This is a genomic window from Streptomyces sp. RG80, assembly GCF_040446465.1.
Classification (GTDB): domain Bacteria; phylum Actinomycetota; class Actinomycetes; order Streptomycetales; family Streptomycetaceae; genus Streptomyces.
This window is the reverse complement of sequence record NZ_JBEAAJ010000008.1, coordinates 1-221,488: the sequence shown is the minus strand read 5'-3', so window position 1 is coordinate 221,488 and position 221,488 is coordinate 1. Positions and strand designations below refer to the sequence as shown.

The following is a 221,488-nucleotide window of genomic DNA, read 5'->3' as shown; positions in this document are numbered from 1 at the left end:
TCGAGGCGGATCGAGTCCGGGACGGTCAGGCGGTGCAGGGTGCCGGTCTGCGGGGTCCAGTCGGTGGCCGGGTCCTCGGCGTAGAGGCGGGCCTCGACGGCGTGGCCACGCGCGCGTGGGGGGTCGGTGTCCAGGGCGCGTCCCTCGGCGACCGCGATCTGGAGCGCCACCAGGTCGATGTCGAACACCGCTTCCGTGACCGGGTGTTCGACCTGGAGCCGGGTGTTCATCTCCAGGAAGTGGGCCTTGCCGTCGGCGACCAGGAACTCGACGGTGCCCGCGCCGACGTAGGCGACGGCGCGCGCGGCGCGTACGGCCAGCGTGCACAGCTCCTCCGTGAGCGCCTCCGGGAGCCCGGGCGCCGGCGCCTCCTCGATCACCTTCTGGTGGCGCCGCTGGAGGGAGCAGTCGCGCGTGCCCAGTGCCCACACCGTGCCGTGCGTGTCGGCGAGCACCTGGACCTCGACGTGGCGCCCGTGCTCCACGTACGGCTCGACGAAGACCTCGCCGTCCCCGAAGGCGCTCGCGGCCTCGGCGCGCGCGCCCTCCAGTGCGGCGCTCAGCTCCTCGAGACGGCGCACGATCCGCATCCCGCGCCCTCCGCCGCCCGCGGCCGCCTTCACCAGCAGGGGGAGATCGGCCTCCGTGGGTTCCCCCAGCAGCGGGAGGCCCATCAGCTCCTTCGCGCGTGTCTTGGACGCCATCGCCTCGATCGCCTCCGGCGGCGGGCCGATCCATACCAGCCCCGCGTCCAGGACGGCCCGGGCGAACTCCGCGTTCTCGGAGAGGAAGCCGTAGCCGGGGTGCACGGCGTCCGCGCCGGTCGCCAGCGCCGCCTTCACGATCAGGTCGCCGCGCAGATACGTCTCCGCGGGCGTCGCGCCCGGCAGCCGTACCGCCGTGTCGGCCACGCGCGCGTGGAGGGCGTTCGCGTCGGCGTCGGAGTGCACGGCGACCGTCCGGATTCCCAACTCACGGCAGGTGCGGAAGACGCGGCAGGCGATCTCGCCGCGGTTGGCGACCAGCACGGTCCCTATCAAGTGGTCCCTCACATCCGTCATGCCCGTCACATCCTGAAGACGCCGAAGCCGCCGCGCGCACCCTCGTACGGCGCCGTGTGGATGGCCGACAGGCACAGGCCGAGGACGGTGCGGGTGTCGCGGGGGTCGATGACGCCGTCGTCGTAGAGCCGGCCGGACAGGAACATCGGCAGCGACTCGGACTCGATCTGCTGCTCCACCATGGCCCGCAGCGCGGCGTCCGCGTCCTCGTCGTACGGCTGTCCCTTGGCCGCCGCCGACTGCCGGGCCACGATCGAGAGGACGCCCGCGAGCTGCTGGGGCCCCATGACGGCCGACTTGGCGCTGGGCCAGGCGAAGAGGAAGCGGGGGTCGTAGGCCCGGCCGCACATGCCGTAGTGCCCGGCGCCGTAGGAGGCGCCCATCAGGACGGAGAGGTGCGGGACGCGGGAGTTGGAGACCGCGTTGATCATCATCGCGCCGTGCTTGATGATGCCGCCCTGCTCGTACTCCTTGCCGACCATGTAGCCGGTGGTGTTGTGGAGGAAGAGCAGCGGGATGTCCCGCTGGTTGGCCAACTGGATGAACTGGGCCGCCTTCTGGGACTCCTCGGAGAACAGCACCCCTTGCGCGTTGGCCAGCACGCCGACGGGATAGCCGTGCAGCGCGGCCCAGCCCGTCGTCAGGCTGGTCCCGTACAGCGGCTTGAACTCGTCGAAGTCGGAGGCGTCGACGATCCGGGCGATCACCTCGCGCGGGTCGAAGGGCGTCCGGAGGTCGCCGGGCACGATGCCGAGGAGTTCGTCGGCGTCGTACTTGGGCGGCTCGGCCGGGCCCGGATCGCCGTACGCCTTGCGGTGGTTGAGGCGGGCGACCACCCGCCGTGCCTGCCGCAGCGCGTCCGGCTCGTCCACGGCGAAGTAGTCCGCGAGGCCCGACACGCGCGCGTGCATCTCGGCACCGCCGAGGGACTCGTCGTCGCTCTCCTCCCCCGTGGCCATCTTCACCAGCGGCGGACCGCCGAGGAACACCTTCGCGCGCTCCTTGACCATGATCACGTGGTCGGACATGCCGGGGATGTACGCGCCTCCGGCGGTGGAGTTGCCGAAGACGACGGCGACGGTGGGGATTCCGGCGGCCGAGAGCCTCGTCAGGTCCCGGAAGATGGCGCCCCCGGGGATGAAGATCTCCTTCTGGGACGGCAGATCGGCGCCCCCGGACTCCACCAGGCTGATGCAGGGCAGCCGGTTGGCGAGCGCGATGTCGTTGGCGCGCAGGGCTTTCTTCAGCGACCACGGGTTGCTGGCGCCGCCGCGCACGGTCGGGTCGTTCGCGGTGATCAGGCACTCCACGCCCTCGACGACCCCGATACCGGTGACGAGGGAGGCGCCGACGGTGTAGTCGCTGCCCCAGGCGGCGAGCGGGGACAGTTCCAGGAACGGGGTGTCGGGGTCGAGGAGCAGCTCGATGCGCTCCCGGGCGAGCAACTTGCCGCGTTTCCGGTGCCGTTGGACATACTTCTCGCCACCGCCCGCGAGGGCCTTGGCATGCTCGGCGTCCAGTGCGGTGAGCTTGGCGAGCATGGTCTCGCGGTGGGCGCGGTAGTCGGGGCCGTTGGTGTCCAGCGCCGACGACAGGACGGTCACAGCAGGGCCTCCGGGATGTCCAGGTGGCGGGAGCGCAGCCATTCGCCGAGGGCCTTGGCCTGCGGGTCGAAGCGGTGCTGGGCGGCGACACCGGCGCCGAGGATGCCCTCGACGACGAAGTTGAGGGCGCGCAGGCCGGGCAGGGTGTGGCGGGTGACGGGCAGGTCGGCGGTCTCCGGGAGGAGTTCGCGCAGCCGCTCGACGGTCAGGGTGTGCGCGAGCCAGCGCCAGGCCTCGTCCGTCCGGGCCCAGACGCCCACGTTGGCGTTCCCGCCCTTGTCGCCGCTGCGGGCGCCGACGACGAGGGCGAGCGGGGCCCGTCGCGTGGGCCCCGCCGCAAGCGGCTCGGGCAGGGCCGGCTCCGGCACCTCGTGGAGTACGAGGGTGTCCTGGGCCGGCGCCACAGCCAGCCGCCGTCCGTCGTGGAGGACGGCCACATGGGGTACGGCGCCATGGGGGACGTACACATCCTCGAAGACACCGTAGGGCGCGCCCTTCCCCGGTGGCGCGAGCACATGGAAGCCGGGGTAGCTCGCGAGTGCCAGCTCGATGGCGGCGCCGCTCAGCGCCCGGCCCACGGCCTCCTGGTCGGGGTCCCGTACGACGAGCCGGAGCAGCGCGCTCGCGGTCTCCTCGGTGTCGGCGTCGGGCCGGTCGGTGCGGACGAGGTCCCAGCGGACGTCGGTGACCTTGCCAAGGTGGGGTTCCATCTGGGCGCGGACCAGGGCCGCCTTGGCCTCGATGTCGAGCCCGGTCAGCACGAAGACGACCTCGTTGCGGAAGCCGCCGAGCCGGTTGCGGCCGACCTTGAGGGTGGGGGGCGGGGCCTCGCCTCGCACACCGTCGACGCGGACGCGGTCGGGGCCCTCCTGGGTGAGGCGGACGGTGTCGAGGCGGGCGGTGACGTCGGGGCCGGCGTACCGGGCACCGCCGGTCTCGTACAGGAGCTGCGCGGTCACCGTGCCGATGTCGACGAAGCCGCCGGTGCCGGGGTGTTTGGTGATGACGCAGGTGCCGTCCGCGTGGATCTCGGCGAGGGGGAAGCCGGGACGTCGGACGTCGCCCTCCTGGAAGAACGAGTAGTTCCCGCCGCTCGCCTGTGTCCCGCACTCCAGCACATGCCCGGCGACGACGGCCCCCGCGAGCCGGTCGTACTCCCCGGGCCCCCAGCCGAAGTGGGCGGCGGCGGGCCCGGTGACCAGGGCAGCGTCCGTGACGCGCCCGGTGACCACGATGTCGGCGCCCTCGCGAAGACAGGCGGCGATGCCGAAGCCGCCGAGGTAGGCGTGGGCGGCGAGGCTGCCGGGGTGCTGTGCGGTGAGGTCGTCGCCCTCGACATGAGCGACGCGGACGGGGATGCCGAGCCGGTCGGCCAACTCGCGTACCCGGTCGGCGAGTCCGGCGGGGTTGAGGCCGCCGGCGTTGGTCACCAGACGCACACCCCGTTCGTGCGCCAGGCCCAGGCACTCCTCCAGCTGCCGCGGGAAGGTGCGGGCGTATCCGGCCGCCGGGTCCTTCAGCCGGTCGCGGCCGAGGATCAGCATGGTCAGTTCGGCGAGGTAGTCGCCGGTGAGGACGTCGAGTTCGCCGCCGGTGAGCATCTCGTGCAGGGCGTCGAACCGGTCACCGTAGAAACCGGAGGCGTTGCCGATCCGGAGGATGCTCACCCGGCGTCCCCCGTCGGCTCGCGTCCGTCCCCCTTCGGTTCCCGTCCCTCTCCCGGCGGGCCCGCGAAGGCCTGGGCGATGTCGAGCCAGCGGTCGGCGTCCGAGCCTTCGGCGCGCAGGGCGAGGTCGGCGCGGTGGGCGCGCTGGGTGACCAGGAGGCAGAAGTCGAGGGCGGGGCCGGTGACCCGGTCCGTGGCGTCCTCGGCGCCGTACACCCACAACTCGCCGGAGGGGCCCACGAGTTCGACCCGGAACTCCTCGAACGGCGGGGTCAGCCCGTGCACCCCGAAGGCGAAGTCCCGGGTGCGGACGCCGAGGCGGACGATGTGCCGCAGCCGGTCGGTGGGGGTGCGGGACACACCCAGGGCGTCGGCCACGTCGAGGCCGTGGGCCCAGGTCTCCATGAGGCGGGCGGTGGCCATGGAGGCGGTGGACATGGGCGGGCCGTACCAGGGGAAGCGGGCGCCGTCGGGGGCGGTCCGCAGGGCGTCGGCCAGGGCCTCACGGCCGGTCCGCCAGTCGGCGAGCAGCTGCTCGGGAGGCTTCCCGGCACCCTCCCGCGCGCCGTTGTCCACGAAGTCGCCGGGCTCGGTCAACGCCTTCTCGACCGCACGGGCGAAGCCCTCCTGGTCGGTTATGGCGAGCAGCGAGGAGTGGTCGGTCCAGGCGAGGTGGGCGATCTGGTGAGCGACGGTCCAGCCGGCGGCGGGCGTAGCGAGCGCCCACTGCTCGGCACTCGCCCCGGCCACGAGCCGGTCGAGTTCCTCGCTCTCCGCACACAGATCGTCGATCACGGGGGTCGGGTCTGCCATGGGTGGAGGATGGCAGCGCGGGGAAAAACAAGCAAGCGTGCTTGCATGAAAATCTGCGCCGAAGCCGACCGGCGTCTCTCTGCGCCGGGCCTGTCACATCTCCTTCGTCCCCTCCGTCAAACCGATGACGGCACAGAAGAGGGACTCACGAAGGAGCGACGACGATGAGCACAGGCAAGAAGATCGCGGTGGCCGGGGCGACCGGGCGGCTCGGACGGCATGTGGTGGACGTGCTGACGGAGCGCGGCCACCGGGTCGTCCCCGTCTCCCGTTCCACCGGCGTGGACATCGAGTCCGGCGCCGGGCTCGCCGAGGCGCTGGAGGGGGTGGAGACAGTGATCGACGCGGCGAGCACGCCCTCGCCCGACGAGCGGGTGGCGACGGAGTTCTTCACCGCGGCGGCCCGCAATCTGCACGAGGCCGGGGCGAAGGCGGGGGTACGGCGGCTCGTCGTCGTCTCGATCATCGGCATCGACGGCTCGGTGGCCGGCTACAACGCGGCCAAGCTCGCACACGAGCGGGAGGTGCTGGCGGGGCCCGTGCCGACGCGGGTGCTGCGGGCGGCGCAGTTCCACGAGTTCGTGGAGCAGCTGGCACAGTGGGGGCGGCAGGGCGACACCGTGTACGTCCCGAGGATGCGGACGCAGCTGGTGGCGGCGCGGGCGGTCGCCGAGGCCCTGGTCGACCTGGCGCTGACGGAGGACGACGTGTCCTCCGCGGTCCCGTTCGCCGAGGTGGCGGGACCGCGCGAGGAGAGCCTCGAGGAGGCGGTACGACTCCTGCTGCGGACACGCGGCGACACGGCGACCGTCGTCGCGGTGAGCGACCCGGACAACCCGGACCGGGAGCTGTTCGAGAACGGCGGGTTGCTGCCGGGGGCGAGGGCACGGCTGGCGGGGCCGGGGTTCGCGGAGTGGGTGGCGTCCGCGTGAGCGGGCGCGGGGCCCAAGAGGCTCCCGCCCAGATGTTCACAGCCTCTCGGTATGCCTGGACCGGCGGCGGCAACCGTTCGGTGCGGTCACCGACCAGGCCATCGAGCAAGCGTTCGAGGACGTCGTGATCCCGCCCGACGCTCCGCTCTTCGTCTGCCCGTGACGGCGCCCGAGTTTTCCACAAGGCCGTCTTCGACGAACTGGTAGCGGCCGATCCGCAAGTGCTCAAGGGGCCTTCACTCACTTCGTGACGGCAGTTGGGGACGATGTCCTCCGTTGACGCGTGACGGCGGCACGACGGGAGGCGTCGGCGGCTGTGCTGCGGCGAGGCCGTCGAGGAGGCGCCTGCGGATCGGGCGGAGTCGCGGCGCGCGCCGGTAGTTGAGGTGGCGTTCCAGTGGCCAGAAGACGGGCTGACCCTCGGTGCGTCCTGGTTCCGTCGTGGCGGGCTCGGCCGTCGGGTCCACCCCGTCCTTCCACTCCACGTCCTCGAATCTGCCGCTCTCCGCGGCGCCCCCGACGACGGGTCCCCCCAGTACGTCGGTGGTCCGATGGATGTTGACCCAGGCGTGCAGGGCCTTCAGGGCATCGATCGAGCCGGCGGGCGCGTAGCCGGGGTAGTGGCGCCGGAAGACGACCCCGACCGGGCTGCCCGTGGTCAGTAGGGCGATACGCCAGCGCAGTTCGGGCCGCACCTGCCAAAGCGCCGCCACGGCGATCACCGACCCCATGGAATGCGCCTCGATCAACACGCGCCTGCGGCCGTCCTGGTCCAGCAGGTGCTCGATCCGGTGCACGAGTTCGGGGACGGTTCGCACCGCCCAGGCCGCCGGGGTGAACGGGTGCGCCGCACGCGGCCAGAACGCGCCGAACGCCCAGGCGAGCCCGGCGTTCCGGCGCATCTCGGGGCGCAGCACGAGGGCTCGTACGGCGAACACGGCCACCGCGACGAGACCGACCAGGATTACGGCTCCGAAAGTCGTCAGTTGCTGCAGAGTCTCGACCGTCTTCTCCCGTACACCCGCCAGCCAGGAACCGTCACCGACCCAGTAGGCCCCGTACATGGCGCAGGTCAGGACGACGACAAGGACCGCGAGTGTGGCCAGGCCGCGGTCGTACCAGCCCAGCGCGCGGGCTCCGGCATGGTCCGCGAACCGCAGCTTCTTCCAGTGTCGTTGGTTGTCGAGGGTGTCGTCGGGGTCGTCGCCCGGTTCGGGGGCGGGGGGCGAGACGTGCCTCAGCCAGGGGCGGCGCAGGGCCATGCACGCGGCGACGACCGCACCCACCGCCACCCCGCCCAGCACGACCAGTGGGAAGGCCGCCGCGACCACCTGGACGGCCCTGGGGATGAGGGCCGCGTACGGGTCACCGTCGGGGGTGAGCCAGCCCTGGAGCCACAGGGAGAACGCGGCGGTGTAGAGCCAGCCCGTGAAGCAGGCGAGCACGCCGACCACGGGTCCCAGCAGCCCGTACAGGGTCGTCCTGGACGCCGACCCGGTCTCTCCCGCGACCAGGATGAGACAGGCGACGACCATGAGTACGAGACCCACCCCCTGGGCGATGACCACGTAGTTCGCCTCGGCGCCCATGCCGGGCAGCATCCTGGAGCGCTCCCGGGCGGCGTCCCAGTCCCGGGACGGCAGGGCGCAGCACAGCATGGCGGCCACCATCACGAGGAGACAGCCGCCGACGGCGGACTTCGCATACCGCAGGGGCCATCGGAGCCTGCGCCGGGGACCGCCCACGGTTCCGTCGCGCTGGACGTAGGCGGCGCGGAAGTACGGGCCGTCGATCACCACGAGGGCCGCCATGACCAGGGTCAGCACGAACACGGTCAGGGCAGCGGTGGCGTCGCCTTCGTGCAGGTCGTACTGGAGGGGCGGGACGATGAGCAGCATGGCCACCGTGAGGACCCCCGCGCACAGGTGCCGGGTGGTCAGCCCCTTCGCCCGGGTGTTGTGCTCCCAGAAGCCGCGGACCTCCAGGGGCTGCCGGGTGCCGTGCCGGTCGGGTCGGTGCCGGTCGCGTACCTCGGCGCGCTCGTAGGCCTCGCGCGAGGCGGTCCTGAGCACCGGTCGGTACTCGCTCTTGGCGTCCCTGGCACTGAACGCCATCAGGGTGCCGACGAGCAGGGGCGCGAGGGCCGCCAGCGCCAGGCCCGTTCCGGTGTCCCGATCGCGGGCCACGGTCACCGCGAAGTTGCCCGAGACGCATACGGCGGTGTCGGCTCCGCACTGCCAGACGATCTGGTCCATGACCGCCTGCCCGAAGACGCCGACCAGCATCACCGTCAGGGACAGTCCGAGCAGCCTCGCACCGAAGCTGTACAGGGCTCCCGGCCAGGACCGATCCGGTAAGCGTGGCTCCATCCACGTCACCAGGTTGATCATGAGAAAGGGCAGAAGGAAGAGCCAGACGGCCCGGCCGGCCCCACCGATCAGCAGCCGGGGCCAGTCGTACACCTCCCGCAGGGTGCGTGGCTCGTCCGTGTCCTCCTCCGCGGGCCGGTACCAGCCCGCGCTGTCGTCCCCGCTCACCTGGCGTACACCGGGTGGCCGGAGAACCTCCTCGCGGTCCACGACGCCGGTGCCGGGTATGACCAGTTCGACCAGTTCGATCGGCCCCGACGGGGGTGGTTCGCCGACGTGCGCGCCCGGTGTTCCGTTGTCCATGAGGGCTCAGGGTGAGGCTGCCGACCGCCGCTGACAATGCGCAGAATGTACGAGATGCCGACAGGGCGAGTGAGGCGTCAACTGCCCAGGGAGTCCGGGACCTTCGCCTTCCCTCGCCCCACCTGGGTCCGTACCGCCCCCATGCTCGCCGCGATGACGAGGGCGATCGCCGCGGCCTCGGTCAGGGAGAGGGCCTGGTTCAGGATGAGGAAGCCGGCGGTGGCGGCGATGGCGGGTTCCAGGCTCATCAGGATCGCGAAGGTGGAGGCGGGGAGGCGGCGCAGGGCGACGAGTTCGAGGGTGTAGGGCAGGACCGAGGAGAGGACCGCCACGGCCGAGCCGAGGGCGATCGTCGTCGGCTCGAGGAGCTTCGCGCCGGATTCGGCGATGCCCAGCGGGAGGAACAGCAGGGCCGCGACCACCATGGCGAGGGCGAGCCCGTCGGCCTGCGGGAAGCGGCGGCCCGTACGGGCGCTGAAGACGATGTACGCCGCCCACATGGCACCGGCGCCCAGGGCGAACAGCACGCCGACGGGGTCGAGGCCGCCGAAGCCTCCGCCGCTGAGCAGGAAGACGCCGCCGAGGGCGAGGGCGGCCCAGACGAGGTTGACCGCGCGACGGGAGGCCACGACGGAGAGCGCCAGGGGGCCGAGCACCTCCAGGGCGACCGCCGGGCCCAGGGGGATTCGGTCGATGGACTGGTAGAAGAGCCCGTTCATCCCGGCCATCGTGATGCCGAAGACGACGACCGTGCCCCAGTCCGCGCGCGTGTACCCGCGCAGCCTCGGCCGGCACACGACGAGCAGCACCAGCGCGGCCGCCACCAGCCGCAGGGTCACCACACCGGACGCCCCGGCCCGCGGCATCAGGCTCGCCGCGAGCGCGCCGCCGAACTGCACCGAGATCCCCGCGGACAGCACCAGCCCGATGGAACCGAGGGAACGCCGGCGGTGCGGGGCATCTGCCGGGGCGGCCTGGGTGAGCGGGGTCTCGGAAACCGGGGTCGGCGTGGTCACGGGGCCTTCCAGAGGACTTGGCACGAGGTTCGTTCATCTTGATGGACTTGCAAGTCCAGAGTAATGGACTACGTCAGGCACGTGAACCTCTTTTGCCACTGTTCCGGATGACTCAGCTCACGCCCGCCGCACCGCCCCGGTCCAGCCCCTCCACCAACCCCTCCGCCAGCACCTCCGCCAGATGCCGCCCCCGCACCCCCGCCAGCTGATCGAGCTGCGTCCGGCACGAGAAGCCGTCGGCCAGGACGATCGTGCCGTCGGTCGCGTCCCGTACGGCCGGGAGGAGCTGCTCCTCCGCGCAGGCCCGCGACACCTCGAAGTGGCCCTTCTCGAAACCGAAGTTGCCCGCGAGGCCGCAGCAGCCGCCAGCCAGCTCCCCGGTCAGGCCCGCCGCTTCCCGCAGCCGGCGTTCGGCCGCGTCGCCGAGGACCGCGTGCTGGTGGCAGTGGGTCTGGCCGACCGCCGGGCGGTCCACGCGGGGCGGCCGCCAGTCCGGTGCCAGGCGTTCCAGGGCCTCCGCGAAGGTCAGCACCCGTGCGGCCAGACGTCCGGCCCGCTCGTCGTCGTGGAGGAGTTCCGGGAGGTCGGTGCGCAGGGCGGCGGCGCAGCTCGGTTCCAGGACGACCACCGGGAGGTCGGTCTCCAGTACCGGTGCCATCAGGTCGAGGGTGTGGCGCAGGACTGTACGGGCGCGGTCGAGCTGACCCGTGGAGACGTACGTCAGGCCGCAGCAGACCCGGCCGCGGCGGGCCGCGAGGGGATGGAAGCCCTCGGGCGCCGTGCGCAGGGTCGGCGGGAGCACCGTCCCGATCCCCGCCGCCTTCAGCACCCGTACCGCCGCCCGCCCGACTTCGGGCGACAGATGCTCGGTGAAGGTGTCCGGCCACAGCACGACCCTTCCGCGCGGCCCGTCACCGACCGCCCGTCCCCGGCGACCCCACCACCGGCTGAACGTCTCGGGCGCCACCCGCGGAATGCCGCGCTCCGGAGCGATCCCGCCAAGCCTCTTCCCCAACCACGCGAGCGGCGGCACCGCTGCCAGCGCGTTGACCAGCCGTGCCGTGCGCGTACGGGCCACCGCCCGCAGCCACACCGGCAGCCGGCCCATCGAGTGGTGCGCGGCCGGACGGCGCCGCCCCTCGTAGTGGTGGTGCAGGAACTCCGCCTTGTACGTGGCCATGTCGACCCCGACCGGACAGTCGGACCGGCAGCCCTTGCAGGACAGGCACAGGTCCAGCGCGTCCCGTACCTCCTCCGACCGCCAGCCGTCGGTGACCAGTTCACCCGCGAGCATCTCGTGCAGCAGCCGGGCACGGCCGCGCGTGGAGTGCTCCTCGGCACCGGTCGCGCGGAAGGACGGGCACATGACGGCGGACCCGGACACCGACGTCGTACGGCATTTCGCGACGCCCACGCACCGCCGGACCGCCGCCGAGAAGTCGCCGCCGTCCAAGGGGTAGCCGAAGGCCACGTCGACCGGGCGGCGCGGGAGGACCGAGAAGCGGAGGTTGGAGTCCAGCGGGGCGGGGCGCACCAGCATCCCCGGGTTCAGCAGGTCGTCCGGGTCCCACACCGCCTTCGCCCGCTCGAAGAGGCCCACCAGCTCCGGGCCGTACATCCGGGGCAGCAGCTCCGCGCGCGCCTGGCCGTCCCCGTGCTCCCCGGACAGTGAGCCGCCGTGCGCCACGACCAGCTCGGCGAGCTCCTCCGAGAAGCGCCGGAAGCGGCCGACACCCGCGTCCGTGAGCAGGTCGAAGTCGATGCGGACGTGGATGCAGCCGTCCCCGAAGTGTCCGTACGGCGTCCCGCGCAGCCCGTGCTCGGTGAGCAGCCCCCGGAAGTCCCGCAGATACGCGCCCAGCCGGGCCGGCGGCACCGCGCAGTCCTCCCAGCCGGGCCACGCCTCGCTGCCGTCCGGCATCCGGGTCGCCGTACCGCTCGCGTCCTCCCGGATCCGCCACAGAGCCCGCTGCCCGGCCGGGTCGGTCACGACCACCGCGTCCACGACATCGGCCGCCCGCACGATCGTCTCCGCACGCGCGCGTGCCTCGGCCGCCGTGTCACCGCCCGTCTCCACGAACAGCCACGCCCCGCCCCGCGGCAGCGCGACCGCCGAGGGCACCAGGTCGACCGCCATGCCCTCCACCGTCAGGGGGCGGTGCGACAGCAGCCCGGCGGCGGCCTCGGCGGCCGCGCCTTCGTCCGGGTATCCCAGGACCGCGAGCGCACGCGCGCGTGGCGACTCCACCAGCCCTACGACGGCTTCGGTGAGGATCCCCAGAGTGCCCTCGCTCCCGCAGAAGGAACGGGCGACATCCGCGCCCTTCTCCGGCAGCAGCGCGTCCAGCGCGTACCCGGAGATCCGGCGGGGCAACTCCGGGAACCCGGTCCGCAGCCGCGCCAGATCCCCCTCCACCAGCTCCCGCAGCCCCTCCGGCGCCCCGGCCCACTCCTGCCCGAGCCGCAGCCGCTCCCCGCGCGCGGTGACCACGGCCAGCTCCCGCACACTGTCGGCGGTCGTCCCCCACGCCACCGAGTGCGACCCGCACGAGTTGTTCCCGATCATCCCGCCGAGCGTGCAACGGCTGTGGGTGGAGGGGTCGGGCCCGAAGCGGAGCCCGTGCGGGGCAGCGGCGTCCTGGAGGCGGTCGAGGACGAGGCCGGGCTGGACGACGGCCGTGCGGGTCGCGGGGTCGAGCTCCACGAGACGGTTCATGTACCGGGTGAAGTCGAGGACCACACCGATGCCGGTCGCCTGCCCGGCGATGGACGTACCACCACCCCGCGCGACGACGGGCACCCCGTTCGAGCGACAGACCTCCAGCACGGCGGCCACGTCGTCGGCGTCACGCGGCGCGACGACGCCCAGAGGGACACGCCGGTAGTTGGACGCGTCCATGGTGACCAACGCCCGGGACGTGACGCCGAAGCTCACATCACCGCGGACGGCCGTACGCAGCTCAGCCTCCAGATCGGTCATGGGTCCACCCAACCAGCCCGGCACCCCGGGCCGCGGTCCCGCGCGCACGTCTCAGCCGACGGACTACGTTTCACCCACGTTTCCCCCACCGGCTAACCTCACTCCGTGGCTGAGATCCAGATTCCCGCTGACATCAAGCCCGCCGACGGACGTTTCGGCGCGGGCCCCTCCAAGGTGCGGACGGAAGCGCTGGACGCGCTGGCCGCCACCGGTACCTCCCTCATGGGCACCTCCCACCGCCAGGCCCCGGTCAAGAACCTGGTCGGCAAGGTGCGCGAGGGCATCAGTGAGCTGTTCTCCCTGCCCGAGGGGTACGAGGTCGTCCTCGGCAACGGCGGCTCGACCGCGTTCTGGGACGTCGCGACCCACGGTCTGATCGAGAACAAGTCGCAGCACCTGAACTTCGGCGAGTTCTCGTCGAAGTTCGCCAAGGCCGCCAAGCTCGCGCCCTGGCTCGCCGAGCCCACCGTCATCGCCTCCGACCCCGGCACGCACCCGGAGCCGCAGGCCGAGGCGGGCGTCGACGTGTACGGCCTCACGCACAACGAGACGTCCACCGGTGTCGCCGCCCCGATCAAGCGCGTGGCCGGTGCCGACGAGGGCGCGCTCGTCCTCGTGGACGCCACGTCCGGCGCCGGCGGTCTGCCCGTCGACATCGCCGAGACCGACGTCTACTACTTCGCCCCGCAGAAGTCCTTCGCCTCCGACGGCGGCCTGTGGATCGCCGTCTTCTCCCCCGCCGCGATCGAGCGCGCCGAGCGCATCCACGCGAGCGGCCGCCACGTACCGGAGTTCTTCTCGCTCCCCACGGCGATCGACAACTCCCGCAAGAACCAGACGTACAACACCCCGGCCCTCGCCACCCTCTTCCTGCTCAACCAGCAGCTGGAGTGGTTCAACGGCCAGGGCGGTCTCGCCTGGTCCACGGCCCGCACCAAGGACTCCTCGACGCGGCTCTACAGCTGGGCGGAGGAGTCGAAGCACGCGACCCCGTTCGTCACCGACGCCGCCAAGCGCTCCCAGGTCATCGGCACGATCGACTTCTCCGACGAGATCGACGCGGCCGCCGTCGCCAAGGTCCTGCGCGCCAACGGCATCGTCGACACCGAGCCCTACCGCAAGCTCGGCCGCAACCAGCTCCGCGTCGCCATGTTCCCGGCGATCGACCCGGCGGACGTCGAGGCGCTGACCAAGTGCATCGACTACGTCATCGAAAAGCTGTAGCAGAAGCTGTAGTCGCCGCCTGAAGCGATACGACGACAGGGGCGCCCCGGCGAGAGCCAGGGCGCCCCTTTCTCATGCCGCCGTGCAGGTCACCGCTGGCACCCCGCCTCCCCCGGGCGCCCCGCCGAAGCCGAAGCTCGCCGAACCCCCGGCCGCGATCGTCCCGTTGTGCGAGGCGTTGGTCGCGGTCACGGTCCCGCCGCTCTGGGTGTACGAGGCGTTCCACATGCTCGTCACCTTCTGCGAGCCGCTCCAGGTCCAGGTCACCTTCCACGAGCTGATCGCCGTGCTCCCGGAGTTGGTGACCTTCACCTCGGCGTTGAAGCCGCCGCCCCAGTCGCTGCTGACGGTGTAGGCGGCGGTGCAGGCAGCTGATCCCCCGCCACCACCGCCTCCTCCGCCGCCTCCGCCACCGTTCGACGGGAAGCCCGGCGCCTTCACACTCGCCAGATAGCCGTCCTTCACGGTGTCCACGGACTGCCAGTCGTCCTTCAGAATCCCGCCCGTGTCACCGGAGTTGGGGTTCCAGGACCAGAAGGTCCAGTGGAAGGAGTCCGAGCCGTACGTCGAGGTCGGCCGGAGGTAGTCCACCAGTGCGGCCAGCCACCGCTGGTCCACCGTCGACTGGAGGGTCGTGCCGAACTCGCCCACCCACACGGGCGCGATGTTCTGCTTGAAGATGTAACCCCAGTACTTGTCCCAGATCCCCGGCATGTTCGCCGGGAACGCCGGATCGCTGAACCAGCTCTGCTGGGCCACGGACGTGGCGTAGTCATGGGCGGAGTAGACGAGCTGGTTCGGCACGCTGAGCTGCACGGGGTAGTCGGCGACGCCCATCAGGTTGCCGCCCCACCAGCCGGAGACGCCGTTGAAGGTCTGGACGCCCTCGACGAAGATCAGCAGCTCGGGGTTGACGGCGAGGACGGCGTTCCCGGCCCGCTGGGCGGCCAGTCGCCAGTCCCTCGTCGTGTCGCCGCAGCCCCAACAGGCGGGGTCGTGGGGCTCGTTGTGCAGATCGATGCCTACGACCGTGTCCTGGCCGAGGTAACGGGTCGCGAGGGCGCGGAGGTTGGCGATCCAGGTCGACTCCGGGACCGCCGAGGTGTACCAGAGCGCCGACTGGCCGCCGGCGTCCGGGCGGTGCCGGTCGAGGATGACCTTGAGGCCGTCCTGACCGGCGTAGGCGACGATCTTGTCCAACACCCCCAGGGAGTTGAGCCCTTGGAGGTCGGCGTTCTTGCCGCTGCTGAAGTCGATGCTGTTGGGGACGGTCCCCGACTTGAAGATGTCGTCGCTGAACGGGATCCGGATGGTGTTGTAGCCCAGCGTCTTCATCTGGTCGATCATGGACTTGTAGTCGCGGGACCAGAGGCCGTGGACGACGTGGTTGCCGGTCTCGAAGCCGAACCAGTTGATGCCGGCGACCCGGACCGGCTGCCCGGCCTCGTCCAGGATCTGGCGGCCGCTGGTGTGCCAGTAACCGGCGCCGGCCGCGGCCTCGGCGGCCTGAGCCGACGGGTTGACGCCGACCAGGAGCGGTAACAGAAGCGCCGCCGCGCACAGCGCTCTTCGCAAGCTGCGGAACATGTAGCTGCTTCCTCTCGGGGGAGGGGGCGCGGGTCCGGAACAGGGTGGGAGCGCTCCCACACCCGCTCCCCCCATGGAAGACAGGTCACATGAACACGTCAAGACACTGGACGCTACCGGCTGAGCTTCTGGAACCTGCGCACCGCGAGCGGCAGGAAGATCGCCGTCAGGATCACGGGCCACACGTACGCCATGAGCAGGGCGTGTTCCTCGATCCAGGAGTCACCGGCGCCGACCGGGGTGCCGAAGAGCTCGCGGGTGGCGGCGGAGGTGGAGGAGATCGGGTTCCAGGCGGCCACGGCGCCGAGCCAGTCGGGCATCAGCTGGGGGGCGACGAAGATGCTGGAGATCATCGTGAGAGGGAAGGCCACCGCGAACAGGCCGCCCGCCGCCTCCGGGTTGGGCACGAGGAGCCCCAGCCACACGCCGATCCAGATCAGCGCGAACCGCAGCCACAGCAGCAGCCCGAAGGCCGCGACGAAGCCGAGCCCACCGTCCGGGCGCCAACCCATGGCCATCGCGGTCAGCATCATGATGGCCAACTCGGCGCAGGCGACGAGCAGATCGGTGACCCCTCGCCCGGCCACCACCGCCGCGGAGGCCATCGGCATCGAGCGGAACCGGTCGATCACGCCCTTCGTGGCGTCGTACACGACGAGCGTCGCGGTGTTGATGAACCCGAAGGCCATCGTCATCACGAACATCCCGGGCATCAGGAAGTCCTTGTAGTCCCCGCCGCCCGGCACCTGCATGGCGCTGCCGAAGACATAGCCGTAGAGCAGGACGGAGAGGATCGGGAAGCCCAACTGCCAGGCGATGTTGACGGGTTGGCGTTGGTAGTGGGTGAGGCCACGGCGGACGATGTTCCAGACGTCGGCGAGGACCCAGTAGGTGCGGCCGTGAGTGGCTTCCAAGGTGTTCACGCGGCGGCCACCTTCTCGGTGCGGTGTCCGGTCAGGCGCAGGAAGACGTCGTCGAGGCTGGGCCTGCGCAGCCCGATGTCCTCGACGCGGACACCCTCGTCCTGGAGGGTGCGGGCCACCTCGGTGAGCGCGGAGACCCGGTCGACGACGGGGGCGTGGACGCGCAACTCCCCTTCCTCCGCCTCGGGTTCGCCGTCACAGACCCGTGCGACGACCTTCACCACCTGCGGGATGTCGGCCCGTTCGGCGACCACGACCTCGATACGGTCGCCGCCTACCCGGCTCTTCAGCCCGTCCGGGGTGTCGTCGGCGATGGCCCGCCCCTGGTCGATGACGGTGATGCGGGAGGCCAGCTTGTCGGCCTCCTCCAGGTACTGCGTGGTCAGCAGCACGGTCGTGCCGCTCGCCACCAACGCCCGTACGGAGTCCCAGACTTCGCCTCGACTGCGGGGGTCGAGTCCCGTGGTCGGCTCGTCCAGGAAGAGGACGGCCGGGGCGAGGATCATCGAAGCGGCGAGGTCGAGGCGGCGCCGCATGCCGCCGCTGTACTTGCCGACTCCCTTGTCCGCGGCGTCGGTGAGGTCGAACTGCTCCAGCAGTTCGGCGGCCCGGGTCTTGGCCCGCCTGCCGCCGAGGTGGAAGAGACGGCCGAACATCTCCAGGTTCTGCCGTCCGGTGAGCACCTCGTCCACGGCCGCGTACTGCCCGGTCAGCCCGATGCGGGCCCGCACCTCGCGCGCCTGCCGGGCCACGTCCAGGCCGGCCACCGTCGCCCGGCCGCCGTCCAGCCGGAGCAGCGTGGACAGGATGCGGACGGCCGTGGTCTTGCCGGCGCCGTTCGGCCCGAGCAGTCCGTGGACGGTGCCCTCGCGGACGGCCAGGTCGAAGCCGTCGAGGGCGCGTTTCTCGCCGTACCGCTTCTCCAGCGACTCGGCGCGGACGGCGTATCCGTCGGTCATGGGTCCCCCTCGGCTCGCTTGACTCGGCAACTGAGTACACCGTACCCGATTACGCGTACGCCGTACCCAATTAATTTCCGGGGGCCTAAACTGCACCCATGACGAGCAGTTCGGAGACCAGCGGCAGCGGCGACATCGTCCGCACCCTCGAGCTGCTGTGGGACACCGGCCGGCGGCCCAGCCGCGGGCCCAAGCCGGCCCTGAGCCTGGACCGGATCGTGGAAGCGGCCGTCCAGGTGGCGGACGCCGACGGCCTGGAAGCGGTGTCGATGCGCCGCGTCGCCACGGAACTCGGCACCGGCGCGATGTCGCTGTACCGGTACGTCCCCGGCAAGGGCGAGCTGCTCGACCTGATGCTGGACCGGGTCCAGAAGCCCTCCGAGAACCCGGCCGACCTCGGCGCCGGGGACTGGCGCTCGGCCCTGGAGGCGATGGGCCGCGCGACCCTCGCCCTCTACCGCCGCCATCCCTGGCTGCTCCAGGTCAACCAGTCCCGCCCGATCCTCGGCCCGAGCGCGCTGGACGGCATGGAGAAGGTCCTCACCCTCATCAAGCCGATGGGCCTGACCGACCCCGAGCTGGTCTCGGCGATCATCATGATCGACGGTTACGTCGTCGGCGCCGCCCGCACCCAGCTGTACGCCCAGGAGGTGGAGCGCCGCACGGGCCTGACGGACGCGGAGTTCTGGCAGGCCCAGGTGCCGACACTGGAGAAGGTCATGGCGAGCGGCCGCTACCCGGTGCTGGCCGCCCTCTCCGAGGACGCCTTCGGCACCGACTTCGACCACTTCGAGTTCGGCCTGCAACGCATCCTGGACGGCCTGGAAGTGACCGTGTCCCGGCGCCGTACGGGAAACTGACCCGGCCCCGGCGAATCACCCCCGGCCGCTCACCCCCGGTGGCTCACCTGCGGCGCAGCACCCGCCGGAACCCGAACGCGACGGCGGCGACGACGGCCACGGCGAGCGCGCCGACCTTGACGTTCTTGTTGTCGGAGGCGCCGTCACCGCCGTCGGCCTGGCTCGAACCCCCGTTGCCGGACGGCGAGTCGGACCCCTGGTCGCCGGGCGCGTCCTCCGCGACCACCTCGCTGCCGACGCCCTCGCTGCCGAGCATCAGCTTCGTACCGTCGGGCGAGTAACTGACCGACTCCCCCTGCCCGATGGGCACGCTGATCCGGCCGCCGCGCTTGAGGTCGCCGCCGTTCCAGTCGTACCAGATGCCGCCGAAGTACCCACGTACGGCGAGCTGTTGGCCGTCGGGCGAGAAGGCGGCGTCGGTGGCCCAGAGGTCGACGGCCTTGGTGGGCTTGAAGATGTTCGCACCGGAGGTGGAGAGCTTGGCGGGCCCCTCGTACAGATGCCCGCCGTCCTCCTGCTTGTCGATGATGTAGACCCGCCCGGTCTTGGGGTGGACGATCATCGACTCGGCGTCCCGGGAGCCGTCGGAGTACTTCACGACGTACTGCTTGGCCCGGATGGTCTGGTCCTTGAGCTCCGTGGGCTCGGGCAGCTGATAGATCCAGACGTAAGGCCAGGTAACGCCGTCGTTGTCGCCGATGTCCCCGACGTAGATCTGGTTGTCGGGCCCCATGGCGATGGCCTCGACGTCCCGCTGGGTGCCGACCCCCTTGAGGGTGATCCGCGCGACGGTCTTCCCGGTGGAGCTGTCGACGGCGTAGAGGTAGGTGCCGGTGTCCTGGTCGTTGTGGGTCCAGTAGATGCCCGGGTGCTGACGGGACGCGGCGAGCCCGCTGGACTCGGTGATACGCGGGTCCTCGATGGTGAACCCCTGGTCACCGTCCCCGTCGGCGGCGGCCGCGGGGCTCGCACCCGTGAGAACGAGCAGGGCAGTGACTCCGACGACACCGAGTAGCGCACGCATGGCCTCAAGCTTGCCATCCCGGAAGGCACACAGGTCGGGCACCGCACGGCCACACACGTGGCCAGCCTCACACCCCACCGCCCCCGGTGATCGTTCATCATGAGCGGATGCTCAGGTTCATGCCCGTCGGCGACTCCATGACGATCGGTAGCGCGGGCGAACACACTTGGCGTTACCGGATGTGGCAGCACCTGCGCGACTCCTACGGCGGCCCGTTCACCCTCGTCGGCCCCCGCGAGACCCTCCACGACAAGGCGACCGACACGCCCACGTCGTACGAGTACGCCGACCCGGACTTCCCCCGCGCCCACCTCGCCGGCTGGGGCGAGGGCTGGCTGCACATGGCCCCGCTGATCGGCGAGGCGATCCGCACCCACCGGGCCGACGTCCTGCTGGTCTCCCTCGGCCTCATCGACCTGGGCTTCTACACGAACGCGGAACAGACGTCAGAGAACGTACGGTCCTTCGTCACGGAGGCCCGCGCGGCACACCCCCGCATCCGCATGGTCGTCCTCCCGGTCATCCCCAACGTCCGCGCCCAGGACGACCCGCCCTTCGGCGCACAGGTCACCCTCTTCAACGAACTCCTCGCCAAGACCGTGGCCGACCTGGACGAGCCCCGCTCCCCCCTGCTGCTGGCGTCGCCGCCGAAGTCGTACGACATCAACCACGACACCTACGACGGCACCCACCCCAACGCGAGCGGCGAGCACCGGATCGCGGGGGCGTTCGCGGAGGCGATGCACCAGGGCTGGGGCATCGGGGAGCCCTACGCGTCGGTCTGATCACCGATGCCCCGAAGCAGGGCCTCGGCACAGGACCGTACGGCAAGGTCCCCCCACTCCTCCTCCCGCTGCCCCAGGTAGACGGCCCGCGCGTGCGCGAGGACGGCCCGGCACTCACCCGGCAACCGGCCGATGGCCCACTCGGCGGCAGCATCCTTCGAGCGGATCTCACCGGTGGCGAGGGTGACCCAGACACGGGCCAGGGTGAGCAGCACGTTACGGGTGTCGCCCTCCAGTTCGTCGACAAGCTCCGGCACCCCCGCGCGGACGGCCCGCCTGAGGTCCTCGTGCGGGACGGGGTCCAGGAGCTCGGCGGGCGGGGGCCCGTAGAGGGGCGCGTCGCCGCGCAGGGCCATGGTGAGAAGCGGGGCGAGGTCGGGCATGGGCGCGGGACCGGGGACGAGACCCCGCTCGTACTCCTGCCGAAGCCATTCCCCGTACAGGAACTCACAGGTGGGCGGATACCGCCAAGGCCGTACGTCCCTCTGCACCACGACGATCAGCTCGACGGGACGAGCACTGTCGAAACCCAGCAACTCCCGCACGAGGGCCCGGCGTTCATCAAGGGTGGTGGGCTCACGGACCACGACGAGGAGATCGAGGTCACTGTGCGGACGGAGGCCGCCGAGGGTGGCGGAGCCGTGGAGGTAGACACCGAGGGGGTTGCGGGCGCCGAGGGTGCGGTGGATGAGGGGGACGAGCGTCCGCGGGTCCGGCTCTGGCACGCGTCTTCCTCCTCGTGTCCTGGTCACCGTGCGTATCGTTGTACTGCGCGGCTGGGCTCGTCCATGGGGCCGCCGTCCTCGCAGACAGGATCAAGATGGCCGACGCGAACACCGAGCGTCTGGACGCATGGTTCGAGCGCCTTGAGCGGCTGCCCGTCCCCGAAGGATTCAGGGTCGAGATCGTCGGGGGCAACGTTCACATCACGCCGCAGCGGGACACGCACTGGGAGATCATCCGCCGGATCGTGCGGGCGCTGGAGGACAGGTTCGGGAGGAGCGTCAAGGTGTTCTCGGACGTCCGCATCGACTTCTCCGGCCACGAGAACGGCTTCTGCCCGGACGTCGCCCTGCTCAAGGACTCGGCGACGAAGGACTCCGAGGGCCGCTGGCGCTATCAGGACGTCGAGTTCGTCGCCGACCCCTACCAAGGGCGCTGCCACATCTACACCGAGCCCAAGGGAAGCGAGTACGAGATCGAGACCAGGGTCCCCTTCGGTAAGGATCTGGACCTGACCGGCACCATCGTGGACCTCACCCTCAGGACCGACGAGTTCCCGCGCGACTAGCCGGGGAACACCTCGTCGACGGCGCCCCCGCTCTTCCTCCTCGTGTCCTGGTCACCGTGCGTATCGTTGTACTGCGCGGCTGACTTTGTGCGAGGGCAGCCGGGGAGGAGCGCCACGATGACCGTCCTTGAAGACAGGATCGCGATGGCCGAGAGCGACAACGAGAGCACGCTCGACGAGATGTTCGACCGGCTCGAGAAGATGCCCGTCCCCGAGGGATACAAGGTCGAGATCGTCGAGGGGACCGTCTACATGTCGCCGCAGCGGGACACCCACTGGGAGATCATCCTGGACATCGTCGAGCAGTTGCGGACCAAGTACCCCCGGAAGCGACTGAAGTCCGATGTCCGGATCGACTACCCGGGCCATCTCAACGGCTTCGCGACCGACGTGACGGTCGTGAAAGAAGGTGCCGCAAAGACGGAGAAGGGCCACTGGCGCCACGAAGACGTCGAGTTCGTCGCCGAGGTCATTTCCAAGGGCACGGCTGCCAACGACTACGGCCCCAAGAAGACCGCCTATGCCGTCGCCGAAGTCCCTGTTTACCTCATCGCCGACCCCTACAAAGGCACTTGCTACGTCTACACCCAGCCCAAGGAAGGCGACTACATCACGAGGACGAAGGTCGACTTCGGCACCGACATCGACCTGACCGGCACCATCGTCGACCTCGTCCTCAAGACCGACGAGTTCCCGCGCGACTGAGCTCCACCACCTCCCACAACAACTCCCCCACCACGAACGGCGTCCCCTCCGACGGCACCGACCGCCACCCCAGCGGCCATGTCACCCCGGTCAGCGCGGGTACGCCCACGTACGCCAGACCCCGGTCACTGCGCGTCAGGGCGCGCACGCCGGGCGGCCACTGGAAGGACGCGGCGGTTTGCGGGGGCAACAGGAAGTACATGTTGCGGTCCCCCGTCGCCTCGGCCACGATCGGGCCGGCCTCGAAGTCCGTACAGCGCATCAGCTCCGAGGCGACGCGTTCGGCCAGCGGCTTCTTCATGCGTACGGCGTCGAAGTGGATACCGGCGTGTCGCAGGGCGTGCCCGGAGGCGGGGATCCAGCTCGGGATCCAGGGGGCGGCGATTCTCTCGTTCATGCCGCAAAGCGTTGCGGATGCTCACATACTGTGACCAGGGTTGGGCAACGTCCGTGCGGGGTTGTGTACTTGGGGAGGCGTTTGTGCACTCCGGTGAACGGGGCTCGGGGAACCTGGAGATGTTCGGCTCGTTGTTGCGGTTCCACCGCGAACGGGCGGGGGTCACACAGGAAGCGCTGGCCAAGGACGTCGGCTACTCCAAGTCCCAGGTGGCCATGGTGGAGCGGGGAGAGCGGGCACCCAAGGGGCAGTTCGTGGAGGTCGCGGACGAGCGGCTCGGTGCACAAGGCGCACTTCTCGCGGTGGGGCGGAAGCTGAAGGGCGGTCGGTTCCCGTCGTGGTTCGAGGACTACGCGGAGCTGGAGGCGACGGCAACCGCGATCTACATGTACACAACTCATGTGATCCCGGGCTTGCTTCAGACCGAGGCGTACGCGCGGGCGACCTTCGAGGTCCACCGACCTTCGCTGGACGACGACGAGATCGATGCTCGGTTGGCTGCCCGCCTGGACCGGCAGCGGGTCCTGGGACGTACACCGGTTGTCGGCTTCGTGCTGGAAGAGCACATCCTCAAGCGACCGCTCGGGGGCGCCCAGGCGCTGAAGGAGCAGCTGAGCCACATCCTCGACGTCGGCCGACACCGCAACGTCGACATCCAGGTGATGCCGATCGACCGCCAGAACCACGCCGGCCTGGACGGCCCGATGATCCTGCTGGAGACCGAGGACCCCGACCGGATCGCCTATGTCGAGGGCCCGCGCAACGGCTACTTCGTCACCCAGCAACCCGAGTTGGGCCAGATGTTCGCCCGGTATGGCATTCTGCGAGCGCAGGCCCTCAACCCCGAGGAGTCGGCGCAGTTGATCAGCGAGGTGGCAGGCAGGCTATGAGCGCGGACCTGGACTGGTTCAAGAGCAGCTACAGCAGCGGCCAGGGTGGCGAGTGCCTGGAAGTAGCCCGCACCCCCACCACCATCCACCTCCGCGACTCCAAGACCCCCACCCCGACCGTCCAGGTAACCCCCACCACCTGGACGGCCTTCCTCAACACCCTCCGCTAGAACATCCCGTTCTCATTCGCCGAGGTCTCCGGAACGTCCTGGATCACATCCCAGTGCTCCACGATCTTCCCGCCCCGCACCCGGAACAGGTCCACGATCGCCTGCCCCCGCTCCCCCGGCGCCGGAATGTAGTGGCTGTGGACGGCGACCAGGTCCCCCTCGGCGATGACCCGCTTGGGTTCCACCTTCAGCTGGGGGAAGGCCGAGAAGTACGCGCCGAGGCCTGACTTGACGCCCGCCACGCCGTCCGCGATCCCGGGGTTGTGCTGGTGGTACTCGGTGCCCCAGTAGCGGTCGATCGCCGACAGGTCCTTCTTCACGAGCAGTTGGTCGAAGGCGGCGGTCACGACCTTCTTGTTGTACGCGGTGAGGAACCCCGGCCCCGGCTGCGACGTGCGCGGCCAACTCACCGTGGAGAACATGTCGTTGCCGTTGGCGGAAGACTCCGGCACCGCCTGTCCCACATCCCAGTGCTCGGCGATCTTCCCGTCCTGGAACCGGAAGATGTCGAAGACGGCGGAGCCACGCGTACCCGGGGTCAGGACGACGTTGGAGTGGACGAGGACGAGGTCGCCCTCGGAGATGACCCGCTCGATGTCGTACTCGGCGTCCGGGAACTGCTGGTGGACCGAGACGGCCAGCCCCTTCAGCGTCTCCGCCCCGTCGGGGGCGAGCGGGTTGTGCTGGATGTAGTCCGGCCGTACGAAACGGTCCACGACCCGCGTGTCACCGCGCTCGAAGACGCCCTTGAGGACGCGGGAGGCGACGGCCTTCTGGTAGTCGAGGCGGGCGGCATCGCCGTAGCCGACGAACCCCGCGCCGGCGGACGGGACGTGCGGCGACGCGACGGCCGGGACGGCGGCCGCGCCCAGCAGGACGGTGGAGGCGGCGAGGGCGATGAAGGCCCTGCGGGCAGGCGTGGTGGGGGTCACGAGGCTTCCTCTCCGAGACAGCACAAGAGATATTGAAAGTTCAAGCTGACACTCACCGAAGGAAAGCACTAACCAACAGATAGCGTCAAGGGCAAGATCGCAAGATCGACTGAACTCCCTTGCCTAGAGCGCACTCCACGTCGTTGGCTAGGGAGTCATGAAGTACACGCAGCTCGGACGCACCGGACTCAAGGTCAGCCGACTGGTCCTCGGCACCATGAACTTCGGCCCGCAGACCGACGAAGCCGACTCCCACGCGATCATGGACTCGGCCCTCGACGCGGGCATCAACTTCTTCGACACCGCCAACGTGTACGGCTGGGGCGACAACAAGGGCCGTACCGAGGAAATCATCGGCACCTGGTTCGCGAAGAGCCCCGCGCACCGCGACAAGACCGTCCTCGCGACCAAGGTCTACGGCAACATGGGCGCCGACGGGCCCGCCTGGCCCAACCACGACAAGCTCTCCGCGCTCAACATCCGGCGGGCGGTGGACGCCAGTCTGAAGCGGCTCCAGACGGACTACATCGACGTCTACCAGTTCCACCACGTCGACCGTTCCACCCCGTTCGAGGAGATCTGGCAGGCGATCGACACCCTCGTCACCCAGGGCAAGATCCTCTACGTCGGCTCCTCCAACTTCCCCGGCTACAAGATCGCCCAGGCCAACGAGATCGCCGCCCGCCGCGGCGGGACCATCGGCCTGGTCAGCGAGCAGTGCCTCTACAACCTCTACGAGCGCCGCGCCGAGATGGAGGTCATCCCGGCCGCCGAGGAGTACGGCCTCGGCGTCATCCCGTGGTCGCCGCTGCACGGCGGTCTGCTGGGCGGGATCGTCAAGAAGGAGGCCGAGGGCGGTCGCCGGGCCTCCGGCCGGGCCGCCGAGACGCTCGCCGACCCGGCCGCACGCGCCAAGCTCCAGTCGTACGAGGATCTGCTCGACAAGCACGGGATCGCCCCCGGCGAGGCCGCCCTGGCCTGGCTGCTCACCCGCCCCGGCGTCACCGGCCCGATCGTCGGCCCGCGCACGGCCGAGCAGTTGGAGTCGGCGCTCCGGGCGGTGGAACTGGAGCTCAGCGAGGAACTCCTGACATCCCTGGACGAGATCTTCCCGGGCCCGGGCCCGTCCCCGGAGGCCTTCGCCTGGTAACGCCGCGAGGCGAGACGCCCCTCAGGGGCGCGGGGAACTGCGCGACCGGCCACAGCCGACCCGCACTCGGCGAACGACGTGCAGTTCCCCGGCGCTTCCCGCTCGGCCCTACCTGCCCAGCATCGACGCCAACGCCACAACGACGAACATCAGCACCAGCACAACGGCCATGATCCGGTTCCGCGTCTTCGGGTCCACCCCTGGAGCCTAACCGCCCCCGCCGAGCGCCCACCGGGCGACCACCTCGTACCGCGGCTGCTCCCCCGGCACCCCCGACCTCGGCAGGTTGCTGCGCACCAACGCCAGCTCGCCCACGGTCCAGGTGTCGCTGGTGAAGTCGGCGAGGGCCTCGACGTACGGCCGTACGTCGACGTCCGACCGACTGCGCGCCACCGTCAGATGCGCCTTGTACCGCCGGTGCTCCCCCATCTCCAGCCCCGCCTTGCGCGCCGCCGCCTCCGCGCGGTCCGCGAGCAGCCGCAGGGCGGGCACGTCGCCGGCGGCCCCGGCCCACAGGGCGCGCCCGTGACCGAACTGCCCGCCGCCGCGCACGGCCAGCGGAAAGGGGGCGCTGCGTGCGGCGGCCCGCTCGAGGCGGGCCGACAGTTCGGGTACGGCGTCGTCGGCGACCTCGCCGTAGAACGCCAGCGTGAAGTGCCACCCGGGGCGGCCGGTCCAGCGCAGGGCGGCCGCGCCGGGGAGCTTCTTCAGTTCGTCGACTTCGGCGGCGAGTTCATGAGCGACGCCCTCGGGTGGCAGTACGGCGGCGAAGAGTCTCATGCGCCCCAGCCTGCCAGCCCGTCGGGCGGCGTCACGCGGCCGCGGCCAGCTGTTCCCGCTCGCGCGGGACGAGGCCGACGCGCGGGTGTCCGTGGTGCCAGCCCACCGACAGGCGCAGGTTGCCCACGCGGGCCAGAACCAGGCCGATGGTGGCGGCCGCGGCGGCGGCGATCACACCGCCGGACGCGAGGCCCGCCCGGACGCCGTACGCGTCGGTGATCCAGCCGGCGATCGGGGCGCCGAGGGGGGCGCCACCCATGAACACCATCATGTAGAGGGACATCACGCGGCCGCGCATGGCCGGGTCGGTGCTCATCTGGACGCTGCTGTTGGCGGTGACGTTGACCGTCATGCCGAACATGCCTATCGGGATCATGAGCAGGGCGAACAGCCACAGGGACGGGGCGATCGCGGCCACGATCTCCAGTGTGCCGAAGGCGACCGCGCCCGCGACCAGCACCCGCATCCGGGCGGTGCCGCGCCGGGCGGCGAGCAGGGCGCCCGCGAGGGAGCCGACGGCCATCAGGGTGTTGAAGAGGCTGTAGGAGCCGGCGCCGGCGTGGAAGACGTCGTCGGCGAAGGCCGACAGATACACCGGGAAGTTGAAGCCGAAGGTGCTGACGAACCCGACCAGGACGATGGTCCAGATCAGGTCGGGGCGGCCCGCGACGTAGTGCAGCCCCTCCCGCAGCTGGCCCTTGCCGCGCGGGGCGCGCTGGACGGCGTGCAGGTCGCGGCCGCGCATCAGGAGCAGTCCGGTGATGGGTGCGATGAAGGACAGGCCGTTGGCGAGGAACGCCCAGCCGGTGCCGACGCCGGTGATCATCAGGCCCGCGACGGCGGGGCCGACCAGGCGGGCGGACTGGAAGTTGGCGGAGTTGAGGCTGACGGCGTTCTGGAGCTGGTCGGGGCCGACCATCTCGGAGACGAAGGTCTGGCGGGCCGGGTTGTCGACGACGGTGGCGAGACCGACGACGAAGGCGGCCAGGTAGACGTGCCAGACCTGCACCTGGCCGGTGAGGGTCAGGGCCGCGAGCGCCAGGCCGGTGACGGCCATCGAAGACTGAGTGACCAGCAGCGTGGGGCGCTTGGGGAGACGGTCGACGAGTACGCCGCCGTAGAGGCCGAAGAGCAGCATCGGCAGGAACTGGAGCGCGGTGGTGACGCCGACGGCGGTCGAGGAGCCGGTGAGGCTGAGGACCAGCCAGTCCTGGGCGATGCGCTGCATCCAGGTGCCGGTGTTGGAGACGACCTGGCCGAGGAAGAAGAGGCGGTAGTTCCGGATCTTCAGGGAGCTGAACATCGAGGACTTCGCCGGCTTGACGGGGTCCTCGGGGGTAGAGGTGGACGGTGCGGGGGCGGAGTCTGCTCCGGGTCCCGTACTCAACAGGGTTCGCCTCCTCGAAAACGGCTTACAGGTGTGCGAGCTTCTCCAGCACGGGGGCGGCGGCGCGCAGTTTCGCCCACTCGTCCTCGTCGAGTCCGTCGACCAGGGTGGCCAGGAAGGCGTTGCGTTTGGCGCGGCTCTCTTCGAGCATCGCCTCGGCCTGTTCCGTCTTCGTGACGACCTTCTGGCGTCGGTCCTCGGGGTGCGGCTCCAGTCGGACCAGCCCCTTGGCCTCCAGCAGCGCGACGATGCGGGTCATCGAGGGCGGCTGGACGTGCTCCTTGCGGGCGAGTTCGCCCGGGGTGGCCTTGCCGCACAGGGAGAGGGTGCCCAGCACCGACATCTCGGTGGGGCTCAGCGACTCGTCGACCCGCTGGTGCTTGAGCCGACGGGACAGTCGCATCACGGCGGAGCGCAGGGAGTTCACGGCGGCTACGTCGTCGCCATGGGTAAGGTCCGGCATCTCTTTAGCGTAACTCATTACTCTCGCTAAACAAGCTGCCGTGCGCGAGGATTCCCGTGACTCCGGCCACTGAAACCGCAAAGTCACCCGTACGAGTGAGTGAGCAGCGGAAAGTGAACGCCGACCGCTCGCGACCCGGACCCTCGTGTTCATGGGGACCAGCGTGCTCAGCCTGCGGATAGACGGGGAGCTGCTCGACCGGCTCCGGGACCATGCGGCCAAAAGGGGAATGAGCGTCCAGGACTATGTGGTCCAGACGCTCATTCGGGACGACTTCGACGAGCGGTTCCAGACCGCCGTCGAGGAGACAGAGAAGTTCTACGGGGTCACCTGACCCCCGCGGCTCAGGTCAGACCCAGCGCCGGCATCAGGTAGTAGAAGCCGAAGACGGCGGCGACCACGTACATCGCGGCGGGGACGTCCTTGCCCCGCCCGGCCGCCAGCCGCAGCACCACGAAGGTGATGAAGCCCATGCCGATGCCGTTGGTGATGGAGTAGGTGAACGGCATCATCACCATCGTGACGAAGGCCGGGATCGCGATCGTGTAGTCGGCCCAGTCGATCTCCCTGACCGAGTTGGCCAGGATCATGAAACCGACGGCGAGCAGCGCCGGGGTGGCCGCCTGGGAGGGGACCATCGTGGCGACCGGCGTGAGGAACAGCGCCACGGCGAACAGACCGCCGGTGACGACATTGGCGAAGCCGGTGCGCGCGCCCTCGCCCACACCCGCCGTGGACTCCACGAAGGCGGTCGTGGCCGAGGAGGAGCTCGCGCCGCCCGCCGCGACGGCGAGGCCGTCCACGAAGAGGACCTTGTTGATGCCGGGCATCTGACCCTGGGCGTCGGTCAGCTTGGCCTCGTCGCTGACGCCCATGATCGTGCCCATCGCGTCGAAGAAGCACGACAGCAGCACGGTGAAGACGAAGAGGACACCGGTCAGCATCCCGACCTTGTCGAAGCCGCCGAACAGGCTGACCTTGCCGAGCAGCCCGAAGTCGGGAGAGGCGACGGGGTTGCCGGGCCACTTGGGGGTCGTCAGGCCCCAGGACGGGACCTTGGCGACGGCCTCGATGATCATCGCCACGACCGTCATGGCGACGATGGAGATGAGGATCGCGCCGGAGACCTTGCGGACCATCAGCGCGAGGGTCAGCAGGGCGCCCAGGACGAAGACCAGGACGGGCCAGCCGTTGAGGTGACCGTCGCCGCCGAGCTGGAGCGGGACGGTGGTCTGGGCGACGTCGGGGATCCGGGAGACGAAGCCGGAGTCGACCAGGCCGATCAGCATGATGAACAGGCCGATACCGATCGAGATGGCCTTGCGCAGCCCGAACGGGACCGCGTTCATCACCCGCTCACGCAGACCGGTGGCGACCAGGAGCATCACGACGAAGCCCGCCAGCACCACCATGCCCATCGCGTCCGGCCAGGACATCCGGGGCGCGAGCTGGAGGGCGACAACCGAGTTCACACCCAGTCCCGCGGCCAGCGCGATCGGCACGTTGCCGATGACGCCCATCAGCAGCGTGGTGAACGCCGCCGTCACACAGGTGGCGGTGACCAGCTGACCGTTGTCGAGCTGGTGGCCGTACATGTCCTTCGCGCTGCCCAGGATGATCGGGTTCAGCACGATGATGTAGGCCATCGCGAAGAAGGTGGCGAAACCGCCGCGGACCTCACGGGACAGCGTGCTGCCACGCTCCGAGATCCTGAAGTAACGGTCGAGGGCGGTCGGCATTGGATGTTCCTACGAGCAGAAGTGGACAGACGTAAACCGTTTCAGTATGAACGTATAACTTCGGCGATGACCATCTCCGCGCGTAGACCTGATCGCGAGTCGGCCGGACCCGACCGCCTCGTAAGCTGTCCCCATGGCGAAGTGGACCCCCCAGCACGAGGCACCGGAGCCCCTGGAGGGCCCGATCGTGCCGACGATCATCGGCGGCACGATCCTCTGGTTCGTCCTCTTCCTCGTCCAGCTGCCCTTCTACGGCTGGTTCGACGACCGCGGGCACGCGTGGTGGGTGTGGACCTGCCTGGCCGGAGCGGGGCTCGGACTGATCGGCATCTACTACGTCCGCCGCCGCGACGCCGCCATCAAGCGGGCGACCGCCGTAGGAGAAGGCCAGTAGGCCGTACAACCCCCGTACCACTTCGTGTCCTCCCCAGGTCGGATCTTCCGGTCACTCGGCGGGTGAAGCCGTAAATCCGCACGTACCGTCGAATGCATGACGCACATCGACGCGGGCGCCGAACTCGATCCTGTGCATCCCGTTCCCCTCCCCGCCACTGCGGCGAGCGGTCTGACCGCCGCCGAGGTGGCCGAGCGGATCGCCGGCGGGCAGGTCAACGACGTACCGGTGCGCAGCAGTCGGTCGATGGCCGACATCGTCCGCGCCAATGTCTTCACCCGGTTCAACGCCATCATCGGCGTGCTCTGGCTGGTCATGCTGTTCGTCGCGCCGTTCCAGGACAGCCTGTTCGGGTACGTGATCATCGCCAACACCGGGATCGGCATCATCCAGGAGTGGCGGGCCAAGAAGACCCTCGACTCCCTCGCGGTGATCGGCGAGGCGAAGCCGACGGTACGACGGGACGGGGTCGCCCTGGAGGTCAGCACCTCCGACATCGTCCTTGACGACCTCATCGAGATCGGGCCCGGCGACAAGGCCGTGGTCGACGGGGTGTGCGTCGAGGCCGACGGCCTGGAAATCGACGAGTCGCTGCTCACCGGCGAGGCCGACCCCGTCGTCAAGCAGCCCGGGGACGAGGTCATGTCCGGCAGCTTCGTCGTCGCGGGCGGCGGCGCGTTCCGGGCCACCAAGGTGGGGCGCGAGGCGTACGCCGCCCAGCTCGCCGAGGAGGCCTCGCGCTTCACCCTGGTCCACTCCGAGCTGCGCTCCGGCATCTCCACGATCCTCAAGTACGTGACGTGGATGATGATCCCGGCCGCGACCGGCCTGGTCATCACCCAGCTCGTCGTCAAGAGCAACGACCTCAAGGAGTCCATCGCCCGCACGGTCGGCGGCATCGTCCCGATGGTCCCCGAGGGCCTGGTCCTGCTGACCTCGGTGGCCTTCGCGATCGGCGTCATCCGCCTTGGCCGAAAACAGTGCCTCGTGCAGGAGCTGCCCGCCATCGAGGGCCTCGCCCGCGTCGACACGGTCTGCCTCGACAAGACGGGCACGCTGACCGAGGGCGGCATGGACGTCATGGAGCTGCGGTCGCTCAACGGCGGCGACGAGACGTACATACGCAAAGTGCTCGGCGCCCTCGGCGAGTCCGACCCGCGCCCCAACGCCTCCCTCCAGGCCATCATCGACGCCTACCCGGACGCCGAGGACTGGCGCTGCACCGAATCGCTGCCCTTTTCCTCCGCCCGCAAATACAGCGGCGCCTCCTTCAGCGAGGGCAACGGCGAGTCGAGTACGTGGCTGCTGGGGGCGCCCGACGTGCTGCTCGCTTCGGACGACCCCGCGCTGGAGGAGACCGGGCGGCTGAACGAACAGGGCCTGCGCGTCCTGCTGCTGGCCCGGACCGTGCGGGACCTGGACGACCCGGAGGTGGCCCGGGGTGCGCGGGCCACCGCCCTCGTCGTCCTGGAGCAGCGGCTGCGGCCCGACGCGGCGGACACCCTGCGCTACTTCGCCGACCAGGACGTCCGGGCCAAGGTCATCTCCGGGGACAACGCGGTGTCGGTGGGCGCGGTGGCGTCCAAGCTCGGGCTGACCGGGGCGACGGTCGACGCGCGTGCCCTGCCCGCCGACCAGGAAGGCATGGCGAAGGCCCTCGACGAGGGCACGGTGTTCGGACGGGTCACCCCGCAGCAGAAGCGGGACATGGTCGGCGCGCTCCAGTCCCACGGGCACACGGTCGCGATGACCGGCGACGGGGTCAACGACGTCCTGGCGTTGAAGGACGCCGACATCGGGGTGTCGATGGGCTCGGGCTCGGAGGCGACCCGGGCCGTGGCGCAGATCGTGCTGCTCAACAACAGCTTCGCGACGCTGCCCTCGGTGGTCGCGGAGGGGCGCCGGGTCATCGGGAACATCACGCGGGTGGCGACGCTGTTCCTGGTGAAGACCGTGTACTCGGTACTGCTCGCGCTGCTGGTGGTGTGCTGGCAGGTGGAGTACCCGTTCCTGCCGAGGCACCTGACCCTGCTGTCCACCCTGACGATCGGCGTCCCGGCCTTCTTCCTCGCCCTCGCCCCCAACACCGAGCGGGCCCAGCCCCACTTCGTGCGCAGGGTCATGCGGTACGCCATCCCGGGCGGGCTGCTGGCCGGGGTCGCGACCTTCGTGACGTACCTGATCGCCCGTCACCACTACACCGGCGAGGGCGCGCTGGACGCCGAGACCAGCGTCGCGACGCTCACCCTGTTCCTGATCTCGATGTGGGTGCTCGCCATCATCGCCCGCCCCTACACGTGGTGGCGGGTGGCCCTGGTCGCGTCCATGGGCGCCGGGTTCCTGCTGGTCCTGGTGGTGCCGTGGCTCCAGGACTTCTTCGCCCTGAAGCTGGTGGGCGTGACGATGCCGTGGATAGCGGTGGGCATCTCGGTGGTGGCGGCGGCCGCCCTGGAACTGACCTGGAAATGGGTCGACCGCCGCGTTCCCGCTTAGCGCTTGGCTTGAGCCGAAGAGGCTTGTGCCGGGTCTCGTCTGCGACTCCGTTGTGGCTGGTCGCGACCGCGCGGCGGTAGCCGCAAATGAATACAGCCCCGCGCCCCTTAAGGGGCGCGTTTTACTGGACGTCTATGTAGTCGCCCGTCGCGCTCACTGCCGGGGTCGTCGTCGTTCCCGCGAAGCTGTAGCGGTAGTAGCCGTCGGCCGAGGCCGTGACCGTGGTGCTGAGGGTGCCGGTGGAGCTGGTCTTGATGGTCTTGACCGTGGTGTAGGTGCTCGTGCCCGCCTTGCGGAACTGGAGCTTGACGTACTGGCTCGCGTAGCCCGCGTACTTGTGGGTCTCCCAGTTGGCGCGGGAGAGCTTGCCGGTGACCGTGATGGCCTTGCCCTTCTTGACCGGCTCGGGAGAGGCGTTGACGGTGAGGGTGGACTTGCGCTGGAGATGAGTGGTGCCGAAGCCCTCCTGCCAGGTGAGCCCGCCGTCCTTGGCGGCCGCGAGGGCGCCCAGCTTCCAGGTGCCCGCCTGGGAGTTGACCAGTTCGTCCTCGTCGGAGGTCTGAGGACGGAACTCGATCTTCGCCGTGCACTTCAGGACGGTCGAGGAGGACGCCGTGCAGGTGCCGGGGTTGTCGCCCAGCATGAGGTCGTCGGAGTTCAGGCCGAGGGTGTCGCCGCGGTAGAGGACGGGCCCGGTCTGGAAGGAGCTCGCGGACAGGCTCGCGGGCTTGGTGACGGTGTAGGTCGCGGAGACCGTGACCGTGGTGGTGGGGCCGACCACGATGTTCTTGCCGCTGTTCACCTTGAGCGCGGAGAAGGTGACGGCCGGCCCGGCGGGGGTGGCGGCCTGCGCGGCCGGGACCGCGAGGGCGGTGATCGCCAGGGCGCCGGTCACGGCGGAGACGGCGGCGAGGGTGGTTCTGTTGCGCATGTGCGTTCCCCAGGGGGAGAAGTGATCTAGGAGTCTGTTGACTCGTGGGATCAGATCCGTGACGTCTGGGGCGGGTTGTACGGACGTACGCTGATTTTGTCCTTACCGGTGCAACGCTTTGCCAAGCACGAACGCCGGCCCCGAACGGCTTCCGGGACCGGCGTCTTCGGTGGTGCGAGCGCTGCTTACTTCACGTCGACGAAGTCACCCGCGGCGGAGACCGCCGGGGTGGTCGTGGTGCCCGCGAAGGAGTAGCGGAAGTAGCCGTCGACCGACGCCTTGACGGTGGTGCTCAGGTTGCCCGTCGAGTTGGTCTTGATGGTCTTGACGGTGGTGTAGGTGCTGGAGCTCTTCTTGCGGAACTGCAGCTTCACCGACTGGCCGGTGTAGCCGGCGTACTTGGCGGTGTCCCAGTTGGCGCGGGAGAGCTTGCCGGTGACCGTGATGGTCTTGCCCTTCTTGACCGGCTCCGGCGAGGCGTTGACCGTCAGCTTGGACAGGCGCTGCATCTTGAACGCGTTGGTCTTGTCGGTCACGGCGACACCGACGTTGTCCAGGTTCGGGTTCTCCGGGTCCTCGCCGTTGAACGCGACGGCGAAGCCGGCGGCCTTCCAGGAGCCGGCGTCCTCGTTCAGCAGGTCCGCCGGGTCGACCGCGACGGTGGCCGTGCAGTTGGCGGCGGTCGTGGAGGCGTCCGTGCAGGTGGCGTCGCCGCTGTCGAACCACCAGATGGAGCTGTCGAAGTCCTCGCCCCGGTACAGCTCGATGCCGCCGAAGAAGTCGTCGGCGTAGATGTTGACGTCCGCGCCGTGGTTCAGCGTGAAGGAGACCGGGACCTTCACCACGCTGGTGGTGCCGACCACGATGTTCTTGCCCTTGTTGACCTTCACGTTGGAGAAGGAGGCGTCGAGGGCGTAGGGGGTGCCCTCCACGGCGGAGGCGAACGCGGACTTGCCGGAGGCGGCCGCGGCGGCCTCGTGCGCGGCGGAGGCGCCGGCGGGAACCCGCTCGTCGGCCTGCGCGGCCGGCACGGCGAGGGCGGACAGGGCCAGGGCGCCGGAGACGGCGGCCACGGTGGCGCGAATACGCATGTGTTTCCTCAGGAGAGAGAGAAAGTGGGAGGTACCGGTCCTGGACGTACCGGGGACCGGTGGGGTGTGAGGGACCGCTGTCGTCTACTGCACGTCGATGAGGTCACCGGTGGCGTTGACCGCCGCGGTGGTCGTGGTGCCCGCGAAGACGTAGCGGTAGTAGCCGTCGACCGACGCGGTGACCGTGGTGCTCAGGTTGCCCGTCGAGTTCGACTTGATGGTCTTGACCGTGGTGTAGGTGCTGGAGCTCTTCTTACGGAACTGCAGCTTCACCGACTGGCCGCTGTAGCCCGCGTACTTGGGGGCCGGGTAGGCCTCCCAGTTGGCGCGGGAGAGCTTGCCGGTGACCGTGATGGTCTTGCCCTTCTTGACCGGCTCGGGCGAGGCGTTGGCGGTCAGCGTGGCCGCCCGCTGGAACAGGAAGGACCCGGCCTTCTCCATCCAGACGTAGTCCTCGTCCTTGGCGTCGATCCAGGCGCCCACGTACCACTTGCCGGCGCTGGCGTTGGCGAGGTAGTCCACCTTCGGGTCCACCGTGACCGAGGCGGTGCAGGTCGAGGTGGTGGCACTGGCGGCCGTGCAGGTCGGCTTGCCGGTCGAGAGGTAGCCGTTGCCGGGGCCGATCAGGTCGAACTCCTCGGCGCCGGCGATGCCCGAGTTGTCCGTGGCCGTGATGCTGACCTTGATGGTCTTGGCGGCCGAGGTACCCACGGACACCTTGTTGTCGCCGTCGACGACAACCTTGGTGATCTTGGTGTCACCCTGGCTGCCGTCCGCCTGCGCGGCAGGCACGGCGAAGGCGGAGAGGGCCAGGGCGCCGGTGACGACAGCCCCGATGGCTCGAATGCGCATGCGATCCCCGTATGGAGAGGGCCCCGACGGTCGTCGTCCCCCACGGCGATCGCCTACACGCCGGGGCCCAAGTGATCAAGGAGTCTGTTGACTCACGTGATCAGATTCGTGACGCGAGTGAATGGTTGTACGGGTGGTGAGAAATTTGTGCGAGAAATTTCAAGATCCCATACGCCGTTCGGTCAGTCGAACCATCGGTCCCGCGCCAACTCCGCTGTCCGCGACGGATCTTCCAGCAGCGCCGCGACCTCGAACCGGCGCGGCCACTGCCCCGCGGCCCACGCGAGCCCGGCGGCGACGCCCTCCAGCGTCGAGGCGTGCAGCACCCCGTCGTCGGTGAGCCGCCAGTCCAGCTCCACCCCGTCGACCACGAGCTCCTCGTGCTCCACGTACGTCGCAGGCGTCCGCGATCCGAGCAGCACCCGCACCGACTCCGGTACGTCGTGCTCGGCGCCCTCGGAGTCCACCGACCCGGTGACCGACTCGCTCAGCCGCCGCACCTGGAACAGCTCGGCCAACTCGGCGGCGCGCACCGGCCGTACGGGCAGCAGGGGCATGCCCTCGGTGAAGGGCAGCAGGTCGGGCGAGTCGACGACCACGGCATCCGCGGCGTCCACCACCGTCACCCGCCCGTCCACGACGGCCCGCAACTCGTCGGGCAGCGTCACCTGCTCGGGGTCCAGCTCGGCCAACGCGCCGTAGAGGGCGTGCAGTTGGGCGCCGGTCACCTCGCGCTCGGGGTCGGCGAGCCGGTCCAGGAGCTCGGCGGCGCCGCCGGGCTCGTCGAGCAGCGCGGCGACCGACGTCCGTACACCCAGCGCCCGCAGCACCTGCTCGTCGTCGAAGCCGGTCGCGTCGGCCTCGTCGTACAGGCCGCGCAGCAGCGGGTCCCCGCCGGCCGCGAGCAGACCGGCCGGGCGACGGCCGTCGAGCACCGGGTGACCCCTCAACCACCATGCCGTGTACGGCCGTACGGTCTCGTGCGTGCCGTCCGGCAGCAGGATCCGCATCGGCTGGGTCAGGGCGTCCCGCAGGGGCGGCTGGGCGAGCAGCGCGAGGGCCTGGGGCCAGCACTCCTCGTCCACCAGGTCCAGATCGCGGACGGCGACCAGTTCGGTGGCGACCGGCGGCACCGGCGAGTCGGGGAAGCGGTCCAGGACGTCCTCGCTCCACACGTCCACCGCGTCCAGCAGACCGGCGTCGTCCGGCTCGGCGAAGTCCCCGTCGCGCGGCTCCAGTTCGTCCGGGTCCAGGACGACGTCGGTGGCGCGCACCAACGCGAAGTTGGCGAGCACCCCGCAGGCGGCCAGCGGCTGCTCCCCCCAGCGCTCGGCCAGCTCGGCGTCCACGGTGGCGAGTTCGCCCTCGCGCATGATCTGCGCGAACGGGCTGCCGGGCAGGACGAGTTCACCGGCGGGTGCCGCCTCGCCGTCCTCGTCGGGCAGGGCGAGCGCACCGAGCCAGGGCTCGTCGCCGGGCTCCAGGCCCGCGTCCCGGACGAGCGCGAGGACGGTGTCGGCGAGCTCCTCCGCGTCGAGGGTGTCCTCCTCCCAGTCCAGGGCGCCCTCGTCGTCCAGCGACGCGGCGACCGCGGCCCGCACCTGCGGGGTGGTCAGGACCGCGCGCGGCGAGGCGGGCAGCGCGCCCAGCTTCTCCAGCAGCGGATGGGCGGCGTCGGGGTGGGCGACCTTGAGGCCGAGCCGGGCGAGCAGCTCCGGCTCGACGGCGGCGCCGTCGGCGGTGGGCAGCAGGACCTGCCGGGGCCCGATGGTCGTACGCCCGTCGGCGAGCGGTACGGGAAGACCGGACAGCCGGTCGGGGTCGACGCCGGCGAGGCTGTCGTACAGCCGCTGCCACCAGCCCGGCTCCTTCTCCAGCCCGGCCAGCCGGTCGACGGCGTCGGTGAGCGGGATCCGGGCGACGCCCAGGGTCCGCAGTTCCACGCGGCGTTCGAGACCGGCGGGCAGGAGGGTGGGGAGCACCTCGGCGAGGACGCGCACGGTGTCGGCACCGGCGCCCTCCACCACCTCGGCGTCCCGCGGGCGCAGGGCCTCGGGCAGGTCGTCGTCCTCGCCGGGGGCAAGGGCCGGCGGCAGGAACGCGGTCCGGGGCAGCCGCTCCAGGATCGCCTGGCGCAGCGCCCCGTCCAGCTCGCCCTTGCCGAGCGGGCCGGGCACGAGATCGATGATGCCGGTGGTCACCGGCCGCCACTGGCCGAGCAGTTCGGTGTAGGCGTCCGCCGCGCGCTGCACGACGAAGTCGGTCAGCGGCCCGGGCGCCGCGTGCCGGCGGGTGGGGTCCAGCGGGAAGGACGCGATGAGCAGCGCGGGCACTCCGAGCGGCTCGTCGCTGGGAGTGGGCGCGTGCACGACGGGGCTGGTGCGGGGCCGTACCGGGACTCCGTCGGCGTCGGCGGGCACGGCCCAGGTCACCGACCAGTGCGGCCGCAGCCGCTCCTCGACGGGGCGATCCGCGAGGAGGTCAGGCGTCAGGGGCCCGTGCGAGCCGGCGACCCGCCAGCGCGTCACGCCCTCCCGCGAGTCCTCCACGACCGTGAAGTCCCCGTCGGTGCCGCGCCGCAGGGTCCGCACGGTGTCGGTCTCGATCACCACCTCCTCGAGCCCGGGCAGGGCGAGGAGCAGGGCGTCGTCGACGGCGTCGAGCAGGCGTTCGGCGAGGTCGGTGGCGGCCGGGTCGCGCAGGGGCAGGATGACGGCGGTGTCGTACGGGTCGGGGGCGGTGCCCTCGGCGGCGAACGGCAGCCGCAGCAGCGGGATGTGCCCGTCGCGCCGCCGGACCTCGTCCCCGAGGCCCGGGCTGTGCCGGGCGACGTCGGCGGCCAGCTCCCGGCCCTCGGCGAGGGACCAGCGGACCCCGCCGTGCCGGCCGACGACCGCGGGCTCGTCGGTGACGGCGAGCACGGCGGCGAAGCCGACGCCGAAGCGGCCGATGGCGGGGCTGTCCCGCTTGGCCGAGGCGCGCAGGGTGGAGAGCGACTCGACACCGGCCGCGTCCAGCGGGGCGCCGGTGTTGGCGGCGACGAGCACGCCCTCGCGGAGGGTGAGCCGGAGCCGTCCGGGCACGCCGGCCCGGGCGGCGGCGTCGGCGGCGTTCTGAGCGAGCTCGACGACGAGCCGGTCCCGGTAGCCGCCGAGGACGAGATCCTCCTCGGCGTTGGCGTCCTCCCGGAACCGGGCGGGGCTGGTGGCCCACGCGTCGAGCACACCTCGCCTGAGACGGGCGGTCCCGAACGGGTCGGCACCCTCGGCTGCGGGCCGCACGAACTTGCTCACGTTCCACACTCTCCTCGTCGGCGTGGGGACGAAGGTACCGCGAGGAGAGGGGACCGCAGATCGGGGAGCCCTGGGGCCCCCGCTGTCGGCCCTGAACGGGCCTCGTCCTCAAACGCCGGACGGGCTGAAAGACCAAACCGCTACGAGTGGCCCAGTTCCGCCGTCGCCTCGTCCGAGACGTCCGGGACCGAGCCCGAGTCGGGGGCGGGGCGCAGGGGGAACGGGTCGACGCGGGTCTCGTCGATCACCGGTGGGGCCGGGCGCGGGGGTTTGGGCATGACGGCCGCCTCGGAGTGGCCGCCGCAGCCGTACGCCAGGGACACCACGCGCCCGTCCGCCGGGGCGAACTCGTTGGCGCAGACGCCGAAGGCCTGGCCCAGGGAGCCGCCGATCGGCTGGAGGAAGCCGCAGCTGACGCAGGTCGCGGGGGCCGCCTGGGCCATGGTGGTCTTGGCGCCGTACGCCTCGTCCCAGCGGTCGGCGGCGGTGTGCAGTCCGTAGCGGGACAGGACCCGCGCGCGGCGCATGCCCAGTTCCTCCGCCACCGCGGCGATCGAACCCCGGGCGGGCGCCACCGGAAGGTTCGCCGGGCTGCCCGCGGTGACCTCCGCGTCCTCGGCCTCCACCAGCTCGGCCATCTCCTCGGAGACGGCGGAGCTCGGCACCGGCTCGTCCTCGCCGGAGTAGCCGGGCTCCAGGCGCAGGTCCTCGGCGTCGGTGGGGAGGAGATCGCCGGGGCCCATGTCTCCCGGGCGCAGCCGCTCGCTCCACGGCACCCACTCGGGTGCCAGCAGCGCGTCCGGGCCCGGCAGCAGCACGACCTCGTCCAGGGTCACGACCTTCGCCCGGGACGCCCGCGCCACCGTGACCGCCCAGCGCCAGCCCCGGTAGCCGAGCTCCTTGCACTCGAAGAAGTGCGTGACGACCCGGTCGCCCTCGGACTCGTGCCCGGCGTGCTCGCCGACGACGCCCGGCGCCGCCGCCTCCTCGGCTGCGGTGCGGGCGAGATCGACCGCCTCGGCGCACAGACGGTCGGGGGTGCGGCTTCGCGTGGTCGCTGCGCTCACAGGTATCGCTTCTCTCCTACGCCGTCACTGTAGGTGCGTACGCCGGGGGCGAGGGTGGCGGACGGAGCGGACCCGGGGACCGCGTCGACGTCCGCGCCCGCTCACGCTCGGGCGCACCTGTGCCATCCATTGTGCAAGATGGCTGAGATACGCACGCTACCTGCTCGCGTGCGCTCGGCCTACACCGACGGGACGTTTGGCACCCTCGCACCGGTCTCGGTATGGCCACGGCAAGTCCGTAAATGCGCGGCCATACGCGCGGTAACCGCACTACGAACGCCTCAGTCGGGGCACTATGACGTCGTGGCAGCCGCGAAGACACCCCAAGGAGCCACCGGGATCGGTGGGGCCAAAGGGCTCAAGGGGAGCAGCCGACGCACCGGTACGGGCCGGGCGCGCGGCTCCTTCCGCTCGGTCGGCCGCGCCCTGCACCTGCCGTTCACCGGCCCGGCCCGCGGGATCCGCAAGGCCACCCACGCGCACGGGGCGGGCGAGTCGGGACTCGGCAAACTGATCGAACTGCACGGTGTGAACGGCGCGGGCGATGTGATGATCACGGTCGCGCTCGCCTCCACCGTCTTCTTCTCCGTCCCCACCGACGAGGCCCGCGGGCGTGTCGCCCTCTACCTCGCCATCACCATGGCGCCCTTCACCGTCCTCGCCCCGGTGATCGGCCCGCTCCTGGACCGCCTGCCGCACGGCCGCCGGGCCGCGATGGCGGGCGCGATGCTCGCCCGCGCGCTGCTCGCCCTCGTCCTGTCCGGGGCGGTCGCCACCGGCAGCATCGAGATGTATCCGGCGGCCCTGGGCGTCCTGGTCTCCTCCAAGGCGTACGGCGTGGTCAGAAGCGCCGTCGTGCCCCGCCTGCTGCCACCCCGCTTCTCCCTGGTGAAGGCCAACTCCCGGGTCACCCTCGGCGGGCTCCTCGCCACCGCGATCGCCGCGCCCATCGCGGCCGGGCTCCAGTCCATCGGAGCACACTGGCCGCTCTACGGCGCCTTCGTGATCTTCCTGGTGGGGACGTTCCTGTCCTTCACGCTGCCGCCGAAGGTCGACTCCGCCAAGGGCGAGGACATCGCGCTGCTCGCCGCGGACGAGGCGCACCTGCACGGCCCGCACCGCCAGCCCGTCAAGCGCCCCGGGCTGCGCACGGTCGGTATCGCCGTCACCCACGCCCTGGGTGCGAACGCCGCGCTCCGCTTCCTCTCCGGGTTCCTGACCTTCTTCCTGGCGTTCCTGCTGCGCGAGCATCCGCTGTCCGGGCAGACCGCGGCGGTGTCCCTGGGGATCGTGGTCGTCTCGGCGGGCGTGGGCAACGCGCTGGGCACCTCGGTCGGGGCGTGGCTGCGGCAACGGGCACCGGAGATCATCATCCTGACCGTCGTCGCGTTCGTCCTGGGTGTCGCCATCACCGCCGCGATCTTCTTCGGGGCGTTCCTGGTGGCCGTCCTCGCCGCGGTCGCCGGGTTCGCGCAGGCGCTGTCCAAGCTGTCCCTGGACGCGCTGATCCAGCGGGACGTGCCCGAGCAGGTCCGTACGTCGGCGTTCGCCCGCTCGGAGACGATCCTCCAGGTGTCCTGGGTGTTCGGCGGTGCGGTCGGCATCGTGATGCCCCTCAACGGCTCGCTGGGCCTGTCGGTGGCCGCCGGGGCGGTCGCCGTGGGCTGGCTGCTGACGGTCAAGGGGCTGCTGAGCTCGGCCCGCCACGGCGGGACCGCACGCGCGCGCGTGGCGTAACGCACGGCACGCCGCACCCCACGTAGCGGGACGGGTGAAGGCGCCCGATAGCCTTCGGCCATGACCTCCATGCAATCCGTTGTGCGACGCCGCCGCGCCGTCGCCGCCGCCGGCGCCGTTTCCGCCGGACTGCTTGTCCTGTCGGCCTGCGACAAGCCGACGCCGCGCGCCACCGTCACGGTCGGCAAGAACTCGGTGAGCACCGAGGCCGAGTGCTGGGAGGACGGCGACAACCTGGGCCAGGAGAAGGCCACCAAGTGCGCCCTGAAGAAGGGGTCCGACTCGATCGACGTCCCGCAGAGCGAGACCCTGCGCATCGGCGTCGACCCGGAGATCGCGGACACCGGCTGGGCGCTGTGGATCAACGGCCAGCAGGTCACGGACGTCTACGAGTCGACGTACTACTCCTTCCAGGGCGTCGACCTGTTCGCGAGCCAGCAGGGCCAGGCCGCGCCGAAGGAGCTGAACATCAGCGTCGTCCAGCAGGACAAGTCGGACGGCGGGGTCAGCAAGTCGTACAAGGGCGTGTGGAACTTCAAGCTCGTCAACGACAACGCCTGAGTCGTACGACGCCGATGCGCATCCTCGTGGCCACCGCGGTCCCGGTCGAACGGGACGCGGTGGCTCGCGCGTTCGAGGGGACGGCGGCCGCCCTCGTCGACGTGATCGCCGCGGGTGTGGGTCCGGCCCTCGCCGCCGCCGGCACGGCCACCGCTCTGGCGGGCGGCCGCTACGGCCTGGTCGTGTCCGCCGGAATCGCCGGGGGTTTCCAGCCCGAGGCGCCTGTCGGCTCCCTCGTGGTCGCCGACGAGATCACCGCGGCCGACCTCGGTGCCGAGACCGCCGACGGGTTCCTGCCCGTGACCGAGCTGGGCTTCGGGACCGTCACCCACCGTCCCCCGGAAGCACTCGTACGGGACGCCGTGGCCGCCACCGGGGCACGCTCCGGCGCCGTGCTCACCGTCTCCACCGTCACCGGCACCGCCGCCCGTGCCGCCGCCCTCCGCGAACGGCACCCCACCGCGCTCGCCGAGGCCATGGAGGGCTTCGGGGTCGCCGAGGCCGCCGCGCTGCACGGTGTGCCGGTGCTGGAGGTGCGGGCCGTGTCCAATCCGGTCGGGCCCCGCGACCGGGCCGCCTGGCGCATTCCGGACGCCCTGGCCGCCCTGACCGAGGGCTTCGGGAAGCTCGCGCCCGTACTGGAGAGTTGGAACCAGGCATGAGCCTTCAGATCGCTTACTCCCCCTGCCCCAACGACACCTTCGTCTTCGACGCCCTCGCCCACGGCCGCGTCCCCGGCGCGCCCGCGCTCGACGTGACGTTCGCGGACATCGACATCACCAACGGCATGGCCGAGCGCGGCGAGTCCGACGCCCTGAAGGTGTCCTACGCCGTACTGCCGTACGTCCTCGACGAGTACGCCCTGCTGCCGTGCGGCGGTGCGCTGGGCCGGGGCTGCGGGCCGCTGGTGCTGACACGCGAGGCCGGGACGGATCTGACGGGCCGTACGGTCGCCGTGCCGAGCGAGCGGTCGACGGCGTATCTGCTGTTCCGCCTCTGGGCCGCGGACACGCTGCCCGCCGGGGTGGGCGAGATCGTCGTCATGCCGTTCCACGAGATCATGCCGGCCGTGCGGGACGGGAAGGTCGACGCGGGGCTGGTCATCCACGAGGCGCGCTTCACGTACCGCGGCTACGGGCTGCACAAGCTCGCGGACATGGGCGAGCACTGGGAGCGGACGACCGGGCTGCCGATCCCGCTGGGCGCGATCATCGCGAAGCGGTCCCTCGGCGCGAAGACGCTGACGAACCTGGCCGATTCCATCCGTACGTCGGTGCGCGCCGCGTGGGACGACCCCGAGATCTCCCGGCCCTACGTCATGGAACACGCCCAGGAGATGGACCCGTCCGTCGCCGACCAGCACATCGGTCTGTACGTCAACGAGTTCACCCACGATCTCGGCGTGGACGGCTACGCGGCGGTGCGGGGGCTCCTCACCCGTGCGGCGGCCGAGGGGCTGGTGCCGCCCCTCGGCCCGAACGCACTGCAATTCCCGTAGAAATCAAGGGATTCCGGACGGTGGCTCCAGATGGTTTCTATACGTCGAGCTGGTCGGCGACCGCCCGGAGCAGACCGGCGATCTTCTTTCCGGCGGCCTTGTCGGGGTAGCGGCCCCGCTCCAGCATCGGCGTGATGTTCTCGAGGAGAGTCGTCAGATCCTGGACGATGGAGGCCAGCTCGTCCGGCTTCTTGCGAGTGGCGGCCGCGACCGACGGCGTCGGGTCCAGGATGACCACCGAAAGTGCCTGATCACCGCGTTGACCGGCGACGACCCCGAACTCCACGCGCTGGCCCGGCTTCAGGCTCTCGACTCCGGCGGGGAGGACCGAGGAATGGACGAAGACGTCACCGCCGTCGTCGCGGGAGAGAAAGCCGAAGCCCTTCTCGCTGTTGAACCACTTGACCTTGCCGGTAGGCACGTCTGTTCCTCGTCCTCGTACTCGTCGGAAAACTGCTTCTGAAAACTGCTGCTGAAAACGGCTCTTGATAGCACTGGGGCGGGTCGTCGGGACCCGCCGGTACCAAGGCTAATGGTCTTCGTGTCGGTGACAAGACGTCGCCCGGTTGTTCCTTCGGGCAGGGAACTACCCTGGTCCGGTGCGTGACAAAACCCAAACGAATTCCGCCGGGCCCGGTGACCGACTGATCCGTGCCGGTGCCATCGTGTTCTTCATCGGTACGGTGGCCACACTCGTCACCGTGGCCCCGCTGTTCCTCGGAACGACGCCCTTTCCGACGTACATGTTCGGACTGAGCATGCTCATGGGCGTCGGCTTCCTGCTGGCCGGCGCGGGCGTGCTCCAGTCGATCGCGGCGGGGCGGCGTCAGGCGCGGGCCGGACGGTAGCCGGCGAGCCAGGCGGGAAACTCCGTCAGGTCGGCGAGGACGACGTCCGCACCGGCCGCGGTCAGCTCCTCCGCACTGCACGGCCCGGTGGCCACGGCGACCGAGAGCGCCCCGGCGGTCCGGGCGCCCCGGACGTCCCCGAGGTGGTCGCCGACGTAGACGCTCGCCCCGTGCTCGCGCAGCGCCTCGGCCTTCTGCTCGGCCCACAGGTCGCCGATCACCGCGTCGGGGGCGAGGCCGAGATGCTCGACGTGCAGCTTGGCGCTCGGCTCGTACTTCGCGGTCACCACGATCGCCCGGCCGCCGGCCGCCTGTACGGCGGCTATCGCCTCGCGGGCGCCGGTCAGCGCGGGCGTCGCGGTGATGGCGATCGACGGGTACAGCGACCGGTAGAGATCGGCCATGGCCGGGATCTCGTCCGCCGGGAACCAGTGGGCCAGCTCCTCCACCAGCGGCGGCCCGAGCCGCGTGATCGCGAGCTCGGCGTCGATGTACGCTCCCGTCCGCTCGGACAGCGCCCGGTAGCAGGCGTGGATGCCGGGGCGGGAGTCGATGAGGGTCATGTCGAGGTCGAAGCCGACGGTCGGGGCGGAGATGGGTGCAGTGGCCATATGGGCCATTGTGCCCAGTCGGTACGACAGTCCTACCTGTGCCGCTGTGATCGCCACACGAGGAACAGCGCCGACGCGACGGCCGCGCCCCGGATCACCCAGGGCCAGGTGTCGGCGACCGCGTCGTTCATCTGCCCCTTTGCGATGGGGTCGCCCCAGCGGCCCTCGCTGCGGCCCCACAGCCACACCACACCGGCGGTGAGCGCGAGGCCGGGCAGGAACATCACCGCCCACTTGGTCTCGGCATCGGTCAGCCGCCGGGAGGCGTAGGCGATGAGCCAGCCGAGGAGGAGGACGACGAGGTTGCCGAGAACGGCGCCCGCGACGAGCAGCCCGGCGGCGATCAGCAGCAGCGGGTTGGTCCACTTGCCCTTGGGCAGCGAGAACAACCGACGGCGACCGGCCGGGACTTCCTCGACCTCGACCTCGGGGACGGGTTCCGCGGCCTTCTCGACGACGGGCTTCGGCTCGTCCTTCGGCGGCGGGGGCTTGAGGAGCTCCGGGATCTCCACGCCCCCCACGAACCCGGCCGGGACGCTCTCCCCGACGCCGAACGGCGTGCTGTCCGTCCGCCACCAGTCCGGCTGGCGCGAACGGTCCCCGATCTCGGCCTCGCCGGCGAGGTGCGGCGGCACGGAGACCTCGGGCACCGTCTCGGCGGGGCGCGGCTTGGGGACGATACGGCGCAGTCCCTTGAGCCGGGGCTCACCGCCCTCCCGGTCCCGCTGCACGGGTACGGCGGTAGGGGCAGGAGCCGCGGCCGGAACCGGGGCCTGCGGCACGGCACCCGTGCCACCCGCCGCGGTGACGACCTCGTCCGGGCTCCCGAGCCGGTCCAGGATCCGGCGCACGGCCGCGGGACTGTCCACGGGGGTCTTCGCCCGCCGCCGGTCGATCTCGTTCCGCAGCTCCGACACGAGCCGCATCCGGGTCCCGGACGGCAACTGCCGCTGCTGGGCCACGTCACCGACACGGCTCAGATACTCGTAGACGACCTGGTCGCTCTCGATACCCACGAAGTCCCTCCGGGGGGCGGCGCGTTGATTCCCCGGGGACGACCGTATCGCGCGGCGGGCAACCGACGTAGCGGTGCGGGGGCGTGCCGCGGGAGGACTCCGGGTCGGTCCTCGCAGCGTGGGGAGCGGTCGGGCCGGCCGTGTGGGGGTGGGTCGTGGTGGGGGTTTCCGCATGCGGACGCGCGCCTCGGCGTCGTACGCACCCGCTACCGTGGGTCGGATGAGCACCTCGGCCACACCGCCCCGCTCCCTCGCAGAGGCTCTGCGTGTCAGAGACGACGCCTCACTCGGCGCGCTGCTGCGGGCTCGCCCCGATCTCATCACTCCCGTGCCCACCGACCTCACGCAGCTCGCCACGCGGGCCGGCACGCGGGCTTCCGTGGTCAGGGCGTTGGAGCGGCTGGACCGGTTCGCGTTGCAGACCGCGGAGGCGCTGGCGGTGGCGGGGGAGCCGGCGTCGTACGAGGAGCTGCTCGGTCTGATGGCCGGGGACGCCGGGGAGCCCGCCGTCGCCAAGGCGCTGCCGAAGGCGCTGGGCACGCTGCGGGAGCAGGCGCTGGTGTGGGGCGACGACGGTCGGCTGCGGCTGGTGCGGACCGCGCGGGAGCTGCTGGCGCCCTCGCCGCAGCATCCGTCGCCGACGGGGCTCGGGCCGACCGTGCAGGAGGCCACGGCCGGGATGTCGCCGGGGCGGATCCAGGAGATCGTGGCCGCGGCCGGCCTGCCCTCGACGCACGACTCGGTCTCCGCCGTCGCCGCGCTCACGGCTCTCTTCTCCGGCCGCAAGGGAATGTCGGCCCTGCTCGCAGGGGTCCCCGAGGAGTCCCTGGAGGTACTGCGGCGCCTGGTGTGGGGCCCGCCGTACGGCCAGGTCACCGCGGACCCCGCGCCGAGACTGCGGCGTCTGCTGGACCTCGGGCTGCTGCTGCCGACGGCGCCGGGGACGGTCGTACTGCCGCGGGAGGTGGCCCTGCATCTGCGGGCCGGTCTGGCCCACCGCGTCACCGAACCGCTGCCCCCCGCCGTCGAGGCCGCGGCCACGCACCGTCCACAGGTTGTGGACGCGACGGCGGCCGGCCAGGCGTACACGGCGCTGGCGACGGTGGAGGAGCTGCTGAAGGACTGGGACGAGGGCGGGCCCGCGGTGCTGCGGGCCGGCGGCCTGAGCGTCCGCGACCTCAAGCGCACTGCCGTCGCGCTCGACGTGTCCGAGCCGATCGCCGCGTTCTGGGTCGAACTCGCCTACGCGGCAGGCCTGATCGCCTCCGACGGCGAGGCGGACGAACGGTACGCGGCGACCCCCGCCTACGACGAGTGGCTGGAGCGTCCGGCGGCCGAGCGGTGGGCGCACCTGGCCGAGACCTGGCTGACGGCGACCCGGACGGCAGGCCTGATCGGCGGCCGGGACGCGAAGGACCGCACCCTGTCCGCGCTCGGCCCCGGCCTGGACCGCGGCGCCGCGCCGGAGGTACGGCACCGCGTACTGACCCTCCTGGCGGCCCTGCCGGAGGGCGCCTCACCGTCGGCGGAGTCGGTACTGGCCCGGCTGCGCTGGGAGCGCCCGCTGCGAGGCCCCCAACGGGACGACGACCTGCGGTCAAGGCTCGCGGAGTGGACCCTGAGCGAGACGGAACTCCTGGGCGTGACGGGCCGGGGCGCACTGTCGAGCCAGGGACGAGCCCTGCTGGGAGCACCCCCACGAACAACCCACTCCACCCCCGCTCCCGGTCCGGGCGACAAACTGCCGGTCCACCACCACACACCCCCCACCCCCGAACCCCTCACCGCCCCGGAACAGGCGGTGGCCTCCGCCGCGGCAGCCCGCCTCCTGGCCCCCCTCCTCCCCGAGCCCCTGGACCACGTCCTGCTCCAGGCCGACCTGACCGCCGTGGCCCCGGGCCCGCTGCAACGCCCCCTGGCCGACGTGCTGGGCGTGCTCGCGGACGTGGAGTCGAAGGGCGGCGCGACGGTGTACCGCTTCACGCCCGGTTCGGTCCGCCGCGCCCTGGACGCCGGCCGGTCCGCCTCCGACCTGCACGCCTTCCTCACCGCGCACTCCCGCACGCCGGTCCCCCAGCCGCTGAGCTACCTGATCGACGACGTGGCCCGCAAACACGGCCACCTGCGGGTGGGCGCGGCCTCCGCCTACGTCCGCTGCGACGACGACGCCGTACTCAACGAGATCCTCGCCGACAAGCGCGCCGCCGGCCTGGGCCTGCGCCGCCTCGCCCCGACCGTCCTGGCGGCCCAGGCGGACCCGGCGACGCTCCTGGACGGCCTGCGCCAGATGGGCTTCGCCCCCGCCGCCGAATCAGCCGAGGGCGACGTCCTGATCGCCCGCGCCCACGCCCACCGCACCCCGCCCCGCACAGCCCCCGAACCGGTCCCGGACGGCCCGCCGGTACCGGACGCCACCCTCCTGTCGGCAGCGATCCGAGCCATCCGCGCCGGCGACCTGGCCTCCACGACCCCGCGCAAGGAGAGCCCGTCCCACCCCGCCGGCGAACTCCCCCGCACCAGCTCCGCCGAGACCCTGGCCACCATGCAGGCCGCCGTCCTCACCAACGAGACCCTCTGGATCGGCTACGTCAACGCCGAGGGCACCGCCAGCCAACGAGTCATCGCCCCGATCCGAGTAGAGGGCGGCTTCGTCACGGCGTACGACCACACGGCGGACGAGGTGAAGACGTACCCCTTGCACCGCATCACGGGAGTAGCGGAACTGGCGGACGACTAGCGCCCCCAGCCGGAACGCACCGGCACCGGCGCAACGGCGAGCAGGGGACGTACCGGGGGGTGTCCGCCCGCAGCGTCGGGCGTCAAACCGACAGCACAGCCCAGACGAAACAGTGTCGCCCGACCGAGGACGGACACCCCCCGGTGCGGCACCGACTCACAACGCACCGTAGTGCGCGACGCGAACCCCCACGAAGAGGCCACGGGCCGCCGCAGGCATCCACCCACAACGCGAGCCAGGCAACGAGTCAGCACTCGCCGACCGGACCACCCGCCGGCAGCCCGAAGTGGGCCCGGGCCTCCGCCTCCAACGAGTCGGCCGACAGAGAGCCCTCGGCAGCGGACTCCGCGAACACCCCGAAGTGGGACTCCGTCCACTCCGCGTACCCGGCACCGTCGGGCGGCGACTCCCGGGACAGAACGCGAAAGCCGCCGTCCGCCTCCCGGACCAGCCGCACCACCTGCGGATACGAGCCCCCGCTGCACTCCACGAGGGCCCGGTCGTGCACCCCGTACTCCATGCACAGCGTGTTGACGCCGGCCCGTATCAACCCCTCGCGCTCGTCCAGCTCCAGCGCCTCCGCCCGGCAGAACCAGCGCGCGTCGATCCCGGGCACCGCCTCCCCGTACCCGCTCCCCCGTGAGTCCGCAGCGAGCCGCGCCTCGATCACCGGCCGCACCTCACCCCACAGCCGCCCGTCGACCCCGGCCGGCCACATGGCCCACGCGCCGGTGGCCACCAGCACCCCCACGGCGCCCCCGCCGGTCACCCAGCCGCGCACAGACAGCCCCGCCATAGCGCCCACCGCCCTCCACCCGTCGCACGTCACGCGTCGCGCCCCGTGCGCTGCTCGCCCGGTCAGACGGTCGAGGAGTGACCAGGGTTGCCCAGGACGAGGCCACCGCTTCGGCGCGAGGTACGGCACACTGGAGGTTTGGCCGTTACGGAAAGGGTGTGCCGCGCGTGAACGGACCGCTGATCGTCCAGTCGGACAAGACGCTGCTCCTGGAGGTCGACCACGAGCAGGCCGACGCGTGCCGTCGGGTCATCGCGCCGTTCGCCGAGCTGGAGCGGGCCCCGGAGCACATCCACACCTACCGGGTGACGCCGCTGGGGCTGTGGAACGCCCGCGCGGCCGGGCACGACGCCGAGCAGGTGGTCGACGCCCTGGTGCAGTACAGCCGGTATCCGGTGCCGCACGCGCTGCTCGTGGACATCGCCGAGACCATGGACCGCTACGGTCGGCTGACGCTCAGCAAGCATCCCGCGCACGGGCTCGTGCTCACCACCACCGACCGGCCGGTGCTGGAGGAGATCCTGCGCTCCAAGCGGATCACCCCGCTGGTCGGCGCCCGGCTCGACCCGGACACCGTCGCCGTGCACCCCTCCGAGCGCGGGCAGATCAAGCAGACCCTGCTGAAGCTGGGCTGGCCCGCCGAGGACCTCGCGGGGTACGTCGACGGCGAGGCGCACCCGATCGAGCTGGACGAGGACGGCTGGGCGCTGCGGCCCTACCAGAAGCAGGCCGTGGAGAACTTCTGGCACGGCGGCAGCGGAGTGGTCGTGCTGCCCTGTGGCGCGGGCAAGACCCTGGTCGGCGCCGGGGCCATGGCGCAGGCCAAGTCGACGACCCTCATCCTCGTCACGAACACCGTCTCGGCCCGGCAGTGGAAGCACGAGCTGGTGAAGCGGACCTCGCTGACCGAGGAGGAGATCGGCGAGTACAGCGGGACGCGGAAGGAGATCCGGCCCGTCACGATCGCCACCTACCAGGTGCTCACGACCAGGCGTAAGGGTGTCTATCCGCATCTGGAGCTCTTCGACTCCCGGGACTGGGGGCTGATCCTCTACGACGAGGTGCATCTGCTGCCGGCTCCGGTCTTCAAGTTCACGGCTGACCTCCAGGCGCGGCGGCGGCTCGGGCTGACGGCGACCCTGGTGCGGGAGGACGGGCGGGAGTCCGACGTGTTCTCCCTGATCGGGCCCAAGCGGTTCGACGCGCCGTGGAAGGAGATCGAGGCGCAGGGGTACATCGCGCCCGCCGACTGCGTCGAGGTCCGGGTCAACCTCACCGACTCCGAGCGGCTGGCGTACGCCACCGCCGAGCAGGAGGAGAAGTACCGCTTCTGTGCGACGACCGCGACCAAGCGGAAGGTCACGGAGGCGCTGGTCAAGCGGTTCGCCGGGCAGCAGATCCTGGTGATCGGCCAGTACATCGACCAGCTCGACGAGCTGGGTGAGCATCTGAACGCGCCCGTGATCAAGGGCGAGACGCCCAACGCGCAGCGCGAGAAGCTCTTCGACGCCTTCCGTGAGGGCGAGATCAGCGTGCTGGTGGTGTCGAAGGTGGCGAACTTCTCCATCGACCTGCCGGAGGCGACGGTCGCCATCCAGGTGTCGGGCACCTTCGGGTCGCGGCAGGAGGAGGCACAGCGGCTGGGACGGGTGCTGCGGCCGAAGGCGGACGGGCACCAGGCGCACTTCTACTCGGTGGTGGCCCGGGACACGATCGACCAGGACTTCGCCGCCCATCGGCAGCGGTTCCTGGCGGAGCAGGGGTACGCCTACCGGATCGTGGACGCGGACGAACTGCTGGCCGAGGAGAGCTGAGCCGACCCGGGCTTCCGACTTCCGATCCGGGCTTCCGACCCGGGCTTTCGCCGGAGGCCCGGCTACTTCCGGCGGACGCCCGCTTCCTCGCTGTACTCGCCGAGTATGAGGACGTCGAACGCGGCACCGGCGAAGACGCGGATCGCGCGCAGGGCGTTGCCGAGTCGGTGGCCGGTGTGGTCGCCGGTGAGGGAGGTCGCTCCGGAAGGGCGACCGGGGGCTGGGGTGAAGGTCGCTGCACTCATGTCTCCATGGTGGCTCCGCAGGCATAAGGAGGGCATCGGTCCCAGGGCCCCACTTCCTCTGCTACCTGGGTACACCCCGAGGGTGGAGCCTCCCCCACCGGAGGGAGGGGTGATCCCCTAGGGGCCGGGCCATCGGGGCCGCCGAAATGCATTCGCGACCGCACCCCGCCCTCCCGTAAAATCCCGCTCTTGCCCGCCTCCCCTTCGGAGCGCCGCCGACCGGACGGAAACCGGTCGGCACCTCGCAGCAGCCACCCAGCCCGCAGCACCTTCGGAGGCACCCCCTTGTCCACGCCCGTCGACGACCCCCTCGGCCGCGAACGCTCCCACCTCGCCCGGTCCCGCGCCGCCCTGCGTGCCATGCGCGAGGACGTCGAGTCCCTGGACATCAGCGATGTGACCGCGAACTGGGTCAACGCCGAGGTCCTCGCCCGCCAGATCGACGAGCGCATCAAGGCGCTCGCCGACCTCAGCGAGACCCCGCTGTTCTTCGGCCGCCTCGACTACCTGCACGCACCCGGCGCCGACCAGGCCGAGGGCGCGGAGGGAGAGCGGTTCTACATCGGGCGGCGGCACGTCCACGACCACGACGGCGACCCGATGGTCATCGACTGGCGCGCGCCGGTCTCGCAGCCGTTCTACCGGGCGTCCAAGAAGGACCCGATGGACGTCGGCCTGCGCCGCCGCTTCGGGTACACCCGCGGCGACATCACGGCGTACGAGGACGAGCACCTCTCCGACCCGGCTGATCCGTCGGAGGCCACCACCAGCAAGCTCCTCCAGCAGGAGATCGAGCGGCCCCGCGTCGGCCCGATGCGGGACATCGTCGCCACGATCCAGCCCGAGCAGGACGAGATCGTACGGTCCGGGCTCGGCGGGACCGTGTGTGTGCAGGGAGGTCCGGGGACCGGGAAGACGGCGGTCGGTCTGCACCGGGTCGCCTATCTCCTCTACGCCCACCGCGAGCGGCTCGCCCGCACCGGCACCCTAGTCATCGGGCCGAACCGGTCCTTCCTGCACTACATCGAGCAAGTCCTCCCGGCGCTCGGCGAGTTGGCTGTCAAGCAGGCCACCGTCGACGACCTGGTCGCCCCGGGCGCGGAGGTGCGGGGCACCGACGACGCGGCCGCGGCGGTCGTCAAGGGCGACGCGAGGATGGCGGAGGTGCTCCGGCGTGCCGTCTACTCGCACGTGACGATGCCCACGGAACCGGTCGTCGTCGTGCGCGGGTCCCGGCGGTGGCGGGTCCCGGCGTACGAACTCGAGGGCATCGTCCGTGAGTTGCTGGACCGCGACATCCGCTACGGCGCCGCCCGCGAGGCCCTTCCGCAGCGCATCGCGCACGCCGTGCTGGTGCAGATGGAGCGCTCGGGCGAGGCCCCGGACGACCGGGTGCAGGACTCGGTGGCCCGCAACGCGGCGGTGAAGGCGGCCGTGAAGGAGATCTGGCCGCCGGTCGACCCCGCGAAGCTCGTCCTGCGCCTGCTCACGGACGCGGACTTCCTCGCCGTACACGCGGAAGGCGTCCTCGACGAGGACGAGCGGAAGACGATCCTGTGGGCCAAGCCCGTGCGTTCGGTGAAGTCGGCCAAGTGGTCTTCCGCGGACGCGGTGTTGATCGACGAGGCGACGGATGTCGTCGAGCGCACGCACTCGCTGGGCCATGTGGTGCTGGACGAGGCGCAGGATCTGTCGCCGATGCAGTACCGCGCGGTCGGCCGCCGCTGCTCGACCGGTTCGGCGACGGTCCTCGGCGACCTGGCGCAGGGCACCACGCCCTGGGCGACCCGGAGTTGGGACGAGGCCCTCGCCCACCTCGGCAAGTCCGACGGTGTGGTCGAGGAGCTGACGGCCGGTTTCCGCGTGCCCACGGACGTCATCACCTACGCCTCCCGGCTGCTCCCGCACATCGCGCCGGGGCTCACCCCGGTCGCCTCGGTGCGTGAGAACCCGGGGTTCTTCGACCTCCGCGAGGTCGGCGGTACGGGCGAAGTGGTCGCCGCGTGCGAGGAGTTGCTCGGCAACGAGGGGTCGACCGGGCTGATCGCGGCCGACGCCCGGATCCCGGCGCTGGCGTCGGCGCTGACGGCGGCGGGGATCGGGTTTCTGGCGCCCGGCGAGGAGACCACCGCCGAGACCCGGCTCACGCTGGTGCCGGCGTCGCTCGCGAAGGGTCTGGAGTACGACTATGTCGTGCTGGACGAGCCGCAGGCGGTGGTGGACGGGGAGCCGGACGAACGGACGGGCTTGCGGCGGTTGTACGTGGCGCTGACCCGGGCGGTGTCGGGGCTGATCGTCGCGCACGCGGCGCCGTTGCCGGCGCAGCTGGCCTAGGGCCTGTCGTCTGGATCAGCTCGGCGTCGCCCCGGAAGCACTGTTTCTCAAGGCCGACCTGATCCAAACGACAGGCCCTAGCCCCCTGGGCGGCTCCGCTCAGCCCGCGTCCAGGACGCGGCGCCACTCCTCCACGGCCGTGACCGAGACCGGAGCCGTCCAGCCTCCGGGCCTCGCGGCGCCCCCGATGTGGAAGGCGCCGATCCCCGCGGCCCGTAGCCGCGGTACGTGTTCGAGGGTCAGTCCGCCGCCGACCAGGATCTCCGGCTCGTATCCGGGCTCCCCGGCCCTTCCCGCTTCCGCGAGGAGGGTCGGGAGGCCCTCGTCCACGCCCGTCGCGGAACCGGCGGTCAGGTAGGTGTCCAGGCCCGGCAGGTCGGCGAGCTGCTTGCGCAACGCGTCCCGGTCGGCCGCGTGGTCGATGGCGCGGTGGAAGGTCCACCGGCACCCGTCGAGCTCCGCGACGATCCGCTCCACCGCGCCGAGGTCCACGCCGCCCTCCGGGTCGAGGAAGCCGAGCACGAACTCGTCCGCCCCGGCCGCCCGCAGCTCCCGGGCCACCCGCACCAGCCGCTCGGCGTCCCCGGCCGCGAAGCCGTCGGTGAGCCGCAGCATCACGCGCAGCGAGACGTCCACGGCGCCCCGGATCCCGGCGAAGGTCTCCACGGACGGGGTCAGGCCGTCGGCCGCCATGTCGGTGACCAGCTCCAGCCGGTCCGCGCCCCCGGCCTGAGCCGCGAGCGCGTCCTCGACATCGAGGGCGATCACCTCCAGGACTGCACGCTTGCTCATGGGACCCCATTCGTTGGCGGAGGACGGCGAGGAAATCGACGACTACAGGTCTAGTCCAATCTCCAGCCTACGCCCACCCCACCCGAAGATCACCAGAACCCACGCCTCACCCGAAGATCACCAGCTCCCCCGCCTCCGCCCCCGCCAGCTCGTACGTCCGCCCCGTCACCGGGCGCCCCGCGTACAGCCGTACGAGGGTGGCGGCGTCGCCGATGAAGCGGGCCGGGGTCCGCTCCCCCGACGCGGCGCCCAGCGTGAGCGGCTCGTCCCGGTCGTCCAGGTCGGCGTGGACCGGCAGGCGCCCCCGTTCCCGGGTGAGCCGGGCGAGGAGGGCGAGCGCGTGGGGCAGCCCGGGTCCGCCGTACGCGCCCGGCTCCCCGAGGACGTCCCGTACGTCTCCGGCGTGCACCCACTCGCCCAGCGCGATCCCGTCCAGCGCCCCGCCCGCCTTGGCGATCACCGGGCCCGCCTCGGTCATCCCGCGCTCCAGCTCGTCGACGACCCGCGCGTTGCTCCAGTCGGCGCGCTCGGCGATGTCCCGGTCGTTGGACTCGGGCGAGAACACGCCCTCCTCGAACCGGCCCTCCACCACCCGCATCAGCGCGGACGAACAGTGCGCGAGCACGTCCCGGACCGTCCAGCCCGGACAGGCCCTGGTCGGCAGGGCGAAGTCGGCGTCGGGGCGGGAGCGCAGCAGCGGGATCAGTGCGTCCCGCTCGGTGGCGAGGAGGAGGCCGGGCAGGCCGGGGTCGCGTACCTCAGCAGAAGTCATGCCCCTCACGCTAGGGCGCGCGGGACAATCGGAACATGGCCGATCCCGATGCCCTGCGCGCCCGTTTCCGCCGGACCCTGGAAGGGGCCCGGGGCCCCAGCGGCCCCGATCCCGACCCCTACGCCGACAACCTCCTCACCCGCTGGCAGGAGCCGCAGCGCCGGTACCACACGCTCACGCATCTCACCGTGGTCCTCGACCACGTCGACGTACTGGAGAAGTACGCGGACGACCCGGACGTGGTCCGGCTGGCGGCCTGGTTCCACGACGCGGTGTACCTGCCCGACCGGTCGGAGAACGAGGAACGCTCCGCCCGCCTAGCCGAACGCGCCCTCCCCGAAGCCGGAGTCTCCGAGGCGAAGACCGCCGAGGTCGCCCGGCTCGTCCGGCTCACCGTCACCCACGATCCCGCCGAGGGCGACCGCGACGGCGAGGTGCTGTGCGACGCGGATCTCGCGATCCTGGCGGCGTCGCCGCAGACGTACGCCGCCTACACGGCCGCCGTCCGCGAGGAGTACGGCTTCGTGCCCAGCGACGCGTTCCGGGAGGGCCGGGCCGCGGTGCTGCGGCAGCTCCTGGAGTTGCCGCGGTTGTTCAGGACGCCGTACGGCCAGGCGGAGTGGGAGGCCACGGCCCGCTACAACCTCGCCGCCGAACTCGAAATACTTTCGCCCTGAGGGGTGCGGCGCCTTAGCCTGCCCGCATGGCAGACATGGGTGGGGAACGGGTGACAGAAGCCGTCGCGAGCGCGGTGGCACTGTTGCGGACGGCGGTGGACCGGGACTGGGCCGGTGTGCGGGCCGGTTGGCTGGAGTGGAGCTGCCGTGAGACGGCGACGCACATCGCGGAGGATCTGATCGCGTACGCGGGGCAGTTGGCGGGCCGGGCGCAGGACGACTACGTGCCCTTCGAGATCATCCTCGAAGAGGGCACCGACAACGCCGGGATCATCCAGGTCGTCGAGACGACCGGCGTCCTGCTCGCGACCACGCTCCGCACCACCCCCCGGCACGTCCGCGCCTTCCACCCCTACCCCTTCCGCAGCGCCGGCCGCGAGGGCTTCGCCGCGATGGGCATCGCCGAGGCGCTGCTGCACGCGCACGACATCGCGGAGGGCCTCGGCCTGCCGTACGAGCCGCCCGCGCACCTTCCCGAGTACGTGCTGACGCGGATCTTCCCGCACATCCAGCCCGGCGCCGACCCCTGGCGCACCCTGCTGTGGGCCACCGGCCGCGGTGACCTGCCCGGCCGCGCCCCGGTCACCGCGTGGCGCTGGAACAACAACCTCGTCCTGGACAGCGACCGGCTCACCCTGGAGGGCGTCTCACCCGCGGCCGCCGCCGACCTGGCCGCGGGCGGCTCGGGCGGCTTCGACTGGGTCGTGGGCGGGCCGTACCAGGGGACGCGGGAGGCGTCCGGGATGGTGCTGAAGGCGTACGAAGCGGGCGTGCACCGGCCGGAGTTCGGCCTGTTCGTGCTCGTCCGCCGGGAGGACGACCTCGCGGTGGGCGGCATGGGCTTCCACGGCGCGCCCGACGAGGAGGGCCGGGTGGAGATCGGCTACGACCTCGTGGAGGGCGTCCGCGGCCGGGGCTACGCCACGGAGGCGCTGCGCGCGCTGTCCGAGTGGGCGCTGGCGCGGGACGACGTACACACCCTCTTCGCGACGATCGACCGGGCGAACATCCCCTCCCAAGGGGTGGTCTCCCGGGTGGGGTTCACCAAGGCCAGCGAGGACGCGGAAGTGATCGCCTACGAACTCGGGCGCTGAGCCCGCCCCTTGGGCACACGCAGCCCCGACTCCGTCAGCAGCCGCACAACCTCGCGGCTGCTGACCTCCACGGCGCCGGCGGCCACCACCTCGGCGTAGCGGTGCGAGGGGATGTCGTAGTGGTCCCGCTCGAAGGCCCGGCGCGGCACGCCCAACCCGTCGGCGAACGCCTGTAGTTCGGCGTAGGAGACATCGCTCACCAGGTGGGACCACATACGGCCGTGCCCCGGCCACGCGGGCGGGTCGATGTATATGGTCACGAGGACGTCATCCCGCCGGTTGCCGAGCCCAGCGCGCCCACCGCGGCGACCTTCACGCCCGCCTTGTGGCAGACCCAGTGCGGGTCGGGCCCGAGTTCCGGCTCGACCTCGAGGGCGTGCGGATCACCCGCCCCGCACACCGGGCACAGCGGCCACCGCCCGTACCGCTCGAGGAGCGCGTCCTGTACGTCCTGGGCGACCAGCCCGGACACGAACCCGGCCCCCTCCGGCCACTGCTCCACCCACCAGCGGCGCTGTACGACGGACTCCTCCACGAGCGACACCACGTCCGCCTCGGCGACCTGGCCCGCGACGAGGTCGGCGAGCACCAGGGCGCGTGCCGCGTGCAACGCCTGCTCCAGAGGGCTGATGGGGAGGCCGGAGGGATTCATGCACCCATTGTGCGCACTCTTGACCACAACACCGAGCCGAAAATATCTTTCATATGTGACCCAGGAAGTGAAGGAAATTTTCGGCAGCGGCCCGGGAGGTGCGAGCACCGCCCCGCCGGCCCCCGCCGCCCTCGCCGCCAAGGTGCGCACCCTGGCGCCCTCGATGACCCGCTCCATGCAGCGCGTCGCCGAGGCCGTCGCCGGTGACCCCGCGGGCTGCGCGGCTCTCACGGTCACCGGCCTCGCCGAACTCACCGGCACCAGCGAGGCCACGGTCGTCCGCACCGCCCGCATCCTCGGCTACCCCGGATACCGCGACCTCCGCCTCGCCCTCGCCGGCCTCGCCGCCCAGCAGCAGTCCGGCCGGGCGCCCGCGATCACGACCGACATCGCGGTCGACGACCCCCTCGCCGACGTGGTGGCGAAACTCGCCTACGACGAGCAGCAGACCCTCGCCGACACCGCGGCCGGTCTGGACACGGTCCAGCTGGCCGCCGCGGTGACGGCGGCCGCGACCGCCCGCCGGATCGACGTCTACGGCGTCGGCGCGTCCGGCCTGGTCGCCCAGGACCTCGTCCAGAAGCTGTTGCGCATAGGCCTCATAGCCCACGCCCACCACGACCCCCACCTCGCCGTGACGAACGCGGTGCAGCTGCGGGCGGGCGACATGGCGATCGCGATCACGCACTCGGGCGCCACCGGCGATGTCATCGAGCCGCTGCGGGTCGCCTTCGAGCGCGGGGCGGCGACGGTGGCGATCACCGGACGCCCGGACAGCTCGGTCACGCAGTACGCCGACCACGTACTGACGACGTCCACGGCGCGGGAGAGTGAACTGCGGCCCGCGGCCATGTCGTCGCGGACGAGCCAGCTGCTGGTGGTGGACTGTCTGTTCGTGGGGGTGGCGCAACGGACGTACGAGACCGCGGCTCCCGCGCTCGCCGCGTCCTACGAGGCGTTGGCACATCGACACCGCGGCAAGCCCTGATCCGTAGACACGCCGGCCGTAGGTACGCCATCAGTTCAGTTCGCCACCGAAAGAGCCGCCCCCCATGACTTCCACCTCCAACCCCCGTGATCTGCGCTCCGAGTTGGAAACTCTGACCACCGAGGCCTTCCGTCCGGAGCTGGCCGAGATCGACCGGCTCCCGGTCCTGGACATCGCCCGGCTCATGAACGCGGAGGACGCCACCGTGGCCGCCGCGGTCGCCGCCGGACTGCCCGCCATCGCCGCCGCCATCGAGGACATCGCCGCCCGGATGAGCCGGGGCGGCCGACTGGTCTACGCCGGTGCCGGTACCGCCGGTCGCCTCGGCGTACTGGACGCCTCCGAGTGTCCGCCGACCTTCAACACCGACCCCGCGCAGGTCGTCGGCCTGATCGCGGGCGGCCCCGAGGCGATGGTCACCTCCGTCGAGGGCGCCGAGGACTCCAAGGAGCTGGCGCGGGCCGACCTCGACGCGCTCGGTCTGCGGCCCTCCGACACGGTGGTCGGCGTCTCCGCCTCCGGCCGCACCCCGTACGCGATCGGCGCCGTCGAACACGCCCGCGCCCGGGGCGCGTTGACGGTCGGCCTGTCCTGCAACGCGCACAGCGCGCTCGCCGCGGCGGCCGACCACGGCATCGAGATCGTCGTGGGACCGGAGCTGCTCACGGGGTCGACGCGCCTGAAGGCGGGCACGGCCCAGAAGCTGGTCCTCAACATGCTCTCGACGATCACGATGATCCGGCTGGGCAAGACGTACGGGAACCTCATGGTCGACGTACGCGCCTCCAACGACAAGCTGCGCGCCCGCTCCCGCCGTATCGTCGCGCTCGCCACGGGCGCGGCGGACGAGGAGATCGAGCGGGCCCTGGCGGCCACGGACGGCGAGGTGAAGAACGCGATCCTGGCGATCCTCACCGGCGTCGACGGCCCGACCGCCACCCGCCTTCTGGAGGAGTCCGGCGGTCATCTGCGTGCCGCGCTGGCGGCGGCGGGCGGCTGACCAGCACGCTCGGGGAGTGCCTACCTCCACCGACATGGCCGCCGCCCTCCTCCCCCTGGTCGGCGGCCCCGCGAACATCACCTCCGTCGCCCACTGCATGACCCGCCTCCGCCTGGGCCTGGCGGACCGCTCGCTCGTCGACGGCGAGGCCCTCAGAGCGCTCCCCGGCGTCCTGGGCGTGGTCGAGGACGACACGTCGTACCAGATCGTGCTGGGCCCGGGGGTGGTGGCGAGGGTGACGGCCGACTTCGAGGCGCTGCTACGGCAGCGGACCCTGAAGGAGGCGCAGAAAGCCCGCAACGCGACCCCGGTGAAGCTGGCGCTGCGGCGCGTGGCGAACGTCTTCGTGCCGCTGATCCCGGCACTGATCGGCTGCGGAATCCTGGCGGGCCTCAACGGCCTTCTCCTGAACCTGGGTTGGCTCCCCTCCCTCACCCCGGCCCTCGCCGCGATCGCCACCGCCTTCATGGCCCTGATCGCGGTCTTCGTCGGCCACAACACGGCGAAGGAGTTCGGCGGCACCCCGGTGCTGGGCGGCGCGGTGGCGGCCGTGGTCGTGTACCCCGGCGTGGCGAAGGTGACGGCGTTCGGCGTGACGCTCGCGCCCGGTCAGGGCGGGGTGCTGGGCGCGCTGGCGGCGGCGCTCCTCGGCACGTACGTGGAGAAGTACTGCCGCCGACGGCTGCCGGGCACCCTGGACGTCCTGCTCACCCCGACCCTGACGATCCTGGTCTCCGGCCTGGCCACGCTCTACGTCCTCATGTACACGGCCGGCGCGGTCTCCACGGCGATCGGCACGGGAGCGAACTGGCTGCTGACGACCACAGGCGCGTTCGCGGGCCTGGTCCTGGGCGGCCTGTTCCTCCCCCTGGTGATGCTGGGCCTCCACCAGGCCCTGATCCCGATCCACACCACCCTGATCGAACAACAGGGCTCGACGGCCCTCCTCCCCCTCCTCGCCATGGCGGGCGCGGGCCAGGTCGGCGCCTGTCTGGCGGTCTACGTCCGCCTGCGCCACGACGAGTCCCTGCGTACGACGATCAGATCGGCGCTCCCGGCGGGGTTGTTGGGCGTGGGCGAGCCGTTGATCTACGGGGTGTCACTGCCGTTGGGACGCCCGTTCCTGACGGCTTGCGTGGGCGGAGCGGCCGGGGGCGCCTTCGTCGGACTGTTCGCGATGCTCGGGGAACGGGTGGGAGCCACGGCCATCGGCCCGTCGGGGTGGGCGCTGTTCCCGCTGCTGGCGGGAGACGGGGGTCTGGGCGCGGCCGTGGCGATCTACGGGGGCGGGCTGGCGACGGGGTATGCGGTCGGCTTCGGGGCGACGTACGTCTTCGGGCTGCCCCGAGGCCGATAGACCTCGGGGACCCTTGAACCGCGGGCGCCGGGCGTCAGGTCACTTCTTCGGCCTGCTCCGGTGACCCGTCACCTTCGCGATCCAGCTGATGAAGTCGCCCGGGTCCTGGTCGGCGCCGTGGCCCGCGTCCCAGTAGTAGGAGGTGTTCACGTCGTCGCCGAGGGCGGTCAGGCGGGCGGAGAGGTTGCCGGCGACCGTGTGCGAGGTGTCGGAGTCCTTGGTGCCAAGGCGGATCCACCAGTGCTTGGCACGGCTGCCGTTGACCTTGTCGACCAGGTGGTACATCGGGTTCATCAGATGCAGCTTGGCCGGGATGTCCGCATCGAGGCGGGCACTGTCGCCGTTCGCGTGGCGGAGGCTGTAGAGGGTGAAGTGGCGGGCCCTGGTGGTGCCGGTGCCGAACAGGTTGGTCTCGGGACTGGCCATGGCGAAGTCGTCGAACGCCGGGGTGTTCTTCTTCCGCGCGCCGACATGGGTGAGGAAGTCGGCCCAGGTGAAGGTCGCCCTGCCGCCCGCCCAGGTGATGAACGGGTTGGCGGCGAGGTAGGCGGCACGGTCCGCGTCCGACAGCGCCGCGAGGTACTTCGTGGCCGACGGCTGCATGAACGTCTTCAGCAGGTAGTCGTCGACATTGCGGACGGTGAGCCGGCCGAAGCCCTTCGCGGAGAGCTTGAGGGAGGCGAGGTAGTCGCCGTAAGCCGCGCTCAGCGCGGTGGAGATCGTCCGGTCGACCTGCGCGCCGCTGCCCAGCGGATTGCTCCCCCAGCACCACTCGTACGCCATGTCGGCGTGTTCGAGGTCGGTGATCGGGCACCAGGCGCCGGTGGCGAAGATGGCGTCGGAGGCGGGCGCCGCGCCCAGCTCCGCGAGGTACGAGTCATACAACGGGCTGTCGCCGGACGCGCCGAGAAGCGAGGACAGGGCACCGCCTGCGCTGACACCGGAGGACACGATCCGGTTGACGTTCCCGGGTATGCGCCCCTTGTTGAACTTCACATACCGAACAGCCGCCTTGAGGTCGACGATCGCGGCGGGCGCGGTGCCGTAGTAGACACCGGCGGAGTCGACGAGGGTACGGCCACGGGCTCCGGGCTCGACGACGACGTACCCGGCGGCGAGGGCGAGCCCCTGCCGACTGGTGCCGCCGCCCATACCGGTGGCGGTGATGCCGGTCCTGCCCGACACGGACGACGGCATGTAACCGCCGACCGAGTTGGCGAAGAGGATGGGCGCGCCGGAGGCGTCCACGGCGGTGCCGTCGATGGAGACCGGAACGCTGACGTTGAGGGACTGATAGGTCGCGTCGACGGGGTTCGCGACGTACGAGGCGACCTTGTAGAAGCGGTAGACCACGTCGTGGGCGGTGCCCGCGGTGTCGGTGATGGCGATGGCCTGCTCGGTGTAGGCGGCCGGGTCGAAGACGAGCGAGTCGTCGGTGGCGGCCGTACGCGTCGCCGCCCGGGCGGTACCGGACGCGAGACCGACCGCCGCCGGTACCGCCGCGGCTGCGGTGAGTCCCTTGACCACTGTTCTGCGCTGCACGTCGTCTCCTGTTCGTCGCGGCTCGGTGAACCGGGTGGCCCCATGGAAGCAATCGTTCGCAATATTGTCAGCAATATTGCCCTAGATTCCTGAGGCTTTCAGAGACTTCTCAGCCAGCAGCACGGAGGCCAGCCGCTCGGCGGTACGGACATTGCAGCGGCCGAGCTCGACGAGGGCGAAGGGTTCGCCGGTGGCGGCGGTCACGGGATCCACGCACAGCGAGGGGAGAACGACCCCGGCGCCCACGAGGGCCTCCCTCAGGGCCTCGACGACTTCTTCGGTCGAACGCACACTTGCCTCCACTTTCACGCTGGGTTCGTAATTCGCAACACAGCGTGGCGGACAGGCCTCTAACCTGGCCATACGCGGCCACCCAACAACCACGGCTGTTTCACCGGGAGTTGCCCATGCCGGGACCGAAGGACCTCGACCCGTCGTCGTCACCACGAGCACTGCTGGGCGCGGAGCTACGGCACGCGAGAGAGAAGGCGGGGCTCAGCCAAGACGAACTGGGGCAACGGCTGTTCGTGAGCGGCACGTTCATCGGGCAACTGGAGGCGGGGACGCGGAGGATGCAGCCCGACTATGCGCGGTTACTGGACGACGTACTCGGCACCGAGGGCTTCTTCCAGCGGAACTGCACGGCGGCGGCCAAGTCCAAGTACCCGGAGCACTTCGCCGAGGCCGCGGAGGCGGAGGCGCAGGCCACGGTGATCCGGCAGTACGCGCCGCTTCTGATCCCAGGGCTGGTGCAAACACCCGCGTACGCACGAGCCGTGATCCGCGCATACGACCCGACGACACCGAAGGAAACGGTCGACGCGTGGGTGGAAAGCCGAATGGAGCGAGCCCGTCTACTCGACAACCCAACAAGGCCGTTGTTGTGGGTCGTGCTTGACGAAGCGGCATTGCGCCGGAAGACCGGCGGCCCGGCTGTGATGGCGGAAGCCCTGCGCCACATCGCCGACCTGACCGACCGAAGTCGCGTCGTCGTGCAAGTACTGCCGCTCAGCGCGGGAGCGCACGCCGCGATGGAAGGCGCCCTCAAGCTGATGGAGTTCGAGGACGCGCCTCCGTTGGTCTACTTCGAGTGGATCGGCGCCGGACGGCTGGAGGACGACCCTGCAACGGTCACCCAACTGCGGTTCCGTTTCGATCTCCTGGTGGCCTCTGCGCTCTCGCAGGAGAAGTCCCTGGCTCTGATCGATGCGTTGGCGCAGGATTACGCCCATGAGGAGCATCTCTGAGACCTGGTACAAGTCCAGCTACAGCGGCGGCAGCGGCGGCGACTGCCTCGAAGTAGCCGCCGGGCACCCCACCACCGTCCCCGTCCGTGACTCCAAGAACCCCGAGGGCCCGAGGCTCACGTTCCGAGCACCGGCCTGGACCGCCTTCATTGAGGGCATGAAGTGACTGGTCGGGGCGGCGGCTGGGCCGGGATGGACTACCGGGGCTGGCAGGACTACGACGACGTACGGCGGCGGCTCGACGCGGGGGCCGATCCGGAGCGGTGGGGGGTGGGTGGGACGCGTCCCCTGCATCGGGCGGTGCTGTCCGGTTCGCCGGAGGTCGTCGCGGAACTGGCCCGGCGGGTGGCGGACGTGGACGCGCTGGAGAACGGCACGACGGCGTTGTGGGACGCGGTGGTGTCGGACCGTACGGACAACGCCCGCGCCCTGGCCGCCGCCGGTGCCGACCCCTGGCGGACCGTCTTCGGCGGCTGGTCCCCGGGCCGGCTCAGCCTCGCCGGGCCGGACCCGGACCTGTTCCGCCCGCTGCCGGAGGGCGTACCCGAACTGACCCCGGCGCAGCGGGCGGTGGCCGACGAGGGGCGCCGCCTCCACGAGGCACTCGGCACCCTCGACCACGACGGCTACAGCCTCGCCTGCGTCGCCGGGATCGACGCCGAGGAAGCGATCCGCCGCCTGTCGGCGACACCGGCGAACCCGGAGCAGACAGCCGAGATCCTGGAGGACCCCTACGACTACGACGTGGGCGAGATCCTCCACCTCGTCGGCGTCACGACGGTGCCGGGCGGCTGCATACTCGCCCAGCCCTGGGGTTTCGGCGCGAGCCGCCCCGGCGTACTGAAACCCCTCTCCCTGGGCACGGTCTGCTACGGCCTCTACGCCAACCCCAAGAGCGGCAACCAGGGTTACATCTACCGCGACGGCGAGAACGACGGCTGGGACCTCCACCCGGGCGGCGGCCCGTACGAGGAGGACACCCCCGAAGAGACCCTGTTCTCGTACGTCCACCACTACAGCGCGGCCACCTTCTCGATCGCGTACGCGGGACTGCGCCCGACGGACGCCAGGGCGGTGACGGGCCCACCGGACCACTGGGTGGAGTTGCCGGAACGCGACTACTGGGCCACCTGAGAAACGCCCCCGAAGCTCAAGCCACCAGCTCCGAGCCCTCTTTGCTTTGAATGGGAGACGGGCCTCAACCCGCCCTCCCTCCCCCCGAGTTGACTTCCCGCGTTCGGCTTGCCACGCAGAGTCACGATCGTCTAGCGTTCGCAACAACAAACAGCCCCCGCCAGGTGCTAGCAACACCTGCGGGGGCTTGACCTACAAGATCGAAGGACAATTTCGATCCCATGGCTGACGCCCAGCTTAGTCCTGCCTCCCTGCCCGCGCACGCTTCCCCGCACCCGATGGCCAACCCGGGATACGGAAAACGCAGCGCTCCCGACCAACGCCCCCGCACCGCGCACGACTTCGCCCACCTCCCGCCCCGCGAAGCCGCCGTCGCCGCGTACCTGGACCGTCTCCCCGACGGCGCCGACATCTCCGTAAAGACGCTGGCCAAGCAGCTGCCGTACGGGCAGTGCGCCCTCCGTACCGCCCTCAACCGACTGCAACGGGAAGGGCACTTGCGGCGCGGACGCGAACAACTGACCACCAAGTCCGGCAGCTGCCAATGGATCACCCGATCGTGGTTCTCCCGTACCGCGCGAGGCGATGACTGGTGGGCCGCGTTCACGCGCGGCGACGTCCCGCAGGAGCCGCCGGACCGGCAGCGACCCAACCGTTCCCGTGCCCACATCCTCCTCGCCGCCCTCGGCCGCAGCGCCCCCGCGCTCTCCCTCTCCGACGCCGAGTGCACCCGGCTCGCCCCGCTGCTCACGCCGTGGTTCGAGCGGGGCGCCACCGACGAGACCGTCGTCCACGTCCTGACCGCCGGTCTCCCCGTCCCCGTCCACAGCCCGGCCGCCCTGGTCCACAGCCGCCTGACCAGCAAACTCCCACCGGAACGGCCCGCTCCACGTCCGGCCCTTCGGATCCTGGAGTGCGCGAAGTGCGGTGTGCCGGGCCGTCCGGAGGCGCTGCCGGGTGGCGTGTGCGGCGGCTGCCGGGACGAACGCGAGCCCGTACTCCTGGCCACGCTCCTGCCCGCCCCCGTGATCCACGCCCATGCGGCGGAGATCCGTGCCGCGATGACCCAGAAGCGACAGGAAGGGACACCCGTATGACAGCGCCGACGGTCCGCCGACACCGCCCCGGGGCACCATGGAGGGGAGGAGGCGACGCCATGACCCCCAGCACCGCCCAGCATCCGCAGATGTCCGCCGAGGACTTCGAGGAGCTGGCCCGTAGGGCCCCGGAGAACGTTCGGCTCGAATTGGTCCATGGGCGGCTGTACGTCAAAGGCGACCGCATCACGGTCGAGGACTTCGAGGAACTGGCCCGCAAGGCGCCCGAGGCGGTCAAGCTCGAACTCATCGACGGAAAGCTAGAGGTCAAACCGTTGCCGGACCAACGCCACAGGGGCATCGTCATGTGGCTGCTGCGGCTGTTCCTGCAACTCCGCCCCGAGTTGGCCCTGTATCCGGAACAAGGCCTCAAGATCGATGCCTACCGCAAGGGGCACGCCTGTGCGGACGGCGCACTGGCGCCGCTCGATCACTTCATCGCCCAGGAAGGGGACTGGGCCGATCCGGACGGTGTCCTCATGGTCGTCGAAGTCACCTCCCACGACCGTGACACCGACCGCCGCGACCGGGTCGACAAGGTCCGCGGCTACGCGGAAGCCGGTATCCCCGTCTACCTGCTGATCGACCGCGACAACGACACACTCGTCGTGCACAGCGACCCCAGGCACGGGACCTACCAGCGGAACCCCTCGTACCCGTACGGATCCCTGGTCGACCTCCCCGCCCCCGTGAACATCACCCTCGACACCGAGAAGCTCAAGGACTACGCGGACTGAGACACTGACCCCCATGAACCACGCCCAGCTCACCGCCCTGGGCCGAGCCCTGCGCCTCATCGGCGAGCACGGCGAAGCCCTCTCCTCCGACACCCCCGACGCCAAGCTCCACGAGTTCAAGGCCGACATCAAGCGCGCCCTCGACCTGCTCGACGACAGCGTCACCGCCGCCGCCCCCACCACCCGTTGCGCCGAGCACCCGAACGGCCCGGTCGACGAGAACGCCCCGGACCTGTGCCTGCTCTGCGAGACCCGGCGCCGCGCCGCCCGCCGCGCCGAGATCAACGGGCCCGCCGCGCAGACCGGTGCCGCCACCGCCCCCTCCCGGTACGGGGTCCGCGAGGACCGGCCGCAGCCGCAGCAGCGCTGGCTGCCGGAGATGTGGAACGGGCAGGAGTGGCAGCTGTGCGGTACGCCGAGGCGGGACCGGCGTGAGGCCGAGATCTATCTCGCCGCCCAGCGCCGCGGGCCGCGCGCCGCGATGGCGTACCGGCTGGTGCACGAGTTCACCGACTACGAGGTGCTGCGGGTGTGGGGTACCCCGGTGAAGGTGGACATCGAGCCGCTGGGAAACCTGTAGTCGCGCCTTCGGACGCCGAAGAGCCCGCCGCAGCCTGCACGACGGGCCCCGACTGCCGTACGCCGGCTACGACTTCGCGGCGACCCCCGCCGCCTCCGCAGCGTCCTCCGCAACCGGCGCCGCCGAATCCCCCGCGACCCGCTGCCGCGGGATGAACGACGCGACCACGAACGCCAGCAGCGCCGCCCCGGCACCCACCGCGAGGACCACCTTGAAGCCGTTCTCCGAGGGGAGCGCGTATCCGCCGAAGTCGGTGGTCATCTGGGCGAGGATGACGCCCGCGATGGCGCTCGCCGACGAGGTGCCGATGGACCGCATCAGGGTGTTGAGGCTGTTCGCCGCGGCCGTCTCCGAGGCCGGGACCGCGCCCATGATGAGGGCGGGCATCGAGCCGTAGGTGAAGCCGATACCCGCGCCGATGACGCAGGCCGCGAGGACGAAGTGCCAGACCTCGGTCATCAGCACGATGTTGAGGCCGTAGCCCGCCGCCACGATCAGCGCGCCGATCATCAGCGTCGTCTTCGGACCGCGCGCCTTCGACACCGCCGCCGAGACCGGCGCCGTCACCATCATCACCAGGCCGGACGGGGCCATGACCAGGCCCGCGACCAGCATCGACTTGCCGAGGCCGTAGCCGGTCTGCGCGGGGAGCTGGAGGAGCTGCGGCAGGACCAGGGACATGGCGAACATCGCGAACCCGACCGCGATCGAGGCGAGGTTGGTGACCAGGACCTGACGGCGGGCGGTGGTACGGAGGTCCACCAGCGGCTGTTCGGTACGCAGCTCGAACCAGCCCCAGGCCGGCAGGACGACGACCGCCGCGACGAAGAGGCCGATCGTCGTGCCGCTGGTCCAGCCCCAGTCCGCGCCCTTGGAGATGCCGAGCAGCAGGCAGATCAGGCCGGTCGCCATGCCGATGCCGCCGACCAGGTCGAAGCGGCCGCCGGTGCGGACCCGGGACTCGGGGACGAAGAGCGACACCAGCGCGAAGGCGACCACGCCGAGAGCGGCCGAGGTCCAGAACAGGACGTGCCAGCTGAAGTTGTCGGCGATGAGGGCCGCGGCCGGGAGACCGAGCGCGCCGCCGATGCCGAGGGAGGCGCTCATCAGGGCGGTGGAGCCGGCGAGGCGTTCGGCGGGGAGTTCGTCGCGCATGATGCTGATGCCGAGCGGGATCACACCGGAGGCCAGGCCCTGGAGCGCCCGGCCGATGATCATCGGGATCAGGGAGTCGGACAGCGCGCACACCACCGAGCCGGCGACCAGCATCACGACGCTGACCAGCAGCATGCGGCGCTTGCCGAACATGTCGCCGAGCCGGCCCACGACCGGCGTCGCCACGGCGGCGGCGAGCAGGGTCGCGGTGACGGCCCAGGCGGTGTCGGAGGCCGGGGCGTCCAGGAGCTTCGGCAGCTCGGGGACGATCGGGATCACCAGGGTCTGCATCAGCGAGACCACGATTCCGGCGAAGGCCAGCACCGCGACCACGGCGTTCGACCGTGGCACCGCGGCAGGAGCGTCGGACATGGCTGGGCCTCCGTCAGGGTAGTGCAGGGTAGTAATTGACCGAGGCAACCTTAAGTCAGTTGCTTGACTTAACCAAGAGGCGCAGGTCAGCGCCATCGGTCTGCGGGAGCGACCGTCAGCCGCCGTACTGCTCCACGAAGGAGCGCACCTTGTCCTCGTCCAGCTCGTAGACCGTCTCGTGGGCCCGGGGGTCGCGCGCGTGGAAGGTGTGGAACAGCGGGCCGGAGGGGCCGCCGAGTACGACCAGGGACGCCGAGGCCCCGCGCACCGCGCGCTCGGTCCCCGGTGCCGTCGTCAGGTCGATGCGGTTGACCACGCCGGGCGTGACCCATACCGGGACCGACTCCAGCAGGCCGCACAGCTGGAGATGGAAGTGGCCGACGAGCATCACCTTGACGTCGGTGCCGCGGACCGCCGCCGCGAGGTCGGCGGGGTTGCGGAGGCCGAAGACCTGCTGGAGGGGGTTGTCCAGCGCGAAGGGCGGGTGGTGGAAGGCGAGGATCGTGCCGTGCGGCGCGGGGGTCGCCAACACCTCGCGCAGCCAGTCGAGTTGCTCCACGCTCAGGTGTCCGTGCACCTTCCCCGGCACGAGCGAGTCCAGCGTGACCAACCGCCACCCGTCCACCAAGCTCACCGCGGCCCGCTCCCCCGCCGCGGACTCCAGCACCCGGCCGGGCTCCGGGTGCCCGCTCCCCAGCACCTTCGCGAAGGCCTCGCGTTCGTCGTGGTTGCCGGTCGTGTAGAACACGGGCACATCGCCCTTGCTCCGGGCGAACTCGCCGACCAGCTCCCGGAGCGCCGTATACGCCTCCACCGCCCCGTCGTTCGCGAGGTCCCCGGTGACGACGACGGCGTCGACGCCCTGCACGTGCCGGAGTTCGGTGAGCATCAGGCGCAGGGACTCGTGGGCGTTGACGCCGTGTTTGTTGGGCGCGTCGGCGCGTTCGAGGTGGGTGTCGGAGAGATGAAGGATCCTCATCTCCCGCACGCTAGCGGGAGTTGAGGATCCTCACACCGGTAATACGGCTCAGCTCAAGGAGTTCAGCGCGGCCGCGTCGTACGCCTTGAGCTCGTCCGTCCGGCCCGCCAAGACCTTCGCCGCCCACTCCGGGTCCTGGAGCAGGGCGCGGCCGACGGCGACCATGTCGTACTCGTCGCGCTCCAGGCGGTCCAGGAGGTCGTCGATGCCGCGGAGCGGGGAGCCCTCGCCCATGAAGCCCTTGAGGAAGTCGCCGTCGAGGCCGACCGAGCCGACGGTGATGACCTGCTTGCCGGTGAGCTTCTTGGTCCAGCCGGCGAGGTTGAGGTCGGAGCCCTCGAACTCGGGGAGCCAGTAGCGGCGGGTGGAGGCGTGGAAGGCGTCGACACCGGCGGCGGCGAGCGGCGCCAGGATGGCCTCCAGCTCCTCCGGGGTCTCGGCGAGCCGGGCGCGGTACGCCTCCTGCTTCCACTGCGAGTAGCGGAAGATGATCGGGAACTCGGCCGAGACGGTCTCGCGTACGGCGGCCACGATCTCGGCGGCGAACTTCGTCCGCGCGACGGCGTCACCGCCGTAGGTGTCGGTACGCCGGTTCGTGCCCTCCCACAGGAACTGGTCGACGAGGTAGCCGTGCGCCCCGTGGATCTCGACGCCGTCCATCCCTATGCGCTCGGCGGCAGCGGCGGCCTCGGCGAAGGCGCCGATGACGTCGTCGATGTCGCGCTGGGTCATCGTCTGGCCGGTGGGCTCCTCGGCGCCGGGCCGCAGTCCGGAGGGGCCGACCACGGGGGCGTCCGCGACGGGGCCCTTGCCCGGGGTGCGGGTCATGCCGATGTGCCAGAGCTGCGGGACGATGGTGCCGCCCGCCGCGTGCACGTCCTCGGCGACCTTCGCCCAGCCCGCGAGCTGCTCGTCACCGTGGAAGCGCGGGACGCGGTTGCTCTCGCCCGCCGAGTCGTGGCCGACGTACGTCCCCTCGGTGACGATCAGACCGACGCCCGCGGCGGCCCGGCGCGCGTAGTACGAGGCCACGTCCGCGCCCGGGACGCCGCCCGGGGAGAACATGCGCGTCATCGGCGCCATGACGATGCGGTTGGGGACGTTCAGGCCGTTGATCGAGATCGGCCGCGAGAGGATCTCGGCGGCGCGGGAGGCGGGGGCGGGGACGGAGGCGGTCACGCGGGGGCTCCTTGGAGGTGACTCATCTGACCAGTTGGTATGTGCGTACGCATTGTTGCACCTCCTTAACTAACTGGCTGTGTGGCGCCTCACACCCCGCCTCACACCCCGAAAACGCCCGAGGGCGGCACCCCCTGCCTGCGCAGGAAGTGCCGCCCTCGGAAAGGACGTTGATCAACCGGAGCCGAGGCTCCCGGGTCGATCAGAAGTCCATGTCGCCACCCGGCATGCCGCCACCGGCGGGCGCGGCGGCCTTCTCCGGCTTGTCGGCGATGACGGCCTCGGTGGTGAGGAAGAGCGCGGCGATGGAGGCGGCGTTCTGCAGGGCAGAGCGCGTGACCTTCGCCGGGTCGATGATGCCTTCCTTGACCAGGTCGACGTACTCACCGGTCGCGGCGTTGAGGCCGTGACCCGGGGTGAGGTTGCGGACCTTCTCCACCACGACGCCACCCTCGAGGCCGGCGTTGACGGCGATCTGCTTCAGCGGGGCCTCAAGGGCGAGCTTGACGGCGGCGGCGCCGGTCGCCTCGTCACCCTCGAGCTCCAGCTTCTCGAAGACACCGGAAGCCTGGAGCAGGGCCACGCCACCACCGGCGACGATGCCCTCCTCGACGGCCGCCTTGGCGTTGCGCACGGCGTCCTCGATGCGGTGCTTGCGCTCCTTGAGCTCGACCTCGGTCGCGGCACCGGCCTTGATGACGGCGACGCCACCGGCGAGCTTGGCCAGGCGCTCCTGGAGCTTCTCGCGGTCGTAGTCCGAGTCGCTGTTCTCGATCTCGGCGCGGATCTGGTTGACGCGACCGGCAACCTGGTCCGCCGAGCCCGAGCCGTCGACGATCGTCGTCTCGTCCTTGGTGATGACGACCTTGCGGGCGCGGCCCAGGAGGTCCAGGGTCGCGTTCTCCAGCTTGAGGCCGACCTCCTCGGAGATGACCTCGCCGCCCGTGAGGATGGCGATGTCGCCGAGCATGGCCTTGCGGCGGTCACCGAAGCCCGGGGCCTTGACGGCGACGGACTTGAAGGTGCCGCGGATCTTGTTGACGACCAGGGTCGACAGGGCCTCGCCCTCGACGTCCTCGGCGATGATCAGCAGCGGCTTGCCCGACTGCATGACCTTCTCCAGGAGCGGGAGCAGGTCCTTGACGGAGCCGATCTTGGAGTTGGCGATGAGGATGTAGGGGTCGTCGAGCGACGCCTCCATCCGCTCCATGTCGGTGGCGAAGTACGCCGAGATGTAGCCCTTGTCGAAGCGCATACCCTCGGTGAGCTCCAGCTCCAGACCGAAGGTCTGGGACTCCTCGACGGTGATGACGCCTTCCTTGCCGACCTTGTCCATCGCCTCGGCGATGAGCTCGCCGATCTGGGTGTCGGCGGCGGAGATGGAGGCCGTCGAAGCGATCTGCTCCTTGGTCTCGACATCCTTCGCCTGCTCGAGCAGGGCACCGGAGACAGCCTCGACGGCCTTCTCGATACCGCGCTTGAGAGCCATCGGGTTGGCACCGGCGGCCACGTTGCGCAGACCCTCGCGCACCAGGGCCTGGGCCAGGACGGTCGCGGTCGTCGTGCCGTCACCGGCTACGTCGTCCGTCTTCTTCGCGACTTCCTTGACCAGCTCGGCGCCGATCTTCTCGTACGGGTCCTCGAGCTCGATCTCCTTGGCGATGGAGACACCATCGTTGGTGATCGTGGGGGCGCCCCACTTCTTCTCGAGGACGACGTTGCGGCCCTTGGGGCCGAGCGTCACCTTCACGGCGTCCGCGAGCTGGTTCATGCCGCGCTCGAGGCCGCGCCGCGCCTCCTCGTCGAACGCGATGATCTTGGCCATGTGAAGTGGTCCCTCCAGGACTGGGGGTGATTCCTTCGGACCGCGCCCGCGCCCGCGACGGACGGCTCGCCTGCCTCGTGGTTCCTTGCCCCACCCGGCTTGCGGGCCTCACCGACCCGGTCCTTCATTGTCACTCTCACCTTCAGAGTGCTAACGCCAATGATTAGCACTCGACCCCTGCGAGTGCAAGCGCCTCTCAGGGATCGGCCAGGCCCCGCACGGGGTCCGGGGCAGGTGCCGCACGGGGTCCGGGCAGGTGCCGGAGGGGGGTCCGGACATGCCGGAGGGCCCGTACCCATGACTCCCCATGGGGTACGAGCCCTCCGAAAAAGAACGAAGAACGACGCTGCAGTTACCCGGCGCGTGCTTCAGCCTGTCGCAAGGCGAACCATGTCCGCCTGCGGCCCCTTCTGGCCCTGCGAGATCTCGAAATCGACCCGCTGACCTTCCTCGAGGGTGCGGTAGCCGTCCATCTGAATCGCGCTGTAGTGGACGAATACATCCGCACCACCGTCGACCGCGATGAAGCCGTACCCCTTCTCCGCGTTGAACCACTTGACGGTGCCCTGAGCCATGCCTAACTCCCCTATTACTGGCCCTTGCACAGATCCACACTTCGTGGATCCGGGTCAGACCTCACCCCCCACGGATTGGGGGCGTGCGCCGGAACGCGTCGACCGCGGCTGAATGTATCTGTCCAACTGCCGTCTGCAACAGGTCAATCGGACGAGAATTCTGGACGCGAAGGGTCCGGAATGTAGTGAGAATTCGCCCGAATTCGGGGCAAGTCGGGCCCCACAAAAGGCGCAAAATTCGCAAAAGAACCGCACACTTTGGCTACTTCTCGTCGCAAGTGGAGCGAGAACTCATATGCGGATGGCATGGGGGGTGCAGCAGCTTCCCCAACTGTACCGCGCTCAACCATAGAGAATTGCCCCCTCCGTTTCTCTCACGGAGAGGGCAATTCGATGAACTCTTGGTAATCGACGTTACCGAGGGTAACGATCGACGGTCGGTCAGCCTCCGGCGACCGCCGGAATGATCGAGACTCCGACCCCGTCCGGGGTGGCCGTGTCCAGGCCCTGCTCGAAGCGGACGTCGTCGTCGTTGACGTACACATTGACGAAGCGACGCAGCTTGCCCTGGTCGTCGAGAACGCGGGCGGCGATGCCGGTGTGGTTCTTCTCCAGGTCGGCGATGACCTCGGAGAGCGTCGCGCCCTCGGCGGCGACCTCGGCCTGCCCGCCGGTGTAGGTACGCAGGATGGTGGGGATGCGGACGGTGACGCTCATGTTCAAGACCTCCGGTCAGGTAGACGCGCCCCAAAGGGGCGCGGGGAACTGCGCGACCAGCCCCCACCGGCCCGCAGACGAACAACGGCCTCCTAGACGAGACCGGCCTCACGGAACGAATCGAGGTTGGGTCGGATCGTCGCCGTAAGACCCGTACCCGCCACCGCGTCCAGGGTCTTCAGTCCGTCGCCCGTGTTCAGCACAACGGTCGTCAGCGTCGGGTCCAGCAGACCGTTCTCGATCAGCTTCTTCGTTACACCGACCGTCACCCCACCCGCGGTCTCCGCGAAGATGCCCTCGGTGCGGGCGAGCAGCTTGATGGCGTCCACGATCTGCTCGTCGTTCACGTCCTCCACCGCGCCACCCGTACGCCGGGCGATGTCCAGGACGTACGGCCCGTCGGCCGGGTTGCCGATGGCGAGGGACTTGGCGATGGTGTCCGGCTTCTGCGGCCGGACCACGTCGTGGCCCGCCTTGTAGGCGACGGACACCGGCGAGCAGCCCTCGGCCTGCGCACCGAAGATCTTGTACGGCTTGTCCTCGACGAGCCCGAGCTTGATCAGCTCCTGGAGCCCCTTGTCGATCTTCGTGAGCTGCGAACCGGAGGCGATGGGCACCACGAGCTGGTCGGGCAGCTGCCAGCCGAGCTGCTCGCAGATCTCGTACGCCAGGGTCTTGGACCCTTCCGCGTAGTAGGGCCGCAGGTTGACGTTGACGAAGCCCCAGCCCTCACCGGCCGGGTCGCCGATCAGCTCGGAGCAGAAGCGGTTCACGTCGTCGTAGTTGCCCTCGATGCCGACGAGCTCGCCGCCGTAGACCGCGGCCATGACGACCTTGCCCTGCTCCAGGTCGTGCGGGATGAACACGCAGGAACGGAAGCCGGCGCGGGCGGCGGCGGCGCCGACGGCACCGGCCAGGTTGCCCGTGGAGGAGCAGGAGAGAGTGGTGAAGTCGAACGCGCGGGCGGCCTCGATGGCCTGGGCGACGACGCGGTCCTTGAAGGAGTGCGTCGGGTTGCCGGAGTCGTCCTTCACGAAGAGCTTGCCGGCGTCGACACCCAGCTCACGGGCCAGGTTGTCGGCCTTGACCAGCTGGGTCCAGCCCGGGTTGATGTTGGGCTTGTCGGCCACGTCCGCGGGGACGGGCAGCAGGGGCGCGTAACGCCAGATGTTCGCGGGTCCCGCCTCGATCTGCTTGCGGAGTTCCTCGGTGTCGTAACCGGAGAAGTCGTAGGCGATCTCGAGCGGGCCGAAACACTCCTCGCAGGCGAAGACCGGGCCGAGCGGGACGTGGTGACCGCACTCGCGGCAGCTGAGCGCCGCGGCGGGGCCGAGGTCTACGGTGGTTTCGGTGGTGCTTGCAACAGTCTGCGCAGCCATGGAGGCGAGGCCCTTTCTCCTCATCTTCCTCACGACGCACTTCGCCATGAGACGGATTTGGCACCTTCCCGAGTCGGGAGCCTCGCGGAACGATCAGAAATGATCTACGAGTACCGACTGGAGGGTTGCCGGGGCTTCATCGGGCCGTATCCCTCTGCCCCTCTGGATGAGCGGTATGAAGTTGTGTGAACGGCGGGCCACCCAGGACATGCGATGGTCATCCGCGTTGTTCAAGACTGTAACCGACGACCAGGACAGTTGAGATAGTCGTCCGAACCGCGAGATGGATCACAAGTCAGGAGCCGAGCACTGTGCTGAACGAAGTCGAGCGCTGGCTGACCACCCGCTCCTGGTCCATGACCGACCGTCCGCTCCACCAGATCCTGGCGGCCAAGCAGCGCACGGGCCAGTCGGTCAGTGTCGTGCTGCCCGCGCTCAACGAGGAGGAGACCGTCGGCGACATCGTCGCCGTCATCCGGCACGACCTGATGCAGCAGGTCCCGCTGGTCGACGAGATAGTCGTCGTCGACTCGGGCTCCACCGACCGTACAGCGCAGGTCGCCGCGGCGGCCGGGGCGACGGTCGTCCACCGCGACGACATCCTGCCCCGCCTCCCGGCGGTCCCCGGCAAGGGCGAGGTGCTGTGGCGCTCGCTGCTGGTGACCCGCGGCGACATCGTCTGCTTCATCGACGCGGACCTCAAGGAGTTCTCCTCCGACTTCGTCTCCGGGATCGTGGGCCCCCTGCTCACCGACCCCGGCGTCGACCTCGTCAAGGGCATGTACGACCGCCCCCTCGGCGGCGCGACCGGCCAGGGCGGCCGGGTGACCGAGCTGATGGCCCGCCCGCTGCTGAACATGCACTGGCCCCAGCTGGCCGGCTTCGTCCAGCCCCTGGGCGGCGAGTACGCGGCCCGCCGCTCCCTGCTGGAACAGCTGCCGTTCCCGGTGGGCTACGGCGTGGAACTCGGCATGCTCGTCGACGCGCTGCACCTCGTCGGCCTCGACGCGCTCGCCCAGGTCGACGTCGGCGTCCGCAAGCACCGCCACCAGGACGGCCAGGCCCTCGGCCGGATGTCCGCCGCGATCTACCGCACGGCCCAGCTCCGCCTCGCCCGCGGCCACCTCATCCGCCCCTCCCTCACCCAGTTCGAACGAGGCGAGTCCGGCTTCGAACCCCGCACGTACTCCGTGGACACCGAGGAGCGCCCACCGATGGCGGAGATCGCGGAGTACGCGTCCCGCAAGGTCGCCTGACCGCGCCCGTACGTTTGAGCGTTTACGGGTCGGGCTAGGTTGAGGCGTATGGCTTCCACGCAGGCTGATCAGGGCGCCCGGGTGCTTGTCGCGTCCAACCGCGGTCCCGTCTCGTACGAAATCCAGGAGGACGGCACGCTGTCCGCCAAGCGCGGCGGTGGCGGGCTGGTCTCCGGGCTCTCCGCGATCGGATCGGACGCGGACTCCCTGTGGGTGTGCTCGGCCCTGTCCGACGGCGACCGCGAGGCGGTACGGCGCGGGGTGGGCGAGGACGGCGTACGGATGCTCGACATCCCGGCCGACGTGCACGCCGACGCGTACAACGGCATCGCGAACTCGGTGCTCTGGTTCGTCCACCACATGCTGTACCAGACCCCGCTGGAGCCGGTCTTCGACGCGGAGTTCCGGCGCCAGTGGGCGTCCTACGAGACGTACAACCGCGCCTTCGCCGAGGCGCTCGCCGAGGAGGCCGGACAGGGCGCGGCGGTGCTGGTGCAGGACTACCACCTGTGCCTGGTGCCGGGGATGCTCCGCGAGCTACGGCCCGACCTGCGGATCGGGCACTTCTCGCACACGCCGTGGGCGCCGCCGGAGTACTTCCGGATGCTCCCCGACGACATCCAGGCGCGCCTCATGGAGGGCATGCTCGGGGCTGACCGGGTGGCGTTCCTGACGTGGCCGTGGGCGACGGCGTTCCAGAAGTGCGTGGACGGGCTCGACCCCTACCGCTATCTCTCCGCGTGGCCGTCGGGCTCCCCCAGGCACATCGAGCACCTGCGCGACGAGCGGATCTACCGCAGGACGTACATCGGCGTGCACGGCCTGGGTGCCGACGCCGAGTTCCTGCAGGCCCGCTCGCACGAGGCGGACGTCGAGGAACGGATGGCGGCGCTGCGCGAGGAGATCGGCGAGGGGCGAAAGACCGTCGTCCGGGTCGACCGGACCGAGCTGTCGAAGAACATCGTGCGCGGGCTGCTGGCGTACCGGCAGCTGCTGGAGGACCGCCCCGAGTGGCGGGAGCGCGTCGTGCACGTGGCCTTCGCGTACCCGTCGCGGCAGGACCTGGCCGTGTACCGCGACTACACGGCCGAGGTGCAGCGGCTCGCGGAGGAGATCAACTCGCAGTACGGGACGCCGGGTTGGACCCCGGTGGTGCTGCACGTCAAGGACGACTTCGCGCGCTCCCTGGCCGCGTACCGGATCGCCGACGTGGCCCTGGTGAATCCGATCCGGGACGGCATGAACCTGGTCGCCAAGGAGATGCCGGTCGTCTCCGACCACGGGTGCGCGCTGGTGCTGTCGCGGGAGGCGGGGGCGTTCCAGGAGCTCGGCAAGGACGCGATCGCCGTGAACCCGTACGACGTGGTCGGCACTGCCCGGGCGCTGCACGAGGCGCTGACCATGCCCGCGGAGGAGCGGGCCGAGCGGACGAAGCGGCTCGCCGCGGCGGCGACGGCGTTGCCACCGGCCCAGTGGTTCCTGGACCAGCTGCACGCCCTCGACGCTCAGCCCGGCCGCACCGATCAGCCGAGCTGAGCGGCGAGGCCCCTGAGCAGTTCCACGACCCCTCCCGGACCGTCGACCACCAGGTCCGCCCGTTCCGCCAGCTCGGTGACCTCCTCGCTGCCGCTGCACACCAGCAGGCCGGGGACGCCGTCGGAGCGGAGTTTGTCGACGGCGGCGAAGGCGGGGAGGTCGCCCAGGTCGTCGCCGACGTAGAGGACGGCCTCGGCGCCCAGTTCGCGGACGTATTCGAGGAGGGCCACGCCCTTGTCCATGCCGGGCGGCCGCAGTTCCAGCACCAGGCGGCCGGGTTCGACGATGAGGCCGTGGCGGGTGGCGAGGTCGGTGAGGGGTGCGCGGAGCGCCTCGAACGCGGCCTGGGGGTCGGTGGCGCGGCGGGTGTGGACGGCGAGGGCGCGGCCCTTCTCCTCGATCCAGGTGCCCTGCCAGGCGCCGATCCGGTCGAGGAACCCGGGCAGCTCGGCGCGGGCGCGGGCGACACCGGGGTGCGGGGCGGGTGCGGTGATGTCACCGGTGGCGGCGTCCCAGCGTTCGGCGCCGTAGTGGCCGAGCACGACGAGGTGGTCGAGCCCCGCAACCCCGGCGAACCCGGCCAGCCGTACGGCCACGCCGGGCGGCCGCCCGGTGATCACCGCGACGGAGGCGACCCTCGGGGCCAGCGCGGCGAGCGCGGGCACGGCGTCCGGGTGCGCCCGGGCCTGCTCGGGGTCCGGCACGATCGGCGCGAGCGTCCCGTCGAAGTCGAACGCGAGAACGGCCTTGCCCGGCCTGGCGAGGATGGCGTCCAGTCCGTCACGACCACCCTGGGTGACGGGAACCGGCAGGGAGTCGTCCGTGTCGTACGTGTGGCTGCCCATACGGGGACCCTATCCAGCTTTCGGCGCGTCACCGCTCCGATCTTCGGGAATCCCGCACCCGGCGCAGCCGGTTCACCGTCACCGGGTCGTAGGCCAGGGCCCGAGGGTCGTCGAGCAGGGCGTTCAGGAGCTGGTAGTAGCGCACCGGCGCCAGTCCCAGCTCCTCCCGTATCGCCCGCTCCTTCGCACCGGGGCCCGCGAACCCGCGCCGCTCCAGCACGAGGATCGCCCGCTCCCGGACCCCGAGCCCCTCCTGATCGTCCATACCCGCACGGTAGCCCCCGCCACTGACAGGGCCGCCCGGCGCTACTCGTTCTCCTCGCCCTCCACGCGCAGCGCGGTCGCCTGGAGCCGGCCGAGGACCGCCTCGGGGCTGCCGTTCGACGTCACCGCCTGCCCGATCTGCTGCTTGACCGCCGCGCTCACCGCCGCCCAGGAGGTCCGCCCGACGGGGTACAGCTCGGAGCCGGGCAGCTCCTGGAGGAACGGCCGCAGGTGCTTGTCCTGCGCGGCCGTGCTCATGGTCTTGGACGCGGACGTGGTGACCGGCAGCAGGTCGTACTCACGGGAGAAGTCGAGGACGTTCTTCTCCTCGTAGACGAAGTCGAGGAAGTCCCCGACCTGCTCGGCGTGACCGTTGCGCTTGAAGGCCGTCATCCAGTCGGCGACGCCCATCGAGTACTTGGTCTGGCCGTCGGCGCCGGGCATCGGCACCATGCCGTACTTCACGCCCTTCTGCGCGGCCGTCTTCATCAGCGTGGGATGCCCGTTGAGCATCCCGACCTTGCCGTCGGCGAACGCCGCGAACGCGTCGGCCCGGTTCAGCTTCCCCGGCGCGACCGGCCCGGTCAGGCCCTTGCCGACGAGGTCGTCCTTGAGCCAGCTGAGCGTCTTGATGTTCTCGGCGGAGTCGAAGCCGTACGACGCCCCGAGGTTCTCGGTGTAGCCGCCCCCGCCGCTGAGCAGCCACTGCATGGTCTCGGCCTGCGCCTCCTCCGAGCCGAGCGGCAGCGCGTACGGGTACTTCACGCCCTCCGCCTTGAGCGCTGCGGCGTCCGCGGCGAGCTCGTCCCAGGTCTTCGGCGCGCTGAGGCCGGCCTTGGCGAAGAGGGTCTTGTTGTAGAAGAGCAGCCGGGTGGAGGCGGCGAACGGCATGCCGTACTGCGTGGCCTCCACCTCCCCGGCGGAGGAGAGCTGCGAGACGAAGTCGGCCTGCGTGGAGATGGAGAGCAGCTCGTCGGCCGAGTACAGCAGGCCCTCGGCGGCGTAGTCGGCGTACGCCCCGATCTGCGCCATGTCGGGGGCGTCCCCGGCGGCGACCATCTCCTTGACCTCGCGGTCCACGTCGTTCCAGGAGTAGACGCTGACGTCCACCGTCACGTTCGGGTGCTCCGACTCGTACTCCTCGACGAGCTTGTCCCAGTACTTCTTCGAGCTGTTGGCCTTGCTGTCGCCGTAGTCGGCGGCGACCAGCTTCAGTGTCACCTCGTCGGATTCCGATCCGAGGCCGCAGCCGCCCAGTACGGCCGTCATGCCCAGTGCGGACACCACTGCGATCGTTCCTGTCCTACGCCGCTGCACTGCCAGGTCCCCACTCATCGTCGAAAGTTTCGAAAGGTCAGACATAAGGTCTACACCACGTAAGTGGACTAGACCTCTTACGGGTCGGCGGGCCACACTACCCCCGTGAGACATGTCATCGCCCTCGATGTGGGCGGCACCGGAATGAAAGCCGCCCTCGTCGGCCCCTCCGGCGAGCTGCTGCACCAGGCCCGCCGCGCGACCGGCCGGGAACGCGGCCCGGACGCGGTCGTCGAGGGCATCCTCGGCTTCGCCGCCGACCTGCGCGCCCACGGCACCGAGCACTTCGGCGAGCCCGCCCGCGCCGCCGGCGTCGCCGTCCCCGGCATCGTCGACGCCGAGCGGGGCATCGCCGCCTACGCCGCCAACCTCGGCTGGCGCGACGTACCGCTGCGCGCGCTGCTCACCGAACGGCTCGGCGGCGTCCCGGTCGCCCTGGGCCACGACGTCCGCACCGGCGGCCTCGCCGAGGGCCGCATCGGCGCGGGCAAGGGCACCGACCGCTACCTCTTCGTGGCGCTCGGCACCGGCATCGCGGGCGCGATCGGCGTGGGCGACCGGGTGGAGGCGGGCGCGCACGGCTTCGCGGGCGAGATCGGCCACATCGTCGTACGACCCGGAGGGACCCCCTGTCCATGCGGCCAGCACGGCTGTCTGGAGCGGTACGCCTCCGCGGCGGCCGTCAGCGAGGCATGGGCCGCGGCGACGGGCGACCCGGACGCGGACGCGGCGGACTGCGCGAAGGCCGTCGAGTCGGGGGACCCGAAGGCACAGACGGTCTGGCAGAACGCCGTCGACGCCCTCGCCGCCGGCCTGGTCACCGCCCTCACCCTCCTGGACCCGCGCACCCTGATCATCGGTGGCGGCCTGGCCGAGGCGGGGGAAACCTTGTTCACACCACTACGGGACGCGGTCCGGCAGCGGATCACGTTCCAGAAGCTGCCGACGATCGTCCCGGCCGCGCTGGGAGACACAGCGGGATGTCTGGGTGCCGGCCTACTGGCCTGGGATCTGCTCGACACGACGAACGGTATGGAGGTAACTCCCTGATGGCAGCCGACCCAGGGGCGCGGGGAACTGCGCGACAAGCCACGACGAACCCGCAGCCCGCAACGGGCAACGCGCCCCTCGTCCTCTCCGGCGCAACGGTTGTCCTCCCCACCGGACCCGTCAAAGACGGCCGAGTAATCGTCGACGGCACCCGAATCACCGGCGCCGCCCCCGAAAACGCCCAGGTCATCGACGTCCCCGGCACCTACCACGTAGTGCCCGGCTTCGTGGACATCCACAACCACGGCGGTGGCGGAGCCTCGTTCACGTCAGGCACCGCAGACGACGTAGTCAGAGGCATCCACACCCACCGCCTGCACGGCACCACCACCCTCGTCGCCTCCACCGTCACCGACGACATGGACGCCCTCGCCCACCGCGCCGGCCTCCTCTCCGAACTCGCCGAGCAGGGCGACATCGCCGGCATCCACTTCGAGGGCCCGTTCATCTCCCCCTGCCGCAAGGGCGCGCACTCGGAGGAACTACTGCGCGACCCCGACCCGGCGGAGGTCCGCAAACTGATCGACGCGGCCCGGGGACAGGCCCGGATGGTCACTCTCGCCACCGAACTCCCCGGCGGCATCGACTCCGTACGCCTGCTCGCCGAGCACGGCGTCATCGCGGCGATCGGCCACACGGACGCGACGTACGAGCAGACGGTGGCGGCCATCGACGCGGGCGCGACCGTGGCGACACACCTGTTCAACGCGATGCCCACGCTCGGCCACCGCACCCCCGGCCCGATCGCCGCCCTCCTGGAGGACGAGCGGATCACGGTCGAGCTGATCAACGACGGCACGCATCTGCACCCCGCCGCCCTCCAGTTGGCGTTCCATCACGCGGGCGCGGACCGGGTGGCGTTCATCACGGACGCGATGGACGCGGCCGGCTTCGGCGACGGCCGTTACATGCTCGGCCCGCTGGAGGTCGAGGTCAGCGAGGGCGTCGCACGGCTGGTCGAGGGCGGCTCGATCGCGGGCTCCACCCTGACCCTGGACCGCGCCTTCCAGCGGGCGGTGACGATCGACCGGCTGTCCGTGGAGGACGCCGTCGCCGCGCTGTCCGCCAACCCGGCCCGGCTCCTTGGGATGTACGACACGATCGGCTCGCTGGAGCCCGGCAAGTACGCCGACCTGGTACTTCTCGACCATCAATTCGCCCTCAAGGGCGTGATGCGACACGGTGAATGGGTGGTCGATCCCCAACTGGGCTGATGTGTCCATCTGTTGAGGCGGCGGTTGTCCTGGGAGACTTGGGGCGACCGCCGTTTCGCGCGGCCGGAGCACAACGTTTTCCTCGGGGGAGGTCGGCACAGGTGATCCTCACGGTCACGCTGAACACCGCTCTCGACATCACCTACCGGGTAGGGGCGTTGCGGCCGCACACCTCCCACCGGGTCTCCGAGGTGACCGAACGCCCCGGCGGCAAGGGCCTGAACGTGGCCCGCGTGCTCGCCGCCCTCGGCCACGAGGTGACGGTCACCGGCTTCACGGGCGGCGCGACGGGACGGGTCGTGCAGGAACTGCTCACGGCGACCCCGGGCGTGGTGGACGCGCTGGTCCCGGTCACCGGACCGACCCGGCGCACGGTCGCCGTCGTCGGCCAACAGACCGGCGACACCACGCAGTTGAACGAACCCGGCCCCGTCGTCGAACCCGCCGAGTGGTCCGCCTTCCAGGAGGCGTACGAGGATCTGCTCCCGTCGGCGGCCGCGGTGGCCCTGTGCGGCAGCCTGCCGCCGGGCGTGCCGGTGGGGGCGTACGCCGGACTGGTCCGCACCGCCCGCGCGGCCGGGGTCCCGGTCCTCCTCGACACCGGCGGAGAGCCGCTGCGCCGCGGGGTCGCCGCCCGCCCGGACATCATCAAGCCCAACGCCGACGAACTGGCCGAACTGACCGGCTCCCACGAGCCGCTGCGCGCCACCCAGGACGCACGGCGCAGGGGCGCCCACGCGGTCGTCACCTCGCTGGGCCCGGCAGGCCTCCTCGCCGCCTCCCCCGAGGGCCGCTGGCGAGCCACCCCACCGTCCCGCATCCACGGCAACCCCACAGGCGCCGGCGACTCGGCGGTCGCGGGCCTGCTGTCGGGCCTGGTCGAACACCTGCCGTGGCCCGACCGGTTGGCCCGAGCGGTCGCCCTCTCTGCGGCGACGGTACGGGCGCCGGTGGCCGGCGAGTTCGACCACGCGACGTACGAGGAGCTGCGGGGGCGGGTCGCGGTGACGGGGGACGTCAACGCGGCGTGAGTCAGCTCTTGACCTGTCCGGGCTTCAACCGCAGCTGATCCAGCAGGACATCGCACTGATCGCCGGCCTGGCAGGAGATGCTGAAGGTGTTCGTCCCCTTGGTGAGGGTCGGCCAGGAGTAGGTCTCCGTCCAGCCCTTCGTGTAGTCGCCCTCGGCGGCCTTCGCGAAGTTGCCCAGGTTCAGCTTGGTGCCGAAGACCTTCCCGTTGACCTTGAGCGTCATTTTCTGGTCCTTGCCAGGGACGCTGTACTGCGTGAAGAGGGTGTAGACGCCGTCCTTCGGCACTCCGTTGACGGTCCAGGTGACCTCGGCACCCGTCTGGTTGAGCCCGGTCACATAGATACCGCCGTCGGAACCGGCACCCTGGACGTCCGATGCGGTCGTCACACCGGGACCGAGCTTCAGCGCCTTCGCCTCAATGTCCTGCTCTTTCATCTCGCTCGCCGCGCTGCTGCTGCCCGCCGACTCGCTCGGCTCGCTGCTCTGCTGCGCCGAAGGCGTGCTGGAGGCCTGGTTGCCGCCTGCGTCGTCGTCTCCGTCGCCGCCCAGCATGGCCACGCCGATGCCGATGACGACCGCGGCGACCACCGCGATGGCGCCGATCAGGAGGCCCTTGGTGTTGGGGCCCCGGCCGCGACCGCCGCCACCGCCGTACCCCTGCTGCGGGTGCTGTGTGGTGGGGGCGCCGCCCGGGAAGGTCTCGGGGGCGGCGTAGTGGGCGTTGTTCGGCTGGCCGTAGGCGCCCTGCTGCTGCGGGATCTGGCCGTACGGCGTGGTCTGCTGCGGCTGCTGCGGTTGCTGCTGGCCGTACTGGCGCTGGCCCACCGGTCGCGTCCGGTTGACGATGTTCGGGTATCCGTAGCCGCCGGAGGGCGGCTGGGCGCCGTTGGCCTGCCCGTCGGCGTAGAGGTAGCCGAACGGGTCGTCGTCCTCGGGCGGCGTGTTCGCGCCGTTGGTGCCGGACGTCATCCAGGTACTCCTCAGCAGGTGCGGGCGGATGCGATACGAGGGGTGAGAAGGGCGAGCCTACCCGCTCCTGCTGCCCCAAACGGGTGACTCGGACCGCATCAGCTCGCTGACCTGGGGATCATCCCGCGCGTCTGTGCTGTTTGGGACGAGATCGTTTCTCTACGTACATCCGCTCGTCGGCGGACTTCAACACTTCGTCCGCCGTCATCCCGCAGTGCGCCCACCCGATGCCGAAACTGGCACCCACACGGACGGCCCGGCCCTCGGCGCGGATGGGCTGGATGATCTCGTTGCGCAGACGTACGGCGAGGTCGGCGGCGTCCGCGCGGCCGAGGCCGTCGGCGAGGATCACGAACTCGTCGCCGCCGAGCCGGGCCACGGTGTCGCCGTCGCGGACCTGGCGGGAGAGCCGGCGGGCGACCTCGATGAGAACCGCGTCACCGGCGTTGTGCCCGAACCGGTCGTTGATCGACTTGAAGCCGTCGAGGTCGCAGAAGAGGACCGCGAGCCCCTTGGTGCCGTCGTCGTGTTCACTCTCGGGAGCGACGGTGTGCACATGGTGGTCGTAGGCGGCGTCGAAGGCCTCGGTGCCGGGCCGGAAGTCGAAGCCGTGGCCGTTGGCGTCGTAGGCGGGGTGGCCGTAGGCCGCGTCGATGGACTCCAGGGCCGCGTGCGTGGGGCGCTGACACAGCCGGGCGGAGAGCCGGGCGCGCAGTTCGGCGGAGTTCGGCAGGCCGGTCAGGGAGTCGTGGGAGGCGCGGTGGGCGAGCTGGAGCTCACGGCGCTTGCGCTCCTCTATGTCCTCGACGTGGGTGAGGAGAAACCGGGGGCCGTCCGCGGCGTCGGCGACGACGGAGTTGCGCAGGGACACCCAGACATAGGTGCCGTCCCGGCGTCCGAGGCGCAGTTCCGCCCGTCCGCCCTCCGCCGAGGTCCGCAGCAGGGTGCCTATGTCCTCGGGGTGGACCAGGTCGGAGAAGGCGTAGCGGCGCATCGCGGAGGCGGGGCGGCCGAGGAGCCGGCACAGGGCGTCGTTGGTCCGCAGGATCCGGCCGTGCTGGTCGCCGCCCATCTCGGCGATGGCCATGCCGGAGGGGGCGTACTCGAAGGCCTGCCGGAAGCTTTCCTCACTCGCTCTGAGGGCCTGCTGGTCCCTCTCGAGCCGGACCAGCGCGCGCTGCATGTTGGCACGTAGACGCGCGTTGCTGATCGCGATGGCGCCCTGGAACGCGTACATCTGGAGCGCTTCACGGCCCCAGGCACCGGGCCGCCGGCCGTTGCGCGGCCGGTCCACGGACAGGACGCCGATCAGCTCGCCGCAGGAGCTGCCGCCGACGCCCGGCGTGAACATCGGCGCGAAGAGGCGGTCGGAGGGGTGCCACTCGTCCTCGAAGCGGGGCGCGGGGCCGTCGGTGTACCACTGCGGTACGTCGTCGTCGTCGAGGATCCAGCCCTCGGTGTGCGGGATGAAGACCAGGTCGCCCCAGTTCTCGCCCATGCTCAACCGGCGCTCCCAGGAGTCGCGGGAGCCGACCCGGCCGGTGATGAGGGCCTCGGCGGCGGGGTTGCCGGCGAAGGCGGCGACGACGAGGTCGCCGTCGGGGCGGACGAGGTTGACGCACGCCAGTTCGTAGCCGAGGCCGTTGACGACGCCGTCGGCGACCGTCTGCAGGGTGTCCGCAAGAGACCGGGCGGTGTTCATGTCCGCCATGACCTGATGCAGTTGCCGCAGAGTCGCAAGACGGACGTAGGGCTCCGACTCGGTCTCCATGCTCGCCCTCCCCCCGAGACCTCGCAGCGAATCAAGGGTTCTCATCGGCGTATCGTTCTGGCAGCTTCCACGCCACTGAATCACAGCGCGCTGCTCACTCGGTACACAGGGTCAACAATTAATGCCCCTTGTGACTCAAGTCACAGCGAAAGATGAACAATTGAGTGGGGTTTCTGCGTTTTCCCTGTGCGTTTACTGAACGCAAACTTTGTGGGTTTGTGGAGGTTCACCGGAAGGCGACCCGGAAGGCGCTGGTGGGAGTCCGCCGGGGGTCCGTCGGGGGTCCTAGGACCCGGCTCGGGCGGAGGTCCGATGCGGTCCGTACCGGCCGGACACTAGCGTTCCCGACGTGCCGAACACTTACCCGATCACCGCCCCGGCCGGCTACCGGCATCCTGTGGGGGTGAGCAACGACGAGTTCCGCGCCGCCATGTCCCGGCTGGCCGCGGGTGTGGTCCTGGTGACCGCCTTCGAGCCCCCGCTCGACCCCGACGGGCCCGGGGGCGAGGACGTCGGCATGACCGCCACGGCGTTCATGTCGGTGTCCCTGGACCCGCCCCTGGTGCTGGTCAGCCTGCGCGAGGGCTCCCGCATGGACGAACTCCTCGACGAACAGCCCCACTGGGCCGTCTCGGTCCTCTCCGAGAGCCAGCGCCACATCGCCGGCCGCTTCGCCATGAAGGGCCGCATCTCCGACCGCCTCCTCTTCGAGGACATCCCGTACACCCGCGGCAAGGCCACCGGCGCCGCCCTGATCGGCGGCGCCCTGGCCACCCTGGAGTGCCACACGGAACAACGGGTACGCGCGGGCGACCACACCCTGGTCATCGGCCGCGTACTGACGGCAGGGCTACCCAGCGCGGACGGGGGCCCCCTGACCTACTTCCGGGGGCGGTACCGGCAGTTGGGGTGAGACGGGTGGGGGTGTGGTGCAGGGTTCGCGGTGCGCGGGGGGTGCCGGACAAGGCATGCGGCCGTGCGACTTCTGTGGTCACCCGGTCGTGATCGACTCGGTCGACGAGCGTGACTGCCCTGTGTGCGGCGAGGCTGCCGAGGACAAGCCCGCTGCGGCCGGCCTGGGTTCGTAGAAGGCCCCCTCGCGGAACCGCGGAGCCGCGGAAACGGAAAGGGGGACGGGGAGCGAGCGGGACCTGGCGGCGGGCACATCCGACAAGCCGGAGGCGCCGGGTGAGGACCATGGACCGGGCAACGCGCACACCCACCGCAGACCCGCGGCACCGGACCCGTCGGCGACCGGCACGGCCCGCAGGTCGACGGCGCCGGCCGCGATCGCGAACCAGGTATCACGACCGAGACAACGTCAGGGACACCGTCCTCGCCGGGCCGGAATCCCTCGGTGGCCGAAGGCGCGCCCTGAAGTCGAAATCCCTTGGCCCGTCGGTGAATCGGCGCCCTATGGTGCCCGCATGACGACTTGCCTGGAGGAGATCACCTCCCGCAATCTCGACGCGGCTCTCGGAATACGGGTTCGCCCCGAGCAGGAATTCGCAGTCGCACCCGTTGTGAAATCCCTCGCCGAGGCATACGTCCATTCCGACAGCGCCTGGCCGCGGCTGATCGTCGACGACGGCCGGCCGGTCGGCTTCCTGATGGCCTTCCTCGACATCGACTGGCGCGAGGACGGCACCCTCTTCCGCTCCGGCCTGTGGCGCCTCAACATCGCCGCCGAGGAACAGGGCCGCGGCTACGGCCGCTTCGCGGTGAACGCGGTCGCCGCCGAGATCCGCCGCCGAGGCAGCAAGGAGCTCTACGTCAGCTGGGAACCCGGCGAACACGGCCCCCAGAACTTCTACCTCGGCCTCGGCTTCCGCCCCACCGGCGAGATCGAGGAGGACGAGATCGTGGCCGTCCTCGACCTCGACCGCCACCTCGACCAGGGCCGACCCCCCGCCTAGAGCAACTCGACGTCCAGACCGGCCACGCGCGCGGGATCGGCCACCGACTCGATCACGGCGATCCGGCCCCGTACGACCGTGAAGACCAGCGCCCGCTCCAGCCGACCGTCGGCCGGCACCACGAGTCCCACCGCCCCGTCGATCAGGGCGGGCCGCGCGACCCGGGCGAGGTGGGCGAAGCTCGCCGCGTTCTTCGCCACCGCAAGGGCGCCCGCCGTGACACCGGTCTCGCCGCGCGCCACGACGTCCGGGTCGAGCGCGTCCACCAGCGCGTCGAAGTCGCCCTCGCGCGCGGCGGCCAGGAAGGCGTCGACGACCTCCCGCTGCCGGACCAGATCCGCGTCGGGCGCCGGCGCGCCCCGCACCCGGCGCCGGGCCCGGCTGGCGAGCTGGCGGGTCGCGGCCGGCGTACGCCCCACGATGTCCGCGACCTCCTCGAACGGCACCGCGAACAGGTCGTGCAGCACGAACGCGAGGCGCTCGGCGGGCGTCAGCGTCTCCAGTACGACGAGCAGCGCGACCCCGACCGAGTCGGCGAGCAGCGCGTCCTGCTCGGGATCGGGGGCCACCGCCCCCACCGGCACATCAGGCTCCAGCGGCTGCTCGGCCCGCGACTTACGCGACCGCAGCATGTCGAGACAGACCCGCCCGACGACGGTCGTCAGCCACCCCCCGAGGTTCTCCACCTGCCGCGTCTCGGAACGACTCAGCCGGACCCACGCCTCCTGCACCGCGTCGTCCGCCTCCGCGACCGACCCGAGCATCCGGTACGCGACGGCACCCAGATGCCCGCGGTGCGCCTCGAACCGCTCGGCAAGGAACTCGCTATCAGTCATCCGGTGTCACAGCCTCTCGTCACAGTGGTCACTGACATGACGGACCGGAAGACGGCGATGTGACAGAGCCCGCCGACGGGTCGTCTCCCCTCGCGTCATCCGCCGGGGTCACCCCCAGTCGCGCCCCGTCCGCCCCCGCTTGGTGTCACCCCGCTGCTTCTTCTCACGCAGACGGCGTTCGTTGATGCCACGGGGGATGCGGGTCGGCTTGCGCGGCTTGGGCGGCGGTGCGGTGGCCTCGGCGAGGAGGGAGGCCAGGCGTACGGCGGCGGTCTCGCGGTTGCGCCACTGGGAACGGTGTTCCGAGGCGCGGACCGTGACGACGCCGTCCACGAGCCGCCCGGCCAGGCGTTCCAGCGCCCGCCGCTTCCACACCTCGGGCAGGGCCTCCGTCTTGGCCAGGTCGAAACGGAGCTCCACCTGTGAGTCGCTGGTGTTGACGTGCTGCCCACCGGGCCCCGAGGACCGCGAGAAACGCCACATGAGCTCGGCCTCGGGAAGCGAGACGGAGCCACGGATGACATGGGGACCGGACATGCCCCCATGGTCGCGTGTGTGTCCGGTTCACGTCACGCGAATATTGCTTGGTAAAGAAAGTAAAGACACCTGGAACCTTCGGCACCCCTCGCCGCGTTCTTGGGGGTAGATGTAGCTTCGAGCTCGTACTGCCGTACATAACGAGGGAAGGACTCCCAACAATGGCTGTAAGCCTGTCCAAGGGTGGCAACGTCTCGCTCACCAAGGAGGCTCCGGGCCTGACCGCCGTCACCGTGGGCCTCGGCTGGGACGTCCGCACCACCACCGGCACGGACTTCGACCTCGACGCCTCGGCGATCGCGGTCAACACGGAGGGCAAGGTCTACTCGGACGGCCACTTCGTCTTCTTCAACAACAAGCAGACCCCGGACCAGACCATCGTCCACACCGGTGACAACCGCACCGGCGAGGGCGCCGGCGACGACGAGGCGATCAACGTCAACCTGGCGGGCCTCCCCGCCGACATCGACAAGATCGTCTTCCCGGTCTCGATCTACGACGCGGAGAACCGCTCGCAGAACTTCGGCCAGGTCCGCAACGCCTACATCCGCATCATCAACCAGGCCGGCGGCGCCGAGATCGCGCGCTACGACCTGTCCGAGGACGCCGCCACCGAGACCGCCATGGTCTTCGGCGAGCTCTACCGCAACGGCGCCGAGTGGAAGTTCCGCGCCGTCGGCCAGGGCTACGCCTCGGGCCTGGTGGGCATCGCGCAGGACTTCGGCGTCAACGTCTGACGGACGCCCGACGGCCACCGGCCGCCACGCTGTACAGGAACCCCCGGCCTCGGCCGGGGGTTCCGGCGTTGCCGGTCCCGACCTCGCGGCCTCGAACGGCGGTCTCGAACGGCAACCCCGATCGGCCGGTTCAGCGGTGCTCCGGCTTTCCCTCCCCATACAGCCACTCCGACCAGATCCCGTCGAAGTCCTCGTCCGGCGCCCGCTTCTCCACGTACGCCGTGAAGTCGGCGGTGTCCGCGTTGCCGTGGCGGTGGGCGGCCGTCCAGCCCTGGACGATGTCGTAGAAGGCGTCGTCGCCGACGGTCTGCCGGATCTTGTGGACGACCATCGCGGCGCGCTGGTAGACGGGCCCCTCGTCGGAGATGTGCGCGGCGCTCGTCGGCTTCGCGGGCGGGAAGGACCACAGGTCCTCGAATCTGTCCTCGCCGTGTTCGTAGAGCGCGTCGAAGGTCTCCTGGGCGCTGTCGCCGCCCTCGTCCTCCTCCCACAGCCACTCCGCGTACGTCGCGAACCCCTCGTTGAGCCACATGTCCCGCCACGCCCTCGGTGTGACGGAGTCGCCGAACCACTGGTGCACGAGCTCGTGGACGAGGAGCCCGGTGTCCGGGGCGCCGGGGAAGAAGGGCCGGTTCTGCGTCTCCAGCGCGTACCCGGCGTCGTCCTCGCCGCCGACGATCGCGCCGGTGGAGGAGAAGGGGTACGGGCCGAAGTTGTACTCCGCCCATTCCATGACCTCCGGCAACCGCGCCAGCACCTTCCGGCTCGCGGCCTCCTGCCCCGGAGCGACGGCCGTGTAGACGGGCAGGTCACCCGCGGTGGAGCGGCGGACCTCGTAGGCGCCGACCGCGAGCGTGGCGGCGTGGCTCGCCATCGGCTCGGCGGTGCGCCAGGTGAACGTCGTACGGCCCCCGCTGGTCCGCTCGCCCGTCAACTCCCCGTTGGACACGGCCTGCAAGCCTTCCGGCACGGTCACCACCAGGTCGTAGGACGCCTTGTCGGAGGGGTGGTGGCTGCCGGGGAACCAGGCCATCGAACCGGTCGGTTCACCGAGTCCGACCGCGCCGTCCGCCGTGCGCAGCCAGCCCTCCTCGGAGCCGTCGGGGTCGGTGATCACCTGCGGGGTGCCGGAGTAGCGGACCCGCACCTCGAAGGTCTCGCCCTTGTCCAGGCCGCCGCCCGGACGCACGGTCAGCTCCTGCCCCGCGCGGCTCCAACGGGCCTTTTGCCCCTCGACGGTCACCTCGGCGACGTCCAGTCCCTTCAGATCCAGGTCGAAGGCGGACAGGTCCTGGGTGGCCCGGGCGGTGACGGTCGCCGTGCCGGACAGGTGCTCCGCGTCGGGGTCGTAGGACAGCCGCAGCGCGTAGTGGGAGACGTCGTACCCGCCGTTGCCCGCCTTGGGGAAATACGGGTCACCCACACCGGAAGCACCGACCGCGCCCTGCGCCCCGCTGCCACTCCCACTGCCACTGTCGTTGCCATCGCCGCCGCTGCACGCCGTGAGCGTGAGGGCGAGGAGGAGAGACGTACAGGCCGGGACAAGGCGCGCGGATCGGGACATGCCCGTGATCCTAGAGCGGCCCGCGGCCGCCCCGTCCGTGGTCCGGACCCGCCGTGACACCATCACGTACGTGCTCGACATCGGCTACGCCCTCTCCAACCGCTTCCCCGACCCGCCCCAGACGGACTACCGCCGCGCGGACGTCCACGCGCTGCGCCACGACCTGTTCTGCGGCAACGTCTACCTCGCCGACACCAAGGCGGACCGGGAACTGTCCACAGCCTGGGGATGGGTGCCGGTGCTCGACTTCGCCTGGGCGCTGTGCGACATCGTGGAACGCCTCGACCGGGACCCGGCCGGCTCCCGCGCCGCCCGCCCCCAGCACGCGGAACTCGACTTCACCGAGTCCACCGACCGCATGCTCTTCGAGCGCCGCTTCGGCTGGGTCGACATCGAGTCCGACTGGATGCCGGGCGACGAACCGCCCCTCACCTTCTCCCACTCCGAACTCCGCCGCGAGGCACGGGACTTCCTCCACGACCTGATCGCCGACCTGTGCGACCTCCACGAGGACCTCGCGGAGAACCCGGCGATCTGGACCCTCCAGGCCCGCTTCCCCCGACTCCGCTGACCGCGACCGGTCCGCCCCGTCAGCCCCGCACTCCCCCGAACACCACCAGTTCGTCCGTCAGCAGCCCCTCGGGCAGATAGCCGCGGGCCAGGTAGGCGTACCCGGTGCTCAGCCGATGCGCGTCCAGGCCCAGCGCCTCCATCACGTCGTGGTGCTGGGCGTCCGCGAAGACGTACCGGCCGTCCTCCGCGTCATCGGGGTCCAAGGGTCTCCCGCGCAGCACCGCCCCCAGCACGACCTGGTCCACGGGGCCCGCCGCCAGCGGCAGGAAGGCCTCGGGGTCGGCCCCCATGGGCTCATGTCCCTCCGTGGGGCTCCCACCGATCGGGTTGCCGTCCTCGTCGATCTCCCCCTCGTCGAAGTACCCGGGCCACGAGTCGAAGCGGTGCCGCACCTCCCCGTCCACGAACACCCGCAGATCCAGCACGTCCGAGTCATGGACGTACGAGCTCAGCGTCGCCGCCCCCAGCAGCCGGCTCAGCGGTCCCGCCAGCTCGATCGCGTCGCTCTCCGGGCCCGGCTGGAAGATCACCGTGTGCGCGGGACCCGCCGGCAGCGCGTACCCCCGCAGCGCCTCGCCGCCCACCCCCGTCGCCCCCGCGAGCAGCGGCACCACCTCGGCGCACTCCCGTGCGACCAGGACGTTGCCGTAGAAGCTCCCCACCCCGTCAGCCCTCCACCCGAATCCCCAGCTGTCCCGCCAGCACCGGTGCCAGATCCAGCAGTTGCGAGGTACTGACCACCGCCCCCGCCAGCCGCTCCACACCCCGCGCGATGTCCAGTTCCACCGCGCCCCGCAGGTCCACGTCCTTGAGCGTCGCCCCGGTGAGGTCCGCGCGCTTCAGGGCGCAGTCGACGAACTCGACCCGCTCCAGGCGGGCCCCGCCGAAGTCCGGTTCGGCGAGGACACAGGCCTCGAAGACGACGTCCCGCAGGGTCGCCGAGCGCAGGTTCAGATAGTCGATCTTGCCGCCACGGATCACCACCCGCTCCAGCACGGCGCCGTGCAACTGCACCCCGCCGAGCCGGGCGTCGACCAGCTCCACGTCCCGCAGCGTCGCCTCGGACAGGTCGGTGCCCACCCCCCGTATCCCCGTGAACACCGAGTCCAGCACGCGCGCGTTGCGCAGCCGCGTCTCGTCCAGCGCGCACCCCGTCAGCGCGCAGTCCATGAAACGCGCCCCCGAGGCGTCCTGCCCCGCGAAGTCCGCCTCCGTGAACGCCAGCCCGTCGTAGTCCCCGTCAGGCTCCAGTTCCCCACCGTCGTACGCCACCAACGCAGGCAACCGCACCTCCGGCCGCCGCGCGCTCTTCACACCGGCCCCGCCGGCTCCACCCGCCGCTTTCCTCGCCATGCACCCCATGCTGCACCCCACCACTGACAACGCCCCCACAACCCACCACGACCTGCGAAAACTCCCCCACTGTCACAAAACAGGGCGCCCGGTCCGTCGTACTCACGAAGACACGCACGAAAACGCCACACGAAGACGCCAACACGAAGACGCCGGCACGAATACGCGACCCGTAGACGCAAGCCGAATACGCGACCCGAAGACCCAGTCCGAAAGACGTAAGGCGACCCCGACCCGAGGGAGACCCCCAGCCATGCACCGCATCACCGTCATCGGCGGCGGACTCGCCGGACTCACCGCGGCCGTCACCGCCGCCGAGGCGGGCGCCAAGGTCACCGTCCACGAAGCCCACCACACCCTCGGCGGCCGCGCCCGGACCGCCGAGGGGCCGTACCGCACGAACGACGGCCCGCACGCCTTCTACAGCGGCGGCCCGCACTGGTCCTGGCTCAAACAGCGCGACCTCATCGGCACCCTCGCCCCCATCCCGCCCCTGGAAGCCGCCCGGCTGCGCCTGCGTCACCACGGCGTCCTGCGCCGCACCCCGCCCTTCGCCATGCTGAAGCTGCTGCGCCCCGGCCTCCCCCAGGCGCCCGTGGACACCGACTTCCTGACCTGGGCCACCTCCATAGCCGGCGAGGAGGGCGCCCGCGCCGCCGCCCACTACTCCGCCGTGGCCCTGTTCCACCACGACCCCGGCTCCCTGTCCGCCGCGTTCGTCCAGGAACGCCTGCGCCGCGCCACCAAGCTGCCACCCGAGGCGCACTACCCACGCGGCGGCTGGGCCACCGTCATCGACCGCATGGCCGCCCGCGCCTGGAACCTCGGCGTCCGTATGGAGACCCTGTCCCGCGTCGACACCCTCCCCACCGACACCCCCGTCATCGTCGCCACCTCCCTCGACGCCGCCCGCCGCCTCCTCGGCGACGACTCCCTGACCTGGGCCGGCGGCCGCACCACCCTCGTCGACCTCGCCGTCCGCACCCGCCGCGGGGACGCCTTCGTCGTCTCCGACCTGGACTCCCCCGGCTGGATCGAACGCTTCACCGCCCAGGACCGCACCCTCGCCCCCGCCGGCGAACAGCTGATCCAAGGTCAGATCCCGCTCGCCCCGCACGAGTCACGGGCCGCCGGCACCGCCCGCGCCGAACACCTCCTCGACCTCGCCTTCGACGGCTGGCGGGACCGCGTCACCTGGCGCCGGGAAGCCGTCGCGAACGGCCGTACCGGCGCCGTCGACCTGCCCGGCACCAGCTGGCGCGACCGCCCCGCCATCGACCGCGGCGACGGCGTCTACCTCGCCGGCGACCAGGTCGCCGCCCCCGGCGTGCTGTCCGAGGTCTCCTTCAACAGCGCCCTCACCGCCGTGTCGCTGGCCCTGGGCCGCCGGAACGCCCTTGACCTCAAGCGGGCTTGAGGTTGAAAGGTGGGTGCCCTCAGGACAACAGACAGTCGACCCGTCGACCGGTCGACCCGTCACCAAGGGAGCCCCGATGCGCGCCATCCGCCTGCACACCTTCGGCCCGGCCGAGAACCTCACCCACGAAGAGGTCGAGGCCCCCCGACCGGGCCCCGGCCAGGTCCGGATCGCCGTCCGGGCCGCCGGCGTCCACCTCCTGGACACCGCCCTGCGCGAGGGCGCCCAGGGCCCCCTGCCCGCCCTGCCGGAACTCCCCACCATCCCCGGCCGCGAAGTCGCCGGCACCATCGAGTCCCTCGGCGACGGCGTCGCCGCCCTCTGGCTCGGCAAGCACGTCGTCGCCCACCTCGGCTTCGCCCCCGGCGGCTACGCCGAACTCGCCGTCACCGACGTCGAACGCGTCCACGAGATCCCCGGGAACCTCGACGCCGCCCAGGCCGTCGCCATGATCGGGACCGGCCGTACGGCCATGGGAATCCTCCAGTTCACCGACCTCGGCCCCGACTCGGTCGCCGTGATCCCCGCCGCCGCCGGCGGCATCGGCACCCTCCTCGTCCAGTACGCCAAGAACGCCGGCGCCACCGTCATCGGCCTCGCCGGCGGCCCCGACAAGGTCGCCCGTGTCGAGGCCAACGGCGCCGACCTCGCCGTCGACTACAAGGACCCCGCCTGGCCCGACAAGGTCCGCGCCCACCTCGGCGGCGACACCGCCACCGTCGTCTTCGACGGCGTGGGCGGCGACATCGCCCGCGAAGCCGTCGCCCTCCTCCGCCCCGGCGGCAAGCACATCGTCTTCGGCTGGTCCGCGGACGGCATCCACGACGGCGGCCCCTACCTCGTCGACGGCGTCTCCGAGCAGGTCCTCGGCCCCGCCATGATGCAGAAGGCCGGCGGCCCCAACCCCGTACGCACCCTCGAACTACGCGCCCTCACCGAGGCCGCCGCGGGCCGCCTCACCCCCGCGGTCCACCGCTTCCCCCTCGCCGAGGCGGCCGCCGCACACCGCGCGCTGGAGACACGCGGCACCACCGGAAAGGTCGTACTCGAGCCATGACCAGCCACAAGACGCCCACCGATGACCAGACGTCCGCGGATGCGACACCCACCGATCCATGGTCTTCTGACCAGGTGAGCGTCACCCGGACGGATCAACCCGCATCCGCCGACCCCCGCCGCTGGTGGGGCCTGGTGGTCATCGCCCTGGCCCAGCTGATGGTGGTCCTCGACGCCACCATCGTGAACATCGCCCTCCCCTCCGCGCAGCGGGACCTGGGCATGTCCGACGGCAACCGTCAATGGGTCATCACCGCCTACACGCTCGCCTTCGGGGGCCTCCTCCTGCTCGGCGGCCGGATCGCCGACCTCGTCGGCCGCAAACGCACCTTCGTCATCGGCCTCATCGGCTTCGCCGCCGCCTCCGCACTCGGCGGCGCCGCCACCACCTCCGGCATGCTCTTCGGCGCCCGCGCCCTGCAAGGCGTCTTCGCCGCGGTGCTGGCGCCCTCCGCACTGAGCCTGCTGACCACCACCTTCACCGACCCCAAGGAACGCGGCAAAGCCTTCGGCATCTACGGCGCCCTCGCCGGCTCTGGCTCCGCCATCGGCTTCATCGTCGGCGGCCTGCTCACCGAATACCTCGACTGGCGCTGGTGCCTCTACGTCAACGTCCCCATCGCCGTCATCGCCGTCTTCGGCGCCCTCACCCTCCTCCACGACCGCCCCGGCCACACCGGCGCCCGCCTCGACGTACCCGGCGTACTCCTCGGCTGCGGCGGCCTCGTCGCCATCGTCTACGGCTTCAGCGAAGCCGAACCCCGCGGCTGGAGCGACGCACTCGTCCTCGGCCTGCTGGCGGCGGGCGCCGCACTCCTCGCCACCTTCGTCTGGTGGCAGTCCAGGGCCCGCACACCCCTGCTCCCCCTGCACATCGTCAAGGACCGCAACCGCGCCGGCTGCTTCCTGACCATGGGCCTCGCCGTCATCGGCATGTTCGGCCTGTTCCTCTTCATGACCTACTACCTCCAGGTCATCCTCGACTACTCCCCCGTCAGGACAGGCCTCGCCTTCCTCCCCCTGACCGCCGCCATCATCATCGGCTCCACCCAGATCTCCGCCCGCCTCATGCACCGCGTCCCGCCACGCCTGCTGATGGCCCCCGGCATGGTCCTCGCCGCGAGCGGCATGGTGATCCTCACCCAAATGACCGTGAGCAGCGACTACGCCACCGAGATCCTCCCCGCCCTGATCCTCATGGGCCTCGGCATGGGCCTCACCTTCATGCCCGTCTTCGCCACCGCCACCGCCGGCATCGCCCCCCAGGACTCCGGCGTCACCTCCGCCACCGTCAACACCTCCCAACAAGTGGGCGGTTCGATCGGCACGGCCCTCCTCAACACCATCGCCACCACCAGCAGCACCGCCTACATCACCGCCCACGCCACCGACGGCACCGCCCGAACCCTCCTGGCCAAACAAGCCGTCGTCCACGGCTACACCGTCGCCATCTGGTGCGCCGCCGGCATCATGCTCCTCGCCGGCCTCGTAGCAGCCCTGATGGTCACCACCAGGCCACCCGCACAGGACGCCCCGGCGGAGGGCGCGATGAAGGAGTCGATGGCCTGAAAACCCAGAAGGGGCGACCGCCCGGCCACCCCTCCACCCGATCACTCCGCAAACGCCCTCAGCGACGTCCGGCAACCCGATCGGCAACCCGCGCCAACCGCGAGGAACTAGCACTGTGGTGCTGCTGCTCCCGCCGATCCGCAGCCCGATACGTCGCGTACATCCCCTGCACCCCCAGCCACCGAAACGGCTCCGGCTCCCACTTCCGTACCTTGTGCCCCACCCACGGCAGATCCGTCAGCTCGGTCTTCCCGCCCTGGCCCGAGTCGAGCTGGACCAGATCCCGCAGGGTGCGCGCGGCGAGGTTCGTCGTCGCGACACCCGAGCCCACATACCCTCCGGCCCACCCCAGGCCCGTCGCCCGGTCCAAGGTCACCGTTGCGCACCAGTCGCGAGGCACTCCCAGCACTCCCGACCAGGCGTGCTCCACACGCACCCCGGCCAGTGAGGGGAAGAAGCGCACGAGGATGTCCCGCAGAGCCTCGATCGTCGCGTCCTGGGTACGGCCGTCGTTGTCCGTCCGCGATCCGAAGCGATACGGCACCCCGCGGCCGCCCAGCGCGATCCGTCCGTCCGCCGTGCGCTGGGCGTACATGTACGCGTGTGCCATGTCCCCCAGTGCCTCCCGGCCGTCCCAGCCGACCGTCTCCCACTGGTCCTCGCTCAGCGGCTCGGTGACGACCATGGAGGAGTTCATCGGCAGCCACGTCCGGCGCTGGCCCTTGAGATTCGCCGTGAAGCCCTCCGTGCACCGCAGCACATAGGGCGCGCGGACCGTGCCGTACGGCGTGACCGCGTGCTTCGGGCGGATCTCCGTCACCGGCGTCCGCTCGTGAATGGTCACCCCGAGCGCCTCGACCGCCGCCGCGAGCCCCTTCAGCAGCTTCACGGGGTGCACGCGCGCGCCGTGCGGCGTCCAGGAGGAACCCACCGCGTCCGCCACCCGGATCCGCTCGGCGGTCTCACCGGCGCCGTACAGCTCGCGATCCTTCTCCCCGTATGACAGCTCGTGCGTGTGGAAATCCTTCAGACGCGCCAACTGGGCCGGTGTCGTGGCGACTTCGAGTACGCCGCCCTTGTGGACGTCGGCGTCGATGTCCTCTTCGGCGGCGATCCGTACGACCTCGTCGACGGTGTCGTTCATCGCCTTCTGGAGACGTACGGCGGCCTCGTGGCCGTGCAGGCGTGCGTAGCGGTCACGACCGGCGACGCCGTTGTAGAGCCAGCCGCCGTTGCGGCCGGAGGCGCCGTATCCGCAGAACTTCTGCTCCAGGACGGTGACCCGGAGGAAGGGGGCCGCCTTCTTGAGGTAGTACGCGGTCCACAGGCCCGTGTATCCGCCGCCGACGATCACCACGTCCGCGGTCGCGTCACCGGAGAGGGGTTCGCGTACCGCGGGCAGGCCGTCGTCCGCGAACCAGAAGGAGATGCCGCCGTTCACCACAGCGCGTTCCGAGCTGCTCATGCCCCGGACGCTAACCCCTCAGGGCGGCCGCTGTCTCCTTCGGATTTCGTGGTTCTGAACGCCCTCTGACCAGCGGATAGCACCCGAACCCGATCAGTACCGAGGCGAAGTGGCCCAGGTCGGTGAAGGTCCGTCCGGTCACCAACGGGACCCCGTAGACGACGAGTACGACCAGCGCGTACCCGGATCTCCATCGCCACGGAATCCGGTACACCAGCACCGCGATCACCCCCGCCAGCGCGTAACTCACCCCGATGTCCAGGGTGTTCTCCGCCGACTCGGGCGCCATCCCGTGCCGGATGCCCCACAGCAACGCCCCCTCGCTGATCAGCGTGGCCAGCACGTGCGCCGCCACACACACCACGAGCCACCGGACCGTACCGAGCCAGCGCTCGGCCGGCGCGTGGAAGACGGAGTAGAGGGCGGCGTACGGCAACCAGTAGCCGCCGTCGATCCACATCGCGCTGGAGACCAGCACGCGGACCGGATTGTTCGACAGTTCGTGGATGTTCGTGGACCGCTGCCGCAGGAACTCCTCCTCGAACTCCGGCGACATCCGGTGCACGGCGACCGTCGTCACGAACAGGATCGCCAGCCAGACGTACGTGCCGGGGGCGCTGCGGACGTACATCCACACCCTGTGGAGGCCCCGGGTAATTCGCATGAGCCGATTTACCCACGCCGATAGCCTCGAACCGTGATCGACATTCCGGAGGAACTGGCGGCAGCGCAGGAGAAGTACAACGGAGAGGCGGGACGCGGGTTCATCGCCCAGCTGCCCGACCTAGCCACGGACTTCCTGGACCGCTGGGACCTACGGCTCGACGGCGCCGCCATGCACGGCGTCTCGGCCCTCGTCCTCCCGGTCGTCCGCCGCACCGACCGCACCCCGGCCGTACTGAAGCTGCAACTCCTGGACGAGGAGAGCGAAGGCGAACCGGTCGCCCTGCGCACGTGGAACGGCGACGGAGCGGTCCGCCTCCTCGACCACGACCCCACCACCGGCACCATGCTCCTGGAACGCCTCGACCCCGCCCGCATGCTCTCCCACCTCCCCGACACCCACGAGGCCGTCCTCGTCATCGCCCGCCTCCTGGCCCACCTGACCTCAGGACCGGCACCCCAGAACATGCGCCGACTCGGCGACATCGCGACGGCCATGCTGGAACAGACACCCCGGGCACTGGAACAGATCGCCGACACGCAGGCGCGCGGACTCGTCGCCGACTGCGCCGCGGCCGTACGGGAGGTCGTGCACGAGCCCGGCGACCGACTGCTCCACTGGGACCTGCACTACGACAACGTCCTCGGCGCCGACCGCGCGCCCTGGCTCGCCATCGACCCCAAGCCCCTCGCCGGAGACCCCGCCTTCGACCTCCTCCCCGCGATCGACAACCGCTTCGACGCCGACGACGTGCACTGGCGCTTCGACGCCATGACGGACGTACTGGGACTGGACCGCGCACGCGCGCGTGCCTGGACGCTGGGCCGCGTCCTCCAGAACTGCCTCTGGGAGATCGAGGACGGCCGCCCGCTGGAACCGGAACAACTGGAAATCGCCCGACGACTGAAAGACAGCGCCCGATGATCCGCACCGCGACCCCCGCCGACATCCCCGTCATCCACGCCCTCGTCCGCGCACTCGCCGAGTACGAGAAGGCCCCGGACGAGGCCCGGGCCACCCCGGAACAGCTCCACGAGGCCCTCTTCGGCCCCCACCCGGCCGCCTACGCCCATATCGCCGAGGACGACACCACCGGCGAACCGGTCGGCTTCGCCCTGTGGTTCCTGAACTTCTCCACCTGGCGCGGCGTCCACGGCATCTACCTGGAGGACCTGTTCGTCCTCCCCACGGCCCGCGGCGCCGGCCACGGCAAGGCCCTGCTGACCGAGCTCGCCCGGATCTGCGTGCAACGGGGCTACCAGCGGCTGGAGTGGTCGGTACTGGACTGGAACGCTCCGTCGATCGCGTTCTACGAGTCGCTGGGGGCGCGGGCACAGGACGAGTGGACGGTGTACCGGCTGACGGACGGGGCGCTGGCGGAGCTTGGCCGGCAGTAACAGAAGAGACCCAGGTCAGAATCGCTCTGACCTGGGCTTCTTTCACTCAGAGCCCCCTGTCGGATTCGAACCGACGACCTGATCATTACAAGTGATCTGCTCGTTCCAGCTGAGCTAAGGAGGCATCGCGCACTACAACGCCGCGCGCGAAGGCGGCTCCACTGTACACAGAGCCCGTTTCTCCAAGCCACGAAGTTAGCCACTCCACACGGCCACAAAACTGTGCGTAACCATGCGCGCACCCGTTCGTTGATCGGTCTGACGTGCTGTTCCGAAGATCAGATCGTCGGGGAGGGGTTCATGGAGGCGGAGGGCGAGGAGGCCAAGCGCATCAAGCGCGAGGTGCTCGGTATCGGCGACCGCCGTAAGCACCACACACGCAAGGCGACCCCGATGAAGGCGTGCGCCAAGGAGCCCGATACGCGCCACCGTCTCTACCGCTTCCGCTTCTATCCGACCGAGGAGCAGGCGGAGCAGTTGAAGCGGACGTTCGGTGCGTGTCGGTGGGTCTACAACGAGGGGCTGGCTCTGCGTTCGGGTGCCTGGGAGCGGTACCGGGTGAATGTGGGGTTCGCGGAGACGTGCCGGGCGCTCACGGGCTGGAAGCGGGCTGAGGAGACGGCGTGGCTCAAGGAGGTGTCCTCGACGGTGTTGCAGCAGTCGTTGCGGCATCTCGATCAGGCGTACCAGCGGTTCTTCAAGGGGGATGCGCGGTATCCGCGGCGGAAGAAGAAGGGGCGGTCGCGGGATACAGCGATCTACGTCCGGACTGGGTTCACGTGGGTCGAGGATCCGGAGCGGCCCGGTACGGGGTTGATCAAGCTGGCCAAGCAGTCGCAGCCGTTGGACATCCGGTGGTCTCGGGCGTTGCCCGCCGGGACGGTTCCCGTTCGGTTGTCGGTGACGCGGGATCGGGCGGGTCGGTACTTCGTGTCCACGCTCGTGGAGGAGCGGATCGCGCCGTTGCCGCCGGTGTTCGTGCCGGGTTCGCGGGAGCCGAAGATAGTCGGCCTGGATCTGGGGCTGGCGTCACTGGTCACTCTTGACGACGGTACGAAGGTCGATCATCCGCGCTTGTTGAAGCGGTACGCGGAGAAGCTGGCTCGGTTGCAGCGGGAGCTGCACAGGAAGGTGAAGGGGTCGAAGAACCGCGGGAAGGTCAGAGAGCAGATCGCGCGCCTCTACGCGCTTATCGGTGACGCTCGCAGGGACATGCTGAACCAGTTGACGACCCGTCTCGTGCGCGAGAACCAAGTGCTCGTGGTGGAGGACCTGTCGACAGCGACCCTGATGCGTGCGGCGCGCGGTAAGGGGAGGCGGCGCAAGGCGAAGCTGAATCAGGCGATCATCGATGCGTCGTGGGGTGAGCTGCTTCGGCAGCTGAAGTACAAGTGTGAGTGGTACGGCCGCACGCTGGTGGTCGTCGACCGCTTCTTCCCTTCGACTCGCCGCTGCTCGGCCTGTCACGTCATGGCGCCGAGGCTGGATGTATCGGTCCGGCGGTGGATGTGCACCGGGTGCGGAGCACTCCATGATCGTGATGTGAATGCGGCCGTGAACCTCCGGGACGAGGGGATGCGGTTGCTGGCCGCATAAAAGCGGCAGATGCGGTACGGACCGACGGGCCGTCGGCCGGAATGCCCGTGGAGCCCATGTAAGACCAGCCAGATACAGCTCGCCAGGGTTGTATCTGACCGGCAGCGGGCGGTGAAGCAGGAAGCCTCCAAGGCAAAGGCCAAAAGGGCGGAGCTCTGGCCCGCTCGAAAATTTCCGCGAAGTTCACATGCCCTGGACTACTGACAGAACAGGCAAACGCCAGGTACCGTCCTGACCCAGTTCACTCGCGTGGACTACACCACCACCTTCCTACAACGGATCGTCCGGCACGTTCCTGCCGGTAGAAGGGGGCCCATCACCATGGCCACTGTTTCGTTCGACAAGGCGACCCGGATCTACCCGGGCACCGAGAAGCCCGCCGTAGACGGTCTTGACATCCACATCGAGGACGGCGAGTTCCTCGTTCTGGTCGGTCCGTCCGGCTGTGGCAAGTCCACCTCGCTCCGCATGCTGGCGGGGCTCGAGGACGTCAACGGCGGTGCGATCCGCATCGGTGACCGTGACGTCACGCACCTGCCGCCGAAGGACCGGGACATCGCCATGGTGTTCCAGAACTACGCGCTGTACCCGCACATGACCGTCGCCGACAACATGGGCTTCGCGCTCAAGATCGCCGGTGTGCCGAAGGCGGAGATCCGCCAGAAGGTCGAGGACGCGGCGAAGATCCTCGACCTCACCGAGTACCTGGGCCGTAAGCCGAAGGCGCTCTCCGGTGGTCAGCGTCAGCGTGTCGCCATGGGTCGCGCCATCGTGCGTGAGCCGCAGGTGTTCCTCATGGACGAGCCGCTGTCGAACCTCGACGCCAAGCTCCGTGTGTCCACGCGTACGCAGATCGCCAGCCTTCAGCGTCGGCTCGGCATCACCACCGTCTACGTCACCCACGACCAGGTCGAGGCCATGACGATGGGCGACCGGGTCGCGGTGCTCAAGGACGGTCTGCTCCAGCAGGTCGACACCCCGCGCAACATGTACGACCGTCCGGCGAACCTGTTCGTCGCCGGCTTCATCGGCTCTCCCGCGATGAACCTGGTCGAGGTCCCGATCGCCGACGGCGGCGTGAAGTTCGGCAACTCCGTCGTCCCGGTCGACCGTGACGCGCTCTCCGCCGCCACCGACAAGACCGTGACCGTCGGTGTCCGCCCCGAGCACTTCGACGTGGCCGGCCCCGAGTCGGAGCAGGGCCTCGCGGTCACCGTGAACGTGGTCGAGGAGCTCGGTGCCGACGCGTACGTCTACGGCACCGCCAAGGTCGGCGGCGACGACTCCAAGGACCTCGTGGTCCGCGTCAGCGGCCGTGACGTCCCGGAGAAGGGCAGCACGCTGCACGTCGTGCCGCGCGCGGGCGAGACCCACGTGTTCTCGACCTCCACGGGTGCGCGTCTCTCCGACTGATCCCCGCATGGAACATCCCGGGTAATTCGCCCAGGTTGACGAAGAGGGCCCCGCAGCCAGCTGCGGGGCCCGCTTCGTTGTCGACAAATACCCCGGCAGACCGGGCCTTTCGAGCAGCGTGCGTCAACGCCTTACCCAATTCGAGGCACCAATCCATCCCCCGAACCGGTGACTAAATGTCGCCAAATCATCACCCCGCGCTACCCTCACACGCGTGAAGCACTCCACTAGCCAACAGACGCGACGCGGCCGGGGCCCCGCCCGCCGTATCGGCCGCACGCTCGCCCTTGTCCTGCCCGTCTTCCTGGTGCTCTCCGGGACCCTCGCGGTCACCCGGGTCGACTGGTCGGGGAACCCCTCGGACTCGGTGCTCACCGCCTCCGACCTCTCCGCCGCCGGCGCCTCCTCGAAGGCCAAGGCCCGGGCCCCGCACGACATCCTGCGGGACAAGCTCCTGGCCGAGCTCCAGGAGGAGAACCCGGGCATCGCCCTGACCCACCTCCAGGAGGCCGTGAACGGCCGTCCGTCGCTCGCCAAGCACTGTGCGTCGATCGCCCGCGCGCTCGGCCGTGCCGCGGTGCGGGTGTACGGCCCGACACGGGCGCAGTCGTACGCCCGGCCCGTGTGTGACACGTCCTTCGCGACGGGTGTGGCGGCCGCGCACAACTGAGGTTCCCGGCCCTCCCACGCCCGCGTAGCGGCCTTCCCTCGACCGAGGGGAGGCCGTTCTTCCGTCTGCCGTTCTTCCGTCTGCGGTGGGTCGGGGCCGGCCGGGGAGGGGTCACCGGCGGAGGGGGCGCGTGGGGCGGCACGTACAGTTCGGGCATGACCGATCCGCACGCCGCGTCCCGCCCCGTCCAAGCCGTCGTCCTGGCCGGTGGCCAGGGTTCGCGGCTGCGCCCGTACACCGACGACCGGCCCAAGCCGATGGTGGAGATCCCCGGGACAGGGACGCCTATCATCGGACATCAGCTGACTTGGCTGGCCGAGGAGGGTGTGACGGACGTGGTGGTCAGCTGTGGCCATCTCGCCGACGTTCTGCAGACGTGGCTGGACTCGGCGGATCTGCCGGTGAAGGTGACGACGGTCGTGGAGACGGAGCCGCTGGGGCGCGGTGGTGGCCTGAAGTACGCGGCGGCGCATCTGCCGCATCCGGACCGGCCCTGGTACGCGACGAACGGTGACATCTGGACGCGGTTCTCGCTGCGTGAGATGGCGGACTTCCATGCCGAGCGGGACGCGGTGGCGACGCTGGCGCTGGCGCGGCCGCGGATTCCGTGGGGGGCGGTGAAGACGGACGGGTTCGGCCGGGTCACGGACTTCATCGAGGCGCCGCCGACGACGTACGAGATCAACGCGGGTGTGTATGTGTTCTCGCCGGAGTTCGCCGGGATGCTGCCGGAGCGTGGGGACCATGAGCGGACGACGTTCCCGCATCTGGCGCGGGAGCGGCGGCTGGCGGGCTTCCCGATCCCGCAGGGGGCGTACTGGCGGGCCATCGACACGGCGAAGGACCTGAGCGAGGCGGCGAAGGAGCTGGCGGCGCTGGGGCGCTGAGAAGCGTGCGGTGAGTGCAGTGAGAAGGGCCCCGTACGTTTCGTACGGGGCCCTTCCGCTGTCGGAGGTCAGCCGGTGGGTGGCTACTGCCCGAGAATGCCTCCCACCGGCCCATCTACCCCAACAGGCCGCCTACCAGGCCCGGTTCGCCGGAGGAGCCTCCGGTGTCCGAGCCGCCTGTCGAGCCGCCGTTGCCGCCGGTGGAGCCGGTGCCGCCGGTGGGTCCGGAGCTGGTGCTGGGGGCGCCGCCGGTCGGGGAGGACTGCTGGGGCGGGGCCTGGCCGGTGCCCTGGGTCTGGCTGGGGGTGGTGGTGCTGGTGTCGCGGGTGGCGCCCGGGGTGGTGGCGGCGCCGGAGGGGCTGGCGGTGCCGGCTGTGGCGCCCTGGGTGGGCGAGGTGGAGGCCGACGGGGTCTTCTTGCGCTTGGCGGGGTCCTGCGGGAGCGGGGAGCCCGGGAGTTCGTTGCGCGGGGCCTCGCCGGGGCCGGGGACGATGACGCGGTCGGCGTCGCGGACGGCGCCGCCGAGGAGGGAGCCGATGAGCAGGGTGAGGCCGACGACGATGGCGGTGACGAGGGCGCCGCGGCGCAGGACGTAGCGGCGCAGTTCCCAGATGTCGGAGCGGGGTCCGAGGCGGCGCCAGGCGCTGCCGGCGAGGCGGCCGTCGATGGAGTAGACGGGGGCGCCGGCGATGATCAGCGGGGACCAGGCGGCGAGGTAGATGATGTCGGGCGCGTCGTAGGCGGGGACGCTCTTCCAGCTGACGGTGAGCAGGAGGGCGGCGGAGAGGGTGGCGCCGACGGCGGCGGCGACGCGCTGCCAGCAGCCGAAGATCGTGAGGACGCCCACGATGACCTGGAGGAAGGCGATGCAGAGGCCGGAGCCGATGGGGTGCGCGAGGGCGAACTGGCGTAGCGGCTCGGCGACTTCCCAGGGGTGGAGGGTGTCGAGCCACTTGACCATGGAGCCGCGCTTGCCGCCGTCGAAGTAGACGGGGTCGCAGAGCTTGCCCATGCCAGCGTAGATGGAGATGAAGCCGAGGAAGATGCGCAGCGGGAGGAGGACGACACCGAGGTTCAGGCGGCGGCCCGGGTAGTAGGCGTGCCGGGCGGGGTCGACGCCGCGCCGTCGGGCGGTCGTGTCGGTTTCGTCGGGCCGGCCGGTCTCGTCGAACTGCTCGCCGCCGTAGGGGAGTTCCTCGTCGTAGGCGCTGCCGACGGGCCGCATGTCGGGGAGCAGCCGGGGTTCGTCGCCGTCGTAGGTGCGCTGGGCGCCGACGACGGGGGTTTCGACGGTTTGGGTCAACTCGTCGTCGTAGCCCGGGCCGTAGCCCGTGTCGACGTCGATGCGGGGGATGACCTGGGTGGCTCCGGCGTCGGTGGCGGGTTCGTCGGCGGGGCGGACGCCGCCGCCGCGCACGGCTTGGAGCAGGCGGTGGGCGCCGGTGTCGTCGGGGGCTGATTTGCCGCTCCAGACGACGGGGCGGCGGCGGGCCGCGCCGGTGGCCGTGGTGCCCACGGCGGGCATCCGGGCGGTGTCCTCGGCGGCGCTCAAGTGCCGTGCGATCCGCGGGGATTGGGCAGTACGTCTCGTCGACGCGCCCAACTGCACGCGGAAGCTGGCGTGATTGACGATGACCTGCGCCGGATCGCTCGGCACCTTCACCATGCTCAGCGCGGGAGCGTCGTCGAATCCGGAATCGAATCCCGACGAGCGGTCCCCCGTGGGTGTGCGGGGTGTTCTGGTGTCCACACTCATCTAACCGAGTGACGTGTGTTTAGGACACTGCTTTGACTGCCCGGATGTGTCCGGACCCCGTCAAGCTTGTCCGGGACGCCGGGATTACCCCGTACGGGTGACAATGCGGACGCCTGTTCAAGCGCGCCCGCACCCCTCACCCACCGCCGTCAGGCGCGTCGGCGAGCCGCCTCGTACAGCACGACGCCCGCCGCGACGCCGGCGTTCAGGGACTCGGCGCCGCCCGGCATCGGGATGCGGACGCGGTAGTCGCAGGTCTCGCCGACCAGGCGGGACAGGCCCTTGCCTTCGCTGCCGACGACGATGACGACGGGGCCGCCGAGCGCCTCGAGCTCGCCGATCTCGTGCTCTCCGTCGGCGGCGAGGCCGACGACGGCGATGCCCGCCTTCTGGTACGCCTCCAGGGCGCGCGTCAGGTTGGTGGCGCGGGCGACCGGCGTACGGGCGGCCGTGCCGGCGGACGTCTTCCAGGCGCCGGCGGTCATGCCGGCCGCGCGGCGCTCGGGGACGACGACGCCGTGGCCGCCGAAGGCGGAGACCGAGCGGACGACGGCGCCCAGGTTGCGCGGGTCGGTGACGCCGTCGAGCGCCACGATCAGCGGGTCCTCGCCGTTGTCGTAGGCGGCGCTGGCGAGGTCCTCGGGGTGGGCGTACTCGTACGGCGGGACCTGGAGGACCAGGCCCTGGTGGTTGAGCCCGTTGGTCATACGGTCGAGCTCGGGGCGGGGCGCCTCCATGAGGTTGATGCCACCGCGCTCGGCCGACAGCTGGAGCGCCTCACGCACGCGCTCGTCGTTGTCGATGAACTGCTGGACGTACAGCGTCACCGCGGGTACGCCCTCGCGCAGCGCCTCGACGACGGGGTTGCGGCCCACGACCATCTCGGACGTGCCCTTGCCACCCCGGCCACGCGGCGCGGGACGGCGCGCGGCCTGCTTCGCCTTGGCGTTGGCGATGCGGTTCGCCTTGTGCTTCTTGCGCATCTCGGCGGGCGGGGTCGGGCCCTTGCCCTCGAGACCCTTGCGTCGCTGGCCGCCACTGCCGACCTGCGCGCCCTTCTTGCCGGACATGCGGCGGTTGTTCGCGGCCATGACCTACCTGTTCTCCACGGAAGTGATGCGACTGAATTGATGTGTTCGTCTATGCAGTGTGCCGCCCGGAAGGCCGGGCGGCACAATCGATCAAGAAAAGGGGTTAGCGCGGACCGAGGGTCCAGCGCGGTCCCTGGGGGCCGTCCTCGATGCTCAGGCCCGACTGCCCGAGCTGGTCGCGGATGGCGTCGGCGGTGGCCCAGTCCTTGCGGGCCCGGGCGGATTCACGCTGGTCGAGGACGAGGCGTACGAGGCTGTCGACCACGCCGTGCAGGTCCTCGCCACGGTCGGTCTCACCGGCCCAGTGCGCGTCGAGCGGGTCCAGGCCGAGGACGCCGAGCATGGCGCGGACCTCGGCGAGGCGGGCCACGGCGGCTTCCTTGTCGTCGGCGGCGAGGGCGGAGTTCCCCTGCCGGACCGTGGTGTGGACGATGGCGAGGGCCTGGGGCACGCCCAGGTCGTCGTCCATGGCCTCGGCGAAGGCGGGCGGTACCTCGGTGGACGGCTCGACGGGGCCGGCCTTCTCGACAACGCGCTGCACGAAGCCCTCGATGCGCGCGAACGCCGACTCGGCCTCGCGCAGGGCCTCCTCGCTGTACTCGATCATCGAGCGGTAGTGCGGGGTGCCGAGGTAGTAGCGCAGGACGATCGGGCGCCAGGCCTTGACCATCTCGGAGACGAGGACGCTGTTGCCGAGCGACTTCGACATCTTCTCGCCGCTCATGGTGACCCAGGCGTTGTGCACCCAGTACGCGGCGAAGTCGTCGCCGTAGGCCTTGGCCTGGGCGATCTCGTTCTCGTGGTGGGGGAAGATCAGGTCGAGGCCGCCGCCGTGGATGTCGAAGGCGTCGCCGAGGTACTTGTGGGCCATGGCCGAGCACTCCAGGTGCCAGCCGGGCCGGCCGCGGCCCCACGGGGTCTCCCAGTCGGGCTCGCCCGGCTTGGTGGCCTTCCACAGCGCGAAGTCACGGGGGTCGCGCTTGCCGGTCTCGCCGTCCCCTGCGGGCTGGAGCAGGTTGTCCAGCTCCTGGTTGGAGAGCTGGAGGTAGCCCGGGAAGGAGCGCACGTCGAAGTAGACGTTGCCGTCCGCCTCGTAGGCGTGGCCGCGCTCGATGAGGCCGCGCATCATCTCGATCATCTCGGGGACGTGCCCGGTGGCGCGCGGCTCGTAGGTCGGCGGGAGGCAGCCGAGGGCGTGGTAGCCGTCGTTGAAGGCCCGCTCGTTCTCGTAGCCGATCGACCACCAGGGGCGGCCCTGGTCGCGCGACTTGGTGATGATCTTGTCGTCGATGTCGGTGACGTTGCGGATGAACGTGACGTCGTAGCCGCGGTACTCGAACCAGCGGCGCATGATGTCGAAGTTCAGCCCGGACCGGATGTGCCCGATGTGCGGGGCGGCCTGCACGGTGGCGCCACAGAGGTAGATCGAGACACAACCCGGTGTGAGCGGGGCGAAGTCACGGATCTGCCGGGCGCTGGTGTCGTACAGGCGAATAGTCACGGGTCCAAGGGTAGTGGGCGGTGGGTAGTGCCTTGCGCGTGTATCACTCAAGGGGGACGTATTCGTGACGTCCCCCGTCAGCCCGCCCGGACCACCAGTGCCGTCGCCACCGCCATCAGGCCCTCGTCGCGTCCGGGGAAGCCCAGGCCGTCCGTGGTCGCGCCGGACACCGACACCGGTGCGCCGGCCGCCTCCGAGAGGATCTTCTGGGCCTCGTCGCGGCGCTTGCCGATCTTCGGGCGGGGTCCTACGACCTGCACCGCGATGTTCCCGATCCGGAAGCCCGCCTCGCGGACGATCCGAGCCGCCTCCGTCAGCAGTACGACGCCGGAGGCGCCGGACCACTCGGGGCGCCCCGTGCCGAAGTGCTGCCCGAGGTCGCCGAGGCCCGCCGCGGAGAAGAGCGCGTTGCACGCGGCGTGGGCGACGACGTCGGCGTCGGAGTGGCCGGCCAGGCCGGGGCCCTCGCCCTCCCACTTCAGGCCGGCGCACCACAGGTCGCGGCCCTCTTCGAAGGCGTGGATGTCGGTGCCGATGCCGACCTGGGGCAGCGGCATGCCCGTGAAGTCCTCAGAAGCCATCGTTGAGCCTCCTGCGGGCCAGGACCGCCTCGGCGAGGACGAGGTCGAGGGGGCGGGTGACCTTGAAGGCCTCTTCGTGGCCGGGGACGACGACGACCGTCTCGCCGAGCTGCTCGACCATGCTCGCGTCGTCGGTGACGTTGCCGGTGACGGTCTCGTGGGCGCGGATCAGGGTCGCGCGGTCGAAGCCCTGGGGGGTCTGGACGGCGCGGAGGCGGCTCCGCTCGGGGGTGGCGACGACGGGCTCGGGGGCACCGGCGACGGCGGCCGGCTCGACCTCCTTGACCGTGTCGGCGAGGGGCAGCGCGGGTACGACCGCGGTCGCTCCCTCGCGTACGGCCTCGATGACCGCGTCGACGGTGTCGACCGGGACCAGCGGGCGGGCGGCGTCGTGGACGAGGACGATGTCGTGGTCGGGCGGCAGGGCGTCCAGGCCGAGTTTGACGGAGTCCTGGCGTTCGGCGCCGCCCGGGACGACGACGAAGTCGGTGCGCTCGGGCAGGGCGTGGGCGTCCAGGAGGCTCTTGACCTCGGCGGCGCCGTCGGGCGGGGCCACGACGACGACCAGGGAGACCGCGCGGGAGGCGGCCATCGCGCGGACCGCGTGGATCAGCATCGGCGTGCCGTTCAGCGCGCGGAGCGCCTTGGGGGCGCCCGGGCCCAGGCGTACGCCCCGGCCGGCGGCCGGGATCACGACGGCGGTACGGGCTTCCGTACGGCTTGTCGCGAGCGAAGGGCGCGAATCGTCAGACATCGGTTCCTGTCAGGTTTGTGTGCTCGGCCAAGGTGGGTACGACAGACAGCGTGCCGGGCGCGACGCCTTGACCGGACCCTTCCGTGACGCCGGTCGAGCCTGCTGCCCGGGCCCGGCACGCCAAGTATCGGGGTACCCCACTCCGTCGAACGGTGTCCGGTCGTACGGTGTCCGGGTATGAACATGCCGCAGCGCCCGGCGACAGTAAAACGTCATCGGGCACCGCGGCACTTTGTTAGAGCGACACAGCTAATGCGACACAGCGTGTGCTGAGCCGAGCCTGGCGGCAGCGTGTGTCGTCAGGACGCGAGGACCTCGTCGAGCAGGGCCTCGGCCTTGTCCTCGTTCGTGTTCTCCGCGAGGGCGAGCTCGCTCACCAGGATCTGGCGGGCCTTGGCGAGCATGCGCTTCTCACCTGCGGAAAGTCCGCGCTCACGCTCACGACGCCACAGGTCACGAACCACTTCCGCAACCTTGATGACATCGCCGGAGGCGAGCTTCTCCAGATTTGCCTTGTAACGACGCGACCAGTTCGTGGGCTCCTCGGCGTACGGCGCGCGCAGCACCTCGAAGACCCGGTCCAGTCCGTCCTGACCGACCACATCACGCACGCCGACGAACTCCGCATTGTCCGCTGGCACACGTACCGTCAGGTCACCCTGGGCGACCTTCAGCACCAAGTAGGTCTTGTCCACGCCTTTGATCTGGCGAGTTTCGATGGCCTCGATCAGCGCGGCCCCGTGATGGGGATAGACCACGGTGTCGCCAACCTTGAACGTCATGTGACAGGTACCCCTTCCGTGGCTATCCAGGGTAACACGGAAACTGCGGGTTCTGAATGGCGTTTTCGCAGGTCAGGGCATATCTCGGGGCTTGACAACAGCAACAGGAACGTGCTGCGGACGCCTAGCGGAAGAAGGTATTCGCAGGTCGGAGCGGCTCTCCGGGGGAGGTGAAACGCGTACGTTACACACATCCGGAGGCCCTTCAACGTAGACGAACGTCCCCATATGTCTGGTTCCAAGTGTGCGACTTCCGCTACTCCGTTCGGTGCCGGGAGTCGCTTCCGCGTCGATTCCGAAATTGATCACGCACAATCGCGTGCGGCCACCGGATCAGCCCGTGATCAATTCCGTGGGCGATCGCGCATTCCTTCACGGAAGATTTGCGATCCGATGCGCGGGAGCCTGCGGGAGTCTTATGTGAATGGCGGACGAGTACGGGCTCAAAGTGACTCGCGGGTCACTCGTGAAGGGAGTGACTTCCGGATGGCCGCCAGGTGACTTCCGGGGCCGTTACCCCCTGCCGGGCGAAGCCGACCCGGTTGAGGGGAGGGTCGGGTGCGGCGACTCGGGAACGGCTCGGTAACCTAAGGCCGCTGACAGACACTTAGGGCGGCTTTATTCGCCCGCCCCGTTCGAGTCAAGGAGTTGCCGCCGCCGTGAGCAGCAGCCTTCGACGCGGCGCCCTCGCGGCGGCCGCCATCGCGTTCTCGATCGCCTCGCTCTCCGCGTGCGCGGCCGGCAACAACGCCCAGACGCTGGAGGTCAAGCCGGACAACGCGGCCACCTCCGTCGGCGACATCAAGATCCAGAACGCCGTGGTCATCACCCAGCCCGACCTGGAGTCCACCGGCCCCGCCGTGATCTCCGCGACCCTCTTCAACAGCGGCTCCACCGCCGAGACGCTGGACGCCGTCACCGTGGACGGCGCCGGCAAGACCGCCGAGCTCTCCCCCGCCAAGGGCAAGGGCAAGCTGACCATCCCGGCCGGCGGCTCCCTCGTCATCGGCGGCAAGGGCAACGCCACCGCGGTCCTGGAGAGCAGCCGCGAGGCGGTCAAGGACGGCAACGCGCAGAAGATCACGTTCACCTTCAGCAAGACCGGTGACGTGAGCCTGCGCGCCTTCGTGGTGCCGGCCGACAGCTACTTCGAGAAGTGGGGCCCGACCGAGGTCCCCGAGGCGCCGGGCACGGGCGAGAGCACGTCGCCCTCCCCGACCGGCTCGGCCACCGGCACGGCCTCGCCTTCGGCGACCCCGACCGACGAGGCCTCGGCGTCCGCCACGGCGAGCGAGAGCGCCCCGGACGCGGCCGCCGGGCACTGACAACGCCGTACGACGAAGGGCGGGACCTCCTGGAGAGGCCCCGCCCTTTCTCGTACGTACCGCTCACGTACGTACCGCGTTCTTTACGGCTCGAACTTGTATCCAAGCCCCCGCACCGTCACCAGGTACCGGGGCGCGCCCGGGTCCGGCTCGAACCCCACCTCGACGCACCCCTCGCACCGCTACGCGGGCTTCGAAGTGCTGCGCCGGACTCCGTCCGTCGGCCCCCGGCCGGCCGGTCTACGGCTCGAACTTGTAGCCCAGACCCCGCACCGTCACCAGGTACCGCGGCGCGCCCGGGTCCGGCTCGATTTTGGCGCGTAGGCGCTTGACGTGGACGTCGAGGGTCTTGGTGTCGCCGACGTAGTCGGCGCCCCAGACGCGGTCGATGAGCTGCATGCGGGTCAGGACGCGGCCGGCGTTGCGCAGGAGCATCTCCAGGAGGTCGAACTCCTTGAGGGGGAGGTCGACCTTGGAGCCGGAGACCGTCACGACGTGGCGGTCGACGTCCATGCGGACGGGGCCGGCCTCGAGGGCGGCCGGGGTGACCTCCTCCGGCTCGCCGCGGCGGCGCAGAACCGCGCGGATGCGGGCGACCAGCTCGCGGGAGGAGAACGGCTTGGTGACGTAGTCGTCGGCTCCTATTTCGAGGCCTACGACCTTGTCGATCTCGCTGTCCTTGGCGGTCACCATGATGACGGGGACGTTGGAGCGGCCGCGCAGCTGACGGCAGACCTCGGTGCCCGGCAGGCCGGGCAGCATCAGGTCGAGGAGGACGAGGTCGGCGCCGTTGCGCTCGAACTCGTCGAGTCCGTCGGGGCCCGTGGTCGCGACCGCGACCTCGAAGCCCTCCTTGCGGAGCATGTACGACAGGGCGTCGGAGAAGGACTCCTCGTCCTCGACGACAAGCACTCGGGTCACGGAAGGACCTCCGGGGCGGGAAGCGGTTCGTACGGGGATGGGTCGGGCCCGTCCTCATCGTCGAGGTCGGTGTTCGGTTGTGCACGGTCGCGGGCAGCCCCCGCCTCCGGCAGCCGCAGGGTGAACGTGGAGCCCTGGCCTTCCGAGCTCCACACCGTGACCTCCCCCGCGTGGGAGGCGGCCACGTGCTTGACGATCGCGAGACCCAGGCCGGTTCCGCCCGTCTGGCGGGAGCGGGCCGGGTCGACGCGGTAGAAGCGCTCGAAGATGCGCTCCTTGTCCTTGTCGGAGATGCCGATGCCCTGGTCGGTCACGGCGATCTCGATGAGGTCCCCGCCGGGCGCGGTCACCCGGCGGGCGGCTATGCCGACGCGGGTGCGGGCCGGGGAGTAGTTCACGGCGTTCTCGACGAGGTTGCCGAGCGCGGCGGCGAGCTGGCCGCGGTTGCCCCAGATCCTGAGGTCGGCGGTGCCGCCGGCGGCCATGGTGATGTTCTTGGTGCCGGCCTGGTGGCGGCAGCGGTCGATGGCCTCGGCGACGAGTTCGTCGATCCGGACCGGCTCGGCGTCCTCGAGAGGGTCGTCGTTCTGGACCCTGGAGAGGTCGATGAGCTCCTGGACCAGGTTGGTGAGCCGGGTCGCCTCTATCTGCATACGGCCGGCGAAGCGTGTCACGGCCTCGGGGTCGTCGTGGGCGTCCATGACGGCCTCGGAGAGCAGGGAGAGGGCGCCGACCGGGGTCTTGAGCTCGTGGCTGACGTTCGCCACGAAGTCACGGCGGACCGCCTCGATACGGCGGGCCTCGGTGAGGTCCTCGACCAGGAGGAGGACCAGCCGGGAGCCGAGGGGTGCCACCCGGGCGGAGACCGCGAGAGCCTCGCCGCGTCCGGTACCCCTTCTGGGAAGGTCGAGTTCGACCTGTCGTATCTCTCCGTCTCTCCTGGTGTCGCGGGCCATCTGGAGCATGGGCTCGACGGCGAGCTTGCCGCCGCGGACCAGTCCGAGGGCGTAGGCGGCCGAGCTGGCCTTGACGACACCGTCGGCCTCGTCGAGGACGACGGCGGAGGAACGGAGGACGGACAGGACGGTGTCCACGCCCGGCGGGAGCACCGGGTCGGTGTGCAGCGAGGTGCGGGTGGGGCGCTTCTGTTCCCGCTCGCTGAAGCGGAACGCCAGCATGGCGATCACGCCGGTGAGTGCTCCGGCGATCGCTGCCACTGCGGCGACCGCCGCGTTCACGTCCATGCGTCCAGGTTAGGCACGGGATCGGTCCTGGCCACAGCCATCGGGGTGCGAGCTCGAACACTCGTCGCCCAGAGTTCACCTTGGAGCCAGGGATGGTTCATTTGGGGTGACGGAATTCGACGCGTACAGGGCCGAACGTGGGAGCGTGGGGTTCACAGCGCCGGTTGTCCGGAGTTTCGGACGGCTGGTTCTGGCCCCCGGAACCCCCGAGGCAGACGTAAGAGAGGGACCCCTGATGCGGGACGCGTACCACGAGGAACTGGACTCGATCGGCGACGGTCTGGTCGAGATGGCCCGGCTGGTGGGCTCGGCGATCGGGCGCGCCACGACGTCCATCCTCGACTCCGACCTGAAGCTGGCCGAGAGCGTCATCGAGGCCGACCAGAAGGTGGACGACCTCCAGCACGAGCTGGAGGCGCGGGCCATAGCCCTGCTGGCCAGGCAGCAGCCGGTGGCCACGGACCTCCGTATCGTCGTCACCTCCCTGCGGATGTCGGCGGACCTGGAGCGCTCGGGCGACCTCGCCCAGCACGTGGCGAAGCTCGCCCGGCTGCGCTTCCCGGAGCGCGCCATCCCGCACGACCTGCACGCCACGATCCTGGAGATGGGCCAGCTCGCGCAGCGCCTGATGGCGAAGGCGGCGGAGGTCGTCATCACCAAGGACGTCGACCTGGCGCTCCAGCTGGAGCAGGACGACGACGAGATGGACCTGCTGCACCGCACGCTCTTCCAGCACCTGCTGGACGACCGCTGGAAGCACGGCATCGAGACGGCGGTCGACGTGACGCTGCTGGGCCGCTACTACGAGCGGTTCGCCGACCACGCGGTGTCGGTGGCGAAGCGTGTGGTGTACCTGGTGACGGGTGAGCACGCGGACGAACTCCAGGCGGACATCCAGCCCGCGACAGGGGTGGAGGGGGTCTGAGCCGGGCGTGGCAGGGGCGTGGCAGAGGTCTGAGCCGGGCGTCGAGGGGGGCCTGAACGGGCGCGATGGAGCCTGTTCGAGGCGCTCGCAAGCCTCTGTGCGCCGTTGATGCGACCGCTCGGGCGGGCATGCAATGGGCACAGGGTCTGTGCCGAGAGTCAGACCCTTGCCTCGAGGAGGGACCCATGGCCGAATCCCCCAGCACCACGCCCGACCCGACGCAGGAGCGCGAGACCGAGCAGCCCGCCGAGATCAGGAACCTGATGCTGATAGGCGCGTGCGGCTGCGGCTCGGGCTGCGGGTGCGGGTGCCAGTCGGGCAATCCGTGCCAGTGCGGCTGACACCGCGATTCTTGTCGTACGACCGTGAAGGGCTCCGGTGAACGCGCCGGGGCCCTTCGTCCAGTCCGTGCTCTGTGCTCTGCGGTCGCCGCTTCGGGCCTGTGGGGCGCAGCATGGAAGGAACGGTAAGGAGGTGCGGGTCATGGCGCAGTTCATGGACGTACATCACGGGATGAAGGGCATCACGGCCGATCAGCTGAAGCAGGCTCACCAGGCCGACCTCGACATTGAGAAGGAGGAGGGCGTCCACTTCCAGCGCGCGTGGGCGGACCCCGAGTCCGGGACGGTCTACTGCCTGTCCGAGGCGCCCTCGGCGGACGCGGTCCAGCGCATCCACGAGCGGACCGGGCACAAGGCGGACGAGATCCACGCGGTGCCGCTGACGATCTCGTAGGCTCCTTCAGTCCGAGGAGGAGCCATGGCACTGGGTCGCAAGGGCGCACGGCGCATCGTCGTCGACGGGACGGCGTACCGCTGGCGGCTGCGGCGTAGGCCGACCTACTTCCAGGCCTTGTCCTGGACGCCGTGCACGTTCGCGGTCGAGCACGCGGAGACCCCGGGAACGACTCTCGTGGTCACCACGGACCGACCGCACGCGAGCAATTGGTTCGGCCTGGAGTCCAGGCCCGTCCTGCCGTCCGAGGTGGCGCGGGCCGTCCAGCTGGCCCTCCAGGAGGGGTGGGCTCCCACGGCCCCGGGGGCCCCGTTCCACCTGGACCGCTCAGCCGGCTTCACGCCGATGCCCTGAGCCGGCAGCCACGAGCGAGCGCTACGGACTGGCGGCTACGAGCTAGGCGGCCCTGCGCCGGGCGGTACGCGTGCGTGGGGCGGGCTGTGGTGTGTCCTCCACGTCCTCGGGCCAGAGCAGCTCGGCTTCTCCGAAGTCCGGGGACTGGAAGGGGTTGGTCGCCGGGGACGGCGAGACCGCCGTGGAACGGCGAGGTTGCCCTTCCACGGCAGAGAACAGCGACGTCGGGTCGATGAGAGGTCTGCCTTTCGTTACAGGTCCCGATCGGGACCTGGTGTGCCGTGACCGGGCACTGCGGTTCTAGAGCTTGGTCATCTTGGTGTACGGGCTGAGGATCCGCATCTGCGCCGAGCCGAAGTCGACGAGCATCGCGATGCCCTCCTCGACGCCGATCACCGAGCCGAGGCCGTACATGTCGTGGGTGACCTGATCGCCCATAGCGAAGTGCTTGGGGGCCGGTGCAACCGGGGCCTTGAAGGGGCTGGTAGGCAAGTGACGCTTCGGTGCCGCGGGCTTTGTCATGGCTCAGTATGCGCCTACGCGGATCCCGCTCGCTGTGGCCGTCGGCACAAATCCGCAACAGATCAGCCACACCAAGCCGCTGACCTGCGGTTTTGAAACCTGGCCCGGCGAAAATCGTTCACCGGCCGTCTTCAAGTTCAAGGTGACTGAGCCGCTCAGTCGGCTGGGCGCCATTCATCGAGTCTGATCCTCACCTGACGGTTGCGATCCGCGTGCCAGATCACTTCGCCGGACACGGTGGCACCCACCAGGGGCAGCTCCATGTGGTGCGGCATGGCGGAGATCTCGGCCAGACCGATCGCATCCGGTACGCCGTCGAGCAGCAGGAAGACACCGAACGGCTGTCGGCCGACAACCTGCCCCCGGACGCGAGACCCAGGAGGCAGTGCGGCCACGGTCGCCGACCACCCCCGCTCCACGGCCTCCGGCGTCGGCACCTGCGAGCGGTCCGGCCAACTGAACTCGGGCATCGGCCAATCATGGCCAGAACGGCGGGGGTTGTCGACGGCCGGCGACAACCTCCCGCCCACTCGGGCACCTGGGCCGTTACACGCCGGGGGCCCGGTACTGGACTTGTCCGGCCTTGCGCAGGGCGTCCATGGTTTCGTCGACGGTCAGGAGGACGGTCGTCTCGAAGGAGCTGAGTGCGCCGCCTCCGCTGATCGCCAGGGCGACCGCGGCCATGGACACGTTGTCGGGGGCCTCCCACAGGTTGTAGCCGTCGCGGGTGCCGAACGCGTACCAGAACCCGTGGAGCTTGCCCCCGACGGACTCGATGTACGACTGAGCGGCCTTCGCCCGGTCCTCGGGGTGGCCGATGAGTCTCGCCCAGGTCTCCGGCGTATAGCTGAACCTCGACAGATAGAGCGGCATCACATCTCCCTTTCGTCCCCGAAAGGAATGCCCCACGGAGCCGAAGACGCCCCCGAGGCCACCCACGCCTCCCCCGAACGGCCGGGATGACGACCGGTATGGCCACTGCAGCCATCCGGTGCGTCCGGTCACCACTTCCGCCACTTGTCCGTGAGCTGGTACCGGCCGAGGCCGTGGCGGGCGGTCAGGGCGACCACATCGACGCCGTGCTCGGTGAGGGCCTCGTCGATGTAGTCGCACAGCTCTTCGCGTTCACCGGTTTCGAAGGCGCTGCCGTTGTTGGCGTCGTTCACCGCGTTAAGCGCCAGGACGACGCGTTCCACCACAGCGAAGACCTGTTCGTCACCGGCCTCACCAAGTCCCAGAAGGTCACCCTCAAAGGCATCGAGGACCGCGTCGGTCGCCTCAAGCAGCTCCTCGGGAAACAGCGCCGCCATACAGGCACACTCGGGACCCAGCGTGCCGGCGGCAAGCTCTTCGGCTTCCTCGGTTATGCCGTGCCGCCAGCTCGTGGTCGGTCTCTCAGCCATGGGCTGGACCGTACAGCCCGGGACTGACACCGCTACCGAGGCCTGCCTGCACCAAGAGCCCCCCACCCGCGGGGAAACCGCAGGCAGGGGGCTTGTCAGCGTCGCGTTACTTCTTCTTGCCCTGGTTCTTGACCGCCTCGATCGCTGCCGCGGCCGCGTCGGGGTCGAGGTAGGTGCCGCCCGGGTTCAGGGGCTTGAAGTCGGCGTCCAGTTCGTAGGAGAGGGGGATGCCGGTCGGGATGTTGAGGCCCGCGATGTCGGCGTCGGAGATGCCGTCCAGGTGCTTGACCAGGGCTCGGAGGGAGTTGCCATGGGCGGCGACCAGGACCGTGCGGCCGGCGAGGAGGTCGGGGACGATGCCGTCGTACCAGTACGGGAGCATGCGGACGACGACGTCCTTCAGGCACTCCGTGCGGGGGCGGAGCTCCGGCGGGATCGTGGCGTAGCGCGGGTCGTCCGACTGGGAGAACTCCGTGCCGTCCTCAAGGGCCGGCGGGGGCGTGTCGTAGGAGCGGCGCCAGAGCATGAACTGCTCCTCGCCGAACTCCACGAGGGTCTGGGCCTTGTCCTTGCCCTGGAGGGCGCCGTAGTGACGCTCGTTCAGACGCCAGCTGCGGTGGACCGGGATCCAGTGGCGGTCCGCCGACTCCAGCGCGAGCTGCGCCGTGCGGATGGCGCGCTTCTGGAGGGACGTGTGCACCACGTCGGGGAGGAGATCGGCGTCCTTCAGGAGCTCGCCACCGCGGACTGCCTCCTTCTCGCCCTTCTCGTTCAGGTTGACGTCCACCCAGCCGGTGAACAGGTTCTTCGCGTTCCACTCGCTCTCGCCGTGGCGGAGGAGGATCAGCTTGTACGGTGCGTCGGCCATGCGTATGAGCGTAATCCACCCGTCTGGTCGCTCGCGCGCCCCGCTCGGCAGGCGGACGGTTGACCGGATCTGTTAATTGAGTGGCCCGGCAGAGCGGCGCACTTGTAAGTTGCGCATGCCGAAACCAGCCCTTACACCGCCCCGGGGGATCCGCCATGTCACCGACCACCGTGAGACGCGCCCTGCGGGAATCCGTCTCCGGGCTCCCCCGAGAGTTCTGGTGGCTGTGGACCAGCACCCTCGTCAACCGGCTCGGCGCCTTCGTCGCCACCTTCATGGCGCTCTATCTCACGCTGGACCGCGGGTACTCCGCCGCCTACGCCGGTCTCGTCGCCTCGCTGCACGGGCTGGGCGGGGTCGTCTCCTCCCTCGGGGCCGGTGTCATGACCGACCGGCTGGGGCGGCGGCCCACGCTGCTGATCGCCCAGGCCTCCACCGCCGCCTCCGTGGCACTGCTCGGCTTCATGCACCACCCGGTCGCCATCGCCGCCGTCGCGTTCCTGGTCGGCATGGCCTCCAACGCCTCGCGGCCCGCGGTGCAGGCGATGATGGCCGACATCGTGCGGCCGGAGGACCGGGTCCGCGCCTTCTCCCTCAACTACTGGGCCATCAACCTCGGGTTCGCCGTCTCCTCCATGGCCGCCGGGTTCATCGCCGAGGTCAGCTACCTCGCCGGCTTCCTCCTCGAGGCCGGCATGACCGCCGTCTGCGCGGTCGTGGTCTTCCTGAAGCTGCCCGAGTCGCGGCCCGAGCGGACGCCGAGCGAGAAGGGCGCGGACGCCGCCGTCGGGCTCGGTACCGTGCTCCGTGACGGGCGCTACATGGGCGTCGTCGCGCTGTCCTTCCTCATCGCCCTGGTCTTCCAGCAGGGCGCGGTCGGACTCCCGGTGGCGATGGGCCAGGCCGGCTTCACCGCCGCCGACTACGGCATGGCGATCGCCGTCAACGGCATCCTCATCGTCGCGCTCCAGATCCCGGTCACCCGGTACATCCAGCACCGGGACCCACGCCGCCTGCTCGTCATCTCGTCCCTGCTCGCCGGATACGGCTTCGGGCTCACCGCCTTCGCGGGCTCCATCGGCGTCTTCGCCCTCACGGTCTGCGTCTGGACCCTCGCCGAGATCGTCAACGCGCCCACCCAGACGAGCCTGGTCGTCCGCCTCTCCCCCACTCACGGCCGGGGCCGCTACCAGGGCATGTACACCCTGTCCTGGGCCGTCGCCTCGCTCGTCGCGCCGCTGATGTCCGGCCTGATCATCGACCACTACGGCGCCGAGTGGCTGTGGGGACTGTGCGCGGTCGTCGGCACGGTGGCCGCGGTCGGCTACGGCATGCTCATGCGGCGACTGCCCGCCGAGGACGACATCCCGGCGCCCGCCGAGCCGCCGGTCACCGCCAAGCCCGAACCCAGCGCCGCCTGAACCCGGTCGCCCCCGGCCCTCACCCCCGTAGCCCCGTGTCCCCGTATCCCCTGCTCACCGACTTTTCGCTACGTCGGGCGGGGACGCGTTTCCCGGCGGTATACAGGTAGTCGCGGGGGGCCGCCGGGGCCGCTGGGGTGGGAGACGGGGATGTCCGACAGTTCCGAGCTGATCTTCGTCAGCTATGCCGGCCCGGACAACGTGTGGGCGGAGTGGGTGGCCTGGCACCTCCAGGAGAACGGCTACCGAGTCGTGCTGGACCGCTGGCACTGGCGTACCGGCGACGACTTCGTGACGAAGATGAGCGAGGCGCTCGCCCAGGCGTCCGCCGTCGTCGCCGTCTTCTCCCCGCGTTACTTCGAACCGGGCCGCTACACCGAGGAGGAGTGGACCTCCGTACTCGCCCGGCGGGGCCGTTACGTCCCGCTGGTCGTCGAGCCCCTGGAGGAGGGCCAGTTGCCGGCGATCCTCGCGCCCCGGCTCCGCAAGGACCTGCACGGACTGAGCGAGCCCGATGCCCTCAAGGCCCTCCTGGACGCCGTACGAGGCCCCGAACGACCCACTCGCCCACCGACCTTCCCCGGCACCGCGACCGCACCACCCGCACCGACCGCCCCACACGGCTCCCAACCACCGTTCCCGCGCCGCACCGGCGACGGCCCCGCCGTATGGGACCGCAGAAGCTGAGGGCGTCCCTTCAGCGGAAGCGCAGCTCCTGGGGCGCTCTCACGGATGCATCCGCGCCCCCTTCACCACCTTGTCCACCGCGTTCCGGGCCCCGTACACGGCCAGTCCCACCAGGTCCAGCTGTCCCGTTCCCACCGCGCGCACCGCTGCTCGGTTGTCGTGGTCGTTGCCTGTCGTGAACAGGTCGCCGGTGAACACCGCGCACGGCAGGGCGCGGGACAGGGCCTTGCCGTGGGCCGCTGTCAGGGTCTCCTTCGTGCCCTCGAAGACCATCACCGGCTGCCGGAACATGGGCAGATATCCGACGCCGTCGGCGTCCTCGTACGGCTCCCCGACGACCTCGGGGACGGTCGTGCCGAGGCCGCTGACCAGGAAGGCGGTGACGTTCAGGCGCTGCCACGGCTCCAGGTCCTCCCGGAGCAGGACGGCGATCTTGGTGTCGAATCGGACGGGTTCGTCTCGGACGGGTGTGTCGTCGTTCATGGAGCGAGACTGTCGAATGCCGTCCGACCCTGTCTTGTACGTTCTTTGCATGGCCACCCGGCACTCCACCCGGCAGACCGTCTCCGCGTGGCGCCCCGCCGTCCCGGGCGTCGTGGAGGTCTTCCACGCGCACTTCACCGGGTACGCCTATCCGATGCATGTGCACGAGGCGTGGACGTTGTTGATCGTGGACGACGGGGCCGTGCGGTACGACCTCGACCGGCATGAGCACGGCACTCCGCACGACACGGTGTCCCTGTTGCCGCCGCACGTTCCGCACAACGGCTCCCCGGCCACGCCGGGCGGGTTCCGCAAGCGGGTCGTCTATCTCGACACCTCGCTGCTCGGCGAGGAGCTCGTCGGATCCGCCGTCGACACCCCCGATCTGCGGGACCCCCTGCTGCGGCGGCGCGTCGGGCAGTTGCACCACGCCCTGGACCATCCCGGTGACGAACTGGAGGCCGCGAGCAGGCTGACGTTCGTCGGGGAGCGGCTCGCGGCTCATCTGCGGCCGCGGCTCGTCACCGATGTCCCGCGCGCCGACCCGGCCCTGGCCCGGCGGCTGCGGGAACTGCTCGACGAGCGGGTGGTCGAGGGTGTCTCGCTGGAGGAGGCGGCCGCGCTGCTGCGGGCCCATCCGGCGCATCTGGTGCGGGCGTTCAGCACCGCGTACGGCATCGCCCCGCACCAGTACCTCACCTCCCGCCGGGTCGACCGCGCCCGGCGGCTGCTCCTGGACGGGCGGCGGCCGGGGGAGGTCGCCGCGGCGACCGGGTTCTTCGACCAGTCCCATCTGACCCGGCACTTCCGGAAGTTGGTGGGGGTCACGCCGGGGCGGTACGCCAAGTCACCGTAAATCAGGGGCGGTTCGTACGGTCGGCGATCTATCGTCCACCACATGGACTGGCACGCCTGGCACGACCGGTACGGCTCCCCCGACTCCCATCTCTCACAGCGGCTCGTGGTGGTCCAGGACCGCATCCGCCGCGCCCTCGACGACGCCCCGCCCGGGCCCCTCACCGCCGTCAGCCTCTGCGCCGGGCAGGGGCACGACCTGATCGGCGTGCTCGCCGACCATCCGCGGCGGGACGACGTACGGGCGCGGCTCGTCGAGCTGGACGAGCGGAACGTGGCGGTGGCCAGGTCGGCGGCTGTCGGGCTGCCCGGTGTCGAGGTCGTCGCCGGGGACGCCTCGGCGAGCGATCACTACGTCGGGTTCGTCCCCGCCGATCTCGTCCTGATCTGCGGGGTCCTCGGCAATGTCACCGACGCCGACGTCGAGCGGCTCGTCGGCCACTGCACCCGGTTGTGCCGTACGGGCGGCACGGTCGTGTGGACGCGGAACCGGCGGATCGGCACCGTCGATCTCGTGCCGCAGGTGTGCGCGTGGCTGGAGGAGCGCGGGTTCGAGCGGCTGTGGGTGTCCGACCCGGAGCTGGACTTCGGGGTGGGGGCCCACCGGTTCACCGGCGAGCCGGGGCCGCTGGCGCCGCTGGGACCGCTGGCGCGCGGGGAGCGCATGTTCGAGTTCGTCGGGTACGACGTGCTGCGGGACAGGTGACCGACGTCAGTCGGACGGGCGCTGGGTGAGGTGCGCGAACGCGTCCAGGTTGCGGGTCGACTCGCCCCGGGCCACCCGCCATTCGTACTCCTTGCGGATGGCGCTCGCGAAGCCCAGTTCGAGGAGGGTGTTGAAAGCGCCGTCCGCCGCCTCCAGGACCTGGCCGAGGAGACGGTCGATCTCGTCGGCGGTGACGGTGGCGAGGGGGAGTTTGGCGGTGACGTAGACGTCGCCGAGCCGGTCGACGGCGTAACTCACGCCGTACAGCTTGAGGTTGCGCTCCAGGAGCCAGCGGTGGACGCCTTGTTCGTTCTCGTCGGGGTGGCGGATGACGAAGGCGTTCAGGGAGAGGGAGTGGCGGCCGACGAGGAGGGAGACGGTCGTCTTGAGTTTGCGGGTGCCGGGGAGCTGGACGACGTAGTTGCCGGCGTCGGGGCTCTCCCACTCCAGCTCGGCGTCCTTGAGGACACCCTCGATGACCTGCGCCGCTTTCTCCGTCTCCGTGTCAGCCATGGTGGGAGCGTACGCGACGGCGGTGCGCCTGCATCGCCGCCGTGTAGACGTCCGCGGTGGCGGCCGCCGAGGTGTCCCAGCCGAAGGACTGCGCGTGCCGGGCGGCCGCCGCGCCCATGCGGGGCGCCGCCTGCGGGTCATCGGCGAAGGCGCGCAGCACGCGCGCGTAGTCGGCCGGATTGTGGCCGCGTACGAGGAACCCCGTACGGCCGTCCTGGACCGCCACCGGCAGGCCGCCGACCGCCGCTGCCAGGACGGGGGTGCCGGCTGCCTGGGCCTCTATGGCGACCAGGCCGAAGGACTCGCTGTACGACGGCATGACCAGGACGGACGCGGCACGGAACCAGTCCGCGAGCTGCTCCTGGCCGACGGGCGGGCGGAACCGTACGACGTCGGCGATGCCGAGGCGGGCGGCGAGCTTCTGGAGGCCCTCGGGTTTGGCGAGGCCGCTGCCGCTGGGGCCGCCGACGATGGGGACGACCATGCGGGAGCGCAGCTCGGGGCGTTCGTCGAGGAGGACGGCGACCGCGCGAAGCAGGATGTCCGGGGCCTTCAGGGGCTGGATGCGGCCGGCGAAGAGCGGGACGAGGGCGTCCTGGGGCAGGCCGAGGCGGGCGCGGGAGGCGGCGCGGCCGTCGGCGGGGCTGAAGCGGTCGAGGTTGACGCCGGGGTGGACGACGGCGACCTTGCCGGGGTCGGCGCTGTAGTGCCGTACGAGCTCGTCGGCCTCTTCGGCGGTGTTGGCGATGAGCCGGTCCGCGGCGTCGACGATCTGGGTCTCGCCGATGACTCGGGCGGCGGGTTCGGGGGTGTCGCCGTCGGCGAGGTTGGCGTTCTTGACCTTGGCCATGGTGTGCATGGCGTGGACCAGGGGGACGCCCCAGCGCTGGGCGGCGAGCCAGCCGACGTGGCCGGAGAGCCAGTAGTGGGAGTGGACGAGGTCGTAGTAGCCGGGGCGGTGACCGGCCCAGGCCTGCATCACACCGTGCGTGAAGGCGCAGAGCTGGGCGGGGAGCTCTTCCTTGGCGAGGCCCTCGTAGGGGCCGGCGTCGACGTGTCGGACGAGGACGCCGGGGGCGAGCTGGACGGTGGGCTCGAGTGCGGCCGTCGTCGCGCGCGTGAAGATCTCGACCTCGATGTTGATGGCCGCGAGGCGCTGCGCGAGCTCGACGATGTAGACGTTCATGCCACCCGCGTCGCCGGTGCCGGGCTGGTGGAGCGGTGAGGTGTGCACGGAGAGCATCGCGATACGGCGGGGGCGGCGGTGCAGCCGCAGCCGCGCGGGGGTCGCCGGCGAGCGACGCCCGAGCCTGCTGACGTACTGGCTCACGTGGCGGTCCTCCTCGCTGCGGGCATGCCTGGGGGAGGGTGTGGGGCGCCCTCCAAGGGGGTCCAACATCGGAGGGACGGGTTCCCATTCCGGGCGCGACGATTTTTGCCTGGGTATTACCGGGGGTCGCTCAACTGTTCGGGGTGCTGACGCGTCCTGGCCGGGGCGGCTGAGGGGGTGGGTGCCCGCGGCGGCCCGTGGCCACCCGTGCCGGGTCGGGGGGCGTGGCGGGCGCATACCCTCGTAGGCATGACAGCCCGCGCAGCGCATCGACCCGTGGGCACGGTCACGCGCGGGACGACCAACCCCAATCGGCTGCGGCGGATGGACCGCTGGATCGCCGCGACGCACGGGGGCGCGCTGCGGCGGGCCGGGGAGGCGTTGGCGATCGATCTCGGGTACGGGGCCGCGCCCTGGACCGCCGTCGAGTTGCTCGCGCGCCTGCGGACCGTCGCGCCACGCGCGCGTGTCGTGGGCGTGGAGATCGAGCCCGCCCGGGTCGCGGCGGCGAAGCCGTACGAGCGGGAGGGGCTGGAGTTCCGGCACGGCGGGTTCGAGATCCCCGTGTCGCAGCAGCCGACGCTCATCCGGGCCGCCAATGTGCTGCGGCAGTACGAGGAGGGCGAGGTCGCCGAGGTCTGGGCTCGGCTGTGCGCGCGGCTCGCTCCGGACGGGCTGCTCGTCGAGGGGACCTGTGACGAGATCGGGCGCCGGCATGTGTGGGTCGCGCTCGGACAGGAGGGGCCGCGGACGGTCACCTTCGCCACCCGGCTGGGTTCGCTGGAGCGGCCCTCCGACCTCGCGGAGCGGCTGCCCAAGGCGCTCATCCACCGGAATGTCGCCGGTGAGCCGGTGCACGCCTTCCTGCGTGACTTCGACCGCGCCTGGGCCGCCGCCGCGCCCTACGCCTCGTACGGCGCCCGTCAGCGCTGGATCCGCGCGGTGCGAGAGCTGACGGCCCACTGGCCGGTCCTGGACGGGCCGGTGCGGTGGCGGCAGGGGGAAGTCACCGTGGCGTGGGAGGCGTTGGCCCCGCGCGGGTGAACCCGTACGTGCTCCTCTGACCTGCGGGGAACGATCTCCGTGAGTCGTTCGTCACAAAGGCGGGGAGATCGTCATGCGGGGGCGTGAATGGGGGGAAGCACTACCGAAGCAGCACCGAAGCACTGCCTCTGTCGCTTTCCGGCGCGGCATGGCACGATCCCCCAAGCGTCCGTAAGTTACTGACGGTAAATCAGGTTTGGGGGCAGGGGTATGGGTGCGGGCAAGCGCGGCCTGATCACAGCGGCCGTGACCGTGGTCTGTGCGGTCACCGTCCTGGCGGTACCGGGCACGGCGTTCGCCGCACCGAGTCCCACTCCGACGCCCTCCCCCTCCGCGTCCTCGACCACCGGGACCAACAAGGACCTTGAGGCCGTACGCGAGAAGCTGGACGACCTCTATCACGACGCCGCCGTCGCCACGGACGCGTACAACGCCGCCGAGGAGGCCGCCGACCAGCAGTCGGCCGCGATCGTGGCGCTGGCGAAGAAGATCGTCAAGGGCCAGGAGAAGCTGGCCCAGTTGAAGAAGCGGGCCGGTGCCGCGGCCGCCGCCCAGTACCGCACCGGCGGACTGCCCGACGAGGCACAGCTGATGCTCAGCGACAACCCGCAGCAGTTCCTCGACGGCACCGGGCGCGTCCTCCAGGGGCAGCGCGCCACCAAGGGGCTCATCGCGGAAATGACCCGCACCCAGGAGGACTTGGAGCAGTATGCCAAGGACGCCTCCGCCCAGTGGGACAAGCTGGAGGCCAACCGCAAGGCGAAGGCCGCCGCCAAGAAGAAGGTCAAGAAGCAGATCGCGGCGGCCGAGGAGCTCGAGTCCCAGCTGGAGAAGGAGGAGAAGGAGCGCCTCGCCCGGCTGGAGCAGGAGGCCGCCTACCAGGCGCAGACCGCCTGGCTGGACTCCGGGATCCTCGCCGAGATCAACGGCAAGGCCTCCGCCCAGGGCAAGAAGGCGGTGGAGTACGCGACCGCCCAGATAGGAAAGCCGTACGAATGGGGCGCCGAGGGGCCTGGTTCGTACGACTGCTCGGGGCTGACCTCGCAGGCCTGGGCCAGTGCCGGGCAGGGCATTCCGCGGACCTCGCAGCAGCAGTGGAAGCAGCTCAAGCACGTGGACATCAAGGACATGCGGCCCGGCGACCTCATCATCTACAACTCCGATGCCAGCCATGTCGCGATGTACATAGGCGACGGCGCGATCATCCACGCCCCGCGTCCGGGGCGGACGGTGACGATCGCGGGCGCGGGCACGATGCCGATCCTGGCGGTCGTACGGCCGGACGCCTGAGCCTCGGGGGACCTGGACCTCGGGGACCTGAGCCCCGCGGCCTGAGACCGGGGTCACGTGACGCAGCGCACCTCGGGCGCCGCACAAACCCGCCGCGGACGTGACGTTCGTCATTCCCGCACCTCGGGCGGGGTGTCCAACTGCGGTAGGGAACGCGGCATATGACAGTGGCCGCCGGTCGAGCCGGGTGCCGTACACCATTCCGTTGCGGCGCCGAGTACCGCTATGGTCCCCGTCGGTGGGTCGAGGTCCCTCGCCCCACCATGCCCTCGGGGGGAGGGAAGGAACCCAAGACGATGCCCGTACCCGTACCGCGGCAGAGAGCGATCCCGGCCGTGGAAAGTGGTCTGGCGCCGGCCGCGACCGCAAGTGGCGGCCCTTCAAGGGAAGAGGCCCCGCGCACGGAAGGCACGGCCGAGAAGAACAGCGGCACCCATCTGACGCTGCTCGTGATCGAGGACGATCCGGGCGGCTCCACGGTGGTGCCCGAGCTCCTCGACTCCGCCGGCAATCCGATCCGCGTCCGTACCGCCCGCAACCTCACCGAGGCCGCGCGGCTGCTCACCGACGACGTCCACTGCATCCTGCTGGACCTCGCCCTGCCCGCCCCCGCGCGCAGCGGCGCCGACGACGAGCTCGCCGTGCTCAAGCACGTGCTGGAGCTCGCGCCCCGGCACGCCGTGCTCGCCCTCACTGCCTCCGGCGACGCCGAACGCGGCACGGAAGCGGTCCGGGTGGGCGCCCAGGACTACCTCTTCCGGGACGAACTGGACAGTCGGCTGCTGAGCCGCGCGATCCGCTACGCCGTGGAGAGGAAACGTTCCGACACCGCCGAGCGACGGCTCGCCGAGGGCCGCGTACGAGCCCAGGAGAACCGCCGCCTGGAGCGCGGCCTGCTGCCCACGCCGCTCCTGGAGGGCTCCTCGCTGCGGTTCGCCGCGCGCTACCGCCCCGGGCGCTCACGCGCACTCCTCGGCGGTGACTTCTACGACGTCGTCCGCACCCCCGACGGCACGGTCCACGCCATGATCGGCGACGTCTGCGGGCACGGCCCCGACGAGGCGGCCCTCGGTGTGGAGCTGCGGATCGCGTGGCGGGCGCTGACGCTCGCGGGGCTGTGCGGGGACGAGCTGCTCGGCACCCTTCAGCAGGTCCTGGAGCACGAGCGGTCCGACGACGAGATCTTCGCGACGCTGTGCACGGTGGACATCGCACCGGACGGCCGCCGGGCGGGCCTGTGCCTCGCCGGGCACCCCTCACCGCTGGTCGCACGCCCCGGACGGCCGGCCCAGCTCCTGCCGTACGACAACAACGGCCCCGCGCTCGGGCTGCTGCCCGGTGCTCGGTGGCCGCGGATGCAGGTGGATCTGGGGCGCGAGTGGAGCCTGATGCTCTACACCGACGGGCTGATCGAGGGGCGGGTCGGGGTCGGCGGGGAGCGACTCGGTCAGGACGGGATGGTGTCCATGGTCCGCCGACAGCTGTCCGAGGGGCTGGCCGGCGAGGCGCTGCTGCGGGCGGCCGTCAGCGAGGTGCGCGAGCTGAACGGTGGCGAGCTGACGGACGACGTGGCCGTACTGCTGCTGGACCGGACGGGCTGAGCCGGCCGCCCCCGCGCAGGCGCGGGCTACCGGCCGCCGTTGTACGGGCCGTACGGGCCGTCGCTGCTGCTGCCACCGCGGCCGCGGCCACCGGACACCTGGCGCAGGGCCGGGCGTACGTCGACGAAGAAGACGATCGAGGCGACCAGGCCCGCGAGCTGCAGGAAGAGCATCGGCACCAGCAGGTTCACCGCCACCGCGACGCCGAGGATGATCAGCCAGAAACCCTTGTTCTGCTTGCTGGCGGCTCGGTACGCGTCCTCACGGAACAGGGCGGCCATCACGAAGGCCACCACCGCGAACCCCAGCATCGCGAGGAAGAGAATCCCCATAAACCCCTGAAAGCCCTGCATCAGCACAACGTCCACCACCTGACTCGGCTCGTCGTTACGCGGTCACCGTACCCGTAGAACGGGCCAGGCACCCCAGGGGTGCCCAGCCCGTCGCAGAAGTGCCGTCGCGGTCGCTTACTTGGCGGGCGGCGTCGTCTTCTTGGCGGTGGTCTTCTTCGCCGGAGCCTTGCGCGGGGTGGCCTTCTTCGCCGCCGCGGGGGCGGGAGCAGCCGCGGCCGGCTTGGCCTCGGCGGGCTTCGGCTCGTCCTTGACCTCGACGGGCTCCGCGTTCGGCTCCACGGCGATGGCCAGCTCCTCGATCTCCTCGGCGGCCTCGCCACGCCAGGTCCGCACGGTCTGCTCGCCGTGCTCGGCGACCTTCTCGTACGTCTCGCGGGCCTTCACGGCGTACTCGGCGGCGACGCCGACGCCGCGCAGGGCGAAGTCCTGGGCGCTCTCGCCGAACTTCTTCAGGTCGGCGTCGATGGTCGAGCCGAGCTTCTTGAAGTCGCCGTCCAGGGTCGCGATGAACTCGCCGACCCTGGCCTGGAGGGACTCCTGCGCCTCCTTGGCCTTGGCACCGGCCTCCTTGGCACGAGCGGCGGCCTTCTCCTGCACGGCCTTGGGGTCGGTGCCGCGCACCGCGTCGATCCGGGCCGGTGCCTCGGCGCGCAGCTGCTCGACGATGCCGGGCACCTTCTTGGCCTCCTGGAGGGCCAGGTCACCGGCGCCGGCGAGGAAGTAGAGGGGGGTGGGGTCGGTGACGGCCTTGCGGATGTCGTCGGTGATGGCCATGGTGATGGTCCTCCCGGGTCGCTTTCGCTTGAGGGTTTTTGGGTCCCGCGGTCAACCGGCCGGGTGTCTCAACCGGCTGTCTGCTGCGGGTCGGCGTCGCTGCCGTCGGTCGTGCGGGATGTCGTACGAGGGCCCTTGCGGGGCGCCTTGCGGGGTGCCGTGCTCTTCTTGCGGGCACGGCGCTCGGCGGCGCCGGCCTGGGCGTCCTCGACCGGCAGGTCTGCCGGTACGTCTGTCGGTACCTCGGCCGCGGGTGTCTGCGTCCCGGAGGCCGCCGCATCCTCGGATCTGCTCTCCACGGTGTCGATCCCGAACCCGTTCTCCTTGCGGAAGGACTCGTAGATCTGGAGCAGCACCTGCTTCTGCCGCTCGTTGAGCGTGGGGTCGGCGATGATGACGGCGCGCGTCTCCACCTCGTCCCGGTCGCGCTCGGCGTCGAGGATCCCGGCACGGACGTACAGCGTCTCGGCGGAGATCCGCAGCGCCTTGGCGACCTGCTGGAGCACCTCCGCGCTCGGCTTGCGCAGCCCGCGCTCGATCTGGCTCAGATACGGATTGGACACCCCGGCGGCGTCGGCGAGCTGCCTGAGCGAGAGCTGGGCGTTTCGCCGCTGCTCGCGCAGGTACTCACCGAGATTGCCGACGTTGAGCGATGCCATGCCCCCACTGTGCCGCACCCTTGCTAACTTTTGCAAGCAGGCGCTTGCAAAAGTGCTCCACGCCACGTCGGCGGGAGCGAGGCTCGAGAAGGCGCCTCCGCTGTCGCCTCTCTGCGATGGGTCGGCAGTCCGGTCTCTGCGATGGGTAGGCGCTCCGGTCTCTGCGACGGGTGGGCACTCCGGCGGCCTCGTCCTGGCTGTCAGACCCCTGGTGTTGGATGCGGATGTGACCATCCACGATGTCGCCCGGCGACTGCCCGAGATTCCCGCGCTTCGCGATCACTGTCGCTCGATGGCGATGCTGGAGGCGATACTCAGCCCGGACTGGGCCGATCGGTACTACTCCTTCGACGCCCACTGGTCCGCCGGGGAAGAGATGGCCTCGATGCGCAACGGATCGGGCGACGAGTACTCCATCGTCTTCTCGGCCGCCGGTGCGTACATCCGTGGTTTCGCCCACGAATCACAGATGAGTCCCTATGCCCATGACGGGCCCTGGCCCGGCGTGCTGGACGACGTCCCGGAAGTCTTCCGTTCCTGCGTCGAAGAGCCCGCGTTCGCAGACGAGGAAGGTATACCCGCCGTCACCGCCTGCGCCTGGCGGGAGGTGGGTGACGGAGCCTGGAAGGCGGGGTCGATCGAGTTCCCTGCCGACGGCGACAGCGATCCGGACGGCTCCGAGTACGTGTTCCGGCTTCTGACCGACCGGTCTGCGGAGGCGTTCCAGCACTTCGCCGAGGACTACTACGAGATCCCGGTGCCCCTCGCGGCCGTTCAACACGTGCTCGCACTGCGTCCTCTGACGGCCGAGGTGGTCGCGGCCCTGAACCCCCAGATCACGATGGACGCCCTGACAAAGGACATCACCGAGATCGGCTACCCACAGCTCGCCCAGCCCACAGACTGACTTTCATGGCAGAAACCGATCCCAAAGACGTCCTGCGCTTCTACCTCCGCTCCGCCCGCGAGGCCCTCCTCTGGAAGCTCGAAGGGCTCTCGGAGTACGACGTCCGGCGCCCGCTGACCCCGACCGGCACCAACCTCCTGGGGCTGGTGAAGCACGCGGCCGGCGTGGAGTTGGGCTACCTCGGCGACACCTTCGGGCGCCCCTCCGGGCAGCCGCTCCCCTGGCTGGACGCCGATGCCGAGCCCAACGGCGACATGTGGGCCACCGCCGACGAGTCCCGCGAGGACATCGTGGGCCTGTACCGACGTGCCTGGGCGCACTCGGACGCGACGCTCGACGCGCTGCCCCTGGACACGCTCGGCCACGTGCCGTGGTGGCCGGACGGCAAGGACGAGGTGACGCTGCATCACGCGCTGGTCCGGGTCATCGCCGACACCCACCGGCACGCCGGCCACGCCGACATCCTGCGGGAACTCATGGACGGCGCCGTCGGCATGAACGACGGCAACGACAGCATGGCCTCGCACGACCCCGCCTGGTGGGAGGCCTACCGCGCCCGACTGGAACGCGCGGCACGGGAGGCGGAGGAGAAGTCCTCCTGACACCGAGTACCCGGAGCAGGCCGGTCACTTGGCGCCGCTCCACCTCTACCGCCGCAACCACTCCCCTACGACGTCGAAGTCCGCGTCGGTGAGCCCGTACCGGTGATCGACGCGATGGAGCAGGGCCGGACCGGGGTGATGGGCCGCCACCCACGTCCGGTCGGCGGCACCGATCTCGTCGTCGATCCAGACGAAGGGCCGTCCGGCGGCTCGGTCGACGAGGGGGCGACTCTTCCAGTGCAGGCCACCCGGGCTACCCGGACCGTCCGGGCCGTCCTCCTCGTCGGCCGGGTCCGGCCAGTCCACGGCCGCCAGCGGGGGCAGGCCGAGCCAGGGGGCGAGGAGGTCGTTGGCGTCCTCCGTCGACCAGGTCGTGGCCCAGACGAGTTCACAGGCGAGCGCGGTGAGCCGAGCGCCCAGTCCGGGATCGACCCGGCTCAGCAGGGGATGGCCGGCGGCCACCGGGCCCGCGTACTCCGGATACGGCCGCGAGGATCCGAACGGCAGGATCGTCCCGTCGATGTCGAGAAAGAGAATCATCGGCAGCCAGCATGCACCGGATCGTGCGCGCCGCACGCGTCGATATTCGGTGGCGCCCCCGACGCCACAGGGTTAGCGTCCCTGGCATGACTGCCGGGTTTGCGGACACGCGCCGCGCGACGGTTGGGTGCCCGGCCTCCGAGTGAGGCCTGTGCGGGCCAGGGGTCCGCCGTCTTCTCTTCGCCTTCGCCCTCACCGACGTACGCGACGAAGAGAAAGAAGAGAATGCCCAACGACTTCGACCAACAGGTCATCGACGAGTTCCGTGCCAACAACGGTCGCGTCGGCGGCTGGTTCGAGGGTGCCCGGCTGCTCCTGCTCACCACCACGGGCGCCCGCACCGGCACCCGGCACACCACTCCCCTCGGCTACCTCCCCGACGGCGGCGACCGTGTCCTGGTCATCGCCTCGGCGGGCGGCTCCCCCAGACACCCGGACTGGTACCGCAACGTCCTCGCGAACCCCCAAGTGACGGTGGAGAGCGGCGCGTTCACCTACGAGGCGCGTGCCGTCGTACTGGAGGGCGAGGAGCGCGACCGGTCGTTCGCCCGGGCCGTGGAGGCGGACGGGGGTTGGGCGGAGTACCAGGAGAAGGCCGGGGACAGGACGCTCCCCGTGGTCGCCCTGTACGAGAGCGCGGCACCGGGGCCGCCGAACATCCGGGCCGGTTCCATGGGCGAGGCGATCAGGCTGGTCCACGACAACTTCCGCCACGAACTCGCCCTGCTCCGGGACGAGATGACGAAGAACACCGGCCCGACCCTGGGCGCCCAACTCCGCGTCAACTGCCTCACCTTCTGCCAGGGCCTCCACAACCACCACACCGGCGAGGACACCGGCCTGTTCCCGCTCCTCGCCGACCGGCACCCCGAAGCGGCCCCCGCGCTGGCACGCCTGAGCGAGGAGCACAAGCGGATCGCGGAGCTGGTGGACGAGCTGAAGCAGACGGTGTGGACGGCGGGCGAACCCGGCGAGGCACGGGCGGAGGTGGAGCGGATCGCGGCCGAGCTGGAGGCACATCTGGCGTACGAGGAGGACCAGTTGATGCCTCTGCTGGACAGTTAGAACGGCAACGCGCGCCCGTGCACCACCTCAAGCCCCGACACCGCCCGCGTGAGCACCACGTACAGCCGGTGCAGCCCTCGTTCCTCCGCCTCGGCGATCGCCGCGGGTTCGACGGCGACGACATGGTCGTACTCGAGCCCCTTGACCAGCGTCGCCGGAACGAGGGTCACCCGGGCCGCGAGGTCGTCGGGGCCGGCCGCGTCCAGTCCGGCGGCGCCGAGGGCCGCCCGCACCCGGGGCAGATCAGCGTCGGCGGCGATCACACCGACGGATCCCTCCCGGCCGAGAGCGTCACGCACGGCCGCCACGACAGCGTCAAGCAGATCGCCCCCGACATCCCTGACGTCCCTGATCCGCAACTCCCCGTCCCGGCGCAGGGATCGCGCGGCCGGTACGTCCACGTCCAGCCGCTCCAGCAGCCGGTTGGCGAGTCCTACGACGGCCTCGGGCACCCGGAACCCCGTGGTCAGCGGCACGACGGCGGCGTCGGCCCGGCCGAGGTGCGCCAGCTGGGCGGCCCAGGTCCGCGCGGCCCAGGGTGTGGTGCCCTGCGCCAGGTCGCCCAGCACGGTCAGCGAGCCGAAGGCGGCCCGTCGGGCGATGACCCGGCACTCCATCGGGGAGAGGTCCTGCGCCTCGTCGACGACGACATGGCCGTACCCCTCGGGATGCTCGATCAGCCCGCCGACCTCGTCGAGCAGCACGAGGTCGGCGGCCGACCAGCGCGCCGACTTCCACGACCGCGGCGGCCTCGCCCACAGCAGCGCCTTCCGTTCCCCGGCGTCCAGCAGCCCGTCCGCGGCCCGCTCCAACACCCCGGGTTCCATGAGGAGTTCGGCGACGACCTCCTCGGGCCGCACCCGCGGCCATACGGCATCGACGTACGCGCTGATCGCCCGCGCCCGCTCGATCCTGCGCACCCAGGAGTTCGGCACCGGCCCCTCCCGCCGCTCGGCCTGCGCGCGGATGTACGCCACGACCCGCGCCCGGACCCGTTCCCGCCCGACGCCGTAGGGCGGCTCCTCGGCCCGCACCCCCGCCACGATCCGCTCCAGCTCACCGGCCGGCGCCCGCCACCGGTACGACCCGTCCGGAACCGCGAGCGCCTCGACCCCGTCGCCGGACACCCGCGCGTACAGCGCCCGCCGCAGCACCTCGGCCATCCGCGGATCGTGCTTGACGGCGGCGGTGACCTCGTCATCGACCCCGGTGACCGGATACCGGGCGATCTCGTCCTGAAGGGTGGACTGCCGCACGCCGGTCTCACCCAGCGCGGGCAGCACCTGGGAGATGTACGTCAGGAAGGTGCGGTTGGGACCGAGGATCAGCATGCCGCCGCGGCGGATGCGCTGCGGATGGGTGTAGAGCAGATAGGCGGCCCGGTGCAGCCCGACGGCGGTCTTGCCGGTGCCCGGGGCGCCCTGCACACACAGGGAGACGCGCAGGTCACCTCGTACGAGATCGTCCTGCTCGGGCTGGATGGTCGCGGCGATGTCCCGCATGGGCCCGACGCGGGGCCGTTCGATCTCCCGCAGCACGATGTCGCCGACCCGGTCCTCGCCCTCCGTGAGGCGCTCGTCCTCCAGCCCGGTGAGATCGGCGGAGTCCCCCTTGCTCCCCGGCGCCCACCCGAACCGCCGCCGCACGGCGACGCCCTGCGGGTCGCGGGCGCTCGCCTGGTAGAAGGCGCGGGAGACGGGGGCACGCCAGTCCACGACGAGCGGCGGCACTGCGGGGTGCTCACTGATCCGCAACCGCCCGATGTGCAGCGTCTGACCGTCCACGGCCGAGTCCAACCGCCCGAAGAACAACGGCCCTTCGGGCAACTCCCGCATCTCCTTGGCCCGACTCCGCAACCGGTACCCGAGAACTTCGGCATCGGCCCCGGACGCGGAGACGTCCTCACCGACGACGACCTGCTCCTGGGCCCCGTCGACCATGGCGGCGAGGGCTGCGCGGCAGGTGTCGTGGTGGGCGCGTTCGAGGCGGAGGGTGTGGTGGAGGGCAGGGTCGGGTGACGTCATGTGGTCGAGGGTACCGAAATAACGTAACCGAGTTAAATTTTTTACCCAGACTCGGCCACGTGGGCCAGCCTCGGCAGCCCGGCCTCCAGCAGATCGAAGGCCCGCCCGGCGGCGGCCACCGCATCCACCCGTACGACGTCCATGTCCTCCCCACCGGTCACCCGCCGCCAGTTCTCCTGAGCGAGCACCCGCCGCACCGCGATGATCTGCCCGGCAGCGAGCCGCGCGTCCAGATCACCCCCGAGCACCTCGGCGAGCGCCTGCTCGGAACGCTCGAGATGGGCGTACATCCGGGCTACCAGGGCGGGGGTGCCGTAGAGCAGGTCGTAGAAGGCGAGCACGGCGGGGTGATCACTGAGCCCGGTGATGGGGTCCCCCCGCTCGATCCCCTCGATGAAGTCCCGCCGCAGGGACACGAGCGGCGCAACGTCCGGAGCTTCCCGTACGACCCGCGCCGCCTCGTCCTCGTGATCGGCGATGCGGTGCAGGACCAGGTCCTCCTTCGCCGGGAAGTACCGGAAGAGCGTCGGCTTGGAGATCTCGGCAGCGGCGGCGATCTCGGCTACCGACACCGCGTCGTAGCCCTTCTCCAGGAAGAGACGGATCGCGATCTCGGAGACGGTCTCGTACATCCGCCGCTTTTTGCGCTCCCGTAGGCCGATCTCGTTCATGGGGTGAGGGTACGGGGGTGGTCATGGCGTGGGCGTCGGTGCGGGTGTCGGTGCGGGTGTTGGCTCGCGTCGCCAGCTCGGTTGCAGTGAGAGGTGCCACAGGTCGTCGAGGTGCTTGCTCCAGGTGGCGACGATGGCCCGGGCTTCGTCGCCGGAACCCCGCGCCCAGACGCTGAGGTCGGTGCGATAGCCCTTGGGGTCATAGAACTCCGGTCCGTTGCTGCGCAGCATGCTGCGGGCCGACACGTTGTAGAGGCCGTGGAGCACCTGTTCCCGGTTAAAGATGCAGACCTTCTCCCTGGGGATGCCGGGATAGACGCGGTACTCGCACTCCGCGCTCACCCTTCCCAGCGCGTTGAGGCGCTCCTCGATGCCCGCGAGGGTCTCGTCGTACTCCTGGCACTTCTCTTCCAAGCGCCTGCGGAAGTCGGGGGAGTCCACCGGCACACCGTCCTCGCCCACACGCGACGGAACGGTCATCTGCTCTCCGAAGTCGGGTATCAGCACCCTGACGGACACATGCCGGGTCGGGCCGGGGTCTTCGAGGAGGCCTTCCAGACGGTGGAAGAGTTCGTTGCAGAGCGTCTCTCCGGTGTAGCCGAGAAAGCTGATCTCCACTTCCCGGGAACGGAACGCCTCGGTGACGAAGGTGCCCAGTTCCCGCGACTCGACCTGGACACGGGGTGGCCGTCGGAGTGTCGTGGCCAGGTCCTTGACCGTGTCGTACAGGACGTACCCGACCAGGCTGAGCAGCGCTCCGCCCAGGAACGCCTTGTCCTCCAGGGCGTCTCCCAACGGTGTCACGAACTGGGCGGTCAGGCCCGTGACGAAAATCGCCATCAGCAGGATGCGTATGAACACCGGTTCATAGCGGGACTGAAGACGCCTGAGATGCTCGCCCACGCCACCGTCAGCCGGCCTGCTCCCCCCAGCGGACATCCATCGCCCCTTCCCCCGTGCGTACCGACGGGCCCGGCGGCAGGTCAGACGTCCGCGGACACCCCAGCTGTCTGTGCCTCTCCATCGTCCCGGCGCATGAACGCGCGGGCAAGATAGGGGTTCGCGGGTCTCCTCGGCCGGTCGGGGAGACCAAGAGCAGCCGTGGCGTCGGCCAGAGTCCTGGAGTACGCGTCCACCGCACGGCGGACGTTGGGGGCATCCAGACTGTCCGCGGTGACCAGGCGGTCCAGGTCGACGTAGGCCGAGCGGACGATCTCCATCCACCGGTACACGCGCCAGTCCTGGTACCAGCCCTTGGTGTACTCATCCGGCAGCGAGATGTACCACCGACTGAACATCCGCTCCCGGATCTCGGGACGCGTGGGGGTGAGATGCATATGGCGGACCAAGTCATACAACGGGTCACCGATCATCGCCATCTCCCAGTCGATGAGCGTGAGCCCACCCTCCTCCCGTCGGACCAGATTCCACGGGTTGAGGTCACCGTGCAGCAGTGCCGGCCGACGTGGGACCACGTTGTGGCGTCCGAGGATCTCCATCAGCCGGTAGGAGCTCGGAAGGCCCAGTTCGCGCGCGACCTCCGACGTCGCCTTGGGGAGTTCGTTGACCATGCGGACCAGCTCGTACTGAAGCTCCCAGTAGAAATCCTGCCCTTCTATTGCGTCGAGTTCCGAGCAGTCGACCTGCGTCAGCGCGTAGAGCTGGTCCACGAGATCGTCGGCCTCCTGCGGCCGCAACCCGTTCTCGGGGTGATCTGGAGACCCGACCCCCGTTCCCACGTAGGAATGAATGGTGAACGGTTCGTCCAGACCGCTGGTGCCCAGGGCCAGCACCCGAGGGGCGTGTACGGCCACCTTCGACCGCTCGATCGCCATCAGGACGGCATGCTCATTGAGAAAGCGCCGCTCCCGCGAGTTCGCCGCCCCCACCTTCCGGCGGACCATCACCTGAAACGGCACTCCAGGGACCTCGACCGCCGTATTGAGATGGGCCGTTCCCTTGAAGACCCGGTCCGCGGAGGCAGCACCCTCCTGGAACAGCGCCTGGCTGACTGCCTCTTCAGGGAAGTCCGGATGCGGCGGGACCCGGCGATCGCGCTTCCATGTGACCGGGACGACCGTCCTCTCCAGGCCCGTCTTCACGCCATGGGACTCGTTCCACCGGAAGAGTGTGCGCTCGATCTCGCTCCTGTCCGGCACCTTCTTCAGCCGCAACGGTTCCTCGGCCACCATCAGGGCCAAATGCACCGCGTGTGTCGCGGCATCCAGGTCCCGCTGCTGGCCGGAGGAGCCGAGAGACGTCGCGGCACGCATCACGTCCGGGTAGACGGACTGGGCACGCTCGAAGGCGAGGTAGTGGTCGAGATCCCGATCGATGCCCTCGACGGCATTACCGTTCCGTCGGCCCATGGCCTGGCTCCACGCGTTGATCACCTCCTGCCACTGATCGGCCGGGTACTGCATCCGGATCAGATGGGTGGCGAGGTCGTGCAACGGATCACCGTAGGAGGCCAGTTCCCAGTCGACACAGATCAGGGGCGGGTCACCGTGATAGGAGACGATGACGTTGTCCCGGTGGAGATCCGTGTGGAGGAGGCTGAACGGCCTTCTGATCAACGTCGGTACCCGCTCGGCGAACTGCGTCATGGCATCCTCCGGGATGCCGAGCATCGCGAACAGCCCGCCGAACTTTCCCCAGTTGCGCCGCCGGATCTGCTCCTCGGCCGCGGCGGCCAGCGTACGCAGATAGGCCTTGCTGTTCTTGCTGGAACGCGGCCAGGACAGCGGCAACGGCGGCAGATACTGCCTGGGCACCTGCGCCATGTCCGCGAACAGCCCCGCGAGGGCGGAGACCAGATCACGATCGACACGCTTGCCGTTCGGGCAGATGCTGGAGAGCGGCACACCCTCCACATAGCTGAGGATGGTCATGCCGTCACGCTTGACCAGGCATTGCGGCACCTGCGGGAGAAAGCGGCGGATGCTGTTGAGAATCGCGGCCTCGTCCTGCCATGTCCTGATGACCACGGGGAGCGCCGCCGGGATCGGAAGCCGCACAGTGACTGGCTGACCAATCTCTACACCGACGAGGTCGGCGTAGCCGGTCAGAGGCCGCACCATGTAGTTCAGGTTGTGGTGGCCGCGCCCGAAGGACCCCAGAGTCCGCGCATAGCGCACGAACTTGGCGTACTCGGTGTCCGCCGCTCCTGGCAGAGCGTGGAGCGGAAATGGCGAAACGCCCAAGGGGCACTCCTGAATGGCTGTGCGTCGCCTGCGATGTTCATGCGCCGCGAGAGAAGTGAGCACACACTAGTGCTCGTCCTCACATACGGATGAGCGGATGCCCGCATTCGATACCGACATGAGAGAGATACCACCCGTCAGCGGCACGCCGTTCGAGGTTCAGTGGAATGCAGGCGGACTTCACAGTCCTTCGGCCAAGAGGTTCCAGTAAGAGTCGAACCAGACCTGCATGCTCGTCATGAACACGGATCCCGGGGCGTCCGGATCGCCCTCGTCGTTGACGTGGCGAGTCAGGGGCGCCCCCCAGCCTAGGACGTCCAGGGCCTCGACCTCGGTCAGGTCGTCCAACAAAATGGTGCGCTCCACCACCGCGTAGGGCCCGAACAGGGCCTCGACACCCGGGCGCAGGTAGAGCTTGAACGTCGGTGTCACCGGCACGTGCTGGATCTCCACGTCGACCTCCGGGACGAGGCCTTCGCTCTTCAGATCGAGCAACGCGATACGCACCGAGGCCGTGTGCCGACGCGTAATGGCATGCAGCCGCTGCTGCAACCGGTCCGGTTGGCCTGGTTCCTGCCGCGGCTCTTCGCCCTGCTTGGCACGGGGGTACGGATGCTCCATGGTCTCCGAGGGCAGCAGCATGCGTAGCTTGACGCTCTCAGGGCGGATCTCGCCGAGCCGGATCCGCTCGACCTGAAGCCGGATGTGCGCATCCAGCGTCTCAGAGGTCAAGGTCGAGACATCCAGTTGCACGACTGGTTGTGCAAACGCTCGCGCGATGAACGTGCCCAGAGCCGCACGCACTCGAGGCGCCGCCTCCTTGGGGGGCGGTTCCGCATGCGCCGGGCTCTTCACGACGCGCGTCCCGCTGCCCTGCCGGGACTTGATCCACCCCTCGCTGTTCATCTCACGTATGACGCGCTGCACGGTGTCGCGCGACACGTTCAGCTCTTCTGCGAGCTCGCGTTGCACAGGCAGTTGGGAACCTACCGCGTACGTGCCGTCGGCGATGCGGGTGCGCAGCTCCTCCAGGACACGCTCGAACTCCGTGCCCCCACCGTCGCCACGCTCTTCGCTCACACCGCGACCGTACCGCGCACCGGACCCGGACAAACCACTTCCAGTCAATTAGCTGCCTGATTGGCTTGTTGACATATCCGGGAAGGGCCAGACAGTTAAGGGATCTAGCAGGACGGGCACACCCCACTCAAGACAAGCAGTCCAATTGGATTGGTAGTTGATCGATTCACTGAAGTGGACGGGGTGGGGCTCATGATCTTCTTCCAACTGGTGGGGGTGGCCGTTCAATTCGTGATCGGCCAGCTGGTGCAGACGCGAGTCGGTCTGATCGGCCTGCTCCTGCTGTCACTGGCTCCGATAGTCATACGCATCCTGCTGAAGCACATCCGGCACACCATGCAGACCAGCCCGGGTTGGTGGGCGGCCTTCCTGTTGGTCACCCTGCTTGCCCTGTGCCTTCAGGCCTGACCCCGCAGCACCCGCAGCACCGGCTCCAGCGACCCCACCACCACATCCCTGGCCCCCGCCTCCCTGAGCCACTTCTCCTTGGCCGCATTACGCGCGTAGCCCAGGAACGGCACTCCGGCCCGTTGGGCCGCGAAGAGGTCGGAGGGGGCGTCGCCGATCATGAGGGCGGCGGAGGGGGCGGCGCCCATGGCGTTGAGGGCGCGGTTGAGGCAGTGCGGGTCCGGCTTGAGGTGTTCCAGCACCTCCGTACGACCGTAGACGTTCGGCGTGAAGCACTCGGTGAGGCCACGCTGCTCCAGGTAACCGAGCGCCGTACGCGCCGAGTTGTTGGTGGCGATGGCCAGTCGGGCACCGACCGCGCTCCAGGTGCGGATGACCGGGTCCGCGAACGCGGTGGGCATGGCGGAGTCCACCGCCTTGAGTTCCTGCTGGGTGAGCCGTTCCTCCAGCTCGGTCACCAGATCGCTGCGCGGATGCCGTCGGTGAACCGCGTACAGGACGGCCATCGGGTCGGGGTGTTCGCGCTCCTCCTCGGTCAGCAGCCCTCTCAGGCCCTGCCGTGCGAGCCACTCCACCAGGTCCTTCGCCACGCCCTCCGCCGAATGCCCCGCGAACAGCCGGCAGATCGGGCCGTCGAAGTCGAAGAGCACGAAGCGGGCCCGCGTGATCACTTCCCGTATGTTCTCTGTCTCAGCTGTCACCGGTTCAGTCTGCGTCGTATCAGTCACTAGGAGAGTGTCAGGTCCGTGGTGATTGTTTCCCAGAGGGCGTCGAACCACTTCTGGGATTCCTCCACGAACGCCGCGTCCCGCTGGCCCGCCGCCTTCACGAAGGAGAAGAGCAGGGACTGGGAGCCGAGCGCGTCGTACATCTCCAGTGTCTGGCTCTCGTACTCCTCGGCCCGCTCGGTCAGGACGTAGTAGCCGATGAGGGCTTCCTCGCCGTTGAGGAGGTACAGCTTCACCGGCGGGGTGAAGGGCAGCGCGCGGAAGGTGACCTGGACGTCGATGCCGTGGGTGGAGCGGATCGCCTGGAGGTTGTGGCGGAGCACCTGCGCCTGCGCGTTGCGCATCTGGAGCCAGCGCTGGTGGACCGAGTCGTCGTCGCCGCGGCCCTCGACGGGGACCGGGAAGGCGAGGTTGATGTCGCGGGAGGGCAGCAGGACGCGTACGTCGATCTTCTCGGGGCGTATCCGGCCCTCGTGGATCAGGCGGACGGACTCGCCCACCGCCAGCATGAGGCTCTCGGCGGTCAGACAGGCCGCGTCGAGCTGGACGTGGGGGGCCGCGAAGGCGTCCGAGAGGCGGGGGGCCAGGCCGACCATCGTGGGCTGCGGCTCCCCCCGCGAGGGCGCCGGCTCAGCAATCCGCGGCGGGCTCCCCTTGCTCACATTGCTGAGCAGCCCGTCCTCCTGGAGGGCGCGCAGGGCCTGGCGGACGGCGCCGCGTTCGACGCCGAACTCCTCTGCCAACTCGGCCTGGGTGGGCAGGCGGTCGCCCGCCTTGAGGTCACCGACGCGGATGCGTTCCCGCAGGATGTCGGCGATCTCCTGGGGCGAGAGCCTTCTGCTGCCGTTCACTGCCACGTTCTCCTGGGTCACGACCAAACGCTACAACTCCTCTCCATCTTTGGGGAGTTGCTTGAGAGTTGTTTCGGACTAGGTACCAAGTGGGGACATCTAATACTGAGATGGTTGCCAACTTCGCCAAGTTGGCGGAAGTTTTGCCTCCTTGTCGCCCAACGTCCGAAGGGGGAACCACCATGCCTGCTCTCTACCTCCTCTCCGCGATCTTCGTCGTCGGCCTGGAGCAGACCGTCCAGTGGAAGTACGGCGCCGCCGGCATCATCGGAATGCTGCTGCTCACCATCGGTGTCAAGGCCAAGAGCCCGGCCTTCAGCTCGGTCGGGGCCGTGGTGCTCGCCCTGCTGGTGGCGCGCCCGGCACTGTGACGACCAGCACGTCCCTCGCTACGTCGAGAACGTCATCCGTGAACTGATCGTCTCCCACAGGGCGTTGAACCAGAGATGGGACTGCTCCACGAACGTGGTGTCCCGCAGGCCGGCGCCCTGCTCGAAGGCGAACAGCATCGACTGGGTGCCCTCGGCGTCGTACGTCTGAAGGAACTCGTGGTCGATCTGCTGCTCACGCTGCGACAGGGTGTAGTACGCGAAGAGCGCCTCTGTGTTGTTGAGCAGGTACAGCTTGACCGGCGGAGTGAAGGGCAGCGCCCGGAAGGTGACCTGGACGTCGATGCCGTGCGTGGCGCGCAGCGCCAGCAGGTTGTGCTTCAGCACCTGTCCCTGGGCGTTGCGATGGGCCAGCCAGCGGCGCTGGAGCCGGCCGTCCGCCGAGGGGTCCACGGGGGTCGGGAAGGCCAGGTCGATCTCGCGACTGGGCATCAGGACCCGGACGTCGACCTTGGCCGGTTTCAGTCGTCCGGCGTGAATCTGGCGCAGCGGCTCGCCCAGGGCGAGGTTGAAGGAGACCGAGGTCAGACAGAGCGCGTCGATCTCGACGTGCGGGGCCGCGAAGGCTTCGGCGATCCGTGGGGCCAGGGCCACCATCGTGGGCAGCGGCGGGGCTCCGGGGCCGGTCAGCGCCTTGCCGAGGTCGGGGGCGACGGTCGCGGGGCTCCCCTTGGACACGTTGGTGAGCAGGTGCTCGGACTGAAGGATGCGCAGGGCCTGCCGTACGGCACCACGCTCCACTCCGAACTCGTCGGCCAGCCTGGCCTGGGTGGGCATGCGCTGACCCGGCCGCAGCTCACCGGACCGGATCCGGGAGCGCAGCTCGTCGGCCACCTCGCGATGCGACGTGTGTGGCCGCGGTGACCTCTCCCGTCCATTGACGGAGGCGTGTTTCGGGTCCACGACCAAACACTACAACTTCCCGCCATCTTTGGGCAGTTCGAGGGAAGGTGGTTATGAGACGCATCCAAGCGGAGATAAGTACAGTGAAGTTGGTCGCCAACTTGAACAACATGGTCAAACTTCCAGGGGGTTGGCGCCACCAAGCCGAACGACTCGACTTGCTTCGTCCAGGGGGGATCGTCATGCCGCTCGCCATCGTCATCGCCGCCCTTGCCATTGGATTCGAGCAGCTCATCCAGTGGAAGTGGGGACCGATGGGCATCATCGCCTTCGTCCTGCTCACCGTCGGCATCAAGGCAAAGAACACCATGGTCGGCGGCATCGGAGCGGCGATCCTCGTGATGCTGCTCGCCCAGTCCGGCTGACGGACCGCCCAAGTCCGCTCAGCCGGCCGATCGGGCTCTCTTCCGGAGGGGAGCCGAGAGCCCGGTCGGTCAGCACAGCCACAACTGAACACCGACAACCGAACACCGCTGCGCACAGCCACAACTCAAGAGCAACAGCTACGGATCAGAACCAAGATCGCGGCCGAGGCCGAGGGCGAAGCCGCGATCGGCACTCTGTCGCCTGCCGGAAGGAGTTCAGAACATGTCCGGGCACCAAGGCCGCCCGGGCGTACGCAGCAGGGCGTCGGCCATACGGGCGGCGCCCGCTCGTTCTTCCCAGACCCGGCCGAGCGCGACGAGCCGCAGGACGGACTCGTCGCCGAGCCAGAGGGTCGCCAAGTCGGCGACGTCGAGGGTGAGTTCGGCGGCCCGGTCGGTGGCCGTACAGGACGCCTCTGCGCCCGCCACCTCCAGCCGGTAGCGCCCGCCGCTCAACCCCGCCCGGTCGACGACCTCCAGGACCAGCGAGCCCTCCCCGTCGTACGTACGCGCCTCCAGAGCCCGTACGACATCCAGGATCCGCACCCACAGCCAGTCCGCGTGCGTGGTGATCCGGGCGGCGCGCGGGTCGGGCAGGAGGAACGGGAGCAGGTCGTCGGGGCCGCGCCAGCCGCTGCGCACCTTCGTGACCCAGTCGATCGAGCACAGGTGGAGCCACAGGGCGCGCTCGGCGGCGGGGGTCGTGGCGATCAGCCACCGCACCTTGGCCGTCTCGGCGGGCTGCTTGTCGTCCCACCTGTCGTCGCACTTGTACGCCGCCATTCCCTCGACCTCGCCCGTCGCCGAGCGGTACACGGCGAAGAAGGGCTCGACCCAGGGCGCGCGGTCCAGATGCACGGCACCCGTCTCGACCTGCCACCACCGCTCGGTACGGCTGACCGCGCCGGGCCGGGCGCGCCGTACCCGCTCGTGCAGCTCGGGTCCGAGCTTGCGTACGTCCTCGCGGTCCACGAGATCGATCCGGCCGCCGTCCGCCGGCCCCGCCCAACGGGGATCGAGCCCGGCGCGCGGCACGTCCACCGTCCACTCGGTCATCCAGGTGGCCGGGCCGAAGCCGTACCGGCCGTAGATCGGGTACTCGGCGGCGATGAGCGTGGCGACGACGTCCCCGCGCTCCTTGGCCGCGCCGAGGTCCTCGGCCATCATGCGGGTCAGGATCCCGCGCCGCCGGTGCGTCGCCGTGACGCTGACGTTGGTGATGGCATCGGCGGGCACCTCCGCGCCCCCGACCGCCGTGAGCCGCTGCTCGAACGACCGGAACGTCCCCACGCACCGCCCGCCGTCGAAGGCGCCGAGCGTACGGGCCGGTTCGATATAACTGCTCCGGTCGGCGACCTCGTCCTCGCTCACGCCGGGACTGCGCAGGAAACCGGTGTTCAGGGCGCGGATCCAGTCGGGGATCTCGGCCTCGCCGATCGGACGGACGTCGATGTCTGAGCGGGGGCGGGTCATGGGGTCACGTTAGGTCTACGACGATGAGCTGTCGCGGCGATTTCCACCGTCCCGCGCCTCGCCGCGAACGGGCCCTCACGCCCCACCCCTCACATCAGCAGGTCGTCCACCTGCGCCTCGCCCTCCCGGTACCGCCGGGCGATCTCCGCGCTGCAATCATCGGCGGTGCGCTGCAACCGCTGGCGGCGCCGGGAGACCTGCTGTTCGTACCGGACGAGGCGGCCCATCGCGGTGTGCAGTTCCAGGTCGGTGCGGGCCTGGAGGTCGGAGAGCTCGACCTCGGCGAGCATCTCGGCGGCCAGCTTGCCGTACTCCTCGCTGTGGGGTGTGCCCAGCGTGACGTGGCGGGCGGAGGAGCGCTGGCGGGCGGGGGCGTCCGTGAGGATCTCCGAAAGGCGCTCGACCACCGAGCCCTCCCCCGCCGGAGAGCGGCGTGCCAGCTCCGCCCGCAGGATGTCGATACGGCCCTGGAGCAGCCGTCGTACGTAACTGAGGTCCGCCTCGTCTCGCTGGGCGTCCCGGCGCAGGGTGCGCAGCTCGGGCAGGCTCGGCAGGGTCAGGTCACGCTCGGGCGGGTCCGCGGGCAGCCGCGGCTCCTCCGTGCGCTGCACGGGCGGCCGGACGGCAGCCCCGGGCTGCTGTCCGGTACTCGGTGTGCTCATGTGCCTCTACCGTCCCCTCGACCGGCGCGTGTGAGCATCGTGCCACCCCAAGGGCCCGCTATGTGACCGAGTGCCCCCGAACGGCCCCAGATGGGGGGTTAAGGATCAAAAACAATCCCGAGGAAAGGTCACTCCACGCGGCCCGGCATGATGGGTCCATGCGTGCAGTGGTGCAGAGAGTGGACGGCGCGAGCGTTGTCGTCGACGGTGAGACGGTCGGGGAGATCACCGGCGAGGGGCTGTGCGTCCTGGTCGGGGTCACCCACGAGGACACCAAGGAGAAGGCGGCCCAACTCGCCCGCAAACTCTGGTCGATCCGCATGCTCCACGACGAGAAGTCGTGCAGCGACATCGACGCCCCGCTCCTCGTCATCAGCCAGTTCACCCTCTACGGCGACGCCCGCAAGGGCCGCCGCCCCACCTGGAACGCCGCCGCCCCCGGCGACATCGCCGAACCCCTGGTCGACGAGGTGGTCGCCCAGCTCCGCGCACTCGGCGCCACGGTTGCGACGGGCCGCTTCGGCGCCGCGATGCGGGTGTCCCTGACCAACGACGGCCCGTTCACGGTCCAGCTGGAGATGTGAGCCACCGGCGCGGACAACTCCCCAACGCTGTCGGGTTGAGGGGAAGTGCTGGTTCGTTGTTTACGAGCAGGGACCAAGTGGGGACAACTGAGTAGAGTTGGCAGTCCAATTGGTCGACATGACCGCCCAGCCATCCGAACGCCCTTCTCCCTGTCAGCCCAGGTGAGCCAGGTTCTCGGGTCAGCGGACACCGACTCGCGGGGCTCGTGACAGCGGGCCCCCTCGACAGCGGCGGACCCCGCCGGAGTGGTCACTCCGGCGGGGTTTCCGTCGTACGTTCGCTACCGCAGACGGCGGAGCGTCTCCCCCTGCGTTCCACGGCCCCAAATCCCGTACATCTGCGGTGTGTTGGCCCTCCGGGCCGCGGGGCATCTCTCGGAGCACGGAACATCACGGAATATGCGGCTGTCACCGCGACGTCCGTGGTTCGCCACTCACCTGGGCTGACGTGATCGACGAAGGGAGAAGCGGCATGGCACACCAACCGCCCACAGGACAGGACCCCGGCAGGCCACCCGAGCCCCAACCACAGGTCGGGGGATCGGGCATCACCCGGATCCCGCTGCCGAACGCCGTCGCCGCGGTGATCATCGTGGTCGCGGCGCTGGCCGCCGGCATCACCGTGCTGCTCGTGATGCCGGGGGCGCTGGAGGCGCTCGGCAGCGCCGTGACGATCGCCGGCGGGGGCTTCACCCTGGCCGCGAAGATCGCGGTGCCACGCTGACGCCCGCCCCGCCTACGGCTCGACCACGATCTCCTGCGCCGCCGCCGTGGTGTCCGCCATCAGGCGGGCGTCGGTCGGGATGTTTCGCTTGATCAGGGCGAGGGCGACCGGGCCGAGTTCGTGGTGGCGGGCGGAGGTGGTGATGAAGCCGATCTTGCGGCCGTCGGGGCCGTCGTCGGCGAGGCGGATCTGGGCGCCGGCCGGGGGCAGGTGGACCTCGCTGCCGTCGAGGTGCAGGAAGACCAGGCGGCGCGGGGGCTTGCCCAGGTTCTGGACGCGGGCGACCGTCTCCTGGCCGCGGTAGCAGCCCTTCTGGAGGTGGACCGCGGTGCCGATCCAGCCCAGCTCGTGCGGGATGGTGCGGTGGTCGGTCTCGAAGCCGAGGCGGGGGCGGTGGTGCTCGACCCGCAGGGCCTCGTAGGCCAGCAGACCGGCCGCCGGGCCCGCCTGCTCGGCGTAGGACTCCAGGTCCGCGCGCGGGAGGAAGAGATCACGGCCGTACGCCGTCTCGCGGACGACGACGCCCTCCGGTACCGGGGCGATCGAACCGGCCGGCAGGTGGACGACCGCGATGTCGTCGGTGCGGTCGGCGGTCTCGACCCGGTAGAAGAACTTCATCGACTCCAGGTACGCGAGCAGCGCCTCCTGGGTGCCGGGCTCGACGTGGGCCCAGACCGTCGTACCGTCGTCCACCAGGTACAGCGCGTGCTCGATGTGGCCGTTGGCGGACAGGATCAACGCCTCGGTGGCCTCGCCGGTGGGCAGCTCGGCGACATGCTGGGTGAGCAGCAGATGCAGCCAGCTCAGCCGGTCCGCACCGGTGACGGCGATGACGCCGCGGTGCGAGAGGTCGACGAATCCGGTGCCGTCGGCGAGGGCGCGCTGTTCGCGGAACAGGTCGCCGTAGTGGGCCGCGACGCCTTCGTCCACACCCTCGGCGGGGACGGCGCCGGGCAGGGACAGCAGGGGGCTCTTCATATGCCTAAGCCTACGACTCGGTAGTTGAAGCCTTGAGAGAGCAGTCCTTGCACCGGCCGAAGATCGCGAAGTGCTTCATGTCCGTCTCGAAGCCGAAGGTGTCACGCAGCTTGGCCGTGAACTCGGCGGCCACCTTGGTGTCGGCCTCGATCACGTTCTCGCAGTCACGGCAGACCAGGTGGATGTGGTGATGGCGGTCCGCGAGGTGGTACGTCGGTGCCCCGTGCCCAAGGTGAGCGTGGCTGACCAGCCCCAGCTCCTCCAGGAGCTCCAGGGTCCGGTAGACCGTGGAAATGTTGACCCCCGACGCCGTCTTCTTCACTTCCGTGAGAATGGCGTCGGGGGTCGCATGCTCAAGGGTGTCCACGGCTTCGAGCACAAGTTGCCGTTGCGGGGTCAGCCGGTAACCGCGCTGCCGCAGATCACTCTTCCAGTCGGTGCTCACCACACCGACGAGTGTAGGCCTACTCTCTTGGAGGCCTACTTGAAGAAGGCGATGCCGTCGTCGGGCATGTCGTCGGGGAGGGCCTTGGCCCAGCGCTCGACGTCCTCCGGGGTGACGACCTTCTTCAGGTGGGCGGACATGTAGGGGCGCAGCTCGACCTCGGGGGTCTGCTTCTCGCCGACCCACATGAGGTCGCTGTTGACGTAGCCGTACAGACGCTTGCCGCCGGTGTAGGGGCCGGAGGCCGCCGTCCGCGCGACCGCGTCCGTGACCAGGTCGATCTGCGGCTTCTGCTTCGCCAGCTCGCCGTACCAGATCTCCACGACGCCGTCGTCACGGACCATGGTGACCTCGACCTTGCGGTCGGCGTCGACGCGCCAGAAACCGTGCTCGGACTCCAGCGGACGGACCTTGTTCCCGTCGTTGTCCAGGACCCAGGTGTGGGACGTGTACTCCAGGAAGTCCCGGCCGTCGTGGCTGAAGGTGACCTCCTGCCCGAAGTTGCACTTCTCGGAGCCGGGGAAGTCGTGCACGCCCGCGCCGGCCCAGTTGCCGAGCAGGAAGACGAGCGGGACGAGGTCCTTGTGGAGGTCGGACGGGATCTCGATCATGAGAGGCAGTTCCTAGATCTGGGTCAGCGCTGGCCCTGGTACAGCTTCTTCACCGTCAGCCCGGCGAAGGCGAGAACGCCGACGCAGACCAGGGCGAGCAGGACTTCGAAGACAACCTCAAGCACTTGGTGCTCCTACGTTGAGCGAGGGTGGCGGTACACAGGCCGGGCCCCAGCTTAGTAGGCCGGGGCCCGGGGGTCGCTGTGAGGTGCGCCCCCGGGGTCCGGCCGGGTCAGCCGAGGAGCTGGCTCTGGAGCACCACGGTCTGCTGGAACGGCACGGTCCGCGCGCCGCCCTTCCTGGACTGGACGACCAGCGCGAGGACGTCACCGGAGAAGAGGTAGGCCTGCCGGACGTGCTCAGCGCCGTACGGCTTGGTCTCGGTGTACGCGTACCGCCGTACGTTCCCCACCGCGACCTTCGTCGGGAAGTCCTCGTCCATGAGGCTCTGGTCGGCGCCCTTCAGGGCGTACGGGGCCGCCACGACGCTGGCGAAGTTGTCCTGCTCGAGGCCCTCGGCGACCGCGGCCGTGTCGAACTGGAGCAGGTAGATCTGCGTACGGGTGCCGTCCGTCGTGGTCCAGCCGCGGGCAGCGACGTGCCGCAGCCCGTTGTCGGTCAGCAGTGCCCCGACGGTCTCCCGGTCGTCCTTCGACTCGAACGCTGCCAGGAAGTCCTTCGTCGCCAGCCAGCCGTCCTTCCCCTCGAGCGCCTTGTCGGCCGTCGCGCCCTCGGGCGCGGGCAGCACGAGCCGGCGCAGGTCGGCGTAGTGCGAACCGGCCGTGTTCTCCTCGGCGAAGGGCCCGGGGCGGCCGGAGGGCAGCGGCGGCCTGACGATCTCCGGGTACTCCCAGCGCCCGTCCGACTCGGTCGCGAGTCCCGGTACGTCCGTCCGCTCCATCCGGGTGATGCCGTACGCCGTTCCCGCGCCGGCGACGGCGAAGACCACGACGGCGGCGGTCCAGCGCAGTACGGCCCGCAGGACGCGACGGTTATTCGGGGCCGGAACCGGGGTCACGGGCTGCGGAGGCGCCTCGGGCACGGGCGGCACGACGAGCTGCTGCCCGGTCGGCTCGGCCTGCTGGGTCGGTTCGATCTGCTCGGTCTGGTCGGTCATACCGCCTCCCCCGGCTCTGCGATGCGGTCGAGCTGCTCGGCGAGGAGCTTCACGATGGTCTTGCTGTCGAAGGGCTTGACGCCCTCGGCGGTGACATTGATCAGGACGTCGCCCTGGTAGGCGGAGCAGACCATCATGTCGAGGTCCGCGTCGGCGTCCTTGGGCGGCAGGAAGCACCCGGCGTTCTTGAAGCCCTTGACCTTCGGGCCCTTGCGGAAGATGTCCATCCTGTCGAGGAAGCCGTTCTGGGACATGAAGACGTCCTTGGCGGCGGCCCGCTTCTCCATCCGGGACAGCGTGATGCTGACCGAGGAGACACCCGGCCCGGTGAAGCTGCTGCCCTTCATGCTGACGTAGCTGCGCATCACCATGCCCGTGGTGCGCTGCCGGTCGATCTCCTTCTCCAGCGCCCGGCGCAGGGTGCGCGGCAGCCCGACGAGCGACTCCTTGCGCAGGGCGGTCGCCTGGGCGCCGCTGAGCTCCACGTCGGAACCGAACTCGGCGAGGTCCGGACCCCGGTGCCAGCCGTCGAACCCGTACGGCACGAGCGCACCGGGCAGCCCCTTGGCCGTGGCCGCCTTCTTCTTGTCGGCCACGGCCTTCGGGAACTTCCAGACCGGGGCACCGGCGTCACGGTCGGCACCGTCCACGGTCACCACGGTGTAGCCGACACCGGCCACGACGGCACCGACCAGCAGCACGGATCCGGCGATCGCCGCGATACGGCCACGGCGGACGGGCTTCTTGGCGGGCTGAGCGGGAGCTTCGTCGGGGACGGGGCTCTGGAGGGCTTCGACGGTCTCGGAGGCCCCGGCGCTCTCAGCTACCTCGACGCTCTCAGCGCTCTCGGGTATGTCGGCGCTCTCGGGTATGTCGCTCACAGCCGCTCCATCTGCCGCTCGGCCAGGTCCATGACCGTCTTCTTCGTGATCGGCTTGGTGTCGTAGACCCAGACCTCCACGGCGATGTCACCGCGCCAGGCGTGCGCCTCCGCGCTGTAGAGCGGCAGATAGCCGGCCTTGGTCTCGGGCTTCCCGTGGACGTACGCCATCCCGTCCTCGGTGCCGGGCACGACCCAGCTGTCGGTGGAGGCTTCCTTGCCCGCCCAGTACTGGCCGTCGTCCGCGGCGTCGGCGGCCGCGGTGTACTCCTCCTGCCGGTACTGGACCAGCCGGATCGTCACCGAGAGGTGGCCCTTCTCCCAGCCGGTCACGGCCGCGCGGCGGAACTCCTCGTCGACGAGGTCGTCGAAGGCGCCGCCCGGCTTCTCGAAGGCCTCGGCGTAGGACGCCAGGTCCATCCAGCCGTCGCTGTCGTCCAGCCAGTCGGCCTTCTTCGAGCCGCTCGGCTTCTTCAACAGCAGCTTGCGCAGATCGCCGTCCGTCTTCACCCGCCGGTCCTGCGCCGCGGACAACGGCTCGACCTCGCCCTTGGCCTGCGTGACCACGGGCTGGGACAGCGACGGCAGCCTGGTGGGCTCACGGTCGGCCTGCACGAGGAAGCCGGTGCAGGTACCGGCGACCGTGCCGAGGACGGCGGCCGTGGCGATGAGGAGTGTCGTACGACCGCGGCGGCGCGACCGGGGCGCTTCGGGCACCTCCTCCGCTACCGGTACTTCTCGAACATCAGGTACTTCCAAGACGTCCCCCCACAGAACGTGAAGCGCGCATTCCGTATGCGCGCACAGGAGACTCATGGTCAAGAAGCCGAGTTGTACGGACCTTGATTACGATTCGGCCATGGCGAAGAAGCTCGTGATCAAGGTGACGGCGGGGGCCGATGCCCCCGAGCGCTGCTCGCAGGCGTTCACGGTGGCGGCGGTGGCCGTGGCCAGCGGGGTGGAGGTCTCCCTGTGGCTGACCGGCGAGTCCGCGTGGTTCGCGCTCCCCGGCCGCGCCGCCGAGTTCGAGCTCCCCCACGCGGCCCCGCTGCCCGACCTGATCGACTCCGTCCTGACCGCCGGCACCCTGACCCTGTGCACCCAGTGCGCGGCCCGCCGGGACATCACGGAGAAGGACGTCATCGAGGGCGTCCGGATCGCGGGGGCGCAGGTGTTCGTACAGGAGGCGATGGGGGACGGGGTCCAGGCGCTGGTCTACTGACGCCGCACCACACCGCCGACCGCGATCTTCACGGCGCGCGACGGTCGCCCCCGCCCCCCTGTCACAGGTGATCGACAAAGTCCCGGGCCCGCCTTCGTCCGGGGTTACCGTGACACTCGACCTACGTAGACCGTCGAGGTGGGGGAACACCAAAGAATGCGCGCACTGCGAATACTTCTGATCGTCGTCGTCATTCTGGGCGGCCTCTTCGTGATCGCCGACCGTGTCGCGGTCAGCCTCGCGGAGGACGAGGTGGCGGACAAGCTGAAGACCACCGAGAACCTCGCCGCCACCCCCGACGTGTCCATCAAGGGCTTCCCCTTCCTCACCCAGGTCGTCTCCGGCGAGCTCGACGACACCGAGGTCGGCATCAAGGACTACGAGGCCGCCACCGGCACCACGGGCGGCAAGATCCGTATCGACGACATCACGGCCAACTTCAAGGGCGTCGCCTTCTCCGGCGACTACAGCTCCGCGACCGCGGCCACCGCGGACGGCACCGCGAGCATCTCCTACGCCGAGCTCCTCAAGGCCGCCAAGTCCGAGCCGACGCAGATCTTCCCCGGGGCGACCGCCGAGGTCGTCGGCCTCTCCGACGGCGGCAACGGCAAGATCAAGGTGAACGTCAAGGTCACGGCCCTGGGCAAGTCGTCGACGTACCCGGTGCTCAGCACGGTCACCGTCGACGGCGACACCGTGAAGGTGCACGCCGACAACCTGCCGAACCTGGTCGTCGAGGTCGCCGAGGGCAAGGTCCGCTCGATCACCGACTTCGAACAGAAGATCGACGACCTGCCCGGCGGCATCCAGCTCGACAAGGTCGAGGCGGCGGCGGACGGTGTCGAGGTCACGGTGAAGGGTTCGAACGTCAAGCTGGCCGGGTAGGACGCCGTTCGGCGGATCAAGGTGGCTCACGGCGGACCATGACCGTCCGAAGGGCGAGACGGGCCGTCCGTACCGTAGATGTGACGACGGCCACCGGCGGCCGAAAACCGTGTGAACACCGCCCGGGCGTTGATCCATTCCCACATCGCGGACGATCGCGTCTCAAAATACGACACACCGGTGACACGCCAGGCTGTCCGTCCCTACGATCGACGGCATGAAGCGACAGGCGGATCTCACGAAGCGGCGGGCAGTGGACCTGTGCCGCGTTGCCGCCATGCTCTGTCGCCCCTTCTGAGCGGAAGCATCGCCTTTCCGCATCCCCCTGCCTTTTCCAGGCATCCGTGCGCCCCCGCGCACCCCTTTCGCACTCGCATGTCCCGCCGCAACTGCCCCGGAGGAGAAAGAGCATGAGCCGCAGCGACGTCCTGGTCGACGCCGACTGGGTCGAGGCCAACCTCGACAACGCCGACATCGCCATCGTCGAGGTCGACGAGGACACGTCCGCCTACGAGAAGAACCACATCCGCAACGCCATCCGGATCGACTGGACGAAGGACCTCCAGGACCCGGTACGCCGTGACTTCATCGACCAGGAGGGCTTCGAGAAGCTCCTCTCGGCCAAGGGCATCGCCAACGACACGCTGGTGGTTCTCTACGGCGGCAACAACAACTGGTTCGCCTCGTACGCCTACTGGTACTTCAAGCTCTACGGCCACGAGAACGTCAAGCTTCTCGACGGCGGCCGCAAGAAGTGGGAGCTGGACGCGCGCGAGCTGGTCGAGGAGGTCCCGGAGCGGGCCACCACCGACTACAAGGCCAAGGCCCAGAACACCGCGATCCGCGCCTTCCGCGACGACGTCGTGGCGGCCATCGGTTCGCAGAACCTGGTCGACGTCCGTTCGCCCGACGAGTTCAGCGGCAAGCTGCTCGCCCCGGCGCACCTTCCGCAGGAGCAGTCGCAGCGTCCGGGCCACGTCCCGTCCGCCCGCAACATCCCGTGGTCGAAGAACGCCAACGACGACGGCACCTTCAAGTCGGACGACGAGCTCAAGGAGCTCTACGCCGACGAGCAGGTCGACCTGGCGAAGGACACCATCGCCTACTGCCGCATCGGTGAGCGCTCCGCGCTGACCTGGTTCGTCCTGCACGAGCTGCTGGGCGTGGAGAACGTCAAGAACTACGACGGCTCCTGGACCGAGTACGGCAGCCTCGTCGGCGTCCCGATCGAGCTCGGCGCCAACAAGTAAGCCTCGTAGCAAGCGAACCCACCCCGCAGAATCCCGACCGGCCTTCCTCCGGTCAGACCCCTCTTGGAGAAGACATGTGTGGAGCGAAGGCCGGCGGCCCCGACGCCTCGACGATCAAGCCCGGTGAGACCACCATCCAGGGCCAGGTGACCAAGGACGGCGAGCCCGTCGTCGGTTACGTCCGCCTCCTGGACTCGACCGGCGAGTTCACGGCCGAGGTCCCCACCTCCGCCACGGGCCAGTTCCGCTTCTACGCGGCCGAGGGCACCTGGACCGTCCGCGCCCTGGTCCCCGGCGCCACCGCCGACCGCACGGTCGTCGCCCAGCAGGGCGGCCTGGCCGAGGTCGCGATCGCCGTCTGAGGCACGCCTGAACGACCGAAGGGCCGCACTCCCGGACTGAACCCCGGAGGTGCGGCCCTTCGGCATGCACGGACCTACCCTGGAGACATGTACGCACGGCGTCGACACTTGTACTTCGCCATGATGGGGACCTGCATCGGCCTCTTCGTCCTGGCCTGGGGAGTCGTGCGCCTCTGGTCGGTGCCCGTGGCTGTCGGCATGTGCGTGGTCGCGATGCTGATCCCGCCGGTCGCCGCGATGGTCGCCAACCGGCGGGGGCCCGACGACCGCTGGTGGGACGATCCGTCCGGGGACCCCAAGTCGGACGACTGGTGGGACGAGCTGGACGGCAAGAAGCGGCCGTAGCTGACCGACCAGGCTCTCAGCCGAGCGCCCGTCCCAGCAGGTACACCGCCGGTGCCGCGGCGGCCAGGGGCAGGGCCACGCCCGCCGTGAAGTGCACGAAGCGGGACGGGTAGTCGTAGCTGGCGACCCGGTGGCCGATCAGCGCGCACACCCCGGCGCCCGCGCCCAGCAGCGCGCCCCCGGTGCCCAGGTCCGTCATCCCGCCCACCGCGATGCCCGCGCCGGTCGCGGCGAGCAGGGCGACCACCACGGAGGCCGGTGTCGGCAGCGGGAGCGCGCGGGCCAGGACGGCGACCGCGACCGAGGCCGCGCCGACCGTCACCGCGTCCGCGGCGGCCGCGAGATAGCCGGCCGCGATGATCGCCAGCGCCGCCGAGGCGACGGTGGCCATCAGGCCGTACATCCGGGTGTCGGGGTCGGCGTGCGAGCGGAGCTGGATGACCAGGGAGAGCAGGACCCAGACGCCGAGCGTGCCGAGGATCGCGGCGGGCGCGCGGTCGGCGGCCAGCAGCGCGACGTCCGCGGTGAGCGCGCCCGCGAAGGCCAGCGCGATGCCCTGCCGGGCCGGCCACATGCCGTTCAGCCGGAACCAGCCGGCCGCCGTCACGGCCTGCAGGAGGACGAGCGGGACGAGCAGGGCGTACGAGCCGACGGCCGCCGCGCCGGCGAGGAGCAGACCGAGGAGCGCGGTGAGCGCGGCGGGCTGCATGCCGGGTTCGATGATCGGGGAGCGGCCTTCGAGGCGGGCGCGCTGGGCGTCCGTCACGCGGGCGTTGCCACCGAGGGTGGCGGGTCCGTAGTCGCCGGTGGGCTCGGGTGCGGTCGCGGGGGCAGGGGTGGTCGGCTGCGCGTACGCCGGCTCGTAGCCCTGCTGCGGCAGATACGACGTCTCCGCGGCCGGGGCGACCGGTGCCTGCACCTGGGTCTCCCAGGTCTGGCCCTGCCACTGCTGGGTGTACTGCTGGGCGGCCTGCGGATCCTCGTACCCCTGCTGCTGCCCGGGCCACGCCTGCTGCTGGGCCTGGGCCTGCTGCTGGGACTGCTGCCAGTACGGGTCGTAGCCCTGCTGGTACTGCTGGCCCTCATACGGCTGGTCGGTCATCGTCACCCTCCTGCGAACGGCGGGAGCACCTCGACCGTGCCGCCGTCGGCCAGCCGTACCGTCTCATGTTCGCGGGTGCCCACGGGGTCACCGTCGATGAGGAACGAGCATCGCAGCAGGACGCGCGTGAGTTCGCCGGGGTGTCGCCCGCGTACCGCGTCGAGCGCCTCGGCGAGGGTCTCCGCGTCGTACGCCTCCTCGGCGATCCCGGCGGCGGCCTTCGCGGCGGCCCAGTAGCGCACCGTGACCTTTGGCATCCGGTTCCTCAATCGATCGGCTGTGTACACGGTCAGGCTAGCCGCCCTGGGTGACAGCCCAGTCCCCGATACGGCCCAGCAGCTCGTCGGGGGCCGCGTTCTCCGCGTGGCCCATGCCGGGCTCCAGCCAGAGTTCGCCGTGGTCACCGGCGGCGTCGGCGAGCATCCGGGGGTGGTCGAGGGGGAAGTAGCCGTCGCGGTCGCCGTGGACGATGAGGAGAGGGGTGGGCGCGATCTGCGGGACGGACTCCACCGGGGAGAGCGGGACCGGGTCCCACTCGCGGTGGTGGATCCTCGTGCGCAGTCCGTAGCGGCCCAGGAGACGGCCTTCCGGGCGGGTTATCAGCCAGTGGACCCTGCGCATAGGGGGCGTGCCGCGGTAGTACCAGCGGGCCGGTGCACTCACCGAGACCACCGCGTCCGAGTGCGCTTCCGTGCGCCCTTCGCGCCCCGGCCGGTACAGCGCCGCGTGCCGCAGCACCACGGAGCCGCCCATGGAGAACCCCACCGTCACCACGCGCGCGTGGCCGAACGATCGCGCCCACTGGACGGCCGCGGCCAGATCCAGCACCTCCCGGTCGCCCACCGTCGAGCTCCCGCCGGAGGCGCCGTGGCCGCGGAAGGAGAACGTGACCACGGCGCCGTACTGCGCGAACGCCGCCGCCACCCTCCGAACATGAGGGCGGTCCGCGTCGCCCGTGAAACCGTGCGCGATCACGAACACGAGGTCACGCGAAGGTGGCGTGGAGGCGTCGTATACGAAGGTCGGCGGGTCGTATACGGAATCGATCGTCACGCCATCGGCGGTGTGCAGAAACGTCCGGATAGGTGCGTGTCTGCTCGTCTCAGAGTTCGGACCAGTCGTGGAACGCACCACACGACCTGCCGGATCAGCGCTCATGTGGGCTATTCTCCTCGGAAGAGGACTCGGGCGACGCAGCCCCCGGGTCCTTTTGTGCTTTCGGGTACCCCTGTATACGAAAGCTAGGAACCCTCGCCGGGACCGAGGAGGAACCAGACGTATGAGTTCTCTGCTGCTCCTGACCAACGCCCTCCAGCCGTCGACGGAGGTGCTGCCCGCTCTCGGCCTGCTCCTGCACAACGTGCGCGTGGCTCCGGCGGAGGGCCCCGCCCTCGTCGACACCCCGGGCGCCGACGTCATCCTCATCGACGGCCGCCGTGATCTGCCGCAGGTGCGCAGCCTCTGCCAGCTCCTGCGCTCCACCGGACCCGGCTGTCCGCTCATCCTCGTCGTCACCGAGGGCGGTCTCGCCGCCGTCACCGCCGACTGGGGCATCGACGACGTCCTGCTGGACACCGCGGGCCCCGCCGAGGTCGAGGCGCGCCTGCGCCTGGCCATGGGCCGCCAGCAGATCGTCAACGACGACTCCCCCATGGAGATCCGCAACGGCGACCTGTCGGTCGACGAGGCCACCTACAGCGCGAAGCTCAAGGGCCGGGTCCTGGACCTGACCTTCAAGGAGTTCGAGCTCCTCAAATACCTGGCCCAGCACCCGGGCCGCGTCTTCACGCGCGCGCAGCTGCTCCAGGAGGTCTGGGGCTACGACTACTTCGGTGGCACCCGGACCGTGGACGTGCACGTACGACGCCTGCGCGCCAAGCTCGGACCCGAGCACGAGTCGCTCATCGGGACCGTCCGGAACGTCGGTTATCGATTCGTTACGCCCGAGAAGGGTGGGGCCGCCTCCGACGAGGCAAAGTCCAAGAACGCCCAGCAAAAGGCGGCGGATGCGGACGAGACGGCCGCCCTGGACGCGGCCGAGCTCAGCGCGGACGCATAGCGGGCACCGGAAACGCTCAGGCGGGGCACAGGGAAGCTCCTTCACGCCCTGCCCAGAGCGGGTCCATCCGCGTAGACTCCGCGCGTGGCCAAGGTAACCAGGGATGACGTGGCGCGGCTGGCGGGGACGTCCACTGCCGTCGTCAGCTATGTCATCAACAACGGACCCCGGCCGGTCGCCCCGGCCACGCGCGAGCGTGTCCTCGCCGCGATCAAGGAACTGGGCTATCGCCCCGACCGGGTCGCCCAGGCGATGGCGTCCCGCCGCACGGATCTCATAGGCCTGATCATCCCGGACGCCCGTCAGCCGTTCTTCGGCGAGATGGCGCACGCGGTCGAACAGGCCGCCGCCGAGCGGGGAAAGATGGTCCTCGTCGGCAACACCGACTATGTCGCCGAGCGCGAGACCCACTATCTGCGCGCCTTCCTCGGGATGCGGGTCTCCGGCCTGATCCTCGTCTCCCACGCGCTCAGCGACCTCGCCGCCGCCGAGATCGAGGCCTGGGACGCGCGCGTGGTGCTGCTGCACGAGCGGCCCGAGGCGATCGACGACGTCGCCGTCGTCCTCGACGACCTCACCGGCGCGCAGGCCGCCGTCGACCATCTGCTGGGGCACGGACACCCCTACGTCGCCTGTATGGGCGGTACGGCGGACACCCCCGCCGTCGGCGACCCGGTCTCCGACCACGTCGAGGGCTGGCGGCGCGCGATGGACGAGGCCGGCATCTCCACCGAGGGGCGGCTCTTCGAGGCGCCGTACAACCGCTACGACGCGTATCAGGTCGGCCTGGAGATGCTCGCCGGTCCGCGGCGGCCCCCGGCGATCTTCTGCTCCACCGACGACCAGGCGATCGGCGTGCTGCGCGCCGCGCGTGAGCTGCGCATCGACGTGCCGGGCGAGCTGGCGGTCATCGGCTTCGACGACATCAAGGAAGCCGCGCTGGCGGACCCGCCGATGACAACGATCGCATCGGACCGGTCGGCGATGGCGCGGGCGGCGGTGGATCTGGTGCTGGACGACGGGTTGCGGGTGGCGGGGTCGCGCCGCGAGCGCCTGAAGGTGTTTCCGTCTCGGCTTGTTGTGCGGCGGTCTTGCGGGTGTGAGTAGGTTCTCTCGTCGGTTGTCTGCGGGCCCGGTGGGGGCTGGTCGCGCAGTTCCCCGCGCCCCTGGGTTGGTCTTTATGAGGTCCGTCTGAGAAGGCGCCGCTCCTCCCCTGTACCGGCTTTATATCGGGCGAACGAGGTTCTGGTGGCGTTCTCAGGGAGCGCTCAGGAAGCTCTCATGGTGGGGCGACAAGCTCAGTGTCATGACCGAGAGCTTCCGCCGCGACGGCGAGTACGAGCAGCACGCCTCCTCCTCCCCGGTGAACCCGGAGTGGCCGCCCCCGCCGGCGCAGCCGCCGCAGCCGGTATATGCGGCCGAGCCCGCGCCCACGCCCCCCGCGCCCGCCCCTAAGAAGCGGACCCGGGGTCCCCTCGCTCTGCTCGCCGCCGTCGCGATCGTCGCCGCGGCGATCGGTGGCGGTACCGCGTACGGCATCCAGGAGCTCACCGGCAACGACACGGTCACCTCCAGCAGCACCAGCACCAATGTGGTCCCGTCCGCCGACAAGGGCACGGTGTCCGGCGTCGCCAAGGCGGTCAGCCCGAGCATCGTCGAGATCAACGCGACGCTGAGCAACGGCTCGTCCACCGGCTCCGGCGTGATCATCAGCAGCGACGGCGAGATCATCACCAACAACCACGTCATCTCCGGCGCCGACTCGATCAAGGTCTCGACGAGCGACGGCAAGGAGTACACGGCCAAGGTCGTCGGCACCGACAGCGCCAAGGACCTCGCCCTGATCAAGCTGGAGAACGCCTCCGGCCTCACGCCCGCGACCCTCGGCAACTCCGACGGCGTCCAGGTCGGTGACACGGTCGTGGCGATCGGCTCCCCCGAGGGCCTCACCGGCACCGTCACCAGCGGCATCGTCTCCGCCCTCGACCGTGACGTGACCGTCTCGACCGACGAGAGCCAGAGCCAGGGCGGTCAGGGCGGCGGTAACGGCCAGTGGCCGTTCGAGTTCGGCGGTCAGCAGTTCAACGGCGACACCGGCTCGTCCACGACGACGTACAAGGCGCTCCAGACCGACGCGTCCCTGAACCCCGGCAACTCCGGCGGCGCGCTGATCGACATGAACGGCAACATCATCGGCATCAACTCGGCGATGTACTCCGCCGCTTCCTCCGGATCGTCCTCGTCGGACGCCGGCAGCGTGGGCCTCGGCTTCGCCATCCCGATCAACACCGTCAAGGCCGACCTCGCCAAGCTGCGGGCCGGCGGCAGCGACAACTGACCATCACCGCATGACCATCACCGCATTGGGGAGTACGTCATGATCAAGCAGGTTTCCCACACCGTGGCCGGCCACGACCCGGCCGGTATCGCCCTGGCACTGGAAGTGGCGTACGAGCTCAACGCGCCCACCGCGCCGGTCCGCGCCCCCGAGGTCGCCGCCCCCGCCGCCGCCCGTACGGCCCGCCGGCGCAGGGTCCGCGCCTGACCGCCCTCGCTTCACCCGACAGCCCGGAAACGTGCGAGGCTGAAGGCGCCCAGCCCCGTCCCACCGCACCCTAGGAACCCACGCCCATGAGCCCCGCCGATGGCGACCGTGACCCCCAGCGCATCCTGATCGTCGACGACGAGCCGGCCGTACGCGAAGCACTCCAGCGCAGCCTCGCCTTCGAGGGATACGACACCGAGGTGGCGGTCGACGGCGCGGACGCGCTGGAGAAGGCGACGGCGTACCAGCCGGACCTGGTGGTCCTGGACATCCAGATGCCGCGCATGGACGGCCTGACCGCCGCGCGCCGGATGCGGGGCGCGGGCACGACGACGCCGATCCTGATGCTGACGGCCCGGGACACGGTCGGCGACCGGGTCACGGGACTCGACGCCGGGGCCGACGACTATCTGGTCAAGCCGTTCGAACTGGACGAGCTGTTCGCCCGGGTCCGTGCGTTGCTGCGGCGCAGCTCGTACGCGGCGGCGAACGCGAGCGCTCCCGTCGAGGACGAGGCGCTGACCTTCGCGGACCTGCGGATGGATCTGGCGACGCGTGAGGTGACGCGGGCGGGGCGGCCGGTGGAGCTGACCCGTACCGAGTTCACGCTGCTGGAGATGTTCATGGCGCACCCGCGTCAGGTGCTGACCCGTGAGCAGATCCTCAAGGCGGTGTGGGGCTTCGACTTCGAGCCGTCGTCGAACTCGCTGGACGTGTACGTGATGTACCTGCGCCGCAAGACGGAGGCGGGTGGAGAGCCTCGCCTCGTGCACACGGTGCGTGGGGTGGGGTATGTGCTGCGGCAGGGTGGCGCGGAGTGAACAAGGTCGTACGCCGGTTCCGGACGCTTCCCATCCGGGCACGGCTGTCGTTGCTGGTGGCGGCGGCGGTGGCGTTCGCGGTGGCGGCGGTTTCGGTCACCTGTTGGTTCATCGTGCAGGGGAAGTTGTACGACCAGCTGGAAGACGACCTTCAAAAGGCGGCGCTCATCCAGGGGCCCCAGAAGATGGGCATCGAGAGCGCCCTCGCCAACTGCACGCAGACCCCGCAGACCGCCTACAACGGCCCGCGCAACTCGTACTCGCAGGCCATCACGTCCGACGGAACGGCCTGCCTCCTTGGGAATTCAGAGGGCGAGGTCGAAGTCACCCAGGCCGACAAGAACGTCGCCAAGGAGGACCACAACGACGAGGGGATCATCCGTAACGGCACCACGACGGACGGAACACCCGTACGCGTGATGACTGTTCCCCTTACCCTCGAGAACAGGGTCACCGGAGAGCAGTCGAACGCCGCCTTCCTCGTTGCCGTCCCCCTCAAGGGCACCCAGTCCACCCTCAACGAACTCGCCCTCATCCTCCTCCTCGTCTCCGGCGTCGGAGTGATCGGCGCAGGCGCCGCCGGGCTCGCCGTTGCTCGTGCCGGGCTTCGGCCCGTCGACAAGCTGACCGAAGCCGTAGAGCACGTGGCCCGTACCGAGGACTTGAGTGTGCGGATTCCCGTGGAGGAGGACGCCGAGGACGAGGTGGCTCGGTTGTCCCGGTCCTTCAACTCCATGACCAGCTCGCTCGCGAACTCCCGTGAGCTCCAGCAGCAGCTGATCGCGGACGCAGGGCACGAGCTGCGTACCCCGCTCACCTCCCTGCGTACCAACATCGAACTCCTCACCCGCAGCGAGGAGACCGGTCGCCCCATCCCAGAGGCCGACCGCAAGGCGCTGCTCGCCTCGGTGAAGGCGCAGATGACCGAGCTCGCCTCGCTCATCGGTGACTTGCAGGAACTGTCGCGGTCCGAGGGGCAGCGTGGGGAGCGTGTTCAGGTCGTGTCCCTGGAGGACACCGTCCAGGCGGCGCTGCGGCGGGCCCGGTTGCGCGGGCCGGAGTTGACCATCGACGCCGATCTCCAGCCCTGGTACACCCGGGCGGAGCCCAGCGCGTTGGAGCGGGCCGTGGTCAACATCCTGGACAACGCGGTGAAGTTCAGCCCCGACGGTGGCATCGTCGAGGTGCGGCTCGCCGACGGTGTCCTCACCGTCCGCGACCACGGTCCCGGCATCCCCGAGGACGAACTCCCGTACGTCTTCGACCGGTTCTGGCGCTCCCCCAGCGCTCGCGCCCTGCCGGGTTCGGGTCTGGGCCTGTCCATCGTCGCCCGTACCGTCGAGCAGGCCGGCGGCAAGGTGACGCTGGCCCGCGCGGACGGCGGCGGCACGGTGGCGACGCTCAGTCTCCCGGGCGCCCCCACGCCGCCCCCGGAGGACCCGACGCCCGCCGGGTAGCCCTCGCCGCGCCCGCCGACGTAGCCCTCCTCGCGCCCAACTCCCTTCCCACGGCAACCTTTTCCCGGGCAGCTCCGACAGTCAGGTGTCCCACACCCTCCACATCTGACCTGATCGGAAGCAGCCCGTGACTGAAACCCGCAGCAGGGCCCCTCGTCACCGCAGGCGCAAGACCGCGCTCGTGGCCGGCGTACCCCTGGCCCTGACCTCAGCCGGCGTGCTCGCCTACAGCCCCGTCTTCGGCGACGACGCCCAGTCGTCCGCGTCCGCCGCCACCGTCGCCGCCCCCGCCTGGGCGACCGCCACCGCCGACGGCTTCGCCTCGGTCAACGCCCTCGGGCAGAACGGCACCTACGGCGGGCGCGACGGGCAGACCGTCACTGTGAAGACCCTCGCCGACCTGGAGAAGTACGCGACCGCGGACGCGCCCTACGTCATCGTCGTGGCGGCCACCATCAACATGGACCCCGTCGGGAAAGAGATCAAGGTCAAGTCGAACAAGACCATCGTCGGGTCCGGGACCTCCGGGCACATCGTCGGTGGCGGGTTCTTCCTCGGGGCGGGGGTCCACAACGTCATCATCCGGAACCTCACCATCCGGGACGCCTACCAAGGCGTCTGGAACGACAAGGACCACGACTTCGACGCCATCCAGATGGACGGCGCGCATCACGTGTGGATCGATCACAACGATCTGCGGCACATGGCGGACGGCCTCATCGACGTACGCAAGGACAGCACCTATGTGACCGTGTCCTGGAACAAGCTCAGCCAGGACAACAAGGCCTTCGGCATCGGGTGGACCGAGAACGTCGTCACCGACATCACCATCCACCACAACTGGATCCGGGAGACCGAGCAGCGCAACCCCTCGACCGACAACGCCGCCCACGCCCACCTCTACAACAACTTCCTGGAGGACGCGGCCGGGACCGACATCAAGTCGTCGTACGGGAACTACTCGCGCGGCGCCACCAAGATGGTGCTGGAGAACTCCTACTTCCAGGGCGTCAACAACCCCGTCATCAAGGACAGCACGGCGACGATCGTGCAGAAGGGCAACACGTTCGTCGGCACGAGCGGGCGCAACGAGAGCGGGGGGACCGCCTTCGATCCCAAGAGCTACTACTCGTACAACCTCGACGCCACCGCCAACGTGCCCTCGCTGCTCAAGTCCGGTGTGGGGCCCCGTAGTTCCATCGGTACGACCAGCGCCACGACCACCGCCGCCGCGGCCACCACCCTCACCGTGGCCAAGGACGGCAGCGGGCAGTACAAGACCGTGCAGGCCGCGGTGAACGCCGTACCGGCGAACAACGCCTCCCGCGTGGTCATCTCCGTCAAGCCGGGGACGTATCGCGAGCTGGTGAAGGTGCCCTCCAACAAGCCGCACGTCACCATCCAGGGCACGGGCGCCAGCCGTAACGACACGGTGATCGTCTACAACAACGCGTCCGGGACGCCCAAGCCGGACGGGTCGGGTACGTACGGCACCGGCGGCAGTGCCTCCGTCGCCGTCGAGGCCGACGACTTCCAGGCGCGCAACCTGACGATCTCCAACGACTTCGACGAGAAGGCCAACCAGAGCCTGAACGGCCACCAGGCGGTCGCGCTGCGCACCTCCGCCGACAAGGTGTTCCTGGACGGGGTCATCGTCACCGGCGACCAGGACACGCTGCTCGTGGACACCGCGTCCAAGGACAAGCTCGGCCGGGTCTACATCAAGAACTCCTACGTGATCGGCAACGTCGACTTCATCTTCGGCCGCGCGACCACGGTGATCGACAAGTCCGTCATCACGCTGAAGAAGCGCTGGGACGGCACCTCGGCCGGGTACGTCACCGCGCCCAGCACCGTCGCGAACCGCAAGGGCATCCTGATCGCCAACTCGGCGGTCAACGGAGACGTCTCGGCCGCCAGCTTCTACCTGGGCCGCCCCTGGCACGCCGGTGGCGACGCGAGCCTCGACCCGCAGACGACGGTCCGCAACACCACCCTCAGCGCGGCCATCAAGTCCACCCCGTGGACCGACATGAGCGGCTTCTCCTGGAAGGACGACCGGTTCGCCGAGTACAAGAACACCGGCGCGGGTTCCGGGTCCGCGAGCAGCAACCGGCCCATGCTGACCGACGCCCAGGCCGCCGGCCAGGAGATCGCCGACTGGCTCGGTGACTGGACCCCCACCGCTTCCTGACCCACAGGTCCCCGCTCTACGATCATCCCCAAACCGGGGGAGGGTTCATGAGCGGGGATTCCGTCATCAGGGCGTACCGCAGACGGGGGCCGGCCTGGAGGCCGCTCGGCGCCGTCGCGATCCTGTTCGCGGCCGGCGTCGGGGAGGTGCTGCTCAACGGCGTGCCGTTCTGGCCCGCGGTGGCCCTGATCACGGTCCTGCTGATGGCCGACGGCTGGCTGGCGCTCGCCCTGCTACGGCCCCGCACGGTCGTACGGCCCACCGGGATCACCTCGCACGCCGTCCTGCGCAGGCGGACCTGGGCCTGGCACGACATCCGGGAGCTCCGCGTCGAGGACGCCCGGCAGGACTCCAGCATGCGGTTCGTCGCCTGCCTGTACGACACAGCGGGCCACCGGACCGTCCTGCCCTTCCTCAACGAGCGGTGCGTGCCGGACCTCCACGCCGAGGTCGAGTTCCTGCGCGGCCTGCTCGCGAGCGGGCGGGGGGTGGCGTAGATGGCGACCCTCGGGATCGAGCGGGAGTACCGGAAGCAGCGTCGGTTGCCGATGGCGTTCCTCCTCGCGATGGGCGCGATTCTGCTGAGCTCCGTCCTTCGGCTGTTCGACCGGGCGAGCGGCATTTCCCTCTGGGTACGCGTGGGCCTCGTGGTCTTCGGGGCCGTGAGCCTCGGCTGGGTCGTGCTGAGGCTGCGGCGCGCACGCACGGTGGTCACCGCCGACGGCATCACCGTGCGCGGTGCCCATCTCGAGCGGCACAGGGCCTGGCACGACATCTACGACCTGCGGGTCGAGGCTCTGCCCAGCAGCGCGCACTACCAGGGACCCAAGTACGCCACGTTTCTGTACGACACCGAAGGCCGCCGCATCCTCCTGCCGCACGTCGACGACCGGCAGCTGGAGGACCCGTGGACCGAGATCGCCGGACTGAAGGAGAGCGCCGCACGACACCGTGGCGCCGCGTGGGAACAGCGGCCGGCCGTGGAGGGGCTCATCCGGAAGCGGGCCACGCAGACCAAGGCCTGGGTTCGGGCGGCCACCGGTGCCGTCATCACCCTCATGTTCAGCTTCCTGACGTGGGTGGTGCTCGTGTTCACCTCGGACGAACCCTCGCAGCTCCTGTACTTCGTCTACGTCCCCCTCTCCGCCTTCGCCCTCCTCGCCGCCACCTTCCACTGGCGCGCCCGCCGACTTCCTTAAGCCCACGCTTATCGCCCTGCCAGCTCCGCCACAGCACCTCGTCACACCGTGTTCGGATGGCGGTTCAGATGGCGCGGAAGATTCTGCTGGCCGACGACGACGAGGCCGTGCGGGAGGGGCTCGGGCGGCTGTTGCGGTTCGAGGGGTACGAGATCCTGCTCGCCGGGGACGGTCGTACCGCCGTGGAACTCGTCGCGGACGGGCCGGATCTGGTGCTGATGGACGTCACCATGCCGCAGCTCGACGGGCTGGCCGCGACCCGGCGGATCCGGGCCTCCGGGGGCACGGTGCCGATTCTGATGATCACCGGCCGGGACGCGGTGGGCGACCGGATCGTCGCCCTCGACAACGGCGCCGACGACTATCTGACCAAGCCCTTCGAGGTCGAGGAACTGCTCGCCCGGGTGCGGGCCCTGCTGCGGCGCAGCCGGCGGCACCTCGTCCCGCCGCAGCCCGGGCCGGCCGAGCGGCTGTGCTTCCAGGACGTGGCGCTCGACCCGCGCAGCCGTACCGTCACCCGTGGCGGTGTCCCGCTGGAGCTCACCAGGACCGAGTACTGCCTGCTGGAGTACCTGATGCGGCATCCGGCGAAGGTGCTCAGCCGGTCGCAGATCCTGAAAGAGGTGTGGGGCTTCGACTTCGAGCCCGCCTCCAACACCCTCGACGTCTACGTCATGTATCTGCGCCGCAAGCTGGAGAGCCACGGCGGGCCGCGGCTCGTCCAGACCGTGCGGGGGCTGGGTTACACGCTCAGGAGTCCGGCGGGGTCCCCGGCCGGGCGGGTGTGAGCGGCCAGCCGCGCGTAGACGCCACCCCGCGCCACGAGTTCGGCGTGTGTGCCGGCCTCCACCAGGCGTCCGCCGTCCACGACGAGGACGCGGTCGGCGTCGGGGGCGAGGCTCAGATCGTGGGTGATCATGATCGTCGTACGGTCGGCCATCAGGCGGCGCAGCGGCCGGACGATCCGGTGAGCGGCCACCGCGTCGAGGCCGGTGGTGGGTTCGTCGAGGATCAGGACCGGTGCGGCGCGCAGCATCGCGCGGGCGATGGCGATCCGCTTGAGCTGGCCGCCGGAGAGGGCGGCGGTGCCGGGGGCGATGACGGTGTCGTAGCCCTCGGGGAGTTCGGCGACGAACTCGTGGGCCGCGGCCGCCCGCGCGGTTCGTTCGATGTCCGTGTCGGTCGCGCCGGGCCGGCCGCACTCGATGTTCTCGCGGATCGTGCCGTGCAGGACGAGCGTCTCCTGCGGGAGCAGGGCCACGTTCTGGCGCAGGAACTCCAGGGGTACGTCGGTCAGCGGGACGCCGTCCAGGCAGAGCACGCCGGTCCGGGGGTCGTAGAAGCGGAGCAGCATTTTGGCGAGGGTGGACTTGCCGGCGCCGCTCGGGCCGGTGACGACGACGAGTTCGCCGGGGGCGGCCTGGAAGGTGACGTCGGTCAGGGAGTCCCTGGTGGCGCCCGGGTAGCGGAAGCCGGCGCCGTGGACGCTGACCCAGCCGCGCACCGGCCATGCCCGGACGGGTTCCGCCGGGTCGGTGACGGCGGGTTCGGCGTCGAGGATCTCGTTGAGGCGCTGGGCGCCCGCGGTGGCGGCGGTGAGGGTGAGGCCGAGCTGTCCGAGGTTGCGGACGGGTGGGTAGAGGTAGCCGATGAACGCGGCGAAGGCGAGGAGTTGGCCGAGGGTCATGCGGTCGGCGGAGATCTCCCAGACGCCGAGTCCGATGACGGCGAGGACGCAGACCGTCTCGACGACCTCGACGAACTGCTCGTACATCTCGCTCAGCCGTGCCCCGCGCACGGAGGCCCGCAGCCAGGCGCGGGCCTCGCGGTCGAGCCGCTTCTCCTCGTCGGCGCGGCGGTTGTAGGCCTGGGTGAGCACGACGTTGCCGAGGGACTCCTCGACTACGGAGGTGATGGCGCCGTCGGCGACCCGCTCGTCCTGGGCGGCGCTCCTGATGCGGCCGGCGAAACGGCGGGCGGCCAGCAGGAACAGGGGTGCGAGGACGAAGGTGGCGAGGGCCAGGTCCCAGCGGAGGTAGAGGGCGGCGCAGGAGTAGAAGACGGCGGCGAAGGCGGCGGATACGGTGCCGACGACACCGGACACCACCATCTGCTCGATGGCCTCGACGTCACCGGTGAGCCGCTCGACGAGGTCGCCCTGGCGGTGCTTCTGGAAGAAGTGCGGGGGCAGGTCCTGGACGTGCCGGAACACCTTGGCCCGCAGATGCAGGACGAATCTCTCCGCGGTCCACGTGGCCAGCGAGTTGCCGAGGTAGCCGACCAGCGCGCCGAGCCCGGCGACGGCGAGCCAGGCGCCGGCCGGGCCCCAGAACGCCGACAGTGAACCGGCCTTCAGCGCGGTGTCGGTCAACTGCGCGAACAGCAGGATCGAGGCGGTCTCGGCGAGCGCGGACACCACCACGCACGCGACGATCGCCACCAGCCACTTGCGGTCACCGCGGGTCAGCGGCCAGAAGCGGCGGAAGGCCTCCCGGACTTCCCTCATGGTTGCTCCCTCGAATTACGGCGGACATGCCCGAGGCGGGGCCACCGGCTTTGGAAAACCAAGCCCTGTCGGTGGCCCCGCCTCGTGCATTCGGCGTCAGCAGCCCTTACGGGACACCGGACGGGCGGCCTTCTTCTGCTGAGGAGCCTTCTTCTTCGGCGCCGGAGCCGCGGGCTTGGTGTTCTTCTTGGCGACGGGGGCAATCTTGTGGAAGCTCATTGTTTTCTCCTTTGTGCCGTTCGGTTTCGACATGGAAAACGTTACGGGACCCCGAACGCAGAAAAGGCCAATTCTGCTTAGACCTCGATGAATTGCGGCTGAGACCAATTTTCAGGCATTACCCGGAACCAATCCGCACCTCACACAGGTTTTAATACGCGAAAAGGCGGCCGCGTCGGGTGACGCGGCCGCCTCTCGGTGAGGTGGGTGCTTACTTGACGATCGTGATCCGGTTCGCCGCCGGGGGCGCGATCGGGCTGGTGGCCGAGGAGTTGGCCAGCAGGTACTGCTCGAGCGCCGCCAGGTCGTCGGTGCCGACGAGGTCGTTGGTGCCCAGGCCCAGCGTGGTGATGCCGTCGCCACCGCCCGCGAGGAAGCTGTTCGTCGCGACACGGTAGGTGGCCGCCGGGTCGATCGCCGCGCCGTTGAGCTTGACGGAGTCGACGACGATCCGGTCGGCGCCCGTCTTGGTCAGGTCCAGCGTGTACGTCAGACCCGAGGACGGCTGAAGGATCTTCGGCGAGGCCGCGTTGGAGCCGCTGACCTGCTCCTTGAGGACCTGGATCAGCTGGGCGCCGGTGAAGTCCTGGAGGTTCACGGTGTTGGAGAACGGCTGCACGGTGAAGCCCTCGGCGTAGGTGACGACACCGTCGCCTTCCGTACCCTTCTGCGCGTACGTCAGGCCCGCTCGCACACCGCCCGGGTTCATCAGCGCGAGGTCGGTCTCCGGGTCGAGCTGCTTGCCGTAGGCGAGCTGCGCGTCGGCGATCAGGTCACCCATCGGGGACTCGGTGCCGGTGCTCGGGATGTCGGCGGAGATGTAGCCGATCGCGCGGTTGCCGATGGGCGCCGCGAGGGTGTTCCACTTGCTGATCAGCTCGGTCATGTCCGTCGCCTTGGCGACGGTCCGGGTGACCACGTGGTTCGCCGACTTCACGGCCGTACGGGCGATGTCACCCGTCCACCGGTCGTACGTCAGCGTGGTGTCCGTGTAGAGCCGGCCGAAGGACGCGGCCGAGGTGACCGTGCGCGGGTTGCCCGCCGGGTCGTTGATGGTGCAGGCGTAGGCGGCGTGGGTGTGACCCGTCACCAGCGCGTCGACCTGCGGGGTGATGTTCTTGGCGATGTCCACGATCGGGCCGGAGATACCGTCGCCCGCGCCCGGGGAGTCGCAGTTGTAGTTGTACGACCCGGAGGCCGGCGCCCCGCCCTCGTGGATGAGGGCCACGATCGACTTGACGCCCTGGCGCTGGAGCTCCTTGGCGTACTTGTTGATCGTCTCGACCTCGTCCTTGAACTTCAGGCCCTTGACGCCCTCGGCGGAGACGACACCCGGGGTGTCCTCCAGGGTCACGCCGATGAAGCCGACCTTGACGTCCTTCTTCTTCCACACCCAGTACGGCTTGAGGATGGGCTTGCCGGTCTTCTCGTTCAGGACGTTCGCCGCGAGGTACGGGAAGTCCGCCCCTTCGAACTCCTCGTCCGTGTAGCAGCCGGCGGTCGGGTGGCAGCCGCCCTTCTGGAGGCGGGCCAGCTCCCGGGCGCCCTCGTCGAACTCGTGGTTGCCGACGGAGGTGACGTCCAGCTCAAGGCCGTTGAGCGCCTCGATGGTCGGCTCGTCGTGGAAAAGTCCCGAAATGAGCGGAGACGCACCGACCATGTCACCACCGGCCGCGGTGATGGAGTACTTGTTGCCCGCACGCGCCTCCCGCAGGTGCGTGGCGAGGTACTCGACACCACCGGCGTCGATCGTCTTGGTCGTGCCGTCCGCCTGGAGCTCGGTGACGCGGCCGGAGGAACCGGACGGCGGCTCCAGGTTGCCGTGCAGGTCGTTGAAGGACAGCAACTGCACGTCCTGGTAGCGACTGGGCCCGTGATGACGCGACTTGTCCGTTTCGCCCGCGGCGGCCGACGAAGGCAGCGCGGCGGCGAGGGCACCGACGGTCGCGAGACCGGCGGCCGCGGCAAGGAGACGGACGTTCCGTCTGCGGCGGTGGTGCGGCTGGGATATGGCTGGCATGCGCCCCCCTGTGGGATGTCTGAAACACGTGGGCCCCGTCCGGCGCAGCCTAGAGTCAACGCGCGTAGCGCGACAGGGGTTTCATGGTTACATCCTGGTTTCCCTTTGCCCCTCCCTTTGCCGCCACTTTGCGGGCGCTCCCCCGTACCCTCGTACGCATGACCAGCGACGACACCGCACGGCGTGGCACCTCCCGCTCGATCGACACCTACTCGGCGCTCTCCCCGGACCGCACCGAAGCCGTGCTGGCGCTCCTCGCGGAGGCCGCGCGCAACGACGGTCAGCAGGCGGTGTCGGAGCAGGGTCGGCTCCAGTTGCGCGGCGGCGCGCGCGAGGGCGTGTCCCATCTGCTGCTGAACGTCGACGACGAACTCGTCGGCTACGCCCAGCTGGAGGACACCGACCCGGTGGAGGCACCGGCCGCCGAACTGGTCGTGCACCCCGCGCACCGCGGCCACGGCCACGGCCGGGCGCTGGGCTCCGCCCTCCTCGCCGCCTCCGGCAAGCGGCTGCGGGTGTGGGCCCACGGCGGCCACTCGGCGGCCCGGCATCTCGCCCAGGTCCTGGGACTGACGCTGTTCCGTGAGCTGCGCCAGATGCGGCGGTCGTTGACCGACCTCGAACTGCCCGACCCGGTGCTCCCGGACGGCGTGACCGTACGTGCCTTCGTCCCCGGCGAGGACGACGCGGCCTGGCTCGCGGTCAACGCCGCCGCCTTCGCCCACCACCCCGAGCAGGGCTCCCTCGTCCAGCGCGACCTCGACGCCCGCATGGGCGAGGCCTGGTTCGACCCGGCCGGCTTCTTCCTCGCCTTCCGCGGCGCCGAACTGATCGGCTTCCACTGGACCAAGGTGCACGCGGCGGAGCAGCTGGGCGAGGTGTACGTCCTGGGCGTACGGCCCGGTGCGCAGGGCGGGGGCCTCGGCAAGTCCCTCACCACGATCGGGCTGCGGCACCTCGCGGGGCAGGGGCTGCCGACGGCGATGCTGTACGTCGACGCCGACAACAAGGCGGCGGTGTCGGTGTACGAGCGACTGGGGTTCGTCACCCACGAGACGGACCTGATGTACCGGACGGAGACGTGACGCTGACGCCGGCTTGAGCGGGGAGGGCGGCTTGAGGTGGGGTGGGTTCGATGGCGGCCCACACCGACGGCACCCTCCCTGGGGGCTGCCGCCCCCAGACCCCCGCTTCGGCCCTGAACGGGCCTCGTCCTCAAACGCCGGACGGGCTGAGTGCCTGACCTGCGCCGAGGGGCTACCCCCCACGTGGGGCCCGGGACCACTCGACCCCGCCACTGGACGCCGGACAGGCCCACATGACCTGCCCGGCCTCGAGAGAGCGACCCAGGCCTCACACCCCCGACGCCCCCGACGCCCTCATCGACCGCGCCCGGCGTCCCGACCGTTCCGGTCCGCACGCCGCCCACACCAGCGCCGCCGCCACCAGCACCCAGGCCCACCGGTCATGGGACGCCGCCCAGCGATCGTCGTCCGGTGCCACGAACATCGCCCAGCGCCCCGGCAGCAGCAGCGGTGCCGCGACCGCCGTGGTGAGTACCGCCGCGGCGACCGCCTGGCCCGGTTCCGGGGCCTGGGAGAAGCGGACGGCGAGGGCGGCCACCGCCAGCGCGAGGGTGACGGCGCCGGCCGCCTCCAGGGTGAGGGGGCCCACGGGTGGGCGTATCTCCTCCGGCACGAGCAGTACCGCAGCGGTCCACGCCAGCGCCGCGAACGGGGCGACCAGCACCGCCCGCAGCGCCTGCCGGACCGGACGCCGGGTCGGCACCGCCGCGGTGGTGTGCCGGGCCGGGTCGTCCAGGAGGAACGCCAGGCCCAGCGCCAGGGCGAGGGCCGCGGCCCGCAACAGGTTGAGGGCCAGCCACGGGTCGGCGTCCACGAGCCACCGCGCCATCCCCGCGAGCAGCAGCCCCACACCCCCGGCGGCCCCCAACGCCCGCCACGGCAGCGTCCGCAGCACGGGCATCAGCAACGCCCGCCCCACCGCGGCCCCCCGCCCCACCCCCGCCCGCCGAGACACCCGGCCACCCCCGTCACCGCACACATCCGCCCCCGTCATCCCCAACTCCCTCGCCCTCGCCGCACCCGCACCCGCACCCGCACCCGCACCACGGATCCCGCCACCCGACACCTCACCGAACCGCCCCGAGCCCACCGGCCCAGCCCGGCCACGGACCCATCACCGTCCACACCCGCCCTCTCACCCCCGACTCCCTCGCCGCGCCGAGCCCCAGCCGCCAAAGGCCTGAGACCCGGCACGCCACCGAACCGTCCCCGCTCACTCGCAGGAGTCCGCCGGAACCTTCGTGTTCACCCCGAGCAGCTGTGCCGCCCGTGCGGTCGTCACCTTCGGCGAGGTCAGTTCCGTCCAGTGGGACTTCACCTTGGGCTCGATCTCGCTCCGGGGCCGCTCCAGCAGCTCGCGTACGACCGTTGTCTGGCCCTCCGTCATCGACAGCGGGTTCGTGGGCGACAGCACGATCGCCGAGCCCGTCACGCTGTCGTCGAGACGGACGTGCCTGAGCTGGGTGATCGGGTCGGACTCCCAGGCCAGCGCGAGCCACATGACGGTGACCATGCGGCCGTCGCACAACTCGCCGGCCGCGTTCTCGTCGCCCGCGACCAGCACCCCGGCGACCGCGGCCGAGAACTCGGGGACCCGGTTGCCGCCCCAGGCCGTACCGACCGTCACCTGGCCGGCGGCCTTGGACGGAGGGATCGCGGCGTCGGCGCTGAGGCCGTACGTGGCGTCTATCCGCTGGCGCACCAGGAGCCGCTGGTCGTGTGCCGTGCCGCCGGCCAGGGACCGCACCTGGTCCGCGACCGAGGCCCAGTCCGCGGTCCGGCCCCGCCACTCGGGGAAGGCGCAGTACCGCGACCCGTTCCGCTCCACGCAGGTCTGCACTTGCTCGGGGTGGAAGGTGGCCCGCTCGCGCGCGGCCGTCGTTCCCGCGGAGACCTCCTGGCCCTGTGCGACCCCGCCCAGGACCGTCAGCGCCACCGCTCCGGCGAACAGGGTCCGTACGGTCCACGCGCGGCTTCCGCCCATGAGGATCGCGAGCAGCGCCAGGCTCAGTCCCAGTCCGGCGAGGTAGAGCGCGTGCCAGGCGGCGGGGCGGCCGATCAGGTCGGAGGGCAGGATGTTGGCGCTGCCCTCGGTCACCGACGGGGACAGCCAGCGCGTCCAGCCGGCGCTCGCCGCCGCCCCCGCCACGAACAGGAAGAGGAAGACCACGATCAGCAGCGGCGCCGCGAAGACCGACGCCACCAGTCGGGCCAGCAGCACGCCGACCGCCCCGAACAGCAGCACGGTCAGCGGCCCCACCAGCAGCTCACCGGGCGAACCGTGCCCGAGCGCGGTGGACTTGAGCGCGGCCGTGCCGAACTGGACCGCCACGCACACCGTGGTGAGCAGCACGGCCGGGACGATGGAGAGCACATGCGCGGCGGTCCGCCGGCCCGTCCCCATGACCAGCACCCCGAAGTGCCCTTCCGTGCCGCGTCGGCGGGATCTCAGCACCGCCTGGTTCACGGCCAGCAGCACCGCGAGCCCGACGAACAGCGGGCCGGACTGGGTGGCGCGGTCGGCGTCCTGGAGGGCCGGGTAGCCGTCCGCGTAGTCCTGGCCGCGCCAGACGATCCACGCGATGTACACCAGGAAGCCGACGATCACCGGGACGCTCGTCAGCAGTCTGCGCGCCTCGAAGGCGGCGAGCGCGAACACGGCCGACCACGACTCGCGCGGCTGGGTCCGCTCGGCGGTCGGGGCCGCCGTCATCGTCATCGTGCCGCTCATGCCGCCACCTCCGCGCCCGCGCCGTCGAGGGTGAGCAGGTAGCCGTCCTCCAGCGTGGGTTCGACGAGTTCGGCTCCGGCCGGCGGGTCCCCCACGTTCCGGAAGGAGCCCGTGCCGGTGCGCCACCCCGCCTTCGCGCCCGGATCGCGTTCCGTACTGCTCCACACCCGTCCGGCGGCCCGCGCCGTGAGCTCGGCCGGGGTGCCGTCGAAGCGCACCCGGCCGCCGGCCATCACCACCACCCGGTGACAGAGCATCGCCACGTCCTCCGTCTGGTGGGTGGAGAGCAGGACCGTCCGTCCCTCGCCCGCCCGGGCGATCAACTCGCGGAACCGCATGCGCTGTTCGGGGTCCAGGCCGACCGTCGGCTCGTCCAGGACCAGGAATCCCGGGTCGCCGACCAGCGATGCGGCCAGCGCGACCCGCTGCCGCATGCCGCCGGAGAGCTTCTTGATCCGCTTGCCGCGGACGTCTCCCAGATCGACCTCGTCGAGGACCCGGCGCACCTCGCGGTGGCGGGCGGCCCGGTCGGTGAGCTCCTTCAGGATCGCCACGTAGTCGACGAACTCGAAGGCCGTGAAGTCCGGGTGGAAACCGGGGGTCTGGGGCAGATAGCCGAGCCGGCGCCGCACGTCCTGCCGGCCGCGGGTGGTGCCCGGGTCGTGCCCGAGCACGGTGAAGGCGCCCCGGTCGGCGGGGACGGCGGTGGCCAGGACCCGCAACAGGGTGGTCTTTCCGGCCCCGTTGGGACCGAGCAGCCCGGTGACGCCTCGTGTCAGCCGCAGCGACACGTCGTCCAGGGCGCGGGTGCCGCCGTAGTGGAGGCTGAGCCCCGAGGCGGAGACGGTGGGTGTCATACGGCACTCCTGTAGGAGACGTCGAAACGGTCACGGGCGAGGAAGAGCAGGCCGACCGCGAGTGCGGCGACCGCGGCGGCGGCGCCCTGGCCGACCGCGGTGAACGGCGCGAGCGGTCCGTCGCCGCTCGCGTCGGCGACGACCAGCAGCGCGACCCACACGCCGCCGACGAGGGACGGTGCGAGGACCGGGCCCAGTCGGGGGGTGAGCGCGAGGCCGGTCGCGGTGAGGGCGAGCGCGGGCAGCAGCCAGGCCAGGGCCCGCAGGCCGTAGCCCGGGAGCGCCAGCGTCGCCAGGCCGTTGAGGCCGAGGACGGTGCTGAGCACGGTGACCGTACGGATCATCAGCAGCCGGAACCCGTGCACCGGGCTGACCACCGCCATCTCGTAGGTCGGGTCCAGCGCGGGTCCGTACGCCAGCGCCACGCCGGCCAGCGGCAGCAGCGGGGCGAGGGCGAGGAACAGGGTCGGCGAGTCCGCCGTGTACACCGCCCCGACCGTGGTGATCAGCACGAACACCACCGCCGCCAGCCATGAGCGGCGCAGCACCGGGGTGGCCGCGAGCAGCCGCGCGGTGTGGTCGGCGATCCCGAGCCGCACCAGCAGACCCTCGAACAAGCCGCGCTCGGGGACATCGAGTTCGGCGTCGAGCCGGTCCCAGCCGGCGTCCAGGGCGACCGGGTCGCTGACGGAGGCCAGCACCTCCCGGCAGTGCGCACAGGAGCCGAGGTGCGTGTCGGCGGACCAGAGCACCGGGGGCGTCAACTCGCCCTGTGCGTAGGCCCGTAGATCTTCTTCGGCCACATGCCAGGTCATGCCGCCACCTCCCGCGTCCGCTCGCGGCCCCGGAGGCCCTGATCGCTTTTGTGCACGCTCATGCCAGCGCCTCCCTCAGTTGCTTGCGGGCCCGCATCGCCCGCGTCTTGACCGTCCCCGGCGGGATGCCCAGGACGACGGCCGCCTCGCGGGTGGTCAGCCCGTCGATGACCGTCGCCTGGAGGACCGCCCGGAGCTCGGGTGAGAGCCGGACCAGGGCGCCCGCGAGGTCTCCGTGCTCAACCCCCGCGAGCACGCGTTCCTCCGCGGACGCCTCGTCCCGGTGCCGCAGCCGGGCCAGTGCCTGCCGCAGCCTTCCCCGCGCCCCGTCGCCGCGCAGCGCGTCGACCAGCCGCCGGGAGCCGATGCGCCACAGCCAGCCGGCCACGTCGCCGTCCTCGCGATAGCGGGCCTTGCCCCGCCAGATCGCGAGGAAGGTCTCCTGCACGACGTCGTCGACGACGCCCGCGTCGGCGCACCGGCCGCGCAGCCTGGCCGTCAGCCACGGCGCGAACCGCCGGTACAGCTCCTCGAAGGCGCGCCGGTCCCCGTCCGCCGCGGCCCGCAGCAGCTCCCCGTCGCTTCTCGTCTCGCTCACATCACCCTCATCGCACGAGCCCCGCCGATCGGTTCACGGGACGGCGCATGACTTTCCGCGGCACCCTCCGCCTGACCTCCGCCTGACTTTCCGCTTGACTTTGCCACCCGCCTTCCACCACCCTTTCACTACTCAATTAGTGAAAGGGTGGTGCACGGGTGGTCGAGTACCGCATCGACCGGCACTCCGGGGTCGCCACGTACGTCCAGATCGTCCAGCAGACCAAGCAGGCCCTCCGACTGGGCCACCTGGAGCCGGGCGACAAGCTCCCCACGGCGCGCGAGGTAGTGGAGGCCACCGCCATCAACCCCAACACCGTTCTGAAGGCCTACCGCGAGCTGGAGCGCGAGGGGCTCGTCGAGGCCCGGCGCGGTCTCGGCACCTTCGTGCGCCGCGGCCTCGGCGCCGCCCCCGCCGACTCGCCCCTCCACTCCGAGCTCGACGGATGGACGCAACGAGCCCGGGCGGCCGGCCTCGACCGGGACGACGTGGCCGCGCTCTTCACCGCCGTACTCGACAAGCACTTCCTGGACAGGAACGGCCAGGACCAGCACAGCCAGGGGGACCCCTCATGACCGACTCCGCCCTCGAGGCAGCCGCGCTGGGCAAGCGCTTCGGCCGGCTCAGGCGGCCCGCCGGGTGGGCCCTGCGCGACTGCACCTTCACGCTGCCCACCGGCCGCGTCTGTGCCGTCGTCGGCCCGAACGGCGCGGGCAAGTCCACCCTGCTCGCCCTCGCCGCCGGCCTGCTGGCCCCGACCGAGGGCACGCTGTCCGTCCTCGGCGGCCCCGCGGGCGAGGCACGCGCACGCGTGGGCTTCGTCGCCCAGGACAAGCCGCTCTACCCCCAGCTCAGCGTCGCCGAGACGCTCCGCATGGGCGCCGACCTGAACCCGGGGCACTGGGACGCGCGCGCCGCCGAGCGGATCGTGGCGGGCGGCGACCTCGACCTCAAGGCCCGGATCCGCGCCCTGTCCGGCGGGCAGCGCACGCGCGTGGCGCTCGCCCTCGCGCTCGGCAAGCGGCCCGAACTGCTGCTCCTGGACGAGCCGATGGCCGACCTGGACCCGCTGGCCCGGCACGAGCTGATGGGTGTGCTGATGTCCCAGGCGGCCCAGCACGGCACCACGATCGTCATGTCCTCGCATGTCGTCGCCGAGCTGGAGGACTCCTGCGACCACCTCCTGCTGATCGGCGGCGGCCGGGTCCGTCTCGACGGCGAGATCGACGAACTGCTGGAGACGCACGCGCGCGTGTCGGCCTCCGCGGACACCGTCCTCGCCCCGCACACGGTCGTCGAGTCCCGCACCACGGGCCGCCAGCTCTCCGCCCTGATCCGCCCGACCGCCCCGCTGCCCGCCGACTGGCGCACGAGCACGCCCTCCCTGGAGGAGCTGGTCCTGTCCTACCTGCGCAACCCCGGGGCAGCCGGAAAGACGGCCGTGTCGGGAGCCGAGGAGGTCTCCGCGTGAGCACCCTCACCGCGCCCCACCTGAGCCGGTGGCTGATACGGCTGCACCGCTCGGCCCTCTTCGTCTGGACCGTCGTCCTCCTCGGACTCGGCGGCGCGCTGCTGTGTCTGTGGGGCCCTCTGGCCGACGCCTCCGCCGAGGCCTGGCAGCAGTACGACGCCTGCACGTCCACCGGCCCCTGTCTGTACGACCAGGCCGCGATCATCCGCTACAAGGACATCTACGACTACGCGACCATCGCGGTCCTGGCCGTCCCCTTCCTCGTCGCCGCCTGGGCGGGAGCCGCCCTCACCGGCCGTGAACTGGAGCAGCGCACCGCACAGTTGGCGTGGACCCAGGGCCTGACCCCGACCCGCTGGCTGCTGTCGAAGCTCACCCTCCCGACCGCCCTGGTCACCGCCGGCACCGGCCTCCTGGTGCTCCTTCACCACGGGATGTGGTGGGCGTCCGAGGGCCGGATCGGCAGCGCCAAGTCCTGGTACGACCCGCCCACCTTCTACGCCGGCGGCCCGATCACCGTCGCCCTCGCCCTGGCGGGCCTGTTCGCCGGCGCCTTCGCGGGCGTGCTGCTGCGCCGCTCGCTGGCCGCGCTGGGCGCCGCCGTCCTCGCCGTGGGCGCGCTGTGGGCCGGGGTCCACCAGGCCCTGCCGTATCTGTGGTCCTCGGTGACCACCGTGTCGAGCCTCGCGAACGACCCGCCCGTGGGCAACGGCGTGGACGTGTCGACAGGCCTGCTCACCGCCGACGGTGAACGTCTCGCCGACCCGTTCTGCGGCAGCGCGGTCAGCCCGCAGTGCGAGCGGCTCTACGACCGTCTCGGCGCCGTCAGCTGGTACCACGAGTACCACCCGCTCTCGCACTACTGGCCGCTCCAGCTGACCGCCTCGGCGATCGTGCTCGCCGTCGCCGCCCTGCTCGCCCTGGCCGCGTTCCGTGTGACTGCCGTACGCACGAGGGCCGTCTCATGATCCGGGGCGTGCTGCGGCTGCACCGCGCGGCACTGATCGTGTGGACCGTGTTCGTACTGGGCTCGGTGGCCTGCCTGGTGTGGCTGACCGAGGTCACCGCCGACGACGTTCACACGACGCTGGCCGCCTGCCGTGACACCCCCTCGGACCGCTGCGGCCTGTGGGCCTCGCAGGACTACAGCGGTCCGATGGGCTGGCTCAGCACCTTCATGTACTACGGCTTCTGGGCCGTCGCCGCCTGGTCGGCCGGCGCGCTGATCGGCCGTGAACTGGAGTCCGGCACCGCGCGGTTGGCGTGGACGCAGGACGTCTCGCCGCTGCGCTGGCTGGCCGCCAAGCTCGCCGTCCCGGCCGTGGTGCTCGTGGTGGGCGGCGCGCTCTTCGTCCCCGTCTTCCGCTGGGCCTGGTCGGCGCACCGCGATCTGATGGGCGACGACTGGGGATTCGCCGACGTGTTCGCCGCGCGCGGTCCTCTCGTCGTGGCCTACGGCCTGTGCGCCCTCGCGGTCGGCACGCTCACCGCGCTCGTCGTACGCCGCTCGCTGCCCGCGACGGGCATCGCGGTCGCCGTGATGATCGTGCTCAACCGGTACGTGGAGAAGCACCGCGACGGGTTCTGGCCCGCGGACGTCAGCGACGGACGCGAACTCCCCCGGACCGTGTGGCAGTTGGGGGACGGCTCCTACCACCCCCAGTCCCACTTCTGGCCGCTGCACCTCGTCGAGACCGGCATCGTCCTCGCCGTCGCGGCACTCGCCACCGTCGCCGCGTTCCTCCTGCTCAGACACCGCACCCGCCCCGCTCGTACGCCCCGCCAGGAGTCCACCGCATGACCGCATCCGTCGCCGCGGCGCCACCGCGTCCCCCGGCCACCGTCCGCACGGTGCTGCGCCTGCACCGCGCCGCCCTGATCGTCTGGGTGCTGCTGGCCGTGGCCGCCGCGCTGGCCCTGCTGTGGGCGTACGGCCCCGGTGCGACCTCCGCCGAGACCGCGTGGCGGCGCAACTGCCCCGTCGGCAACGACTGCATGTGGGACACCACCCTCAACGGCTACTACCGCACCGTCATGCTCGCGAGGTGGGCGATCGTCTTCACCCCGTACCTGGTCGCCGCCTGGGCCGGTGCCGCCGTCGGCCGCGAACTGGAGTCCGGCACCGCGCGCCTCGCGTGGACCCAGGGCGTGACGCCGACGCGCTGGCTGGTGGCCAAGCTCACCGTGCCCGCGGCCCTGCTCACCGTCGGCTCGACCGTACTGGTCCTGCTGCACCGCACGGTCTTCAGCGCGAACGAGTTCCCGCTGGACTGGGCGTGGTACGAGGACTACGCCTTCACCGCGAACGGCACGCTCGGCATCGCGCTGCCCCTCCTCGCGCTCGCCCTGGGCACCCTCGCGGGCCTGCTCCTGCGCCGGGCCCTGCCGGCCCTCGCCGTGGGACTGCTGGTCACCGTGGTCGTGGAGTACGCCGCCGACACCGTCACGCCCCACCTGTGGCCCTGGAAGACCGTCGTCAACGGGCTGCAATCGGGCCCCGGGACCCCGTCGAACATCATGTGGGGCGATCAGGGCGCGCTGACCGCCACCGGCGAGCGCATCCCGATCCCGGACTGCGAGGACAGCATGAAGTGCTTCGCGGACCACGGCGTGACCGGCTACTACCTCGACTACCACCCCGCCTCCCACTTCTGGCCCCTCCAGCTCATCGAGACCGGCCTCGTCCTCACGGTCGCGGCGGTGGCCGTGGGTGCCGCGTTCTGGCTGCTGCGCCGGGGAACGAGGGCCGCCGTATGAGCGTCCTCTCCGGCACGGCGGCGGCGCCCGCCGCCCGAGGTGTGCTGCGCCCGCACCGCGCCGCCCTGATCCTGTGGCTCACGGCCCTGGCCGCCGCCACGGCGTATCTGATACGGCTGCACGCCCTCGCGGACGAGGCGCGCGCGGGCGTCAGCGCGTGTGCCGTACCGGCTCACGACGGCCTGCCGCTGTGTTCCACCGTCCGGGCGATCACCGCCGACGACACGTACCGCGACGGGATCGCCCTGGTCAGCGGCTCCCTCTCCGTCCTCATGTTCCCCGTGGCGCTCTGGGCCGGCGCCGTCATCGGCCGCGAACTGGAGAACCGCACCGCCCTGCTGGCCTGGACCCAGGGCGTGACGCCGACGCGCTGGCTGGCCGCCAAGCTCACCGTCCCGGCGGCGCTGCTCACCGCGGGGACGGGCTCGGTCGTCGTACTGAACATCTGGGCCGGCACCGACGGCGATCCGAACCTCGTCGGCGACTGGTACTACCAGGACACGTTCATCGCCACCGGCCCCGTCGCCGTCGCGTACGCCCTCGCGGGCCTCGCCCTCGGCGCGCTCGCCGGGCTGCTGACCGGACGCACCCTGGCCGGCGCGGGGGTCGCCTTCGCGGCCTGTCTGGTCCTGTACAACCTGCTGGACTTCTTCCGCGCGAACCTGTGGCCCACGGTCACCCGCGTCGGCGTCTCCGAGTGGCCCCGCTCCTACTTCCAGGTCGGCTGGTCGCCGGACGAGACCCGTCTGACGTACCACCCCCGGTCGCACTTCCGGCCCCTCCAGTACGTCGAGTCCGGCCTCCTCCTCACCGTCGCCGCGGCCGCGACCACCGCCGCCTTCCTGCTGCTGCGCCGCCGCACGGCGTAGGGGGATCCAGGGTTTCCGGACCGTACGTCCTCCCACGGGGGTGGGGGACGTGCGGTCCGGACTCGTATCCGAGGGGTGGACGCCCGGGATCCGCCCCCCGGTGTCCCACACGCCATGTCTCCGTAACCAATGGTTCAGACAGACTTGCGACGCTCGGCGAATGAAGCCCGCCGTGCCAGAGCCTTCGCCGCCCCCCGAGGGGTCCGCGCGGAACGGAAGTGCCGCCGCGCTCCCGCTCGCGCTGTCCGACGCGCCTGTCTCGGCCATGGCGCGGAAGAATGGGTCCATGAGCCAGCCCAACGCCCAGGCAGCACAGGTCCAGCACGCGCAGCCCTCCGTGGGCTCCATAGCCGCGCACCGCCCGCACACCGTGGCGGCGGTGGTCTCGGACCTGGAACCCGACATCGACGCCGACCTCGACGCGTACGAGGAGTCGCCCTTCGACGGGCCCGACCTCCCGCAGGGTCGTTTCCTCGACCGGGAGCGCAGCTGGCTCGCGTTCAACGAGCGCGTCCTGGAGCTCGCCGAGGACCCGAACACCCCGCTCCTCGAACGGGCGAACTTCCTCGCGATCTTCGCCAGCAACCTGGACGAGTTCTTCATGGTCCGGGCGGCCGGCCTCAAGCGCCGTATCGCCACCGGTGTCGCCACCCGCTCCGCCTCCGGCCTCCAGCCCCGCGAGGTGCTGGAGATGATCTGGGCCCGCTCCCGCGAGCTGATGGCCCGGCACGCCGCCTGCTACCACGAGGACGTCGCCCCCGCGCTCGCGGAGGAGGACATCCACCTGGTCCGCTGGAACGAACTCCAGGAGAAGGAGCAGGCCCGCCTCTTCACCCTGTTCCGGCACCAGATCTTCCCGGTCCTGACCCCGCTGGCGGTCGACCCCGCGCACCCCTTCCCGTACATCTCGGGTCTCTCGCTGAACCTCGCGGTCGTCGTACGGAACCCCGTCACCGGCCACCGCCACTTCGCCCGCGTCAAGGTCCCGCCGCTGCTGTCCCGCTTCCTGGAGAGCTCCCCCGGCCGCTACGTCCCCATCGAGGACGTCATCGCCGCCCATCTGGAGGAGCTGTTCCCGGGCATGGAGGTGCTGGAGCACCACGCCTTCCGCCTGACCCGGAACGAGGACCTGGAGGTCGAGGAGGACGACGCCGAGAACCTGCTCCAGGCCCTGGAGAAGGAGCTCATGCGGCGCCGCTTCGGGCCGCCGGTGCGCCTGGAGGTGGAGGAGTCCATCGACCGCGAGGTCCTGGACCTCCTTGTCCGCGAGCTGAAGATCTCCGAGGCGGAGGTCTACCCGCTGCCGGGCCCCCTGGACCTCACGGGCCTCTTCCGCATCGCCTCGCTCGACCGCCCCGAGCTCAAGTACAAGAAGTTCATCGCCGGCGTCCACCGCGACCTGGCCGAGGTCGAGTCGGCGTCCGCGCCGGACATCTTCGCCGCCCTGCGCGCCCGTGACGTCCTGCTGCACCACCCGTACGACAGCTTCTCCACGTCCGTGCAGGCCTTCCTCCAGCAGGCGGCCGACGACCCGGACGTCCTCGCCATCAAGCAGACCCTGTACCGGACCTCGGGCGACTCCCCGATAGTCGACGCCCTCATCGACGCCGCCGAGGCCGGCAAGCAGGTCCTCGTCCTGGTCGAGATCAAGGCCCGCTTCGACGAGCACGCCAACATCAAGTGGGCGCGCAAGCTGGAGGAGGCGGGCTGCCATGTCGTCTACGGCCTGGTCGGCCTGAAGACCCACTGCAAGCTGTCCCTGGTGGTCCGCCAGGAGGGCGAGACGCTACGGCGCTACAGCCACGTCGGCACCGGCAACTACCACCCCAAGACGGCCCGGCTCTACGAGGACCTCGGCCTGCTGACGGCCGACCCGCAGGTCGGGGCGGACCTCTCGGACCTCTTCAACCGCCTGTCCGGCTACTCCCGCCGCGAGACCTACCGCCGGCTGCTGGTGGCCCCCAAGTCCCTCAGGGACGGCCTGATCTCACGGGTCAACAAGGAAGTCCAGCACCACCGGGCCGGCCGCCCCGCGTTCATCCGCATCAAGGTCAACTCGATGGTCGACGAGGCGCTCATCGACTCGCTCTACCGCGCCTCCCAGGCCGGCGTCCCGGTCGACGTGTGGGTCCGCGGCATCTGCGCGATCCGCCCCGGCGTCCCGGGCCTGTCGGAGAACATCCGGGTCCGCTCGATCCTCGGCCGCTTCCTGGAGCACTCCCGGGTCTTCGGCTTCGGCAACGGCGGTGAACCCGAGGTGTGGATCGGCAGCGCCGACATGATGCACCGCAACCTCGACCGCCGTATCGAGGCACTGGTCAGGGTGACCGACCCGGCCCACCGCGCGGCCCTCAACCGCCTTCTGGAGACGGGCATGTCCGACGCCACCGCCTCCTGGCACCTGGGCCCGGACGGCGAGTGGGAGCGGCACTCCACCGACGCGGACGGCCAGCCCCTGCGCAACGTCCAGGAGATGCTCATAGACGCCCGGAGGCGCCGGCGTGGCACAGCAACACCTTGACCCGACGGAACCCGTGGCCGGTCACGTCGGGCCCCTGACGGGGGAAGCCCTAGCGGGCTACCTCCGGGCCCAGGCCACGGAGTTCCTCCGCGCCCTGCGGCTGCACCGCGAAGGCGGTACGGCCGCGGCGAACGGCGCGGAGGCCCCCGTCGACGCGGCGCGGGCCCTGCGCCGCTCGGCCCGCCGGATCAGCGGCAGTCTGCACACCTTCCGGCCGCTGCTCGACGCGGACTGGTCGGAGCGGATGCGGCCCGAACTGGCGTGGGTGTCGGGCATGTTGGCGTCGGAGCACGCCTGCGAGGCGCGGCTGGAGCGGCTGCTGCTGGCGCTGCACCGGCTGTCCGGGGCGACGGTGGTGCCCGCCCAGACGGTCGCCCCCGCCAAGGTCGCCGCGGCGGCCCCGGCCGCTCCGGTCGCCGCCCCCGACCGCGGCAACCTCACCGTCGGCGCGGCCAAGGCGGGCGCCCTGCTGGACCGTCAGCTCACCCTGGCCCGCACCCGGGCGCACAGCACCGCCCTGCAGTCCCTCGGCTCCTCCCGCTTCCACGCGGTCGCCGACAACATCGCCGTACTCGCCAGCGAGGTCCCCCTCGTACCGACGGCCGCCACCGCGGACCTGCGCCCCCTCGCCCGGGCCGCCGAGGACCGCCTCAAGGACGCCGTCACCGCCCTCCCCCTGATCACCGCGGGCCACCCCTACAACGCGGAGGCCCTCGTCCACGGCCTCTCCCCGGACCCGGCCCCGCACCCCCAGGACGCCCCCTGGCACCAGGTCCGCCTGCTGCTGCGCCTGCACCGGTACGCGCACGAGGTCCTGCGCGGCGACGCCGCCGAGGTACGGCTGCTCGCGGCGGGCGAGGCGCTCGACCGGCACCGGGACGCCTCGGAGGCCGCCTCGGCCGCGGCGCAGGCGGCCCGCACGCCCCGGATCGCGCCGGCGACCGCGTACGCCCTCGGTGTGCTCCACGCCGACCAGCGCCACGAGGTGGAGGCGGCCAGATTCGCCTTCCAGCGTTCGTGGCAGATGGCAACCGTCAGCACCTCGTAGCCGACCCGGAGGCGGTGACCTCGGTGAGCTCTCCCGACAACAGCACCGTGCAGGCGGCGGGCTGCGTCCTGTGGCGCCGCTCGCCCATCGACGGCGAGCTGGAGGTGTGCCTCGTCCACCGGCCGAAATACGACGACTGGTCCCACCCCAAGGGCAAACTGAAACGCGCCGAGGACCCTCTCACGGGCGCCCTGCGCGAGGTGGCCGAGGAAACGGGCTACGAGGCCCGCACCGGCGCCCCACTCCCCACCGTCCGCTACCTGGCGAACGGCCGCCCGAAACAGGTCCGCTACTGGGCCGCAGAGGCGACGGCGGGCACCTTCACCCCGAACACCGAGGTCGACCGCATTCTCTGGCTCTCCCCCACAGCGGCAAGCAACCGCCTGACGCAGCCGAGGGACAAGGCGCTGGTGGCCTCTCTACTGGCCTCACTGCATCTCACCTAGGGGCGCGGGGAACTGCGCGACAAGCCACGACGGACCCGCAGCCGCCCCCGAACCGAGCCCCCGAGCTCATAGGCGCCCCTGCTCAACCCAATGGAATGCCCCCGTGTCCTCGACGTGAGCGTTCCGTGACCTAACCACCCCTTCCGCAGGGGTTCACCCCCCGTTCATTTACGCCAGTCGGCGCCTTCACCTGATCTGCCTAATTTCGGCCTTACGCGGTGCGGACCGCTCCTCGGAAGAACACCTGTAGGACGCGTCCGCATCACCCAGTCTTCGCACGCCGCCGGATTCAGGACGGCGGCTCTCGGAAGGAACTCCCTCAGTGAAGCTTCAGCGCAAGAACCGGCGGGCTCTCGCTCTCGGCGCGATCGCCGTCTCCGGCGCCCTGGCCCTCACGGCGTGCGGCTCTGACGACACCGGCGGCACCGACGGCGCGAGCAGCAACACCGCCGCCAACAGCTCGATCAAGTGTGACGACGCCAAGGGCCAGCTGCTCGCCGACGGCTCGTCCGCGCAGAAGAACGCGATCGACGCCTGGGTCAAGTCCTTCACGGCCGCCTGCTCCGGCGTGCAGATCAACTACAAGGGCTCCGGCTCCGGCGCCGGTGTCACCGCGTTCACGCAGGGCCAGGTGGCCTTCGCCGGTTCCGACTCCGCGCTGAAGCCCGAAGAGGTGACCGCGTCCAAGGAGATCTGCTCCGGCGGCCAGGGCATCGACCTGCCGATGGTCGGCGGTCCGATCGCGGTCGGCTTCAACGTCCCGGGCGTGGACAAGCTGGTCCTGAACGCCGAGACGCTCGCAAAGATCTTCGACAGCAAGATCACCAACTGGAACGACGCGGCGATCAAGAAGCTCAACCCCGACGCCAAGCTCCCGGACCTCAAGATCCAGGCGTTCCACCGCTCGGACGAGTCCGGCACCACGGACAACTTCACCAAGTACCTGATCGCCGCCTCCCCGGCGAACTGGAAGTACGAGGGCGGCAAGGCCTGGCAGGCCAAGGGCGGCCAGTCCGCGGCCGGCTCCTCCGGTGTCGCGGCCCAGGTGAAGCAGACCTCCGGCGCCATCTCCTACATGGAGCTGTCGTACGCCAAGGACGGCATCACCCCGGTCACCATCGACACGGGCGCCTCCGCCCCGGTCGAGGCCACCGTCGAGAACGCCACCAAGGCGATCGCGGCCGCCAAGGTCGTCGGCACCGGCAAGGACCTGTCGCTCCAGCTGGACTACGCGACCAAGGCCGACGGCGCCTACCCGATCACCCTGGTCACGTACGAGATCGTCTGCGACAAGGGCAACAAGGCGGCCACCCTGCCCACCACGAAGGCGTTCCTGCGCTACATCGCCTCCGAGGACGGCCAGGGCCAGCTGGCGGACGCCGGCTACGCGCCGATCCCCGCCGACATCATCGCCAAGGTCCGCACCACCATCGAGGGCCTGAGCTGATCCTTGCGCGTGCGGTCCGGTCCAGGGCCTGAAGAGCCCCCGGACCGGACCGCACCGTCCGGTGCACCGCCGCCAGGAGCCGTACAGCGGTACGACTCCGCAGACCGGAGAACCCGATGGACACCACACAGATAACCGACGCCCCTCCCCCCACCCCACAGCCCAGCCCGACCGAGCAGAAGCGTGTGACGCACGGCGCCACCCGCCCAGGCGACCGCGTCTTCCTCGCGCTGTCCCGCGGCTCGGGCATCTTCCTGCTGGTGGTCATGGCCGCGATCGCGGCCTTCCTCACCTACCGCGCGTCCCTCGCGATCAGCAAGGACGACGGCAACTTCCTGACCACCTTCGAGTGGAACACCGGCCTTCAGAAGCCGGTCTTCGGCATCGCGGTGCTCGCCTTCGGCACGGTCGTCTCCTCGATCGTCGCCATGGTCATCGCGGTCCCGATCGCGGTCGCCATCGCGCTGTTCCTCACGCACTACGCCCCGCGCAGGCTGAGCGGCCCCATCGCGTACGTCATCGACCTGCTCGCCGCCGTGCCGTCCATCGTGTACGGCCTGTGGGGCGCCCTGGTCCTCGTACCGAACATGAACGGCCTCTTCGGCTGGCTGGACACCTACCTCGGCTGGACCGGCATCTTCTCCTGGCAGGGCGGCGCGCCCCGCTCGATGCTGACCGTCGGCATCCTGCTCGCGATCATGATCCTGCCGATCATCACCAACGTCAGCCGTGAGGTCTTCCGGCAGACGCCCCGGATGAACGAGGAGGCGGCCCTGGCGCTCGGCGCCACCCGCTGGGAGGTCATCCGCATGGCGGTGATCCCCTTCGGCCGCTCCGGCGTGATCTCCGCCTCGATGCTCGGCCTCGGTCGCGCGCTCGGCGAGACGATGGCCGTGGCCACCGTGCTCTCCCCGACCTTCGACATCCAGGCCAGCCTGCTCGACCCGGGCGGCGGCACGTTCGCCCAGAACATCGCCAGCAAGTTCGGCGAGGCCACCGAGTTCGGCCGGGACGCGCTGATCGCCTCCGGTCTGGTCCTGTTCGTCATCACCCTGCTGGTCAACGGTGCGGCCCGCGCGATCATCGCCCGCCGCAAGGAGTACTCGGGGGCCAACGCATGAGCACCGCAACCGTCAGCACCCTGCGCGGCGCCCGGCTGCCCAAGTGGTCCCCGTACGCCATCGCGGCCGGCTCGCTCGCCCTCGCGGTCGGCATCGGTCTGGCCGCCGGTCTGGACAGCGAGGTCCAGTGGGGCCTGATCGCCGCGCTCCTCTTCCTCGTCGGGACCTACGGCATCGCCGCCCGCGTGGAGGGTCGCCGCCAGGCCAAGGACCGGATCGCCACCTCGCTGGTCTGGGTCGCCTTCCTGCTCGCCGTCATCCCGCTGGTCTCCCTGGTCTGGGTGACCGTCTCGCGTGGTGTGAAGGTCCTCGACATCTACTTCCTGACCCACTCGATGGGTGTGGTCGCCGACACCGAGCCGGGCGGCGGCATCTACCACGCCATCCTCGGCAGCCTGGAGCAGGTCGGCCTCGCCGCCCTGATCGCGGCCCCGATCGGTGTGCTCACCGCGGTCTACCTGGTGGAGTACGGGCGGGGGAACCTCTCCCGGGCCATCACGTTCTTCGTGGACGTCATGACCGGCATCCCCTCGATCGTCGCGGGTCTGTTCATCCTCAGCCTCATGCTCCAGTTCGAGATGCAGCCCTTCGGCTTCGCCGGCTCGCTGGCCCTGGCCATCCTGATGATGCCGGTGGTCGTCCGCTCCACCGAGGAGATGCTCAAGCTCGTCCCGAACGAGCTGCGCGAGGCCTCCCTCGCGCTGGGCGTCCCGAAGTGGCGGACGATCCTGAAGGTGGTCCTGCCGACCTCCATCGGCGGCATCACGACCGGCATCATGCTGGCGGTCGCCCGTATCGCCGGTGAGACCGCCCCGGTTCTGCTGCTGGTGTTCGGTAACCCGTTCATCAACAACAACCCCTTCGAGGGCGCGCAGGCGTCGCTGCCGCTGTACATCTACCAGCAGTACGCGAACAGCGCGGGTTCCGGAGCGGCGTACGACCGCGCCTGGGCGGCGTCTCTGACGCTGATCGCCTTCGTGATGATCCTCAACCTGGTGGCCCGCGGCATCGCCCGCTGGAAGGCCCCCAAGACGGGCCGCTGACGCGGCCAATCGGCGACCCGAACCCCCTGAAAGAAGCAGTGATCCCCATGGCCAAGCGAATCGACGTAAGCGGACTGACCGCCTACTACAGCGCCCACAAGGCGATCGAGGACATCTCGATGACCGTCGAGCCCCGCTCGGTGACGGCCTTCATCGGCCCCTCCGGCTGCGGCAAGTCGACGTTCCTGCGCACGCTGAACCGTATGCACGAGGTCACCCCCGGCGGCCGTGTCGAGGGCAAGGTGCTCCTGGACGACGAGGACCTGTACGGCACCGGCATCGACCCGGTGTCGGTGCGCCGCGAGGTCGGCATGGTGTTCCAGCGCCCCAACCCGTTCCCCACGATGTCGATCTTCGACAACGTGGCGGCGGGCCTGCGCCTGAACGGCTCGTACAAGAAGTCCGAGCTCGCGGACGTCGTCGAGAAGTCCCTCAAGGGCGCGAACCTCTGGAACGAGGTCAAGGACCGCCTGAACAAGCCGGGCTCCGGTCTCTCCGGCGGTCAGCAGCAGCGCCTGTGCATCGCCCGCGCGATCGCGGTGGAGCCCAAGGTCCTCCTCATGGACGAGCCCTGCTCGGCCCTGGACCCCATCTCCACCCTCGCCATCGAGGACCTGATCGGTGAGCTGAAGGAGCGCTTCACGATCGTCATCGTGACGCACAACATGCAGCAGGCCGCCCGTGTCTCGGACCGCACGGCGTTCTTCAACCTCGCCGCCGTCGGCCAGCCCGGCAAGCTGATCGAGATCGACGACACGGAGCGCATCTTCTCCAACCCGTCGGTCCAGGCCACGGAGGACTACATCTCCGGCCGCTTCGGCTAGGCCGCACAGACCCCTCGCGGTGCTGCATGGCGGTGCCACCGTGAGGACGAAAAAGGGCCCGCCCCCTGGCTCCCAGGGGGCGGGCCCGTTCGTTCATCCGAAGGTCACCCCACGCCGTCGGCGTAGGCCTTCTTCCAGCCGCTGCACGTGTTTTCCTTCAGATCTCCGTTGTCGCGGAGGCAGACCTTCATGTAGATCGTGGCGGACTCGGCGAATTGCTCGTTCACCCACTCGCACTTGGCGAAGCCCTTGCCGTTGTAGACGTCGTGGACGGTGCCGGAGCTGCCGATCTTCCAGGAGCCGACGACACCGGCACCGTCGGTGGAGTTGTCGCAGATGTTGAAGTCGTCGCCGTCCGTGTAGAAGTCGATCGAGCCCGCCGCGTTCGCGTAGCTGCCCGAGCCGACGGTGCTGATGCCGTAGCGGTCGATCGCCGCCGAGGCGGGCGAGGCCACGTAGAGCATGGTGGCCGCCGCGGCCCCCACCATTCCCGCACCGGACAGCAGACGCCTGCCGAGAATCGCCATGGAATTCCCCCTTCAGTGGTCGAACACCCGTTCATAGAACGCGCGTTCCGTCATGTTGCCACGGGAGGGGCCAACGGGTCGGGAGTTTCTACAGGAACGCCAGGTTCACCACACCGAACACCGCCGCCGCGACCAGCGCCGCCGCCGGCATGGTGATGAACCAGCCCAGGATGATGTTCTTCGCGACACCCCACCGCACGGCGTTCACCCGCTTGGTGGCGCCCACGCCCATGATCGCCGAGGTGATGACATGGGTCGTGGAGATCGGCGCGTGGAACATGAACGCGGTGGTGAACATGATCCCCGCGCCCGTGGTCTCCGCGGCGAAGCCCTGCGGCGGATCCAGCTCGATGATCTTCCGCCCGAGGGTCCGCATGATCCGCCAGCCGCCCGCGTACGTGCCGAGCGACAGCATGACCGCGCAGGCGATCTTGACCCACACCGGGATCGGGTCCCCGGCGTCCTCGACATCGGCGATGACCAGCGCCATCACCACGATGCCCATCGTCTTCTGCGCGTCCTGGAGACCATGACCGAGCGCCATGCCTGCCGCGGAGACGGTCTGCGCGATCCGGAAACCGCGCTTGGCCTTGTGCGGGTTGGCCTTCCGGAACATCCACATGATCGCGACCATCACCAGATAACCGGCGACGAGACCGACGATCGGCGACAGGAACATCGGAATGACGATCTTCTCGACCACCCCGGACCAGATCACCCCGATCCCGCCCGCGAGCGCGGCACCGACGAGACCGCCGAACAGGGCGTGGGACGACGACGAGGGCAGCCCGAAGTACCAGGTGACCAGGTTCCAGGTGATCGCGCCGACCAGCGCGGCGAAGAGGATCCACATCCCCCGGTTGCCGTGCGGCGTCTCGATCAGGCCCTCGCTGACGGTCTTGGCGATCCCGCTGCCGAGGAACGCGCCCGCGAGGTTCATCACGGCCGCCATCGCGAGCGCGGCCCGCGGGGTCAGCGCGCGCGTGGAGACCGAGGTCGCGATCGCGTTGGCCGAGTCGTGGAAACCGTTGGTGTACGTGAAGCCGAGCGCGACGCCGATGGTCACGACCAGAGCAAAGGTGTCCACGTGGTTCAGGACTCCTTGACCGCGATGGTCTCCACGGTGTTGGCGACGTGTTCGAACGCGTCGGCCGCCTCTTCCAGCACGTCCACGATCTGCTTGAGCTTCAGCACCTCGATGGCGTCGTACTTGCCGTTGAACAGCTGGGCCAGCAGCTTGCGGTGGATCTGGTCGGCCTGGTTCTCCAGCCGGTTGACCTCGATCCAGTACTCGGTGAGGTTGTCCATGGTCCGCAGGTTCGGCATGGCCTCGGCGGTGAGCTCGGCGGCCCGCGCCAGCACCTCGATCTGCTGCTCGACGCCCTTGGGCAGTTCCTCGACGTTGTAGAGGACGACGAGGTCGACGGCCTCCTCCATGAAGTCCATGATGTCGTCGAGGGAGGACGCGAGGTTGTAGATGTCCTCGCGGTCGAACGGCGTGATGAACGAGGAGTTCAGCTGGTGGAAGATCGCGTGCGTGGCGTCGTCACCCGCGTGTTCGGCGGCCCGCATACGCTCTGCGATCTCGGCCCGGCCGGCGGTGTCCGCCCCGAGCAGTTCCATGAGGAGCTTCGAGCCCGTGACGATGTTGTCCGCGGATGCGGCGAACATGTCATAGAAGCTCGTCTCCCTGGGGGTCAGACGAAAGCGCACAAGGGGTCCTCGGGGTGCATCGGTTTCGGTCAGGCTGATGCTAAGTGCATCATCCGGCCACGGCTAATGGGCCGTCCCCCAGTGTCGCCCATCAGGCAGAGTGGTCGGCACGGGGGCCTTCCGCAGGCCCTATACCCGCCAAAGTTGGGTACCATATACCCAGTAGGGGTATATCTCTGCCCCGTAGACGTGGAGGACGCGATGACGACCACCGAGGCCGGCGCGGAAGTGCCCTCCGCCCCCACCCCGGCTGAAACAGTGCACGGGTACCACAAGCAGAAGGACGAACACCTCAAGCGCCTGCGCCGCATCGAGGGCCAGATCCGCGGCCTCCAGCGCATGGTCGACGAGGACGTCTACTGCATCGACATACTCACGCAGGTGTCCGCCTCCACCAAGGCCCTCCAGTCCTTCGCCCTCCAGCTGCTGGAGGAGCACCTGCGGCACTGCGTCGCCGACGCGGCCGTCAAGGGCGGCGACGAGATCGACGCGAAGGTGGAAGAGGCGACGAAGGCGATCGGCCGCCTGCTGCGCACCTGATGCGAGGGCCTGCGTGAAGGGGGCCGCCCCCGGCGCTCACTCGCCGGAGACGGCCTCGCGCTCCTGGGCCACTTTCAGCACCTCGTCGATGCTCTCAAGGCTGAGCCGGTCCTCGTGGGCGGCCGAGGCCGCGATGATCAGGTCTCCGCACAGCTCGATCTCGGCGAGGGCCACGTGGTCCTGAACTGCCGTACCGCCGACCGGAGCCACGTGCATCACCTCTTCTCTGCCGTCACCGCTTCCTAGAGTAGGGAGCGGTCTACGCACCGCGCATGGCACGGACGGGCTAGTTCTTGACGCCCGTCACGACCGCTCGCACCCGGCTCACCCCTCCGCGATCTTCCCGGCGTAGATGTCGTCCCCGTCCGGAAGCCGTACGTCGACGGCGACCCCGAAGTCGGACAGCAGGGTCGTCGAGGCGACCGCGACGGTCCCCTCCTGCTGTCCGTTGACGAAGCTGAACCGGTGCCGGACCTTGCGGATCCGCCCCTCCTCGTCGAGGTACACGTCGAAGGGCACCCGAGCCGTGGCGAACCCTTTCGCCGCCGCTCCCAAGGACGCCCTGTTCCCGGCGGAGGATTCCTTCGCGGCGACGGTGAGATCGGCGGTCCCCCGGTAGTGCCGTACGGCGATCCCCTCGACCTCGGTCTCCCCGACGTACGTCGCGGACCGCGCCCCGCGCAGCAGCTCGGCGGCGGCGAACGGATCGGTGGCGCCGCCGGTGACGAGGTTGCCGTCCGCCAGCGAGGCGGTCTCGACCCGCACCCACTTGTCGGCGGGCACCCCGGCGCCCCGGTTCTTCATGAACAGCGCCCCGGGGGCGAGCAGTTCGGTGATGGGCCGGTGCTCGCTGGTCCCGGCGGGATCCTGCGGCAGCAGCACCTTCAGCTCGCCGAGCTGCCGCCGGTAGTCGTAGACCCCTTCCCCGCGAATGGTGACGCGGGTCCCTCCGGTCGCCATCTCCATGGAGGTCCGGGCCTTGGAACTCCCCGCCCGCACCAGCCGGTCGGCGGCCAGTCGCAGCGTCGCCACGGCCTCACCGCCCCGCCCGTCATCGGCGGCGGCCCCACTCCCGGAACACCCCGCGGTCCCGGCACAGACGACGGCCACGAGCCCCGCCACCACACCGACCCCGCCCGCCCGCCTCTGCTGCCGCTCCGCCTTCGCCACGTTCCGCTAACGACGACCGGGCGGAGCCCGTCACGCGCATACGAGTCCTTTACCGAGGGCGACTAACGTTGTCGCCGTGTCCGAGGAACACCGCACCACCACGGTCGAACAGGGCCGCTTCTGCACCGCCCGCTGCACCTGCGGCTGGCGAGGCCCGGCCAGAAGAGCCAGAAGCCAGGCAAGAACAGACGCGGAACGCCATCTCAGCCCGTCCGGCGTTTGAGGACGAGGCCCGTTCAGGGCCGAAGCGGGGGTCTGGGGGCGGCAGCCCCCAGGGACGGGACGGGTAGGGGCGGCGGGGGCGAGGAAATCCCGGCGCGCACCCCCCCCCCCCCCCCCCAAGGAACCCCCGCCCTCACCACCCCGTCTCGTTCCACGAACCCCACAGGAGGCGACATGGAACGGCGTACGTTCATCGGCGGCGGCGTAGCCGCACTCGCCGCGGCGACCACCGCCGCGTGCACCGGCACCGACCAGGCCGACGCCGCGCAGACAGCCACCACCGGCACATCCGCACGTACGTCCGCCAGAAGCAGCGCCACCACCCCCGCCGACTGGACCGCCCTGGCCCGCGACCTCGACGGCCCCCTCATCCGCCCCGGCGACACCAACTGGCCGGCCGCCCACCAGCTCTACAACACCCGCTTCGACTCCCTGAAGCCCGCCGCGGTCGCCTATATCGCGCACGCCGACGACATCCGCACCGCCCTCTCCTACGCCCGCGCCCACAACCTCCACATCGCGATCCGCAACGGCGGCCACTCCTACGCCGGCTGGTCCTCCGGCAACGGCCGTCTGATCGTCGACGTCTCGAAGCTCAACAAGGTCCGCACCAGCGCGGGCGCGGCGGTGGTCGGCGCCGGGTCGAAACTCATCGACGTCTACCGCGCCCTCACCGCGAAGGGCGTCACCATCCCGGCCGGCTCCTGCCCGACCGTAGGCGTCTCCGGCCTCACCCTCGGCGGCGGCCACGGAGTCGTCTCCCGCGCCTATGGCCTGACCTGCGACAGCCTGACCCAGGCCACGCTGATCACGGCGGACGGCAAGCAGCTCACCGCGAACGCCACGACCAACAAGGACCTCTTCTGGGCCCTGCGCGGCGCGGGCAACGGCAACTTCGGCGTGGTGACCGAACTCCACTTCAAGACCCACCCGGCGCCCCAGGCAGTGACGGCGTACCTGTCCTGGCCGTGGGCGAAGGCGGCCGCCGTGATCAAGGCCTGGCAGGAGTGGGGTCCCTCCCAGCCCGACGAGATCTGGTCCTCCCTCCACCTGGCGGGTACCTCCGGCGGCTACACGACCGTCTCCGTCGCCGCGTTCTCGCTGGGCACCTACGGCGAGCTCCAGAACGCCGTGGACCGCCTCGCCGACAAGGTGGGCGCCAACGCGAGCAGCGTCTCCCTCAAGCGCCGCTCCTACGAGGACGCGATGGAGGTCTACGCCGGCTGCTCCTCCTTCACCACGGACGCCCAGTGCCATCTGCCCGGCAAGACCCCGGGCCGCAACCCGCAGGGCGCGCTCGGCCGGGAGACGTACGCCGCGAAGTCGGACTTCTTCGACCGCTCCCTGTCGACGGCCGGCATCCAGGCGATGCTCAAGCAGATCGAGTCGGTCCGCGGCGGCGCCGGCGACATCGCGCTGACCGCCCTCGGCGGCGCGGTCAACCGCGTCTCCCCGACGGCCACGGCGTTCGTCCACCGCCGCTCCCGGATGCTGGCGCAGTACATCGCCGCCTGGAAGGCGGGCACGTCGGGCACGACCGCCCAGGCCTGGCTGACCGGGGCCCACAACGCGATGAAGCCGTACGCGTCCGGCGCGGCCTACCAGAACTACACGGACCCGACGCTGACGGACTGGCGGAAGGCGTACTACGGGGACGCGGCGAGCCGGCTCACGACCCTGAAGAAGCAGTACGACCCGAGCGGCTTCTTCACGTTCCCCCAGGCCCTCTAGCCCTTCAGGCCGCCAGGTCGCGCTCCTCGGCGCCCGCTTCCTTCCGGGCGCCGGGGATCACGGCGTCCTGGCCGTCGTACGACGTCCCGCGGGCCCGGATCAGCAGGCCCGCGCGCGGTGACCGGCCGATCGCCTTCATCAGCGGGGTGAGCAGGGCCATGGCCAGTGGGGAGAGCAGCAGGGCGACGGCGGTGCCGAGGGCGAAGCCGCCGACGACGTCGGTCGGGTAGTGCACGCCCATGTAGACCCGGCAGAAGCCCTCGAGCAGCGCGAGGCCGATGCCGTAGAACCCGAACTTCCGGTTGGCGACGAACAGTCCGACCGCCATGGCCATGGTGATCGTGGCGTGGTCGCTCACGAAGGAGTAGTCGGTCTTGCCGGAGACCAGGACGTCGAGGCCCTCGTGCGACAGGAACGGCCGCGGCCGCTCCACGAAACCTCGTATCGGCACATTGATCAGTACCGCGATGCCTGCGGCGAGCGGTGCCCACACCAGCGCGGCGACCGACGCGGGCGCTTCCGCACCGCCCCGCCTGCGCACGGACAGCCAGCACCACAGCACGAGGAGCACGGTGGCCAGGAGGATCCCGTACTCACCGACGTACTCCATGACCCGGTCGAACCACAGGGGCGCGTCCTTGGCCAGGCCGTTGATGTCGTAGAGCAGGTCGACGTCGGGGTTCGACCCGGATTCGGCGAGTCCAGCCATGGTGCTGCGGCCCCTTCGTCGTCTCTCCCGGCACGCAATGGTTCGCGCGCCGCATTTCCACCCCCGTGGCTGTAGCTCCGATACACGTTCGGCTACGACAACAGGAACGCACGGTCCCCGTTAATACGTTCCACCCTCCACTGAATGATCACGCAGACGTTATCGAAGAGAGACACATCGCCGCAGCTCAGGGGGTAGGTTCACGGTCCGTTCAGACCGTCGTGGGGAGCGCTTTCGCGCCATCTTCGGTGACCCGGGTGGCCCCGAAGTAGTCCGGGGTGTCGATCGGGTCGAACCGGATCACAGCACCCGTTCTCGGGGCGTCGATCATGTATCCGCCGCCGACATAAATCCCCACATGCCGGATGGCCCTGGAGTTGGTGAGGTCGTCGGAGAAGAACACGAGATCGCCGGGCAGCAGCTCGTCCCTGGCCGGATGCTGACCCGCGTTCCACTGGTCGTTGGCGACCCGGGGGAGCGTGATCCCGACACTCTCGTACGCGGCCTTCGTCAGCCCCGAGCAGTCGAACCGCCCACCGTCCTGAGCAGTACCGTCACCGCCCCAGAGGTAGGGCGTGCCGAGCTTCTTCTGCGCGTAGTAGATGGCGCCCGCGGCCTGCTTCGAGGGATCCACGCGCGTGACGGGAGCGGCGAAGCTCTCCTCCAGCGTGGTGATCGTCTTCACGTAGTTCTGGGTCTCCTTGTACGGCGGCACGCCCCCGTACTTGATCACCGCGTACGCCCCCGCGTTGTAGGACGCGAGCATGTTCTTCGTGGCGTCCCCGGGGACGTCCTTCACGTACGAGGCGAGGGTGCAGTCGTACTTCGCGGCCGATGGAATCGCGTCATTCGGATCCCATACGTCGCGGTCGCCGTCCCCGTCACCGTCGATCCCGTGCGTGGCCCATGTCCCGGGGATGAACTGAGCTATCCCCTGCGCGGCCGCGGCGCTCTGCGCCTTCGGGTTGAACCCGCTCTCCTGGTACAGCTGCGCGGCGAGAAGTGCCGGGTTGATCGCGGTGCAGAGGTTGCCCCACTTCTGCACGAGGTTCTGGTAGGCGGCCGGCACGGATCCCTTGGCCAGCGCCTTGGTGGCGCCGCCGACCCCGCCGGCGAGGTTCCCGGCGACCACGTACACGCCGACGAAGAGCAGCATCACGAAGCTGAGCCCCGCCCCGAGGACGGCACCCCCCACGAGCCACGCCTTACGCACCGTCAACCGCCCCTCGCTGCCCCGGAGTCCGACGCCCAGGTCAGTTTAGGGGTGCCTTTGTCGTTCTGGGGTGATCATGCGGAAGGAGAACGGGCCGCGTCCCGGTACAGCTGTGCGGCCGCCCGCCCCAGGACCACGCTGTACGAGACGTCGGCGGTCACCCCGCCCTGTTCGTGCCCGCCGAGCACCCCGACGACGTCCCCGTCCCCGTTCACCCACGGGCTGCCGCTGGTGCCGCCGCTGAAGTCGGGACAGTCGACGCGTTGTTGGGTACGGCTGTGCGCGACGGGCTTGTCGACGCAGCGCAGGGGTGTGCCCCGGGAGCCGGGGTAGCCGGTGACGGTCACCGCGGTGGCGCCGGTGGCGGTGCCGGTCCTGAACCGGTTCCCGCCGACGAGGTCCTCGACGTTCTCGCCGTGCCGCTCGGCGACGGTCGCGAAGGCCACGTCGCTGTCCTCGTCCCACGCGTCGGGCAGGAAGCGCCGGGTCAGGCGCCATCTCCCGTAGGGCGCCGCGCCGTTGCGGTATCCGGGCACGAACTCGAGGGCGCCGGTGTCGCCGTCGAGGCAGTGGGCGGCGGTGACGACGAGGTCGTGGCCCGGGCTGTGCACGACGGACGCGGTGCAGAAGTGGTCCTTGCCGGCGAACAGCGCCCCGACCCGCGCCGTCTCCGCACTCACGGCGGCCGTGGCGGTGACCCGGAAGGGCCCTGGCCCGTCGTCGGCGGCCGCCTCGGAGGCGGAGGTGACGGCGAGGAGCACGAGGGCGGCGGCGTGGAGAGGCATGCGCTTCATCGGAACGCAGCCTTCCGCACGAAGGTGAGAAACCGGTCAGTCGTGCCCCGGGTCAGACGCGGTATCCGTGGCGCACCCCGCGCTCAGCCCCGCAGGGCCGCGTCGAGCGGGAACCGTGTCCCGGTCAGCTCCTCCGACACCGTCCACAGCCGTCGCGCCGCCTCCGGGTCGCTCGCCGCCGCGCTCCGGCCGACCAGGGTGGGGGCGCCGCGCAGCTCCTGGAAGCCGTCCGGACCGACGTAGCTCGCGCCGGGGAGGTCCTGGGTCGCCGCGTACAGCGTCGGCAGGGCGCCCGCCTTGTCGTCCTGGGCCATGAACCGGTTGCCGAGCTTCATGAAGGCACGGGACAGCGGGCTCGCCGCGTGGCTCTGGAGGTTGGTGGCGGCGTACCCGGGGTGCGCGGCCGTGGCGCGGACGGCGGAGCCCGACTCCGTCAGCCGGCGCTGGAGTTCCAGGGTGAACAGCAGGTTCGCCAGCTTGGACTGGGCGTAGGCGCGGGTGGGGTTGTAGTTCGCCGCCTGGTTGAGGTCGTCGAAGGCGATCACTCCGGTGCCGCCGCGGTGCAGGCCCGAGGAGACGGTGACCACCCGGTCGGTGAGGTACGGCAGCAGCAGGTTCGTCAGCGCGAAGTGGCCGAGGTGGTTGGTGCCGAACTGCATCTCGAACCCGTCCCGGGTGCGCTGCTCCGGGAGCATCATCACGCCGGCGTTGTTGATCAGCAGGTCCAGCGGGCCCTCCCAGGCCGCCGCGAACTCCCGTACCGAGGACAGGTCCGCCAGGTCCAGCCGCCGTACCTCCGTGCTGCCGGTCAGGGTCGCCGCCGCGGTCCGGCCGCGCTCGGGGTCCCGTACGGCGAAGACCACGTGGGCGCCCGCACGGGCCAGCGCGTCCGCAGCGGCGAGGCCGATGCCGCTGTTCGCACCGGTCACCACGGCGGTGCGGCCGGTGAGGTCGGGGAGCTGGGAGGCGTTCCATTTGTCAGTCGTCATGGACGCCAATGTAGGCGGCGACAACAATGCTGTCAATGACAACAATGCTGGCGCCGCCTACATCCGGATACGATGGCGCCCATGCCGTTGGAGAAGTCCGGGAAGCCCGAGAGGCCCGCGAAAGCCGAGAAGGCCGACAAGGCCAACAAGGTCGACAAGGCCGAGAGCCGCCCCTACCACCACGGAGATCTGCGCTCCGCCCTGCTCGCGAGCGCCGAGCGCACCCTGCGGGACAAGGGGACCGCCGCCCTCTCCCTGCGTGAGCTGGCCCGGGACATCGGCGTCAGCCACGCGGCCCCCGGCCGGCACTTCAAGGACAAGCAGGCCCTGCTCAACGCCCTCGCGCTGGCCGGTTACGAGCGGCTGGCACAGACCCTGAACGCCGCCGACGACCCCGCGCTGCCGCTCCAGCCGCGCCTCACCGCCCTCGCCCGGGCCTACCTCGGCTTCGCCGTCGACAACGCCGCGCTGCTCGAGCTCATGTACGCCCGCAAGCACGACCCGGAGACCGCCGACCTGTTCGCGGCGGAGGTCGACCGGACGGTGGGGTCAATGCACCGGCTGATCGCGGACGCCCAGGAGCGCGGCGAGATCGTCGAGGGCGACCCCGAGACCCTCGCCCTCTTCACCGGCACCCTCATGCACGGCCTCGCCACCTTCACGGCCAACGGTGCCGTGCCCCCCGAGGCCGCCATGACGCTCGTGGAGGATCTGGTCCACCACCTCCTGCACGGCCTCAAGCCCCGCTGACCCTCGGGGGGTTGTGCGCGACGCGTGTAGATGGTCAAGCCGAGACCATTCGCCGCCCATCCCCCCGCCATTGATCGGTAACCCGCCAACCCCCTTCGGTATGGCGGAAGTCAGGATTCCACCGCCCGTCTTGTTGTCACGTACTCAACAAGGGGATGGTCGTCGCGGGTCGCCGCCCCCACCGGGAACCTCACCGGTGGATCCCCCCACCGCAGGCCTCTCTGCAACCACTCACAGGAGGCAGTACGTTGCGTACGCCCAACTCCCCCCACGCCCCCCGCATATCCGGCAGACGCCGTCTGATCGGCTCGGCTACCGCGGCCACCGCGGCCGCCGCCGCCCTGCTGGTCACCGGAATGGGCACCGCCGCCCACGCCGACACCACGCCGCACAAGGTGAGCGCCCGGACCATCGCGGCCGCCGTCGCCAAGGCCCATGTGCAGTACGAGAGCGCGTGTGACGCCACGCCCGCGAAGGGCCACGCCGCCTGCAACGCCCTGCGCGTCACCAGCGGCACCACCGCGTACATGGAGAAGCAGGCCGCCCGGAAGGGCGTGACCGCCAAGGCCCTCAAGCCGAACGCCACCTCCGCCACCCCGACCGGCTACGGCCCCAGCGACCTCCAGGACGCCTACGGCCTGACCTCCGCCTCCTCCTCCGGCGGCGCGGGCGAGACCATCGCGATCGTCGACGCCTACGACGACCCCAACGCCGCGGCGGACCTGGCCACTTACCGCTCGTACTACGGCCTCTCCGCCTGCACCACCGCCAACGGCTGCTTCAAGAAGGTCAGCCAGACCGGCTCCACGACCTCCCTGCCGACGGCCGACAGCGGCTGGGCGGGCGAGATCTCCCTCGACCTCGACATGGTCTCCGCCATCGCCCCGAACGCGAACATCCTCCTCGTCGAGGCGAAGTCGTCGAGCATGGCCGACCTGGGCACGGCCGTGAACGAGGCCGTGAAGCTGGGCGCCAAGTTCGTCTCCAACTCCTACGGAGGCTCGGAGTCCTCCTCCGACACCTCCTACGACTCCTCCTACTTCAACCACCCCGGCGTAGCCATCACCGTCTCCGCCGGCGACGAGGCCTACGGCGCCGAATACCCGGCCGCCTCCAAGTACGTCACCTCGGTCGGCGGCACCAAGCTCTCCGCCTCCTCCACCAGCCGCGGCTGGACGGAGTCGGTCTGGAAGACCAGCAGCACCGAGGGCACCGGCTCCGGCTGCTCCTCCTACGACGCCAAGCCGTCCTGGCAGACCGACACCGGCTGCACCAAGCGCATGATCTCCGACGTCTCCGCCGTAGCCGACCCCGCAACGGGCGTCTCGGTCTACGACTCCTACGGCGCCGACGGCACCGGCTGGAACACCTACGGCGGCACCAGCGCCTCGGCCCCGATCATCGCCTCCGTCTACGCCCTGGCCGGCACGCCGTCCAGCAGTTCCTACCCGGCCCAGTTCCCCTACGGCCACACCTCGGCGCTCAACGACGTGACGACGGGCAACAACGGCAGCTGCTCCACGAGCTACTTCTGCACCGCGGGCACCGGCTACGACGGCCCGACCGGCTTGGGCACCCCGCAGGGCACCAGCGCCTTCACCGGCTGACGCCCTCTCCAACTCCCCGTCGGGTCACGGGGAGCCGCCGGCGGGCAGGGGACGTGGGGTCCCCTCGGCGGCACAACGGCGACGGGCCGCGACCAACCATCCATCGGTCGCGGCCCGTCCGCCGCAGACGCCCGCACACGCACCCGCACCCGCACCGCTCCTGTTCCACCACCCTTCAGGAGGTTGCACGATGCGCACGACACCCACCGCCAGACCGGCCGCCCGAGGCAGACGGCACCGCCTCACCACAGCGGCCGCCGCCGCGACGGCCCTACTACTGGCCGGACTCGGCACCGCCGCCCACGCCGAAGCGGCGACGACCTCGTCCAAGGTCACCTGGACCGCCACCCCCTGCTCCACCCCCAAGAAGACCGGCGAACTCGCCTGCCACTCCCTGCGCGTGACCGCCGGCACCCCCGCCTTCGCCAAGGCCCACGGCATCACCCCCAAGGCCGCGGACGCCGCCACCCCCTCCGGCTACGGCCCCAGCGACCTCCAGAGCGCCTACGGCCTGACCTCGGCCGCCGCCTCCGCCGGAGCCGGCGAGACCATCGCGATCGTCGACGCGTACAACGACCCCAACGCCGAGGCCGACCTCGCGACCTACCGCTCGCACTACGGCCTCCCGGCCTGCACCACCGCCAACGGCTGCTTCAAGAAAGTCAGCCAGACCGGCTCCACGACCTCCCTGCCGACGGCCGACAGCGGCTGGGCGGAGGAGATCTCCCTCGACCTCGACATGGTCTCCGCCATCGCCCCGAACGCGAACATCCTCCTCGTCGAGGCCAAGTCGGCCACCATGGCCAACCTGGGCACGGCCGTGAACGAGGCGGTCAAGCTGGGCGCCAAGTACGTCAGCAACAGCTACGGCGGCTCGGAGTCCTCCTCGGACACCTCCTACGACTCCTCCTACTTCAACCACCCGGGCGTCGCCATCACGGTGAGCGCGGGAGACGCGGGCTACGGCGCCGAATACCCGGCCGCCTCCAAATACGTCACCGCGGTCGGCGGCACCGCCCTCTCCACGGCGTCGAACAGCCGCGGCTGGACGGAGTCGGTCTGGAAGACCAGCAGCACCGAAGGAACCGGCTCCGGCTGCTCCGCGTACGACACCAAGCCCAGCTGGCAGACCGACACCGGCTGCACCAAGCGCACGATCGCGGACGTCTCGGCCGTAGCCGACCCCGCGACGGGCGTCTCGGTCTACGACTCCTACGGCGTCACGGCCGGCTGGTACACCTTCGGCGGCACCAGCGCCTCGGCCCCGATCATCGCCTCCGTCTACGCCCTGGCCGGCACGCCGTCCAGCAGCTCCTACCCGGCCCAGTTCCCCTACGGCCACACCTCGGCCCTCAACGACGTGACGTCCGGCAACAACGGCAGCTGCTCCACCAGCTACTTCTGCACCGCGGGCACCGGCTACGACGGCCCGACCGGCTTGGGCACCCCGGCCGGAGTGAGCGCCTTCACAGGCTGACACTCAGTCACCATCCGAACGGGCCACGGCACCCAGCCGCGGCCCGTTTCCTCGGATCAGGCCCTCTTGGGTCCCGTGACGTCCAGGCCATGCCGAACCCTTCAGCCCGGCCTTCGGGAACAGCGGCATCCGTCCCCATCCCGGCCGCCCCACAACTCCCTAGCCGCACCGGTAGTTGACTGCCTAGCATCGCGTTCACAGTCACGAATCGGATGTCGATCCAGTGCACCGGGGGGCCTGGCGTGACGTTGGTGATGGCGGTGGCGGCCCTCTGGGGCGTACTGCAACTGTTCACGATCTCCTGGCCGACACGCTCGGTACGCCTGTCAACCGTGTTGCTGGCCATGGCAGTCGGCGCATACGGATCCGGTGTGGCGACGGCGCTGACGCAGCTCACGTACACCCGGGTCTACGCGGAACAGTCGGACCAGTCGCTGGTGACAGTGGTGAACACGACCGGCTACACGGTCGCGCCCTGGGTGGAGGAGCTACTCAAGGCGTCACCACTGCTGCTGGCGGGGTTGAGTCTTAAGGTCCGACGCCAGTGGAGCCTGACCGACTTCGTGATGGTCGGCGCCGCGCTGGGGGCCGGGTTCGGACTGCTGGAGGCGGTACTCCGGTTCGGCCTCGATGCGGACCGGGCGATAGTCCGCGACGGGGGCTGGATCATCCCCGACAGCTTGAACGCGCCCTATGTACCGGGCCTGGGGCAGGTGTTGACGTCCTGGCTCCCCGCACCGTTCAGCCAACTGGACCTGGGCGGCCCCGCGGTCACGGAGACGTTCACGCACCTGGTGTGGACGGCGTTGGCCGGCTTCGGGGTCGGCCTGTTCTGGCGCGCACACGGTTGGGTACGCCTGCTGTCGGCGCCCCCGATCACGGCAGCTGCCGCCCACCACACGCTCAACAACTACGCGGTGGAGGAACACTCCGCCTGGGCCGAGCAGTGGCTGGATTCCCTGGACGGTGTGGCATGGTCAGCCCCCCTGGTCTGCCTGGCCATCGCCATGGCGGTCGACCTGCGCCAACTGCACCACGGCAAGCGCACCGCGCCCGACATACTGCTCACGTCCGAACAGGCCGACGGCGACAGTCTGGGAGCCCTACTGCGCTACGCGGCCTGGCGTCCACCCTGGAGCCTGCTGCTCGTCCTGCGTTACGTCAGGCTGCGGCGCTCCCTGCTGTACGCAGCCGCGTCGGCGCCACCCGAGGCCACCGAGGAACTGCGGCGCGTGGTCGCGGGGATCACGGCCCGGATGGACATGTCCGACAACCAGCGCGCCTGGCAGACCTTGAACATCCGCGCCTGGCTGAAGACGGTTCGAAGGTCCCGCCGCTCCCGGGACCGATGGCTGCTGATGATCCCGTGCGTGCTGATGATCCCGGCGCTGTTGTTCCTGGTTGTCGGTTCGTTCACCTCCACCGCCGGCCTCCAGGAGTTCTTCAGCACCGGGGCGGGCCCGCGGATCCTCATGGGCTTCGGCACAGCCGCCCTGGCCTGGATCGCCTACCAGCTCACGACACTCCTGCGCACCTGGCGCCCGACGTCGGACCAGCCGATGGCGGAAGTCCTGGCAGCCCACCGCTTCCGCCTCGGAACGGCCCTGGGCGCGGCCACCACCGGCGTACTCCTGCTGTGGCGCGGCCTCGGCGACGCCGGCCCCGACGGCAGAGCCGTCCGCACGCTCCACCTCCTGGACGCCCTGAACAGCTTCCTCGTCTATCTCGGCTTCGCCCTCCTCCTGCTCTCCCTCCTCGCCCTGTTCCCGCCCGGCGGCCTCGCCCTCGCCGGAGGCGGAGCGGTCGGCGCCCTCACCGCCGAGGCCGCCCTGAACGCCGGCCTCCTCGGCACAGCCGGGCTCGTCCTCATGGGGCTGGGTGCCTCGAACGGGGGCGGTGACAGCGGCGGCAGCGGGCCGTCGGCATCCGGCGGAGGGACGCCCGGAGCGGCCTCAGGGAAGGGGCCATGGCAGGCCGGCGACAAGATCGAAGGACCCGCCAGAGGCAAACAGTTGCGCTTCCCCAATTCCCGGCACACCGTCTCGGGGTCGGGCAGCGGCATGGTCAGGGAACGGAACAGCGTCATCATGCGCGGCCATGAGCGGGAAGTGGCTCAGGACATCGAGGGGATCGCGGCAGGACGAGCCGAGTGGATCAACAAACTGTCGCGCTACAAAATCAATGGCCGCACCTACGGGATCGAGGACAACGGAACCGTATTCCCCGGCAGCGGACCCAACATCGTGAATCTGAACAGGATCGAATACGGAGCCCTCAAGGAAATCGTCCGGGCGCGAGGCAACTTGTCGGCAGCCCCACGCCTCACCAGGGACCCGAAGTTCATAGAGAATCCTGAAGCCGTCGAAAAGGCCCTGAAGATCTACAACGGGATCATTCCATGATGTACAACCTGCTGGTCACCGATCCGGCGGACCCGTCCACGCTCGCAGCCGTCCTGGCGTCGGCCTTCGACGTGAGCCCCCATGACGTGGATGTCGCCGACTCCCTCGGCGACCCCGACCTGCGGAACTGGGAAGCTGCCGTGTCGTGCGAACGCAGCACGCTTCGCGGAATCCTGGCGCAGTCTTTGGAGATCTACGCTCAGAAGTCCGTGACCGATCCCCCCTCCGAGTCGGCGCTGGCTCAGCGAGTCGCCGTTGCGACCGGGACAGTGGTCCTCTTCCCCGCCGAGGAGGATCTACCGAGCGCCTACTGGGCAGCCACCCCCGAGGGACGCTTCACGCGGGCGCGGCTCTACGAATCGGATGGGGAGGAACCCGTCTACGTCATCGACGCCGTCGAATCCCCGGTGCCGCAACTGCCGAACGTGCAGGTCATGAGGATTCCGGAAGTCGTCAGGGAGTTGAAGGTCGCCACTCCCGTCTCTGACGGCTTCGACGAACGGCTTCGCGCGCAGTCCCTGACCCCCGATGGTGCGGAGTGGCAGATCTCGGATCGTCTGGGAGCCTGGGAGAAGCTCGTCAGCCACATGGAATCGGGGTGGGCCGGTTCGGGCTGGTGCCCACCGGACCTGTACCGGGAGCGACTCGAAGCGCGGGACGGCCTGGAAGGTGTCGCACCGCAGTCCGCTGAAGCAATCGCAGCTGAGCTGCGCAACGCCCTTCGTCAGCTGGACAGCACCTACGCGCGGCTCACCGTGGAAGACCAGCAGGCCGAACTGGCCGGGCTCCTGCTCGGGCCGGAGGCGCGGCAGCGGCAGCTGGGCTGGTGGTGGCACCGACGGCCGGACCCCCTGCCCTGGTGACCGGGCTTACAGGCTGACCCTCCGTCACCATCCGCACGGTAGCCTTCACCCACAGAACATTGGTCGAAGAAGAGGTCAACGACGGAGCCACACGAAGGTTCCGCTCCGGCCTCATTGCCCGGCGTGACCTGCCGTGATACACAGAGTGACCGGGCAAGTACTAGACAAGCATTCGTACGAAACCCGCCAATCAATGACGCCAAGTCGACATACGACGGCGGATTCGTCAGCGACAATGAGGCCTGAACTCTGCGCACCCGCAGAGGAAGCGGAACTACCCACCAGGGGCGGTGACTTACATGCTCTTTGCGGCCGACAAGGGAGACATCAACACCATCATCGGCGGGATCGCTCCGGACTGGGGCCCCTTCGGGGCGCTGGGCACGGAAGCGAAGACGATGATCCAGGTCGTCATGGCGGTCGCCATCCTGCTCTGCCTCGGCATCGCCATCTGGGGCGCGGCAAAGCAGCGCATCGGCGCGACGGCCCTGAGGGACACCTTCAGCGCGGAACAGGGCAAGGGCCTGATCATCGCCGGCCTCACCGGCGTCTTCATCATCGGCTCCCTCGGCACGCTGTTCACCATCGTGTACGGCATGGCCGTCTAGCAGGCATTCCTCCAGTCCCCGGGCACGCCCGGTCGTCCCCCTCCACCCCACCCGCCCGTCGTGCCCACCGGCTGAGGTTGCGTTTCCCTGATGTCGAGTCACCACACCGCGCCCGCGCGGGAACCAGCACGGCTACCGTCGTACTCCTACATGTTTCCGCACGACGTCGAGGGGGCGTTCGCGGCATGAGTCCCGGTGACGAACACGAGGCCTCCGGCGGTTACGGCGGCTCCGGCCAGACCCGCACCCGCCTGCCCGACGACGTCTACGGCGGCGCCCGCCCCCGTACCCGCTCGTCGTCCCGCAGCCTCGTCACGGTGGTCGGCGTGGTGGTCCTCCTCATCGCAGCGATCGCCTTCGCGAACCGAGGAGACGACGACGGGTCATCGGGAACGGGGGGCAACGGCGGCGCCAAGCCGGAGGCCGCGACAACCGCGGCAAGCGGAACGAAGCCGGTTCAAGCGGGGTTCGCGCATGACGGTCAAGGCGCCCAGAGCGCGGCGGCGAACTACGCGGTGTCGCTGGGCTCGGCCGAGATGTTCGACAAGGCCAAGCGCGACGCCATCCTGCAGGCGATCATCACGCCCTCCCGTGTCGCGCAGTTCGAGGGGACCCTCGACAAGGCCTACACGCCCGCCTTCAACAAGGCCGTGGGCCTGAACGAGGACGGCTCCACACCGTCGGGCTACACGTTCGTCTCGCGTACGACTCCGATCGGCACCAAGGTCACCCAGGGCTCCGCCGACAACACGACCGTCGAAGTCTGGTGCAGCGGTCTCCTCGGCCTCGCCGGCGAGAACTCCACCAACCCGGTCACCAGCACCTGGTTCACCATCACCATGCAACTCCAGTGGACCGATGGTGACTGGAAGATCGTGACGCACTCCCAGAAGGACGGCCCGGCACCCGTCCCCGGCGACGACAGGGCCTCCAGCGCCGACGAGATGGCCAAGGCCGTCGAAGAGTACGGAGGGTTCACGTATGCCCGGTAGCCGACGCGCACTCAAGCTCGCAGCTGTCGTCACGGCCGTACAGACCACAGCCGTCCTCGCGGCCACGCGTGCCTTCGCCGCGCCCACTCCCAGCCCCACCCCCTCGCCGACCGGCAGCAACAACCCCTGCGACCTGATCCACGGCCCCGCCAAGGACTACTGCGAACGCGGCGAAACCGGCGGCTCCTCCGGCGGAACCACCACCGACCCCACCGCCACCCTCGACCCCCTCTCCTCCCTCGCCAAGGGCTGTGCCGACGCCGCCGCGTGGACCGTAGACAAGCTCAGCGCGGCCGTGAAGGACACCGCGAACGTCGACTTCACGAACCCCAAGTTCCTCCAGCAGTACGCGGTCGTCTTCGCGGCGTCGACGATCCTGACGCTCCTGCTCTGGCTGCTCGCCGTCACCAAGCGGGCCGTACGAGGCGTCCCCCTCACCACGGCCATCTCCGAGGCGATCGGCTTCCTCTGGCTCACCGTCCTCGCGTCCGCGTTCACGCCGCTGATCCTCTACACCGTCGTCTCGGCCACCGACGGCGTCACCGAGGTGCTCGCGAAAGCCACCGGCGACCAGACCGACACGTTCTTCGGCACCTTCTCCGGCGCCCTGGAGAAGGGCGAGGACATCGGCGGCGGCCCGATCATGCTGATCGTGGTCTCGCTGGTCAGCATCCTCGCCGCCGGCGTCCTGTGGCTGGAGCTCGTCATCCGCGCCGCGCTGCTCTACGTCGGCGCCCTCCTCGGCACCGTCGTGTACGCGGGCCTGGTCGACAAGAACCTGTGGGGCCACGTCCGCCGATGGGCGGGCATCATGATCGCCGTCATTCTCGTCAAGCCGGTCATCGTGATCGTCCTCGGCCTCGCGGGCGCCCTGTCCGCGGACGACGGCCCCGACGCCTTCTCCGCCGTCGTCTCCGGCCTCGCCATCATCCTGCTCGCCATCTTCGCCAGCGCGATGATCTACCGCTTCGTCCCCGGCTTCGGCGACGAGATCGCCGGCTCCCGCAACAACCGCATCATGCAGGGCGCCGAAGGCAAGGCCGCAGCCGTCATCAGCTCCCCGGCGACCCTCGTCGCCCAGGGCATCAAGACGCACAGCACCAGAGCCGACAACAACGGCGGCCAGTCCTCCGGCGGCGGCGCCCGCCCGTCCAACCCGGCCTCCGGCGGCGTCGCCGCCCACAGCAGCCGCACCTCGAACGGTGGCGGTGGCGGCGGATCTGTCCCCTCCGCCGCACCCCAGCCCCGTTCGAGCAACGCGGTGAACACCCCGCACGCCAGCAACAACCGCAACAACCGCACAGGAGGTGACGGGCGTTGACGGCTGATTCCCACGCAGCCCATATGTCCACCGCGGTCACACCCCGCCGTACGTATCTCATCGGCCGCGCCCGGCCGAACGCGATCGTCGGCCGCAACCGTGAGACCGGCGAGATCACGCTCATCATCGCGGGCGCGTTCCTCGGCATGATGTGCGGGCTCCTCGTCCCCGTCCTGGCGCTGCGCATCGTGCTCCTCATGGGCTTCCCGCTGATCGCCCTGATGGCGGTCTACGTGCCCTACAAGCACCGCACGTTCTACAAGTGGTTCGAGATCAACCGCAGTTACAAGCGCTCCCTGCGCCAGGGCACCACGTACCGCTCCAGCGTGATGGAGGCCGGTACACGGACCGACGGCCGCGAGGTGGAGATCGGCCCGCCGCCGGGCATCGGCCGCATCACCTGGCTCGCCGCCCCCTTCGGCCCGGACGAGATCGCCGTACTCCTGCACGCGGACCGCCGCACCGTCACCGCCGCCATCGAGATCGAGGGCCCCGGCGTCGGACTGCGCGACTCCGAGGACCAGGAAGCCCTCGTCGACCGCTTCGGCACCCTGCTCAAGCACGTCGCCAACGGGGACGGCTTCGTCACCCGCCTCCAGATGCTCGCCCGCACCCTCCCCGCCGACCCCGACGCCCACGCCAAGGACGTCGCCGTCCGCGGGGACGAGAGGGCGCCGGGCTGGCTCCAGCAGTCCTACGACCAGCTCCAGTCCATGGTGTCGACGAGCAGCGAGCAGCACCGCGCCTACCTCGTCGCCTGTATGCACTTCACCCGCGAACTCTCCGCCGAGGCCCACGCCATGGCCCGCGCGGCGCGCCCCCAGTCCGGCCGCAAGCTGGACCGCGACGCGGGTCTGGCGGTCGTGATGGCACGTGAGCTGACCGACATCTGCTCGCGCCTCCAGGAGGCCGACATCCGCGTACGCCAGCCGCTCGGCCAGGGCCGGCTCGCCTCGCTCATCCACTCCATGTACGACCCGGACCACCCCATCGACCACATCCAGGCGATGACCAAGCGCAACGCCTGGCCGGCCGAGCTCGACGCCATGGAGCCGACGTACCTCCAGGCCAAGACCCGGGAGTCCTCCACCCGCGCGCCCTGGTGCCACGCCACCGCGTGGGTGAAGGAGTGGCCGATGACACCGGTCGGCGTCAACTTCCTCGCGCCCCTCCTGGTCCACACCCCGGACGTCATCCGCACGGTCGCCGTGACGATGGACCTCGAACCCACCGAGGTCGCCATCGAGCGCATGCTGACCGAGAAGACGAACGACGAGGCGGAGGCGTCCCGCGCCGCCAAGATGAACCGGACCGTCGACCCGCGCGACGTCGCCTCCCACAACCGGCTCGACCAGCGCGGCGAAGACCTCGCGAGCGGCGCGGCCGGCGTCAACCTGGTCGGCTACATCACCGTCTCCTCCCGCAACCCCGAGGCGCTGGCCCGCGACAAGCGGACCATCCGGGCCTCGGCCGGAAAGTCGTACCTGAAGCTGGAGTGGTGCGACCGCGAGCACCACCGCGCCTTCGTGAACACACTGCCGTTCGCCACCGGAATCCGAAGGTAGGGGCTGAGTCGCTGATGCGGGATCCGCTGTCCGTCCTCACCGACGCCTTCACGTCCTTCCTGTTCGGCAAGGTCGAGACGACCCGCCTGCCCGTCCGCACCTCCACGGGCCAGGCACAGGCGGTCTACCTCCCCACAGCAGCACCGGGGTTGGGCGACTCCGGCGTCATCATCGGCCGCGAGGTCTACTCCGGCAAGGGCTACATCTACGACCCCTTCCAGCTGTACGGCCAGCAGCTCCCGGCCCCGCACTGGCTGGTCCTCGGCGAGTCCGGCAACGGCAAGTCGGCGCTGGAGAAGACGTACGTCCTGCGCCAACTCCGCTTCCGCGACCGCCAGGTCGTCGTCCTCGACGCCCAGGGCGAGGACGGCGTGGGCGAATGGAACCTCATCGCGCAGGAGTTGGGGATAACTCCCATCCGCCTCGACCCGATGGCCGCCCTGGACATGGGCATCCGGCTCAACCCGCTCGACCCCGCGATCACGACGACCGGTCAGCTCGCGCTGCTCCGCACCATCATCGAGGTCGCCCTCGGCCACGGCCTCGACGAACGCTCCGGCTTCGCCCTCAAGGTCGCGCACGCCTACGTCAACGAGACCATCGTCGAACGCCAGCCGGTCCTGACCGACATCGTCGAGCAACTACGGCACCCCGAGCCGGAGTCCGCCGAGGCGATGAACGTCGACATAGACGATGTACGGGCCTGGGGCCTCGATGTCGCCCTGGTGCTCGACCGGTTGGTCGACGGCGACCTGCGCGGCATGTTCGACGGCCCCACCACGGTCGGCATCGACCTGGACGCCCCGCTCATCGTCTTCGACCTGTCGCACATCGACCGCAACTCCATCGCCATGCCCATCCTCATGGCGATCGTCGGCGTGTGGCTGGAGCACACCTGGATCCGCCCCGACCGGAAGAAGCGCATCTTCCTGGTCGAGGAGGCCTGGCACATCATCAACAGCCCCTTCGTGGCCCAGCTGTTCCAGCGGCTGCTGAAGTTCGGCCGACGCCTCGGCCTGTCCTTCGTCGCCGTCGTCCACCACCTGTCCGACGTCGTCGACGGAGCCGCGGCCAAGGAGGCGGCGGCGATCCTGAAGATGGCGTCCACCAGGACGATCTACGCCCAGAAAGCCGACGAGGCGAGGTCCACGGGCCGGGTGCTCGGGCTGCCCCGCTGGGCGGTGGAGATCATCCCCTCGCTGACACCGGGCATCGCGGTGTGGGACGTCAACGGCAACGTCCAGGTGGTCAAACACCTGATCACCGAGACGGAACGCCCACTGGTGTTCACCGACCGCGCCATGACCGAGTCCTCCAGCGACCTCACGGACGACGCGCTGCGCGCCGCCGAGTTGGAGGCGGAGGAGCGGGCGGCGGCCTTCATGGAACAGCACATGGAGCAGCACATGGGCGACTCCGAGTCGACGGTGGCGTAGGCGAGCGGGCGAGGAGGTCGGGCAATGGTGAGACCGGACGACCGCCGGCAGGAGGGTCAAGGGGGCATCCCCGACGGGCTGCTGGTCGGCATACTCGCCTTCCTCATCGGCATGACCCTGCTGGTCTGGTCCGCCACCGGCCTGGCGGGCCTGCTCGCCCACGGCGGCTGGCCCGAGGGCGTCACCTTCACCCGCACACCCCAGGCGATGCGCAGCCTCATCGGCGAGCCGCGCGACCTCCCGGGCGCCTGGCCGGACACCCCGGCGGACGCGCTCTCCGGGTACGGGCTGTTCTGGGGGCTGGTCATCGGGCAGCTGATGGTGCTCGTCGTCCTCGCGGTGTTCGTCCTCGGGACGCTGGCCCGCTGGAAGGCGGGTCGCGCGGCACGGAGGGCGCAGAAGACGGCACCGCCGGTCGTGAAGCCCGTGGAGAGCGCGCAGGCCGCTGAGGCCACGCCGGCCGTGGAGCGACCGGTGGCTCCGACGCCGCCCGTCGTCGAGACGGCCACGCACCACGAGGTGCCCACGCCCAGGGTCGAGTCGGTGGTCGAACCGGCCGAACCGGCCCCACCGGCCATGACACGGGCCGAAGGTCTCCTGGTCGCCCCGAGGGAGACCCGCCACACCACCGCCGCCCAAGCCGTCCGCGACGCCGAGGGCCCCGTCCTCGTCGTCACCTCGAACCCCGCCGTCTGGTCCGACACCAAGGACGCCCGCACCAAACTGGGCCCGGTCCACCTCTACGACCCCACACACCTCTGCGACACCCCGGCCCGCCTCCACTGGTCCCCCACGACGGGCTGCGAGGACAGACAGACGGCGGCCGCGAGAGCGGGGGCCCTCCTCGCCCCGGTCCGCCCCACCGCGAAGATCGACCAGGCCGTGGCCGACGTAGCCGAAACGCTCCTGCGGAGCTCCCTGCACGCCGCCGCCATCGACGGCCGCACCATCCGCCACGTCCACCGCTGGTCCCAGGGCACCCAGATCCAGGACGCGGTCCGCATCCTCCGCACCAACCCCAAGGCCGCCCCCGGCTCGGCGGGCGAGCTCGAAGCAGCCCTCACCGCCCACCCCGAACGCCGGGACATCGCCCAGGAGCTGACCGGCCGCGCACTCGCCGCCCTCTTCACGGTCAACATCCGCGAGGCGTGCACTCCAAACCGAACTGATGCCCTTGCCTTGGATTCCTTCGTCGACGAAGGGGGCACGCTTTATGTGGTGGGGGAATCCATCGAGGACCCCCGGACCAACCCGGGCGCTATGCCGCTTCTGACAGCGCTCGTCTCCAGCGTGGTCGAGCGTGGCCGGCGCATGGCCGAACGGTCATCCTCCGGTCGCCTCGACCCACCACTGACGCTCGTCCTGGACGACGTCGCCGCCGTGGCTCCGCTTCCCCAGCTCCCGGAGCTGCTGGCCACCGGGGCGGACCGGGGCCTGCCGACCCTGGCCCTGCTCCGGTCCCGGGAACAGGCAAGAGCCCGCTGGCCGCACGACGAACTCCCGGTGTGACACCACCCGTCGCCGCTCAGGCCTTCTCGAGGACGAACTCCAACTCGATCTCGCTCTCCTTGCCGGGCAACGGCACGGTCTTCCCGGTCGGCACGAACCCGGCCTTGCGATAGAACGCCTGGGCCCGCGGATTGTCCTCATGCACGATGAGCCGCACGGCCTCGACCCCACGCCCCCAGGCCCACTCGACGGCGGCCTCGAAGAGCGCCCTGGTCACCGTGCCACCACGCCACTCGGGCCGCACGAACACCCCGACCACATGCCCCTGGTTCCGCTCGATGGGAAACCCGGCCCAGTCATCCGTCCCGGCCTCCTCGATCAGCACGGCCACGGACCCGACCCACGTCCCGTCCGCCGTCTCGGCGACGAACTGCAACGCCCCGCCATCCACCTTCGACGCCCCGGCGGCCCGCTCCTGCCAGAAGGAGTCCGGATGCGTCAGGGCCTTCTCGTACGTGTCCAGGAAGGCAACCGGCGCCGCGGGATCCTGCAACGCGACGAGCCGCAGCTCCTTCACGGCGGGCCACTCGTCGGCACGTATGGGCCGGACGACGTACGAGTCTGGGGTGGAGTCACTCATACCGATCACGGTAGTACCCGGGTACTACGCCCCTCACCTCATTAAGCCCCGAGGCCGGACGCCCCGTACCCACCCCGTCCGGGACCATCGCACCATGGACCCCATGCCGGACGAGCGAGAGACCCCAGCGGCCGAACCCCTCACCCAGTGGGTACAGCGCGTCACGAACGCCGTGCGCGCCTTCGACCGCCGCCACCCCCTCGCCTGGGACCTCGCCCTCACCGGCTTCTGGGTGACAGCGGCCCTCATCGACTACGTCGGCGGCGGCTGGAAGAACGTGGCCCTCGACAAGGACGTCCCCGCCGAACTGCTCCTCACCCTGAGCCTCGGCCTCTCCCTCCCCCTCCTCTGGCGCCGCACCCACCCGAGGGCCGTCCTGTTCGCGATGGCCCCCCTGGCCTTCGCCAACGCGTGGACGGGCGCGGTCCTCCAGGCAAGCCTGCTCCAACTGCTCGTCGTCTACCACATAGCCCTACGCCTCCCCCAGCGCGCCCTGTGGTGGACGACGATCCTGGTCATCACACCCGAGTTCGTCACGGCAGCCCGCCACCCGAGGGGCAGTTGGGACCAGGAGGTGGTCCCGGTCCTCCTGTCGATCGCCCTGGCCGCCGCCATAGGCATCACCGTCCGTACCCGCCGCGACTACACCAAGGCCCTGGAGGACCGCGCGAGACGCCTGGAGGTCGAACGCGACCAACAGGCCCAACTCTCGGCCGCCGCCGAACGCGCCCGCATAGCCCGCGAGATGCACGACATCATCGGCCACAACCTCTCCGTCATCACCGGCCTGGCCGACGGCGGCCGCTACGCCGCCACCAAGTCCCCCGACCGAGCCGCCCAGGCCCTGACAGCCATCTCCACCACCAGCCGCCAGGCCCTCACGGAACTACGCCGCCTCCTGGACGTCCTACGCGACGAGAACCGCCCCACCCCCGACCTCACCCCTCAACCCGCCCTCACCGACCTGGACCACCTCATCGACGGCGTCCGCAAGGCAGGCCTCCCGGTCACCACGACCACAAAGGGCACCCCCACCCTCACTCCCGGCCGCCAACTCACCGTCTACCGAGTCATCCAGGAAGCCCTCACCAACACCCTCAAACACGCCGGCCCCAAAGCCACCACACAGATCGACATGTCCTACGACGACGGCGGCACCGTCACGGTCACGGTGACCGACACCGGCCACGGCGGCGAACCGAACGGCACCGACGGCCGAGGCCTGCCCGGAATGCGCGAGCGAACCGCCTTGTACGGCGGCACACTTGAGGCCGGCCCACGCCCGCACCCCGAGCAGGGCTGGCGGGTCCGCCTGTACCTACCGGAGGAAACCGCACAGTGACGACAGTCCTCATAGCCGACGACCAGCCCCTCCAGCGCTTCGGCTTCCGCATGCTGCTGGAGAGCCAGGACGACATGACGGTCCTCGGCGAGGCCACCAACGGCACCGAGGCGATCCGCCTGACCGCCGAGCTCCACCCCGACGTCGTCCTGATGGACGTCCGCATGCCCGGCCTGGACGGCATCGAGGCCACCCGCCGCATCGTCACGGCCGGCGCCCGCACCCACATCCTGATCCTCACGACCTTCGACCTCGACGAGTACGCATACGCGGGCCTGAGAGCCGGCGCCTCCGGCTTCCTGGTCAAGGACGCCCAGCCGGAGGACCTCCTGTCCGGCATACGCGCGGTGGCGACAGGCGACGCGGTGGTAGCCCCGAGCCTCACCCGCCGTCTCCTGGACGCCTACGTCCACCACCTCCCGGCGGCGACACCGGACGTCGCTCCGGAGGACCCACGCCTCGCGGCCCTCACCGACCGGGAGCGCGAGATCCTGACGGTCATCGGCAAGGGCTGGACGAACACGGAGATAGCCGCCCGTCTGCACCTGGCCGAATCAACGGTGAAGACCCATGTGGGCCGCGTTCTCGCGAAAACGGGCTCCAGGGACCGCATCCAGGCGGTGATCCTGGCGTACGAAACAAAGCTGGTGAAATAGAAGCTGGTGAAATAGAAAAACCCCCGTACCGGATACCCGGTACGGGGGTTTCTATAAAATTTGTTCGGCGGTGTCCTACTCTCCCACAGGGTCCCCCCTGCAGTACCATCGGCGCTGTAAGGCTTAGCTTCCGGGTTCGGAATGTAACCGGGCGTTTCCCTCACGCTATGACCACCGAAACAC

Annotated in this window: 223 protein-coding genes, 1 tRNA gene, 1 rRNA gene, 1 pseudogene and 1 riboswitch (1 of these 227 cut by a window edge); of the genes and pseudogenes, 114 read left to right on the top strand and 112 right to left on the bottom strand. The window is 70.4% G+C overall.

The annotated features are described in order from the left end of the window. The 4 genes in view from ABKA17_RS27910 to ABKA17_RS27895 are tightly spaced (at most 5 nt apart) and all read right to left on the bottom strand, a layout consistent with a single transcriptional unit that may run on beyond the window. Positions 1–1,061, bottom strand: partial view of an acetyl/propionyl/methylcrotonyl-CoA carboxylase subunit alpha gene (locus tag ABKA17_RS27910; protein WP_353695010.1) — the 5' portion only. It extends 805 nt beyond the left edge of the window; only the first 1,061 of its 1,866 coding nucleotides appear in the window; it begins with the start codon at positions 1,059–1,061; its stop codon lies beyond the left edge, outside the window. Between the two features lie 5 nt (positions 1,062–1,066). Beyond that, complete coding sequence (locus ABKA17_RS27905) at positions 1,067–2,665, bottom strand: acyl-CoA carboxylase subunit beta (protein WP_353695009.1); 1,599 nt, start codon at positions 2,663–2,665, stop codon at positions 1,067–1,069. Then, a complete protein-coding gene (locus tag ABKA17_RS27900) occupies positions 2,662–4,332 on the bottom strand; it encodes an acyclic terpene utilization AtuA family protein (RefSeq protein WP_353695008.1) in 1,671 nt (556 codons plus the stop codon). The genes ABKA17_RS27905 and ABKA17_RS27900 overlap by 4 nt, the downstream gene beginning before the upstream one ends. Next, positions 4,329–5,144 (bottom strand): TIGR03084 family metal-binding protein, encoded by an 816-nt coding sequence (locus tag ABKA17_RS27895; RefSeq protein ID WP_353695007.1) that lies wholly within the window; start codon positions 5,142–5,144, stop codon positions 4,329–4,331. Before ABKA17_RS27895 ends, ABKA17_RS27900 begins: the two co-directional genes overlap by 4 nt. 164 nt (positions 5,145–5,308) lie before the next feature. Between ABKA17_RS27895 and ABKA17_RS27890 the strand changes: the two genes are divergently transcribed. Further along, positions 5,309–6,076, top strand: coding sequence for an SDR family oxidoreductase (locus ABKA17_RS27890; RefSeq protein WP_353695006.1), 768 nt, complete (start codon positions 5,309–5,311; stop codon positions 6,074–6,076). Between the two features lie 236 nt (positions 6,077–6,312). Here the strand turns inward: ABKA17_RS27890 and ABKA17_RS27885 are convergent, their stop codons facing one another. From ABKA17_RS27885 to ABKA17_RS27875, 3 genes are all read right to left on the bottom strand, one after another. Beyond that, on the bottom strand, positions 6,313–8,748 hold the full coding sequence (locus ABKA17_RS27885; RefSeq protein ID WP_353695005.1) for a hypothetical protein: 2,436 nt from the start codon (positions 8,746–8,748) through the stop codon (positions 6,313–6,315). A 77-nt stretch (positions 8,749–8,825) separates the two neighbouring features. Then, the gene (locus tag ABKA17_RS27880; protein ID WP_353695004.1) at positions 8,826–9,764 is read right to left on the bottom strand and encodes an EamA family transporter; all 939 of its coding nucleotides are present in this window, start codon (positions 9,762–9,764) and stop codon (positions 8,826–8,828) included. 112 nt (positions 9,765–9,876) lie between these two features. Then, positions 9,877–12,744, bottom strand: a complete 2,868-nt coding sequence (locus ABKA17_RS27875; RefSeq protein ID WP_353695003.1) for an FAD-binding and (Fe-S)-binding domain-containing protein — start codon at positions 12,742–12,744, stop codon at positions 9,877–9,879. Between the two features lie 105 nt (positions 12,745–12,849). Here ABKA17_RS27875 and serC point away from each other — a divergent pair, with 105 nt between their 5' ends. After that, a complete protein-coding gene (gene serC, locus ABKA17_RS27870; RefSeq protein ID WP_353695002.1) occupies positions 12,850–13,968 on the top strand; it encodes a phosphoserine transaminase in 1,119 nt (372 codons plus the stop codon). 72 nt (positions 13,969–14,040) lie between these two features. Here serC and ABKA17_RS27865 read toward each other — a convergent pair whose 3' ends face one another. From ABKA17_RS27865 to ABKA17_RS27855, 3 genes are all read right to left on the bottom strand, one after another. Then, entirely contained in the window at positions 14,041–15,555 is a 1,515-nt protein-coding gene (locus ABKA17_RS27865; RefSeq protein WP_353695001.1) for a cellulase family glycosylhydrolase, read from the bottom strand. 113 nt (positions 15,556–15,668) lie between these two features. Next, entirely contained in the window at positions 15,669–16,478 is an 810-nt protein-coding gene (locus tag ABKA17_RS27860) for an ABC transporter permease (RefSeq protein ID WP_353695000.1), read from the bottom strand. Next, positions 16,475–17,437, bottom strand: a complete 963-nt coding sequence (locus ABKA17_RS27855) for an ATP-binding cassette domain-containing protein (RefSeq protein ID WP_353694999.1) — start codon at positions 17,435–17,437, stop codon at positions 16,475–16,477. Before ABKA17_RS27855 ends, ABKA17_RS27860 begins: the two co-directional genes overlap by 4 nt. 98 nt (positions 17,438–17,535) lie before the next feature. Here ABKA17_RS27855 and ABKA17_RS27850 point away from each other — a divergent pair, with 98 nt between their 5' ends. Continuing rightward, complete coding sequence (locus ABKA17_RS27850; RefSeq protein ID WP_353694998.1) at positions 17,536–18,297, top strand: TetR/AcrR family transcriptional regulator; 762 nt, start codon at positions 17,536–17,538, stop codon at positions 18,295–18,297. A gap of 43 nt (positions 18,298–18,340) precedes the next feature. On the opposite strand, the gene ABKA17_RS27845 is transcribed toward ABKA17_RS27850, so the two are convergent. Beyond that, positions 18,341–19,321: a WD40 repeat domain-containing protein gene (locus ABKA17_RS27845; RefSeq protein ID WP_353694997.1), complete on the bottom strand. Its 981-nt coding sequence runs from the start codon at positions 19,319–19,321 to the stop codon at positions 18,341–18,343. A 107-nt stretch (positions 19,322–19,428) separates the two neighbouring features. On the opposite strand from ABKA17_RS27845, the gene ABKA17_RS27840 reads away from it, so the two are divergent. Then, positions 19,429–20,106 carry a GDSL-type esterase/lipase family protein gene (locus ABKA17_RS27840; RefSeq protein WP_353694996.1) on the top strand — a complete coding sequence of 226 codons (678 nt, stop codon included), beginning with the start codon at positions 19,429–19,431 and terminating at the stop codon, positions 20,104–20,106. Here ABKA17_RS27840 and ABKA17_RS27835 read toward each other — a convergent pair. Next, positions 20,091–20,831 carry an aminoglycoside adenylyltransferase family protein gene (locus tag ABKA17_RS27835; protein ID WP_353694995.1) on the bottom strand — a complete coding sequence of 247 codons (741 nt, stop codon included), beginning with the start codon at positions 20,829–20,831 and terminating at the stop codon, positions 20,091–20,093. The two genes, ABKA17_RS27840 and ABKA17_RS27835, sit on opposite strands and share 16 nt — an antisense overlap. A gap of 95 nt (positions 20,832–20,926) precedes the next feature. Between ABKA17_RS27835 and ABKA17_RS27830 the strand changes: the two genes are divergently transcribed. Continuing rightward, complete coding sequence (locus ABKA17_RS27830; protein WP_353694994.1) at positions 20,927–21,397, top strand: Uma2 family endonuclease; 471 nt, start codon at positions 20,927–20,929, stop codon at positions 21,395–21,397. Between the two features lie 117 nt (positions 21,398–21,514). Beyond that, on the top strand, positions 21,515–22,102 hold the full coding sequence (locus tag ABKA17_RS27825) for a Uma2 family endonuclease (RefSeq protein WP_353694993.1): 588 nt from the start codon (positions 21,515–21,517) through the stop codon (positions 22,100–22,102). Here ABKA17_RS27825 and ABKA17_RS27820 read toward each other — a convergent pair. Continuing rightward, on the bottom strand, positions 22,074–22,499 hold the full coding sequence (locus ABKA17_RS27820; protein WP_353694992.1) for a hypothetical protein: 426 nt from the start codon (positions 22,497–22,499) through the stop codon (positions 22,074–22,076). The genes ABKA17_RS27825 and ABKA17_RS27820 overlap by 29 nt on opposite strands. A gap of 83 nt (positions 22,500–22,582) precedes the next feature. Between ABKA17_RS27820 and ABKA17_RS27815 the strand changes: the two genes are divergently transcribed. Beyond that, positions 22,583–23,389 (top strand): helix-turn-helix domain-containing protein, encoded by an 807-nt coding sequence (locus ABKA17_RS27815; RefSeq protein WP_353694991.1) that lies wholly within the window; start codon positions 22,583–22,585, stop codon positions 23,387–23,389. Beyond that, the gene (locus tag ABKA17_RS27810) at positions 23,386–23,559 is read left to right on the top strand and encodes a DUF397 domain-containing protein (protein ID WP_353694990.1); all 174 of its coding nucleotides are present in this window, start codon (positions 23,386–23,388) and stop codon (positions 23,557–23,559) included. Before ABKA17_RS27815 ends, ABKA17_RS27810 begins: the two co-directional genes overlap by 4 nt. Here ABKA17_RS27810 and ABKA17_RS27805 read toward each other — a convergent pair. Next, complete coding sequence (locus ABKA17_RS27805) at positions 23,556–24,491, bottom strand: nuclear transport factor 2 family protein (RefSeq protein ID WP_353694989.1); 936 nt, start codon at positions 24,489–24,491, stop codon at positions 23,556–23,558. The genes ABKA17_RS27810 and ABKA17_RS27805 overlap by 4 nt on opposite strands. A 157-nt stretch (positions 24,492–24,648) precedes the next feature. On the opposite strand from ABKA17_RS27805, the gene ABKA17_RS27800 reads away from it, so the two are divergent. Then, positions 24,649–25,641, top strand: a complete 993-nt coding sequence (locus tag ABKA17_RS27800; protein WP_353694988.1) for an aldo/keto reductase — start codon at positions 24,649–24,651, stop codon at positions 25,639–25,641. A 207-nt stretch (positions 25,642–25,848) separates the two neighbouring features. On the opposite strand, the gene thpR is transcribed toward ABKA17_RS27800, so the two are convergent. From thpR to ABKA17_RS27785, 3 genes are read right to left on the bottom strand one after another with little or no spacing between them, the layout of a single operon-like run. Beyond that, positions 25,849–26,421 (bottom strand): RNA 2',3'-cyclic phosphodiesterase, encoded by a 573-nt coding sequence (gene thpR, locus ABKA17_RS27795; RefSeq protein WP_353694987.1) that lies wholly within the window; start codon positions 26,419–26,421, stop codon positions 25,849–25,851. Between the two features lie 31 nt (positions 26,422–26,452). After that, on the bottom strand, positions 26,453–27,808 hold the full coding sequence (locus ABKA17_RS27790) for an MFS transporter (protein ID WP_353694986.1): 1,356 nt from the start codon (positions 27,806–27,808) through the stop codon (positions 26,453–26,455). A 25-nt stretch (positions 27,809–27,833) separates the two neighbouring features. Then, a complete protein-coding gene (locus tag ABKA17_RS27785; RefSeq protein WP_353694985.1) occupies positions 27,834–28,271 on the bottom strand; it encodes a MarR family winged helix-turn-helix transcriptional regulator in 438 nt (145 codons plus the stop codon). Positions 28,272–28,416: 145 nt separating this feature from the next. On the opposite strand from ABKA17_RS27785, the gene ABKA17_RS27780 reads away from it, so the two are divergent. After that, positions 28,417–28,605: a ribbon-helix-helix protein, CopG family gene (locus tag ABKA17_RS27780; RefSeq protein ID WP_353694984.1), complete on the top strand. Its 189-nt coding sequence runs from the start codon at positions 28,417–28,419 to the stop codon at positions 28,603–28,605. Positions 28,606–28,615: 10 nt separating this feature from the next. Here the strand turns inward: ABKA17_RS27780 and ABKA17_RS27775 are convergent, their stop codons facing one another. After that, positions 28,616–30,010, bottom strand: coding sequence for an NCS2 family permease (locus ABKA17_RS27775; RefSeq protein ID WP_353694983.1), 1,395 nt, complete (start codon positions 30,008–30,010; stop codon positions 28,616–28,618). A 133-nt stretch (positions 30,011–30,143) separates the two neighbouring features. On the opposite strand from ABKA17_RS27775, the gene ABKA17_RS27770 reads away from it, so the two are divergent. Both ABKA17_RS27770 and ABKA17_RS27765 read left to right on the top strand, forming a co-directional pair. Continuing rightward, entirely contained in the window at positions 30,144–30,404 is a 261-nt protein-coding gene (locus tag ABKA17_RS27770) for a DUF2530 domain-containing protein (RefSeq protein WP_353694982.1), read from the top strand. A 96-nt stretch (positions 30,405–30,500) separates the two neighbouring features. After that, a complete protein-coding gene (locus tag ABKA17_RS27765; protein ID WP_353694981.1) occupies positions 30,501–32,897 on the top strand; it encodes a cation-translocating P-type ATPase in 2,397 nt (798 codons plus the stop codon). Between the two features lie 121 nt (positions 32,898–33,018). Here the strand turns inward: ABKA17_RS27765 and ABKA17_RS27760 are convergent, their stop codons facing one another. The 5 genes from ABKA17_RS27760 to ABKA17_RS27740 form a co-directional block, all read right to left on the bottom strand. Continuing rightward, the gene (locus tag ABKA17_RS27760) at positions 33,019–33,828 is read right to left on the bottom strand and encodes a hypothetical protein (protein ID WP_353694980.1); all 810 of its coding nucleotides are present in this window, start codon (positions 33,826–33,828) and stop codon (positions 33,019–33,021) included. A gap of 185 nt (positions 33,829–34,013) precedes the next feature. After that, positions 34,014–34,919 carry a hypothetical protein gene (locus ABKA17_RS27755; protein WP_353694979.1) on the bottom strand — a complete coding sequence of 302 codons (906 nt, stop codon included), beginning with the start codon at positions 34,917–34,919 and terminating at the stop codon, positions 34,014–34,016. 84 nt (positions 34,920–35,003) lie between these two features. Then, a complete protein-coding gene (locus tag ABKA17_RS27750) occupies positions 35,004–35,771 on the bottom strand; it encodes a calcium-binding protein (protein ID WP_353694978.1) in 768 nt (255 codons plus the stop codon). A gap of 182 nt (positions 35,772–35,953) precedes the next feature. Next, entirely contained in the window at positions 35,954–39,064 is a 3,111-nt protein-coding gene (locus ABKA17_RS27745; RefSeq protein WP_353694977.1) for a sacsin N-terminal ATP-binding-like domain-containing protein, read from the bottom strand. Between the two features lie 140 nt (positions 39,065–39,204). Then, positions 39,205–40,131 (bottom strand): DUF3027 domain-containing protein, encoded by a 927-nt coding sequence (locus tag ABKA17_RS27740; protein ID WP_353694976.1) that lies wholly within the window; start codon positions 40,129–40,131, stop codon positions 39,205–39,207. Between the two features lie 303 nt (positions 40,132–40,434). Between ABKA17_RS27740 and ABKA17_RS27735 the strand changes: the two genes are divergently transcribed. From ABKA17_RS27735 to ABKA17_RS27720, 4 genes are read left to right on the top strand one after another with little or no spacing between them, the layout of a single operon-like run. Then, entirely contained in the window at positions 40,435–41,868 is a 1,434-nt protein-coding gene (locus ABKA17_RS27735; RefSeq protein WP_353694975.1) for an MFS transporter, read from the top strand. Between the two features lie 60 nt (positions 41,869–41,928). Next, a complete protein-coding gene (locus ABKA17_RS27730; protein WP_353694974.1) occupies positions 41,929–42,429 on the top strand; it encodes a hypothetical protein in 501 nt (166 codons plus the stop codon). 14 nt (positions 42,430–42,443) lie between these two features. Then, positions 42,444–43,091, top strand: coding sequence for a futalosine hydrolase (locus ABKA17_RS27725; RefSeq protein WP_353694973.1), 648 nt, complete (start codon positions 42,444–42,446; stop codon positions 43,089–43,091). Then, positions 43,088–43,927, top strand: a complete 840-nt coding sequence (locus tag ABKA17_RS27720; protein ID WP_353694972.1) for a 1,4-dihydroxy-6-naphtoate synthase — start codon at positions 43,088–43,090, stop codon at positions 43,925–43,927. The genes ABKA17_RS27725 and ABKA17_RS27720 overlap by 4 nt, the downstream gene beginning before the upstream one ends. A 37-nt stretch (positions 43,928–43,964) precedes the next feature. Here the strand turns inward: ABKA17_RS27720 and ABKA17_RS27715 are convergent, their stop codons facing one another. Then, a complete protein-coding gene (locus tag ABKA17_RS27715) occupies positions 43,965–44,348 on the bottom strand; it encodes a cold-shock protein (protein WP_353694971.1) in 384 nt (127 codons plus the stop codon). A 178-nt stretch (positions 44,349–44,526) separates the two neighbouring features. Here ABKA17_RS27715 and ABKA17_RS27710 point away from each other — a divergent pair, with 178 nt between their 5' ends. Next, positions 44,527–44,775 carry a hypothetical protein gene (locus tag ABKA17_RS27710; RefSeq protein WP_353694970.1) on the top strand — a complete coding sequence of 83 codons (249 nt, stop codon included), beginning with the start codon at positions 44,527–44,529 and terminating at the stop codon, positions 44,773–44,775. Here the strand turns inward: ABKA17_RS27710 and ABKA17_RS27705 are convergent. Continuing rightward, a complete protein-coding gene (locus ABKA17_RS27705; protein WP_502994401.1) occupies positions 44,754–45,395 on the bottom strand; it encodes an HAD family hydrolase in 642 nt (213 codons plus the stop codon). The two genes, ABKA17_RS27710 and ABKA17_RS27705, sit on opposite strands and share 22 nt — an antisense overlap. Positions 45,396–45,418: 23 nt before the next feature. After that, complete coding sequence (locus tag ABKA17_RS27700; RefSeq protein WP_353694968.1) at positions 45,419–46,402, bottom strand: hypothetical protein; 984 nt, start codon at positions 46,400–46,402, stop codon at positions 45,419–45,421. A 220-nt stretch (positions 46,403–46,622) separates the two neighbouring features. On the opposite strand from ABKA17_RS27700, the gene ABKA17_RS27695 reads away from it, so the two are divergent. Continuing rightward, positions 46,623–49,139, top strand: coding sequence for a helicase-associated domain-containing protein (locus ABKA17_RS27695; RefSeq protein WP_353694967.1), 2,517 nt, complete (start codon positions 46,623–46,625; stop codon positions 49,137–49,139). Between the two features lie 247 nt (positions 49,140–49,386). Here the strand turns inward: ABKA17_RS27695 and ABKA17_RS27690 are convergent, their stop codons facing one another. Beyond that, the gene (locus ABKA17_RS27690; protein ID WP_353694966.1) at positions 49,387–49,935 is read right to left on the bottom strand and encodes a hypothetical protein; all 549 of its coding nucleotides are present in this window, start codon (positions 49,933–49,935) and stop codon (positions 49,387–49,389) included. Between the two features lie 167 nt (positions 49,936–50,102). Between ABKA17_RS27690 and ABKA17_RS27685 the strand changes: the two genes are divergently transcribed. After that, entirely contained in the window at positions 50,103–51,749 is a 1,647-nt protein-coding gene (locus tag ABKA17_RS27685) for a DNA repair helicase XPB (protein WP_353694965.1), read from the top strand. 62 nt (positions 51,750–51,811) lie between these two features. Here ABKA17_RS27685 and ABKA17_RS27680 read toward each other — a convergent pair whose 3' ends face one another. Beyond that, positions 51,812–51,994, bottom strand: coding sequence for a hypothetical protein (locus ABKA17_RS27680; protein WP_353694964.1), 183 nt, complete (start codon positions 51,992–51,994; stop codon positions 51,812–51,814). A gap of 285 nt (positions 51,995–52,279) precedes the next feature. On the opposite strand from ABKA17_RS27680, the gene ABKA17_RS27675 reads away from it, so the two are divergent. Continuing rightward, on the top strand, positions 52,280–54,328 hold the full coding sequence (locus tag ABKA17_RS27675) for a HelD family protein (RefSeq protein WP_353694963.1): 2,049 nt from the start codon (positions 52,280–52,282) through the stop codon (positions 54,326–54,328). 99 nt (positions 54,329–54,427) lie between these two features. On the opposite strand, the gene ABKA17_RS27670 is transcribed toward ABKA17_RS27675, so the two are convergent. Then, the gene (locus ABKA17_RS27670) at positions 54,428–55,120 is read right to left on the bottom strand and encodes a copper homeostasis protein CutC (protein WP_353694962.1); all 693 of its coding nucleotides are present in this window, start codon (positions 55,118–55,120) and stop codon (positions 54,428–54,430) included. 106 nt (positions 55,121–55,226) lie between these two features. After that, positions 55,227–55,892 carry a maleylpyruvate isomerase family mycothiol-dependent enzyme gene (locus ABKA17_RS27665; RefSeq protein WP_353694961.1) on the bottom strand — a complete coding sequence of 222 codons (666 nt, stop codon included), beginning with the start codon at positions 55,890–55,892 and terminating at the stop codon, positions 55,227–55,229. 35 nt (positions 55,893–55,927) lie between these two features. On the opposite strand from ABKA17_RS27665, the gene ABKA17_RS27660 reads away from it, so the two are divergent. Both ABKA17_RS27660 and ABKA17_RS27655 read left to right on the top strand, forming a co-directional pair. Then, positions 55,928–56,569 carry an HD domain-containing protein gene (locus tag ABKA17_RS27660; RefSeq protein ID WP_353694960.1) on the top strand — a complete coding sequence of 214 codons (642 nt, stop codon included), beginning with the start codon at positions 55,928–55,930 and terminating at the stop codon, positions 56,567–56,569. Between the two features lie 26 nt (positions 56,570–56,595). Continuing rightward, complete coding sequence (locus ABKA17_RS27655; RefSeq protein ID WP_353694959.1) at positions 56,596–57,663, top strand: GNAT family N-acetyltransferase; 1,068 nt, start codon at positions 56,596–56,598, stop codon at positions 57,661–57,663. Here ABKA17_RS27655 and ABKA17_RS27650 read toward each other — a convergent pair. Together ABKA17_RS27650 and ABKA17_RS27645 are read right to left on the bottom strand one after the other, a co-directional pair. After that, entirely contained in the window at positions 57,645–57,923 is a 279-nt protein-coding gene (locus ABKA17_RS27650) for a DUF4031 domain-containing protein (RefSeq protein WP_353694958.1), read from the bottom strand. The genes ABKA17_RS27655 and ABKA17_RS27650 overlap by 19 nt on opposite strands. Next, positions 57,920–58,315 carry a DUF8819 family protein gene (locus ABKA17_RS27645; RefSeq protein WP_353694957.1) on the bottom strand — a complete coding sequence of 132 codons (396 nt, stop codon included), beginning with the start codon at positions 58,313–58,315 and terminating at the stop codon, positions 57,920–57,922. The genes ABKA17_RS27650 and ABKA17_RS27645 overlap by 4 nt, the downstream gene beginning before the upstream one ends. A 55-nt stretch (positions 58,316–58,370) precedes the next feature. On the opposite strand from ABKA17_RS27645, the gene ABKA17_RS27640 reads away from it, so the two are divergent. The 3 genes from ABKA17_RS27640 (at position 58,371) to ABKA17_RS27630 (ending at position 61,660) form a co-directional block, all read left to right on the top strand. Continuing rightward, positions 58,371–59,303, top strand: coding sequence for a MurR/RpiR family transcriptional regulator (locus tag ABKA17_RS27640; RefSeq protein ID WP_353694956.1), 933 nt, complete (start codon positions 58,371–58,373; stop codon positions 59,301–59,303). Between the two features lie 64 nt (positions 59,304–59,367). Then, positions 59,368–60,303, top strand: a complete 936-nt coding sequence (murQ, locus tag ABKA17_RS27635) for an N-acetylmuramic acid 6-phosphate etherase (RefSeq protein WP_353694955.1) — start codon at positions 59,368–59,370, stop codon at positions 60,301–60,303. 34 nt (positions 60,304–60,337) lie between these two features. Beyond that, positions 60,338–61,660 carry a PTS transporter subunit EIIC gene (locus tag ABKA17_RS27630; RefSeq protein WP_353695354.1) on the top strand — a complete coding sequence of 441 codons (1,323 nt, stop codon included), beginning with the start codon at positions 60,338–60,340 and terminating at the stop codon, positions 61,658–61,660. A 39-nt stretch (positions 61,661–61,699) separates the two neighbouring features. Here ABKA17_RS27630 and ABKA17_RS27625 read toward each other — a convergent pair whose 3' ends face one another. Together ABKA17_RS27625 and ABKA17_RS27620 are read right to left on the bottom strand one after the other, a co-directional pair. Further along, positions 61,700–63,202, bottom strand: a complete 1,503-nt coding sequence (locus ABKA17_RS27625; protein ID WP_353694954.1) for a subtype B tannase — start codon at positions 63,200–63,202, stop codon at positions 61,700–61,702. A 105-nt stretch (positions 63,203–63,307) separates the two neighbouring features. Next, positions 63,308–63,493: pseudogene (locus ABKA17_RS27620) on the bottom strand (hypothetical protein); the annotation flags it as partial. Between the two features lie 116 nt (positions 63,494–63,609). On the opposite strand from ABKA17_RS27620, the gene ABKA17_RS27615 reads away from it, so the two are divergent. From ABKA17_RS27615 to ABKA17_RS27590, 6 genes are all read left to right on the top strand, one after another. Beyond that, positions 63,610–64,449: a helix-turn-helix domain-containing protein gene (locus ABKA17_RS27615; protein ID WP_353694953.1), complete on the top strand. Its 840-nt coding sequence runs from the start codon at positions 63,610–63,612 to the stop codon at positions 64,447–64,449. Further along, positions 64,433–64,615, top strand: a complete 183-nt coding sequence (locus ABKA17_RS27610; RefSeq protein WP_353694952.1) for a DUF397 domain-containing protein — start codon at positions 64,433–64,435, stop codon at positions 64,613–64,615. Before ABKA17_RS27615 ends, ABKA17_RS27610 begins: the two co-directional genes overlap by 17 nt. Beyond that, entirely contained in the window at positions 64,612–65,583 is a 972-nt protein-coding gene (locus ABKA17_RS27605) for an ankyrin repeat domain-containing protein (protein ID WP_353694951.1), read from the top strand. Before ABKA17_RS27610 ends, ABKA17_RS27605 begins: the two co-directional genes overlap by 4 nt. Positions 65,584–65,804: 221 nt before the next feature. Then, on the top strand, positions 65,805–66,680 hold the full coding sequence (locus tag ABKA17_RS27600) for a hypothetical protein (protein WP_502994400.1): 876 nt from the start codon (positions 65,805–65,807) through the stop codon (positions 66,678–66,680). A 59-nt stretch (positions 66,681–66,739) separates the two neighbouring features. Next, a complete protein-coding gene (locus ABKA17_RS27595; protein ID WP_353694950.1) occupies positions 66,740–67,417 on the top strand; it encodes a Uma2 family endonuclease in 678 nt (225 codons plus the stop codon). A gap of 13 nt (positions 67,418–67,430) precedes the next feature. Continuing rightward, positions 67,431–67,997, top strand: coding sequence for a hypothetical protein (locus tag ABKA17_RS27590; protein WP_353694949.1), 567 nt, complete (start codon positions 67,431–67,433; stop codon positions 67,995–67,997). Positions 67,998–68,063: 66 nt separating this feature from the next. Here the strand turns inward: ABKA17_RS27590 and ABKA17_RS27585 are convergent, their stop codons facing one another. The 7 genes from ABKA17_RS27585 to thrC all read right to left on the bottom strand — a co-directional run bounded on the left by ABKA17_RS27585 (position 68,064) and on the right by thrC (position 76,178). After that, positions 68,064–69,524, bottom strand: coding sequence for an MFS transporter (locus tag ABKA17_RS27585; protein ID WP_353694948.1), 1,461 nt, complete (start codon positions 69,522–69,524; stop codon positions 68,064–68,066). 115 nt (positions 69,525–69,639) lie between these two features. After that, positions 69,640–70,503, bottom strand: coding sequence for a metallophosphoesterase (locus ABKA17_RS27580; protein ID WP_353694947.1), 864 nt, complete (start codon positions 70,501–70,503; stop codon positions 69,640–69,642). Positions 70,504–70,551: 48 nt separating this feature from the next. Beyond that, a complete protein-coding gene (locus tag ABKA17_RS27575) occupies positions 70,552–71,682 on the bottom strand; it encodes an NADH:flavin oxidoreductase (RefSeq protein ID WP_353694946.1) in 1,131 nt (376 codons plus the stop codon). A gap of 202 nt (positions 71,683–71,884) precedes the next feature. Then, a complete protein-coding gene (gene groL, locus ABKA17_RS27570) occupies positions 71,885–73,507 on the bottom strand; it encodes a chaperonin GroEL (RefSeq protein WP_353694945.1) in 1,623 nt (540 codons plus the stop codon). Between the two features lie 368 nt (positions 73,508–73,875). Further along, the gene (locus ABKA17_RS27565; protein ID WP_007493268.1) at positions 73,876–74,082 is read right to left on the bottom strand and encodes a cold-shock protein; all 207 of its coding nucleotides are present in this window, start codon (positions 74,080–74,082) and stop codon (positions 73,876–73,878) included. Positions 74,083–74,523: 441 nt separating this feature from the next. After that, the gene (locus tag ABKA17_RS27560) at positions 74,524–74,799 is read right to left on the bottom strand and encodes a MoaD/ThiS family protein (RefSeq protein WP_353694944.1); all 276 of its coding nucleotides are present in this window, start codon (positions 74,797–74,799) and stop codon (positions 74,524–74,526) included. 92 nt (positions 74,800–74,891) lie between these two features. Then, positions 74,892–76,178 (bottom strand): threonine synthase, encoded by a 1,287-nt coding sequence (thrC, locus tag ABKA17_RS27555; RefSeq protein WP_353694943.1) that lies wholly within the window; start codon positions 76,176–76,178, stop codon positions 74,892–74,894. 17 nt (positions 76,179–76,195) lie between these two features. Continuing rightward, positions 76,196–76,351, bottom strand: a riboswitch (SAM riboswitch). Between the two features lie 138 nt (positions 76,352–76,489). Here thrC and ABKA17_RS27550 point away from each other — a divergent pair. Both ABKA17_RS27550 and ABKA17_RS27545 read left to right on the top strand, forming a co-directional pair. Beyond that, positions 76,490–77,434: a glucosyl-3-phosphoglycerate synthase gene (locus ABKA17_RS27550; RefSeq protein ID WP_353694942.1), complete on the top strand. Its 945-nt coding sequence runs from the start codon at positions 76,490–76,492 to the stop codon at positions 77,432–77,434. Positions 77,435–77,482: 48 nt separating this feature from the next. Next, positions 77,483–78,970 (top strand): alpha,alpha-trehalose-phosphate synthase (UDP-forming), encoded by a 1,488-nt coding sequence (locus tag ABKA17_RS27545; protein ID WP_353694941.1) that lies wholly within the window; start codon positions 77,483–77,485, stop codon positions 78,968–78,970. Here the strand turns inward: ABKA17_RS27545 and otsB are convergent. Genes otsB through ABKA17_RS27530 form a run of 3 tightly spaced genes read right to left on the bottom strand, consistent with a single transcriptional unit; the run spans position 78,958 to position 81,396 of the window. Continuing rightward, positions 78,958–79,815: a trehalose-phosphatase gene (gene otsB / locus ABKA17_RS27540; RefSeq protein ID WP_353694940.1), complete on the bottom strand. Its 858-nt coding sequence runs from the start codon at positions 79,813–79,815 to the stop codon at positions 78,958–78,960. The two genes, ABKA17_RS27545 and otsB, sit on opposite strands and share 13 nt — an antisense overlap. A gap of 28 nt (positions 79,816–79,843) precedes the next feature. Further along, the gene (locus tag ABKA17_RS27535; RefSeq protein ID WP_353694939.1) at positions 79,844–80,080 is read right to left on the bottom strand and encodes a DUF3263 domain-containing protein; all 237 of its coding nucleotides are present in this window, start codon (positions 80,078–80,080) and stop codon (positions 79,844–79,846) included. 41 nt (positions 80,081–80,121) lie between these two features. Beyond that, positions 80,122–81,396, bottom strand: a complete 1,275-nt coding sequence (locus ABKA17_RS27530) for an extracellular solute-binding protein (protein WP_502994414.1) — start codon at positions 81,394–81,396, stop codon at positions 80,122–80,124. A gap of 105 nt (positions 81,397–81,501) precedes the next feature. On the opposite strand from ABKA17_RS27530, the gene ABKA17_RS27525 reads away from it, so the two are divergent. The 3 genes from ABKA17_RS27525 (at position 81,502) to ABKA17_RS27515 (ending at position 84,691) form a co-directional block, all read left to right on the top strand. After that, positions 81,502–82,446, top strand: coding sequence for an ROK family protein (locus tag ABKA17_RS27525; protein ID WP_353694938.1), 945 nt, complete (start codon positions 81,502–81,504; stop codon positions 82,444–82,446). Beyond that, the gene (gene nagA / locus ABKA17_RS27520; protein ID WP_353694937.1) at positions 82,446–83,660 is read left to right on the top strand and encodes an N-acetylglucosamine-6-phosphate deacetylase; all 1,215 of its coding nucleotides are present in this window, start codon (positions 82,446–82,448) and stop codon (positions 83,658–83,660) included. The genes ABKA17_RS27525 and nagA overlap by 1 nt, the downstream gene beginning before the upstream one ends. A 101-nt stretch (positions 83,661–83,761) precedes the next feature. After that, positions 83,762–84,691, top strand: a complete 930-nt coding sequence (locus ABKA17_RS27515; RefSeq protein WP_353694936.1) for a 1-phosphofructokinase family hexose kinase — start codon at positions 83,762–83,764, stop codon at positions 84,689–84,691. Position 84,692: 1 nt separating this feature from the next. On the opposite strand, the gene ABKA17_RS27510 is transcribed toward ABKA17_RS27515, so the two are convergent. Next, the gene (locus tag ABKA17_RS27510) at positions 84,693–85,661 is read right to left on the bottom strand and encodes a carbohydrate-binding protein (RefSeq protein ID WP_353694935.1); all 969 of its coding nucleotides are present in this window, start codon (positions 85,659–85,661) and stop codon (positions 84,693–84,695) included. 118 nt (positions 85,662–85,779) lie between these two features. Continuing rightward, positions 85,780–87,432, bottom strand: a complete 1,653-nt coding sequence (gene cdgB / locus ABKA17_RS27505; RefSeq protein WP_353694934.1) for a diguanylate cyclase CdgB — start codon at positions 87,430–87,432, stop codon at positions 85,780–85,782. A gap of 430 nt (positions 87,433–87,862) precedes the next feature. Between cdgB and ABKA17_RS27500 the strand changes: the two genes are divergently transcribed. Together ABKA17_RS27500 and ABKA17_RS27495 are read left to right on the top strand one after the other, a co-directional pair. Next, positions 87,863–88,345 carry a flavin reductase family protein gene (locus ABKA17_RS27500; protein WP_502994412.1) on the top strand — a complete coding sequence of 161 codons (483 nt, stop codon included), beginning with the start codon at positions 87,863–87,865 and terminating at the stop codon, positions 88,343–88,345. Positions 88,346–88,859: 514 nt separating this feature from the next. After that, positions 88,860–89,348 (top strand): GNAT family N-acetyltransferase, encoded by a 489-nt coding sequence (locus ABKA17_RS27495; protein WP_353694932.1) that lies wholly within the window; start codon positions 88,860–88,862, stop codon positions 89,346–89,348. On the opposite strand, the gene ABKA17_RS27490 is transcribed toward ABKA17_RS27495, so the two are convergent. Beyond that, positions 89,345–90,184: a sigma-70 family RNA polymerase sigma factor gene (locus ABKA17_RS27490; RefSeq protein ID WP_353694931.1), complete on the bottom strand. Its 840-nt coding sequence runs from the start codon at positions 90,182–90,184 to the stop codon at positions 89,345–89,347. The genes ABKA17_RS27495 and ABKA17_RS27490 overlap by 4 nt on opposite strands. 108 nt (positions 90,185–90,292) lie before the next feature. Then, positions 90,293–90,721, bottom strand: coding sequence for an alternative ribosome rescue aminoacyl-tRNA hydrolase ArfB (arfB, locus tag ABKA17_RS27485; RefSeq protein WP_353694930.1), 429 nt, complete (start codon positions 90,719–90,721; stop codon positions 90,293–90,295). A 161-nt stretch (positions 90,722–90,882) separates the two neighbouring features. On the opposite strand from arfB, the gene ABKA17_RS27480 reads away from it, so the two are divergent. After that, complete coding sequence (locus ABKA17_RS27480; RefSeq protein WP_311717903.1) at positions 90,883–91,458, top strand: TerD family protein; 576 nt, start codon at positions 90,883–90,885, stop codon at positions 91,456–91,458. A 130-nt stretch (positions 91,459–91,588) separates the two neighbouring features. Here the strand turns inward: ABKA17_RS27480 and ABKA17_RS27475 are convergent, their stop codons facing one another. Next, a complete protein-coding gene (locus ABKA17_RS27475; protein WP_353694929.1) occupies positions 91,589–93,022 on the bottom strand; it encodes a M1 family metallopeptidase in 1,434 nt (477 codons plus the stop codon). Positions 93,023–93,092: 70 nt separating this feature from the next. On the opposite strand from ABKA17_RS27475, the gene ABKA17_RS27470 reads away from it, so the two are divergent. Next, positions 93,093–93,593, top strand: coding sequence for a hypothetical protein (locus ABKA17_RS27470; protein WP_353695351.1), 501 nt, complete (start codon positions 93,093–93,095; stop codon positions 93,591–93,593). 19 nt (positions 93,594–93,612) lie between these two features. Here ABKA17_RS27470 and ABKA17_RS27465 read toward each other — a convergent pair whose 3' ends face one another. Both ABKA17_RS27465 and ABKA17_RS27460 read right to left on the bottom strand, forming a co-directional pair. Continuing rightward, on the bottom strand, positions 93,613–94,257 hold the full coding sequence (locus ABKA17_RS27465; RefSeq protein WP_353694928.1) for a hypothetical protein: 645 nt from the start codon (positions 94,255–94,257) through the stop codon (positions 93,613–93,615). A gap of 4 nt (positions 94,258–94,261) precedes the next feature. Further along, positions 94,262–94,948, bottom strand: coding sequence for a pentapeptide repeat-containing protein (locus tag ABKA17_RS27460; protein ID WP_353694927.1), 687 nt, complete (start codon positions 94,946–94,948; stop codon positions 94,262–94,264). Positions 94,949–95,201: 253 nt separating this feature from the next. Between ABKA17_RS27460 and ABKA17_RS27455 the strand changes: the two genes are divergently transcribed. From ABKA17_RS27455 to ABKA17_RS27445, 3 genes are all read left to right on the top strand, one after another. Next, a complete protein-coding gene (locus ABKA17_RS27455; RefSeq protein WP_353694926.1) occupies positions 95,202–96,365 on the top strand; it encodes an NAD(P)-binding protein in 1,164 nt (387 codons plus the stop codon). A gap of 76 nt (positions 96,366–96,441) precedes the next feature. Then, positions 96,442–97,422 (top strand): zinc-binding dehydrogenase, encoded by a 981-nt coding sequence (locus ABKA17_RS27450; RefSeq protein WP_353694925.1) that lies wholly within the window; start codon positions 96,442–96,444, stop codon positions 97,420–97,422. A 158-nt stretch (positions 97,423–97,580) separates the two neighbouring features. Continuing rightward, on the top strand, positions 97,581–98,990 hold the full coding sequence (locus ABKA17_RS27445) for an MFS transporter (protein ID WP_502994411.1): 1,410 nt from the start codon (positions 97,581–97,583) through the stop codon (positions 98,988–98,990). A gap of 58 nt (positions 98,991–99,048) precedes the next feature. On the opposite strand, the gene ABKA17_RS27440 is transcribed toward ABKA17_RS27445, so the two are convergent. Together ABKA17_RS27440 and ABKA17_RS27435 are read right to left on the bottom strand one after the other, a co-directional pair. Continuing rightward, on the bottom strand, positions 99,049–100,455 hold the full coding sequence (locus tag ABKA17_RS27440; RefSeq protein ID WP_353694924.1) for an NAD(P)/FAD-dependent oxidoreductase: 1,407 nt from the start codon (positions 100,453–100,455) through the stop codon (positions 99,049–99,051). Positions 100,456–100,465: 10 nt separating this feature from the next. Next, positions 100,466–101,119, bottom strand: a complete 654-nt coding sequence (locus ABKA17_RS27435) for a rhomboid-like protein (protein ID WP_353694923.1) — start codon at positions 101,117–101,119, stop codon at positions 100,466–100,468. A 33-nt stretch (positions 101,120–101,152) separates the two neighbouring features. On the opposite strand from ABKA17_RS27435, the gene ABKA17_RS27430 reads away from it, so the two are divergent. After that, positions 101,153–102,043, top strand: a complete 891-nt coding sequence (locus ABKA17_RS27430; protein WP_353694922.1) for an aminoglycoside phosphotransferase family protein — start codon at positions 101,153–101,155, stop codon at positions 102,041–102,043. After that, complete coding sequence (locus tag ABKA17_RS27425; protein ID WP_353694921.1) at positions 102,040–102,516, top strand: GNAT family N-acetyltransferase; 477 nt, start codon at positions 102,040–102,042, stop codon at positions 102,514–102,516. The genes ABKA17_RS27430 and ABKA17_RS27425 overlap by 4 nt, the downstream gene beginning before the upstream one ends. Positions 102,517–102,566: 50 nt before the next feature. On the opposite strand, the gene ABKA17_RS27420 is transcribed toward ABKA17_RS27425, so the two are convergent. After that, positions 102,567–102,640: transfer RNA gene (locus ABKA17_RS27420), tRNA-Thr, on the bottom strand. 176 nt (positions 102,641–102,816) lie between these two features. Between ABKA17_RS27420 and ABKA17_RS27415 the strand changes: the two genes are divergently transcribed. The 4 genes from ABKA17_RS27415 (at position 102,817) to ABKA17_RS27400 (ending at position 107,082) form a co-directional block, all read left to right on the top strand. Further along, complete coding sequence (locus ABKA17_RS27415) at positions 102,817–104,112, top strand: RNA-guided endonuclease InsQ/TnpB family protein (protein ID WP_353694920.1); 1,296 nt, start codon at positions 102,817–102,819, stop codon at positions 104,110–104,112. A gap of 321 nt (positions 104,113–104,433) precedes the next feature. Further along, positions 104,434–105,525, top strand: coding sequence for an ABC transporter ATP-binding protein (locus ABKA17_RS27410; RefSeq protein ID WP_353694919.1), 1,092 nt, complete (start codon positions 104,434–104,436; stop codon positions 105,523–105,525). 214 nt (positions 105,526–105,739) lie between these two features. Beyond that, positions 105,740–106,195, top strand: coding sequence for a hypothetical protein (locus ABKA17_RS27405; RefSeq protein ID WP_353694918.1), 456 nt, complete (start codon positions 105,740–105,742; stop codon positions 106,193–106,195). A gap of 155 nt (positions 106,196–106,350) precedes the next feature. After that, positions 106,351–107,082 (top strand): nucleotidyltransferase family protein, encoded by a 732-nt coding sequence (locus tag ABKA17_RS27400; protein ID WP_353694917.1) that lies wholly within the window; start codon positions 106,351–106,353, stop codon positions 107,080–107,082. Positions 107,083–107,197: 115 nt separating this feature from the next. On the opposite strand, the gene ABKA17_RS27395 is transcribed toward ABKA17_RS27400, so the two are convergent. The 6 genes from ABKA17_RS27395 to ABKA17_RS27370 all read right to left on the bottom strand — a co-directional run bounded on the left by ABKA17_RS27395 (position 107,198) and on the right by ABKA17_RS27370 (position 113,547). Beyond that, a complete protein-coding gene (locus ABKA17_RS27395) occupies positions 107,198–108,838 on the bottom strand; it encodes a DoxX family protein (protein WP_353694916.1) in 1,641 nt (546 codons plus the stop codon). A 149-nt stretch (positions 108,839–108,987) separates the two neighbouring features. Continuing rightward, positions 108,988–109,929 (bottom strand): 23S rRNA (guanosine(2251)-2'-O)-methyltransferase RlmB, encoded by a 942-nt coding sequence (gene rlmB, locus ABKA17_RS27390; RefSeq protein ID WP_353694915.1) that lies wholly within the window; start codon positions 109,927–109,929, stop codon positions 108,988–108,990. A 103-nt stretch (positions 109,930–110,032) separates the two neighbouring features. After that, positions 110,033–111,430 carry a cysteine--tRNA ligase gene (gene cysS / locus ABKA17_RS27385; protein WP_353694914.1) on the bottom strand — a complete coding sequence of 466 codons (1,398 nt, stop codon included), beginning with the start codon at positions 111,428–111,430 and terminating at the stop codon, positions 110,033–110,035. Between the two features lie 77 nt (positions 111,431–111,507). After that, entirely contained in the window at positions 111,508–112,011 is a 504-nt protein-coding gene (gene ispF, locus ABKA17_RS27380) for a 2-C-methyl-D-erythritol 2,4-cyclodiphosphate synthase (protein ID WP_353694913.1), read from the bottom strand. Then, complete coding sequence (ispD, locus tag ABKA17_RS27375; RefSeq protein ID WP_353694912.1) at positions 112,001–112,765, bottom strand: 2-C-methyl-D-erythritol 4-phosphate cytidylyltransferase; 765 nt, start codon at positions 112,763–112,765, stop codon at positions 112,001–112,003. The genes ispF and ispD overlap by 11 nt, the downstream gene beginning before the upstream one ends. Before the next feature lie 299 nt (positions 112,766–113,064). Further along, on the bottom strand, positions 113,065–113,547 hold the full coding sequence (locus ABKA17_RS27370) for a CarD family transcriptional regulator (protein WP_003953493.1): 483 nt from the start codon (positions 113,545–113,547) through the stop codon (positions 113,065–113,067). A 659-nt stretch (positions 113,548–114,206) separates the two neighbouring features. Here ABKA17_RS27370 and ABKA17_RS27365 point away from each other — a divergent pair. Further along, a complete protein-coding gene (locus ABKA17_RS27365; RefSeq protein WP_353694911.1) occupies positions 114,207–114,872 on the top strand; it encodes a copper chaperone PCu(A)C domain-containing protein in 666 nt (221 codons plus the stop codon). 240 nt (positions 114,873–115,112) lie between these two features. Here the strand turns inward: ABKA17_RS27365 and phoP are convergent, their stop codons facing one another. Both phoP and phoR read right to left on the bottom strand, forming a co-directional pair. Further along, positions 115,113–115,784, bottom strand: coding sequence for a two-component system response regulator PhoP (gene phoP / locus ABKA17_RS27360; protein ID WP_004000192.1), 672 nt, complete (start codon positions 115,782–115,784; stop codon positions 115,113–115,115). Between the two features lie 5 nt (positions 115,785–115,789). Continuing rightward, complete coding sequence (gene phoR / locus ABKA17_RS27355; protein WP_353694910.1) at positions 115,790–117,037, bottom strand: two-component system sensor histidine kinase PhoR; 1,248 nt, start codon at positions 117,035–117,037, stop codon at positions 115,790–115,792. A gap of 235 nt (positions 117,038–117,272) precedes the next feature. On the opposite strand from phoR, the gene phoU reads away from it, so the two are divergent. From phoU to ABKA17_RS27335, 4 genes are all read left to right on the top strand, one after another. Further along, positions 117,273–117,962, top strand: coding sequence for a phosphate signaling complex protein PhoU (phoU, locus tag ABKA17_RS27350; RefSeq protein WP_353694909.1), 690 nt, complete (start codon positions 117,273–117,275; stop codon positions 117,960–117,962). Positions 117,963–118,147: 185 nt separating this feature from the next. Further along, entirely contained in the window at positions 118,148–118,303 is a 156-nt protein-coding gene (locus tag ABKA17_RS27345) for a hypothetical protein (RefSeq protein WP_353694908.1), read from the top strand. 142 nt (positions 118,304–118,445) lie between these two features. After that, on the top strand, positions 118,446–118,697 hold the full coding sequence (locus tag ABKA17_RS27340; protein WP_353694907.1) for an SCO4226 family nickel-binding protein: 252 nt from the start codon (positions 118,446–118,448) through the stop codon (positions 118,695–118,697). A gap of 24 nt (positions 118,698–118,721) precedes the next feature. Continuing rightward, entirely contained in the window at positions 118,722–119,051 is a 330-nt protein-coding gene (locus ABKA17_RS27335; RefSeq protein ID WP_353694906.1) for a hypothetical protein, read from the top strand. A gap of 300 nt (positions 119,052–119,351) precedes the next feature. Here ABKA17_RS27335 and ABKA17_RS27330 read toward each other — a convergent pair whose 3' ends face one another. The 5 genes from ABKA17_RS27330 to ABKA17_RS27310 form a co-directional block, all read right to left on the bottom strand. Beyond that, positions 119,352–119,573 carry a hypothetical protein gene (locus tag ABKA17_RS27330; protein WP_353694905.1) on the bottom strand — a complete coding sequence of 74 codons (222 nt, stop codon included), beginning with the start codon at positions 119,571–119,573 and terminating at the stop codon, positions 119,352–119,354. A 155-nt stretch (positions 119,574–119,728) separates the two neighbouring features. After that, positions 119,729–120,043 (bottom strand): hypothetical protein, encoded by a 315-nt coding sequence (locus ABKA17_RS27325; RefSeq protein WP_353694904.1) that lies wholly within the window; start codon positions 120,041–120,043, stop codon positions 119,729–119,731. A 76-nt stretch (positions 120,044–120,119) separates the two neighbouring features. Next, complete coding sequence (locus tag ABKA17_RS27320; protein WP_353694903.1) at positions 120,120–120,446, bottom strand: GYD domain-containing protein; 327 nt, start codon at positions 120,444–120,446, stop codon at positions 120,120–120,122. A gap of 128 nt (positions 120,447–120,574) precedes the next feature. Then, on the bottom strand, positions 120,575–120,976 hold the full coding sequence (locus ABKA17_RS27315) for a hypothetical protein (protein ID WP_353694902.1): 402 nt from the start codon (positions 120,974–120,976) through the stop codon (positions 120,575–120,577). Between the two features lie 106 nt (positions 120,977–121,082). Further along, positions 121,083–121,844 (bottom strand): phosphoglyceromutase, encoded by a 762-nt coding sequence (locus ABKA17_RS27310; protein ID WP_353694901.1) that lies wholly within the window; start codon positions 121,842–121,844, stop codon positions 121,083–121,085. 155 nt (positions 121,845–121,999) lie between these two features. On the opposite strand from ABKA17_RS27310, the gene ABKA17_RS27305 reads away from it, so the two are divergent. Together ABKA17_RS27305 and ABKA17_RS27300 are read left to right on the top strand one after the other, a co-directional pair. Next, positions 122,000–123,265: an MDR family MFS transporter gene (locus ABKA17_RS27305; protein WP_353694900.1), complete on the top strand. Its 1,266-nt coding sequence runs from the start codon at positions 122,000–122,002 to the stop codon at positions 123,263–123,265. A 150-nt stretch (positions 123,266–123,415) separates the two neighbouring features. Continuing rightward, complete coding sequence (locus tag ABKA17_RS27300; RefSeq protein ID WP_353694899.1) at positions 123,416–123,952, top strand: toll/interleukin-1 receptor domain-containing protein; 537 nt, start codon at positions 123,416–123,418, stop codon at positions 123,950–123,952. A gap of 39 nt (positions 123,953–123,991) precedes the next feature. On the opposite strand, the gene ABKA17_RS27295 is transcribed toward ABKA17_RS27300, so the two are convergent. Next, complete coding sequence (locus tag ABKA17_RS27295; RefSeq protein ID WP_502994398.1) at positions 123,992–124,435, bottom strand: DUF2000 family protein; 444 nt, start codon at positions 124,433–124,435, stop codon at positions 123,992–123,994. A 49-nt stretch (positions 124,436–124,484) separates the two neighbouring features. On the opposite strand from ABKA17_RS27295, the gene ABKA17_RS27290 reads away from it, so the two are divergent. Together ABKA17_RS27290 and ABKA17_RS27285 are read left to right on the top strand one after the other, a co-directional pair. Further along, a complete protein-coding gene (locus tag ABKA17_RS27290; protein ID WP_353694898.1) occupies positions 124,485–125,291 on the top strand; it encodes a helix-turn-helix transcriptional regulator in 807 nt (268 codons plus the stop codon). A 42-nt stretch (positions 125,292–125,333) separates the two neighbouring features. Beyond that, positions 125,334–125,996, top strand: coding sequence for a class I SAM-dependent methyltransferase (locus tag ABKA17_RS27285; RefSeq protein WP_353694897.1), 663 nt, complete (start codon positions 125,334–125,336; stop codon positions 125,994–125,996). A 6-nt stretch (positions 125,997–126,002) separates the two neighbouring features. Here the strand turns inward: ABKA17_RS27285 and ABKA17_RS27280 are convergent, their stop codons facing one another. Together ABKA17_RS27280 and mshA are read right to left on the bottom strand one after the other, a co-directional pair. Next, complete coding sequence (locus ABKA17_RS27280) at positions 126,003–126,509, bottom strand: type III secretion system chaperone family protein (protein ID WP_353694896.1); 507 nt, start codon at positions 126,507–126,509, stop codon at positions 126,003–126,005. Continuing rightward, the gene (mshA, locus tag ABKA17_RS27275; protein ID WP_353694895.1) at positions 126,502–127,839 is read right to left on the bottom strand and encodes a D-inositol-3-phosphate glycosyltransferase; all 1,338 of its coding nucleotides are present in this window, start codon (positions 127,837–127,839) and stop codon (positions 126,502–126,504) included. Before mshA ends, ABKA17_RS27280 begins: the two co-directional genes overlap by 8 nt. A gap of 249 nt (positions 127,840–128,088) precedes the next feature. On the opposite strand from mshA, the gene ABKA17_RS27270 reads away from it, so the two are divergent. The 3 genes from ABKA17_RS27270 (at position 128,089) to ABKA17_RS27260 (ending at position 131,774) form a co-directional block, all read left to right on the top strand. Next, positions 128,089–128,883 (top strand): class I SAM-dependent methyltransferase, encoded by a 795-nt coding sequence (locus ABKA17_RS27270; RefSeq protein ID WP_353694894.1) that lies wholly within the window; start codon positions 128,089–128,091, stop codon positions 128,881–128,883. A 210-nt stretch (positions 128,884–129,093) separates the two neighbouring features. Continuing rightward, a complete protein-coding gene (locus ABKA17_RS27265) occupies positions 129,094–130,173 on the top strand; it encodes a C40 family peptidase (protein WP_353694893.1) in 1,080 nt (359 codons plus the stop codon). Between the two features lie 296 nt (positions 130,174–130,469). Then, positions 130,470–131,774, top strand: a complete 1,305-nt coding sequence (locus tag ABKA17_RS27260) for a PP2C family protein-serine/threonine phosphatase (RefSeq protein ID WP_353694892.1) — start codon at positions 130,470–130,472, stop codon at positions 131,772–131,774. 26 nt (positions 131,775–131,800) lie between these two features. On the opposite strand, the gene ABKA17_RS27255 is transcribed toward ABKA17_RS27260, so the two are convergent. The 3 genes from ABKA17_RS27255 to ABKA17_RS27245 all read right to left on the bottom strand — a co-directional run bounded on the left by ABKA17_RS27255 (position 131,801) and on the right by ABKA17_RS27245 (position 133,560). Further along, complete coding sequence (locus ABKA17_RS27255) at positions 131,801–132,106, bottom strand: DUF2516 family protein (protein ID WP_502994397.1); 306 nt, start codon at positions 132,104–132,106, stop codon at positions 131,801–131,803. A 135-nt stretch (positions 132,107–132,241) separates the two neighbouring features. After that, complete coding sequence (locus ABKA17_RS27250) at positions 132,242–132,901, bottom strand: hypothetical protein (protein WP_353694891.1); 660 nt, start codon at positions 132,899–132,901, stop codon at positions 132,242–132,244. Between the two features lie 68 nt (positions 132,902–132,969). After that, the gene (locus tag ABKA17_RS27245; protein WP_353694890.1) at positions 132,970–133,560 is read right to left on the bottom strand and encodes a helix-turn-helix domain-containing protein; all 591 of its coding nucleotides are present in this window, start codon (positions 133,558–133,560) and stop codon (positions 132,970–132,972) included. A 226-nt stretch (positions 133,561–133,786) separates the two neighbouring features. Between ABKA17_RS27245 and ABKA17_RS27240 the strand changes: the two genes are divergently transcribed. Then, positions 133,787–134,467: a hypothetical protein gene (locus ABKA17_RS27240; protein ID WP_353695347.1), complete on the top strand. Its 681-nt coding sequence runs from the start codon at positions 133,787–133,789 to the stop codon at positions 134,465–134,467. Between the two features lie 5 nt (positions 134,468–134,472). Further along, entirely contained in the window at positions 134,473–135,069 is a 597-nt protein-coding gene (locus ABKA17_RS27235; protein WP_353694889.1) for a DinB family protein, read from the top strand. Between the two features lie 45 nt (positions 135,070–135,114). On the opposite strand, the gene ABKA17_RS27230 is transcribed toward ABKA17_RS27235, so the two are convergent. Continuing rightward, positions 135,115–135,609: an HAD domain-containing protein gene (locus ABKA17_RS27230; RefSeq protein ID WP_353694888.1), complete on the bottom strand. Its 495-nt coding sequence runs from the start codon at positions 135,607–135,609 to the stop codon at positions 135,115–135,117. A gap of 225 nt (positions 135,610–135,834) precedes the next feature. Between ABKA17_RS27230 and ABKA17_RS27225 the strand changes: the two genes are divergently transcribed. After that, positions 135,835–136,674, top strand: coding sequence for a nitroreductase/quinone reductase family protein (locus ABKA17_RS27225; protein WP_353694887.1), 840 nt, complete (start codon positions 135,835–135,837; stop codon positions 136,672–136,674). On the opposite strand, the gene ABKA17_RS27220 is transcribed toward ABKA17_RS27225, so the two are convergent. From ABKA17_RS27220 to ABKA17_RS27200, 5 genes are all read right to left on the bottom strand, one after another. Then, positions 136,671–138,698 carry a HelD family protein gene (locus ABKA17_RS27220; protein WP_353694886.1) on the bottom strand — a complete coding sequence of 676 codons (2,028 nt, stop codon included), beginning with the start codon at positions 138,696–138,698 and terminating at the stop codon, positions 136,671–136,673. The genes ABKA17_RS27225 and ABKA17_RS27220 overlap by 4 nt on opposite strands. Before the next feature lie 41 nt (positions 138,699–138,739). Continuing rightward, positions 138,740–139,369 (bottom strand): TetR/AcrR family transcriptional regulator, encoded by a 630-nt coding sequence (locus ABKA17_RS27215; RefSeq protein ID WP_353694885.1) that lies wholly within the window; start codon positions 139,367–139,369, stop codon positions 138,740–138,742. 21 nt (positions 139,370–139,390) lie between these two features. Continuing rightward, positions 139,391–140,209: a hypothetical protein gene (locus tag ABKA17_RS27210; protein WP_353694884.1), complete on the bottom strand. Its 819-nt coding sequence runs from the start codon at positions 140,207–140,209 to the stop codon at positions 139,391–139,393. 143 nt (positions 140,210–140,352) lie between these two features. Further along, entirely contained in the window at positions 140,353–142,506 is a 2,154-nt protein-coding gene (locus ABKA17_RS27205; RefSeq protein ID WP_502994396.1) for a phosphotransferase family protein, read from the bottom strand. Between the two features lie 246 nt (positions 142,507–142,752). Continuing rightward, positions 142,753–143,652: a GntR family transcriptional regulator gene (locus tag ABKA17_RS27200; protein WP_353694883.1), complete on the bottom strand. Its 900-nt coding sequence runs from the start codon at positions 143,650–143,652 to the stop codon at positions 142,753–142,755. Between the two features lie 192 nt (positions 143,653–143,844). Here ABKA17_RS27200 and ABKA17_RS27195 point away from each other — a divergent pair, with 192 nt between their 5' ends. Further along, the gene (locus ABKA17_RS27195) at positions 143,845–144,060 is read left to right on the top strand and encodes a hypothetical protein (protein WP_353694882.1); all 216 of its coding nucleotides are present in this window, start codon (positions 143,845–143,847) and stop codon (positions 144,058–144,060) included. Here the strand turns inward: ABKA17_RS27195 and ABKA17_RS27190 are convergent. Next, positions 144,051–144,839 (bottom strand): HAD family hydrolase, encoded by a 789-nt coding sequence (locus ABKA17_RS27190; RefSeq protein WP_502994395.1) that lies wholly within the window; start codon positions 144,837–144,839, stop codon positions 144,051–144,053. The two genes, ABKA17_RS27195 and ABKA17_RS27190, sit on opposite strands and share 10 nt — an antisense overlap. Then, positions 144,788–145,666, bottom strand: a complete 879-nt coding sequence (locus ABKA17_RS27185) for a GntR family transcriptional regulator (RefSeq protein ID WP_353694880.1) — start codon at positions 145,664–145,666, stop codon at positions 144,788–144,790. The genes ABKA17_RS27190 and ABKA17_RS27185 overlap by 52 nt, the downstream gene beginning before the upstream one ends. A 155-nt stretch (positions 145,667–145,821) precedes the next feature. Here ABKA17_RS27185 and ABKA17_RS27180 point away from each other — a divergent pair, with 155 nt between their 5' ends. Further along, positions 145,822–146,010, top strand: a complete 189-nt coding sequence (locus ABKA17_RS27180) for a hypothetical protein (protein ID WP_353694879.1) — start codon at positions 145,822–145,824, stop codon at positions 146,008–146,010. 18 nt (positions 146,011–146,028) lie between these two features. Here the strand turns inward: ABKA17_RS27180 and ABKA17_RS27175 are convergent, their stop codons facing one another. Further along, positions 146,029–146,937: a winged helix-turn-helix domain-containing protein gene (locus ABKA17_RS27175; protein ID WP_353694878.1), complete on the bottom strand. Its 909-nt coding sequence runs from the start codon at positions 146,935–146,937 to the stop codon at positions 146,029–146,031. Positions 146,938–147,113: 176 nt separating this feature from the next. On the opposite strand from ABKA17_RS27175, the gene ABKA17_RS27170 reads away from it, so the two are divergent. Continuing rightward, positions 147,114–147,296 carry a hypothetical protein gene (locus tag ABKA17_RS27170; RefSeq protein ID WP_353694877.1) on the top strand — a complete coding sequence of 61 codons (183 nt, stop codon included), beginning with the start codon at positions 147,114–147,116 and terminating at the stop codon, positions 147,294–147,296. Positions 147,297–147,512: 216 nt separating this feature from the next. Here the strand turns inward: ABKA17_RS27170 and ABKA17_RS27165 are convergent, their stop codons facing one another. Then, positions 147,513–148,769, bottom strand: coding sequence for a GNAT family N-acetyltransferase (locus tag ABKA17_RS27165; RefSeq protein WP_353694876.1), 1,257 nt, complete (start codon positions 148,767–148,769; stop codon positions 147,513–147,515). A gap of 89 nt (positions 148,770–148,858) precedes the next feature. Beyond that, a complete protein-coding gene (locus ABKA17_RS27160) occupies positions 148,859–149,431 on the bottom strand; it encodes an RsiG family protein (RefSeq protein WP_353694875.1) in 573 nt (190 codons plus the stop codon). A 158-nt stretch (positions 149,432–149,589) separates the two neighbouring features. Here ABKA17_RS27160 and dtd point away from each other — a divergent pair, with 158 nt between their 5' ends. Together dtd and ABKA17_RS27150 are read left to right on the top strand one after the other, a co-directional pair. Next, a complete protein-coding gene (gene dtd, locus ABKA17_RS27155; RefSeq protein ID WP_353694874.1) occupies positions 149,590–150,015 on the top strand; it encodes a D-aminoacyl-tRNA deacylase in 426 nt (141 codons plus the stop codon). Between the two features lie 472 nt (positions 150,016–150,487). Continuing rightward, positions 150,488–150,739, top strand: coding sequence for a hypothetical protein (locus ABKA17_RS27150; RefSeq protein ID WP_353694873.1), 252 nt, complete (start codon positions 150,488–150,490; stop codon positions 150,737–150,739). A 12-nt stretch (positions 150,740–150,751) separates the two neighbouring features. Here ABKA17_RS27150 and ygfZ read toward each other — a convergent pair whose 3' ends face one another. From ygfZ to ABKA17_RS27120, 6 genes are all read right to left on the bottom strand, one after another. Continuing rightward, on the bottom strand, positions 150,752–151,717 hold the full coding sequence (gene ygfZ / locus ABKA17_RS27145) for a CAF17-like 4Fe-4S cluster assembly/insertion protein YgfZ (protein ID WP_353694872.1): 966 nt from the start codon (positions 151,715–151,717) through the stop codon (positions 150,752–150,754). Positions 151,718–151,727: 10 nt separating this feature from the next. Further along, entirely contained in the window at positions 151,728–152,165 is a 438-nt protein-coding gene (locus ABKA17_RS27140) for a Fur family transcriptional regulator (RefSeq protein WP_353694871.1), read from the bottom strand. 32 nt (positions 152,166–152,197) lie between these two features. Continuing rightward, positions 152,198–152,773, bottom strand: coding sequence for a heme-binding beta-barrel domain-containing protein (locus tag ABKA17_RS27135; RefSeq protein WP_353694870.1), 576 nt, complete (start codon positions 152,771–152,773; stop codon positions 152,198–152,200). Positions 152,774–153,005: 232 nt separating this feature from the next. Next, a complete protein-coding gene (locus ABKA17_RS27130; RefSeq protein ID WP_353694869.1) occupies positions 153,006–153,890 on the bottom strand; it encodes a hypothetical protein in 885 nt (294 codons plus the stop codon). Continuing rightward, on the bottom strand, positions 153,887–154,771 hold the full coding sequence (locus tag ABKA17_RS27125) for a hypothetical protein (protein WP_353694868.1): 885 nt from the start codon (positions 154,769–154,771) through the stop codon (positions 153,887–153,889). Before ABKA17_RS27125 ends, ABKA17_RS27130 begins: the two co-directional genes overlap by 4 nt. Continuing rightward, on the bottom strand, positions 154,768–155,487 hold the full coding sequence (locus ABKA17_RS27120; RefSeq protein ID WP_353694867.1) for a hypothetical protein: 720 nt from the start codon (positions 155,485–155,487) through the stop codon (positions 154,768–154,770). The genes ABKA17_RS27125 and ABKA17_RS27120 overlap by 4 nt, the downstream gene beginning before the upstream one ends. Before the next feature lie 142 nt (positions 155,488–155,629). Between ABKA17_RS27120 and ABKA17_RS27115 the strand changes: the two genes are divergently transcribed. The 6 genes from ABKA17_RS27115 (at position 155,630) to ABKA17_RS27090 (ending at position 158,834) form a co-directional block, all read left to right on the top strand. Next, positions 155,630–155,992, top strand: a complete 363-nt coding sequence (locus ABKA17_RS27115; protein WP_353694866.1) for a DsrE family protein — start codon at positions 155,630–155,632, stop codon at positions 155,990–155,992. A gap of 156 nt (positions 155,993–156,148) precedes the next feature. Next, positions 156,149–156,877 (top strand): LmeA family phospholipid-binding protein, encoded by a 729-nt coding sequence (locus ABKA17_RS27110; RefSeq protein ID WP_353694865.1) that lies wholly within the window; start codon positions 156,149–156,151, stop codon positions 156,875–156,877. Positions 156,878–157,094: 217 nt separating this feature from the next. Next, the gene (locus ABKA17_RS27105) at positions 157,095–157,175 is read left to right on the top strand and encodes an Ms5788A family Cys-rich leader peptide (RefSeq protein WP_350751515.1); all 81 of its coding nucleotides are present in this window, start codon (positions 157,095–157,097) and stop codon (positions 157,173–157,175) included. Between the two features lie 112 nt (positions 157,176–157,287). After that, entirely contained in the window at positions 157,288–158,127 is an 840-nt protein-coding gene (locus ABKA17_RS27100) for a sulfurtransferase (protein WP_353694864.1), read from the top strand. 74 nt (positions 158,128–158,201) lie between these two features. Continuing rightward, entirely contained in the window at positions 158,202–158,489 is a 288-nt protein-coding gene (locus ABKA17_RS27095; protein ID WP_003991226.1) for a DUF1416 domain-containing protein, read from the top strand. 36 nt (positions 158,490–158,525) lie between these two features. After that, positions 158,526–158,834, top strand: coding sequence for a DUF3099 domain-containing protein (locus ABKA17_RS27090; RefSeq protein ID WP_353695345.1), 309 nt, complete (start codon positions 158,526–158,528; stop codon positions 158,832–158,834). Between the two features lie 16 nt (positions 158,835–158,850). Here ABKA17_RS27090 and ABKA17_RS27085 read toward each other — a convergent pair whose 3' ends face one another. Genes ABKA17_RS27085 through ABKA17_RS27075 form a run of 3 tightly spaced genes read right to left on the bottom strand, consistent with a single transcriptional unit; the run spans position 158,851 to position 161,094 of the window. Continuing rightward, a complete protein-coding gene (locus tag ABKA17_RS27085) occupies positions 158,851–159,936 on the bottom strand; it encodes a hypothetical protein (RefSeq protein ID WP_353694863.1) in 1,086 nt (361 codons plus the stop codon). Between the two features lie 2 nt (positions 159,937–159,938). Beyond that, a complete protein-coding gene (locus ABKA17_RS27080; protein ID WP_353694862.1) occupies positions 159,939–160,193 on the bottom strand; it encodes a MoaD/ThiS family protein in 255 nt (84 codons plus the stop codon). 37 nt (positions 160,194–160,230) lie between these two features. Continuing rightward, entirely contained in the window at positions 160,231–161,094 is an 864-nt protein-coding gene (locus ABKA17_RS27075) for an alpha/beta hydrolase (protein ID WP_353694861.1), read from the bottom strand. Between the two features lie 121 nt (positions 161,095–161,215). Here ABKA17_RS27075 and ABKA17_RS27070 point away from each other — a divergent pair, with 121 nt between their 5' ends. The 10 genes from ABKA17_RS27070 (at position 161,216) to ABKA17_RS27025 (ending at position 170,999) form a co-directional block, all read left to right on the top strand. Continuing rightward, the gene (locus ABKA17_RS27070) at positions 161,216–161,995 is read left to right on the top strand and encodes a winged helix-turn-helix transcriptional regulator (protein ID WP_353694860.1); all 780 of its coding nucleotides are present in this window, start codon (positions 161,216–161,218) and stop codon (positions 161,993–161,995) included. Positions 161,996–162,079: 84 nt separating this feature from the next. Then, entirely contained in the window at positions 162,080–163,102 is a 1,023-nt protein-coding gene (locus ABKA17_RS27065; protein ID WP_353694859.1) for a LacI family DNA-binding transcriptional regulator, read from the top strand. A 199-nt stretch (positions 163,103–163,301) separates the two neighbouring features. Continuing rightward, complete coding sequence (locus ABKA17_RS27060; RefSeq protein ID WP_353694858.1) at positions 163,302–164,333, top strand: S1C family serine protease; 1,032 nt, start codon at positions 163,302–163,304, stop codon at positions 164,331–164,333. Between the two features lie 39 nt (positions 164,334–164,372). After that, on the top strand, positions 164,373–164,540 hold the full coding sequence (locus ABKA17_RS27055) for a hypothetical protein (protein ID WP_353694857.1): 168 nt from the start codon (positions 164,373–164,375) through the stop codon (positions 164,538–164,540). Positions 164,541–164,626: 86 nt separating this feature from the next. Continuing rightward, on the top strand, positions 164,627–165,361 hold the full coding sequence (locus ABKA17_RS27050) for a response regulator transcription factor (RefSeq protein ID WP_353694856.1): 735 nt from the start codon (positions 164,627–164,629) through the stop codon (positions 165,359–165,361). Beyond that, on the top strand, positions 165,358–166,818 hold the full coding sequence (locus ABKA17_RS27045) for a HAMP domain-containing sensor histidine kinase (protein ID WP_353694855.1): 1,461 nt from the start codon (positions 165,358–165,360) through the stop codon (positions 166,816–166,818). Before ABKA17_RS27050 ends, ABKA17_RS27045 begins: the two co-directional genes overlap by 4 nt. Positions 166,819–166,945: 127 nt before the next feature. Further along, entirely contained in the window at positions 166,946–169,012 is a 2,067-nt protein-coding gene (locus ABKA17_RS27040; RefSeq protein ID WP_353694854.1) for a pectinesterase family protein, read from the top strand. Positions 169,013–169,059: 47 nt separating this feature from the next. Next, on the top strand, positions 169,060–169,509 hold the full coding sequence (locus ABKA17_RS27035) for a PH domain-containing protein (RefSeq protein WP_353694853.1): 450 nt from the start codon (positions 169,060–169,062) through the stop codon (positions 169,507–169,509). Further along, positions 169,510–170,211, top strand: coding sequence for a PH domain-containing protein (locus ABKA17_RS27030; protein WP_353694852.1), 702 nt, complete (start codon positions 169,510–169,512; stop codon positions 170,209–170,211). A gap of 56 nt (positions 170,212–170,267) precedes the next feature. Beyond that, entirely contained in the window at positions 170,268–170,999 is a 732-nt protein-coding gene (locus tag ABKA17_RS27025; protein WP_353694851.1) for a response regulator transcription factor, read from the top strand. Here the strand turns inward: ABKA17_RS27025 and ABKA17_RS27020 are convergent. From ABKA17_RS27020 to ABKA17_RS27010, 3 genes are all read right to left on the bottom strand, one after another. Next, the gene (locus ABKA17_RS27020) at positions 170,954–172,717 is read right to left on the bottom strand and encodes an ABC transporter ATP-binding protein (RefSeq protein ID WP_353694850.1); all 1,764 of its coding nucleotides are present in this window, start codon (positions 172,715–172,717) and stop codon (positions 170,954–170,956) included. The genes ABKA17_RS27025 and ABKA17_RS27020 overlap by 46 nt on opposite strands. Before the next feature lie 96 nt (positions 172,718–172,813). Further along, positions 172,814–172,936: a hypothetical protein gene (locus ABKA17_RS27015; RefSeq protein ID WP_353694849.1), complete on the bottom strand. Its 123-nt coding sequence runs from the start codon at positions 172,934–172,936 to the stop codon at positions 172,814–172,816. A 211-nt stretch (positions 172,937–173,147) separates the two neighbouring features. Next, on the bottom strand, positions 173,148–174,956 hold the full coding sequence (locus ABKA17_RS27010; RefSeq protein WP_353694848.1) for a bifunctional metallophosphatase/5'-nucleotidase: 1,809 nt from the start codon (positions 174,954–174,956) through the stop codon (positions 173,148–173,150). 158 nt (positions 174,957–175,114) lie between these two features. On the opposite strand from ABKA17_RS27010, the gene mshD reads away from it, so the two are divergent. Next, a complete protein-coding gene (gene mshD, locus ABKA17_RS27005) occupies positions 175,115–176,041 on the top strand; it encodes a mycothiol synthase (protein ID WP_353694847.1) in 927 nt (308 codons plus the stop codon). Between the two features lie 268 nt (positions 176,042–176,309). Here mshD and ABKA17_RS27000 read toward each other — a convergent pair whose 3' ends face one another. The 5 genes from ABKA17_RS27000 to ABKA17_RS26980 all read right to left on the bottom strand — a co-directional run bounded on the left by ABKA17_RS27000 (position 176,310) and on the right by ABKA17_RS26980 (position 181,042). Then, a complete protein-coding gene (locus ABKA17_RS27000) occupies positions 176,310–176,942 on the bottom strand; it encodes an ABC transporter (protein ID WP_353695344.1) in 633 nt (210 codons plus the stop codon). 312 nt (positions 176,943–177,254) lie between these two features. After that, on the bottom strand, positions 177,255–178,772 hold the full coding sequence (locus ABKA17_RS26995) for an ABC transporter permease (protein ID WP_502994393.1): 1,518 nt from the start codon (positions 178,770–178,772) through the stop codon (positions 177,255–177,257). Beyond that, complete coding sequence (locus tag ABKA17_RS26990) at positions 178,769–179,629, bottom strand: ABC transporter ATP-binding protein (RefSeq protein ID WP_353694846.1); 861 nt, start codon at positions 179,627–179,629, stop codon at positions 178,769–178,771. Before ABKA17_RS26990 ends, ABKA17_RS26995 begins: the two co-directional genes overlap by 4 nt. Next, the gene (locus ABKA17_RS26985; RefSeq protein WP_353694845.1) at positions 179,626–180,444 is read right to left on the bottom strand and encodes a cupin domain-containing protein; all 819 of its coding nucleotides are present in this window, start codon (positions 180,442–180,444) and stop codon (positions 179,626–179,628) included. Before ABKA17_RS26985 ends, ABKA17_RS26990 begins: the two co-directional genes overlap by 4 nt. Positions 180,445–180,502: 58 nt before the next feature. Further along, positions 180,503–181,042, bottom strand: a complete 540-nt coding sequence (locus ABKA17_RS26980; RefSeq protein ID WP_266890534.1) for an RNA polymerase sigma factor — start codon at positions 181,040–181,042, stop codon at positions 180,503–180,505. A 158-nt stretch (positions 181,043–181,200) separates the two neighbouring features. On the opposite strand from ABKA17_RS26980, the gene ABKA17_RS26975 reads away from it, so the two are divergent. The 13 genes from ABKA17_RS26975 (at position 181,201) to pstB (ending at position 194,589) form a co-directional block, all read left to right on the top strand. Beyond that, a complete protein-coding gene (locus ABKA17_RS26975) occupies positions 181,201–181,617 on the top strand; it encodes a GntR family transcriptional regulator (protein ID WP_353694844.1) in 417 nt (138 codons plus the stop codon). Continuing rightward, entirely contained in the window at positions 181,614–182,513 is a 900-nt protein-coding gene (locus tag ABKA17_RS26970; protein WP_353694843.1) for an ABC transporter ATP-binding protein, read from the top strand. Before ABKA17_RS26975 ends, ABKA17_RS26970 begins: the two co-directional genes overlap by 4 nt. Beyond that, positions 182,510–183,481 carry an ABC-2 membrane transporter-related protein gene (locus ABKA17_RS26965; RefSeq protein ID WP_353694842.1) on the top strand — a complete coding sequence of 324 codons (972 nt, stop codon included), beginning with the start codon at positions 182,510–182,512 and terminating at the stop codon, positions 183,479–183,481. Before ABKA17_RS26970 ends, ABKA17_RS26965 begins: the two co-directional genes overlap by 4 nt. Continuing rightward, on the top strand, positions 183,478–184,314 hold the full coding sequence (locus ABKA17_RS26960) for an ABC-2 membrane transporter-related protein (RefSeq protein ID WP_353694841.1): 837 nt from the start codon (positions 183,478–183,480) through the stop codon (positions 184,312–184,314). Before ABKA17_RS26965 ends, ABKA17_RS26960 begins: the two co-directional genes overlap by 4 nt. Beyond that, positions 184,311–185,270, top strand: a complete 960-nt coding sequence (locus ABKA17_RS26955; protein ID WP_353694840.1) for an ABC-2 membrane transporter-related protein — start codon at positions 184,311–184,313, stop codon at positions 185,268–185,270. Before ABKA17_RS26960 ends, ABKA17_RS26955 begins: the two co-directional genes overlap by 4 nt. Further along, the gene (locus ABKA17_RS26950) at positions 185,267–186,139 is read left to right on the top strand and encodes an ABC-2 membrane transporter-related protein (RefSeq protein WP_353694839.1); all 873 of its coding nucleotides are present in this window, start codon (positions 185,267–185,269) and stop codon (positions 186,137–186,139) included. Before ABKA17_RS26955 ends, ABKA17_RS26950 begins: the two co-directional genes overlap by 4 nt. A 160-nt stretch (positions 186,140–186,299) precedes the next feature. Continuing rightward, the gene (locus ABKA17_RS26945; RefSeq protein ID WP_502994392.1) at positions 186,300–188,660 is read left to right on the top strand and encodes an RNA degradosome polyphosphate kinase; all 2,361 of its coding nucleotides are present in this window, start codon (positions 186,300–186,302) and stop codon (positions 188,658–188,660) included. After that, on the top strand, positions 188,641–189,708 hold the full coding sequence (locus ABKA17_RS26940) for a CHAD domain-containing protein (protein ID WP_353694837.1): 1,068 nt from the start codon (positions 188,641–188,643) through the stop codon (positions 189,706–189,708). Before ABKA17_RS26945 ends, ABKA17_RS26940 begins: the two co-directional genes overlap by 20 nt. A gap of 23 nt (positions 189,709–189,731) precedes the next feature. Further along, positions 189,732–190,154 carry an NUDIX hydrolase gene (locus ABKA17_RS26935; protein WP_353694836.1) on the top strand — a complete coding sequence of 141 codons (423 nt, stop codon included), beginning with the start codon at positions 189,732–189,734 and terminating at the stop codon, positions 190,152–190,154. 322 nt (positions 190,155–190,476) lie between these two features. Continuing rightward, complete coding sequence (gene pstS / locus ABKA17_RS26930) at positions 190,477–191,601, top strand: phosphate ABC transporter substrate-binding protein PstS (protein WP_353694835.1); 1,125 nt, start codon at positions 190,477–190,479, stop codon at positions 191,599–191,601. A gap of 116 nt (positions 191,602–191,717) precedes the next feature. Further along, entirely contained in the window at positions 191,718–192,722 is a 1,005-nt protein-coding gene (pstC, locus tag ABKA17_RS26925; RefSeq protein ID WP_353694834.1) for a phosphate ABC transporter permease subunit PstC, read from the top strand. After that, the gene (gene pstA, locus ABKA17_RS26920) at positions 192,719–193,765 is read left to right on the top strand and encodes a phosphate ABC transporter permease PstA (RefSeq protein ID WP_353694833.1); all 1,047 of its coding nucleotides are present in this window, start codon (positions 192,719–192,721) and stop codon (positions 193,763–193,765) included. Before pstC ends, pstA begins: the two co-directional genes overlap by 4 nt. A 47-nt stretch (positions 193,766–193,812) precedes the next feature. Beyond that, a complete protein-coding gene (pstB, locus tag ABKA17_RS26915; protein ID WP_353694832.1) occupies positions 193,813–194,589 on the top strand; it encodes a phosphate ABC transporter ATP-binding protein PstB in 777 nt (258 codons plus the stop codon). A gap of 104 nt (positions 194,590–194,693) precedes the next feature. Here pstB and ABKA17_RS26910 read toward each other — a convergent pair whose 3' ends face one another. From ABKA17_RS26910 to ABKA17_RS26900, 3 genes are all read right to left on the bottom strand, one after another. After that, entirely contained in the window at positions 194,694–195,116 is a 423-nt protein-coding gene (locus ABKA17_RS26910) for a hypothetical protein (protein WP_353694831.1), read from the bottom strand. Between the two features lie 88 nt (positions 195,117–195,204). Beyond that, a complete protein-coding gene (locus ABKA17_RS26905; RefSeq protein ID WP_353694830.1) occupies positions 195,205–196,203 on the bottom strand; it encodes an inorganic phosphate transporter in 999 nt (332 codons plus the stop codon). A gap of 5 nt (positions 196,204–196,208) precedes the next feature. Then, positions 196,209–196,829, bottom strand: a complete 621-nt coding sequence (locus ABKA17_RS26900) for a DUF47 domain-containing protein (protein ID WP_059195745.1) — start codon at positions 196,827–196,829, stop codon at positions 196,209–196,211. 201 nt (positions 196,830–197,030) lie between these two features. Here ABKA17_RS26900 and ABKA17_RS26895 point away from each other — a divergent pair, with 201 nt between their 5' ends. Then, positions 197,031–197,369: a metal-sensitive transcriptional regulator gene (locus ABKA17_RS26895; protein ID WP_353694829.1), complete on the top strand. Its 339-nt coding sequence runs from the start codon at positions 197,031–197,033 to the stop codon at positions 197,367–197,369. A gap of 36 nt (positions 197,370–197,405) precedes the next feature. Here the strand turns inward: ABKA17_RS26895 and ABKA17_RS26890 are convergent, their stop codons facing one another. Together ABKA17_RS26890 and ABKA17_RS26885 are read right to left on the bottom strand one after the other, a co-directional pair. Then, positions 197,406–197,585 carry a hypothetical protein gene (locus ABKA17_RS26890; protein WP_353694828.1) on the bottom strand — a complete coding sequence of 60 codons (180 nt, stop codon included), beginning with the start codon at positions 197,583–197,585 and terminating at the stop codon, positions 197,406–197,408. Between the two features lie 108 nt (positions 197,586–197,693). Further along, on the bottom strand, positions 197,694–198,539 hold the full coding sequence (locus ABKA17_RS26885) for an SCO4651 family lipoprotein (RefSeq protein ID WP_353694827.1): 846 nt from the start codon (positions 198,537–198,539) through the stop codon (positions 197,694–197,696). A gap of 396 nt (positions 198,540–198,935) precedes the next feature. Here ABKA17_RS26885 and ABKA17_RS26880 point away from each other — a divergent pair, with 396 nt between their 5' ends. After that, positions 198,936–200,492: an FAD-binding oxidoreductase gene (locus ABKA17_RS26880; RefSeq protein WP_353694826.1), complete on the top strand. Its 1,557-nt coding sequence runs from the start codon at positions 198,936–198,938 to the stop codon at positions 200,490–200,492. Between the two features lie 4 nt (positions 200,493–200,496). Here the strand turns inward: ABKA17_RS26880 and ABKA17_RS26875 are convergent, their stop codons facing one another. From ABKA17_RS26875 to ABKA17_RS26860, 4 genes are all read right to left on the bottom strand, one after another. Then, positions 200,497–201,201 (bottom strand): phosphatase PAP2 family protein, encoded by a 705-nt coding sequence (locus ABKA17_RS26875; protein ID WP_353694825.1) that lies wholly within the window; start codon positions 201,199–201,201, stop codon positions 200,497–200,499. A 211-nt stretch (positions 201,202–201,412) separates the two neighbouring features. After that, a complete protein-coding gene (locus tag ABKA17_RS26870) occupies positions 201,413–202,420 on the bottom strand; it encodes a C40 family peptidase (protein ID WP_353694824.1) in 1,008 nt (335 codons plus the stop codon). Between the two features lie 68 nt (positions 202,421–202,488). Continuing rightward, positions 202,489–203,208: a trypsin-like serine peptidase gene (locus ABKA17_RS26865; protein ID WP_353694823.1), complete on the bottom strand. Its 720-nt coding sequence runs from the start codon at positions 203,206–203,208 to the stop codon at positions 202,489–202,491. Positions 203,209–203,291: 83 nt separating this feature from the next. Then, on the bottom strand, positions 203,292–204,197 hold the full coding sequence (locus ABKA17_RS26860; RefSeq protein ID WP_353694822.1) for an oxidoreductase: 906 nt from the start codon (positions 204,195–204,197) through the stop codon (positions 203,292–203,294). A gap of 81 nt (positions 204,198–204,278) precedes the next feature. On the opposite strand from ABKA17_RS26860, the gene ABKA17_RS26855 reads away from it, so the two are divergent. From ABKA17_RS26855 to ABKA17_RS26805, 11 genes are all read left to right on the top strand, one after another. After that, positions 204,279–204,947, top strand: a complete 669-nt coding sequence (locus ABKA17_RS26855; RefSeq protein WP_353694821.1) for a TetR/AcrR family transcriptional regulator — start codon at positions 204,279–204,281, stop codon at positions 204,945–204,947. Between the two features lie 248 nt (positions 204,948–205,195). Further along, entirely contained in the window at positions 205,196–206,554 is a 1,359-nt protein-coding gene (locus tag ABKA17_RS26850) for a S53 family peptidase (RefSeq protein WP_353694820.1), read from the top strand. A gap of 190 nt (positions 206,555–206,744) precedes the next feature. Further along, positions 206,745–208,031: a S53 family peptidase gene (locus tag ABKA17_RS26845; protein WP_353694819.1), complete on the top strand. Its 1,287-nt coding sequence runs from the start codon at positions 206,745–206,747 to the stop codon at positions 208,029–208,031. A 242-nt stretch (positions 208,032–208,273) separates the two neighbouring features. Next, positions 208,274–210,433 (top strand): PrsW family intramembrane metalloprotease, encoded by a 2,160-nt coding sequence (locus tag ABKA17_RS26840; RefSeq protein ID WP_353694818.1) that lies wholly within the window; start codon positions 208,274–208,276, stop codon positions 210,431–210,433. After that, positions 210,430–211,296, top strand: coding sequence for a hypothetical protein (locus ABKA17_RS26835; RefSeq protein WP_353694817.1), 867 nt, complete (start codon positions 210,430–210,432; stop codon positions 211,294–211,296). The genes ABKA17_RS26840 and ABKA17_RS26835 overlap by 4 nt, the downstream gene beginning before the upstream one ends. Positions 211,297–211,595: 299 nt before the next feature. Beyond that, positions 211,596–211,904, top strand: coding sequence for a DUF8827 family protein (locus ABKA17_RS26830; RefSeq protein WP_007383036.1), 309 nt, complete (start codon positions 211,596–211,598; stop codon positions 211,902–211,904). A gap of 185 nt (positions 211,905–212,089) precedes the next feature. Further along, entirely contained in the window at positions 212,090–212,896 is an 807-nt protein-coding gene (locus ABKA17_RS26825; protein ID WP_353694816.1) for a DUF8175 domain-containg protein, read from the top strand. Beyond that, positions 212,886–214,217 carry a hypothetical protein gene (locus ABKA17_RS26820; protein ID WP_353694815.1) on the top strand — a complete coding sequence of 444 codons (1,332 nt, stop codon included), beginning with the start codon at positions 212,886–212,888 and terminating at the stop codon, positions 214,215–214,217. Before ABKA17_RS26825 ends, ABKA17_RS26820 begins: the two co-directional genes overlap by 11 nt. 23 nt (positions 214,218–214,240) lie before the next feature. Beyond that, positions 214,241–215,782, top strand: a complete 1,542-nt coding sequence (locus ABKA17_RS26815; RefSeq protein ID WP_353694814.1) for an SCO6880 family protein — start codon at positions 214,241–214,243, stop codon at positions 215,780–215,782. Positions 215,783–215,796: 14 nt separating this feature from the next. Further along, entirely contained in the window at positions 215,797–217,218 is a 1,422-nt protein-coding gene (locus tag ABKA17_RS26810) for an ATP-binding protein (protein ID WP_353694813.1), read from the top strand. A 27-nt stretch (positions 217,219–217,245) separates the two neighbouring features. Beyond that, positions 217,246–218,727, top strand: a complete 1,482-nt coding sequence (locus ABKA17_RS26805; protein ID WP_353695342.1) for a type IV secretory system conjugative DNA transfer family protein — start codon at positions 217,246–217,248, stop codon at positions 218,725–218,727. Positions 218,728–218,743: 16 nt separating this feature from the next. Here ABKA17_RS26805 and ABKA17_RS26800 read toward each other — a convergent pair whose 3' ends face one another. Next, complete coding sequence (locus ABKA17_RS26800; RefSeq protein WP_353694812.1) at positions 218,744–219,307, bottom strand: GNAT family N-acetyltransferase; 564 nt, start codon at positions 219,305–219,307, stop codon at positions 218,744–218,746. A gap of 94 nt (positions 219,308–219,401) precedes the next feature. Here ABKA17_RS26800 and ABKA17_RS26795 point away from each other — a divergent pair, with 94 nt between their 5' ends. Together ABKA17_RS26795 and ABKA17_RS26790 are read left to right on the top strand one after the other, a co-directional pair. Continuing rightward, positions 219,402–220,649 carry a sensor histidine kinase gene (locus ABKA17_RS26795; protein ID WP_353694811.1) on the top strand — a complete coding sequence of 416 codons (1,248 nt, stop codon included), beginning with the start codon at positions 219,402–219,404 and terminating at the stop codon, positions 220,647–220,649. Next, positions 220,646–221,305 (top strand): response regulator, encoded by a 660-nt coding sequence (locus ABKA17_RS26790; RefSeq protein ID WP_353694810.1) that lies wholly within the window; start codon positions 220,646–220,648, stop codon positions 221,303–221,305. The genes ABKA17_RS26795 and ABKA17_RS26790 overlap by 4 nt, the downstream gene beginning before the upstream one ends. Before the next feature lie 62 nt (positions 221,306–221,367). Here the strand turns inward: ABKA17_RS26790 and rrf are convergent. Beyond that, positions 221,368–221,484, bottom strand: a 5S ribosomal RNA gene (rrf, locus tag ABKA17_RS26785). Positions 221,485–221,488: the final 4 nt, after the last annotated feature.

Excerpts from the sequence above, each read along its gene's own strand:
- ABKA17_RS27245 (WP_353694890.1), bottom strand. The coding sequence starts at position 133,560 with ATGGCATCGCTCAACGTCGGCAATCTCGGTGAGTACCTGCGCGAGCAG.
- ABKA17_RS27445 (WP_502994411.1), top strand. The coding sequence starts at position 97,581 with ATGGTGGTCCTCGACGCCACCATCGTGAACATCGCCCTCCCCTCCGCG.
- ABKA17_RS27055 (WP_353694857.1), top strand. The coding sequence starts at position 164,373 with ATGATCAAGCAGGTTTCCCACACCGTGGCCGGCCACGACCCGGCCGGT.
- ABKA17_RS27150 (WP_353694873.1), top strand. The coding sequence starts at position 150,488 with ATGGCACACCAACCGCCCACAGGACAGGACCCCGGCAGGCCACCCGAG.
- ABKA17_RS27015 (WP_353694849.1), bottom strand. The coding sequence starts at position 172,936 with ATGAGCTTCCACAAGATTGCCCCCGTCGCCAAGAAGAACACCAAGCCC.
- ispF (WP_353694913.1), bottom strand. The coding sequence starts at position 112,011 with ATGGCTTCTGAGGACTTCACGGGCATGCCGCTGCCCCAGGTCGGCATC.
- ABKA17_RS27610 (WP_353694952.1), top strand. The coding sequence starts at position 64,433 with ATGAGGAGCATCTCTGAGACCTGGTACAAGTCCAGCTACAGCGGCGGC.
- ABKA17_RS27875 (WP_353695003.1), bottom strand. The coding sequence starts at position 12,744 with ATGACCGATCTGGAGGCTGAGCTGCGTACGGCCGTCCGCGGTGATGTG.
- ABKA17_RS27725 (WP_353694973.1), top strand. The coding sequence starts at position 42,444 with ATGCGCATCCTCGTGGCCACCGCGGTCCCGGTCGAACGGGACGCGGTG.
- ABKA17_RS27170 (WP_353694877.1), top strand. The coding sequence starts at position 147,114 with ATGCCGCTCGCCATCGTCATCGCCGCCCTTGCCATTGGATTCGAGCAG.
- ABKA17_RS27680 (WP_353694964.1), bottom strand. The coding sequence starts at position 51,994 with ATGAGTGCAGCGACCTTCACCCCAGCCCCCGGTCGCCCTTCCGGAGCG.
- ABKA17_RS26830 (WP_007383036.1), top strand. The coding sequence starts at position 211,596 with ATGCTCTTTGCGGCCGACAAGGGAGACATCAACACCATCATCGGCGGG.
- ABKA17_RS27535 (WP_353694939.1), bottom strand. The coding sequence starts at position 80,080 with ATGGACGATCAGGAGGGGCTCGGGGTCCGGGAGCGGGCGATCCTCGTG.
- ABKA17_RS27435 (WP_353694923.1), bottom strand. The coding sequence starts at position 101,119 with ATGCGAATTACCCGGGGCCTCCACAGGGTGTGGATGTACGTCCGCAGC.
- ABKA17_RS27820 (WP_353694992.1), bottom strand. The coding sequence starts at position 22,499 with ATGAACGAGAGAATCGCCGCCCCCTGGATCCCGAGCTGGATCCCCGCC.
- ABKA17_RS26795 (WP_353694811.1), top strand. The coding sequence starts at position 219,402 with ATGGACCCCATGCCGGACGAGCGAGAGACCCCAGCGGCCGAACCCCTC.
- ABKA17_RS27670 (WP_353694962.1), bottom strand. The coding sequence starts at position 55,120 with ATGAGCAAGCGTGCAGTCCTGGAGGTGATCGCCCTCGATGTCGAGGAC.
- ABKA17_RS27325 (WP_353694904.1), bottom strand. The coding sequence starts at position 120,043 with ATGCCCGAGTTCAGTTGGCCGGACCGCTCGCAGGTGCCGACGCCGGAG.
- ABKA17_RS27585 (WP_353694948.1), bottom strand. The coding sequence starts at position 69,524 with ATGTCCGACGCTCCTGCCGCGGTGCCACGGTCGAACGCCGTGGTCGCG.
- pstA (WP_353694833.1), top strand. The coding sequence starts at position 192,719 with ATGAGCACCGCAACCGTCAGCACCCTGCGCGGCGCCCGGCTGCCCAAG.
- ABKA17_RS27580 (WP_353694947.1), bottom strand. The coding sequence starts at position 70,503 with ATGAGGATCCTTCATCTCTCCGACACCCACCTCGAACGCGCCGACGCG.
- ABKA17_RS27340 (WP_353694907.1), top strand. The coding sequence starts at position 118,446 with ATGGCGCAGTTCATGGACGTACATCACGGGATGAAGGGCATCACGGCC.
- ABKA17_RS27285 (WP_353694897.1), top strand. The coding sequence starts at position 125,334 with ATGGACTGGCACGCCTGGCACGACCGGTACGGCTCCCCCGACTCCCAT.
- ABKA17_RS27235 (WP_353694889.1), top strand. The coding sequence starts at position 134,473 with ATGGCAGAAACCGATCCCAAAGACGTCCTGCGCTTCTACCTCCGCTCC.
- ABKA17_RS27510 (WP_353694935.1), bottom strand. The coding sequence starts at position 85,661 with ATGACGTCCGGCACCAACGGCGCGAACACGCCGCCCGAGGACGACGAC.
- ABKA17_RS27400 (WP_353694917.1), top strand. The coding sequence starts at position 106,351 with ATGACCGATCCGCACGCCGCGTCCCGCCCCGTCCAAGCCGTCGTCCTG.
- ABKA17_RS27660 (WP_353694960.1), top strand. The coding sequence starts at position 55,928 with ATGGCCGATCCCGATGCCCTGCGCGCCCGTTTCCGCCGGACCCTGGAA.
- ABKA17_RS27035 (WP_353694853.1), top strand. The coding sequence starts at position 169,060 with ATGAGCGGGGATTCCGTCATCAGGGCGTACCGCAGACGGGGGCCGGCC.
- ABKA17_RS27160 (WP_353694875.1), bottom strand. The coding sequence starts at position 149,431 with ATGAGCACACCGAGTACCGGACAGCAGCCCGGGGCTGCCGTCCGGCCG.
- ABKA17_RS26820 (WP_353694815.1), top strand. The coding sequence starts at position 212,886 with ATGCCCGGTAGCCGACGCGCACTCAAGCTCGCAGCTGTCGTCACGGCC.
- ABKA17_RS27630 (WP_353695354.1), top strand. The coding sequence starts at position 60,338 with ATGGCCGCCGCCCTCCTCCCCCTGGTCGGCGGCCCCGCGAACATCACC.
- ABKA17_RS27395 (WP_353694916.1), bottom strand. The coding sequence starts at position 108,838 with ATGAGTGTGGACACCAGAACACCCCGCACACCCACGGGGGACCGCTCG.
- ABKA17_RS27280 (WP_353694896.1), bottom strand. The coding sequence starts at position 126,509 with ATGGCTGACACGGAGACGGAGAAAGCGGCGCAGGTCATCGAGGGTGTC.
- ABKA17_RS26855 (WP_353694821.1), top strand. The coding sequence starts at position 204,279 with ATGCCGTTGGAGAAGTCCGGGAAGCCCGAGAGGCCCGCGAAAGCCGAG.
- ABKA17_RS27260 (WP_353694892.1), top strand. The coding sequence starts at position 130,470 with ATGCCCGTACCCGTACCGCGGCAGAGAGCGATCCCGGCCGTGGAAAGT.
- ABKA17_RS27135 (WP_353694870.1), bottom strand. The coding sequence starts at position 152,773 with ATGATCGAGATCCCGTCCGACCTCCACAAGGACCTCGTCCCGCTCGTC.
- ABKA17_RS27695 (WP_353694967.1), top strand. The coding sequence starts at position 46,623 with ATGAGCACCTCGGCCACACCGCCCCGCTCCCTCGCAGAGGCTCTGCGT.
- ABKA17_RS27800 (WP_353694988.1), top strand. The coding sequence starts at position 24,649 with ATGAAGTACACGCAGCTCGGACGCACCGGACTCAAGGTCAGCCGACTG.
- ABKA17_RS27195 (WP_353694882.1), top strand. The coding sequence starts at position 143,845 with ATGATCTTCTTCCAACTGGTGGGGGTGGCCGTTCAATTCGTGATCGGC.
- mshD (WP_353694847.1), top strand. The coding sequence starts at position 175,115 with ATGACCAGCGACGACACCGCACGGCGTGGCACCTCCCGCTCGATCGAC.
- ABKA17_RS27755 (WP_353694979.1), bottom strand. The coding sequence starts at position 34,919 with ATGCGTATTCGCGCCACCGTGGCCGCCGTCTCCGGCGCCCTGGCCCTG.
- ABKA17_RS27895 (WP_353695007.1), bottom strand. The coding sequence starts at position 5,144 with ATGGCAGACCCGACCCCCGTGATCGACGATCTGTGTGCGGAGAGCGAG.
- ABKA17_RS27130 (WP_353694869.1), bottom strand. The coding sequence starts at position 153,890 with ATGACCGACCAGACCGAGCAGATCGAACCGACCCAGCAGGCCGAGCCG.
- ABKA17_RS27720 (WP_353694972.1), top strand. The coding sequence starts at position 43,088 with ATGAGCCTTCAGATCGCTTACTCCCCCTGCCCCAACGACACCTTCGTC.
- groL (WP_353694945.1), bottom strand. The coding sequence starts at position 73,507 with ATGGCCAAGATCATCGCGTTCGACGAGGAGGCGCGGCGCGGCCTCGAG.
- ABKA17_RS27335 (WP_353694906.1), top strand. The coding sequence starts at position 118,722 with ATGGCACTGGGTCGCAAGGGCGCACGGCGCATCGTCGTCGACGGGACG.
- ABKA17_RS27290 (WP_353694898.1), top strand. The coding sequence starts at position 124,485 with ATGGCCACCCGGCACTCCACCCGGCAGACCGTCTCCGCGTGGCGCCCC.
- ABKA17_RS26865 (WP_353694823.1), bottom strand. The coding sequence starts at position 203,208 with ATGAAGCGCATGCCTCTCCACGCCGCCGCCCTCGTGCTCCTCGCCGTC.
- ABKA17_RS27250 (WP_353694891.1), bottom strand. The coding sequence starts at position 132,901 with ATGGCCATCACCGACGACATCCGCAAGGCCGTCACCGACCCCACCCCC.
- rlmB (WP_353694915.1), bottom strand. The coding sequence starts at position 109,929 with ATGGCCGCGAACAACCGCCGCATGTCCGGCAAGAAGGGCGCGCAGGTC.
- ABKA17_RS27410 (WP_353694919.1), top strand. The coding sequence starts at position 104,434 with ATGGCCACTGTTTCGTTCGACAAGGCGACCCGGATCTACCCGGGCACC.
- ispD (WP_353694912.1), bottom strand. The coding sequence starts at position 112,765 with ATGTCTGACGATTCGCGCCCTTCGCTCGCGACAAGCCGTACGGAAGCC.
- ABKA17_RS27210 (WP_353694884.1), bottom strand. The coding sequence starts at position 140,209 with ATGGCGATTTTCGTCACGGGCCTGACCGCCCAGTTCGTGACACCGTTG.
- ABKA17_RS26890 (WP_353694828.1), bottom strand. The coding sequence starts at position 197,585 with ATGCACGTGGCTCCGGTCGGCGGTACGGCAGTTCAGGACCACGTGGCC.
- ABKA17_RS27770 (WP_353694982.1), top strand. The coding sequence starts at position 30,144 with ATGGCGAAGTGGACCCCCCAGCACGAGGCACCGGAGCCCCTGGAGGGC.
- ABKA17_RS27020 (WP_353694850.1), bottom strand. The coding sequence starts at position 172,717 with ATGAGGGAAGTCCGGGAGGCCTTCCGCCGCTTCTGGCCGCTGACCCGC.
- ABKA17_RS27075 (WP_353694861.1), bottom strand. The coding sequence starts at position 161,094 with ATGAGCGCTGATCCGGCAGGTCGTGTGGTGCGTTCCACGACTGGTCCG.
- ABKA17_RS26875 (WP_353694825.1), bottom strand. The coding sequence starts at position 201,201 with ATGGCTGGACTCGCCGAATCCGGGTCGAACCCCGACGTCGACCTGCTC.
- ABKA17_RS26960 (WP_353694841.1), top strand. The coding sequence starts at position 183,478 with ATGATCCGGGGCGTGCTGCGGCTGCACCGCGCGGCACTGATCGTGTGG.
- ABKA17_RS26835 (WP_353694817.1), top strand. The coding sequence starts at position 210,430 with ATGATGTACAACCTGCTGGTCACCGATCCGGCGGACCCGTCCACGCTC.
- ABKA17_RS27595 (WP_353694950.1), top strand. The coding sequence starts at position 66,740 with ATGACCCCCAGCACCGCCCAGCATCCGCAGATGTCCGCCGAGGACTTC.
- ABKA17_RS27085 (WP_353694863.1), bottom strand. The coding sequence starts at position 159,936 with ATGACCGACCAGCCGTATGAGGGCCAGCAGTACCAGCAGGGCTACGAC.
- phoR (WP_353694910.1), bottom strand. The coding sequence starts at position 117,037 with ATGGACGTGAACGCGGCGGTCGCCGCAGTGGCAGCGATCGCCGGAGCA.
- ABKA17_RS27440 (WP_353694924.1), bottom strand. The coding sequence starts at position 100,455 with ATGAGCAGCTCGGAACGCGCTGTGGTGAACGGCGGCATCTCCTTCTGG.
- ABKA17_RS27500 (WP_502994412.1), top strand. The coding sequence starts at position 87,863 with ATGTCCCGGCTGGCCGCGGGTGTGGTCCTGGTGACCGCCTTCGAGCCC.
- ABKA17_RS27825 (WP_353694993.1), top strand. The coding sequence starts at position 21,515 with ATGACCGTCCTTGAAGACAGGATCGCGATGGCCGAGAGCGACAACGAG.
- ABKA17_RS27810 (WP_353694990.1), top strand. The coding sequence starts at position 23,386 with ATGAGCGCGGACCTGGACTGGTTCAAGAGCAGCTACAGCAGCGGCCAG.
- ABKA17_RS26845 (WP_353694819.1), top strand. The coding sequence starts at position 206,745 with ATGCGCACGACACCCACCGCCAGACCGGCCGCCCGAGGCAGACGGCAC.
- ABKA17_RS26895 (WP_353694829.1), top strand. The coding sequence starts at position 197,031 with ATGACGACCACCGAGGCCGGCGCGGAAGTGCCCTCCGCCCCCACCCCG.
- ABKA17_RS27785 (WP_353694985.1), bottom strand. The coding sequence starts at position 28,271 with ATGCCGGACCTTACCCATGGCGACGACGTAGCCGCCGTGAACTCCCTG.
- thpR (WP_353694987.1), bottom strand. The coding sequence starts at position 26,421 with ATGAGACTCTTCGCCGCCGTACTGCCACCCGAGGGCGTCGCTCATGAA.
- ABKA17_RS27080 (WP_353694862.1), bottom strand. The coding sequence starts at position 160,193 with ATGCCAAAGGTCACGGTGCGCTACTGGGCCGCCGCGAAGGCCGCCGCC.
- ABKA17_RS27310 (WP_353694901.1), bottom strand. The coding sequence starts at position 121,844 with ATGGCCGACGCACCGTACAAGCTGATCCTCCTCCGCCACGGCGAGAGC.
- ABKA17_RS27830 (WP_353694994.1), top strand. The coding sequence starts at position 20,927 with ATGGCCGACGCGAACACCGAGCGTCTGGACGCATGGTTCGAGCGCCTT.
- cdgB (WP_353694934.1), bottom strand. The coding sequence starts at position 87,432 with ATGGAGACCGAGTCGGAGCCCTACGTCCGTCTTGCGACTCTGCGGCAA.
- ABKA17_RS27730 (WP_353694974.1), top strand. The coding sequence starts at position 41,929 with ATGACCTCCATGCAATCCGTTGTGCGACGCCGCCGCGCCGTCGCCGCC.
- ABKA17_RS27300 (WP_353694899.1), top strand. The coding sequence starts at position 123,416 with ATGTCCGACAGTTCCGAGCTGATCTTCGTCAGCTATGCCGGCCCGGAC.
- ABKA17_RS27030 (WP_353694852.1), top strand. The coding sequence starts at position 169,510 with ATGGCGACCCTCGGGATCGAGCGGGAGTACCGGAAGCAGCGTCGGTTG.
- ABKA17_RS27320 (WP_353694903.1), bottom strand. The coding sequence starts at position 120,446 with ATGCCGCTCTATCTGTCGAGGTTCAGCTATACGCCGGAGACCTGGGCG.
- ABKA17_RS27775 (WP_353694983.1), bottom strand. The coding sequence starts at position 30,010 with ATGCCGACCGCCCTCGACCGTTACTTCAGGATCTCGGAGCGTGGCAGC.
- ABKA17_RS26815 (WP_353694814.1), top strand. The coding sequence starts at position 214,241 with ATGTCCACCGCGGTCACACCCCGCCGTACGTATCTCATCGGCCGCGCC.
- ABKA17_RS26880 (WP_353694826.1), top strand. The coding sequence starts at position 198,936 with ATGGAACGGCGTACGTTCATCGGCGGCGGCGTAGCCGCACTCGCCGCG.
- ABKA17_RS27225 (WP_353694887.1), top strand. The coding sequence starts at position 135,835 with ATGCCCAACGACTTCGACCAACAGGTCATCGACGAGTTCCGTGCCAAC.
- ABKA17_RS27255 (WP_502994397.1), bottom strand. The coding sequence starts at position 132,106 with ATGGGGATTCTCTTCCTCGCGATGCTGGGGTTCGCGGTGGTGGCCTTC.
- ABKA17_RS27265 (WP_353694893.1), top strand. The coding sequence starts at position 129,094 with ATGGGTGCGGGCAAGCGCGGCCTGATCACAGCGGCCGTGACCGTGGTC.
- thrC (WP_353694943.1), bottom strand. The coding sequence starts at position 76,178 with ATGGCTGCGCAGACTGTTGCAAGCACCACCGAAACCACCGTAGACCTC.
- ABKA17_RS27885 (WP_353695005.1), bottom strand. The coding sequence starts at position 8,748 with ATGGACAACGGAACACCGGGCGCGCACGTCGGCGAACCACCCCCGTCG.
- ABKA17_RS26860 (WP_353694822.1), bottom strand. The coding sequence starts at position 204,197 with ATGACGACTGACAAATGGAACGCCTCCCAGCTCCCCGACCTCACCGGC.
- ABKA17_RS27050 (WP_353694856.1), top strand. The coding sequence starts at position 164,627 with ATGAGCCCCGCCGATGGCGACCGTGACCCCCAGCGCATCCTGATCGTC.
- ABKA17_RS27095 (WP_003991226.1), top strand. The coding sequence starts at position 158,202 with ATGTGTGGAGCGAAGGCCGGCGGCCCCGACGCCTCGACGATCAAGCCC.
- ABKA17_RS27305 (WP_353694900.1), top strand. The coding sequence starts at position 122,000 with ATGTCACCGACCACCGTGAGACGCGCCCTGCGGGAATCCGTCTCCGGG.
- ABKA17_RS27165 (WP_353694876.1), bottom strand. The coding sequence starts at position 148,769 with ATGACCCGCCCCCGCTCAGACATCGACGTCCGTCCGATCGGCGAGGCC.
- ABKA17_RS27425 (WP_353694921.1), top strand. The coding sequence starts at position 102,040 with ATGATCCGCACCGCGACCCCCGCCGACATCCCCGTCATCCACGCCCTC.
- ABKA17_RS27850 (WP_353694998.1), top strand. The coding sequence starts at position 17,536 with ATGACGAGCAGTTCGGAGACCAGCGGCAGCGGCGACATCGTCCGCACC.
- ABKA17_RS26800 (WP_353694812.1), bottom strand. The coding sequence starts at position 219,307 with ATGAGTGACTCCACCCCAGACTCGTACGTCGTCCGGCCCATACGTGCC.
- ABKA17_RS26985 (WP_353694845.1), bottom strand. The coding sequence starts at position 180,444 with ATGACCTGGCATGTGGCCGAAGAAGATCTACGGGCCTACGCACAGGGC.
- ABKA17_RS27475 (WP_353694929.1), bottom strand. The coding sequence starts at position 93,022 with ATGTCCCGATCCGCGCGCCTTGTCCCGGCCTGTACGTCTCTCCTCCTC.
- ABKA17_RS27760 (WP_353694980.1), bottom strand. The coding sequence starts at position 33,828 with ATGCGCAACAGAACCACCCTCGCCGCCGTCTCCGCCGTGACCGGCGCC.
- ABKA17_RS27460 (WP_353694927.1), bottom strand. The coding sequence starts at position 94,948 with ATGGCGAGGAAAGCGGCGGGTGGAGCCGGCGGGGCCGGTGTGAAGAGC.
- ABKA17_RS27665 (WP_353694961.1), bottom strand. The coding sequence starts at position 55,892 with ATGACTTCTGCTGAGGTACGCGACCCCGGCCTGCCCGGCCTCCTCCTC.
- ABKA17_RS27690 (WP_353694966.1), bottom strand. The coding sequence starts at position 49,935 with ATGGCGGGGCTGTCTGTGCGCGGCTGGGTGACCGGCGGGGGCGCCGTG.
- ABKA17_RS27270 (WP_353694894.1), top strand. The coding sequence starts at position 128,089 with ATGACAGCCCGCGCAGCGCATCGACCCGTGGGCACGGTCACGCGCGGG.
- ABKA17_RS27865 (WP_353695001.1), bottom strand. The coding sequence starts at position 15,555 with ATGTTCCGCAGCTTGCGAAGAGCGCTGTGCGCGGCGGCGCTTCTGTTA.
- ABKA17_RS27110 (WP_353694865.1), top strand. The coding sequence starts at position 156,149 with ATGCGCGCACTGCGAATACTTCTGATCGTCGTCGTCATTCTGGGCGGC.
- ABKA17_RS27645 (WP_353694957.1), bottom strand. The coding sequence starts at position 58,315 with ATGAATCCCTCCGGCCTCCCCATCAGCCCTCTGGAGCAGGCGTTGCAC.
- ABKA17_RS27000 (WP_353695344.1), bottom strand. The coding sequence starts at position 176,942 with ATGCCCGTGCTGCGGACGCTGCCGTGGCGGGCGTTGGGGGCCGCCGGG.
- ABKA17_RS27490 (WP_353694931.1), bottom strand. The coding sequence starts at position 90,184 with ATGACTGATAGCGAGTTCCTTGCCGAGCGGTTCGAGGCGCACCGCGGG.
- ABKA17_RS26910 (WP_353694831.1), bottom strand. The coding sequence starts at position 195,116 with ATGGCGATTCTCGGCAGGCGTCTGCTGTCCGGTGCGGGAATGGTGGGG.
- pstC (WP_353694834.1), top strand. The coding sequence starts at position 191,718 with ATGGACACCACACAGATAACCGACGCCCCTCCCCCCACCCCACAGCCC.
- ABKA17_RS27450 (WP_353694925.1), top strand. The coding sequence starts at position 96,442 with ATGCGCGCCATCCGCCTGCACACCTTCGGCCCGGCCGAGAACCTCACC.
- ABKA17_RS27480 (WP_311717903.1), top strand. The coding sequence starts at position 90,883 with ATGGCTGTAAGCCTGTCCAAGGGTGGCAACGTCTCGCTCACCAAGGAG.
- ABKA17_RS27025 (WP_353694851.1), top strand. The coding sequence starts at position 170,268 with ATGGCGGTTCAGATGGCGCGGAAGATTCTGCTGGCCGACGACGACGAG.
- dtd (WP_353694874.1), top strand. The coding sequence starts at position 149,590 with ATGCGTGCAGTGGTGCAGAGAGTGGACGGCGCGAGCGTTGTCGTCGAC.
- ABKA17_RS27295 (WP_502994398.1), bottom strand. The coding sequence starts at position 124,435 with ATGAACGACGACACACCCGTCCGAGACGAACCCGTCCGATTCGACACC.
- ABKA17_RS27765 (WP_353694981.1), top strand. The coding sequence starts at position 30,501 with ATGACGCACATCGACGCGGGCGCCGAACTCGATCCTGTGCATCCCGTT.
- otsB (WP_353694940.1), bottom strand. The coding sequence starts at position 79,815 with ATGGGCAGCCACACGTACGACACGGACGACTCCCTGCCGGTTCCCGTC.
- ABKA17_RS27370 (WP_003953493.1), bottom strand. The coding sequence starts at position 113,547 with ATGACGTTCAAGGTTGGCGACACCGTGGTCTATCCCCATCACGGGGCC.
- murQ (WP_353694955.1), top strand. The coding sequence starts at position 59,368 with ATGACTTCCACCTCCAACCCCCGTGATCTGCGCTCCGAGTTGGAAACT.
- ABKA17_RS27495 (WP_353694932.1), top strand. The coding sequence starts at position 88,860 with ATGACGACTTGCCTGGAGGAGATCACCTCCCGCAATCTCGACGCGGCT.
- ABKA17_RS26825 (WP_353694816.1), top strand. The coding sequence starts at position 212,090 with ATGAGTCCCGGTGACGAACACGAGGCCTCCGGCGGTTACGGCGGCTCC.
- ABKA17_RS27060 (WP_353694858.1), top strand. The coding sequence starts at position 163,302 with ATGACCGAGAGCTTCCGCCGCGACGGCGAGTACGAGCAGCACGCCTCC.
- arfB (WP_353694930.1), bottom strand. The coding sequence starts at position 90,721 with ATGTCCGGTCCCCATGTCATCCGTGGCTCCGTCTCGCTTCCCGAGGCC.
- ABKA17_RS27315 (WP_353694902.1), bottom strand. The coding sequence starts at position 120,976 with ATGGCTGAGAGACCGACCACGAGCTGGCGGCACGGCATAACCGAGGAA.
- phoU (WP_353694909.1), top strand. The coding sequence starts at position 117,273 with ATGCGGGACGCGTACCACGAGGAACTGGACTCGATCGGCGACGGTCTG.
- ABKA17_RS27890 (WP_353695006.1), top strand. The coding sequence starts at position 5,309 with ATGAGCACAGGCAAGAAGATCGCGGTGGCCGGGGCGACCGGGCGGCTC.
- ABKA17_RS27105 (WP_350751515.1), top strand. The coding sequence starts at position 157,095 with ATGAAGCGACAGGCGGATCTCACGAAGCGGCGGGCAGTGGACCTGTGC.
- ABKA17_RS27590 (WP_353694949.1), top strand. The coding sequence starts at position 67,431 with ATGAACCACGCCCAGCTCACCGCCCTGGGCCGAGCCCTGCGCCTCATC.
- ABKA17_RS27345 (WP_353694908.1), top strand. The coding sequence starts at position 118,148 with ATGGCCGAATCCCCCAGCACCACGCCCGACCCGACGCAGGAGCGCGAG.
- ABKA17_RS27115 (WP_353694866.1), top strand. The coding sequence starts at position 155,630 with ATGGCGAAGAAGCTCGTGATCAAGGTGACGGCGGGGGCCGATGCCCCC.
- ABKA17_RS27705 (WP_502994401.1), bottom strand. The coding sequence starts at position 45,395 with ATGGCCCATATGGCCACTGCACCCATCTCCGCCCCGACCGTCGGCTTC.
- ABKA17_RS27615 (WP_353694953.1), top strand. The coding sequence starts at position 63,610 with ATGCCGGGACCGAAGGACCTCGACCCGTCGTCGTCACCACGAGCACTG.
- ABKA17_RS27655 (WP_353694959.1), top strand. The coding sequence starts at position 56,596 with ATGGCAGACATGGGTGGGGAACGGGTGACAGAAGCCGTCGCGAGCGCG.
- ABKA17_RS26990 (WP_353694846.1), bottom strand. The coding sequence starts at position 179,629 with ATGACACCCACCGTCTCCGCCTCGGGGCTCAGCCTCCACTACGGCGGC.
- pstB (WP_353694832.1), top strand. The coding sequence starts at position 193,813 with ATGGCCAAGCGAATCGACGTAAGCGGACTGACCGCCTACTACAGCGCC.
- ABKA17_RS26970 (WP_353694843.1), top strand. The coding sequence starts at position 181,614 with ATGACCGACTCCGCCCTCGAGGCAGCCGCGCTGGGCAAGCGCTTCGGC.
- ABKA17_RS27180 (WP_353694879.1), top strand. The coding sequence starts at position 145,822 with ATGCCTGCTCTCTACCTCCTCTCCGCGATCTTCGTCGTCGGCCTGGAG.
- ABKA17_RS27415 (WP_353694920.1), top strand. The coding sequence starts at position 102,817 with ATGGAGGCGGAGGGCGAGGAGGCCAAGCGCATCAAGCGCGAGGTGCTC.
- ABKA17_RS27330 (WP_353694905.1), bottom strand. The coding sequence starts at position 119,573 with ATGACAAAGCCCGCGGCACCGAAGCGTCACTTGCCTACCAGCCCCTTC.
- ABKA17_RS26950 (WP_353694839.1), top strand. The coding sequence starts at position 185,267 with ATGAGCGTCCTCTCCGGCACGGCGGCGGCGCCCGCCGCCCGAGGTGTG.
- ABKA17_RS27845 (WP_353694997.1), bottom strand. The coding sequence starts at position 19,321 with ATGCGTGCGCTACTCGGTGTCGTCGGAGTCACTGCCCTGCTCGTTCTC.
- ABKA17_RS26995 (WP_502994393.1), bottom strand. The coding sequence starts at position 178,772 with ATGAGCGGCACGATGACGATGACGGCGGCCCCGACCGCCGAGCGGACC.
- ABKA17_RS27010 (WP_353694848.1), bottom strand. The coding sequence starts at position 174,956 with ATGCCAGCCATATCCCAGCCGCACCACCGCCGCAGACGGAACGTCCGT.
- ABKA17_RS27565 (WP_007493268.1), bottom strand. The coding sequence starts at position 74,082 with ATGGCTCAGGGCACCGTCAAGTGGTTCAACGCGGAGAAGGGGTACGGC.
- ABKA17_RS27455 (WP_353694926.1), top strand. The coding sequence starts at position 95,202 with ATGCACCGCATCACCGTCATCGGCGGCGGACTCGCCGGACTCACCGCG.
- ABKA17_RS26810 (WP_353694813.1), top strand. The coding sequence starts at position 215,797 with ATGCGGGATCCGCTGTCCGTCCTCACCGACGCCTTCACGTCCTTCCTG.
- ABKA17_RS27215 (WP_353694885.1), bottom strand. The coding sequence starts at position 139,369 with ATGAACGAGATCGGCCTACGGGAGCGCAAAAAGCGGCGGATGTACGAG.
- ABKA17_RS27070 (WP_353694860.1), top strand. The coding sequence starts at position 161,216 with ATGAGTTCTCTGCTGCTCCTGACCAACGCCCTCCAGCCGTCGACGGAG.
- ABKA17_RS27230 (WP_353694888.1), bottom strand. The coding sequence starts at position 135,609 with ATGATTCTCTTTCTCGACATCGACGGGACGATCCTGCCGTTCGGATCC.
- ABKA17_RS27545 (WP_353694941.1), top strand. The coding sequence starts at position 77,483 with ATGGCTTCCACGCAGGCTGATCAGGGCGCCCGGGTGCTTGTCGCGTCC.
- ABKA17_RS27840 (WP_353694996.1), top strand. The coding sequence starts at position 19,429 with ATGCTCAGGTTCATGCCCGTCGGCGACTCCATGACGATCGGTAGCGCG.
- ABKA17_RS27750 (WP_353694978.1), bottom strand. The coding sequence starts at position 35,771 with ATGCGCATTCGAGCCATCGGGGCTGTCGTCACCGGCGCCCTGGCCCTC.
- ABKA17_RS27560 (WP_353694944.1), bottom strand. The coding sequence starts at position 74,799 with ATGAGCGTCACCGTCCGCATCCCCACCATCCTGCGTACCTACACCGGC.
- ABKA17_RS27600 (WP_502994400.1), top strand. The coding sequence starts at position 65,805 with ATGGCTGACGCCCAGCTTAGTCCTGCCTCCCTGCCCGCGCACGCTTCC.
- nagA (WP_353694937.1), top strand. The coding sequence starts at position 82,446 with ATGGCAGCCGACCCAGGGGCGCGGGGAACTGCGCGACAAGCCACGACG.
- ABKA17_RS27100 (WP_353694864.1), top strand. The coding sequence starts at position 157,288 with ATGAGCCGCAGCGACGTCCTGGTCGACGCCGACTGGGTCGAGGCCAAC.
- ygfZ (WP_353694872.1), bottom strand. The coding sequence starts at position 151,717 with ATGAAGAGCCCCCTGCTGTCCCTGCCCGGCGCCGTCCCCGCCGAGGGT.
- ABKA17_RS27855 (WP_353694999.1), bottom strand. The coding sequence starts at position 17,437 with ATGACCGACGGATACGCCGTCCGCGCCGAGTCGCTGGAGAAGCGGTAC.
- ABKA17_RS26945 (WP_502994392.1), top strand. The coding sequence starts at position 186,300 with ATGAAGCCCGCCGTGCCAGAGCCTTCGCCGCCCCCCGAGGGGTCCGCG.
- ABKA17_RS27220 (WP_353694886.1), bottom strand. The coding sequence starts at position 138,698 with ATGACGTCACCCGACCCTGCCCTCCACCACACCCTCCGCCTCGAACGC.
- ABKA17_RS26955 (WP_353694840.1), top strand. The coding sequence starts at position 184,311 with ATGACCGCATCCGTCGCCGCGGCGCCACCGCGTCCCCCGGCCACCGTC.